Raw genomic sequence first — 188602 nt, forward strand, 5'->3', positions numbered from 1 at the left:
ATCGTCGCCTTGGTAGGCCTTTACCCCACCAACTAGCTAATCAGACGCGGGTCCATCCCTAAGCGCTAGCATTTTCAGAGGCCAGCTTTCTTCTCCAAGAGATGCCTCTCAGACAATACATCCGGTATTAGCAGCCGTTTCCAGCTGTTGTCCCGGTCTTAAGGGCAGGTTACCCACGCGTTACTCACCCGTTCGCCACTATCCAATACCCAACACCGATTTCTCCACTCCCATTTTGCTCCGCCTGTGTTGGCACTTTTTAAAAGTGTGGTGCGCTCTCTTCGTTCGCGCACTCGCAGGCTCCTCAAAATTCCTTTGAAGCGCTCGGTGTTGGATACCGGACCGTTCGACTTGCATGTGTTAGGCACGCCGCCAGCGTTCGTCCTGAGCCAGGATCAAACTCTCCATAAAAACTATTTACGGAGCTTGATTCAAGCTCGTTTGTTTACCAAATTTCATTGACGAGTCTAGCTTTTTATTTCATTCTTGTTGTTCAGTTTTCAATGACCTTTGCGGAGCATGGATGCCCCTAAGTTCAAATTCGCCATGGATGGCATCAGAATTTGAACTTCCTATGTCTTCGTCGCGGAGGACATGAATGTCCGGGAGCGACCAATGACCTTGATTCTTTTGGCTCGTTGTGTCCCGAGCGCTTAGTTATAATAACAAAGTTGTCAGTACCTTTCAAGCATCTTTATTCCAGTTTAAACATCACTAGGTCAAGAATGCTTCGTTTTTTCTGCAAAATTCTACGAATATCTAAAGGATAATCATTTTCTTAATTAAATATTCATTTTTTATTAATCTTCTCTGGATTTCATGGTAGGGAATAAGATAACGTCCCTGATAGAGGCTGAGTCTGTCAGAAGCATTACGAGCCTGTCGATCCCAATACCAAGTCCGCCTGTGGGCGGAAGTCCATATTCAAGCGCTTGAAGAAAGTCTTCATCCATCATGTGCGCCTCATCATCGCCCTTTTCTCTTTCCAGAACCTGTTTTTCGAATCTTCCTCTCTGATCAATAGGATCATTTAACTCCGAAAATGCATTTCCTGCCTCTCTACCATAAATAAATACCTCAAACCTGTCCGTATACTCAGGATTTACTGCATTCCTTTTTGCGAGAGGAGAAATTTCTACAGGATGACCGATGATAAAAGTTGGTTGGATAAGTTTTGGTTCAACAAATTCTTCAAAAACCTCATTGATGATTTTGCCCTTGGTTTCCAGTGCATTAATTTGCAGCCCTTTCTCCATGGCAACTTTTCTGGCTTCTTCATCGGTTTCAATTTTGGTAAAATCTATTCCGGCATACTCTTTAACTGCGTCAAGCATTGGCAAGCGGCGCCAGGGCTTCGCAAAATTGATCTTCTCACCCTGATAAGTAATTTCCTGGGTATGGAGAACTTTCTCAACAATATAAACGATCATATCCTCTGTAAGGTTCATAATATCTTCATAATTTGCATAGGCCTGATATAGTTCCATCATGGTAAATTCAGGGTTATGCTTAATCGAAATTCCTTCATTCCGAAAATTACGGCCAATTTCAAATACCTTTTCGAAACCGCCCACAATCAGCCTTTTAAGCGGAAGTTCCAGAGCTATCCTCATGTATAACTGCATATCAAGCGCGTTATGATGCGTGATGAAAGGCTTTGCAGTTGCACCGCCTGCGATTGGAAGCAGCGTAGGCGTCTCAACCTCCAGGAATCCTTTCTCTTCCAAATACTCACGCATTGTTCTGATAATTTTATTTCTGGTGATAAATGTTTCCTTCACTTCTCCATTCATGACCAAATCAAGATAACGCTGACGGTAACGAATATCAACGTTGGTAAGCCCATGAAATTTTTCTGGCAGCGGTCTCAGGGATTTTGACAGCAATATAATATCCTTAGCCTTTATCGAAATCTCGCCTCTTTTGGTACGAAAAACGCTGCCGCGGACGCCGATAATATCACCAATATCAAACGTCTTTATCGTGTCAAACATTTCTTCGCCAAACGCATCAACCTGGATATAAATCTGGATTTTCCCCTGAAGGTCTTGAATGTGCACGAAAAGAACTTTCCCTTGATCTCTTTTGGACATAATTCTTCCAGCTGCGCTGACATCCTGCCCTTCCAGCTCATCAAAATTCTCGATAATGTCCTGTGATAAATGAGTTCTCACGTAATGGTCTGCATAGGGTTCAATCCCTTTCGCCCTCAGATTCTCCAGCTTGTCCAAACGAATACGCATTAGTTCATTAATATCCAGATTTTCCATCGTTTTTTCCCCCAACATCTGTTTAATACGATATTATACCAAATAACGCTATCCAACTAGTACCCTGTAAACGCTATCCAGCCCGTAACACCATCACGCAGTATTACGGGCTAAAATTCAGCTTCATTTTGTTGAAATGAACCATTAAACAAATTCTGATAGAAAGCAGATAATAAACTAGCGAATATCTACAATTTCATAACGAAGCATCCCTGCCGGAACATTAACCTCAACAACGCTGCCTTTGATTTGTCCAAGAACAGCTTTGCCAACCGGTGATTCGTTGGAAATCTTATTGACTGCCGGATCTGCCTCTGCCGAGCCGACGATGGTATACTCCTCTTCGTCCCCGTATTCAACATCTTTCAACAGCACTGTACTTCCTACGGCAACATGATCTTTTTCATCATTGTCGTCAATGACTCTGGCATTTCTCAGCATTTTCTCGAGGGTAATGATCCTGCCTTCGATAAAAGCCTGTTCGTTTTTTGCATCTTCATATTCTGAGTTTTCGGATATATCTCCAAACTCAATGGCTTGTTTAATCCTTTCAGCAACTTCTCTTCTTCTTTGCGTCTTTAGAATTTCCAGTTCTTCTTCCAGTTTTTTCAGACCATCAAGTGTTAAAATGACTTCTTTTTCGGGCATAAAAAATACCCCTCCCTCTTTTCCTCATGAGGTAATTTTTCTTTGAATCCTTTTATGTGAGACATTATATACACAAGTAAAATAAAATATACACTGTAAATCTCTTCCTAGCTTTTTAATACTCGTAATTATAAGGAACCTCCATTTTATTGTCAAGCAAATTTACTTAATATTTTGATAGCCCAATTAATGGTCCGGGCATTCCATTGAATAAATGCCTAAAAATAGTGTCTTCATTTCCTGGTAACTTTTGATTTTCATGATCTGGTTCCGGTACTCTGCTGCTTTCTTCATACCCTTAATATACCAGGAAGCGTGTTTGCGGACCTCCTGTACGCCGATTCTTTCACCTTTATATTCAATGATCTTTTCAAAATGCTGAATAAGTATTCTAAGTTTTTCTCTGTTGCCTGGTTCCTGTGGAAGTGTTTCCGTATCAAGATAATATTGGGATCTGCCAATTAGCCACGGATTTCCTAAAGCTCCCCTCGCTATCATGACTCCGTCACATCCGGTAAGCTGGATCATTTTCAGCGCATCTTCCGGAGACAGAATATCCCCATTCCCAATCACAGGTATGCCAATTCTTGTTTTAATTTTACGGATCCACTCCCAGTTAGCCTTGCCGGAATAATATTGTTCTCTGGTCCGGGCATGAACTGTGAGCATGCTTACTCCTGCCTGCTCTAACATTGGCGCCAGTTCAAGCGCAACAATACTGGAACGATCCCATCCCAAGCGGATTTTAACGGTAACAGGAACCTTCACAGCCTTTACAACTTCGGAGACAATTTCTATCGCTAACGGAATGTTTCGAAGAAGGGATGCCCCTTCACCGTTTTTCACAATCTTTGGTGTCGGACATCCCATATTAATGTCTATAACATCAGCTCCATATGTTTCAGCTATCTCAGCTGCTCTGGCCATGGGGACAGGCTCGGATCCAAAAAGCTGAACAATTCGAGGTCCTTCTTCTCCTTTAAGATCAAGCATTTTAAATGTCTTGGCATTATGATGCAGCAGTGCTTTATCGCTGATCATTTCCGTTATGACGTATTTACCTCCTGTAAGCCGGATGATTTCCCGGAAGGCCTTATCCGTTATCCCTGCCATCGGGGCCATAAAAACAGGCTTATCTGACAAATGATACTTCCCTAATTTCATTTTTACCTCAATGTATACAACTTACCGCAAATTTCTTTCATAAATATACAAAAGCCCTTCCAACGTCAAAAAAGGATCAATAAGATCAATCATTTTGGAATCCCCGAAAATCAGTTCAGCCAGACCACCGGTTGCAATGACTTTAATTTTTCCGCCAAGTTCTTTTTTCATCAGTTCGACAATACGGTCAATCTGTCCGCAAAATCCATGATATATTCCCGCTTGCATACCGTTGACTGTATTTTTGCCGATGACGTTTTTGGTCTTAATAATCTCTACTCTAGGCAATTTTGAAGCTTTTTGGTAGAGTGCCTCAGTGGAAATCCCGATTCCAGGTGCAATCGCCCCCCCTAAGTACTCTCCCTTTTCACTGACGGCGCAAAAAGTTGTTGCCGTACCAAAATCGACAATAACTAATGGCCCGCCATACTTGGTATAGGCAGCAACAGCGTTGACAATCCTGTCTGCACCGAGCTCCCTGGGATTATCAATATTAATGGAAATGCCCGTCTTCACGCCCGGGCCAACAATAATCGGGATTACGCTGAAATACTTTTTGATCATCTGTTCCAGTGCAGGCGTCACAGGCGGTACAACCGAAGAAATAATAGCTCCGGATATATTGCTGAAAGACAAATCGTGAAAACTAAATAAATTTTTAATTGTCGATGCATATTCGTCCGATGTATTGTTTTTATCCGTGGAAATTCTCCAGTAATAAATAAGCTCACTGTCTTGGTAAACACCAAGTACAATATTCGTATTCCCAATATCGATGACCAAAATCATTGTACCGTCTCCTTTAGAACCGGATAAGTACTCGCTTATATTTTTTCAGCAGAATGAAGGTGCTTCTGAATAGATGGCTTGAAATCATCAACAACCATCGAAAAATCAATCGCTTCGACCGAATGCGTAAGCCTGCCTACCGAAATAATGTCAACGCCTGTCTCGGCAATTTGACGCACTGTGTCTTCCCTAACTCCTCCGGACGCCTCTACGACAACCCGGTGGTTAATATACTGAACCGCTGTTTTCATATCCTGCAGGGACATATTATCGAGCATAATCACGTCAACACCGCTCAGAACGGCCTCCCGTACCTGTTCCAGTGTTTCACATTCAACCTCTATTTTAACCATATGGCCAACTTTTGTTTTGATTTTTTGAACAGCCTCAGCCAGATTTCCGATTGCGTCCAGATGATTATCCTTAAGCATAACGGCATCATACAAACCAAAACGGTGGTTCGTTCCTCCGCCGACCCTGACAGCGTATTTCTGCAGGTTTCTCATACCCGGCATCGTTTTGCGCGTATCTGTGACCTTAACGCCTAAATCAGATACAAGTTCAACAAATCTTCTTGTAATACTGGATATCCCTGAAAGATGCTGAATGAAATTAAGTACGGTTCTTTCAGCTTGAAGAATTCCTGCCAGTGAACCATTGATTTTCATGACCAGAGTCCCCGGCCTAATACAGTCTCCATCTTTAACCTGCATCTGAACATCTAGGCACGGATCTATCTTCTTAAAGGTCATCTCAGCAATAAAAAGGCCGCAGACAATGCCATGCGCTTTGGCATAGATTCTGGCTTCACTCTGGTAACCTTCAGGAAAGATCAGCGTACTGAGATCTCCGGTACCGATATCTTCTTTTAATGCTTGTTCAATCAATTCTTCATATTGAAACGTAGCGAACATGATGATCCCCCTTCATATAGACAGAATGCTTTTGCCAGGGTTCCTCTGTAGTCGGAAAATCCCGTCGGAAATGGCCCCCTCTGCTTTCTTCACGTGCCAAAGCAGCCTTGATAATCACCATTCCAATCGCAAGCATATTGCCAAGCTCAAGTTCCGGCACGTCAGAATGGGGGTTAAACCGTTCCATCAATTGATTTAATTCCGCCTGGGCCTGCCGTAAATGTTCTTCATCCCGAATGATTCCGACTTTATCCCATAAAATATTCTGCAGTTCTTCTTTCAGAGCAGCCGGGTCTGCAGCGGAATCCCGAACATCACATTCACCGGGGCAGCCTTCATACGGCAAAACATCTTCCGGTTTGGGCATTTCACTAATTTTCTGATTGATTGTATCAGAAATGGTTGAAGCAAATACTAATCCATCCAACAAGGAGTTGCTGGCAAGCCTGTTGGCACCATGAACGCCATTACAGGCACATTCACCGCAAGCAAAAAGATTTGGCAAATTCGTTTCACCAAATTCATTGATACGGACTCCGCCCATTAAGTAATGCGCAGCAGGGCCGACCGGTACAGGATCTGTAGAAATATCAACGCCATAATTCAGACAAGTTTTATAAATTCCCGGAAACCTTTGTTCGACTTTTGAGTGTCCCATCGGGCTGAAATCAAGATAGACCTGTCCTGTCTGCATCTGCTTCCAGATCTCCCTTGACACAACATCCCTCGGAGCAAGCTCTTTACCGGGGACACCCTCCATAAAACGTTCTCCGCGTGAGTTTACCAGTACAGCTCCCTCTCCTCTGGCTGCCTCCGAAATTAAAAAATTGGGTGCTCCCGGCAGCAGCAGGGCTGTAGGATGGAATTGAATAAATTCCATATCCATAAGTTCGGCTCCTGCCCGATAAGCAGCAGCTATCCCGTCTCCTGTCGCAACCGCAGGATTGGTCGTATGCTTATACATCTGACCTGCACCGCCTGTAGCCAGGATAACGGCTTTAGCCAGCCATACTTCCATTGCCAAGGTCATATTGTTAAGCACCAGAGCTCCACAGACCTCTGCTTTACTATTTTTTACAAAATCGATTAAATAATAGTTTTCTTTAACGGTAATTGGGCTGGAATGCACAACTTCTACCAGGGCACGTTCTATTTCTCCGCCGGTAGCATCACCGTGAGCATGCAGCACCCTGCTTTTGCTGTGAGCAGCTTCCCGCGTAAAATCCAGTTTATTATTACTTTCATCAAATTTGGTGCCAAAATCAATCAGCTTACCGACACACTCCGGCCCTTTCTCAGCCAGGATCTTGACTGCTTTCAGGTTACATAACCCTGCTCCGGCTTTAATGGTATCGCCATAGTGAAATTCAGGAGAGTCATCCTCATTAAGAGCAACGGCAATACCTCCCTGAGCATGCTCAGTGTTGCTTGCCATCACATCTTTCTTGGTCAGAACGGTTACTTCATATTTGGGACAAAGTTTGATTGCTGCAAACAATCCCGCAATTCCGCTTCCGAGAATAAGCACTTCGGTCTGAAAGATCTCAAGCTTATCCTTGTCCCAGGGAATCAGATAGTCATTCTCATTCATATCTCTTACTCATCCTCAATGTTATATGTTCATTATTGGACGGCCAGCATTCTTTCCAGCGCGCAGACCGCCTTCTCTCTGATTTCTTTTGACACAGTAACGACCGGCACCATGTTTGAAAGTGCATCCTTGACCTTTTGCAAGCTGATCTTTTTCATATTCGGGCAGATCATATGTGCTGAAGCCATATAAAATTGTTTCCCGGGACAGCGTTTAGCAAGTTCATGCAAAATGCCACATTCCGTTCCAATAATAAATTCGGTATCCGTCGAATTCTCTGCATACTTAATAATCCCGGCAGTAGAGCCAACATAATCGGCTTCCCGCCAGACTTCCTCGCGGCATTCAGGATGAACCAGAACTTTTGCTCCTTGATGTTCCTCCCTCGCCTTTAAGATATCTTCCCTGGCGAGCCTGTGATGCGTCGGACAAAAACCAGGCCACAAGTTAATCTTTCTATTCGCTTTGGCTGCAACATATCCGCCGAGGTTGCCGTCAGGCACGAAAAGGATCTCCTCGTTTTCAAGAGATTGAATAATTTTCTCAGCATTGGATGATGTGCAGCAAATATCGCTTTCGGCTTTCACCTCTGCGGATGAGTTAACATAACAGACCACTTTAACGCCAGGCAGTTTGGTCTTTGCCTCTCTAAGCCGGTCTGCTTCGACCATATCTGCCATCGGACAGCCTGCTGAAGTGTCCGGTAGCAGGACAATTTTCTCCGGGGATAGGATTGCCGCACTTTCGGCCATAAAATGAACTCCGCAAAATACAATGACAGCGGCATCTGTCCAGGCAGCCTGCTGAGCAAGCTGAAGTGAATCTCCGACAAAATCCGCAATATCCTGAATGTCCCCTGGCTGGTAATAATGGGCAAGAATTACTGCTTTTCTTTGCTTGCGCAGAGCATTTATGTCATTGATCAGCTGATCTTTGCCTTCACCATTATCCATTTATCAGCCTCTCCTTTCGCTCATAGACCTTTTTCTAATTCTATTCTTCGACATATCATGTGTCAAGCCTGTACGCCGTGCACTTCAACCCCGTCAATCCTAACCGACTGGTTTTTTTCATCGACAAAAACAACTTTTGGAGTATATCCTTTGCTTTCCTCATCGGAAAACAGCCCATAGGAAATAATAATTACCTGATCCCCGACCTGAACCAGCCTGGCTGCTGCTCCGTTTAGACAGATCATTCCGGAATTCGCTTCTCCTGGGATCACATACGTCTCCAGCCTGGCTCCATTATTTAGATTAACAACCTGAACTTTCTCGTTTTCCAAAATATCAGCCTGTTCCATCAGACTGCGGTCTATCGTTATGCTTCCCACATAATTCAGGTTGGCCTCAGTAACTCTGGCTTTATGAATCTTTGATTTCATCATATTTCTGAACATTTTTCTCACACCTCCACGACAATATTATCAATCAAGCGCGTTGTCCCAAAACGAACGGCAAGAGCAATCACAACAGAACTGTCAATACTATCGACATCTGCAAGATCGTCCGCTTCCCTGATTTCTACATAATCAATTTTCCCGTTTGATTCACTGCTTATTCTCTGTCTGATCTTTTCTCTGACGACTTCAGCGCAGGTCTCACCCTCAGAGATTAATGCCGCAGCTTCCTGCAATGAACGAAACAGCACTGAGGCTTGCTGCCGGTCTTCGCTGCTCAAATAAGCATTTCTGGAGCTCTTGGCAAGTCCATCGCTTTCTCGAACTGTCGGGAAGGCCACAATTTTGACAGGGCTATTTAAATCTTTTGTCATTTGTTTGATGGCAGCAACCTGCTGGTAATCTTTTAAGCCAAAATAGGCTTCATCAGGCTGAATAATATTAAAAAGTTTTGTCACGACAGTTGCTACTCCCTCAAAGTGCCCGGGACGGCTGGCTCCGCAGAGAACCTCAGTGATCTGGGATACCTGAACTGCCGTAAGGCTTTTTCCGTCCGGATACATTTCCGTGACCGAAGGAGCAAACAACAGGTCCACGCCTGCCTGTTCGGCGAGTCCTGAATCCCTGGCAAGATCACGCGGATATTTCTCGTAATCCTCATTCGGGCCAAACTGTAACGGATTAACAAATATACTCATCACAATATAGGTTCTTTTGTGATTTGGATCCTGATTTCTGGCTATCTTGACCATGGACAGATGGCCCTCATGCAAGAAGCCCATCGTAGGTACAAGAACAACAGTTTTTCCCTGCTGTTTGGCTGATGCTATTTTTTCTCTTGTTTCAGCTATTTTTCCGGCTATAATCATTGCTTTGTTTCCTCTCCTAAGTCTTTCAAAAGTTCTTCCAGGGCGTTTAAATCTTCCGGGCGATAGGATGCCCTATCCAACAGTTTTTTTTCTAATCCCAATTCCAAAGCCAGCTTTCCAAGCTCTCTATAGACTGTCCTAATTTCTTCAGGCATGCTTTGAAGATGTCTTGCGACAACTTGGGCATCTCCCCTAGCGATTGGCCCCGTAAGCGCCCCAGGAAGTCCCAGTTTGCCGATATTCCGACAGGATCCGGCTAACAGTGGAAGTAAGGCAGCCAGGGCCTCTTTACGCTCTATTCCGGCCTGCTCAAATAGTTTGACTGCCAACAGGACCAGCGAAACAAGATAGTTTGAGACGACAACCGCTCCGGCATGATAGAGACTTTTTTTCGAGGGATTAATTTTAAGCGGGATTCCAGCTAATAAAGCAACCAGGTTTTCTCCCTGATTCTCAGCCTCCGGGCTGCTGCCCTCGATGCTAAAATAGGTTCCCTTCATGACAGAAACCGCGGTATCAATATTTGCAAAGGCCTGCAGCGGATGCAGAGACAGGTAGGCGACAGGCAGCATAGGATTCTGACACATGACCCCCGAAGGCAAAGACCCTGAGCAGTGAATCCAGATTTGACCTGGTTTAATGTCCCTTTCCTGAGAAAGTCTGGCTGCCGTTTCTTCAATGTAGCAATCCTGAGTCGTAATAAAAACCAGATCCGACTCCATCACAAGCTGTTTCAATCCGAGTTGCTCTTTTGGCAAGTATCTACAAAAATACTCATATGACTTTTTGCTCCGGGTATGGACTCCGACACACCGCAGCCCTGCCTTTTCTAACAGAATCGCCAGAGATGTCCCGACCACGCCAGTTCCGATGATTCCAAATTTTATCGTATTTGCTGACAACAAAAATACACCTCACATGGTGAAGGTGTATTGTTATAAACGAATTCAACAATTACCCTGCCTTCACCGTCCCAGTAGTAATAATCCAAGCGGTTGATGCACGATCCAATCTGTCTTAAAAAACAGCAGAGCTGCCGTGGTACAATTCCAATTGTGGATATCATCTGCAGCTTATACTTCAGTATATGATAAATTAGAAAAATGATAAAGAAAAATATCTATAGTTTCGTACATTTTTTAACAAGTCCTTCGCCTTGAACCGTTCCGATTACTCTTCCTGACTGCAGAATATAGTCCGGTGCTATTTCTCTTAGCGGAGCCAGTACAAACTCTCTTTGTTCCATGAAGGGATGCGGAATTGTCAGTTTTTCAGTCTGGATCACATAATCCTGGTAGGAAAGAATATCGATATCAATCGTGCGGGACCCCCAATGAATCAGTCGTTTTCTTCCTAGTGATGTTTCAATTTGCTGGCAGACTTCAAGCAGTTCATAAGGATCCAGCTCCGTTTCAATGCCAATGACCATATTCAGGAAAGGTGACTGGTCGACATTGCCCCAGGGTTCAGTATCATAGAGGCTGGAAATACGCTTAACCATGATTCCTGGAGTGTTCATCAACATATCGAGTGCCCGATCCAAATATTCCTTGCGGTCTCCTTCATTGCTCCCCAAACTTAAGAATGCTCTCATCTTTTTTCTCCCGTATGATCTCTACCGATATATCCTTAAGAATTCCGGGAACCGGGGCATTTGGCTTATGTACCTCTACCCGGACACCTGAACAGGAAAATCCATTTGTAATTTCCAAGGCTATTTTTTCGGCAAGTGTTTCAATCAGCTGATAACGCTGATCAACGACACAATGCCTGACCACTTGATAGACTTCGGCATAATTCACCGTCTCAGCTAAACTGTCCTGCATGTTAACCGGCTTCTTCAAGAAGATGTCCACGTCAATAACAAATCTTTGGCCGAGAATCCGTTCCTCCTCCATCACACCATGGTAAGCATAAAGCTCTATCCCTCGCAGGCGGATGACATCATTTTCCTTCATAATCTTCTCCTCTTTGCCGGCGTATAATCAAGTCAGCCATCAGCGCAGCTTTTTTATTCTCGGGGACGTCATGCACACGCAGGATATCTGCGCCTGCAGCAATTCCAAGTGTCCCCAGGGCAATCGTCGGTTCCAGTCTTTGGTCCACCGGAAGGTTCAGAGTCTTGCCAATCACAGATTTGCGGGATACACCCAGAAGAAGAGGACACCCTAACGATTTAAGTTCATCCAACCGGCTTAAGACTTCCATATTCTGTTTCGGGGTTTTACCAAACCCAATCCCCGGATCGACAATAATTTGATTCCGCGTCAATCCGCAGCCAAGTGCCATTTCAATGCTCCGTTCCAGGAATGACAGTATTTCACCCATCATATTCTTATATTCTGTATGGTCCTGGTTATGCATAATCACTACCGGGGCTTTATATTCTGCGATAACGCCCACCATATCAGGGTCTTTTTGTAGGCCCCAGATATCATTAATGATATGGGCGTCTAACTGCAAGGCCTTAGCGGCAACAGCTGCTTTTTGAGTATCAATCGATATCGGAACCGGACAGATCGGTATAAGTGCTTTAAGTACCGGTTCAAGTCTGGACCACTCTTCTTCGGCGCTGACGCCCCCATATCCAGGGCGAGTGGACTCGCCGCCGATATCAAGCATATCGGCACCGTCTGCAACCATTTTTTCGGCCTGTTTTAAAGCATTCTCGATGTTATCAAATTTTCCGCCATCGGAAAAAGAATCCGGTGTAACATTCAGGATTCCCATGATCAGGGTCTTTCTTCCCCACTCAAGAATTTTTCCCCTGCAATCGATCACTCCGGCCGGAGGTGTATCTAAATAGACCAACATTTCACGGAGGGACTCGGCAAGATACTGGCACTCTGGGGACATTGAGCTAAGTTTATCCGCTAGTCTGTTTAACTGCTTATAGTTACCAAGAAGAAATACATCGCTTTCCGGTGCTCCACTGTCGAGCAAATCTTTATGGACAGCTGCATCCCCACCGAAGGAGAGCATTTCCTGTTTCAGAATCAATGCCACCGGAGCTGGTACATTCTCCAGCTTGATCGGTTTGGTTAAAGCCTTGCCATTCATATGTTGAAGGGCGCCAAGGTCAACGCCAACCTGGCTGAGAGCTTTTTCAGCCTGCAATAGGCTATCTATTTTGAGCCATCGCATATTGTACGCCTTCAAACTTATCATTCCTCGTCTTCATATTTAACTCTGTATCTCCAATTCAGAACCTTCACCTGTCATCAGGTTATTCCGCTTCAGCCATAATAGCATATTTAAGTGAATAACTCCCTTTATAGGATGGAACTGTCACTGTTTCTCGGGTTATATCAACTTTTCTTCCAAATTGTTTCAGGTCGATCGCGACCATATTCGTTAAATAGTCGACAAGAACCTCCTGATCTCCTATGGCCAGAATTTCATACGTAGTTCCGCCAATCCTGCTAATCGGAACAGAATTGACCAGGATCGTCGCTGTTCCACTGAGGACAATCGAAGTCGATGCGACAATCCGTTGACTATTGATACTGATTGCTTCTGCTCCTGCCAACCGCAAGACATTCACAATCTCACGCAGTTCATCTGTACTCAGCGGGATCACCGCATCCGTATCCGAACCGCTGTCCTTGACAATCATTTTGACACCCGGCCCGGAAACTGTGATGGTCCCGTCAGCAATTTTAAGCTGATCGAGTCTTGCCGTAAGATAGGGATTCTCACTCTTTTTATTCTTATATTTTTCTAATTCTGCTGATATTCGATTGTACTCTTCCTGCAGGGAATCATTTTCATCCTGCAAGGTTTTCATTACCGTATCGGTTTGCTCGACCCTCTGCTGCTGGATTTTTTTTGCACTGTCCATTTCCCTTTGCGCCTGAAACTGAAGGGAAATTAAAAAGCCAATCGCTACGGAGGCAATGGTCGCAACCGTTATAACATGTTTGTTTATCAACGCTTAACCCTCCTTGACAGGCTGTGCATACTTATAAGTATACTGTTTGGCCGCAGGTACGGTAACAGGTTCTTTTGGATAGATTGGTTCACGTGTAATTCCAAATTGTTTTTGATAATCACCCAGAATATCCCACATATAGAACTGCAGGGCAGATTTGAGATCACTCTGACTGCCGATTGCAACAATATTATAAGGTGGCATCTGTCTCGTGCCGTTGATTTGAATATACGAACCGCTGCAAAATATTTCCGTTTTTGACGTAATCCGCTGATCATTAATCGCAACGGCCTCTGCTCCGCCGTTCCATAACGCATTGACGATTGCCCGCAAATACTCCTCATGAATGTAATAGTTCCCATCGTTCACATTACCGGTACTCCGGTCTCGATCAGAATCGTCCAGGACAATAATGATGCCCGGACCGCTTAGCGCCACAAGCCCGGAACTGATCTTGGCCTGCTCCAATTGTTCAGAGGCCAGGGCCTCAGCACTTGCTCCGGCTTGATATTTCGTCAGCTCTGCCAAAAGCTTGTCGTTTTCACCGGCCAGTTGTTCATTTTCCATTTCCAACTGAAGAAGACTCGGAAGATTGACCTCCTGAGAGGAAGCATTCTGACCCGTCATATAGGACTTAATGACTATAACGATAAAAACACCGATCAGCAGCATACCAACGCTGATCATCAACCGTGCCATTAACTTTTTGTCTTGCATCTGAATTCACCCCGGCCTATTCCGACATTTGATACTTATACTTTCTATACACTGTAAAAAGGACACCCAAATGGGTGTCCTTGTATTTACTCACTTAGCCAATCTTCACCGGCTTTTGCATAATGAAGAATCTCTGCCGGTTTGAAGTACAAGGAAATTTCCCTTTCGGCACTTTCCACAGAATCTGAGCCGTGGATGACGTTTCTGCTGATGTCCATTGCATAGGCACCCCTGATGGAACCAGGATTGGCATTTGCAGGATTGGTCGCGCCCATCATTTCTCTAGCCATAGCAACGACATTCTTTCCTCCCCAAACCATCGCCACGACTGGAGCAGACATAATATACTGAACGGTAGGTTCAAAAAAACCTTTGCCCTTATGTTCTTTATAATGTTCTTCCGCCAACTCCCTGTCTACTTGGATCAATTTTAAGCCAATAAGCTTAAAACCTTTTTTTTCAAATCTGCCAATCACTTCACCAACCAGACCTCTTTGAATGGCGTCCGGCTTAAGCATAAGAAAAGTTCTTTCCACGGGAATCCTCCTTAAACGTCTTTGATTGTTATTTAAGCTCAGATGAGCTGATGACCATGGCACAAATACTTAGGCGTTTTCATTTTCTTCTTTTGATTTATTATTTTCTGCACTGCTACTGTCAGCGGACAAAGGTGTGTCATAAGAATCACCTATGCGTGACTCGTCATATTTGGCAATGATATCCTGGAAAGAGTCTGCCTCCAGCGTTTCATTCACCATCAGAGCCTCGGCAATTGCATGCAGAGTCTCAATTTTCTCTGAAATGATATCCTGCGCTTTCTGATAAGATTCATCAATGATACGGCGCACCTCATGATCAATCGCCTGGGCTACAGATTCACTGTAATTACGGTCACGCGCAATATCACGTCCCAGGAAGACCTGTTCTTCTTTGTGACCGAACGTTACCGGTCCGAGCTCTTCCGACATCCCAAGTTCGGTAATCATTTTTCTTACGATGCCAGTCGCACGTTCCAGGTCGTTGGAGGCGCCAGTACTGATCTCATGCAAAACCAGAGCTTCGGCTACTCTGCCGCCCAAAAGCATGGTGACCTGGTCAAGCAGCTGGGACTTCGTCATATAGTTGCGGTCCTCTTTCGGCAGCAACAGGGTATAGCCTCCTGCCCGGCCTCTTGGAATGATCGATACCTTGTGCAGAGGATCGGTATGCGGAAGGTATTCTCCCAGAAGCGCATGGCCGGCTTCATGGTAAGAAACCAGTTTCTTTTCAAAATCACTGATTACCCGGCTTTTCTTTTCCGGACCAGCAATAACTCTTTCAATCGAATCTTCCAGCGTCTTCATATTGACTTTCTTCTCATTGCGCCGGGCTGAAAGCAAAGCAGCCTCATTGACCAGATTGGCTAGATCGGCCCCTGTAAAACCGGGAGTTCTGCGTGCTAATACTTCAAGGTTAACATCTGAAGCTAACGGTTTACCGTTGACATGTACCTTCAAAATTTCCTCTCTTCCTTTGATATCCGGAAGAGTAACGACAATCTGTCTGTCAAAACGTCCGGGACGGAGAAGGGCGGGATCCAGGATATCCGAACGGTTGGTCGCAGCAATGATGATAACACCTTCGTTACCGTTAAATCCATCCATTTCGACCAGAAGCTGATTTAGGGTCTGCTCACGCTCATCATGGCCACCACCTAAGCCGGCACCGCGCTGACGTCCCACAGCATCAATTTCATCGATAAAAACAATACAGGGGGAATTCTTTTTGGCCTGTTCAAAAAGATCCCTCACCCTTGAGGCTCCAACACCGACAAACATTTCCACAAAATCGGAACCGCTGATACTGAAGAATGGAACTCCGGCTTCTCCGGAAATGGCTTTCGCCAGCAAGGTTTTTCCGGTTCCGGGAGGGCCAAAAAGGAGTACGCCTTTCGGAATCTTGGCTCCAATCTCATTAAATTTTTTCGGTGATTTCAGGAACTCTACAATTTCTTCCAATTCTTCCTTAACTTCATCTGCGCCTGCAACATCTTTAAACGTATACTTGTGTTCATCCGTTACCAACCGCGCCCTGCTTTTGCCAAATTGCATGACTTTGCCTCCGCCGCCTTGGGTTTGCTGCATCATATAGAAGAACAGCCCAAAAATAAACAAGAACATCAGAAGCGTCGGCAGGACAGAAACCCACCACGGCACAGTGGCCGGAGGCTCAAATGTAAGGTTGATATTTTGTTTTTCCATCTGATCCAGAAGTGTTTGATCTCCCGAGGGACCGGCGACTTCGTAGACCTTGCTGTCTTTCATGGTAACGGTATAGACGTAATATTTATCATTGACCTGAACGGAAACATCACTGACGCCGCCCGAAGCAATCGCCTGCTTAAAAGCATTATATTTTAGACTGGTATCCTTTTCTTCAGGAGGATTTGCCCATTTAATAAGCAAAACCGCAAGAAGAATAATCAACAAATAGATTGCGACATTTTTTAGTATTTTCAATCGGAGATCCTCCTCTCGTTGATGAGAAACATATTATTAATACTTAAAGTACAGCATTCGAAACGTTTGAAAACTATGAGATATTATATCATGTGGTTTCCTATTTTACAATGAATCCAAAATAGTAGTAAAGGCTTATATTTCAGCCACAAGCAAATACAGTCTGGAAGATTGCGGGCCAGCTGGCAAAAGGCTGTCTCCCCTGCATACGCCTGGGATCCAGAAGACGAGATCGCCAAAAGCAAAAAACGGAATCTTATCACGTTCCCCAGCAGGGATATGTTTGTCCTGAAAAACCTTTTTAATTGCTTTATGCCCTAAATTCTTAAAATAAATACGGTCTCCGGCCTGTCTCGTTCTATATACTAAAGGCTCAGTCTGAACAGACATCTGGTCCGGGTCAAGTTCCGTACTCCATAAAACATGCTGTCCTTCCGGGTAAAAATTAAAAATCCCCACCTGTACTTTTAATTCAGTAATTTTATTCCAAATGTTCAAAGCAAGCGGCAACTTGACAAAAAGGCGGGTCTTTTCAATTCTATCTTTCCCGGAAATATGCTCTTTTGATTCTATATCTACATTAAAAAAGAAAAGGCCTTGCTTGACAACTTCTACCTTAAAACCCGGAAGATCCTGGCGCCATCCGGTCTGTTTCCCTTTATGCATCCAAAGTTTAACAAATCTAAACGCTGGCCCTCTTGTTTCTCCCGATACCTGCGAAGCCGCTCTCCGAAGCAGGCGGGAAAGGATTGCCTCCGGTTCCTTCCAAGCTTCGTGCGAAAGCAGGACTCCGGTATGATCTGCCTGGAGACAGTACCTGAGCCACAAAGCTTCCGTCTGGACGCAAATATATTCTTCGTCCCAGCGCAGCAGTTCCGCTGTTCGTCCCAAAGCATCCGTAATCTTCTGATTATATTTGCTTTCCAGTTCAGGGATTAGCTCGAGTCTGATCTTATTCCTGTAATAGTCCGTTTCCAGATTGCTCTTGTCAATTGAATAGGGAAGATTTTGGACTTTGCAGTATTCTAGGATTTCTTGTTTTGTTACCGAAAGAAGCGGACGGATGATTTTGTCTTTTACAGGATAAATGCCTGCAAGTCCTGTTGTTCCGCTTCCTCTTAAGAGACGGTAGAGAACAGTTTCCGCTTGATCTCCCAAATGATGGGCAGTGGCCAGTAAATCACAGCCCCACGCTTCCATGTCTTCCTTCCAGCGGGCATAGCGCCATTCTCTTGATGCTTCCTGAAAACTTTGGCGGCAAACTAAAGCGTTGTGTTTTGCATCAAATTCATGCAAAATAAATCCTGCTTTCCATTTCCCGGCAAGATTCTTAACGAGCTCCGCTTCCTCGTCGGCTTCTTTTCTGACCTTATGATTGACATGCGTAATAACAAAAGAAATATTTTTATCTTGATTTTCGCATGAATAGCGGTAAATGACATGAGCCAGAGCCACCGAGTCCGGTCCTCCCGAAACAGCTACAAGTACTTTGGACTGAGACGGAATTTGTTGCGGCAATACCTCTGAGCTCAATCTTTCATACATTATTTTCTCCGCAGCCTTCCTAAAATCGTATTAATACTATTCTCTCTAGATTTTGCCGATTTGTCAAAGTGTTCGAAACAAAAATATTTCTTTTTTGACTATAAGGGTTAAATCTTAACAACAGCTTAAAACCCGGTTTAATTTCTAGCATCTTTTCCGGCCAAGTCCTTCCTCTTCACAACCAGAACAACTCCGTCATCTTCCAGGCAGTCGCCGGACAGTCTTCGTGCTTCTTTGACAATACTATCGGCCAAATCCTGCGAAGTCAAACTTTTGTTGTTCTTCAGATATTCTTTGAGCCAGTCATCCTTTCTTTTAGCTACATCCAAGATTCCGTCAGTTACGATGACAAGCGTCTCGTCTTTAAAAGGAATATCAATCGCCGGAATATCAATATCATTCAGTATACCAGCCGGCAGACTTGATGTTTTTACTGCATCTACTTTGTTTCTGCTGATGATATAGGTTGGTGCTGCTCCAATTTTTATCAACCTGGCTTGATTTGTCTCGATATTCAACACGGCCATGTCGACGGTGACAAAGCTCTCTTCCGGAGAACGTAAAACCAAGATCGAATTGAGAGCTTTGATGGCACTCTCCGGTTCAAAACCAGTACTCAGAAGTTGTTCCAGTATTGTAAGCGCCGCTGAACTCATCCTGGCCGCCTCTTCCCCTGCGCCCATACCGTCACAGATAATCAGCGCATTTTTGGATGAAGATAACGAAACCGAACTGAAATTATCTCCGCTTATCCCATTACCAGTTTTAATAAAAGAGCCGATACCCAGATCTAAAACCAGTTTATGCTTGCGGGACCAGACCAGTGGCTTTCCGTCTTCGTGATTATGCTGAGAATGAAGTTCCTGGGCGAGGTGCCCGATCACCTGAGATACACTTCTGTACTGACCAGCCAAGGCTTCCCTGTTTATAGCCAGACGTTTTTGCCAAACCTCTTTGTCCTTTTCTTGTTCCAGAATAAATTGAGCCGCCAGTATGACTTCCTCAAGTTTACTGCATTTTCCCCATTCGACAGGCACTTTCTCCTGATTGATTTGGTCTGAAGCCTCACCGGTTTGTTTTCTTTGAATTTTTTTCTCTTCATAGGCAAACAAGTCATACATAAAATGATAAGTTTGATGGAAATCCTGCTGCCAGCAATAATTTGAATCTGGGCAATGCCGGCATATCTTATCAACCAGGGTATTCATCATTTCCGGTACTTCCGGCTGCAGCCTGGATTCAAGTCCTGCCGCCTGGAAACCATAAGCGAGCTGATCAAATAGGTCGCCAACGGTTTTGACTTTACTTACGGTTGTTTCAATTTCTGGCATTACTTTATTCTTCAGAAAAGACTTTTCATGTTTTCCGGGTAATAAGAAAAACATAAGAAGCGCAAGCGCGGACGAATAAAGATGAGAAGTCAAAAATGTCTCATTGACAAAAAAAGAAGCCATTAAAATAGAGGCGCTGTAGGCAGCTGCAATTCCCATCTTGCCGAAACGAGTAAATCCTCCGCAGATAAACCCCAGTAAGCTGTAAAGTCCCGCATCAATCAGGTTATCGATTCCAAGGTTCCATTTTAACAAAAAGCCTAAAATTGCTCCGACACCTGCAGCTGAACCGGCTCCGTATTTATAGGCCACAAAAAGCAGGAAAAACCCCATAAATGTGATTTGTAAATTGATTTTCCCAAAAGTGAGCCCTTGTAAGCCACTTAAGCAGACTGCCAGCACCAAAATCCACACCATACCTTGTTCACCCTTGAAACTGCCCTTCATGAGGCTCTCCTTATGAAGAAACGCAAAGAAAAAAATGATTGAAAAGCCTGCCGCAACAATGCTTTGGACCATTACCAGTAAGATAGACTCCTCCCCAAAGCTATTGGTAAACCATGATACGCCTAATCCGGGCAGTAAAGTTCCAAGTGCCGTAAACCCTGCGAGAAGAAGTATTTTGTTCTTGCTCTCTTTGATCATCTGAATTGCCAGAACGCCTAGAACCGCACTCGGCATAACTTCCAGAAATACAGAAAAATCCTGGACAGATACCAGACCGATCGCAATTCCGGTAAGACCTGGCAGAATCCATTTTTTCATATTCATGCCGAGAACTGCAAGATAGGCAACAGCAAATGGATAAATACCCAATAGGTTTGCCCGAGCTGTTAAAAAACCTCCGATAACAATTAGACATTGTATTCCCAGAGAGTCAGAAAATCGATTAATAATTTTCTCAGCTTTGAGTGTTGCCCATTCAGCCATAATGCCACCTCTTCCATTTAATGGAATCATTATAGCTGATGACGGCCGCGAAGCTTGTCTAATTCGGGAATCTTCATGGGCAATCATTTTTCTTGCTTCAGCAAAAAAACGATTGGCGTTGTATCATCTCCGAATATAACCGCTGAATTGACATGATATTACCTAATCAAAAAGCGCCGCCCTTAACAAATTTAAATAATTCGTTACGGCAGCGCTTATTACATATATTTTTTCATTGATATTAATTCCCCGACTCTTTCGGAGCTATTAAAATTTCTCCTTTACGAACCAGTCCAAGCTTTTCTCTGGCTAATTGCTCCACATAACTCGGGGTATTTAATTTCTCTATTTCCTCATGCAATTGATCATTTTGAGCAATAATCTGAAGCTTTTTATTCTCGAGTTCTGCTTTTTGCTGCTCAATGGAATGATCCAGCTGAAGCAGCTGATAGGACCAGCTTCCGCCTAACATCAAAGCAATTCCCAAAACAATTACAAATATTGGATTTATCTTTTTTATTTTCTTTTTTGTATACTTCTTATTATTTCTCATTTCCCTCATCGTCCTCCAACGGATAATTCAGCCCTAACTCATGATCCTGGATGATTCCGATGATTTGATATCCTTTGGTCTTGGCCCTTACGAGCATGGTTGAAACAGAACTGCTGCTTATCCCCAGAACCTTGGCGATATCCTCGACGGAATGCCCGCTTTCTTTAAGCATGACAGCTTGTCTCTCCCGGAAACTCAGTTTTTCCAATCCCCGTATTTCCCAGTGCAAAATTTTCTTTCCTTATTGTGAATTTACGGCTAAAGACAAAAATTCATCTACATACTAGCTACATATTCGGTACAAATCAACTACAAAAACATTATAAGTATAGTCATTATATAATTAAAGCTGGTCAAAATCAATACTATTTGCTCTTTTTTATTAAAGCATTCCGGCTTATCGCTTCACCGATTCGATAGAGAAGCATCCCCAGCCAGCGCAGAATGCCATAGGGGATCCGCATCATTACGGCAACTCCAATGTAAACGCCTCGGAAAAACGCCTGAAAAATATTTCTAATAAATTGGCAAACGTGATGGATCAAGCGAAATAACACATCAAAAGTTTTTTTGACATATCGGCTAAAAACGGCAATATAGAGCAAAAGACCTAACAAGCTTCCCAAAAACAGATAAAAACGAAATTCAAGGTAATTTGCTTTTTGCGCTAAGCAAAAAATAATTCCAAGCGCAGCGACAGAGAAAAGCAAATCTCCTAAAAACGTCTGAATCTTTGTCAAGCCCAAATGCCAACGTAAGATTCGGTAAAAATCAAAACATATCCCAACTAGTAATCCACTTAGGACAATGCTAATCAAAACAGCAAACTCGCTAATCCCGATTTCGCCCCCTTCAAAAGGCTATTTGAAAATTTTTTCCCATACTCCCTTGGAGGATTCTCCAGATCCACTCGCAGCATAAATCAGCATGTCAATTTGGCCTTCAATCTCCAGTTCCGATTGTTCGAGGTTAAGATTGTTTACCCCCAGATCCCGTCCCTTAATCGTTACTCTACCTTTTGTGGTATCCAGCATAATCTCTTTGGGGTCGAACGATTTTACCTTTTTTACCCCTGAAACCGTCAGTAGTTTTCTGTCTTTGATAATGATCTTATGCTCAATTTCCCGTTGACCTGTCATTTCCATCCCCCCAAAGCCCTTTCTGAATAAATACTTATTCAGAAAGTGGGGGGTTTAGACATCATTATTTTTCTTTTCATCTTTGATCAGCTGATAGAGCGTCTCAGCTTCTTCCGCCTTGGCACTTGGTGGTATCGACACTACCTTGACTTCAAGGATATGATTCCGCATATCAATGCAAATAATGTCTCCAGGCTTTACTTCTGCCGAAGGTTTGGCAACTCTGCCATTTACACTGACTTTTTCGCCTCCACAGACATCTTTGGCCACAGTTCTCCTTTTGATAAGCCTTGATACCTTAAGATATTTGTCCAGTCTCAAACAAAGCAACTCCTTATTTTAAAATACATCTTAAAAAACCAGGCTCAAAAAGAACCTGGTTTTTCGCAATCAAGCTATGAACTTAAGAAATTTAAGAATTTACTGTACTGACTCTTTTAAAGCTTTTCCTGCCTTAAAGCCAGGTACTTTGCATGCGGGAATGACAATCTCCTCTTTGGTCTGAGGATTTCTGCCGACACGCTCTTCTCTTTTCTTAACCTCAAATGTACCAAAACCAACTAATTGGACTTTCTCACCACTTGCCATTGCTTGACTGATTGTGTCAAAGACTGCGGCTACCGCTTTTTCGGCATCCTTCTTGGTGAATTCGGTCTTTTCTGCTACTGCAGCAACGAGTTCCGCTTTATTCAAAAGTCTCCCTCCTAATAATAAAAACTAATAGCCTCTATATTCGCTATGAAACTGCATTTTCCTTCTTGGGAATGCTAAAATAAACCTCAAACCCCAGTTTTTTCTTCACTTTTTACCACTTCCCAGAAAAAATTCATGTTCTCCATGCTCATTCTTCCTTTGTCAGGTCCTTCCAGATCTATTTTGTGCATCATTTTATTAAATCTTTGTTGGAATTTTTTCGTCCCCTGCCGCAGAGCTTCTTCGGCGTTTATTCCGAGAAAGCGCGACAAATTGACAATCGAAAAGAGCAAATCTCCTAATTCTTCTTTTACTCTTGGACTTTTTCCCACTTCCTTTTCGAGCTCAGTAAGCTCTTCATAGATTTTAGAAAGGGGTCCCTGGTGATCCTCCCAGTCAAAACCGACTTTAGAAGCCTTTTTTTGAGTCTTTTCAGCAAATTGCAGCGCTGGAAGCCCTCTTGGAATATCAAAGAAATTCCTCTCTGCTTGTTTTTTCAAGCTTTGGGATGTCAATTTCTCGGTTTTTTTAATTTCATCCCAGTTTATCAGGACTTCCCGGCTTGATGCTACTTCAACTGACCCAAAAACATGAGGATGCCGGCGTATCAGTTTATCCGAAATGCCCTTTATGACATCGTTCAGGCTGAATTGCCCGGATTCCTCTGCAATGCGGGAATGGAACACGACTTGTAATAATAAGTCTCCCAATTCCTCACATAAATTATTCATATTTTTGGAATCAATTGCATCCAGCACTTCATAGGCCTCTTCAATCAGATATTTCTTCAGTGACTCATGATCCTGCTCCTTATCCCAAGGGCACCCCCAAGCAGAGCGCAATTCAGCCATAATTGCAGTAAGCCTTTCCAGCCGGTCACTATTATCCCTGATCAATGTCGCCTTCACAATAAAAGAGGTTCCAAGCCTTTGGTGAAGTCCGGCTATGATCCTGCCTTCTGCGATTGGAAAACCCGGTAAAGCGAGTGTTATTTGCTTCTTGCCGGACACTGCTATAACCTTTTCTACAATTAAATCAAGTCCTGTTTCCAGGTCTAAAATGATATTTTCCATTTGTTCCGCTGCTGCGAATATTTCCTGGCACGGAAAACCCTCACGAATCAAATCTGAAGCTGCCGGATGTTCGGCATCCCACAGGAATATCAGATCTGAACCTTTCAATAATTTATAAGCGGCAAGAGACAAAGAATCAAGTCCCCGGTCTCCGAGGCCTAGAATGTTTAAAATCGGGTCCACTTGCTTTCCTCCTATTGATATTAAGGTTCATAAGGTACTCATTGCTTGTCCAATAATACTATAAATGTCAGGAAGATCTTTGGCAAGCAATTAGATAATGGGTGACTTATCTGAGCACGCACAGTTAAGAAAAGGACTGTCAACATACCGTTAACAGTCCTTCTCAACTTTTATTTTTTGCATCAAACATTACTGTTCCATTTGTTTGGCTAAAAAGCCCGCTGCAGTTTCAGCAAGTTTGATTTCCAAATCTCCCATCTTAATGTTTGGTTCTTTGGACATGAGTACGACTACCCCAATGGGATCACCTTCAGCAATAATCGGCGCAATGACCTGATTTGTTGCTTTGACTTTTTCTTCTCCTTCTGTTTCTTTCAAAACAGAGGATTCTCCCGTATTATAAATAGTTCTCCTTTCTTCCATGGCCTGCTCGGCTACAGCGCCAAGAGATTTGTTCAAGTAGTCTTTTTTGGAAGCTCCTGACACCGCAATGATGACATCTCTATCTCCGATACAGGCAATGTGTCCTGTTGATTCAAATAAAGAATCCGCATATTCTTTAGCGAAATCTCCCAACTCACCAATGGGTGAATACTTCTTCAGTATCACTTCCCCTTCTCTGTCCACAAAAATTTCCAGTGGATCTCCTTCTCTTATCCGTAAAGTCCGCCGGATTTCCTTGGGAATAACTACTCGGCCAAGATCATCTATTCTTCTGACAATTCCGGTTGCTTTCATTAAGTTCTCCCTCCTTTTTCCAAAGCGACTAATTCAATCTTAGTATATATCTTGAACTGCTTTATTATTCATATTTTTCCATACATGCAAAAAAGAATAATCATTAACGCCACTCACACTTAACGCTCGCTTCATAAAGTTTGTGTGGAACTACAATATTTTAAGCAATCAGCAAATAAATAAAGAATTTAAGAAAGATATAGATAGAGGGTGCAACAGTTTATTCCGTTACGCCCTCTTCTTGGCTTTAAGTTTTATATTTTAATTTGTGCGAAATCATAAGATTGCAAAAATACCCTATTGCTTATTGGGCACCCGCTGGTTTTAAATCTTCGGCGTATTCGACTTGAGCCGCTTGTCTAAGTTCCGAATAATAACTTGATACTTTTAGATTTTTGGCATTTTCGAGAGCATCTTCCTGAACGCTTGCTTTGACTTTCTCAAAGTCAGGCACTACAGCCTCTTTATGGTCTTCAACCAGAATAACATGATAGCCAAATTTCGTCTTGACTGGTGTTTCTGAAATGCTCCCTACCTTCTGGCTGAAAGCAGCATCCTCAAATTCCGTAACCATTTCTCCGCGGGAAAAATAGTCGAGGTTCCCGCCGGAATCCTTACTCCCGGTATCCGTAGAATATTCCTTGGCCAGTTCAGAAAAATCTTTTCCAGCATTATACTCTTGAATCACTTTATTGGCTTCCTCTTCAGTCGCCACCAAAACATGGCTAGCTTTGACCTGTTCATCCTGTCCGCCGTAATCGGAATAATGTGATTCAAAATACTGCTGGACTTCCTGATCTGATACTGTCACATCTTTACCAATGTTATAGATAAAAGTATAGCGGTTCGTAACTTCCTCTTCAGTCATCCCTCTTTCATCAAGGAACACCTGATAGTCCATATCTTTCAACTGGCTTTTTATATTCTTTTCGATCAGTTTCGAAACTTCAGGATTCGTCGTATCCCATTTATTTTTTTCGACTTCCTGCTTAATCAATTCATCCATAATTAACTCTTCTAAGACCGAACTCTTAATACTTTCCAGACTGGACTTACCCTGATCCGTGCTAAAGTCCATACCTTGCTTCTCATAATAGGTTTTGCTGGCATTTAACTTTTCTTCATAAGTCGTCATGGGGATACTTTGCTTATTCACTTTAACTGCAAATTCCTGTTTGGCACAGCCAGTGAGCATAAGCAGTAAAGCAAACAGCATGATTATTGTTGTGGTTACTTTTTTCATTAATCCCTATCTCCCTTTCGCTGGATGAAGTCATTATACCAAGTTACAATTTATTAAGCAATTTAAACTAGTACCTTGCCAACCATGGCATCGCTGCATTAGCCCTTCTCGGGGACGTTAATCGCCATACACTCGGTATATTTCAATCCTTCCAACAGCCATGGATGGCTTAGTATCGAACAAGGATTAAGATATACAGTTAATAAGGTACTAACTGGATACGGTCTTGGCAGCTGCTGCAGGATGCTTCACGTATTCCTCTAAAATACCAAATAATTTAAATATGGCTTTAAAGATATCTTCTATACTTGAAACCCTGAGCCGCAGGTTCAATTCAAGATTGCCTTGTTCCGCAGCCGCAAATGACAATGGGTAAGGAAATTTTGCTGCAATACTCATCAGCTGTTCTCCGGATATCCCGGGATCAGAGGCAAACCGCAGGGAGATATTCTGTTTATGCTGAACAACCTGTTCGAGACCCAGTTGTTTGGCTTTTATTTTTATCCTGATGATTTTAGCCAGGTTTTCAACTTCATCGGGCGGGTTTCCAAATCTGTCCACCAGTTCATCCAAAAAGTCACTTAAGTGTTCTTCACTAGAAATGCCTAGCATTCTCTGGTAAAGTGCAGCTTTAATCTGCTTATCCACAATATATTCATCGGGAAGAAGCGCCTTGACCTGAATATCTATGACTGGCTCAGCGACTTCTTCTACTGTTTCACCACGTAATTGCTGAACTGCCTCTTTTAGCATTTTGACATATAGGCTGAATCCAACGCTGGCAAGATGCCCATGCTGCTCCCCTCCAATAAAATTACCTGCTCCTCTTATTTCCAAATCACGCATGGCAATCTTGAAACCGGAACCAAATTCAGTGAATTCCCTGATTGTAGTCAGCCTCTTTTCTGCTTCTTCTGTCAGAATTTTTTGCGGTTGGTATAAAAAATAGGCATACGCTTTCCTGTTTGACCTACCCACCCTTCCTCTGAGTTGATAAAGCTGGCTCAGGCCAAATTTGTCTGCTTCATCGACAATAAGTGTATTGACGTTCGGCATATCCAAACCGGTTTCGATGATAGTAGTGCAAATCATAATATCTTTCTCTTTTTCCAAAAAGGAGATCATTTCTTTCTCAAGCTGGGTTTCGCTCATCTGCCCATGCACAACCCCACAACGGGCTTCTGGGATAATCAAATTCAGCAGCCTGACCACTCTATCCAGTGTTTCGACCCGGTTATGGACAAAAAATACCTGACCCCCTCTGTACAATTCTCTGCGTATCGCATCTCTTACCAGATCCGCATTAAATTCGGCGACAAAGGTCTGAACAGGGAACCTGTCTTCCGGAGGCGTCATAATAACGCTCATATCTCTTAAGCCAACTAGAGACATATGCAGGGTTCTGGGAATTGGCGTAGCTGATAGTGTCAAAACATCCACATTGGTCTTCAGCGTTTTGATCTTCTCTTTATGTCCAACGCCAAAACGCTGCTCTTCATCGACAATAAGCAGGCCCAGATCCTTGAAGCTAACCCCTTCCGATATGAGACGGTGGGTGCCGACGACAACATCAAGTGAACCGTCTTTCAGATTCTGAATGATTTGCTTCTGTTCCTTGGGTGTACGAAAACGGCTCAGCATTTCGATTTTTACAGGGTAATCCATAAACCTTTCCCTGAAAGTATTATAATGCTGCTGAGCAAGAATGGTCGTTGGTACCATGACTGCCACCTGCTTGCTACTGATAACCGCCTTAAATGCGGCTCTCAGTGCAACTTCTGTTTTGCCGTACCCCACATCTCCGCAAAGAAGCCGGTCCATCGGCCGGGCTTTCATCATATCTTTTTTGACTTCCATAATACTCTGCAGCTGGTCTGGTGTTTCTTCATATGGAAAGCGGTCTTCAAACTCTTTCTGCCAGTAGCTGTCTTCCGGATAAGCAAATCCCACAGCCCCTTCCCTTTTCGCATAAAGCTCAAGTAAATTAATGGCCATCTCTTTAACAGCGCTCTGGGCCCTGGTTTTCGCCTTGTTCCATTCATTGCCGTTCAGTTTATTCAGCTTGGGTGTGGTTGATTCTTCTGCCCCGAGGTATTTCTGCAGCAGCTGCAGTTGATCAAGCGGTACATATAGTTTATCTTCACCGGCATAACGAATCGAAAAATAGTCCTTTTCAATACCGTCGACCTCAATGGTTTCAATCCCGGTAAACTTGCCGATTCCATGGTAAAAATGCACGACGTAATCACCTGATTTAAGGTCGCTGAAAGAAAGAATATCTGCTTCTTTTGGGCCTTTTTTGGGTTTCGCCTGGTATTTTCGTTCTCTTCGGTATATTTCGGATTCTGAAAAAATAACCATTTTGCTTACAGGCAGTTCAAAGCCCTGGTTAATCGAAAGCGGATAAATATAAACACCACCCTGCACGATCGGATCTTCCATCCTAACCAGACTGGCGTTAATGCTTCTGTCCTTTAGCCCTTGCCCTAGCCGCTGTGATTGTTCCTCATTCCCTGCAAAAAGTGCAATCACGTATCCGACGGACTTCCACCGCTGAATCTCTTCCACCAGGATTGAAGTCTTGCCATACCCAGCTAAAGGGCGGGCAATCATGTTCGTCACTCTTTTAGGGTCAAACCCGGGTATTTCCCGCAATAAATTCGACAGGCCCAGCAAAGGACGCTTTCCACTGGCGAGCAAATCTTCAAAGCTGATGAATAAATGATCGGAATTAACAAACTCTTCCCCCTTTTCCAGGTTGTCCGTAAATTCAGCAAGGCGCTGATTGGACTGAAAATCTAGCTGCTCTTTAAGCCGGAGCGGTTCATCGAGAAATACAAGACAATTCTGATCAAGCCATTCAAAGAAAGGAACATATTCTTCGGACAGTAGACTCAGGTAAGGATAAATGCTTTCATCAAGAATTCCCGTGTTCAGCCGATTTTCAAGATATTCGACTTTTTTATGAAGTCTCTTAACCGCTTCTATCCTGTCCAGCCGCTGTAAACGTCCGACGGCTTTGCGCGCCCTGGCCCTGATTTCCCCTTTTAAGTCCTGCTGCTTTTTGGTATCGATAACATACTCCTGAACGGGAACAATAAGAACCTCAGAAATGCTTTCCAACGATTTTTGGGTCTCCAAATCAAATACCCGGATAGAATCTACTTCCTCATCAAAAAATTCTATCCTGACAGGATCTCTGTCATGTGGTGCAATATCGAGAATCCCTCCGCGCAAAGCAAACTGGCCTCTGCCCTCAATGGTTTCTTCACGTTCATAGCCGGCTTCTACTAATAAGCGCAGAAGGTCAGAAACTACATACTGTTCCCCGACCTTAAAAAGGATACAATGCCTCAACCACTTTTCTGGGCGGATTAGTTTCTTCATGATCGCCTGGACGGGCGCAACGACAATTGTTTCGCTGTCTGTTTCCCGGTTGAATGGGAGCAGGCTGCTCAAGACCCGGATTCTCTCTGCCGTAATTTCGTGGCTTCTGCCAAAAACCTCAAACGGAAGCCACTCTGTTGTCGGGAAAAGCATAATATTTTTTTTCGGAAGCCACGCCTCAAGATCCCTTGCCCATTTTTGGGCTTGTTCATCTGTATAAGTGATGATCAGAGCCTGCTGCTTCAGCAGGGCAACCTGGGCTGCAAACGCAGCTTTTTCACTGCTGGTTATTTGGTAAATCATTTGCGGGGACTCTTTTCTGCTTAAGGCAGCGCTTATTTCCCCAATGTCAAAACCCTTGTACAAAAAATCATTAATCGTAGGCATTCGCTGCCCTCCTGCAAAAAGTAGCTCATTTCTTATCATATCTTTAGCCAGGATAGAAAATACCTGTTTTTCGAGTATTCGAGTTGAGCAAACCATATTTACTGATAGTACGTCACTCCGCTGATATCCAGTTCCTTCATGCATCTTGAGCAAAGCGTATAGGCAACATTGCCTTTAATCTCAACAGAAAAATCCATCCTGAGTGGCCTGGTGTCATCCATTTCCAGTTGACCAACGATGGTATCACAGCAACGGCATATTTTAAGCATATACATAGGATAAAACACCTCCTGAGTAATATGCTTGCCTATCCAATCCAAGGTTATACGCTTCAGCTTTATTTAAAGTGACTGTTTTTCCTGATTAAATAGATTCATGGCCTCGTCCCCACGGCCCTCTGTCCACAATCCTACTGCGCGCTGTGCCCTGTCCAGAGTACCATCCAATACTGCTTTTTCCTCTTCGGTAAACGTTGAGAGTACATGGTTAACCACATCAAATTCAGCCTTTGGTCTTCCAACACCGATTTTAAGACGCCAGAAATCCTGTGACCCCAATTCCGCAATGATGGATTTCAGCCCGTTGTGTCCCCCAGCACTCCCTTTAGCCCTTAATCGTATCTTGCCGAGGGGGAGATCCATATCATCATGGATCACCAATATATTCTGCGTGTTTATTTTATAATAATTTATCAATTCCCCAACGGCTAAACCGCTTAGATTCATATAGGTAATTGGCTTCAGAAAAAATATCCGCTCATCTTTGTTTCTCATTTCAGCCACTTGGCCACGAAAATCATTACGGAAAGACAATCCTTCCTGAGCGGCAATTCTATCCAGTAGCATGAACCCTGCATTATGTTTTGTCTCGCTATATTTAACTCCCGGATTCCCGAGACCGATTACAGCCCTCATAAATTCTCCTTACCGGCATATCGTTAAAGTCCTAAGCATAAATTGAATAGACAGAACAGCATTAATTAAGGATTAATTTCATATAGATTATTTTTAAAAACTTGGCTGGCGTCAAGCTTTGGCGGTAGCCTTAGTTGCACTTAGATCTATCGGAAAGCTCTTAGCGTTTTCTGATAGACTTAAAAAAGGAGGGAATCCTATGCTGCCCAGTAAAAAAATTTTATCCCTGTCAATTATCTCTCTAAAAGAAGGCCAGCAGATCGGGTTTGTGCGCAATATTGTCATTGACCCGAAAGCCAAAGCTGTCGCCGCATTAGTGGTTGACCCCAAAGGGTTCTTCAAAGAACAACGTATTATTCCTTATAACAGAGTTGTCAGTATTGGTGAAAACGTCATCACCGTCAGCACTGAGAATCAGGCGGAAAAAGCTACAAATTTACCTGATATTTTAGAACTTCTCAAAGAAAAAACCGCAATCATTGGAACAAAAGTCATTACTGCCAGCGGCAAAACTCTCGGTATTATTGAAGAATTCTATATCGATACCGAAAGTGGCATGATATCAAGTCTTGATATTTCCGGAGGTAAAATAGAGGGCTTTTTCAAAGGAAAAGCCAGCCTGAACGCCGACGATATTCTTACCATCGGTTCCGATGTCGTCGTGGCGGTCAAAGGCTGTGAAGAAAGACTTGAACTTTTTACGAAAGGCATTAATGATAATGTCAAATCTTTGATTCAGATTGCTTCCCAAAAGGCAAGCCGAAAAAGTCAGGATCTGAACAGATTCTGGAAAAAGAACAAGGACGATGAAACAAACGAAGATTCCCCGAATGATACAGACAAGCCAATTCAACCTATCTCAGCAGAAATTGACACGTCTATTACGGATAATTTCTGTGAGGAGCAGGATGAAGAACCCGCCAATGCAGACAAGGGCCCCAAAGACGACCTTATCTAAGTGCTCTGAAGAATTAACTGAATAATTTACTGACAGATAAATCCTCATGAATTCTAACGATAGCTTCTCCCAATAAAGGAGCAACAGAAAGCACTTTAATCTTATCAATCTTCTTTTCCGGGGTTAAAGGAATGGTATTTGTTACGACAAATTCTTTAATAACGGATTTTTCAAGAATGCCGATAGCTGGGCCAGATAATACCGGGTGCGTACAGCAGGCATAGACCTCTTTGGCTCCTTTTTCCATCAGCACAGCTGCAGCCTGGGTAATCGTACCGCCAGTATCTGTGATATCGTCAATAAGTACTGCTATTTTTCCCTGCAGGTCACCGATGACATGCATTATTTTTGATACATTCGGTTCAGGCCGGCGTTTATCCACAATCGCAAGCGATGCCCCAATTCGTTCCGCAAAATTCCTGGCCCTGCCGACTCCTCCAATATCAGGCGATACAACGCAAATATCTTCGAGTTTCTTCTCCATAAAATATTCCGCGAGGATCGGTACTCCGGGGAGATGGTCAACTGGAATGTCAAAAAAACCCTGAATTGCAGGTGCATGAAGATCCATGGCTACCAGACGATCCGCTCCGGCAGTCGTTATGAGATTGGCCATGAGTTTCGCCGTAATCGGTTCTCTGGCCTTTGTCTTCCTTTCCTGTCTGGCATAGCCGTAATAGGGGACCACTGCTGTAATCCGATAGGCTGACGCTCTCCGCAAGGCATCAATAAGGATTAACAGCTCCATAATACTATCGTTGGTTGGCGCGCAGGTCGGCTGAACAACAAATACATCTGCACCCCTTACGCTTTCGTCAATCCCGATGTTGATTTCGCCGTCCATAAATGTTTTGACATTGGCAACCCCCATTGAAATGCCAAGATAATCAGCAATTTCCTGTGCAAGTTCCCTATTTGCGTTTCCGCAAAAAATTTTAAGTTCTTTCGTAGCCATAATTTTCCCCCTACTTTTTCTTGGCGGAGTGCCAATTTTCAATAATGCGCTGTTGTGATCTTTCAATCGCTAGAGCCTGATCAGGAACATCTTTCGTAATTGTTGACCCGGCGCCAATGACTGCTTCTTTACCTATGGATACCGGAGCAACAAAGTTTGTATTGCTGCCGACAAAAACACGGTCTTCAATAATGGTCTGGTGCTTTTTCTCGCCATCATAGTTGCAGGTAATTGTTCCTGCACCTATGTTCACATTTTTGCCTAACCTGGAATCACCAATATAGCTCAGGTGAGGGACTTTGCTTCCCTCTTCAATAATGCTGTTTTTAATTTCTACGAAATCACCAACTTTAACCTCTTTACCCAAAATCGTTCCGGGTCTCAGGTAAGCATACGGTCCCACAAAGCAATTCTCTCCGATCACTGCGTCTCGTGCAACAGAGTGTTCGATTTGACATCCCTTCTGACAAACACAGTTGATTAGTGTTGTCGAGGGACCAATGTTCGCCCCTTCTTCAATCTTGGTATTTCCTTTAATCATTGTAAAAGGATTAAGAATGACATCCTTCCCAAGAACAACTTCCGCATCTATAAAAACCGATGGAGGATTGATGATCGTTACTCCCTCCATCATCCAGTATTTTCTGATTCGGTCATACAAGATATCCTCGGCTTCAGCCAGCTGAACCCGATTGTTGATGCCTAAAGCTTCTGACGGGTCATCCGTACAAAAAATCTCAATTTTTTGACCAGACGAAAGCAGGATATCAAAGACATCAGTGAGATAATACTCTCCCTGAGCATTTTTAGGCGCAATCTTTTGAAGCGCAAATTTTAAGGCTGCTCCATTAAAACAGTAGGTGCCTGTATTGATCTCCTTAATCCCTTTTTGCAGAACAGCTGCATCTTTTTCTTCGATAATGCCTTGAAAAACGTTATTCTCTTTCATTATCCTCCCATAACCTGAAGGATTCTCCATGATTGCCGTGAGTACAGTGGCTGAAGAGCCCGTCTTTTGGTGAATCTCCATTAATGAGTGAATCGTATGTCCGGCTAAAAGCGGTTGATCCCCGCTTAAGACCAGAATGCTACTGTCTTCATCAATCAATGGCAATACCTGCATCACGGCGTGACCTGTACCCAATTGTTCTTCCTGAACAACCACCCTGGTTCGTTCCCCAAGGTGTTCCGACAACATTTCGCGGCCATGACCAACAATCGTAATGACATCATTAATTTTCAGTTTTGCAACCTTCTCCAGAACGTGGTCGATCAGCGGACGGCCAGCCAGCGTGTGCATCACTTTCGGTAATTCTGATTTCATACGGGTACCTTTTCCCGCAGCCAAAATGACTGCCGTAAAATGAGACATTTCCTTATTTACCCTCCAAAGTGATCAAGTACCTTATCAACCTTAAAATATCCTATAATGGATGAGCAGATACTTGCATAGTTGTACTTCATTTATTATAACGAATTATTGCCAAGAATAAAAAGAAATTACAGATATTTTTTTGTATTCCGCCTATATTATTGCATTTTATTCAATATGATAAAAAAGAGACCTCTCAAATGATGGTCTCTCCTCAGCAAAATTAAATATTATTCAATGCCCTTTCCGTATTCTTCTAGTACCTTAGTCTGGATTTTTTCTCTTGCCGCAGATGAAATCGGGTGGGCAATATCGCGAAAATCGCCTTCCGGGGTCTTTCGACTGGGCATCGCCACAAATAAACCATTCGTCCCTTCAACCACTTTTACATCGTGAACAACAAACTCGTTGTCAAATGTAACCGATACGACTGCTTTCATCTTGCCTTCGGCATTTACCTTTCGGACTCTGACGTCAGTAATCTCCATGCTGAGAATCACCACCCTTCTCTTCCGCCTCCAGAAAAATCTTCTTTTTTTATTCTCTATTTGGCAAAAAACTCCTTCTTTTTAGCAAAAAAAATTTATAATTCAAAATATTCTACATCATTTTTAAGTCATTTGCCATGACAAATGCCCTGCCTTTTGAAGCATCTATTTCCAGCTGCAGAAGAGCAAGGTAGTCTTCAACTAGCCTTGAGTTATTCCAGAGAGTATCTTCCATCAGAATGCCAAGGCCTACGACCTTGGCATCAAATTCCTGCATAAGGTCCATCAGCCCTTTAGCTGTGCCCCCAGCTTTAATAAAATCATCAATGATCAGTACTTTTTTTCCGGTACCCAAAGCCTTGCGGGTTAAAGACATGGTTTGAATTCTTTTGGAGGAGCCGGATATGTAATTAATACTAACCGAAGAACCCTCTGTCACTTTATTGCCATGCTGCACCACAACAGCAGGTACACCTAGCGCATCAGCAGTCATTAAGGCCAGCGGGATCCCTTTTGTTTCAATTGTTATCACGGCTTCAGGACTTCTTTTCCGAAAAAAGCTGGCAAAAATAAGCCCTAATTTCCTGGTAATAATAGGATTATAGAGAATATCAGACATATAAAGAAATCCACCAGGAAGCGTCCTGTCGCCCGCATTTAAATTTCCGGCAAGAGATGTCAGGAAGTTTTTTGCTTCTTCTCTGCCGATTCCGGGCAAATACTTGACACCTCCGGCTGCCCCTGGAATTGTCTCCAGATTACCCTTGTCCGTGAGCGTTAAACTTTCTTTAATCGTGACCAGGTCTTCACTGATAGTCGATTTCGCAGTATCAAAACGGTCGGCAAAAAAACCCAAAGTCAAAAGCTCATTCGGGTGGGAAATCAGAATTTCTGTTAACGCAATCATTCTCTCAATTCTTTTCATGCAATCATCTCTTTTATTTCATCTCATAAAAACACTATGCAGGAACTGTTATTCGCTTTTGCGGCTCGATGACATACCCCTTAAAGCTTCAAACATGACATTTCCGGCATTTTCAATATGTGCCGCTGCAAGCTTTTGCGCTTCTTCCACATCGTGCCTTGCCACAGCATCAATGATCGCCCGATGTTCCTGAATCGTATTCTTAACCCTTCCCGGAACTGCCAAAGATGTTGTACGGAATCGCTGTGTCTGTTCTTTCAGGTTCGCAAGAATCTGAATCAACCTCTCATTCCGGCTTGCCTTATACAAAAGAGCGTGAAAATCTATATCGGATTGGACAATAACATCCAGAGAATCAGGCATTTTTTCATAATATAAAATCCGTTCCATCTCATCGATTTCTTCTTCTGTAATCTTCTCGGCAGCAAGTCCTGCTGCCAGTCCTTCTAGGGCTGCGCGGATTTCAAATACATCTTTAACATCCTTATGAGAAACCCCTGCCACATAAGCGCCCCTTCGTGGAACCATGACCACGAAGCCCTCCAGTTCAAGTTTACGGATTGCTTCTCTTACAGGTGTACGGCTTACACCCATTTCTTCCGCCAGCTGAATTTCCATCAAGCGTTCTCCCGGCTCCAGAACTCCACTGACGATGGCCTCCCGTAAAGCCTCAAGCACGATTTCCCTCAGAGGTTTATAACTATCAAGTTTTACCGGTACTAAACGTCTTTCCACCAAAAATCACTCCTTTTCTCCAAATTTAATATTTCGAGAACCAATCGTTTTTACTAACCAGGTTTGATGATAACCCTTCTCAGCCAAAACCTTGCGCATCTTTTCTCCCTGACTATGATTCTTCACGATTCCGAACAGCGTAGAACCGCTTCCGGACATCAGAGCCCCAAGGCAGCCTCCTTCCAACAACAGCCGTTTTAAGACAGAAGTCTCAGGGACAAGATCAAAAACAACATTCTCCAGATCATTGGAAAGCATTCTGCCAATCATATCGATCCTAGAAGCATTTAGAACACTCACCCATTTTTTTTGATCGAGCTTGGAAAATTCAGCGCGTTTATCAAATAATCGGTAAGCATCTGCAGTGCTTACTCCCTGTTCCGGTTTAACCAGGATGATATCCATCTCGGGTACCCGGGGAAGTTCTTTGAGTTCAGAACCGATCCCTTCCCCCCATGCTGTTCCTCCAAGCAGACAAAATGCCGTATCGGAACCACACTGTTTAGCTAGTCCCACTAAATGTTCATAGGAAAAAGGATTTGACAGCAGTCTGTTCAGTCCTATAAGAACAGCTGCGGCATCACTGCTTCCCCCGGCAAGGCCGGCCTGTAACGGAATATGCTTTTCAATATTAATCTTAGCTCCGGGAATTATACCTAATGTCCTGGTCTTATATTCATCTAGGAAAAGTCCGGCAGCCTGATAAGCGAGATTTTTTTCGCCGCTTAATTCGCCGCAAAGACAAGATATCCCACCGTCTTGAAGTGTGATTTCAACCCGATCAAACAGAGACACAGATTGAAAGACCGTTTCAAGACTATGATATCCGTCAGTCCTGATATCATTGACAGCCAGCGCGAGGTTTATCTTGGCAGGTGCCAAAACAACCACAGAATTTTCTTTCATATTTACCAAGTTCTTTTACCTTTGATACCATAGAATTATTTTCCTAATATTATAGCGTATTACACCCTCATACTACCAGAAAAATATTCTAATCCACCAAATTTCTTATTTCAGGCGGGATTGAATTGAAGTGGTCACTAATGATTTTTCTTAACGGCTCTGCTTTTTCATAAAAGATCACAACAATATCTCCTTCTCTAGCTTTTGCCAGAGCTTCGCGTAAGGCTTCCTCTTCCTTAAGAATGATCTTTACCGAACTTGCCTTTTTCCCTTCCTTTAAAGCCTCTTCATAGATCATTTGCGCAATTTCTCCTGATTTTCTGCCTCGAAGATCTGCATCTTCCTTAATATACAGCAGATCAAATCCTGCGGCAGCTTCCCTGGCAAATTGTTTTACTGTGGCGTCGCTTCTGTCACCGGGCAAGCCGATACACCCTACAAGCCTCTTGTGCCCAATCATCTGAAGTGTTTGGACAACCTCTTTCATACCGGCAGGGTTATGACCGTAATCCAGAACTACCTTAAAGCCATCCATTTCATAATATTCGAGCCTTCCCTGATTATCTTCAGGATTTTGCCCGAAGCCGCTTACCGCCCTCCTGATTTGCTGAGCATTATATCCCAACGCATAGCAAGCTGCAACAGCTGCCAGGACATTTTGAACATTATGCCTTGCTTTTCCTCCCCAGGTAATCGGGATCTTATTTAAATTACAAACAGTTGAGCCGCAGGTTCCTTGATAAATCCATATCTTCCTCTCATCTGCGACTACGGCAACGCCTCCAAACGCTAGGTGTTTGCAGATTCTTCTATTCTGGATCTCAGTACTGAAGTAAATAACATGGCCACTGGTTTTTTGGTCCAGATCCACAACCTGAGGATCATCTGCATTCAGAATGGCAAAACCATACTTTTGTACTCTTTCAGCAACCAGACTCTTCACCTTGCTCAAATCCTCAATATTTTCAATACCGTATTGACCGAGATGATCCTCAGAAATATTTGTGATAATTGCGACATCCGCATAATCATAACCGAGACCTGCCCGCAAGATCCCCCCTCTGGCTGTTTCCAGGACCGCAACTTGGACATCGGGGTGTCTTAGGACAGTCCGGGCGCTGACAGGTCCGCTGTGGTCACCCTTGCTGAGCAGTCTGTCATTAATATAGATCCCTTCCGTCGAAGTCATCCCCACCGTTAATTGCTGTTTCTGAAGCATTTTACTTAAGAGACGGACGACAGTTGTCTTGCCATTGGTTCCTGTCACAGAGACAATAGGGATTCTGCCATTTCCATGCGGAAAGAGCATATTGACAATATCCTTACCAATATTCCTGCTTTGACCGGCACTGGGCAGCAAATGCATTCTTAAACCCGGAGCTGCATTAACTTCAATAATTCTACCATCCTGCTCCCGGTAAGAGCGCCTGATATCTTCCAAAATAAAGTCTATCCCGGCAATATCGAGTCCCAGTACGCTTGCTGCATAAACAGCCAGCTCCGCATTATCCCTGTGTACCAAATCCGTCACGTCTGCTGCCGTTGATCCGGTACTAAGGTTTGCACTTTGCCGAAGTACGATTTTTTCTCCAAGATGCGGAACAGATTCCAGTGAAAATCTCTGACGGCTGAGATCCAAAATAAGAACAGGATCAATTACAATTTTTGATAAATACTTTTCGTGCCCCGTCCCCCTTAAAGGATTGTTATTTTCCTGTTTGATCAGTTCTTTAATGCTCGATTTGCCGTTTCCGACAACCATCGGCGGTTTTCTCCTGGCCGCCGCTACCAATTTGCCCCCAACAATAAGAAGCCTGTAGTTGTTTCCTTTAATGTGTTCTTCGATAATCACCTTTGTGCTGTAGCTCTGCGCCAGGCGAAAAGCTTTAACAATCTCACTTTCCTTCGTTAGATTGAGGGATACCCCTTTTCCTTGATTGCCCAGACATGGCTTTATAACCACACTGCTGTCAAATTGTCGGAATAGCTTCAGAATTTCCGCTTCCGAAGAAGCTATCTTTCCGCGCGGGACTGGTATAGCAGATTCGCTGAGTATTTGTCGGGCAAGCTGTTTGTCTCCTGCAATATCTGTCCCGATGCAACCCGTTTCACTCGTCATCGCTGCCTGTATTCTTTTTTGTAGACGGCCATATCCAAGCTGATAAAGATTTCCTTCTCCAAGCTTTTGATAAGGGATACCTCTGCCAAGACAAGCTTGAAGAATTGCTTGCGTGGAAGGCCCGGGCATATACACTGAACGAAGTTTTTTTAATTGAGCGACCAACGGCTCGGCGTTCGGCTCTTCCCCATAGCGTAGCCGGTTGAGAAGACCGGCTGCAGCATAAAGTGCCTCTATTGCTGCTTCCTTGCATTCATATTCATAGATCACCTCATATTCATCCATTTCTTCAACCAGAACACGCGTTTTGCCATAACGACCTTTTTCCCCGGCTAAAGTCAGCAATTCTATACTGACATGCTCTAGTACATGTCCGGGCAATGTCCCTTCTTCCAATCTTTCAACAAACCCCCCAGGTTTTCCACGGGAACAGGTATGACCTGCAAGTGAAGGCAACGCTTTTAACAATCTTTGATTGAAATCACCAAGCTCATGGGTCATTTTCCCCTGCCATTCGGAAATACTGACAATTCCGCGGATCACGGGCCTGTAACTGAAAAAGTTTGAGCCTTCAATTGCTTTTACCTGATGTATCATCATGAAGATGTAGCCTCCTGTTTCATTTCCTTTTTAGGCAGCACCGAATAATTCATACTGAGTCTATCAGCCTCACTCAGAAAGCTGATTCGTTCAGTAATATTAAATCTCCAGCCTTCACTCAAAACATGTATTTTGACCGGGGCAAGGGCCAGCGGCTTCCCATTATTTAAGTCATCCACATTACTGATCACTGCACATGAAGCATCAGCAATAAGTACCGTTCCACGCCCGATCACCCGAAAGTTTCCATCCTTCGTGATATGGACAGACGTATCTTCATCAATTCCGATTCCTAAGAAGTACGGATTTAAGGAGACAGCCGTCATAAGCCGTCCAATCCTTCCTCTTTGGGCAAAATGCTGGTCAATAATGGCACCCTTTAAAAGCCCTAACCCGGGGGCCATCTGTATTAAGTCTTCGCCGGGAGTATCTCCTTGCCCGCCGATGATCATCGTATCAGACATCACAGATGCTCCAGCACTGGTTCCTCCGATAATAACCCCTTGCTCATACAGATGCTGCAAGGCCATGCCCATTGCAGTCCCACCAATCATTGCTGTAATCCTGAGCTGGTCCCCTCCTGTAAAGAAAATACCGCTGGCTTGAATGATTTTTTCAATATTTTCTCCTACATTGGCATACGCTCTATCTTTAATGGCAATCACATCTACATTTGAGCAGCCAAACTTCATAAAAAGGTCTCTATAAGTGGTTCCCGCCTGTTCCCCGTCCTCTGAAGCTGCAGTGATCACACATATTCTGGCTCTTTTTTCTCCTGCTTCGCGGTAATAATATTTTAGAATTTTACAGTCTTTTTCCTTATCTTCTGCTCCGCCGATAACAAGCAGATTTCCCATAATATGCTCGGTCATAGCATCCCTCCGAGCTTAATTTGTGGAAATCTGCGTAAATTATTCCTAAAGTTGTTTTGTATTCATAGATTAATGCTCTACTTTGGGGTAACCTCTTCTGAGCTGTCCTCTTGTTTCAATCCCACCTACACCGTCTGCCCCCGTAACTGTATGTCGAATAATATCTTTGAGAGAAACGGTACGGTCAATTGGCGTATAGGCAATGCTTTCGACCAGAAACACAGGGTCTAAGGCATGAATTAGCATTCGTCTTGGCGAAGAGGCAAAATTTGCACCGGCTTCAATAATTGCTTCAAAATTAGACTGGCATCCGCCTGCAAACACAACCAACTGATCTTTATTCGGTTGAATTCGCCTTGCTTCTGTGACGGACTGCACAAAATAGCCCGAACTCCGGTAGCTGTCCAAACTTTTCAAATTGCTTTTTCCTTTAAGCAAAGAATCATGGCCTGTTAAAACCAGAATATCCGCCGGATAATCTCGTAAAGCCCCGGCAATCGCCTTGGGCTGTTCTGCTTCTGACTTGCAAATACCTTTGGCCTGAAGTCCCAATTGTCTATACGTTCTTAGACAATGATCCAAATATTCTCGATCTCCATCCAAATGAAGAATTTTGCCCGGTATTTCAAAGTATTCTTCTTCAACCTTGAATTTGCGGTCGTAGACAACCTTACGAAATTTTTTATAAACTTCCTGAGAATCGGCCAGCTGATAATGGACAGTTTGCTTATCATTCTTAAAAACAAGGTCATTGACATCGGAATCGGCGATTAGTCGGTAATTAAGCCCACCGAGCACTGCTGTTATTTTCTTGCGCTTTTTATTCAGGGCCAGTATTTTCAAAAATAAATCCTGGTTATAAGAAAGGCGGGCCACAATATCTCCTATTTTAAACATGTCTAACCCTCCTGCTCTCCGCAAACTCCTTTAAAAATGACTGCATCATATTTTCTGATTTACTTTATTTTATGACATAAAAAAATACCGGTTCCAAACCGGTATCCTTAGGATCAATTTCATTGCGTCTCCCAGATGGCTGCAATTTTCTGATAATCAAGTATTCCGACATCTTCAGCCCTGAGCCTCGGGTCTATTTCCGCAGCCTTGAGTATCTCCGCAGTTTGCTCTTTGGGTAAGGAGAGTCCGCTAGAAAGCGTATTCAGCAGCGTTTTCCTTCGCTGCGCAAAAGCCGCCCGCACAACCTTGAAAAAGATGTCTCTCTTTTCAAATGAAAATCCTGGATATGGCCGGATGTCCAGTCTTAGCACCGTAGATGTGACCTTCGGCTGCGGCCAAAAGGCCGAAGGTGGAACGTCGAACAGCCTCTTTACCTCGGCTGATAACTGAACGGCAATCGATAATATCCCATAATCCTTTCCCCCGGGCAGGGCACACATTCGGTCGGCAACTTCTTTCTGGACCATAACGGTCATGCCCAGCAGTGATTCCGCTTGATCGAGAAAATGCATCAGTAGCGGATTTGTGATGTAGTACGGGAGATTACCAATCAACCAGCCTTTTTCCTGTCCCCAAAGATTGGCTAGTTTAAGCTTTAGGGCATCCATATGCAACAGAACAAACGGGTAGGCGTTTAATTCTCTTTGGAGCAGTTCAACCTTTTCTTTATCAAGTTCTACCGCCCACAATCTGGGGAATTTTGGGGCAAGTATTCTCGTTAGAGCACCTGGTCCCGGTCCAATTTCAATCAATGGCAGATTATTTAAGGGCACACCCTCCCGAACGATTCTTTCGATAATGCTGTCATCAATTAAAAAATTCTGGCCTAAAGATTTTTTGGCCCGTATCCCATGGCGCATAACTCTGCGGATATAGGAGGCCGTATCTTCCCATCTTGCTTCCGTCACTTACTCCCCATTCCCTTCCATCTGCTTTACTGCCGAATAAAATTCGTCTTTGGTTATCCCAAAACGGTTGATGCGAAATAAAAATTGCTTGGCATTGGTATCCCCAATCCCCAAAATTTTCCCAAGCCGGGACCGTTTTGCAGCCGAACAGCTTTGCCCAACCAGGCCGCTTTGGCGTAAATCAGCCATTTCTACCGCATCCGCATCCGTATTCATCTTCTCAACAATTTTCACTCCGTCTTTGCTGTCCGTATTCGAAATCTTTACTTCAAGTATTTTGGAAAACGCTTTCCTGATCTCCTCGGAAGAAACGTTTTCCAGGCCGATGTCATGATCTTTCGGATTGCGGGCTACCTCGACGGAAAGATAAACATGCCTGGCCTTCGGGATCCGTTTATTGATCCGCTCCCGAATCTGTTCCCCAGCAAAATCAGGGTCCGTACAGACAATAACGCCGCGCCGCTCTGCCATCTCCGCAATATACTCCAGCTTTTGCTCCGTCAATCCAAACCCCTCCGTCCAGATGATGTCAACTTTGCCCAGGGCACGTCTGACCGCATGCGCATCGTTTTTTCCTTCGACCACGATCAGTGGCTCATAATCAAGATTTGTATTTATGTTGAAATTCATTTTATTCTCCTTTAGCTTGCATCGACAAAATCTGATCCATTTTTTTATCAATTGCCGCTATTTTTTCCAGGCTATTTTTATTACTCTCAATGGCAGATTCAATCTGCAGCACTTTGCGTCTGAGCTCGTTCAAGGCATTTTGAAGCATTGTATCCGAAGCCATAATATCTTTCCCTAGTTCTTTCGTTGCTTCGCGAAAGCGGTTAAAAAATGTTTCGCTTTGTTTTTCGATGTAAAGGGTCAGCAGCCTTCCGGGAAGCAAGGTGTTGGTCCGACCGTCCCCTCTGATCTTGTATGTACCTCCGGCCGTGCAGTACGGTTTTTCTTTACCGGAGGGAATCTCAATTCGGTAGATTGGTTTTCTGGCATAGTTTTCTATTATTATAGCGACTTCAACGGGCGGAACACAACTCTCAGCTTTACTTAAAATAAAGAGCCTTTCCTTGTCACCAACCGGACAGCCGATCATTCTACCTTTCTGCATGCTGTTTTTATCTTCAACCTCGCCGACGCCAACTAAAATGGTTCCTCCATTTTCAGAATTCGCAAATGCTACTAAATCTGTGGCTTGAATGCCTTTAACTGTCATTTTGAAATCCGCATCGAAACCTTCCTGTTTGACCAGTAGCTGTTTCGTTTTGCTGGAAATTGTCATATATAGATCTTTTTCCATAAAAACCTCATAATAGGATATTTTCCTATTCTATCATAACCAATCATTAAACAAAAAATCACTACAAAGGACCACGTCAGGAAGATAGAAAATAAAGGGAGGAACGTATCTTTTGTCCCCCCCTTTCTGCGGTATGTCTTAATGCAGTTGTATTCCTGCTGCGCAGGCTTTACTGTCTACAAGGTCCAAAATCCTGCTTAAAATCTGCTCGTATCTCTCTTCAACTGCTGAGAAATCCATATACGGGACATAATATTGCTCCAGAACATCGTGCTCCTGTTTGGCCTGATGAATACAGTTCATTCCACTGTGCGTAAGATGATCAAACAAATCCAGGTCACTGTTTAGTTCCTGTGTCAGTGATGAGGAAAGCTCCGTATGGATATGCCTGTTCAGGTTAACGGACTCTTGATGATTGTTTCGGAAATATTCGCTTGACGTCAGAGCAACCTGCAGTTCTTTAATTACGATCGTTCCAATTTTGGAAGGGATTAGCGGTAAGTGATAAATTTCTACATCAAAACCTTTTTCCATGGCCTTAGCAGCGACTTTCTCCATAAAAACGGATTTTCCTGTGCCCATTTTGCCTTCCAGATAAACAATTTCCCGGATTCCCTGCAGAATGGAATCTGTAAAATCAACAAAACCTTCCGGTGTATACGCACAGGAAAACAGATGTCTAGCCACGCCGATCCTACCGGAACTCTCCTCCATGTACACACCCTCAAATATTTTCTTTGCCAAACGCGATGTTTCCATATTCAATGCAGAAAAATCCATAGACTTCCTGGTTATGGCCATTATATTCTCTGCGACTGCTCTGGCTGCCCTTAACAAACAATAAGCCCTGGCAAATAGACGACTGACTTCATTCGTTGACGCGATTATATGTTTTACATTGTGCTGCATGGCATCCGTATCCCAAAATTCTCCCAGATTAATGATTTCATCCAGACCTCCAGGATACTTTGGATCCACAATATGCGGTGCAGTTCCATCAACCATCACAATCCCGGCATCTAAAACCGCTATCCCGTCTAGGGAATGATGATCGGAAGAGCAGTGGTGGAATTCCACATCATAACCCATTTCTATCATTCTGTTCCCAATTTTTTTCATCAACGTTGATTTTCCAACACCTGGTCCCCCTTTGATCACAAAAATCCGTTTTGAACCTTTTTCTAGCAAAAACGAATAGTACGAAAAGAATCCCTCTGAGGTATTTCCGCCCGGAAATACATGTTTCATGTTTCCTTTCATTTTACCGACACTCCTCATGAATAATATGTTCACGCTTCATTTTATTGCCTGTTGCTTGGAAAGGTTCAATTGATGGTTCAGGGCAGTCAAGGAAAAAAAAAATTGACAAATCTCACTGATTTATTTCTCTTACTAATAAGGATTGTTGTTTCTTCGACTATTTTCATGCAGATATGCATGTTAATTACCACTAAAATCATTCAGCTGCTTGTTGCATTATTCTAGTTTCCGCCTTATAATCAAAATGTCTTTGAACGTTTGTCTGGGCAGGCATCTGTGATCTGCTGAGGGAGGGGAGATTTTTGCATGGATTTGCGCCGGGTATTTGACTGTATGATTTCCGTTTCGGAGTTAGGCCGTGGACAAGCTTCAAAAGTTATTCAGGCCGTTGAAGATGAAGGCAATCCCTATATCATCGTCAAAAATAATAAACCCCAGGCTGTCATTATCTCCATCCATGAGTATTCGGAACTAATGCGCATCCGAGATATGGTCGCCTCTGGTCAGAATATCAGTCCTCCGCTCTATTCGCCCCATTTTGAGGATAATTATGCCTCCCTGAAAACAAATGTTCTTTCTAATGATGAAATTAATATTTTCCTTGAAAGTGAAGGCCTCGAAGGTCTGAATCTTGAAAGCGAATCAAATGACTAAATGACGAACCAATACATTGATTCCTAAATTGAACAGTTATATAAATGATAACAGTTCGGCAATCATCCAGATATTTTCATAAAAATAGCTTGGATTTTGCTTGAACTGTTTTCTTTATTCATACTATAATGAATCTTATATCACCGAAAATACCAATAGCCTTTACGGTATTTTATAAATGCAGATCTAAGATTTGAGAGGATGGGGACAATGAAAAAGCTTCTGACAGGCAACGAAGCAATTGCAAGAGGTGCCTGGGAAGCCGGAGTTGTAGTATGCACGGCTTATCCAGGAACCCCCAGTACGGAAATTACAGAAAATGCAGCAAAATATGATGAGATGTATGCGGAATGGTCCCCGAACGAAAAAGTAGCGCTCGAAGTTGGTTTGGGTGCTTCGATCGCCGGCGGAAGAGCGCTTGTCTCTATGAAACATGTTGGGGTAAACGTAGCAGCAGATCCCTTGTTTACACTTTCCTATACCGGTGTTAACGCTGGACTTGTACTTGTATCTGCTGACGATCCGGGCATGCATAGTTCTCAAAATGAACAGGATAACCGTCATTTTGGAAGAGCAGCAAAAATTCCTGTACTAGAGCCGGCCGATAGCCAGGAAGCCAAAGATTTTACCAAATTGGCTTTTGATATCAGCGAGATGTTTGATACGCCAGTCATGCTCAGAACGACAACACGGGTAGCACATTCCCAGTCCTTGGTCGAACTTGCTGACCGTGAGGAGAAAGAAACTAAGGAATATCAGAAAAATCCTTCCAAATATGTGATGATTCCCGCAAATGCCCGTCACCGCCATGTAGTTGTTGAGGATAGGTTAATAAAACTGAAAGACTACGCTGAAAGTACCGATTTAAACCGCGTGGAATGGAACGATACAAAGATGGGGGTTATTACCAGTGGCGTAACCTACCAGTATGTCAAAGAAGCTTTGCCGGAAGTTTCAATCTTAAAACTTGGCATGACCTTCCCACTGCCCCGAAAAATGATCATAGACTTTGCGGACAAAGTAGATCAGTTATATATTGTCGAAGAATTGGAACCTTTTATCGAAGAGTATGTAACATCCTGGGGTCTTGATGTTCATGGCAAGGATACTTTTCCGCTGATCGGAGAATTATTACCGGAAACGATTGCCTCCAAAATGGTCCAGACGTTTGGAGACTGTTCTCCGCGCGAGACGACTGAGCCAAATCAACTGCAATATGAAGTTCCTCCGCGTCCTCCTGTCCTATGTCCCGGCTGCCCGCACAGAGGTCTTTTCTATGTACTTAATAAACTTAAAGTCACTGTCGCCGGTGATATCGGTTGTTATACACTCGGCTGCCTTGCTCCGCTTAAAGCCATTGACACAACTATTTGTATGGGCGCGAGCATCGGTACTGCTATTGGTATGGAGAAAGCCAAAGGTAAAGATTTTGCACGCAATCTGGTCGCTGTGATTGGAGATTCAACTTTCATTCATTCTGGGATCACTGCACTTGTTGACGTCGTCTACAATAAGGCAACGACAACGACCATTATCCTGGATAACCGCATCACGGCAATGACCGGGCACCAACATAACCCGACGACCGGGTTTACAGTTAAAGGAGAACCTACCAAAGAAATTGATCTCATCCTTCTAGCCAAGGCCGTCGGCGTAGAAAGGGTACAGGTAGTTGACCCGTTTGAGCTCGATGAGCTGGAGAAAATTGTCAGGGAAGAACTGGCTGCCGAAGAGCCTTCAGTCATAATCACCCAACGGAATTGCGCCCTGATCGATAAAAGCAGGAATAGCCCTTATATCGTATCCGCGGCGGCTTGTACCGGCTGTCTACGCTGCCTTAAGTTAGGCTGTCCCTGTATTGCCAAAGAAGGGAAAAAAGTCAGGATTAACCTTGCCCAGTGTGTAGGCTGCGGGTTATGCGCAACCGTCTGTCCCAGCGAAGCAATCAGGAAAGAAGGTGGCGCCAATGACTGATATCACGAATATTCTCATTGTTGGAGTAGGCGGACAAGGAACAATCCTTGCGAGTAGAGTACTTGCAGGCGCGGTTCAAATGACTGGCCAGGACGTTAAGGTCTCGGAGATTCACGGGATGGCGCAGCGGGGTGGAAGTGTGGTTACCCAGGTCAGATACGGCAAAGAAGTCGCCTCCCCGATCATTCCTGAAGGTGAAGCGGATATTATACTCGCTTTTGAGAAGCTGGAGGCTCTCCGCTGGCTGCCCTATCTGAAAAAGGATGGCAGCATCTTAATCAATGACCAAAGGATCGATCCTATGCCAGTCGTCGTAGGAACGGCGCAATATCCTTCCGATGTTCTGGATATTATAAAAAAAGAACGCAAAGAAGTCTTCATCATTAATGGTCTTGGGAAAGCCGTCGAAGCCGGCAACGGCAAAGCGGTAAACGTAGTTCTGCTGGGACTGCTCGCCAGATATTTGAAAATAGACAAGCAGACGTGGCTTGATGTTATCCGGGAAACGGTCCCTTCCAAACTGCTTGAGGTCAATTTGAAAGCTTTCGAAGCGGGCTGGAACAGTTTTGACCGCTGAGTCATATCTCTGTACAAATGATCGATATGATACTGTTAATAGTCATTATGCTATTGGCAGTATTTTTTTTGCTTAGGGTTTACGTTATATTCCCTAACCGCTCTTCGGCTACTGCGATTCTTACACGGAGGAAGAAGAGCGCAGCAACCTTCCGAACATATGTTTGCTTTATGTATCATTCTGTGCTAGAATTAATTTGGGTGATGTGCATGGGTACTCTAGAAAAGCTTGCAGTCCTCGCTGATGGAGCCAAGTATGATGTTTCTTGTGCGTCAAGCGGGGTAAACAAGCATAATCAAGGCGGTATCGGCAACTCCAAATCATTTGGTATCTGCCATACCTGGTCTGCCGATGGCCGTTGTGTTTCGCTTTTAAAGATTCTCCTGACCAACTACTGTATCTATAACTGCAATTACTGCGTCAACCGCAATCAGAATGATATCCCGCGCGCCAGTTTCACGCCAAGGGAAGTCGCCGACCTGACAATTCAATTCTACAGGCGGAATTATATTGAAGGTCTTTTTTTAAGCTCGGGGATTGAGCACAGTCCAAATCATACCATGGAAAGGATTTATCAGGTTCTTGATATTCTGAGACATGAATATCACTTTTACGGATATATTCACGTCAAAGTGATTCCAGGCGCCGATACGGCACTGGTTAACAAGACAGGATTGCTCGCCGATAGGATGAGCATCAATATTGAACAACCTACAGAGCAGAGTCTTAAACTCTTGGCACCTCAAAAGACACTGCCCGTCTTATTTGCGCCGATGAATCAAATTCATCATCAGATAACGCAAAACGCTTCCGAAAGAAAGATTTTCCGGCACGTCCAAAAATTTGTTCCGGCAGGACAGTCGACCCAGATGATTGTCGGGGCGAGCAAAGACAGCGATCTTTCTATTATTAAAGCCACAGAAACCCTTTATAACCGTTTTCAATTGAAAAGAGTCTATTACTCGGCTTATGTTCCTGTTAATGAGGGCCCAAATCTTCCTGCCCTTTCCACTTCTCCGCCTTTGCTTAGAGAACACCGACTCTATCAGGCGGACTGGTTGCTGAGATTTTACAGCTTTAAAGCGGATGAAATTGTCAATGAACAAAGTCCGTTTTTGGATACCGATCTTGATCCCAAAATTTCCTGGGCGCTTCGAAACATGCAGTTATTTCCTCTGGAAATCAACCAGGCCTCCTATGAAGAGCTGCTTCGAATTCCTGGGGTAGGCGTCAATTCCGCCCAGAGAATCATTCGGCAGCGCAGATTAGGTAATATTTGTTATGATCATCTCAAAAAAATGGGTGTGGTTCTTAAGCGCGCTAAATATTTTATCACGTGTCAGGGCTGTTATTACGGGGGCATCCCTGTAGAAAGCGCCTTGGTTCGCCAGGCTCTGGCACCTGTGGCCAAACCCGTTCAGCTATGTTTGTTCTGATTCATTCTCTAAACAATAGGATATTTTAGGGTTGACAAGGTACTAGGAATCTTCCGAAGAATGAGGGACTGTTGAAAATGGATTATCTATATGACGGAAGCTTCGACGGTTTGCTGACTTCAATATATTACAGCTATTATGAACAAAAAGCCCAGGGAATCTATCCTGAGGCTTCGTATCAGTTCAATATGTTCACTCCATCTACAATTATCCGAAGTGATCCTGTGCTTGCCGCTAGGGTTTATGATGCAATAGACAAAAAAATTTCTGTTTACTCCTTAATGCAGATCTATTATGTATACCTCTCGAATAATACCGCTAAAGAGAACTTCATCTTAAAATACCTTCAGCTTGGCTTTCAATTAGGTCCGAAAATTGACAGCGTTCATTCTCATCCTAAGGTATTGCCGATCCGGCAAACAGCCAAGAAAGTATCTTTTGAAGCAGAGCGCTTTTTGGGGCTGCTTCGCTTTACGGATACCGGCAGTTATCTTTATGCGGTTCTGGAGCCGGATCATAATATATCAGTTCTCCTGGCCGACCATTTTGCCGACAGGCTAGCAGGTGAACGTTTCATTATTCATGACAAAAAAAGAAATCTTGCGATCATCTGCAATCAAAAAGAATGGTACCTTTCGGATTTTTCCGGGAAAGCAGCTATTCCTGATTCAGAGACAGAACAATTCTATCAGGAGCTCTGGGCTAAATATTTTACCCGCATCAGCATTGAAAACCGCAAAAATAAAAAGCTCCAATCTCATTTTGTCCCCCAGCGCTATCGGCATAATCTGGTGGAATTCCGGAAATCAGAACTATTTTAAGTCTCATCAATTCATCAAATCATTGTAATGTTCTTTCAACCAATTTTTCCACTTTCTATAGTCCGGCAGATAATGTTCTACAAACGACCAGAATTCCTTGGAATGATTCATGTACTTTAGATGAGCCAATTCATGAATAATCACATAAGCCGCAACCTGGTTTGGTGCCATGATAATGCGCCAATTTAAGTTAATGTATCCTTTGCTTGAGCAGCTTCCCCATTTTGTTTTTTGATCCTTAATTCTAAGTTTTTGGTAGGTAATATCCAGCTGTCTGGCATAATATTCGACCTGTTCAGGAAGAAGCTTTTGGGCCTGCCGGATATACCATTCTTCCAATATCTTTTTGGTTGACTGACTTTTCTTCTCTTTTAATAATCCCGGTGGGACGGTTACAACGATCCTGCTTCCAATAAACGATGCTGATCCGGGTCCGGCCTTTTCTTCGATCAGTAGAGGATAATGCCTCCCCCTGTACAGTAGTTTTTCACCTGAAACATATTCCTTCGCAGCAGTTTTCCCTTCTGCTGGATTTTGCTTTTCGATGTGCTTCAATATCAGTTCTTTATTGCTTTCCAGATATCGTCTAGCCTGGGTGAAAGTAATTTCGGCAGGAACAGAAACCTTTAACTTCTGATGTTTGATGGTAACAATCAGTCTTTTTGCTTTGCTGCTTTTTCGAAGCTCATATTCAATTTGCCTTTTGCCTATACTAAGGTATTCCATTTTGCCTTCCACTTTACTCCCGAAAATAATGATATTGCCCTGTGCAAAAAATCAAGCAAGACTATTTTACTACGACTGAGGGGAAAAAAGAAACCTATACGCCAATAAATATTATCTGAATATATCTTTTATTTGTATTTCCGTTCATAATCTCGTCATACCGTCCGATAGGTCGCCTGGCTGACTGCCACTTTCCATCCGCTCAGGCATTGCTGACGCTCAGATTCGGTGATGTTCGAAGCAAAAATAAGGCGCTCTTTACTGAGGCCTTTCAGCTCTTCCTTGTCCTTCCAGTATCCGGCTGCCAAACCTGCCAGGTATGCTGCTCCCAAAGCCGTAACCTCGCAAATTTCTGACCGTTCAACCGGGATCCCGCTGAGATCCGCCTGAAACTGCAGCAGGAAATTATTATCAGCTGCACCGCCGTCTACTTTCAAGGCCTTAAGAGGGATATCGGTATCCTTAGCCATTGCCGTAAGAACATCATTTGTCTGATAAGCAATGCTCTCCAGCGCGGCTCTTACAAGGTGAAAACGGTTTGTGCCCCGAGTAAGTCCGGTCACTATACCACGGGCATGCATATCCCAGTACGGTGCACCGAGTCCGACGAAGGCTGGAACAATATAGACGCCATTCGTATCTTTGACCTGAGTTGCATAATATTCGCTTTCAGCAGAAGTTTTCAGCAATCCAAGTTCATCACGAAGCCACTGAATGACTGCTCCGCCAATAAATACACTGCCCTCCAGCGCGTATTCCACCTCGTTATCAATTCCCCAGGCAATTGTCGTAAGCAGTTTATTTTGAGACCGGATTATATTTCTACCAGTATGCATCAGGATAAAACAACCTGTACCGTAGGTATTTTTGACCATTCCTTCTGTAAAGCAGGCCTGCCCAAAAAGTGCAGCTTGCTGATCACCAGCTATGCCCGCTATCGGTATTTCAGCGCCAAATATTGAAGAATCTGTTACACCGTAGCAGCGGCTGCTCGGACAGACTTCCGGCAGTAGTCGTCTGGGTATGTTCAGATAAGATAATATTTTATCATCCCACGCTAGTTCCCTGATATTATAGAGCATGGTCCGGGAGGCATTACTGTAATCCGTAATATGCAGCCGGCCCTTGGTAAGGTTCCAGACGAGCCAGCTATCTATTGTGCCAAAAAGCAAATCCCCATTTTCAGCCATCGTCTGGCCATCCGGAATATGATCAAGGATCCAGCGGATTTTTGTTCCGGAAAAATAAGCGTCCGCAACAAGGCCAGTCACATCTGATATATACTCGTTTAAAGTACTGTTCAGTATCTGCTCGCAAAGTTCCGTCGTTCTACGGCATTGCCAGACAATCGCATGATAGACAGGTTTGCCGGTGAAACGGTTCCAAACCACAGTTGTCTCCCTTTGATTTGCTATCCCTAGCCCAACAATATCATCCGGATCTATGTTCGTCTGATCCAGCACCTCTCTGATAGCAGCCAGCTGGGTGTCCCAGACTTCTAAAGGATCATGTTCAACCCACCCCGGGAACGGATAGATCTGGGTAAACTCTTTTTGGACTTTGCCTACAATCATTCCTTCATGGTTATAAACGACAGCCCGTGAGCTTGTTGTCCCCTGATCGAGCGCAATAATATATTTTTGGACCATTTGTGTTCCTCCATTAACCAGTTCATTAATGAGCCAAAGCCCGAATACTTTCCGCAAATAATTTTATTATACTATAATTAATGAGAAAACAGGCCAAAATAGTTCCAATCAGTGCCCGATTAAGCTGAATAGATGAACACGGCAACCAGAATTATCTGAGGAAAGAAGTGTTAGGCTATGCAAAATTGGCAGGAAAAAGCAGCCATACTTGTTGATAAGTATGTAGCTCCTCAAGGAGTTCATGACAAACGCATCCTGAACGCCATTAAAAAAATCCCCAGACATTTGTTCATTCCTGAAGATTTATGGCCCTACAGTTATAATGATGAACCGCTTCCGATTGGAGAGAAGCAGACAATCTCCCAGCCCTTTATTGTCGCTAAAATGACCGAACTATTGGCTTTGGAACCTGGCGACAAAGTCCTTGAAATAGGTACGGGTTCCGGATATCAGTCTGCTTTGCTTGCCCAGATGGGTATGGCCGTGACAACCATCGAAAGAATCGAAGCGCTCGCCCTTAAAGTTCGAATATTATTTGAACAGCTGAACTATCCGATCTGCAGTATTATTGCTGACGGCCGAAATGGCTATGAACCGAATGCACCGTACCGGGGACTCATTGTAACGGCAGCAGCACCAGTCATTGAACATTCCTGGCTTGAACAACTCGATGTCGGAGGGAAAATCGTTGTCCCGCTTGAGGCTGATGAAGGGCTAGCCTGTCAGCGTTTACTGGTTAGACAAAAGACCAGTACAAATCCCGAAGGCTATATTGACAACTGGGATGACTACTGCCGCTTTGTACCACTGCTCTCTGGGACAGAATAGCAGCGGGGACAAAGGATACTCTTCCCACCGGTCTATTTTCCGTACTTAAGCAGCCTCTTAGTGGCAAATTCTATCCATTTGCTGTCCGGCTGTCCATAATTGCTGTAAGGATGAATAGCGATCCCTCCTCTGGGACTAAATTCTCCTATAACCTCGATGTATCTGGGTTCAAGCAGTCGGATCAGGTCCTTCATGATGATATTAACGACATCTTCGTGGAAATCTCCATGGTTTCGGAAACTAAAAAGATATAGCTTCAACGATTTGCTTTCTACTAATTTTTGATCCGGAATGTAATTGATGATCATCGTTCCAAAATCCGGCTGGCCGGTAATCGGACACAAGCTGGTAAATTCAGGGCAATTTAAACGGACAAAATAGTCATTATCGGGATGCTTGTTAGCAAAGCTCTCCAGTATGGCCGGATCATAGTCAAAAACATAGTACGTTTGTCCCGATCCTAGAAGTGACAGACCCTCAGTTTCCTTGTTTTTCATTTCCGGTAACCTCCCAGCGGTTCTTAATCATAAACAGAATGCTTATTCCAAGCACTTGCATCAGACTCTTAACAGCAAACTGTCCGAGTACTGCATTCGGCACAAAATCCCAGGTCAGGATGCCTGAAATAAGCGGGGACAGACCAATTAATATAAAAACTACACTATCAAGAAAACTGCTGACAATCCCGCTCGCAAACACTTTGCGCAGGAAAGATCCTTTAAGCCTTGTATAAATTTCCGTATCTGCCGACTCCGAGATCAAAAAGGAAATGGCTGAAGCTATAGTAATGGTTAAAGTATCTCCGAGAAATTTGGAGGAAACAGCCGATAGGACAAGAGCCGTGATAATCGCCAGATAAGCAGTTTTTCGCCCATACTTGCGCTGGATAATATCCCTAAGTACCAGTGTCACCCCGATAAGCCAACTTCCGTAAGGAATTAAAAACGGTCCTACCTGCAAAGGTACCAGCGCTGCAGTAATAATATTCGCAATAATGATGGCAGCTAAATAAAGAATAAGCAACATTATTTTTCTCCTAATAATAAATAATGATACGAAGGTTTGCCACCGCTTGCCGTCCATGGATGTTAAAAATAAAAAGGGCATGTAACTGCCCTAAAACTACCAGACGATAGGTTCCCTAGTTTTGTTTAGAGACAGGATGGATGACGAACTGTCTTATTAAGTTATGGTTTAATCAATGTCGGTAAATGGCGAGGATGCAAATAGCTTGCAGCTGTCTCCTCGATAATAAGTAATTCCCATCCCGATTGGCTTATCCTGTGAATTAAATAATCTTTGCTCAACAACCAGAAGTGGGAGAGCATTGTACAGGGATAAGTATTTTGATATTTGTTCATCAGGGGTTTGAGCAGAAATTGTTAATTCTTTCTTAATCGCAAATAGAGAAGTATATCGAGAAACAATTTCCGGGAAAGTTCTGTATTTGATTTCTTTTTCAACGATAGGCATTCCCTTGTAGTAAATCAGGTATTTTTCATCATACGCAACTGCTTCTCCATTGCTGTAATGAATCCGTTTGACCATAATTATTTTTTTATTTCGGGGTATATTCAGACTGTCAATGAGTTTTGGTGTCGGCAGGATAATTTTAACCTCAATCAGCTTGGTCGTATCGATGGTGCTAATCAGATTCGCCATCTCGTTGTAATATAGAATGTATTTTTTGGAATCCGGCTCGTTCACAAAGCTTCCCTTGCCAGGGATAGAGGTAATATATCCTTCATTCACTAAGATTGCCAGACCCTTGCGGACCGTCATCCGGCTCACGCCATAGGTCTCGCACAATGAATTTTCTGAAGGAATCGCATCTCCTGGCTTCAAAACGCCCTCTTTAATTTTTTTCTTTATCTCTTCAATGATATGTTGATAGATTGGTAATTCCATCTTCTTACTCCTCGGCAATTATTTAGCTATCCTATATTATACATAAGAACAGATTAATAAATCCATCAATATTTTTTAAGCCTTATATTACTTTCTTCAGAAACCTGTATTCTGCAGATATTCCTGTTGAAAAGCAGGATTTGCCGCAAGGTCAAAATGGGTTACCTTTGCTAATAATATCAAAGTATTTATCCGTATATTTCTGGACAGTAGGAAATTCGATGCTCCGGCTCCTGCCGCATTGCCGATGGACCGGATGGGTGCATTCGGAAAATTGGGGAACAAACCGAGTATCCGAGCACTTGAAGCGTCAATATAGTTGCCGAAGGCCCCCGCAATCAGAATTTCCTCGAGATCTTCTCCTTTCAGCCCATATTCTTTCATTAATAGCATACATCCTGTATAAATGGCGCTTTTGGCTAGCTGTACAGCACGAATATCCTTTTGGCTGATGTAAATTCGGTCGTTATCATCGTGCCCCTCATCCATCAGGTAGAAGACGCTGACACCGTCAATTTTTGCCAGATAATCAGCAAATCTTTGATTTTCCGGCCGGCAAACTTTTAAATATTTGTCGGGAGGCAGCAGTCTGCCTTCTTTACTGATCAGCTCGGCTTTCAACATTTCAGCAACCGCATCAACGATACCGGAGCCACAAATCCCTTTGGGCTGTTCTCCGCCAATTACTTTTAATTTAATTTTACCTTCCGACAGTTTTACCCGTTCGATGGCTCCGTTTGTTCCACGCATTCCAAAGCGGATCGTTGCTCCTTCGAGGGCTGGTCCAGCAGCAGTTGAAGTGGCTAGCCACTTCTTCTCGTTCCCCAATAAAATTTCACCGTTTGTTCCAAGGTCAATAATCAACCTGTTCCCCTGACGTTCCCCTTCAGGCAAAGCTAGCAGGACAGCCAAAGTATCCGCTCCGACAAAGCCCCCGATCAAAGGTAAAAAATCAATAACAGCATTGGGATGAATGTTAAGGTTCAACTCCCGTGCCGCTGTTAACACTTCATTTAAAATCGTATTGGTGTAAGGCGTCCTGCCAAGAGATCCAGGATGTAAGCCTAAAAAGAGGTGCTGCATGGCACTGTTGCCGCAAATCACCATTGTATAGATATTTTCGGCGCTGATCCGGTTTTGCTGTATCGCTTCCAGAATCAGGGTGTTAATGGTCTCTACCACTTTACGCTGAAGAATTTTTAGCCCTTCAGGATTATTTATCGCCACCATAATGCGGGATATAACATCCGCACCTTCCGTAATCTGACCGTTTAAGGCAGAATATACCCCTACTTTTTTGCCGCTATTAAGGTCATATAAGTAAGCCACAACAGAGGTACTCCCAAGGTCAACGGCAAATCCATAATTGCTGGCTGAGGTGTCGCCCTGCTCAATATCAAGCAGCTGTTCGTCTCTTAAGACCAAAGTAATGCCTGTCATTTCCTGCTTCTGCATCAGCAGTGATAATTTTTGCAGAAGGCATAAGGCTGGCGTATTAATCCGAAATGGAACCGTGGCTTGAATATGTTCCCAGTCCCCGTAATAGAACGGTGTTTTTAAAAACTTCTTATCGATAAAGATCTTTTTAACTGGCGGATCAATATTTAGCTCTGTTTCAATACGATCCGTTAAAATTGAGGCTTCATGTTTATAGTCTTCATATTTAAGATAAACGATCAAGCCGTCGCTTACTGGTTCCTGACACGCCAATACTTCCTGCCGTATGCCGTCCCTTTCTATTTCAATTGTGCATTTTTTACATGTACCTTTTCCTCCGCATACAAGATCAAGCGGATATCCAAGACCTGAACAGGCAACAGCAACCGTATCATTCTCCTGGCATAAGATTTCTTTATTCTGGTTTGGAAATAGAACTTTTTTCATCATATTGTTTTCCTTTCTGTTATAATGAAACCTGCCATTTTCAGCGAAGGACAACCGTCTTTTTCCAAAAAATCATTCTAACATATCATATTATAAAACGTAACTTTCCTTAATTACAAGTCGATGGTTCAGGCTATTGTCGAAATAGAAATTATTTTCTAAAAAATCTCTTATTTTTTGTCTTTTGAATATATTGACTATTGAAAATTTGGGTGATATATTAAAGTAAGCAAAACCCCTGTATATACAATAGTATACATTGTTTGGACGCAATTATCTCTTTTTATTTTCTTTATTTTTATTTTCATGTTAGATTTTCGAGAATAATTGGAAAGGGGGATACTTATGGAGAACACTTTTCGTAAAGCAATACAGGACAACAATGAGTTTATTGTAACATGGGAACTCGTACCCGGCCGCGGCTCTAAAGAAGTTTCTCAGGAAAAAGCGCTTCAATTGGCGGAACAAGCTGCTAAAGGGAAAAAGGTCCATGCTGTTAGTCTGACTGACAACCCGGGTGGAAGTGTCGGCATTAATCCTGAGGGCATTGGCAGGGAAATCAAAAGTTTAGGCATCGATGCAATTATTCACGTTGCCTGCAAGGACAAAAACCGCACGCAACTGGAAAGCCAGCTTTTTTCCCTGGAACGTTCGGGGCTCCATAACTTACTGGTACTGACTGGCGACTATGATCCAGGTAATTTCTTCGGACGGCCCAAACCGGTTTTTGACCTTGATTCCACTCAGCTCTTGGCCTTTATCACCAAGATGAATGGCGGGTTGGAACTTCCCACAGTTAGAGGTATCCATAAACTTCAGCCAACCCATCTGTTTGCGGGTGCTGCTGTTTCACCTTTTAAAGCCACCGAAGCCGAGCAGATGCTCCAGTACACCAAGCTCAAAAAGAAGATCGAGAATGGTGCTAAGTTCATTATACCCCAAGTTGGCTACGATGTCAGAAAGTACCACGAACTCTATCAATTTGTGAAGCACAATAACCTGCCCGGGTGTCTAATGGGAAATATTTACCTGCTGACTTATGGCGCTGCCAAAGCAATGAGTATGAATAAAGTCCCCGGATGTATTGTTACGGACAAGCTTGTTGCTGAACTGGAACAGGAAAAACAAAGCAGTGACAAGGGTGTTGCCGCCATGCTCGATAGGGCAGCGAAACTCTTTGCTATCCTGAAAGGTATGGGCTACAAAGGCGTTCATCTCGGCGGGCATAATACGACGTATGAACAAGTTGAATATATTATTGACCGTGGAAACGAATTGACCGCCAACTGGCAGGATTATATTCGGGAGTTTGACTATCCTCAAAAAAACGGTTTCTATGTTTACGCCAAAGATGAAAAGACCGGATTGAATACTGATCAAAAATCCAACGACTACAACAATTATGAGAAGAGCTTTGATTTGAATTATAAGATGTCTAGAGTTGTTCACAAGATGATGTTTGAACCCAACAAAGGAATGTTTGGCTTTATGCGCGGATTTTGTCATGCCATAAAGGACTCTGCGCTGGAAAAACCTTTCCACGGCATTGAGCATCTCGCCAAATCCTGCATGTACAATTGCCAGGACTGCGGTGACTGTGCGCTGATCGATGTAGCCTATGTCTGTCCAATGGGTAACTGTCCCAAGAACCAACGGAACGGCCCATGTGAAGGAAGCTACAACGGCTGGTGTGAAGTTTATCCGGACAAGCAAAAGTGCATTTGGGTCAAAGCCTATTACCGCTTAAAAGACTATTCTGAGGAAGAAAAGCTGAATTCCTATCATGTGAGCCCTTACAATTGGGAAAAACAGCATACTTCAGGCTGGATAAACTTTTTTGAAGGCCAGGACCACTCTGCAGAAAGACTTGGCATTAGACCTAGAACAAAGTCCAAAGAAAAAGAATAAAGTGCTTTAGTTTAAAGGCATTTGGTCTTTGTAACCATCCTTTAAACCTTATGACCTTTTAAATCAGTCCAAATACACTTATAATAGGGGTAGGAGAATGGAAAAAATGTTTAAAACTCCTTCAGAGATTACTGAGGGATTTGTAGAATATGGAAAGAATAAAACGAATTCTTCTATATTGAAATTGCTGCTGTTGGCAATACTAGCGGGAGCCTTTATTGCCTTCGCGGCGGAAGGCTCTAATACTGCCATTCACACCATCACTTCTGTTGGCTTAGGCAAAGCACTTGCTGGTGCCTTATTTGCCACAGGACTGATGATGGTGGTTATCACCGGAGCTGAATTATTCACCGGAAACACCCTGATTGTGGTATCTTGTATGGAAAAGGAATCAAGATGGCTAAAAATGCTGCGGAATTGGACGATTGTCTATATCGGGAACTTTATTGGTTCCATGCTTGTCGTCTTGTTTATCCTTTACTCCGGCCAGTTTGACTTTTCCTCAGGTCTACTCGGAGGGTTTACAATCAAAGTTGCCGCATATAAGACGGGCCTGACTTTCCCGAAAGCTTTCTTCATGGGAATCTTGTGTAACTGGCTGGTTTGTATGGCTGTTTGGATGGCGAATGCCGCCAAGGATATTACCGGTAAACTTCTTGCTATCTTTTTTCCGATCTGGCTGTTTATTACTTCTGGTTTTGAACACTGTGTTGCCAATATGTATTACATTCCTGCCGGCATTCTTGCCAAAGCCAACCCGACCTGGGTGGCCCAGGCTGCAACGCTCGGTGTAACACCTGAAAAACTTGCTCACCTTAACTGGGAAACGTTTGTCGTGAATAACCTTATTCCTGTTACCCTCGGAAATATCGTTGGCGGAAGCATATTTGTCGGACTTATTTACTGGCTGAGCTTCATGTACAAAAAGAAGTCCACTACTGTTTTGGATGTAGACCATCTTGTTCAGAAAAAATTTGATAGTGCTTACGTAAAATCTAAATAAAGTTAAGCAAAATGTCCATAATTAAAAAAGGGGGAAAACCAATGGCTTTCAAAAGTGATATTGAAATCGCCCAGGAATCAACCATGCTGCCTGTATTAGATGTAGCAAAAGAACTCGGAATCCCCGAGGATTATCTGGAATCCTATGGCAAATACAAAGCCAAGGTCGACTACAACTTATTAAATCAAAAAGCGGACACACCGAATGGCAAACTGATTCTTGTTACTGCCATCAACCCGACTCCTGCCGGAGAAGGTAAAACTACGACATCCGTCGGCTTAGGAGATGCTCTCCATTATCTCGGCAAAAAAACTGTCATTGCACTACGCGAACCATCCTTAGGCCCTGTATTCGGTGTCAAAGGTGGCGCCGCTGGCGGCGGTTATGCTCAGGTCGTACCAATGGAAGATATCAACCTTCACTTCACAGGTGATTTTCATGCCATCGGTGCTGCCAACAACCTGATTGCAGCGATGCTCGACAACCATATCCAACAAGGCAACGCGCTGGATATCGATGTCCGTAGAATTACTTGGAAAAGATGCATGGACATGAATGACCGCCAGCTCCGCTCCATTGTCAACGGACTTGGCGGCAAAGCCAATGGCACTCCGAGAGAAGACGGCTTTGACATTACGGTTGCTTCTGAAATCATGGCGATCATGTGCCTATCCAGCGATATTGACGACTTCAAAGCAAGAGTTGAGAGAATCATTGTCGCCTACAACAGAAGCGGTGAACCCGTAACTGCCGGTCAACTGAAGTGTCAAGGTGCTGTTGGTGCCCTGATGAAAGATGCTTTAAAACCGAACCTTGTACAAACTCTTGAACATACGCCAGCTTTCATTCACGGCGGACCGTTTGCGAACATTGCTCACGGCTGCAACAGTGTTATGGCGACCAAGATGGCTTTAAAACTTGGCGACTATGTTGTAACCGAAGCTGGATTCGGTGCTGACCTCGGCGCTGAGAAATTTATTGATATTAAATGTCGTTTAAGTGGCCTGCGTCCGGAAGCCGTTGTTATTGTTGCAACCGTTCGCGCGCTCAAATCCCATGGCGGCGTAGCCAAAGCTGATCTCAACAAAGAAAACCTGGAGGCTCTTAAAAAAGGCTTGCCGAACCTCTTAAAACACGTCGAAAACGTCACCATCAACTTTGGTCTGCCTGCCGTTGTTGCAATCAACAAGTTCCCGACCGACAGCGAAGCTGAACTGGCAATGATTGAAGACGAGTGCAAGAAACTTGGTGTTAATGTAGCCCTTTCCGAAGTTTGGGAAAAAGGCGGCCCTGGTGGTGCGAAACTGGCTGAAGAAGTTCTGCGCATCATAGACAGCCCGAAAAACTTCAACTTTACCTATGACCTTAACATGGGACTCAAAGACAAAATCACCGCGATTGCCACCAAAATCTATGGTGCTGACGGCGTTGAGTTTATCGGGACCAGCTCTGCCGATATCGATAACATCGAAAAAATCGGCTATCGTGATGTTCCGGTCTGCATGGCCAAAACCCAGTACTCCCTATCGGATGACCAAAAGAAACTGGGACGTCCCTCAGGTTTCAGAATTTCCATCCGTGGCGTTAAAATTTCTGCTGGAGCAGGCTTTGCCGTAGCTCTGACCGGAGACATCATGACCATGCCCGGACTGCCGAAAGTACCGTCTGCTGAAAACATTGACGTTGACAGCACCGGCAAGATTTCCGGTTTATTCTAAGAACAAGTTTCATATTGGTTAGTAATAAGAATGAGATGGCAGCTTCGTACTACCATCTCATTCTATAAGTACAAAAAATCCTTACATTATAGAAAAAATAAAACTGTTCTTAATCCAGAGACTAGTCTCTAAGATACAGACAGCGTCAACGGCCCAGATGCGGAGCGCGGCTTTTGCGCCGCGGAGGTCACAACAGCCGAAAGCGGCTATGTATTACGGAGACCTGCCCCATATTAAAGAATAAGGAGATGATTCGAATGTTGAATAAGAGCTGTATAGATTTTGTAACTGCTTTGTCCTCTAAAGAGCCTATTCCCGGAGGCGGTGGTGCTTCTGCTTATGTTGGCTCCATCGGCATGGCGTTAGGTGTCATGGTAGGAAGCCTGACCGTTGGCAAAAAGAAATATGCCGATGTCGAAGCCGATGTACTGGTACTCATGGAAAAAGGCCAAAAAATTATTGAAAAATTGCAGGCTCTGGTCAAGGAAGATGCAGATGCCTTCTACCCGCTGTCCCAGGCTTATGGACTTCCCAAGAATAACGAAGAAGAAATCAGAATTAAAGAAGAAACGCTCCAGACCGCTTTGGTTAAAGCGACGCTCGTACCGCTTGATATTGCCAGATGCTGTGCTGACGGCATCAACCTACAGGAAGAATTCGCTCAAAAAGGCACCCGCATTGCAATCAGCGACGTTGGAGTCGGCGTAACTTTTCTGAAAGCAGCGCTCGAAGGTGCAAAACTGAACGTTCTGATAAACACCCAGATCATGAAAGACCAGGATCTGAAACAGAAGATCGAAACCGAATTGAATGAACTGGTTACCACCTATACAGCTAAAGCGGACCGTATTTTTGCTGAAGTCCAGAACGCCATTACAGGAGGTAAATAAGCATGAGTCAGATCCTTAACGCCAAACCGGTCGTCCAGGCCATGAAAGAAAACCTCCAGCAGGAAGTTGCGTCTTTAAAAGCTGAAGGCATCAACCCTACTCTTGGTATTATCCGCGTTGGCAGCCGTCCGGACGACGTTTACTATGAAAACAGCATTATTAAAAACTGTGAAAACCTTGGCATTGCGACCAAGACCTATCCTTTAGACTTAAATATCAGCATGGAAGAATTCACAAGAGTCTTGACTGGAGTCAACAATGACAGTACTGTTCATGGCATCATGCTGTTCCGTCCACTTCCAAAACAGCTGGACGAAGAAGTCATCAAGCACCTGGTCTCGGCAGATAAAGACATTGACTGCATGAATCCGCTGAACCTGGCCAAAGTATTTGAAGGCGATATGAGTGGACTCCTGCCCTGCACGCCCGCAGCATGTATGGAAACCTTGAGCCATTACGGCTATAATCTTAGCGGCGCGAATGTCGTTGTCATGGGAAGAAGCCTCGTTGTGGGTAAACCGCTGGCCATGATGCTCTTAAAAGAAAATGCGACCGTAACGATGTGTCATTCCAAGACCAAAGACATGGCCGGAATTGCGAAGAAAGCAGACATCATCATCGCTGCGATGGGCAGAGCTAAAATGATCGATGACAAATACGTATCCGAAAACACTATCGTCATCGACGTTGGCATCAACGATGCCGGAGACGGCAAGATGTGCGGGGATGTCGATTATGATGCAGTCGTGGACAAAGTCAGTGCGATCACCCCTGTACCGGGCGGCGTAGGTTCGATTACCACCGCAATTTTGATGAAAAACTGTCTGCGGGCAGCCAGAAAAAATACTGATAAACCATGCTGACCCAGTAATTCAAATAGCCCATAAAAGATAAAATATTTAGAATACTTTTACTTTTAGAATACAACATACATTGTCGAAAAAAATATTGACCGTATGTAGAAATAATGTTAAACTCTAAGCGTATACTTGTATATACAATTTCATAAAGGAGTGAGCTTTATAAATGATTATTATTGGTGAAAAAATTAATGGTACGATTCCTATCGTGAAAAAAGCGATTGAAGAAAGAGATGCTGACTTTATCCGCCAACGTGCGATTGACCAGACCAATGACGGCGCCCACTACCTAGATGTCAGTGCCAGCACATCACCTGATGTTGAAGTTGAAACACTGAAATGGTTAATGGATATTGTTCAGGATGCCGTTGACACTCCGATCTGTATTGATAGCCCAAATCCGCGTGCAATTGAAGCCGTTTTTAAATATGCCAAGAGACCAGGACTTATCAATTCCGTTTCCATGGAAGGCGACAAATGTGATGTTATTTTCCCGTTGATCAAGGGAACGACCTGGGAAGTCATTGCGCTGACCTGTGATAACGACGGAATTCCCAAAGACGTTAACACCAGAGTCGGAATTGCCAAGCAAATGGTTGAGGAAGCTGCTAAATATGATATTACTCCTGACAGGATGCATGTCGACCCATTAGTTATTGCTTTGTCTACTGATAACAATTCTATGTACTCCTTTAATGAAAGCATGACAAGAATCAAAGAAATGTACCCAACAATTAAAATCACTTCCGGTTTGAGCAACATCTCCTTCGGAATGCCTTTAAGAAAAGTTGTCAATCAGAACTTTCTGGCTCTAGCTACTTTCTTTGGTATGGATTCTGCAATTATGGATCCCTGCAGCAGAGATATGATTGCGACCCTGCTCGCGACCGAAGCATTAATGGGTAAAGACAAGAACTGCAGAAAGTTCAGCACCGCTTTCAGACAAGGCAAAATTGGTCCTGTGAAATAAAGATAGCCAAAAGAAGTAAAATGTTGTGACACCAGAAAGGCGTCCCCTTTCTGGTGGTTTGCAAAACTTTTCAAAACCAGGTGAAAAAATGATTAAAAGCATATTAGTTGACGCCCATGTTCATTTGGCTTTGGATGGAATAGATTTTCAAGAGGCACGTCTGCAGCACAAAAATAACCCCAATTCAATTATAATCACCAATGTTCTTAGAAAATATAAAAAAATGGGCATTTGCGCACTGCGTGACGGAGGAGATAACTTAAATGTATCTCTTTTGGCCAGGGAACTGGCCCTTGAAGAAGGAATGATTCTCCGGACCCCTGGTTTTGCGATCTACAAGCAAGGATGCTACGGCAGCTTTTTGGGCAAACCGGTTGCCGATATGGCTGATTTCAAGAGTGTTTTTAAAAAGCTGCTTGCTTCAAAGCCTGATCATCTTAAGATACTACTGACTGGCCTTGTAGATTTTGATCAATTCGGGAAAGTTGACGGCTCACATTTCAGTTTTGATGAAATGTACTACATGATACAGACAGCAAAGGACCAAGGCCTTCCCATAATGGTCCACACTAACTCGGCAGAAGCAGTTGGTATCGCTGTGAAAGCAGGTGCAAATACAATTGAACATGGTTATTTTCTTACAGAAAATGAATTGCAACTGATGCTGGAACATGATACCATCTGGATTCCTACGTTAGCACCTTTGGGAAACCTGATTGCTACGAGAGGCAGCCGCTTTACAAACCAATTACCGAATATTGCCCGGATCTATGATACGCAGAAAGCTCTGGTCAAAAAAGCCTTTGAATTAGGCGTAAAGATCGCCGTTGGCAGCGATGCGGGTTCATACGGGGTATCCCACGATAAAGGTTTCTATGATGAAGTCGGTCACATGGTTATGACAGGAATAAGCAAACATGCCGTTTTGGAACTGGCCACTGTAAACGGAATCAGTGCTTTAAACCTTAATAATAAAGAATTGGATTATATTTCTTGAGATATCTGTCAGATTGCGGAATTATGATTTTGCTTTGGTTGCTGGGGCAATGCCACGATTGGTCTTAAAGCTACTACTGCTGATGGACTAAAAAACATTAGGAAAAACGCAATTATCATTGTATATACAATAATATACAGGTTATACAAGTATATATAAAATATGCTGTTAGGAATTAAATTATTGCTATTCACCCCCCCATTTCGTTCATTAACAGCAGATCAATATATTTCCTAAAAATTTCATACTATAATAATCTTGGATTTATGAAGTGCTTTATATATTTACTGCCAGAGATAAAACTCTTATCCTTTAAAAATGTTTGTGAATTTATTCATAAACTCCCAATTTTAAGTTGAAATAACTCTGTACACTACACTTTTTATTACTAACAATTGTAGCAGCTAAATGATTTCAAGACAGCGTATAGTTATTGAAGGAGGAAACGCAATGGACGAAAAATTACAGGATGAGAAAAAATTACTGGACGAAACAACACTGTCGGTAGATTTAGCTACTCGAGAACTTTACGCCAAAGCCCGGAATGACGGTTGCGAAACACTCTGGGACAGGAAAGCCGCTCTTAAAAACCAATGTGGTTTTGGCGAACAAGGTGTATGCTGCCGTATTTGTACCATGGGTCCTTGCCGCGTCAGCCCCATTCCAGGAAAAGGCGTTCAAAAAGGTATTTGTGGCGCCACTGCGGATGTTATTGCTTCCAGGCATTATGCCCGAATGGTAGCAGGAGGTTCATCTGCACACTCCGACCACGCCAGACATATTGCTCACGTGCTTCACATGACGAGTCCGAACGGAGATTATCAAATCCGTGATGAGAAAAAATTACTGAATGTTGCAGCTAGATGGGGCGTAAGTACCGAAGACAAAGATATTTATCAGGTTGCCCATGAAGTAGCGGAAGCCGCTCTAAATGATTTTGGCAAGCCCTTCGGTTCGATGGTTATTCCGCCGAGTGCTCCAGAACAGCGGAAAAATGTCTGGAAAGAAAATAGCATTATGCCCGATGCTCTCGATCGTGAAGTTGTTTCCATCATGCATGCAACCACTATGGGATGCACCGCAGATGCCGAAAGTATGATCAATCTTTCCATGCGGACTTCCCTAACTGACGGCTGGGGCGGTTCCTATATTGGTACCGAATTCAGCGATATTATCTTTGGAACCCCGATGCCGAGAGAAATTGAGGCAAATATGGGTGTTATTGATAAAACCATGGTTAATATCGTTCTTCATGGACATGAACCCAGTCTATCTGAAATGGTCGTTGTTGCTGCTGATGACCCTGAGCTGAAAGCACTGGCCAAGAGTGTCGGCGCAGAGGGCATTAACCTGGTCGGCGTTTGCTGCACCGGAAATGAAGTTGCCATGCGTCACGGCATTAAAATTGCCGGAAATTTTAACCAGCAGGAGCTTGCCATTGTTACCAGTGCTGTTGAAGCCATGATCGTCGATGTTCAATGTATCTTCCCTGCCCTGGCGAACTTGGCTCAATGCTACCATACCAAATTTATTACGACTTCGAAGATTGCTAAGATTAAAGATGCTATTCACATCCAATTTGATGAAGCCAATGCTTATGAATGTGCCAAAAGAATAATTAGGGAAGCAGTAGAGAACTATAAAAACAGGAAGCATGAAAAAGTCTTCATCCCAACACATAAATCTTCTGGCACGATCGGTTATAGTAACCAGGCTATAATTGGCCAGTTGGACCGTGTTGTCAATTCTTATACACATAAGCCGGGTACATTTGAACCCTTGGCGCAATGCTTAGTATCAGGTGTATTAAGAGGAGCTGCTGGCATTGTTGGATGCAACAACCCGAAGGTAAAAGGTGATCATAGTCATATTGAAATTATTAAAAAGATGCTCGCTAATGACGTTATTGTTGTTGTTACCGGCTGTGCGGCTCAGGCTGCTGCCAAAGCAGGTCTCTTAAGCAAAGATGCTGTCAAGTATTGTGGAGTAGGCTTGCAGAAAGTATGCGAGCTAGCCGATATCCCTCCTGTCTTGCATATGGGCTCCTGTGTTGACAACAGCCGTATCCTCGAGCTGGTTGGTGAAGTAGCTAAAATTCTAGGACTCGATATGAGCGAACTACCCGTTGTCGGCGCAGCTCCGGAATGGATGTCCGAAAAAGCTGTCGCCATCGGAACCTACGTGGTGAGCTCTGGAATCGATACCTTTCTGGGCGTTGTTCCTCCGGTAACCGGAAGCCCGGAAGTCACAGATATTCTGACCAACAGACTGGAAGACTGGGTAGGTGCAAAATTCTACTTTGAAACAGATCCGGCTGTAGCTGCAGAAAAAATGCTAGCCAGAATTGAAGAAAAGAGAAGCAAAGTCGAAGCGCTTAACGTTCAGAGAATGAATGTTACCGGCTATGATGATTTAACTCCTGCCGGCTTTTAAGGAACAGAAATATAAAAGATAAATAATGCGTCTGGGTGATTTAGATGAAAGTAGCAATTACAGGCAAAGGCGGCGTCGGGAAAACAACTTTCGCAGCCATCCTAAGCAGGCTGTATGCATCAGAAGGCTACCGGGTTCTGGCGGTTGATGCTGATCCTGATGCCAATTTGGCTTTAGCCCTTGGTTTTCCTGACGAGATTATTTCCAAGATCGTACCCATTGCTGAAATGAAAGACCTGATTGCAGAAAGAACAAGCACGCCGACCGATTCCTTTAGTAAAATGTTCAAATTAAATCCACAGGTAGATGATATCCCAGACAAATACTGTACCCGCTACAACGGTGTAAATCTGTTGGCGATGGGTACTGTTGAAAGCGGCGGCAGCGGCTGCGTTTGCCCGGAACATGTCCTGCTGAAAAGACTTACTTCTCATTTGGTCCTGCAAAACAAAGATGTTGTCGTTATGGATATGGAAGCCGGAATTGAGCATCTCGGTAGAGGAACAGCCCAGGGTGTAAACGCCTTTATTGTGGTTGTCGAACCAGGAGCCAGAAGCCTCCAGACGTACCATAAGATCAAGAAACTGGCTTCCGATATCGGCATACCAAAGATTTATGCCGTTGGCAACAAGATCAAGAATGATGCGGACAAAGCGTATGTCCTTGAAAATATTGATCCTGAAGCCTGCCTTGGCTTTATCTCCTACAACGTAGCTGTCGTCAATTCTGACCGGGCGAACCAGTCTCCCTTCACGAACGACAAGATTATTGAGGAAGTCAAAGCAATTAAAGTTAAGCTCGATGCTTTGATATAGAAAAGAGGTATTTTAGATGGGGAAAACAATTGCGGTAGCAGGTAAAGGCGGAACTGGGAAAACAACAATTACAGGACTTCTGATCGATTACCTTGTAAAGAATGGGCAAGGACCAGTGCTCGGTGTCGATGCTGATGCCAACGCTAACTTGAATGAAGTGCTGGGAGAAGCAATTGAAGTTACGCTTGGCGAAATCAGAGAAGAAGTTAATTTAAGAGAAACTATGCGCGATGGTTTTCCCGGAGGAATGACCAAAGCCCAGTATCTTCAGTACCAGCTGAATACCTCGATCACCGAAGGAAATGGCTATGACCTCCTCGTCATGGGAAGGTCCGAAGGCAAAGGCTGCTACTGTTTCGTCAATGGGATTTTGCGGGAACAGCTCGATAAGGTCTCTGATAAATACAGATATGTTGTGATTGACAATGAAGCCGGCATGGAACACTTAAGCCGGGGGACAGCAAGATATATTGATATCCTGATTCTGGTTAGCGATTGCTCGCGCCGCGGTGTTCAAGCCGTTGGCCGAATCAATAAGCTGGTCAGAGAACTTGGCCTGAAAGTAGCCGAACAATATTTAATTATCAATAAAGCCCCGGATGGAAAATTGAACGAGAAAATTACTGAAGAAATTCCCTTACAGGGGTTGGAACTGCTGGGGATCATCGCTCTGGACCCATTGGTATATGCGTATGATTCTCAGGGAAAAGCCTTGGTTAATTTGCCTGATGATAGTATATCGAAACGGGCAATTAAAGATATCTGCCAAATAATTGGTTTATAAGAAGAAGGAGGAGATTTAAGTGGCTTTTAAAACCTCAGTCCAAAAGTATAGTGGAAGCATTTACAATTTGGAATTAGGGACAGGGGAAAACACCATAGCGCTCGGTGGACAGAATGCGTTTCCGTTTTACAGTTTTGACGGTGATACCGGCAGTGGTGTAAAAATTGGTTTGGAAATACTCGACGTTTACCCAGAAAATTGGATTAACAGCCTTAAGGAAATCTATGGTTCAGTTGCCGAAAATGCAGTAGAATGGGCCAAATGTGTGGAAGAAAAATTTACACCTGATTTCATTTGCTTACGGTTTGAAGGCGCAGATCCGAATGGTCTGAATAAACCTGTTGAAGAATGTGCCGCTCTGGCTAAGGAAGTTGCTAATGCGGTTAAACTGCCTCTTGTTATTGCAGGGACACAAAATCATGAAAAAGACCTTAAATTATTTGAAAAAGTAGCCGGAGGACTGGAAGGTAAAAATGTGCTTCTGTTATCTGCTGTTGAAGATAACTATAAGACTGTTGCTGCAGCCGGCGTAACAGCTTATAAACATAAAGTAGCAGCCGAATCCTCGGTTGACATCAACCTGGCTAAGCAATTAAACATTCTGATCAACCAACTGGAAATCAAAAATGAAAATATTGTAATGAATGTCGGGACCGCACCTGTCGGATACGGTTTTGAGTATGTTTCTTCAACGATTGACAGAATCAGACTGGCCGCTTTGGGTCAAAATGATAAGACCTTACAGATGCCGATTATTACACCGGTTTGCTTTGATACCTGGAACGTGAAAGAAGTTGCCTCGACTGAAGAAGATTCTCCGGAATGGGGTGGTCAGGAAGAGCGTGGCATTGCCATGGAGGTTTCCACCGCAGCTGGCGTTATCGTGGCCGGTTCTGATGCTGTTGTCCTGCGTCATCCACGTTCGGCAGAGACAATCCGTTCTTTCGTGAATAGCCTGAAATAATAAATATTTAATGACGCTGATTGTAATTTTGATTCAAGGAGGAAAATGAAAATGGCAATGTCCGGATTGGATATCTATAAACTGACACCAAAAACCAACTGTAAAGAATGTGGCTTTCCTACCTGTATGGCTTTTGCAATGAAGGTAGCAGCCGGCGGTGCAGAAATAAGCAAATGCACGCATATGAGTGATGATGCGATGGCGAAACTCTCTGAGTCCACTGCTCCCCTGATGAAGGTCGTAACTTTCGGCAAGGGAGAAGCCGAATGTAAACTTGGCGGTGAAACTGTTCTTTTTCGCCACGAGAAAACCTTTGTGAACCGTAACAAATTTGCTGTACTATTTTCCGATGCGATGTCACAGGAGCAAATTGATGCGAAGATCGCCAATATAAAAAACGTCGATTATGTCCGGATCGGCGAAGAAATGAGAGTTGAAATTGCTGCCCTCCAGTATACCGGCAACAAAGACGCTTATCTCTCTTTAGTCAGCAAAGTGAAAGCTTCCGGTTTAAAAGTAGCCTATATGCTGATATGCGCCGATGTTTCTGTGCTGAAAGATGCTTTAGAACTGGTTAAAGATGAACTCCCAATTGTATTTGGCGCTGACAGCAAAAACTATCAGGAAATGGTTGATTTGGTCAAAGATCTCAAACTGCCTCTCGGCTTAAAAGCACCCTCACTTACTGAATTATATGATCTAATTGAAGCTGTCCAAAAACTTGATTACAAAGAATTGTTACTGGATGCCGGCAGCTCTTCCGCACGTGAAACTTTTACTAACGTTGTGCAGATCCGCAGAACAGCTTTAAAAGAACAGGATAGAACCTTTGGCTATCCTTCTGTCGTCTTTGTCAACGAGCTGGCCAAAGGCAATAAATTTTTAGAAGTTGCTCTGGCCTCCCTATTCACCATGAAGTACGGTTCCATTATTGTTATGGACGATATGGATTACGCCCGCGCTCTCCCTCTCTTTGGTTTAAGACAGAATATCTTTACTGACCCGCAGAAACCGATGAGAGTTGAACCGAAATTCTATCCAATCAATAATCCTGGCGATAACTCCCCTGTTTTGATTACGGTTGACTTTGCCCTGACTTACTTTGTTGTTTCCGGTGAAGTGGAAAGATCCAAAGTGCAAGTCTGGATGGGAATCCCTGATGCCGGCGGTTACTCCGTACTGACAGCATGGGCTGCAGGCAAATTCAGCGGCTCGGTTATTGCCAAATTTATTAAAGAATCCGATATCGAGAGCAAAACCAAGTGCAGAAAGCTTATTATTCCTGGAAAGGTTGCCGTTCTGAAAAGTGACATTCAGGATAGTCTTCCCGACTGGGAAGTCATTATAGGTCCTGATGAAGCCATGCATCTTCCTAAATTCTTAAGAACAATGGAAGGCATTAACTAACCTGAAAAAGGTACGAATTAACCTAATGTCCCGTTTTTAATAAAAAAATTTGGAGGTGCTCCTAACATGGATAGATTTTTAGTCATTGGTGAAAGAATCCACTGTATTTCTCCGGTTATTCGACAAGCCATCGCTGACCGCAACCCTGCTCCCATTCTTCAAAGAGCCAAAGAGCAGCTTGACGCTGGCGCCGTATATCTTGACCTGAATATCGGCCCTGCCGAAAGAGATGGCGAAGAAGTTATGGCCTGGGCTGTACAGCTTTTGCAAAATGAATTTGACAATGTTCCGATTTGTTTGGATACAGCCAATAAAAAAGCAATTGAGGCCGGTATCAAAGTCTACAACCGTTCCAAAGGCAAACCGATTATTAATTCTGCCGATGCCGGTCCGAGACTGGGGCTCTTAGAAGTTGCCGCCGCCAACGATGCCATGGCCATTGCCCTGTGTGCCAAAGAAGGTATTCCTGCAGACGTTGAAGAGCGCATCACCTACTGCACCGAAATGCTGGAAAAAGCAATGATGCTTGGTATCGACCCGATGGATCTCTTATTCGACCCACTCTTCCTGGTGATCAAAGGAATGCAGGAAAAAGCATCGGAAGTTCTGGAGACCATCCGTCAGATTACGGAAATGGGCCTCAAAACCAATGCCGGATTAAGTAACGTATCCAATGGTGCGCCAAAACATGTCCGTCCAATTATTGATGCCACCTATTGTGCAATGGCAATGCAGTGCGGTCTAACCGCAGCCATTGTAAACCCTTGCGACCAGAGGTTGATGGAGACAATCAAAACCTGTGATATGATTAAGGGCAATATGTTATATGCTGATTCCTACCTGGAGCTATAAATCGTAGTAGCACCGTCATACAACTGCCTGGGGAAATTCTACGGAAAGGGGAATACACATGAATTTATATAGCACCGTATTTGCAGGAGCAAAACAAGCTCTCGATACTGCTGCCGAATATGTTGTAAAAGCAATCTCCTTAAAAGGGAAAGAGCATAAGGTTGCTTTTCCTGATACTGCTTACTCCCTGTCCCTTATTTATGCCATTACCGGCAAAAAAATAGGCACCTTGGGAGAACTTGAAGGCGCTTTAGATCTTGTCAGAAGCCTGATCGTGGAAAAAGAACAACTCAGAGAAGCTGAAAATGCCGGTATGGCTGCTGCTGTTTGTTCGGAAATTATTGAAGCATTAAAGTATGTCATGGATGAAAAGCCCTATGAAGCTCCGTGTATGGGTTTTCTCACGGATGCGATTATCCGCGGCTGGGGCGTTGGTCTCGTAACAGACGATATCCCGGGACAGGCAGTCATCATCGGCGAATTTCCGGATTCCGAATCAGCTGCCAAAGTAATTAAAGAATACCAAGCTAAAGGGCTTTTAACCTTCCTTGTCGGTAAAGTTATTGATCAGGCTATTGAAGGTGGAGTCAAAGTAGGACTTGAGTTCAGAGTCATGCCCCTGGGATATAACATGACCTCGGTGATTCATGTCGTTACGGTAACCATCCGCGCAGCTTTAATCTTCGGTGCCCTGACCCCTGGCGACTGGGAAGAATTTAAGCGCTATACGTATAAAAGATTGAAAGCCTTTGTCAATGCCGTCGGACCTTTAAGCAATTACAGGGTTGCCGCAGGTGCAGCTGCGATTAACCTCGGCTTTCCGGTTGTAACTGATCAGGATGTTGCCGAAGTTCCGATGAAGCTTATCACCCAAAAAGACTACAACAAAATGGCTGCAACTTCACTTGAAATCAGAGGTATTAAAATTAAGATTACTGAAATTCCGATTCCCGTTGCTTTTGCCGCTGCTTTCGAAGGTGAAAGAATCAGAAAAGATGTCATGTTTGTTGAATTCGGAGGTAATAAAACAGAGTCCTGGGAGCTTGTTGCGCAAAGAGAAGCCAGTGAAATTGAAGACCATAAGATTGGGATTATTGGTGACGATATCGACACCGTGCAACAGGTAGCAGGAAGAATGCCGCTAGCCGTCCTGGTCGAAGTATCCGGAAAGAACATGCATTCAGATTTTGAGCCGGTTCTGGAAAGAAGAATCCACTATTTTATGAACTATATTGAAGGTATCATGCACGTCGGGCAGAGGGATACCACCTGGGTTCGCATCAGCAAAGATGCTTACGAAAAAGGCTTCAGGCTTCGTCACTTTGGTGAAGTGCTGTATGCCAAGATGCTGGATGAGTTTGGTGCAGTCGTCGACAAATGTCAGGTTACAATTATCACTGATGCTGCCAAAGTCAAAGAAGTGAAGGCCCAGCAGGTGATTTCCAAGTATGCAGCAAGAGACGAACGAATTGCCAGTCTGACCGATGAAAGTGTCGATACTTTTTATACCTGTATTCTATGCCAGTCCTTTGCGCCTTCCCATGTCTGTATTGTGACACCGGAAAGGCTGGGACTATGCGGTGCCGTAAGCTGGCTTGATTCCAAAGCCACTTTTGAACTCGACCCAACCGGTCCTTGTCAGCCAATAAACAAAGGTCCTGTTGATGATCCCGTCAAAGGTATCTGGCCGGAAGTCAATAAAACCGTGAAACAGTACTCGCAAGGGGCTTTGAGCCGCATCACCCTCTACAGCTTATTGGAAGACCCGATGACCTCCTGTGGCTGCTTCGAATGTATCGCAGGCATTATGCCGGAAGCCAATGGGATTGTCATCGTAAACAGAGAGTTCTCCGGCGTATCTCCGGTAGGCATGACATTCGGCGAACTGGCTTCCATGACAGGCGGCGGCGTTCAAACTCCTGGATTTATGGGACATGGCAGACAGTTTATCTCCTCCAAGAAGTTCATCTCAGCTGAAGGCGGTCCCGGACGTATTGTCTGGATGCCGAAGGAACTCAAAGATTTTGTTGCTGACAAACTAAATGCAACTGCCAAAGAAATGTATGGAATTGACAACTTTGTCGACATGATCTGCGATGAAACCATTGCTTCAGAGTCCGAAGCCGTATTGGAGTATCTAAGTGAAAAAGGTCACCCTGCACTAACAATGGATCCGCTGATGTAGTGTTATGCAATACTGTCATAGGACTGTCCTTTAAAGGGGTGTGGAGCAACATGTTTAAAGTAAAATTTATTCCTGAAAACACCGTTGTGATCGCCAAATTAGATGAGACACTGTTTGATGCGGCCCACAAAGCCGGTATCTTCCTTGATGCACCTTGCAATGGACTGGGATCATGCGGCAAATGCAAGCTAAAGGTTCTCAAAGGCAGTGTAAATTTTCGTAAAAACCATCATATTACGGAATCCGAATTAGCACAGGGTTTTGTTTTAGCCTGTAATTCCAAGATCAACGGTGATATCACTATTGAGGTACCGGCTATCCCGACATCTATCTTTAGCGAGATGAAAATTGAAGATTTGGCTGGAACAAAAGATCAACAGATTATTGACAGGGTTATTAACTTGGCTACCAATAATCATATCCTGTTTAACTCCGCTGTGCAAAAGACCTATATGAAATTAGACCTGCCAAGCCTTGATGACTGCATTTCCGACTGGGACAGAATTAAAAGACATTTGCTTAAAAACAGCGCTTACCGCGAAGTGATTTGCCAACTACCAATCTTTAAAAAAATACCTCATGTTTTAAGAGAAAATGATTTTCACGTGACCGTAACGTATTTTGCAGAAAACAGCGAGAGAATCAGAGTTATCAATATTGAACCCGGAGATACTTCCGAGAGACTCTATGGAGCAGCTATAGATGTAGGAACTACATCTGTAGCTGCCTTCCTGGTCGATCTTTGTAACGGAAAGATTATTGCTAAAGCCTCTGCCGGAAATATTCAGATCAAATATGGTGCTGATGTGATTAGCAGAATTATCCACGCAACTAAGAAAAATGGCTTGCAGGAATTAACCGATGCTATTATCAAAGAAACAATTAATCCTTTGCTTAAGCAAATGCGACAGGAAATAGGCGTTTCCAAAGACGAAATCAGCGTGATGGTCGCCTCCGGAAATACAACTATGATGCACCTCATGCTCGGGGTTTATCCGGATTATTTGCGGAAGGATCCCTATATTCCCGCTTTCCTTGATTCTGAATACCTTAAAGCTGCCGACCTCGGGCTAGAGGCCTATGCTGAAAGCCTTATATATATATTGCCTTCGGTTTCAAGCTATGTCGGTGGAGATATTACTGCCGGCGTACTTGCCTCCGGCCTGTGGTCGGAAGATCAAAATATCCTTTTTATGGACTTGGGTACAAATGGCGAAATTGTTTTCGGCAATAAAGACTTCTTGCTTACTTGTGCCTGTTCAGCCGGGCCTGCGTTTGAAGGGGGAGAGATAAGTTCGGGAATGCGTGCGGTGCCAGGTGTAATTGAAAATGTGAGAATTGACAGGAAAACTTTTGAGCCTGCGATAGATACCATAGACAATCAATTGCCACTCGGCTTATGTGGCTCAGGAATCATCGATGCCATAGCTGAAATGTTTAGGGCAGGGATCATTGATAGCCGGGGCCGTCTGAACCGCAATCTGAAAACCCGTCGTATTCGTTTTGATGAATATGGAATCGGTGAATTTGTGTTGGCTTTTAGAGGAGAATATTATATCCCCAAAGATATCACGATTACGGAAATTGATCTGGAAAACTTTATCCGGGCCAAAGGCGCTGTCTACTCTGCCGTGGCAGTATTATTAAAAAGTATGGGTATGGATTATTCCGCAATAGACAAAATATATATTGCCGGCGGAATCGGCACGAATATCAATATAAACAACTCGATTACGATCGGGCTTTTCCCAGACCTTCCGGTTGAAAAGTTTGAATATCTTGGCAATAGTTCTTTGATGGGCAGCTATTTAACCCTGCGAAGTACTGACGCCAGAAAAAAAGCCGAGGATATTGCCTCTCATATGACTTACTTGGAACTCAGTACCGACAGCTCCTACATGGGAGAATTTATATCCGCCTGTTTCCTTCCCCACACTGAAATAGAAAGATTTCCAACCGTTAAGGAACAAGGTAAAATCGTCTAAATGAAATTAAACTATAAAAATAACTGTTAAGAAAGGTGATATCATATGTGTGAATCGAATGCTTATGTTCTAACTCCTGACGGAGAAAAAATGCTTATGGAAAATGTTGCGAACATGAAGATTGACTCCGGGAAAATCTTTTTAACAAGTTTATTGGGAGATGAAAAAACGATTAACGGTATAATTCAGGAAATTAAACTTTTAGAACATAAAATCCTGATTAGCGAAAAGGCGTAAAGGAATAAACCGTGTCCGATACACCGATGCATTATGAATTTATCCGCGCGAAACTTAAGGATTGTGACCCTGTGGAAATATCCCGGAAATCGGGAGCAGTTTATGACAGGCAAAAGCAAGAGTTTCGTGTTCTTCTAATGGGCAGAAATTATTTTGTCTCCTACCCCTCAGGGGAAATCTGCGATTTCAACCACTCCGAAATTTCCAACTTTCCGGTCAAGACATTAATCCTGCGTTATCTGGTGCATGCCCAGGGCGCACCGCCTACAGAAAAGGATATCACGTATCGGGAAGTATCCGGCGGCCAGGTCTACTACCGTAATTTCTACGGCCGGTGTATTATGAGGCTTGTCAGGATGTTCAGCAAGGATTTCCCAGCTCTGGAGTACGCCATGGCAAAGCTGAACGCATTGAAAACAACGCATGGAGACCTCAGTTACCGTTTTCAGTTTATGAACAACATTTATGTTACCTTTATTCTCTGGAATGGCGACGAAGAGTTCCCCACAAGCGCCAATATTCTTTTCGATGCCAATACACCGGATTACTTCAACGCCGAAGACCATACTGTTGTATGCGATATTGCCCTAAGCTTTTTGAAGGAACTCTCGAAGTAAATCGACAAGAAGACGCTTCAACTGAAGCGTCTTCGCGTGTAAATATTGTAATATCAGATATTTATTTTACCCAGTTCTGGCAAATCTTAACGCCTTCGGCTGCGTTCGTAGTAAATGCATCTGCACCGATTTGTCTGCTGGCTTCTTCTGTTACAGGGTTTCCGCCGATAATGATTTTGAGGCTGTCACGCACGCCGGCAGCTTTCAATTCATCTACCGTCTTTTTCATCGCTTCCAGGGCCAATGTCAGTACACCGCTCATCCCTACGATATCCGGCTGTACTTCTTTGACTTTTTCAATGAATGCACTCGGACTCTGGTCAATCCCCAAATCGAAGACTTCAAATCCAGCTGCTTCAGACATGCTTCTGAAAATGTTCTTGCCAATATCGTGCAAATCGCCTTCGACTGTTCCCATTACGATCTTGCCTACTTTAGCCGAATTGTCACTGCCGATTACCGGTTTCAGGATATCGATGGACTGGGTTAAGAGTTCACCGGCAAAGATCAAATCGCCTACAAAGTACTCACCGCTTTCAAATAGTTCGCCTACTTTTGCCATCCCCTGCTGGCAGGCAGCAACGACGGACTGAGCCTCTTCTTCGGTAGGTTTCGATGCAACGAAGTCATTCAGCATACCCATCAGTTTATCTTCGTCCAGGTCACCTACGGCATCTGTTAACACTTTCAAATCGATCATTTTCATTTCCTCCTTAAAAATTAATAAAGCGAAAAATTGTATCTGCTTAATGCTAATATCTCGTTTCTATAACTGAAATGATATCCTCAGGTAACTAAGAAATATAATGATAGTAAGTTTTTCTCTCTCTGATTAATCAATTGTACTGAAATCACGATTCAAATTAAGAGTTTAGAATATCTAAATTGCATGCTTTATTTATCTATATACTTGTTTGCACTCCCCCTGTCTGGTACGTATTCTCTGAATCAATGACTCCAGTTGCAACCGCATTTCGCCACCGTTGGTGTATATCTGTATCTACAAGCTGGCGAAAAAAATTATTAGTCTCGCGAAACTTGAACGAGTCTAATCTGATTTGGTATTTGCATTTTTCCTATACACTATACATTTTACCATTAGACCGGGAGTATTCACAATAGAAAAGGTGACCATTTTGACAAAAAAACGCCAAAATTTTCAGAATAATGCATCTCTCCGTTCGGTTTGCAGATCACTGAAAGATTACTACCTACCTCACACTAAAGCTGATCTATTCTGAACAATCTGCGGGCATTTTCACTGCTCAGACGGGCTACTTCCCCGACCTCCATTCCCCTGATTGCCGCAATTTTTGCCAACACCTCACGTATATAAGCAGGCTCATTTCGTTTACCGCGGTAGGGATCAGGAGTAAGATACGGACAATCCGTCTCAATCAAGAACCTGTCTTTTGGCACCTTTTCCGCAACTTCAGGGGCATGGCGGGCATTTTTGAAAGTAAGCGGCCCCGAAAAAGACAAATAAAAACCCATAGCCAAAAGTTCTTTTGCCATTTCCCAAGAGCCCGAATAAGAATGAAAAACACCGCCGGCCTCAGGAAGATTATTTTTAATCATTTGGAGAATATCCCCATGTGCATCCCGGTTATGGATGATCACCGGTAAACCAGCTTCATTGGCCAGTTTTAATTGATGAATAAACCACTTGCGCTGGTCATCCCGGGGAGAAATGTCCCTGTAATAATCCAAACCAATTTCTCCCCAGGCAACAACTTTCGGGTTCTGCGCCAATCTGAACAACGTCTCCCAGGTTTTATCCGTACAAGTTTCAACATCGTGCGGATGAATGCCTACTGCTGCATAAATAAATGGGTATTCTTCAGCCAGCCTCACCGAATCCTGGCTCGTCTTTTCGGTAGATCCGACGTTTACAATCGTCGTTACACCAGCTGCGGTAGCTCGGGCAATGGTCTCATCCCTGTCCGGGCTAAACTGGCTGTCCTCCAGATGCGCATGCGTATCCCAAATCATTTGACCTGAGCCCCTGTCGGAAGATCTTTCTGAACAGTAAGTACTTCCAGCTCTCCATCCTGCGACGCTGCCAGAATCATTCCCTGGGACATGATTCCGCGGAGCTTGGCAGGCTTAAGATTCGCAACCAGAATGACCTTTTTGCCGACAAGCGCTTCTGGGCTGTAATGCTGGGCAATACCAGATACAATCGTTCTACGCTCCCCACCCATTTCTACTTCCAGTTTTAACAGTTTGTCGGCTTTTTCTACTTTTTCTGCCTGCAGCACTTTAACAACCCTGAAATCCATTTTGGCAAACTCTTCAATGCTGATTTCTTCCTTAAGCGGAGCCATCTCCGCCATGTGCAGCGGATTTTCCGGCTGCGAAGAACTGACTTCTAGATTTACTTCTTGTTGATGGTCTGTATTCCCCTGCACCTGTGTGCCACACCTTTCTATTTCAGAATTGACCTGCTCAAGATATGCGGAGACATCGATTCTCGGGAAAATGGCTTCTCCCTTTCGGATGGCCGTACCCGGCTGAATAACATTCCAGCTGTCTGCCTGTTCCCAGTCCTTGAAGAAATCTGTATCTCCTAGGAGGGGTTTGATTTTTCTCGGTACTCCCGGCATAAAGGGGGCGCATAAAATGCCTAGGATCCTAATGCACTCCATAAATGTATAAAGCACCGTATCCAGCCTGTCCTGATTATCCTCACTTTTCGCCAGATTCCAGGGAGCTGTCTCATCGACATATTTATTGCACCTGCTGACAAACTGCCAGATGACCTCAAGCGCAGCCGCCGTATCACAGGCCAGCATTTTTTCTTCTGTCCCTTGTTTTACCGTGCTACTTAAATCTCTGATCTCCCTCTCCAGATCGGTATTTTCTCCGGGTTCTGGGACAATTCCATTCCGGTATTTTACGACCATGGCCAAGGTGCGAGACACAAAATTTCCAAGATCATTCGCCAGATTACTGTTTAATTTTTCGACCAGATCATCCTCTGAGAAAGTACCGTCCAACCCATACTGTAGTTCTCTTAACAGAAAATACCGAATGGGATCAGCGCCATATCTCTGAATCAATTGGAACGAATCCTGAACGTTTCCTCTTGACTTGGATATTTTTCCACCTTCTTTACTTAAGAACCATCCGTGGCCAAAAACCTTCTCGGGCAAAGGAAGATCAAGCGCCATCAAAATAATTGGCCAGATAATGGTATGGAAACGGACAATATCTTTGCCAACAAGATGAACACTGGCTGGCCAGTAAGTTTTGTATTTTTCGCCGTCAGGATAGCCCAACGCAGAGATATAGTTGATCAGGGCATCGAGCCAGACATAGACCACATGTTTCGGATCAAAAGGAACCTTGATGCCCCACTGGAAGGTCGTACGCGATACACAGAGATCTTCAAGCCCGCCTTCAATAAACCGGATCATTTCATTTCTTCTCGAAGCAGGCTGAATAAAATCGGGATGGTCCTGAATATATTGCAGCAGTCTGCCACTGTATTTGGACATCCTGAAAAAGTAACTTTCTTCTTTCAGAAGTTCCACATTTCTTCCACAATCCGGATTCGGACATTTTCCGTCAACAAGTTTGTTCTCTGTCCAGAAAGTTTCACAAGGTGTACAGTACCAACCTTCGTATTCGGATTTGTAAATATCGCCCTTTTCATAAAGCCTTGTAAATATTTGCTGTACGACTTTGGCATGCCGTTCTTCTGTTGTGCGGATAAAATCATCATTGGAAATGTCAAGCAGTCTCCAGAATTCCTTAAATTTATCGACGATTCCGTCAACATATGTAAGCGGATCCATTCCGGCATTTTCAGCAGTCCGTACAATTTTTTGCGCATTCTCATCCGTCCCGGTCAAAAAATAGACATCATCGCCCTTCATTCTTCGCAGACGGGCCATCGCATCGGCAGCAATAGTCGTGTACGCAGTGCCGATATGAGGACTGGAATTAGGATAATAAATAGGTGTGGTAATATAATATTTCACAGGAATAGACCTCCTTTTATTTACGGTAGACAATTCGTTATCATCAGTAGTTTCAATGTTTACTTTGTTTGTTATTCTCTTGATAAATATAGGAAACTTCAACAAATACTGTCAAGGCCAATAAATTTATTTCGACAAACAAAATGTTATAATTTAAAAAATTGATAAATACTATATATTTTTTCTGACGAAAAAGCGTTTTTAGAACTTTTCGCCTATTGACTTTTTCAGGCATGATTGGTAACATTAGGATGATATATGTCGAAACTTGTTGAGAAAGGGGATGAAAATTATGAAATCCACAGGAATTGTGAGAAAAGTTGATGAATTGGGTCGGGTCGTATTACCAATCGAACTTCGCAGAACATTAGGAATTGATGAAAGAGACGCTTTGGAAATATATGTTGACGAAGAAAAAATCATACTTAAAAAGTATGAGCCAGCTTGCGTCTTCTGTGGCAATGCTTCCAATGTTCAAGTATTCCGCGGGAAGAATGTGTGTCGTGAATGTGCCGCGGCAATGGGGGAAGCTGCTGCTTCAGAAAATAAAGCCGGTTGAAAATCTGACTTTCCGGACAGGAGGTAAATGGTTACTTCCTGTTTTTTTTGTTCGTTTTGTCACTTCTGTTCCAGAAAAGCCTTATAGATCATACTTTTACTCATACCATATTTTTTAGCAACCATTTTCATTGCTTCCTTGCGATCTCTGCCGCCTTTTTCAATTTCTCGAAGGTCCTCCATCCAGCGGGAAGGGTCTCCGGGATCAATGTTTTTTTCTGCAGGCGCTAGAATGATACAGCATTCACCTTTTACCGGTGCAAGCCGAAATTCCTGCAAGAGCTCACTTGTGAGACCCCGGTGTACCGTTTGGTGCAGTTTAGTCAGTTCCCTGGTTACCGCAGTCTGACGGTCCCCAAGAATCTCTAGAATGTCCTCCAGTGTTGCTTTGATCCGGTGTGGTGCCTCATAGAGAATAATGGTGTAAGGGATTTCGGTCATTTCTCTCAGAATTTTCTTACGCTCTGTTTTTGTTGAAGGTAAAAATCCCAGAAAGAGAAAATTCTCCGCCGGCATCCCCGACAGAACAAGTGCTGTTAAAGCGGCGTTGGCACCAGGTAAAACGTCAACACAGATTTTTTCTTCCTGACAGCAGGTGATAAGTATATGACCAGGATCAGATATCCCGGGCATTCCCGCATCAGAGACCAATGCACAGCTTTTTCCTTCTTTTAAGAAGTGAACAATCTCCTCGGCACGCGATTTCTCATTATGGTCATGATAACTTAAAAGAGGGGTCTTAATGTGATAATGATCGAGAAGTTTTTTTGTGTGCCTTGTATCTTCAGCAGCTATAAAATCGACTGCTTTCAGTGTTTCGAGCACCCGAAGCGTAATATCTCTTAAATTGCCGATTGGAGTGGCACAGACATACAAAATCCCTGTTTGCGGCATAATATCCTCCGGTCGTCAGTCTTTACGAAGAAAAGCATTGCAGAAAAGACAGCTTCCTTCGACAGGTTCGCCAAAATAAATATGGCAGACATGAAAACCTTCCTGATAGAGCTTTTCAAGGTTTTCCTGTGCTTCCTTTTGAATTTTGGCTGCATTTTTTTGTACTCTGACCGTATCTGCCTCTGAAACGGCACAAAGCTGCCTTTTCAGTTTGACATTTTCTTCTTCCAGATACTCAACATATTGCCTAAGGCTTTTAACTTCACTTAAAAGCCTTGAGATATTTTCTTCAACTTCAGTAATTGCCTGATATAGCTGGCCCAACTCTATTCCTCCGCTTCTTCGGCAACGAGTTTGCGCAATTCTTCCTGGCTCTCCTTATCATATGCCTCAGAGAAAATTTGATTCTCTTTGGGTCCCTTATTTAATGTGTTGTGGCATTCATAGCAACCATTCTCATATTTAAGACAGCACATCAACCTTCCACAAATACCGGAAATTTTTGTCGGGTTAAGCGAAAGATTCTGATCTTTGGCCATCCGGATCGATACCGGTTCGAAATCTCCCAGGAAAGAGCTGCAGCACAGCTCCCTGCCACAGGAACCAAGTCCGCCAAGCATTTTCGCCTCATCCCGCACCCCGATCTGTCGGAGTTCTATGCGAGTACGGAATACGGAGGCCAGATCTTTTACCAGCTCCCTGAAATCCACCCGGCCTTCGGCTGTAAAAGAAAAAATAATCTTATTGCCGTCAAAAGTATATTCTACATCAATCAGTTTCATCGGAAGCTGATGGGCATGAATTTTTTTGAGGCATATCTGAAAAGCCTCTTTTTCTTTCTTCTCATTGTTTTGATAGATTTCTTCATCTTCGGGTGTTGCTAAGCGCAGCACCTCTTTGAGTGGCGATACCACTTCCTCTTCAGAAATTTCTTTCAACGGAATGACCGCTTTACCGTATTCCATTCCCCGTACCGTCTCCACAATAACACCGTCGTTCGGCTTTATATTGAGACTGCCGGGGAGAAAATAATAAATCTTGCCGGCTTTCTTGAAACGAATACCAACAACTTTAGCCAATATCGGTTCCTCCCAATTTCAATTGTTTTAGGGCCAGTACTTCCAGTGCCAGCCTGTGATTAACCTGTCTGCGGACGGCTTCTGTCATTTGTGTAATTTCTTTGAGAACCTGAGGTGACTGCTGCCCTTTAACCACCATTTCTTTCAGGACAATAGCCAGGACCTGCAGTAGAAGCTGGCCTTCTTCTCTTTCCATCGGAAAAAGCGCAAACATTTTCAGGAAATCTTTTTTTTCAATAGCCTCCAGATAGTTTCCCGTCAGACTCTTGATCCTGTTCAGACCGTCTTCCTGGATTTTCCTTGCCAAATCTGGATCTCCGCCGCTAAGCCGAAAAGCATCCGTCCCCTCCAGCCAATTGCTTTCTACCGGTGAAGAAAAGTAGACTTCCTGAGCACGGCTCCTTAAGGTATTTATAACTCCCTCGGCATTTCCTGTACTTAAGACAATCAACGTATCATCCGGTGGCTCCTCGGCTAGTTTAAGCAGCGCATTCGCAGCAGGGAGTGTAAGCTTGTCTGCCTGGTCAATCAGACATATCCGGAATTTTCCTTCATAAGTCTTTCGATAAAGTTTTTCCTGTATCTGAAAAATCAGTTCGATGCCAATCGATGTTTTTTGAGGCCTGATAATATAAAAATCAGGGTGATTGCCGGATAACATTTTTCGGCAATCCGGACACTCCCTGCAGGGTTTATTTTCTTTTCTACAGTTTAACATGAGAGCAAGATCTCGAACAGCCCTTTCTCTTTCAATTGTTCCACTACCGTGAAATAAGAGAAAATGAGCCATTCTTCCTTCTAGCGCTGCTTTTGTTAATAATGTATAATTGATCCCCATGATTCTATCCACCTTAAATATTCACTGCGAGAATTTCTCCGCGTTCCAAACCATCCCATCCCTGCCAGTTATATCCCCGGGCCCTGTCCAGATATTCCAGCACAAAAGAGGTAATCTCCTCTCCTGCCGCAATAATCGGGATACCCGGTGGATAAATAGAAATTGTTTCTGCAGAAATCAAACCCAGGGCATCCTTTAGTTTTACTGATCTTTTCGCTGCCAGCCATGCCTCCCTCGGCGTCAAATGCATTGGAGGGATAAGCAGGGCAACGTCTGATCCGGCAGAATTCAGAGATTGATCCGTTCTACGCTCCTTTTGCTGTCCTGCCGGCGGACGGTACTTGTCCACCAGGTATTCCAGCGCCCTAGTCAAGTGACGTACATCCTCAGGCCTGCTACCTACGCCAAGCATAAAAAGGATATTTTCTTTGTCCCATAATTCAGGCTCAATCTGGAATACCTTTCTTAGAAAATCTACGGCTTCAAACGCAGTCAAGCCCAAACCCGAAACATTGATCAGAATTTTGGACCAATCAACATCATAAATGCCATATTTCCCGGAGTCCTTACCTGTAAGTATCCGAAAAGATTCCTCCAGTTTTTGGTGCAGCAGACATACTTCTACGTAAAGATCCTGCCATATTTGTGTCTGTGTTAATCCTTCAAGCGCGGTTTCCAGAGAAGCCATTAGAAGATAGCTCGGACTGGAAGTCTGCAGAAATTCCAATGATTTTTTGAGGGCCGTACGGTTAACTCTGCTGCCCTGTACATGGAGCATTCCGGCCTGAGTAAGCGCCGCGAGGGTTTTATGAGAACTATGGAGCACCAGGTCCGCTCCTTCGGCTACAGCGCCGGCAGGGAATAGTCCTCCCTGCAAATGGGAACCATGAGCCTGATCCACCAAGATCGGAATTAAGGGAGCATTCCTGTCCCTTTGCTTGATGATTGTTTTGAGATCTGTGACTGTTCCGTAATAACTTGGGCTCGTCAGATGCAATGCCCCGATTCCTGCCAAATTTCCGGAATATTCTGCCGCATTCATTCCTAGCGCCAGATGAAAATCCGGATGGATAATCGGAGCAATATATTCGGGAGAAATCCCCGACACGATCAAGGCACCAAAAACAGACCGATGCGCCCTGCGGTCAATTCGGACCTTTCTGTCTGTCCGTAGAATTCCGGCCATTAGTGCTGCAAACATCGCCTGATTGCCTGCAGTACCTCCGTTAATCAGAAAAAAGGTCTCTTCCGATCCATAAGCTTCCGCAGCTCTTTTCTGTGCTTCAGCAATAATCCCATGTGGATGGTGGAGCATATCCAACTCTGGAAGTTCCGTCAAATCATAATCCGGGAACATCATTCCAGACAGTAGTTCCTTACTTCCTTTATGACCAGGCGTATGAAACGAAACCATACGCTGCCCACAGTAGTCATCAAGTCCTTTTTTCAGTGAATCCACCGGGTTCCTCCCCACAATAGGTATCATTTTATTTTAGCATATTTCCGCTTGTATTTCACCTTTGTTTTAGCGATTTGACTGTCCACATATGTAATCCGCAGATTGTCCGTATAGGACTTTCCGTATAAGCAGTAAATTCTCCTGATACTTTGGAGTCCGTACATCCGCAGTCATAATTTGTTCTTCACAAGCTGAGCAAATAAACTTTCCGGCAAGACGAAACCCGTCATACAGACCATTTAAGGGAGTATTCCGGCACAGTGAACAACGTGGATAAATATTATGCATTTGAAATTCATTCCTTTCAGTTAACCAGAATACTTACTGTTCATAGTATATTCTTCCCTTAAAAAAGGGTTATTAGTACCTTTTGCCGGATATGGAAAACTAAAAAAGAAGCTGCTGCAGGCAAATGTTCAATCATCCGCCTGCAGCAGCTTGTGTCTGTTCTCCAATGTTGCAGTGTTAGTTCCAATCCTGATCATTCAGGCGTTTGTAAGATTTGTAGCGTTCTCCAGCAAATTTTTCGGCTCCTTTAAAGAGGTCTTCCGCCGTATCCGGGAAAGTACGAAGCAAGGAGCTGTATCTTACTTCAGACATGATAAAATCTCTGAAGGACGCCGATGGCTCTTTCGAATCGAGGGTAAATGGTTTTTCTCCTTTTTCGAAAAGATCCGGATTATAACGGTACAGATGCCAATACCCGGCTTCAACAGCTTTCTTGGCCTGTGTGACACTTGTCGCCATACCGGAACGAATGCCATGGTTGATACAGGGTGCATACGCAATAACCAGAGAAGGTCCTTTGTACGCCTCTGCCTCCTGAATGGCCTTTAAAGTCTGAGTCATATTGGATCCCAGAGCAACCTGGGCAACGTAAACGTAGCCGTAGCTCATGGCCATCATGCCAAGGTCCTTTTTGCGGATTTTCTTGCCGGCTGCAGCAAATTTAGCAATGGCAGCACGCGGTGTTGCCTTGGAAGCCTGACCGCCTGTATTCGAATAGACTTCTGTGTCCAGAACCAGAATATTCACATCATCGCCTGAAGCTAGGACATGATCCAGTCCGCCGTACCCAATATCATACGCCCAGCCGTCTCCGCCGATGATCCACTGTGATTTTTTGACCAAGTGATCTTTCTTCTCCCAAATCTTTTGCAGAAGTTCATTGGACTTCACATCGACGGAAGCAAAAGCGGCTAACACTTTTTTGGCAGCGGCCTTGGAGGTATCTCCATTATTCATATTCTCTATCCATTCCTGGAAAGCTGCTTTCATTTCCGCAGGAATATCCAGACTTAGGGCCTGCTTCATTTCGTCGGCCATTCTGCTGCGCATCTGCTGAACACCAAGATACATACCATACCCGTATTCAGCATTGTCTTCAAACAAGGAGTTGGCCCAGGTAGGCCCTTTACCTTCTTTGTTGGTGGTATATGGAATGGAAGGAGCACTGCCACCCCAGATCGACGTACAGCCTGTGGCATTAGCAACCATCATCCGGTCCCCAAACAGCTGGGTTAAGAGTTTTACATAGGCAGTCTCTCCGCAGCCGGGGCAAGCACCGCTGAATTCAAGCAGCGGTTTAATAAACTGGCTGTTTTTCACAGAATACTTATTGCTGATTTTGTTTTCTTTATCACTTAAAGTCACCGCATACTCCCAGAGAGGCGCCTGAATCGCGGTCATCTCTTCGACCTCTTTCATAACCAGCGCTTTTTCCTTTGCCGGACAAATATCCGCGCAGTTGCCGCAGCCTGTGCAGTCGAGTGGGCTGACCTGTATACGGTACTGGAGTCCAGCAAGATCTTTGCCGGCAGCCTTGACTGCAGCAAAAGCTTCTGGGGCCTGAGCCGCTTCCTGCTCATCCATCAGGAAAGGCCGAATGGCGCTATGCGGACATACATAAGAGCACTGGTTGCATTGCGTGCAGTTCTCTTTGATCCATTCAGGAATCGCAGTGCCAATCCCGCGTTTCTCGTAAGCTGAGGTACCTAAAGGGAACGTGCCATCTTCACGGCCTAAAAATGCACTTACTGGAAGTTTGTCGCCTTCCTGAGCGGCCATAACACGCGCAACATCTTTAATAAAAGTAGGATCGTTATCATTGCCAAGGAAAATGCCCTTCTTGGCATCGGCCTCAGCCCAAGATGCGGGAACTTCAACTTTGACAAGCGCGTCACATCCAGCGTCAATTGCTTTGTTGTTCATGTCAACAATTTCTTGTCCCTTTTTGCCATAGGCTTTGATAACCGAATCTTTCAAGTACTGAAGCGCATCCTCCAGCGGAATGACTTTGGCCAGCTTGAAGAAGGCCGACTGCATAATCATATTGATCCTGCTGCCGAGTCCAATTTCTCTGGCAATCTTGCCGGCGTCAATAATATAGAACTTGGCATTCTTGTCTGCAATGGCTTTTTTTAGCGCATCAGGAAGCTTTTCATCCAGTTCTTCGACCGGCCACTGACAGTTTAGTACGAACGTGCCGCCAGGTTTCAGTCCTTTCAGAAGATGATATTTATCCACATAGGACTGGTTATGGCAGGCAATGTAGTTCGCGGTATTGACAAGGTAAGGCGCTTTAATCGGGGTTTTGCCAAATCTCAGATGCGATACGGTCGTACCTCCTGATTTCTTGCTGTCATAGGCGAAATAAGCCTGCGCGTAGAGATTCGTGAAATCTCCGATAATTTTAATCGCCTGCTTATTAGCACCGACGGTTCCATCCGCACCAAGTCCCCAGAACTGGCAGCTAATGGTTCCTTCCGGGGTTGTATCAATAAATTGCTTCTCTTCTAAAGAAGTAAACGTAACATCGTCAATAATTCCAATGGTGAAACCATGCTTAGGGCTTTCTGCTTTCAGATTTTCAAATACGGCAAGAATTTGAGAAGGGGTGGTATCCTTTGAACCTAGACCATAGCGTCCACCGACAATGACCGGCTTTTCCGTCTGTTTGGAAAAAACATCCGCAACGTCAAGGTATAAAGGCTCGCCAAGGGAACCCGGCTCTTTAGTACGTTCCAATACAGCTATTTTCTTGACTGTCTTGGGCAAAGCTGCAATAAAGTGTTCCGCGGAAAAAGGCCTGAACAGACGAACCCTTAGTACACCTACTTTTTCGCCCTTGGCTGCGAGGTAATCAATCGTTTCACTGATCGTATCTCCGACAGAACCCATAACAATAATAACCCGCTCAGCATCCGGAGCTCCATAATACTGAAAAAGCTTATATTCACGCCCTGTAAGATCCTTGTATTTTTGCATATATTCTTCGACAATCCCAGGGACCGCCTGATAAAAACGATTACTGGCTTCGCGGGCCTGAAAGTAGATATCGGGATTCTGGGCGGTCCCTCTGAGACAGGGATGTTCAGGATTCAAGGCATTGTCTCTAAACTGTTTCAATGCTTCCCAATCAAGCAATGTTCCTACTTCTTCATACTCCGGTACGTTGATCTTGGAAATTTCATGAGAAGTCCTGAAGCCGTCAAAGAAATGAAGGAACGGCACTCTGGCTTTTATGGCAGAGAGGTGAGCGATGTAAGCAAGATCCATGGCTTCCTGTACACTTCCGGAACTTAACATCGCAAAGCCGGTCATCCGGACAGACATGACATCCTGATGATCGCCAAAGATGGACAAGGCATGTGCCGCAAGTGCTCTGGCACTGACATGAAAGACACCGGGCAGCTGCTCACCGGAGACTTTATACATATTAGGAATCATCAGAAGCAGCCCTTGAGAAGCCGTATACGTCGTAGTAAGGACTCCAGCCTGCAGCGAACCATGAAAAGCACCGGCGGCTCCGCCTTCTGATTGCATCTCAACTACCTTCATCGGTTGGCCAAAAATATTTTTGCGGCCATACGCAGCCCATTCATCAACAAGCTCTGCCATGTCGGATGAAGGGGTAATCGGGAAAATAGTAGCTACTTCGGAAAACGCATATGAAGCATGCGCAGCAGCTTCGTTCCCTGACATTGTTTTCATTTTCGACATTTGTTTCTCCTCCTCGATCTTCTTGTTTGTTTTTCTTTCGTTAGAGATAACCCCTATCCGACGGACTAAATAAAAGAAACTAAAAAAATAACATTAACGGATTGAAAATGTTGCTTCGGCCAGTAGTATGCGATTGGGTAAACTACCTGGATTAGGCTACAAATACAGGGAACTATTATTTTATGATAGTCCCCTGCCATTTTAGTATACTTTTTATTTCTTCCATTCGTCAAGCTTCATTTTCTTGCAAAAGAGCTTATTTTAAAAAAATACTGTATTCAATCTGACAATTTATATTCCTATTAATTGCAGAACAGCAAGCACAATTACCCCAGGAAATCCAAGTATCGCAACAACACTCACGGTAAAGATATTAATCGGGATCTCAAATGAAAAAATGCTTAACATCAAGTCCACGATCCATAAACCGACAATTCCGCCAAGGATGTGAATGAAGAGCTTAATCAGTTTATTGGGCTTTCTTAATGAGGCTACGGTGACTAATATTAATAGAACAATAAATAACCCTAAAAAAACGAACGTCATGACAATGATTCCTCCCGCCGTATATCCTGTTATCAGGCTATGCCGACAGTGGACAAGATAGAACCAAAATATAGAAGGGAGTGTCCCAAATTCAGATACTCCCACAATAATCAATACAATCTAAAAAATACGGACTAACATCAAAATTACAGCTGACGCCTGCCTTCGAGTGCTCGGGCGATAGTGACTTCATCCGCGTATTCCAAATCTCCGCCTACCGGCAGGCCATGCGCGATCCTCGTCACTATAATCTCGAGGGGTTTTAGGAGCTTCGAAATATACAATGAGGTGGCTTCGCCTTCAACCGTTGGATTCACTGCCAGTACAACTTCCCGGACCTCTCCCAGCCGATGAAATAACGAAGATAGATTAAGCTGCTCCGGCCCGATCCCTTCCATTGGCGACAGTACGCCGTGTAAAACATGATAAAGCCCTTTATATTCGCCGGTCTTCTCTAGAGCAATCACATCACGGGGCTGTTCTACGACACAAAGAAGCGTTCTGTCTCTGCGCTCCCCTGAGCAAATTTTACATGGATCAATATCGGTATAATTCCCGCAAACCGTGCATTGTTTGATATCCTGTAACGCTTTCGTCACTGCCTGCGCTAGATCACCGGCTTGGTCCGGATGCCTCAAAAGATAAAAAGCAAGACGCCCTGCAGTCTTCGGCCCAACCCCAGGCAAGCGGGAAAATGCCGTAATCAAATCGGATACTGGCTGAGGGTAATATAGATAATCCATAAAATGTGTACTCCCCAGAATTTTTCTAATCGCTTGTCAACCCTAAACTGATTAGATTTAGCGTTAAATGATATCTGTAATTTAGAATAATCCGGGAATATTGAATCCTCCGGTTGCTTTGGACATACCATTCTCGACCATCGCCTGGGCGTTCCTGAGTCCCTGGTTAACTGCAGCTTTAATCATGTCCTCGAGCAGTTCAGCGTCATCCGGATCAATCGCTTCCGGCTTTATCTTGAGTTCCAAAACTTCCATTTTACCGCTGACAACGACTTCCACCATGCCACCGCCCGAAGATGCCTGAATACTTTGACTTTCCAGTTCTTCCTTCGCTTTCATCATATTCTCCTGCATCTTCTGCGCCTGTTTCAGCATCTGATTCATATTGCCCATGCCGCCGCCTTGTTTAAATCCCATGAATAACACTCTCCTTATATTTGACTATTCTTTTTTGCTATTGCTTGATCCTTTTTCTAACATTCATTTGCTCGCTTATGGCTCGCTTAAAGCTTCTATCATCTATATTACTTTTCTTTTCGTACCTGCACAAGCTGATCTCCAAATAATTCGCGGGCCTTTTGGACTAAATAGTCGTCTTCAGCCGGTTTTGTCCGGTCCGTTACTTTTTTTTTTGACTCCGAAGAATCCGCAGCTTCAGCTGGCAGAGCCTGAACCTCACTTTCAATAAGATTGTTCAGGCTGAGTTTTTTACCAAATGTTTGCAGAAGCACTTCTTCCACAACATTTTTATTTTCTACCTGATTGAATTTGTCCCGGTGGAAAGAATAACCGTCTTTAAAAACCAGATAGACCTGATCATTTTTTACGGCAAGCGGTTTTCCCTCCAACAGGAAAGCATGTGTAGATCTTTTCTGCTTACGGACTTCCTCAAGTATTCCCGACCATTTATCCTGGACCGTCTGGATGTTAATATTGCCTTGTTCAGCAGGTAAGACTTCAGTTATCTTCTGGTCCTGTCTGCTGGTTTCAACTGCCTTCGTTGAAGCCTCATCCTTGCTTTCAGTCGGATGATTACCGGTCGCCTGCACACTCTTTTGCGGCTGTTTGATGTGCGTTTTTTTAGGCTGATTTTCAGTTATATCATTTGAACCACCCGCTGTATTTGTTCCAAAAATGGTCTGCACCAAAATCATTTCCGCTGCCAGACGGGCATTGGTCGCGTAACGCAATTCCCCTTCACCCTTCATAAGGACATTGATCCAGCACAGGAGCCGGTTCAGACCGATTGTCTGACTCTGTACGACAAGCCGCCGGGTCATTTCAGGTGCCATCAAAGGTTCCTGACCACCCGCCAGATATAACAGTGCCTGCCGCAGATAGTCCAACAGTTCACGGATGATTTGCCGGGGATCCCTGCCCAGAGAAATTCCTTCTCCAAGCTTAATCAGGGTCAAAGCATAATCTTGATTCAGCAGGGAATCCGTCAGATCTGCACTGAAAGTTTCCCCAACCATGCCAATCACCTGATAAACATGCTCCGTCCCAATCGGATCATCCTGCAACAGACACTGGTCCAGGATGCTTAATGCATCGCGCAAACCACCTTCGGCCTTAGCCGCGATAACCTGCAGTGCTTTGGTCTCGATATCCCGCCCCAAAGCCTGACATACCTCCTGTAGTCTCATCGCAATGCCTTCCGCGGAGATGCGGTGGAACTCAAATCTCTGCACTCTGGATAAAATCGTCAGTGGCACTTTATGCGCCTCCGTCGTTGCCAAGACAAAGACAACATTGACCGGTGGCTCCTCCAATGTTTTGAGCAAAGCATTAAAAGCCTCAGGTGTAAGCATATGGACTTCATCAATAATATACACTTTATATTTGCCGCCGGACGACGCAAGCTTTACTTTCTCTCTTAAATCCCGGATTTCATCAATGCCCCTGTTGGAAGCGGCATCAATTTCCAGAACATCCATCGCATTTCCCTGGTCAATATCCAGACACGATGCACACCGGCTGCACGGTTCAGCGCCATCCCGGTCGGAGCAGTTCAGTGCTTTCGCCAAAATCTTCGCTGCCGAAGTCTTTCCTGTACCCCGGGGTCCGCTGAACATATAAGCATGTGCAACCTTATTCTGGTTCAGTGCATTAGTTAAGGTTATTTTGACATGTTCCTGGCCCACTATCTCACTGAATTTTTTCGGCCGCCATTCTCGATAAAGCGCAAGATATGCCATGTTATCACCCGTCACTTCCTAAATTCATAAAGAATACTTGGCTGGCGCCAAGCCGTTGGCGGAAGCCTTAGTTGCACTTAAATTTTCTGATACACCAAAAAAGATGGTCTCCAAAAACCACCTTATATAAATAAAGACCGTGCACCTTTGATCGAACCATAGCCTCCGGACGTTAACCCTGCTCGAATGCTCATTCCCGGTGACCTCGCGGCACACAGAACTAACTCCTTAGTGCTGCTTCCGTCAGGATCTGACACGGTTCAAAGCGTTCCGTTGCGCAAGACCAGAAACTCATCACATCCAGACATGGACTGCTCCGACAACCAGATCCTCATCAAAGGAATTAAACCCCGCTATAGCGGATTGCGGGTTACAAGGAACCGCTAACTCCCCGTCTAGCACGGACAAACCTTATTATACCATGAAAAAGAAAGCAAATAAATAAAAAGCCTTAAAATGTCAAGGCTTTGGATAATATCAATGGCGGAGAGAGTGGGATTCGAACCCACGACACAGTTCATCACCATGTACCCGCTTTCCAGGCGAGCGCCTTCGACCAACTCAGCCATCTCTCCAGGTCTGAAACAGTCAATTAATTCGTCAAAATCAATTTTCGCAAAAGATTTAACAAAGTCGCAAATGTTATTATACTGGCTCGGACTGCGAACGTCAACACTAATTCAATATTAATGTTCCTATAGTTTTTGCCCGTTGTGCTCATCAGCCAAATTTACTTTCAGTTCTGTCAAATTAGCTGAATCTGCTTCCTACTCTGCATTGCTTAACGGTTCAACGGCTCCAAAAATAAACATATCCATGAATTCCAGAGCGACTTGTTCAAAAGACATTCCGCTCTTTACGATAAATTCCGGACTAAGAATCTCTGACATTGCTGTTAGGCGCGAAGTCTTAAAAATCCTGGAATCTACCCGTAAACGCAGCTTGCTGCTGACTAGAAGGTGCTCAATCAACCTGTCAATCTTTTTCTGGCGGATCTGGTCAATTTTTTGCCAGAGCATCGGATAATGATTGCTTAAATCAGTCAAAAACTGAGGATTAATCAGATAAGAAATATTTTGAAGAATCCCGGCAATCATCGTGTTGATATCTTTTGCAGTGTCAGAAAGTCTCATATTTCTGGCAAGGATTTCGTCCGTAACCTTTTGGATCGTTGCTTCAAACAAGTCTTCTTTGCTGACAAAATGACGATAAATCGTCCTTTTGCTTACTCCGGCCACTTTAGCCAGTTCTTCCATAGAAAGACGAGAAAAACCCAGCGCATTTTTTATGGCTAGCTGTTCACAAGCTAGAATAATTTTTTCCCTGGTATTCACGATGATTACTCCCTTTAATCTAATTTCATGCTTAAATTGTACAGCTAAAATTTTAGGTAAATAATCAGACGATTTTCTTCTTAAACTTCAGAATACTGATCGTAAGAAACAACACTGAAAATAAAATCAGGCAAATGACCTGGCTGACCAGGTAGGAGAAACCAATTCCTTTCAGAACAATTCCTCTGATAATGTCCAGGTAATATGTCAGCGGAATCACATCACTAAGATAGTAAATGATCCTGGGCATGGCGTCTCGCGGGAAAAGAAAACCCGAAAGCATAATACTCGGAAGCATGATAAAAAAGGACATCTGGAAAGCCTGCATTTGATTTCTGGCGATATTGGATATCATAATCCCCAGACCCAGGGATGCAGTAATAAAAAACAATGTTAAACCATATAGTTCCAACAGATTTCCTTTGATCGGTACTCCAAACACCAGGACCCCGACCAGTAGTGCAACGGTAATCTGAATATAGCCCAGAAAGATGTAAGGAATGATTTTTCCGATCATCAGCTCAAATGACTTGATCGGCGTGACGATAAGCTGCTCGAGCGTTCCCTTTTCCCTCTCCCGGACCAGGGACATCGATGTCATCATCACCATGGAAAGTGTCACAACAATTCCCAGAATCCCGGGCACCATATAATAAGCAGTGATTCCATCCGGATTATACCAGGCCCGTACTCGGATGTCGTACGGCGGATTGGTCAGATCGATATTCAATTTCTGGGTAATGATTTCCTGTGATTTCAGCAGGCCGATGGAATTAGCTGTCGCCATAGCCTGGTTCGCAACCATATTATCGCTCGCATCGACAATCACCTGGACAGAGGCGGATTCGCCCTTTTGCACATTATTAGCAAAACCGGGCGGAAAAACGATTCCGACCTTTGCCTTGCCGCTGTCTATCATATCATTCACTTCCTGAAAACTGTTGGCCGCATAAAGGACGTCATAATACCCCGAAGCGCTGAAAGCCTCCAGTAAATCTCTACTCTCCCCGCTTAGGGACTGATCAAATACCACCGTTGGAATATGTTTGACTTCCGTTTGGATCGCATAACCAAAAAGAAGCAGCTGAATAAGAGGAAGCATAAACACCAGTCCCAGCGTCAGCCTATCTCTGCGAATATGCAGGAATTCCTTATAAAGAACAGCCTGAATTCTTCCCATTCGTATCCTCCTCTTCTATTCGGCGTATCCCGAGGTTCTTTGCTGTTTGGCCAAAGTTACAAAAACATCTTCCAGGGAGGGCATAATGATTTGGAGTTCGCAATCCAAGTCCTGCTCCAGCTGTGAAACATCGTCTGCTCCTTTCAGCAGAACGTGAAGGAGTGCTCCGTGAACCGTACATTCCTTAACATAAGGTATTTTTCCAATTTCCTTTACGCGCTGCATACCATCCTTGAGATTTAGCTCAACCATGCAGCCTTGAATTGTTTTCTTTTTGAGTTGATCCGGACTATCCACCGCTATAATTTTCCCGCCGGAGATAAACGCGGCTCGATGACAGCGTTCTGCTTCATCCATAAAGTGGGTTGTTACCATGACCGTGGTTCCCTCATTTGTCATTTTTTTTATGATCTGAAAGAACCTTCTGCGGCTGGTCGGGCTAACCCCACTGGTCGGTTCATCCAGGAAAAGCAGCGGCGGTTTGGCAATGATAGCGCATCCCAAGGCAAGCCGCTGCTTCCAGCCCCCGCTTAAGTTACCGGCAAGTTCATTTTCCCTTCCTGTCAGATCGGCCATCGCAATCATTTCATCCATTCTCCCGGATAAATTTTTGCGTGGAATTCCATACAGACCTGCATAGAATTTTAGATTCTCTTTCACCGTAAGGTCATCATAGAGGCTAAATCTTTGAGACATGTAGCCGATGTTTTGTTTAATTTTTTCAGCTTCCTTCCGGAGATCATAGCCAAGAACTGCCGCAGAACCCCCGGTTGGTTCCAAAATGCCGCAGAGCATTCGGATTGTCGTCGATTTGCCCGCGCCATTCGGTCCTAAAAAACCAAAAATCTCCCCTCTTCCGACCTGAAGCGAGACGTTGTCAACTGCGGTAAAGTCACCAAATTTTTTTGTCAGGCCTTCGGTAATAATCACATTTTCCATCTATTTACCTCCTGCCATGATGACAAAAACATCTTCAATGGAAGGGGCTGTTTTTTGCAGCCTGCCGAGAGTACAACCCTTCGCCGTAAGGGTCTGTTTGATTAAGGCTTCCGCTTCGGTGTTCTTGTCTATGATCAAACGGTACTTATCTCCAAACAGGGAATAATCCAGAATTCCGTCTGCTTCCCCGAACAACCAGGGTTCTTTTGTATCGGCCATAACCTCCCAGACCTGATAAGGAAATTTTTCCTTCAGGCCCACCGGCGTATCCAGCGCATGAACGCTTCCCTCATTCATGAACGCTACTCGGGTACAAAGTTCCGCTTCATCCATATATGGAGTAGACACCAGAATGGTCATTCCTTCCTGGTTCAACTGATATAAAATCTTCCAAAACTCTTTACGGAACTCCGGATCGACACCATAGGTCGGTTCATCGAGAATCAACAGTTCCGGCCTGGTGACAAGCGCGCAGGTCAGTGCCAGTTTTTGCTTCATTCCGCCGGAAAGTTGATCCGCAAATCTTTTTTTAAACGCAACGAGATTGGTGATTTCCAGAATCTCTTCCGAACGCTGGATAATGACTTCTTTTGTAAGGCTATACATCGATCCGAAAAAAAGTAAGTTCTCCATAACCGTAAGGTCGCCATAGAGGCTGAAACGCTGAGGCATATAACCAAAATTTCTGGCATCGGCGTCTTTTCCTTTTTCCCGTTCTCTATCCGTGGTGCCCAAAACCCTCACTTCACCGGCATCCGGGGTCAGCAGTCCGCAGATAACCCGGATGAGCGTCGTTTTGCCTGCTCCGTCCGGACCAATTAAACCAAAAATTTCTCCCGTGTTGACGTTCAGATTCGCATCGTTAACGGCCAGCAAAGATCCAAATTTTTTAGACAGCTGATTTACCTCAATCATCGGCCGTCTCTGCCTTCTTGATCATAACATCTGCCGGCATGCCCGGTTTCAATAATCCTTCGGAATTGTCCACTGCAATTTTGACTTTGTAGACGATATTGGCCCTTTCTCTTTTGGTTTGAATCGTTTTGGGGGTAAATTCTCCCTGACTGGCAATTTCTGCAATTGTGCCTGTAAATACCCTGTCTAGACCACTGATCGTGAAATCTGCTCCCCCTCCCAATTCTATAAAAGGCAGGTCATCTGTCGGTATATATACGTTAATCCAGACCTGGTCCAGATTAACAACCGTGGCCAACGTCGATCCGGCCGTGACATATTCACCAATTTCATAATTTTTGGTTTGAATGGTCCCGTCAATCGGGGATTTTATCTGCAGATCAGCCAACTGGGCTTCCGTTGCTTTGACAACAGTTTGCATCATCTTTACCTGATTTTCGGCAGTTATAATGATATGGTCACTGCTTCCCGACGGCAAAGCATCCAGATTGTTTTGTGCAATTGCAACATTCAGTTTGTCCCTTTCCAGCTGCGCTGCCAGATCATTACGCTGTATCTCGGCAATGATATCCGCTTTTTTGACCTTATCCCCGGATTTCCCCTGAAAATTCTGAACCTTGCCGGCGATCATTACACGCAAGTCCACGGTGGTAGCTTCAATCGTCCCGGATGCCTCAACCATCCCGTCATTGGAAGCATAAAAATACTCCCACCCCAGGTAGCCTGAAAGCAATACAACTGCAGCAATAATGGCTGCCACAATTTTCTTTTTTTTCGCCATTTTCGCGTCCCCTTTTCAAAATGTGCTTTTCTTTGTCTCTGTCGTTCCAGCAATATCATCCAGGCTATGATGCAGTTTGTCTATACTATTTTATACTAAGTGTCACAATTATATGACTATAGTGACATTGTAGCATAGCTCTATATTATTGCAAGATATGAAATCAGATTTCAAGCCAGCATAATCAGCAGTTTTTCTAGTTCTTCAAAGTGCCTAAACTGTTCTTTAATTTCCGGATAAGCTTCATTCTTGTCGTAAAGCAGCGCCTTGAATCCCAGCTTTCGTGGTGTTAAGAAATCATTCATATAGTCATCCCCAATAAAAACAGTATCATATCGACAGATCCCGGCCCTGGCTAACGCCGCCTGATAAATTGCCGGATGCGGCTTCCTCCATCCCTCCATAACTGAAGTTACGACAAAATCAAAGTAACGGTCAATCCCTGTTAAGCTCAAAAGTTCTTCGACCCCGTCTTTGACGATAAAATTGGATACCACAGCCAGCCTGTACTTTGCAGCCAGCTGAGCTAAACTGTTAGAAACGCCGGCGCCAAGATGACACTGTTTCCGATACTTACGCCAGTAATTGTCGACAAGCCGTTCGACAATTTCTGCTAGATCCGTCTCTTGGGGAGGAATTTTTGCAGCATTCCATTTTCTCCGGACAATCAGTCCGTATCTTTTCCTGATATCGCATTCCTGATTACAGGGAGAACTTGTCTTCAGCATTTTCCAGACAGAACTAAAGTGCTCAAAAAAATCGTCAAACCCGTCCCACACTTTTTCCGTCCCGGAGCCCTCATAAGCCCAAAGCGCATATTCTCTTTCCCCCGGGATATAATACATATCGATTAGTGTTTCCATGCAGTCAAAGAAAATGATTTTCTGTCTGGTCATGAAAGGTCCTTTCATATAATATATTCTAATTACTATATCCAATAATTGATTTATTATCGTATCAATCTTTATCGCCCTTTTCCAATGAAAGAGTGGCTAAATTTTTTATTTTTCTCGCATACTGATAATAATATTGTATCATTTATTATGTTGCCAAGGAGGTTGATCCAATGAAAATTGTTCCTAAACCTATCGAACATATATTAAAGAAAAAGAACATTCTTTGGAGCATGATCGTTTTGGTTATCTTGTTTTTTAGCGGATGTTCTCCTGCCGTACCTAAACCGTCCCCTTCTCCCACCGACGGACAGACTGAAAATATTGCCGCATACATTCCGTTGAACGTCGGCAATTACTGGCTCTATGAAGGAATTGGAAACGAATATGCTTCGTATACAGAAAAAGTTACCTACCAGCAGCGTAATCAATACCAGGTCATAATTGACAATGGCGGCACTGTTACAGCTAACAGATATGAAGTTGCAGCAGACCGTATTGTTAATACCTTTAGACAGTCTGAATTCTATGAAGATAAAAATATTTTGGATCAACCATCAAATATTGAGGCTATCCTTCTGCAATCACCGCTTACCGCAGGCAATTCGTGGACCAGTGAAGGAAATTCATATGAGGTCATTGACACGTCCGCCACGGTAGAAGTACCAGCTGGTATTTTTGAAAATTGCCTGACTGTAAAAATCACGTATCCTGAAAGCAGAAATTACAGCTTATATTACTATAAGAAAGACGTCGGTCTAATCAAATCTGAGTATGTGATGCCGGAAAACGAAAAAGTAGTCTCGCAGCTTAAAGAATACGATGTCCAGCACTAGTGCCTTGTCAACCAGTAGGAATATGTAGATTTAGGATAGGCATGATACTAAATAAAGAGGGTTTGCTCTGAATCAATGTTCAAACAGCAAACCCTCTTTATACTTAGATCGAATGTTTGTTTCTTTTTTTCAGGATAGCCAGACTTAAAACCATAAGCACGAATGCCGCACCGCCAATAAGATAATCTTCTCGACGGTTTATCCATCTATTAGGATTCTGACCGGGCGCTTCCTGCCAATTCATGCCCGGCATCTTTTGCTTATAATCCATTCCTTCTGGCATATTTCCCGGTGGCTGCATGCCTTGATCCTGTCTTATATCAGGATGTATTCCCTGCAGCCCTTGCTCTGCCCGTTGTCCCCATTGCGCCTGTTGTCCCTGTCTTGTCAGCGGCGGCTGTAGCCCACCTGCATTTTCACCGGCCGCATCCTCTGTTGTTCCCGATGAAGGCAGTTCCCCGCTTAGCTGTTTGGAGACATTATCAATCCGGTCCCGGATAAATGCAACCAGTCCTATCAAATTTCCGCTTCCCGGCATATTCTTTCCAGCCCCAAAGCCGCCTCGGAATGTGGTCTTACTATCTGTTATAGGTTCCTGAGAAGAGCCTTCGCCAATTGCTTGTTCAAATTGTTCCAGCGTATAGAACTTAGTTGGGTCACTTGTGACATAAGGTCTAATCAGATCCGCGGTTTTCTCGATTTTAGCCGTCATTTTCTCCAAAGCAAAAGGCCCTTCGATAAATGCTTTCATGTATTGGTGATAGACATCCTTATACGCCTGTACTTCGAGTAGTTTACCCAGCAGTGGGCGCTGGTCTAATGTCGTTCCGGAAACCGGCTGATTAATAGACAGCGCAGTACCTCCGCCAAATCCACCAAAGGACAAATTATAATCCCAGGGGAGGAAACTGAATACTCCGTTCTCCTCATATAAATAATAATTGTGGGTAAACTGTCCCTGATAGCTGTCCATATTGACAAGTACGGTATTAACTGCAAAATATCGCAGGATCTCGTCAATATTCAGGTACGTTTCTAAATCCCCGCCCTCATCCAGCGCTTTGATCATCTTGACTAAAGCCTCATTGCTGCCTTCTTTCAAGGCGGTCACAGCTTGCAGGCCGCTGTAAGATTTAATATTGTCATCACTGTAAACCAGATCGTTTCCTTTACCCCGATCACCATACGGTTTATAGAGTGTCCCATGGTCCTGGCCAAAGTACCTTTCGGCATATGCTTCTTCAACGCCCTCAACCGCCAGATATAAACCTGCTGGATGATCATTGATATAAAGGTTCGCGTAGCAATAAGCAGGAACAGGAACGCCCATCTCTTTCAGCAGCGAGTAAGATAGGTATTCCCGCATACAGGACGCATCACCCCAGCCATTGTTCAAATTCAGTTTGGTCAGCCCCGAGAGGCTTTGCCCTTCAATATAATGATCAAAATCAATTTTGAAGCTATAGCGGTCGGAATTGCTTCTCAGGACTGAATTAAGACTGGAATTGCCTTTGGTACGGATTCCGACATTTTTTGTCTTCACGCCATCGATCACAACCTGAGCCTCTTTATATTCTTCCTCTGCGGGATTTTGCAGCATGTCCTGATAATCCGCCTCAGGGATTGAAATGCGAATTTCGATGACTTTGTCAGGATTAAAGAAACGTTCCGTATAAGCGAAATAAACAGACTCTGCGGAGGAGCTGCCTGTTCCTGTTTTTCCAGTGTTCAAACGGACATTGGCACTGTCTCCCTGCTTGAAAGACAGTGCCGCATAGGCGGTCGTTAAGGTGCATACTGTAAGCAGGGCCGCAACGATCCCTGTAAATTTTTTGTCCATGTTTTAATCCCTCTTTTTCAGGTGTCGGATGTAATGCTGCTTAAAGGAAGATGATTATACTGCAAGCTCTCCGTTATAACTTACCAAAACGACATCGTTTACACCTTCTATAGCTGCCAAGGTATTGACAAAATCCGTGTTGTCGACCCTTAATCGCACTTCAACGGTAAGTTCGATTCCCTGTCCGCCGCGAACTGCTTTTGATTTAATTTTCATTCTTTTGACATGCTCCGCCAGCTTTGTTAGCAGCATTTTTTCCGCCTCGCTGTCACTGCAATTTATAACCACCATATAGGGAATTTCATTGGTTGTTTTACTTGTAAAAATGATCAGCATGATTCCGATGACAATGGACCCGCTAATGGCAAGCAGATACTGCCCGGCCCCACTGACGATTCCCGCTGCGATAGCCCAGAAGATAAAGATGATGTCCATTGGGTCTTTGATCGCTGATCTGAAACGTACGATACTTAAAGCCCCAACCATACCGAGAGAAAGAACGATGTTAGATGTGACACCCATGATAATGAGTGTGGTAATCATCGCCATACCTACTAGAGAAACATTAAAGTTCCTGGAATACATGACCCCATTGAACGTCTTCTTATACACCGCATAGATAAACAGTCCGAGTAGAAAAGAAATTAGTAACGTAATCGCCACATCAACAATAGAAAAATTTGTGACTGCGTTTTCGAGAAAACTGTTTTTAAAAATATCTGCAAAGGTAAATGTTTGATCTGTAGTAACCGCACTGGTTGTTGCATCCATGATACCATCCTCCAATGTATTCTAATTTATTTAGTGATTAAATCCATTACGGAGCTTTTACCCGTATTTTCGACATATAACATACTTTGAGATCGCTGCCTTCTGTCTGCTGTCCAATTGAATCAGGTTAGCAATATGGCTAGGCAGGTAACAGTCATATTTGATTTCCAGAATCGCCGTATTGCTCGTTAAAGCATTGGCCAGCGGGGTGGTGGAATCCAAAAAGCTGGTCGCGGCAAATCCGGTTTTTACATCACTGTCAATCGTGATTCTTACTCTACCCGGTTCCCATATATAGGCCTGACGCCGGTACTCTACAATTGTTTTCGGCTTAAACAGACCGGTTCTCATTTTTGTATAAAGGTGCCGGCATACAGCTTCCGAACGATTTCGTAAAAATTGATAGTCACCGTTGATTAAGTCTTGACATCCCTCTTCGGTCAAAATCGCACTCTCTTTAAAGCCTGACCCATTGTTCTTGACCTTCTTCTCAAGCCGGATGATTGCGGTGGAATGATCATATGTTCTGATTCTGAATTTTTCCCGATATTTAACCCCTATCAACTTCTCCAATAATGCCGTATCATTAATATCATCAAAGTAGAGACTTCTAACGGTATAAAATCCTTCCGGCCCTGTATGTTTGTCCTTAGGAAGCACCCTATTCAAACGGTTGACCAGTACTACTCTGTCGAAGTTATTGATGCTCATTTTAATTTCCTGCCGATATTTGCTCACTTGCTCACCCCTGTCGTATTATTCCAGTGATCTTTTGATGATGCTATTTTATCCACTCTATGTGTCATTAATGTGAACGCTGGTTAACAAATTTGTGAAGAATTTAGGTGATGGTTATGTTAAGAAAACGTTGGCTTCCTGTATTTGCAGCGGTGGTCTTACTTCTTAGTCTTACCGTTTGGGAAAAAACCAAGACGCCGCTGGCTTCTGAATCCACAGAATTGATGCCTGCCGCCGAAAGTGCTACTTCTGAAAGCGATTCGTCAGAGACTGCTGCTTCTGAACCTGAGGCTGCTGAATCTACGCAAATAAAACTTACGCTGCTTGGGGATATCATGTGCCACCCAACACAGTACGAAGCCGCCCAGACAAGCGGAGGCTATGATTTCAACCCTTCTTTTGAAGAAATCGGAAAAAATACAAGGCTCGCCGACCTAACACTCGCCAATCTTGAAACGACCTTGGCTGGCAAGGAGATGACTTACAGCGGTTATCCTTCTTTTAATACTCCGGAACAAATGGCTGATGCTGTCCGGAATACACTTGGTGTGGATGTTGTCTCTACCGCCAATAATCACTCTTTGGACCGGAATTTTTCGGGCCTAAGCCGGATGATCGATTTTCTGGATCAATATGGTCTGAAACACACGGGAACCTATCAGACCGCCGAAGACAGTCAAGAAATTCTGATCCAGGAAATTTCCGGCCTGCGTATCGCTTTCTTAAGCTATACCTATGGTACCAACGGAGTTACCCTTCCTAAAGGTAAAGCTTTTGCTGTGAATTATCTGGACCGGGAAAAAATTCTTAGGGATGCTGAGAAGGCGCGCACTCTGGGAGCAGACTTGGTTATTGCCTCTTTGCACTGGGGAACGGAGTATGCCGTAAAACCGTCCGCTGAACAGATCAATCTGGCCACCTGGATTTTTGAAAATACGGAGGTTGACATCATTGCGGGCAATCATGTCCATGCTGTCCAACCGATCACCTTCCTCCAAGTAAAAAGCAAGACCACTGGTAAAGAAAAAGAAGGATTGGTGATCTATGCCCAGGGAAATTTTATCTCTGATCAGAAAACAGATACAGCAAATATGGGTATTATGGTTGATATTTTTCTGGATATCCGTTCTGCCAAAAAACCAGTTATTACGCATGTTGCGTACTATCCGACCTGGGTTGATGAAACTCCGGGAGCCGGTCCTAAGACATATCGCGTCTTAAATGTGACAAAGGCCCTGGCCGATTATCAGTCAGGGCAGGATCCGCTGCTGGATAGTGCAGATTATGCAGAGATGCGGGCCTATGTATCTCAAATTAAGCAAACTATCCCTTCTGAAAATAAGATTCGCTTCGCCAACAAATAATGTATACAGTATATTTATCTGTATACATTATTTATCATTATTATCTCTTTACAGCCTGCTGAATGTTCATTATATTTTTCTTAGGCAAAGGAGCCATAAAAAAGCCAGCCTGCAGGCCGGTTTTTTTGGAGGCTTCTTTTTTGATGTCTATGGACGGCGGAAAAGGAAGCGTGGAGGCGTCTAAATAGCCTTCACGGTGTCGAATACGTTACGGACGACAAAGTATTTGACTGAACAAATGTCGCGGTGCCATAAATGGCAAAGATCTGCTGGTAAGGATGATAAGGATAAAAAGGAGAGATTGTAATGAATTATGGCGATATTGCCTTTATGCTTTTCAGCACCGCCCTAGTTTTCTTAATGATACCCGGGCTCGCTTTTTTTTATGGAGGGCTCGTCAAAAGACGCCATGTCCTGTCGATCATGATGCAAAGCATCGCTGCAATCGGAATTATCTCGATTCTCTGGATTGTTATCGGTTATACCCTGGCTTTTGGGCCGGATATCGGACATTTGATCGGTGGATTGGATTATGCGGGCTTGAGGGGTGTCGGCCTGGATCCCAAAGGGGAGGGTGCGACGATTCCCCATCTATTGTTTATGCTCTATCAGATGATGTTTGCAATTATCACTCCGGCCATTATGACCGGTGCTACAGCGGAAAGGCTGCGCTTTCCTGCCTATATCCTTTTAATATCCCTTTGGAGCCTTTTGGTTTATGTGCCCCTTGCTCATTGGATATGGGGCGGAGGATGGCTGGCTAACCTGGGCGTCTTGGATTTTGCTGGAGGGATTGTCGTCCATATTAGTTCAGGCTTTTCAGCCTTAATTGCTGCTTTATATATTGGCAAACGCTACCATAAAGACTCAGAGCAGGCTATTCCGCATAACATTCCATATGTGATCCTTGGCGGAGGTCTCCTGTGGTTCGGCTGGTTTGGGTTTAATGGTGGCAGTGAACTTGCTGCAGACGGTATTGCTGTACTTGCCTCTGCCACTACACACCTGTCTGCCTGTGCCGGTCTGCTGGGGTGGATAATTATTGAAAAACTGCTTCATGGCAAACCAACCGTACTCGGTGCTGTCTCAGGCATGGTTGCAGGGCTCGGTGCCATTACACCTGCCTGCGCTTTCGTGACTCCTCTTGCCGCTATCTTGATCGGACTGGTTTCTTCAGGTTTGTGCTACTTTGCAGTCGCTTGGCTGAAAGTTAAACTGGGTTACGATGATGCACTTGATGCTTTTGGCATTCACGGTATCGGCGGGACCTGGGGAACCCTAGCTGCCGGAATTTTCTGCACCACAGCCCTGAATCCCAATGGTGTGGATGGACTTTTCTATTCCGGGTCATTTTCCCAGGTTGGGATACAACTTTTGGCCATCCTCGCAACTTACGCTTATTGCGGCGTGATGACCTTCTTGATCCTTAAAGTCATTAGTCTCATTACTCCTCTTGCAGCGACAACTGAAGAACAGGAAACAGGCCTTGATATCAGCCAGCATGGCGAAAGCGCCTATCCGGACATTGAAGGAATGACTTCCGATTCTGCCTGGAATATGGTCAATTAATAAATGGCTGTACGAGATATATCAGATAGAACTTCTTCTATCTAAACCACTAAAAAAGGATTTTCACCGTGATCACGGTGAAAATCCTTTTTAGGTTTTGCCAGGAAAAAGTATACTTAAAATTTTTGAATGTAACAATTATTGGGCAAAGGAACGGCATAAAGATTCGACTTGAACTGCATAAGCCGATTTGTAATGCCCATTATTCTCGTAAAAGGTCAACCTGCCGTTGATCCCCAATCGATATGCTGTGTACGATTCATATTTATTCATATAGACATCCTCTAAATACCTCAGATATCCACCGGCTAAGTAGGTTGCATAATATTTGTCTGTTGACAGGAGTTCCCCGTTCGGATAAGGGATCTCTTTATGATAATATTCGGTGATGGCCATGTAGGCCGTTTTGGCTGTAGCCAATTTCATTTGGGTCGTATTGTAGGATAAGGATCCTCCATCCATATTGGTGGCAGGTACATATTTTGATTCTTGAGCAATTAAGGCAAACAGTTCATAAGGTTCCAGATGAAAGGTCTCTTCAACGCTCGCAATATACGCTAGATATTCGGCATCGACCTGATAGCCTCTGGCAATTCGTGCTAAATTCTCTTGCCTGTATGTTTGATCTTCTTTTACACTAACGACGTTACATTCTTCTTCGCTTACTTTTTCCCTGTCTTCGGCAAAGGCGGCTGTCCCGACAAACATGGCCTGTGCAGCAATCGTAAAAGCTACCAGGAACATAGCCAGGAAACGGCCAATCCTTTTCTGTTGAAACACGGTCTTTCCTCCTTAAGGACTTTTTGACAGCTTTTCGCCATCATCTTTTGTTATTTTGTCAGAATATAATTATCCTATACTTGAGATCCTCCCATAATTTTTATCTTATATCTCAAGTGACAAAATTCTACATTTTTTTACTTCAACCGATTTTACCACATCAAACCAAAAAACGCAAAAAAGAGGACCATTAATTTCCTCTATTACCATTATATATGCGGTTATTTTTGATTAATAGCGTCTTTAGAACGTCTCATATCCATTTAAAGGCCGGTGTACGGCTCAGGAGGGTTCGGAATCCCTGATCTTCTTTTTTATTTGCAGATACGTCAGCAATTCTTCCTGATCTTTTTCTTCCCAAAAATCAAAGTCGTCTAATTTCTCTAAAACTTCCCTAAAATGGACGCTTTTATCCGCCAGTGAATAAATCTCAGGTTTTGAACCCGCATCCTTCGTTTGTTCCCCTAAAAGGTAGGATACCGATACCCCTAGACCCAGGGCAATATCTGTCAGCCGATCTAAAGAAGGCCTTCTTCTGTTTTGTTCAATATCACTCAAATAAGAGATAGAAATACCGCTTCTTTCAGAAAGCTTACGAAGTGTGAGCTTCTTTTCTTTTCTTTGCTCTTTAATCTGATCACCGACAGTCAATGTAATTTCCCCCAAATTTTCGATAATAGCGAATTAATACTAGTATAATTGCTGAAAAACGCCAGGTCTACTGAATTGCTATACATTTTTGACGTAAATATGCGCAATGTGGAAGAATATCCTATATTTTCTTGGGATTGGAACCTATTTTTGGCAGACGGCTAAATTTAGCCGTTGCACAATTACGCTATATGCGTAATTATTAGGCGGAGGTGGTGTTATGTCCCTTGGTTCAAAAATCCGGGATATCCGGAAGAAAAAGCATTTAAAACAAAAGGAATTGGCTGAGATTGCCGGTATTTCCGTTTCTTATCTATGTGAAATCGAAAGAGATAAAACAAATCCATCTATTAAAACACTTTTCCATCTTACTCAAGCCCTTGGAGTCCGTCTATCGGCGCTCCTTGGCGATCAGTAATATTAGGAACAGAATATTAGTTTTGAATAAAAGGATTCTTCTGGAATAAAGTCCTTTTATTTTTTTGACAAATGCTTACCAACAATGTTAGTATAATAATTGTCTTATTTCTGATAATAAGTATTCTTACTATTTCTTGAGGTGGATAGCATGAGTCAATGCGAAGCCAAGGAAATACAAGATTTGTTTTTTTCCTTAATGGGAGATTTACACGAAAAATTCCTGTGCCATTTTCGAAAGGAATACATAGGTTCGGCTCCGCTTAAAAAAAACCATATGAAAATTATCAATCTTCTCTACCACAATGAGCAGCTGACCCTAACAAAAATAGCTAAAAAGCTGGATATAGAGAAGGGCAGCCTTACCACCCTGATCGATCAATTGACGGAATGGGGTCTAATCATCCGTTCCGAGGATAAAAACGACAGGCGGAAGTCTTTAATTTCCCTGAGTTCTTTAGGCAAAACAGAGATGGATACATTGATGGTGCTGTATGAAAAGAGACTGAATGAATTGATGTTTACTTCAGACCCCGAAGAAATGAATCAATTTATGCTGAGCCTCAGGTATGTAGTGCAATTTATGAAAAAATTGTAGAAGGGGACTGTACATGGATAAAAGTTTTGAATTCGGTAATAAAAGCATCGGGAAGCTATTATGGCAATTCTCCTGGCCGGCGATTGTCGGTATGTTGGTGAATGCCTTATATAATATTGTTGACCGGATTTTTGTGGGCCGCGGCGTTGGTACACTTGCAATTGCTGCAACGACAGTGGCCTTCCCAATTATGCTTCTGTTTATGGCACTTGGGATGCTGGTTGGTATTGGTGCAACAGCATTAATCTCCATTCGGCTCGGAGAACAGAAAAAAGAAGAAGCCGAAAAAATTGTAGGTAATGCACTTACTCTCTTGATTATGCTTCCGCTCCTTTTTATGGCCTTCTATTTCTCATTTTCTGAACAGCTTTTGGTCTTTTTTGGTGCTAATCAGGAAGTATTGCCCAATGCACTTGATTTTACCAATATTATTGTTGCAGGATCCGTTTTTGGGGCAATCGGTTTTGGCATGAACAATTTTATCAGAGCTGAAGGAAACCCCAGGATTGCGATGCTGACGCAAATTCTCGGCGCTGTGATTAACGGGGTGTTGAATTACATTTTTATTTTCCATTTGGGATTAGGTATAGCGGGTTCCGCACTCGCAACGGTCTCGGGTCAATTCATTACGTCGCTTTGGGTATTGGGCTATTTTCTTCTCGGCCACAGCACACTTAAGCTTCGCCTAAAAAATTTAAAACCGGATTTTTCGATCTATCTAGTCATATTGTCCATTGGCTTTGCTCCGTTTGCGATGCAACTTGCCAACAGTTTGCAGAATATGCTTTTGAATAAGAGTGTCATGCTTTATGGCGGCGACCTGGCGCTGTCTGCCGTCGGCGTCATTATGAGTATTTCAACATTGTTCTTTATGCCGATTATCGGTGTCAGCCAGGGTGCTCAGCCTATCATAGGCTTTAACTATGGAGCCGGGCAGTTTGAAAGAGTTAAGGCAGCGTTGAAGAAGGCCATCATCGCGAGCACCGGTATTGCTGTTGTCGGTTATCTGGTCATACATCTCTGGCCCGAACAAATTATTGGCTTGTTCAGTGACAACGATACGGCGCTTACAGTACTGGCAACTCACGTGATACTGGTATTTTTTACCATGTTCCCGCTGATTGGTTTTCAAATTATTTGCTCAAGTTACTTTCAGGCAGTCGGCAAACCGCTTCAATCATCTGTTCTGAGCCTTTCCCGGCAGGTACTGCTCTATATACCGCTTCTTTTGGTCCTGCCTCATTTTTGGGGAATTGAGGGTGTCTGGCGAGCTGCACCGATTGCGGATATCTTATCCGTTCTGATCACAGCAATGTTGATAACGCTGGAAATAAGACGGCTTAGCAAAAATCAGCCTGCTGTCAGCGTAGGATAGTTCAGGCTGATATAATGCTGAATATAAAAATAAGAACAAGGACTTCACAATTGTGAAGTCCTTGTTCTTATTTAGACGACCAGTTTTTCAGCAGATTAGGACACTGAGGGATCATCTTTGGGCAGAAACCCTTTTTACGATATAATCTCCTGATCACACCAGGAACTTCAGCAAGGCGACTACGACAGCTGCAGTCACAGCTGACAAGATGAGCGAGATAACAAACGCTACGCGTATAACTTTGTTTTCTTCTCCAAGCTTATCAATCGAAGCGGCTGCATTTTGAAGCTTTGCTGGAGAAATAACACTGGCCAGACCTCCACCAAAGGCTAAACCGGCTGTAACAATAATAATCCCTGTCAGTCCCCAGTTCAGATTACTTGCTGTTGACATGGTATATTTCGCAAACATGGCAATCGTCGAAGCTTCACTTCCGGTAATGAATCCTCCGAATAATCCGATAAAGCTTACAACAGCACCGTAGGCTCCATGAAAAGCCTGTGCGGAATAGTCTGCGAGTACTTTCACCATACTTGGGCACAGTGTTTTCGGCAGTGCGGCATTGAGATTGGAAGCCATATTAAATCCAGACATATTCATGACTTCACCGATCGCAAAGAAGATCGCCGCTGAGAAAACAGGTTTTGGTGCCCTTCGCCACCAAACTTTTATTGAATCTTTAATTTGGGCGGCTTTTGGGCGCATAATCGGGATCGAAATCAAGATGCTGACCAGAATCCAGGTGTAGGCATTCCATAAAGCTCTGGTTGCTATCGGCTTGCCGTCTGCAGATAAGCCGGGAATACCAAGCGTCAGTGTCCGGTATAAATAATCGAAAGATTCCTTCGGCAGGTTCAGCGCCAGAATCAGAACGATCAAAAGCAGCCAGGGCATAATGGCTTTCCACAAAGGATATTCTTTTTCATAGGCAAGTTCTTCCGACGTCAGCCGGCTTCGATCAATAATTTTTTTACCCGTTAGCTTAAGATACAGAACCATTACAAGAATGACTGCAAAACCACTTAAGACTCCTGTGAGGACGACCAGATTGTCATAATGATTGGTAAAATAAGCGACAATCGAAATTGTAATGCCCGTAACCAATACCGGGACAATCCCCTCTTTGACAGCTTTCCACTTTCCGACAATCCAAAGCATCGAAAAGCCGATCAGGGTAGATACAACCGGCAAAAACATAAAGAAGACGCTTCCGGCCTGAGAAAGGGTAATTTCATTGCCTTTTCCTAAAAAGCTGTTCGCAATATCCACAAACACCACAATCGGGGCACCGAGTAAGGCATACGTACACAGGGAGTCATATCCGATCGCCGGTAAAGCTATGGCTACATACGTAGAGTATCCCATCGCAATTAAGATAGGCGGCAGAAGAGATACGGGAGTTGCCCCGACGGCAACCATCAGCGTTCCAAATCCAATGTTAATCATCATAATCTGAACGGCTCTGTTTTCACTGGCTAAGGTTTTAATAAATATAATAATTCGTCTTAAGGCCCCTGTCTTTTCCATATAGGCCATTTGCAGCAGCGATGTGGCTACGATCAATGATACCGAAAAAGATTTAATCAGACCGGCCAGTGTCGAGCGTACAATGACTTCTCCCGACGTCTGGAAAAACAAAAACGCCACAAGAGAAACAGCAAGCCAACCCACAATTCCACTGGTATGGGCTGGCTTTTTAAACACAATAAGCATAACAACAATGACTACTATTGGCAGCAGTGCAAGCAGTAGTGGCAACATTCTCTCCCATCCTTCCATTCTACAAGTATATTTTTTTATTACTACCTACTTATAATATATGATTATGTTCAAAAAAAAAAGAACTTTTTTTGCTTTTTACTTTTTGCGTTTTATGTTTCAGACCAACAGAAAGGCCCGCTTTTCACATGAAAAACGAGCCAAAACTGAAGATTTTCTCAGCTAAGGGATCCTGACATATTGCGCAGGGCCCGGAACAATGATCCATCCGTCGTAAATGATGCTGATACTGAAATAGTAGTACTCACCGGAAACTAAATTACCCTGGATATCACCCTGATAATAAGTGTCAGCGTTTATTGTCACCGAAGTCCTGTTCCGGTCGGTAATCCACTCCAGATAACCGTCATTTGGATATTTTGGGTTGGGATTACTCTTTGAAATGACCACTTTGTAGCCTTCAAAATTTGCTGCTTCTGAAGCTGGCCAGCTCAAAACCAAATTACTGTCGCTGGCTGTTGCCGATATGGCAATCGGATCCAAGCTCTGTTGGACACCTTCCTTCTCTGCTAGTGGATCGTATCCATCGGCCGGATACGTGACATGGACGGCATTTCCGGCAACCTTGCCATCGCTGTATAAAGCCGTCACACTAACGTAATACGCCTGTCCGGGAGTCAGATAACTGCCAAAGTCTCCGCCGTGATACGCTGTGCTGTTGTCGATTACCCACCGGCTGGTGCTTTGATTGGTAATGTAGGTCAAATAACCGCTACTGGGATAGGCCGGTCTGGAATTATTTTTGGAAATAACGACCTTATAGCCCTGGAAGCTTTCACTGTAAATCGAATTCCATTTGACAATGAGCCGGTTGTTGTCCGTAGAAACGGTTACCTGAGGCGCCTTTGAAGAGGGAGATACAGCTGGTTTGACAGTGGGTTTTGTTTCTGTAGCCGGTGTTTCCTTGGTGGGTTGCGTTGTTTCGGTCGGCGTTGCGATAGCTTCCTCGGCAGGTTCCGGTGAAGAGACAGCCGTACCGACCGGATACGTCAATTGCAAACTGTCACCCGGAACGGTCTTATCCGAATAAAGCACCGTAATACTAAAATAGTATTTTTCACCAGGGACAAGTTTCTCGCCAAAGTCTCCGTTTTTATATGCTTCACTGTTATTGATCACCGCACTGGTCGTGGTCTTGTCGGTAATGTAGTATAAATACCCGTCGTCAGGATACTTCGGATTCGGATTGCTCTTTGAAATCACCACTTTATAGCCGGAAAATTTAGGATGATCAACCTGGTCCCAATGTAAGATAATTTTATCACCGGAAATCTCCCCATTCACTGCCACAGCAACATAAGGAGTTTTATCTTCGCCTATTCTTAATCCGGACCAGGAAGCATTTTGCGCATAACCATAGGTGACTATGCCTAAACAAAAAATGACTGCACATATCGCGATTGCAATATTTCTAGATAAACGAGGTTTCATGGTTTTTCTCCTTTCATACCACCGGTTGCATGCGAGTAACTTACTCTCAATTAAAAAATAAGATTAACTACGTGAAATTTAAATTCTACAGTATTAATTTAATTCCTTTTTCTTCCTTAATATTTAGGAATTAAGTCCCATCAAATTAGGAAATATGGATCTGCATAATCCCAAATGATAGTTTGATACAAACGGAGAGGAGTATGTCATTTAATGTCGAATCATTGATTCTAAATACACTTTTTAATTCTTTCTAAAGGAGAGGAGGGACTATGATGAAAGAGCCAGTTGAGTTGATCCAATCAAATCAAACATTTTTAATTAGACGTACCTTAGAATATGCAAAAATGCATAATTATACAAAATACACCTCTACTCTGGAAGAAGCTTGGCGTACATCAATTGACGGGTTATCCGAAGCTTTAATCTCAGTTCTCAAGTCCTGTGAATCTATACCTGAATTAAATGTGGATGAAGATTATGTAAATGATCCAATTGGTTCTTTTGGGATACTTGAAGCACAGCTTCATCGTAAACGTGGAGTTACCCTAGAAATGTTTTTAGGATTGATGAAATATTATCGTCAATCCTATCTCGATCTGATAATAGAAACTTATAGAAAAAAAAATATAGATTGTGATTACTTCTTATTGTTTATTAATCGGTTTTTTGATCGTGTAGAATTAGCTTTTAGCAGTGAGTGGATCAACGAGAAAAAGGAAGTACTTACGCTAAGTCTTCAAAATACAAATCGTATGATGACGAATGAAAAGAATAAGTATTTAACAATATTTGAAAGCATTCCAACTCCTTCGATCATTTTGGATAGTAATAATATGATTGACAACATGAACAATGCTGCTAAAGAGTTTCTTAAGTCTGCAGGAATTGATGGGACATCTTATTATTCCAGTGAAAAACATAAAATATATTTAGTACATGCATTACCTTGGCTTGCAGAAGAATTCACTACTTTTATCAGCGGAAATGATATTGAAATATCCATTGAAAAGAATTTGAAGATGCTCGAATTAGAAACCAGGAATCTGGTTATAAACTTTCACCGCATGCTGGACGTAAGTGAAAAATATAAAGGTACAGTGATCATATTTACGGATTTAACATATAGAAAACAAATTGAGGACAGGTTAAAATTTATCAGTTTTCACGATGATCTTACAGGATTATACAACAGAGCATTCTTTAATGAAGAATTGTTAAGACTGTGTTCAGGCAGGTCTAATCCAGTAGCGATTATAGAATGTGATGTTGACGGGCTTAAAGTAGCAAACGATACTTTGGGACATCATGCCGGAGATTTGCTTATTACTTCCACTGCTTCAATACTTCGTCGTTCTGTCCGAGAAAACGACGTTGCTGCCCGGGTAGGTGGTGATGAATTTGCAATTATTTTACCAAATTGTTCACCTGGCTCATTAAAAGAGGTCTGTCAAAGAATCGAATTTGAACTCGACAAACATAACAAAGAAAACTCTTATTTACCTGTGAGTTTTTCCATTGGTGCTGCATTAGGGAATGCTCATAATGGCAGCTTAGATCACATTTATAGGAATGCTGATAATGAAATGTATAAAAATAAACAAGAAAAGCGAGAGCAATACAAGCTTTGGTTCAACTCGTTATATGCTAAGTATGGGGACAAACTATTTAATAACTAATTTACTTTGCCACCAGGCCATGGATGACAGCAGGAGCGGCCGCCCGTTCGAATCCCACCTTCTTATTTAAATAAGCTCCATCTTACGATGAAGCTTTATCTTCAATGGCGGAGAAGGTGGGATTCGAACCCACGTGCCCTTGCGGACAACCGCATTTCGAGTGCAACTATTAAAGCAGGAAATAGTGGAAATTAGCAGTAAATACATGTAGATAAAAATCCACGAGAACCTTATGGAATCAGGGTTTCAGAGAATTTTTCCTTATTTACAAGGAAAGTAGAACATAGCAAAAAAATAACGAAAAAATTGATCCAAAACCTGTTTTGGATAGAACTCGGATAGAACTAGAAAAAACTATCATTTTTAACTCTTAGATTTGCTTTCACCACTTGCCGTTGACAAATTCGAGAAAAGTGAGTGAAGTAAATGAATTTTGATGAATATTGTTCTTCAGTAATTGATCGTTATCCTGAATATGTCACGCAGAAAGAAATGTGTGTCATCTTGGGTATTTGCACATCCACGGCCTACTCCATCCAGAAAAAAGGCATGATTCCATTTGAATATATAAACACATCAGAAGGAAGAAGACAACGGATAAAGATTATCGACATTCTGCGATACCAATACGAAACGATGTGCTTCGCTGAATCAGAAAATGAGTTTATTGAAGGTTTGCACCGTTATTACCAAAAGCAATTGCGTAAATTCCCTAAACTGCTTTTAGTTTCTGATGTAATGCGTTTTACCGGATATTCAAAAACAGCAGTAAACAATTGGATACTGCGCAATGAATTGAAGCCTCTGATCTTTAAAAACAAGCGAATACAATCATTTCGTAGAGGTAAGGGGTCCTTTATAACAAAAGATACTTTCCTTGATTTTTTAATCGGCCCGTATTATAGAAACATAACAAGGAAATCAGACGTGCATAAAGAGCAAGCCAGACAATTTGAGCAACTCTTTGATACTTTCATGTCAAAGCGAGGTGCCGTGAGTGTCTGACTATAGCTTTCTAATAGATAGGTATCCCGAATTTATAACGAAAGATCAATTCTACAAGATATGCCATATTAGCAAAAATACAGCGCGTCATTATCTGGAAAATGGCTTTATTCCTTGCATTGATTCTGGCAAAAAGACACGCAGATATAAAATTGCAATAAAAGATATTATTTTCTTCTTAGAAGACAGAGACAAAAATCCTAAAAAATATTATCTGCCTAATCATTATAACAATCCATTTTTACCGAGTGAGATTAGGCGATATAAGCCCAAACCGCGGTCTGATTATTATAAAGATCATTACAAGCTAAAGGGTATAAATGAGGTTAGAGATTACATGCAATATCTTGAACTGCAATTTGCAGATTATCCAGATATGATGACCAGTTTGCAAATACAACAAGTCACCGGTCATTCAACAAGTACAATAATTTCATGGTGCAAATTCAGTAAGGTAAAATATATCAGACGCCGTAATGCATACCTTCTTCAGAAAAAGAGTGTCATTGAATATTTGTTTAATAGGGAGTTGCAACAATGAGGGTCGAGCCGTTTGTTCTGTTATAGAGCAAATGGCTTTTTTGCATGAAAGGAGGAAATTTAAGTGTCAAAAGTAATTGCCTTGGCCAATCAAAAAGGTGGCACTGGAAAAACGACGACAGCAGTCAATCTGGGCATCGGACTTGCCAGGCAAGGAAAAAAAGTATTACTGGTGGACTCGGACGCACAGGGCAATCTGACGGATTCTTTAGGCTATCAAGAGCCAGACAATCTTCCTGTTTCATTGGCCAGCGTCCTAACCAAAATCATGACGGAGGAACCGTATGAACCTGATGAGGGTATCCTTCACCATGCAGAAGGCGTAGACCTGATGCCGGGAAACATTGAACTGTCTGCTATTGAGGTGTCGCTGGTCAACACCATGAGCCGGGAAACGATACTCCGCACATATATCAACACGGTCAAAGACAGGTATGATTATGTGCTAATAGATTGCATGCCCTCTCTTGGCATGATGACTATCAACGCCCTTGCAGCCGCAGACAGCGTAATCATTCCCGTCCAGGCCCACTATTTGCCCGCTAAAGGAATGACACAGCTTTTACAGACCATTGCCAGGGTGAGAAGGCAAATCAATCCCAGGCTTACCATTGACGGTGTGTTGCTAACAATGATGGATAACCGCACCAATTTCGCAAAGGATATTTCCTTTGTCCTGCGGCGGGACTACGGCGACAAACTGCGAGTCTTTCAAACAGAAATTCCCCTGTCCATCCGGGCGGCTGAAACAAGCGCGCAGGGAAAAAGCATTTATGCGTTCGATCCGCACGGAATAGCTGCCAGAGCCTATCAAGCCTTTACGAAGGAGGTGCAGGACATTGACGAAAAACGACGTGCGAAGCAGCATCAAGCTGACCTCAGTAGATGAATTATTTACCACGGAGGAAAACCGTGCAGATAGTCAGCGGGAAAAGGTTCTGGATATTTCTCTGTCGGAAATCAGTGATTTTCCAAGCCATCCTTTTAAAGTAAAAGCGGATGAAGCTATGCTGGAAATGGCAGACAGCGTAACGCAGTACGGCGTTTTAGTTCCCGGTCTTGTGCGCCCCAAACCGGACGGCGGCTATGAAATGGTAGCCGGTCACCGCCGCAAAAAAGCAAGCGAACTTGCGGGCAAGAAAACAATGCCTTGTATTGTCCGCGAATTGGACGACGATGAAGCCACAATTATTATGGTTGACAGCAACTTGCAACGGGAGAGCATTTTGCCAAGTGAAAAAGCTTTTGCCTACAGAATGAAGTTGGAAGCCATGAAACGACAGGGACAAAGAACAGATTTAACTTCTCGACCAGTGGTCGAGAAGTCTGTAAGTGCAGATATACTAGGTGAAAACACAGGAGAAAGTGGGAGACAAATACAAAGGTATATTCGACTCACAGAACTTATTCCTTCTATATTGCAAATGGTTGATGATAATCAGGTTGCTTTTCGTCCCGCTGTGGAGCTTTCCTACCTGTCCGAAAATGAACAGCAGGACCTTTACAATACCATACAGTCGGAGGACTGCACCCCTTCCCTGTCACAAGCACAGCGGCTGAAGAAGTTCAGCCAGGATGGCAGACTTAACATTGACGTTATCTATTCCATTCTATCGGAAGAAAAGCCCAATCAAAAAGAAAGATTCCATATTCAGCGTGACCGTATCGACCGCTATTTTCCTAAAAACTTTACCGAAAAACAAAAGGAGGAGTTAGTTGTCCAGCTTCTGGAAAGCTGGTTCAAGAAGCGCCATCGGGAGCAGCAGGAACGATGAAACAGGTTACTACAGCTGCATAAAAATAATCATTTTGCTCTTAAATCAGTAGGAGCATTTTTTATTGTCCTTTTTTAAAAGGAGGTGCCTCTATGTACTTTACAGAAGGACAGTTGCGCAAATACGAACGCATTATGCAGGAGAAACCGGAATTTGACCGCGAAAGTATTAGTACTAAAACGGTGGAAGAGCGGGATTGCAAGCACTGTCTTTACTTTGTCAAGCATCACAGTAAATGCAGCAAGAAAAAGTGCATTTTGTTTGAAGCTTAACAACCTTATAGAAATTGTATGCCAAGGGGGTGGTATGTCCATTTGTTTGCAGTCATCGAATTGGGGACTTGCCGTTTCCCCCTCCCCACACCCCTCCCCTCAAAATTTACCAGCCGAAAAAGAAATACTCTTGGTCTGGTAAACCACTAAATTGATCCCAGAAAGGAACCTTTTTATGAAACAGACAGCAGAAAAGAAGCCGAAAGTCTTTCGTACCCTTATTCGCCAGGTTCATACGGGCAATAAAAAGATACAGAAGGATAACAAAGTTCAGGCTACTGAGAAGGAGCGAAAAAACCAACCGCCCTTCTTTTTCGGCCTGTAATGGTGCTCTCTATTTAAATGCAGGGAGCTTTTTTTTATGAACGGGATGGCGATACCATCCCTATTCCGCCATCCATTTGATTGGAGTGATAGCAAAATGGATGATTCTAAACGCATGGTAGATACCTATGAGGTAAAACTCGCCATCCATGTTGGAGATAAAGAAATCTTATTTTTAGTGAACGATAAAAACCCCTCCTGTCCATATATTGTCTGCAACTGTTCCTGGGATAACCATTTAGGCCTTGACCAATATAGTAATGCTATGGGAAGCGTAGATTATCTGGAAATGATCACTGAGTTTACCGACCGTATCAAAACACAATGTGAAGCAGTTAAAGCGGAACGGCACAAAATCACGGTTCCTTTGCAGCCTTTTACCTTGAAGCATTGCATTCCAAATGATTACAAAGAGAGCATTGAAAACAAAGTAGTAATCATCCGCCCGGAGTGTCTGCGCCACGAATATCGCACCGCCGATAAGCAGCTTGTGCTGGTCACTGGCGGTTTTGGCGCTCATGGCAATTCCAGAGGCCGCGCGGTCTACACCGTCAACCTTTACTCCGGCAAGGAATCGCGCTGGAACCGGGAGGACATTTTGGGTACGCTCAAGCCGGAATATATGCCCGATTGGGCGAAAGAACGCCTGAAACAAATACAGGCGGAGCGGCAGGCAAAGCAGCAAAAACACGAACAAGAGCGTTAGGGGGTTTGGGTTATGGAGAAGGAGATTAATGCCGGGTATACCATCACCGACCGACTAAGCGTGGGTAATGCTGAATTTGTCATCGGGCAGAGCGAAAGTGCTCCCGCCAAATTTGTAACCTGGAAGGTCAAAAAGGGGGAAAAGGATTATTATTGGGGCCATTACTGCAATGACCGCCTGACCGCCCTTGAAGATTTGTGCAACCGCGCGCTGGATGAAGTCCATCATTTGAAAAGCCTCCGGCAGGAACAAAACGTCGGCGAGAATCCGGCGAGGCAGAACGGGAAGAAAAAGTCTGTGCCGGAGCGTTAGGAGAGTTACAGCAGAGCGATTATAACTTCTATGCTAACTGCTATAAAAAGGCAAGAGAACGGCTCACGGTAAAGGTAATGGCGAAAAATAAAGCCTGCTCCCAAAAAGGAAAAATGAAGTCCGGAACGATAATGGGCCTTGTTGTTCGGAGCAAACAGGAAGGTTATCCACAACCAATACTCATTTAAGGAAGGAGGGATAAATGTTGGTAACGAAATTGCAGTTAATTACAGAGTTATCGCAGACAACAGCCCGCAGTATCACAAGAAACTATGTCAACTGGACCTTCTTTCTGAAAACGGCTGCCTGGAACTATAAATACCCGTTTCAGGACCAGCTTTTGATTTACGCGCAGCGACCTGACGCGACAGCCTGCGCTCCCATCGAAATATGGAATCAAAAATTGGGTCGTTGGGTCAACCGCGGGGCAAAGGGCATTGCCCTCATCAATGACAGCGGGGCCCGGTTGAGCCTGCACCATGTGTTCGACGTGTCCGACACCAACAGCCGGTATAACCGTCCCGACATCCTTTGGACCATGCGGGACCGGTACGCCGAAACTGTAACGGAAACGCTGGGGAATGCCTTTGGCGACCTGGACGATAAAAGCAACTTGCCCGCCGCCCTGGTTTCAGCCGCCCACAATGCGGTGGAGGACAATTTTACGGATTATCTGCCCGAATTGCTTTCCTTTCGGGAGAACAGTTTTTTGGAGGAACTGGATGACCTCAATGTCGAAATCTTTTTTAGGAACGCTTTAAAAAGCTCCGTGGCCTACATGCTCTTAGTCCGATGTGGCTGCAATGCCGATCAATACCTGACCTTAGAGGATTTTCAGGACGTTGCCAATTTCAATACACTGGATACCGTTTCCCGCTTGGGAACCGCCACCAGCGATATTTCCGAAATGCTCCTGCGGGAAATCGAGACGACGGTCAAGGAACTGCAAATCGCAGAGAAAAAACAAAATCGCACCATTGCAAAAATTCAGGACGTTCCGCACAATGAAAGCGTAAAGCATGCTCAAGAGCCTGAAAGGATTGGTGAATATGGAACTGACCTACACCCAACAGTGCGATTACCTGATACCCAACCTGACGCTGCCGGAGGAAGCAACGCCCATAGGCAAGTTTGGGATGTTGCGCAAGACATATCTGAAAAACCACAGAAAAGGGATGTACGCCAGCCTGATGCTGTCTGGCAAGCTGAACAGCCACCTGGCGGAGACCGACTGGACGGCGAAGGAGCGCATCGAACAGATTACGGCGAAGCTCTTGCAGAGAAGTCCCGCGCCGGACAAGGCGATCGACCCGCTTGGCTGGACGGGGCACCTGAACAGTCTACGGCATTCGGCGGAGGAAACAGTCCTGGCGGAGATCGTTTACAGCTAACCATTTTCCCTACTGTTGAACAGCAACTTGAAACCATAGAACAGGCGGAGGACGAAAAAACCTCCGCTTTTTCTATTCCCCAGGAAGAAATCGACCATGCCCTATGCCGGGGCACGGGTTTCCAAAACGGCAAATTCCGTGTTTATCTCCACTATAGGGAACAGCATACCGCAAAAGAAACCATTGATTTTTTAAAGCGAGAGTACGGAATCGGCGGCGGTACTCATATTTTCCTGGATGGAACCTGTGGCAACCAATGGCATGACAGTAAAGGGATCTCCTTAAGCAAAAGCGGCAGCTTCATAACAAATCCGGGATTAAGACTGTCCTGGAACCAGGTTGCCAAACGGCTTGGTGAATTGATTGCCGCCGGCCGCTATTTGAACGGCGAGGAAAGAGAATACCTGGAAATAGAATACCTCCCAATTTATGAACAGCTGGTGGAGGAACGCCGCAGGCAGCTTTCCGAACAAGCCTACGCCCGGGAAATCCTGAACCGGGAACCAGCCTCCTTCGAAAAACGGGAGCCGCCATCAAGGGAAAATGCCCATTACGCCTTCTCTCTTGGCGACACTGTGTATCTTGGCGCGGATGAATATGAGATTTTTTCCTTTGACGGAGGCAGGTTTATTCTCCGGGACATAAGCTTTCCGCTGTTCAGCAAAGAGCTGGCACGGGATGACTTTGACCGGATGCTGCGGGAAAATCCCTTAAACGACCATCTTATTGCAGACGAGAGAGGACCGGTGAAACCAGCCGAAGAAAAGATGGAAATACTGTCCCCCCGTGTGCTGTATCAGGCGTATCTGCCCCAAATAGTCAATAAGATACGAACCGACCAGATCTACCCATACCTCCGGGACAGGGATACCGACCCTGACAGTGCGGAACGGGAGCTGGACGAGGCCATCGACCGCATTGTCTATTCCATGCGGGAGGAACACTCGGCTTTTTATGAAGCCTATGCCACCCTGCCCCGGTTTAAGGAATGGCTTGCCGAGGATGTATTCCAGCGGACTTACGAAGATTATCTGACGGAAAAAAGAGACAACGTTACCCTTCATACCGAAGATCCCGACGCCCCTGCCTGGGTGCGGGCAACGGGCGATCCGGACATTACCCGCGAAGGCGGCACTGTCACCCTTAACAGCGGCGGCATCAAACTCCATACGGAGTTTGATGCCGCCCTGCCGGATGCTCAAGCGGGAGAGACGGAAAAGCAACCGGCCGAAAAAGAAATGGCTGTAGGCATGGAATTTGCTATTAAGGACCGGCACTATGCCATAGACAGCATTAATGAGAAAACCGGCACGGTCAGCCTGCGGGATATTACCTTCCAACAAAACACCGGCTTCCCCATTTTCCGCAGCGAGACCATTGGGTTTGTCCGCAGCGTTTTGGAGCAGACGAAAGAACCCGTGTGGCAAGAAACTCGGGATGGCCAAGTATCGAAAGTCATCATTGACCTTCAGCAGGAAACGCCAAAACAACTACGTGTCGATTTCCGAATCATCGACGACAACCTGGGCGCTGGCGGCCAAAAAACCAAATATGGCTGGAATGTTGCAGCTATCCGCCTATTGAACAAACTAGAGGAACAAAACCGCCTTGCCACCCCGGAGGAACAGGAGATCCTTTCAAACTACGTCGGATGGGGCGGCATCCCGCAGGTGTTTGACGAGCAGAACAGCCAGTGGGCGAAGGAATACATCGAATTGAAGGAGCTGCTCACTGAGGAGGAATATACATCCGCACGGGCCTCCACCTTAAATGCCCATTATACCTCCCCCACCATCATCAAGGCCATGTACGCCTGTCTGGAAAACATGGGTTTTAAGACAGGCAATATTTTGGAGCCCGCCTGCGGCATCGGTAACTTTTTCGGCCTTGTACCGGAGAGCATGAAAAACTCCAAACTGTATGGCATCGAACTAGACAGCATCACGGGGCGTATGGCCAAACAGCTTTACCAGCAAGCCAGTATCGCAGTGCAGGGCTTTGAGGAAACCAACCTGCCCGACAGCTTTTTCGACCTGGCTATAGGCAACGTGCCTTTCGGCAGCTACGGGGTAGCGGATAAAAAGTACGACAAGTACAAGTTTTACATCCACGATTATTTTTTCGCCAAAACTTTAGACAAGGTGCGGCCCGGAGGCATAATCGCCTTTATCTCTTCCAAAGGCACGATGGATAAGCAAAACCCTGAAGTCCGCAAGTACATCGCCCAGCGGGCCGAACTATTGGGAGCCGTCAGACTTCCCAACAATGCTTTCCTTACCAACGCCGGAACCGAGGTTACGACCGACATCCTTTTCCTGCAAAAGCGCGACCGGGTTATCGACATTGAACCGGATTGGGTGCATCTTTCCACGACTGAGGATGGCGTGCCAATCAATCAGTATTTCGCAGCCAACCCGGACATGGTGCTGGGCACGATGGCCTTTGACGACCGGATGTACGGCAATCAAAGCGAAACTACCTGTATCCCTTATGAGGGTGCCGACCTTGCTGAGCTTTTGCGCGAGGCGCTGGAAAACATCCATGCGGAAATCACGGAATACGAACTTGATGATGTCACCGAACAAGCGGATACTTCCATCCCGGCAGATCCGAATGTGCGAAATTTCAGCTTTTGCCTGGTGGACGGCGAAATCTATTACCGCGAAAACAGCCGGATGAACAAGGTAGAAGTTTCCGTCACGGCGGCCAATCGAATCAGGGGCATGATCGCCACCCGGGACTGTGTCCGTGAACTCATCGAATACCAAACCGAGGATTACTCAGACGAAATTATCCGGGAACAGCAACGCAATCTGAACCGCCTGTATGACGACTTTGTCGCAAAGTATGGACTTTTGAGCAGCCGCGGCAACAACATGTCCTTCTCCGACGACAGCTCCTACTGCCTGCTCTGCTCTCTGGAGATTCTGGACGAGAACGGCGAATTGGAGCGCAAGGCGGATATGTTCACCAAGCGCACTATCAAACAGCGCACCGTCGTCACCCATGTGGATACCGCCACCGAAGCACTGGCCATTTCCATTGCGGAAAAAGCCTGTGTGGACATGGTTTTCATGCAAGGTCTCACAGGGCTTTCCGAGGAACAGCTTGTAGAACACCTAGAAGGCGTTATCTTCCGCAGCCTTGGAGAACAAGACCCTGCGCATGTGCCGAAAGATTTTTTCGATATAACCCGTTGCCCCTTTGTCACAGCAGATGAATATCTTTCCGGTAATGTCAGGAATAAGCTGCGCCTTGCCAGAGGACTTGCAGAAATGCGCCCTGATCTTGCGGAACATCTTACTCCGAACATCAGGGCACTGGAAGCTGTACAGCCGAAGGATTTGGACGCTTCCGAAATCGACGTCCGGCTGGGCGCGACCTGGCTGCCTCCAGAGGTGGTCAAGGACTTCATCTTTGAACTTTTGGAAACTCCCCTTATGTACAGGCGCTACATCGACGTTTTTTATTCCTCCTATACCGCCAACTGGAATGTTAAGGGCAAAAGCGACGACCGCAGCGACAATATCAAAGCCAATGTCACCTACGGGACCAAACGCATCAATGCCTACAAAATAATCGAGGAAACCCTGAATCTCCGGGATGTGCGTATTTTCGACACGGTTTATGAGGACGGCGCTGAGAAGCGTGTGCTGAACAAAAAAGAAACCGCCATTGCCCAGCAGAAGCAGGAGGCCATCAAGGAAGCGTTCCAAAGCTGGATATGGAAAGACCCCCAGCGCCGGGAACAACTGACCAGGCTCTATAACGACCGATTCAACTCCATCCGTCCCCGCGAGTACGACGGCAGCCATATCCGGTTTACCGGTATGAATCCGGAAATAACTCTGCGTAAGCACCAGGTGGATGCGGTCGCTCACATCCTGTACGGCGGCAATACGTTATTGGCACACTGTGTCGGCGCGGGCAAAACCTACGAGATGACGGCGGCTGCCATGGAAAGCAAGCATTTGGGGCTTTGTAACAAAAGCATGTTCGTCGTTCCCAACCACCTAACCGAGCAGTGGGCCGGGGAATTTTTACAGCTCTACCCGTCAGCCAACATCCTTGTAGCGACGAAAAAGGACTTTGAAACCAAAAACCGTAAGAAATTCTGCGCCAGAATCGCCACTGGCGACTACGACGCGGTAATTATCGGCCACAGTCAGTTTGAGAAAATTCCCATTTCCGCTGAGCGCCAAAAACGGCAGCTGCAGGAGCAAATTGCGGAGATTACCAACGGGATCCAGGAACTTAAGGAGGAGCGGGGCGAGCGTTACGCCATCAAACAGCTTGAAAAGACAAAGAAAACCTTAAAGCTGAAGTTGGATAAGCTCAATGACACCAGCCGCAAGGATGATGTCGTCACTTTTGAAGAATTAGGCGTTGACCGCTTATTTGTGGACGAGGCCGATTTTTACAAGAACCTGTTCTTATACACCAAAATGCGCAACGTGGCAGGCCTGTCCCAGACTGAGGCGCAGAAGTCCTCCGACATGTTTGCCAAGTGCCGTTACCTGGATGAGCTGACAGAGGGACGCGGCATCATCTTCGCCACAGGAACACCCATTTCCAACTCCATCACCGAGATGTATACCATGCAGCGGTATCTCCAATACAAGGCTCTGCGCATAAACGGACTCCAGCATTTCGATTGTTGGGCCTCTACCTTTGGGGAAACCGTTACCGCTATCGAACTTGCGCCGGAGGGAACGGGCTACCGGGCCAAAACTAGGTTCGCCCGCTTCTATAACCTGCCGGAACTGATGAACATGTTCAAGGAAATCGCTGACATCAAGACCGCGGACATGCTTAACCTTCCCGTGCCGAAAGCCAACTACCATAATGTTGCGGTCAAGCCGAGCGAATTCCAGCAGGATATGGTAGCTGAGCTAGCGGAGCGTGCCGAACGGGTGCGCAACCGGATGGTAGAGCCGAATGAGGACAACATGCTGAAAATAACCAACGATGGCCGCAAGCTGGCTCTTGACCAGCGGTTGGTGAGTCCCATGCTTCCCGATCATGAAGACAGTAAGGTAAACGCCTGCGTGGGAAATGTGTTCCGTTTCTGGCGAGAAAACAGAGAGAAGAAGTTGACGCAGCTTGTGTTCTGTGACCTGTCCACACCTAAAGGTGATGGAAATTTCAACGTATACGATGATGTACGCCAAAAGCTCTTTTCCCGTGGTGTCCCTGCCGATGAGCTTGCGTTCATCCATAATGCCGATACGGAGACGAAGAAAAAAGAACTGTTTGCCAAGGTGCGCAAGGGACAGGTACGAATCCTGTTAGGCTCCACCTTTAAAATGGGGGCCGGGACTAACGTACAGGATAAGCTGGTTGCCCTTCACGACCTGGACTGCCCTTGGCGTCCCCGTGATCTGGAACAGCGAAGCGGCAGGATTGTCCGTCAGGGAAACAATAACGACGAGGTGCATATCTTCCGCTATGTGACAAAAAACACCTTTGACGCCTATCTCTATCAGGTTTTGGAGAATAAACAGCGGTTTATTTCCCAGATTATGACCAGCAAATCCCCTGTGCGAAGCGCCGAGGACATTGATGAAACGGCCCTTTCCTATGCCGAAGTCAAGGCACTGGCGACAGGTAACCCGTTTATAAAAGAGAAGATGGATTTAGACATTCAGGTTTCCAAGCTGAAATTACTGAAAGCCAACCACTTAAGCCAGCGTTATGCTTTGGAAGACAGATTGCTCAAGCATTATCCGCATCAGATCAAAACCACCGAGGAACGCATTGCGGGCTATGAAAAAGACCTTACCCTGTATGAGCAGCACAGCGTATTGGAACCCACCGAAGCTAACACAGAAGACAGCCAATTTGCAGGCATGACAGTGAAAAACGTTGCCTACACTGAAAAAGCCAAGGCAGGCGCGGCAATTCTGGAAGCATGTAAGCTGATGACTTCTCCCGAACCGCAGGAGCTGGGCAGCTACATGGGTTTTCCAATGCTGTTTTCCTTTGACAGCTTCCATAAGCAATATCAAATCACCCTGCAAGGCGCTCTAAGTCATACAGTATCACTGGGTACGGACATTTACGGGAATATTACCCGACTTAACAATGCCCTTGCTGAAATGCCAAAAAAACTGGAGTATTGCCGGGAGCAATTAAACACCCTTCGCCAGCAGATGGAAACGGCTAAAGAACAGATTGACATCCCCTTTGAAAAGGAACAGGAGCTGCAAACCAAGTCTGCGCGACTGGCAGAGCTGAACATTTTGCTCAACATGGATAAACATGAAAACGAGGTGATCGACTGCGAGCCTGACGAGGATATAGATGTTCCAGAAAAGAAAGCTGTGGGCTATGAAAGGTGAGGTGATAAAGAAATGCCTTACGTAACACCAGAGCAGATTAAACGGGCCAAGCAAATGGATCTGCTGACTTATTTGCAATATTATGAGCCGCATGAGCTGGTGCACTTTTCCGGCAACGTCTATACCACCCGCACTCATGACAGCCTGAAAATCAGTAACGGAAAATGGTGCTGGTGGTCGCGCAGTATCGGCGGGCGCTCTGCATTGGACTATCTCATCAAGGTTCGAGATATGACGCTCCCTGAAGCAGTCCTTCAGATAGACGGACGGGCGGCTATCATGCCGCCCGTCCCGTCAAAAGCACAAGAACCCACCAACCAGAGAAACTTGCTTTTGCCGGAAAAAAACAAAAACAACAACTGTGTGATTGCTTATCTCTCCGGGCGCGGCATCCATAGGACTTTAATTGAATACAGCATCCGGACCGGACGGCTATACGAAAGCCGCAAACATCATAATGCTGTATTTGTCGGTTTTAACCGCCAGGGTGTTCCCAAATATGCGACGTTTCGTGGAACAACCGGCAAGCGGTTTTTAGGGGAAGCCGAAGGAAGCGACAAGCATTTTTCCTTTTCCATTCCGGCATGGCAGGAAAGCCGTAAGCTTCATCTTTTTGAAAGCGCCATTGATCTGCTTTCCTACGGCACGCTGGAGCTGCTTTCCGGCAAGGACTGGAGAAAGGAAAACTGTCTGTCCCTTGCGGGAATCTATAAACCGAAAAAGATTATTGAACAAAGCACCCCACCCGCCGCGCTCGTCCAATACTTAAAAGACTTCCCGCAGATCAAGGAAATTGCGTTACATCTGGACAACGATACGGCGGGACGGCTGGCGGCAAACACCCTTCAAACCATCCTCCCCCCTACTTACGCTGTTTCAGGCGAACCGCCGAAGCGCGGGAAGGATATGAACGATTATCTGAGAAATATATTGGAAAAACGACGGGGACAGGAACGATAATCTTTTTATTATTTGCCTGTTATCACCTAGAAAGCAACGATAGCATGCAAAATATAAAATATTTTCATAGATTTATATGGTTATAACCCTAAACGCTTCATGTATATTTGCCTTGTTTTGTGGTATAATACAAATAAGGCGGTGGTTATCATGATCCAAAGAGATTTATACATGAAGCAAATCAGGCCGTTCATCGGGAAACCGTTTGTCAAGGTAATTACAGGCATCCGGCGCTGCGGAAAATCCTCTATTCTGATGATGCTACGGGATGAGATTCAAAGCAACGGCGTTGCACCGGAAAACATCCTGTATATCAATTTTGAGAACCTTGATTTTTCCGACTTGAATACGGCGGAGAAGCTGCACAATTATCTTAAAGAACGTATGACTGGTGAAGGCCGATATTATATCCTTTTAGATGAGATCCAAGAAGTCAAGCGCTGGGAGAAAGCGGTCAACTCTCTGCTGGCAGGCGCCAACTCCGACTTGTATATCACAGGCTCAAATTCGCGCCTGCTGTCATCCGAACTTGCGACCTACATCGCAGGCCGTTATATCGAGATTAAAATCAACACTCTCTCTTTCAGGGAATATCTGCTGTTTAAAGAAGTGCGTACGGGCGCGAAGCCGGTTAATATGCGGGAAGAAGTCAGGGACTATATCCGTCTTGGCGGGTTTCCCGCCGTCCACATCGGTGATTACGAAGAAGATACGGCTTACCGCATTGTGAACGACATCTATTCTTCAGCAATCCTCCGCGACACCGTGCAGCGGCATAACATCCGCAACATCGAACTTTTGGAGCGGGTGGTCAAGTTTGTGTTTGATAACATCGGCAATACCTTTTCCGCAAAAAATGTGGCCGACTATTTTAAAAGCCAGCAGCGCAAGATTGACTTAAATACTGTCTACAACTATTTAAACGCCCTGGAAAGCGCCTATATCGTCAGAAAAATTCCCCGTTATGACATCAAGGGCAAAGAGATTTTACAAACCAACGAAAAATATTATATTGGGGATCAGTCCTTGGCCTATGCGGTCATGGGCTACAAAGACAGGCTGATTGCCGGGATACTGGAAAACATCGTTATGCTGGAGCTTGAGCGAAGGGGCTACCGTGTTTTTGTAGGAAAGCTCGATACCAAAGAGGTTGACTTCATTGCCGAAAGAAAAAATGAAAAAGTCTACGTTCAAGTATCCTACACACCCGCTGTCGCCCAGGAAACCATTAACCGCGAGTTTGCTCCGCTGCTGGCCATCAAAGACCATTATCCGAAATACGTCGTTACAATGGATGATTTTTGGAATGATAACGTGGAGGGCGTTAAGCACAAGCATCTTGCGGAATTCTTGTTGATGGACGTGTATTAAGTACACAAGCATAACCTTAAAAATAAGACAATTACGTTTACAAAAACCTGATTGACGAATATGATAACCAGGTTTTTATTTCCTTCTTATAATTAGTATTTGCAATAAATATTTTGGTTCTGCGAGTGCGAACGATGACTGGCAGACTTTTCTTTTCGGCAGGTATTTATTGAGACCAATCGTGACTTTTTTACAACACAAGACTGATGTCTTGTGTTGCAGCAAGCACTGAATTTGGCTAGCCAAATTCGCTTGTTAGGGGGATGCCCCCCTAAAACCCCAAAAAAATGCAGGGCCCATGGGTATTCCTATTCCGTCTTACTCCCGCTTTCATGTGCCCATGCACTGAATCATGAATGATGGCACATCAAAGCGCTCGCGGGGATCGGGCCGCCGTACGCTGAGTGGGTGACACTCCTCGTTCCGCGGCCTTTTGATTACAAATGAATGCTTATTTTTAGGCGATGACATTGGCTCCGCCTTTATGTATTTTTATAAGAACATTTAATAGGAAAGGGAGGAAAATGAATGGGAAATTATGACACTATAGACCAATGGAGTAATGAATACTACTACAAATTGCGGGGCTGCAAAAAAGCCATGATGGATGACTGTGCCTTATCGCAGGCGTACAACAGCAACACATTAAAGAAGTTTATGGAACAGCTTATTGGGACGCATAGCTTGGAGAATGTGTCCCTTTTGCTATCCAACACAATCCGGGAAGCTCCTTGGGACGAGCGTTACTCCAGTGAAGTCAAAGCTTGGGCGAACCGCTATCCGGAAATCCAACCGGCACCTGCGGAAGAAAAAGAGCCTCTGCGTATTTTCGCCCTAAACTTATATGAACATCCCGCCATCCTCAATCAGGCTGCGCGGATTGCCATGCAAAAGGAAAAGGAACTCTCCCAGCCCAAGCCTAAGGAGCAGGCGCGATGAGAAAACGCAATATTCCAATTCTTGTACGGCTGGACACCAAAGAACGGCAGAACCTTGCCAAGCAGGTAAAGAAATCGGGTCTGTCCCAGGAAACCTTTATCCGTACTCTTATTAACGGTTATGTGCCCAAAGAACTTCCCCCACCCGATTACTACGCCATGATGCGCGAGCTTCGCGCCATTGGCGTCAACTTAAACCAAATCGCTGCCAAGGCCAATGCCACGGGGCACATTGACCGGACTCTATTCCAGTATGAAGCCACCCGGCTGAGAAAGACCGTGCTGGACATCCAGGCGGCGGTCACGTCACCGGAAAGGAGAAATGAAGATGGCGACCACAGCAATATGGGATGTAAAGGACCGCCTTGATCGGATAATCAACTATGCCGTTAATCCCCAGAAAACAGAGAACCTCGATTTCTCAAATCCGGATTTCCAGGGGCTTCGCAACGTGCTGGAATATACCGCACAGGACGATAAGACAGAAAAACAGTTTTACGTAACCGGCATCAATTGTGATCCGGTTATTGCCTGTGAGCAAATGACCCGGACAAAGCTGCAATTCCAGAAAACCGACGGCATCCTTGCCTTCCACGGCTATCAATCCTTTATGCCGGGAGAAGCTACTCCCGAAGCCGCCCATCACATCGGCGTAAAGCTGGCAAAAGAACTTTGGGGTAACCGCTTTGAGGTGGTGGTTTCCACCCATATTGACAAGCATCACGTTCATAATCATTTTGTTCTCAACTCCGTATCCTTCGCGGACGGCAAGCGGTACTACGACAACAACGCTACCTATGCCCTCATGCGGGAGACTTCCGACCGGCTATGTCGGGAATACGCCCTGTCCGTCATCGAAAACCCGCAGTGGGGCAAATCCAAGCACCACGCCGAGTGGCAGTCCGAACAGGAAGGAAAACCCACCTGGCGAGGCCTCATCCGCAAGGATGTGGACAAAGCCGTTGCCGCATCCATTACCTTCACGCAATTTATTGTCACCCTGCGTCAACAGGGCTACGAGGTAAAAACGGGTGTAAAATATATGGCGGTGCGTCCCCCGGGAAAAGAACGTTTCGTTCGGTTGAAAACTTTGGGCGACGATTATGCCGAGGAAGCTATTAAGCAGCGGATTCTTCGAAACCGCGCTCCGAAACGGCCACATTCCTTTCCGGAGCCAAAGCGAAAACGCTATGCCATCCGGGGTAGTAAGAACTTGAAAACCACAAAAAAGCTTACCGGTATGCAGGCACTTTACCTTCACTACCTCTATAAAATGGACATTTTGCCAAAAAAATCCGCGTCCAGTAAAAGGACGCATTTTTTATTGCGCGAGGATCTCCGGCACATGAAGGAACTTATCGCCCAAACAAAGCTACTCTGCGCCCGCCATATTTCGAGCAAAGAGCAGCTTCTCACTTATAAGCAGGGATTACAGCAGGAAATGACTACTTTGTTTGACTCCCGCAAAGCTCTTTACAACCGGATACGCCGGTGCAAGAACGATAAGCAAGTTTCGGCATACAAGGGGCAGATTGCCGGGCTTTCCCAACAAATCAGCCTGCTCCGTAAGGAAGTAAAGCTCTGTGCGGACATCCTGTCCCGTTCTGGGGAGATGCAGAAAAAGCTTTCCCTGATTAAGCAGGAGGAAATCCAGCAAAGGAAGGAGGAAAAGACCTATGAACAACGGAGCCGACGCAGCGGATCAGATCGTCAATATGACCTTTAAAGGAATTGAGGTACTAGCCAGAATCTCCGGCGAGGGCGCGAAAAACCTTGCCACCTACCTGTACGCTGTGTTGAGAGATCAGAAGAAAACCAGAGGTAAAACCCGTCTGGAAACGCTTTTGCGCAGCGGCAAGGAACTGAAAGTCTTTACAGTCAGAAACGAGGACTTGCAGAAATTCACCCAGGAAGCCAGACGCTACGGCATTTTATACTGCGCCCTGCGGGACAAAAAGAATCTGGACGAGATGTGCGACATCATGGTACGGGCCGAAGACGCCTCCAAAATCAACCGCATCGTGGAACGTTTCAAGCTGGCTACCGTGGACACCGCAAGCATCAAAAGCGAGATCGAAAAATCCAGGGCGGCCAAGCAAAAGGAAATTGCACCGGATAAAAAAGGCCCGGACGAAAAAGTGCCTCCCATAATGGGAACGCCCGCCGAAAAAAGCGCGGATGCTTTCCTGGACGAACTCATGGCAAAACCCACACAGCCGGAGCCTGCCACCAAACAGCCTGACAACCCAAACCCTACGACGGCGACGGCGGAGAAACCCCTTCCGTCCGAGCCTACCTCAGAGCACAGCGGGAAAACCGCCGAGGGTACAGTTGAGCCGGAACGGAAATCCGTCCGTCAGGAATTGAAGGAAATCCGGGAGGCTCAAAAGGAGCAGGCGGAAGCCAAGCGCGAGCCTGCTAAAGAAATGCAGAAAACTACAAAACAGACAGCTAAATCAAACAGGCAGAAATCAAAGTCCAAATCAAAAAAACCGAAAGAGAGGTAAGACGCTATGAGCAGTTTTGATGATCTTTTCCGGCAGGAAAATGAAGCCCCTGCCCCCCGAAACGACCGACCTTTTGACAAAGAGACATGGAAGCAGCAGAAGCAGGAGCAACGGGAAATGGTATACTCACTGATCGACGACACTGCGGAAGCAGTGGCGCGGGAAAGCAGCAAGTTTCAAAGCTATCTGGATGTACAAAGCCGCTTTGACCGTTACAGCGTTTCCAACGCCCTCTTAATCCTTGCCCAAAAACCGAATGCTACCCGTATTGCAGATTTCGATACTTGGAAAGAGCAAGGCATCTATATCCGCAAAAAGGAAAGCGGTTTTTACATCCTGGAACCAGGGGAGGAATACCAGCGCGACGACGGCACCAGCGCCATCAGCTATAACCCCAAAAAGATGTTCGACATTTCCCAGACCGGGAAAGCCCTAAAACACGAGACTTCGGCCTATCCCGACGACCGCACCCGTATTAAGGCGCTGATGGATCACGCCCCTGTTCCTATTCGTATCAGTGATACGCTGCCGGAAGGCACAAACGCGCTGTATCAGCCGGACACGCGGGAAATTCAAATCCGGCGCGGCATGGACGCGGAAAATATTTTCCGCACCCTATCCCAGGAACTGGCCCATGCCGAAATGGACAAAGGCGACGGAGATTATAGCCGTTCTGAGAATGGCTTCCATGCCTACTGTGCGTCATATATGCTTTGTAAGCAATACGGTGCGGATACAAGCAGCTACCGTTTCGACCACGCTCCGGAAATGCTGGAAAGCATGAATCCACAGGAGATTCGCGCCGAGCTTTCAACCATTCGAGAAACTGCCGGTGATATTTCCGGCAGGATGAACCGGATGCTTGCACCGCAGCGGCAGGAAAAGAGACCGGAACGGGAACGTTAGGAGGGAATTGCCTATGAAGGAAGAAGAAAGGGTGCTTACCCTGGACGACTACGAATACGGCGTTATGGTAAACGCCTTGAACGAACTCAGAAACGACCTGATTGAAGAACAACGCCCCACCGATGCCGTAGACGAGCTACTTCTCAAAACCATCGACGCCCCGACCAAAAAGCAGAAGCGCAGGAGTCACGATGAAGCGCGCTGAAACCGCAAGGAGCAACCTCATACTCTTTGCGGTTTTTTTAATCCCTGTGGTATGGGCGGCATTGCTGACCGCCCCTTCCCTTTCCAGGGGGCTTCCTGAAATCCTTGCCAATCTCACGTTAGCGATAAACAATCCTTTTGACATTCGGTGGGTAAACGATTCGCTCAAGTGCATCCTGCTCTTTGTTGCCGCCTACGGCATGGGCACAGGGATTTACCTCTCTACCAAGCGCAATTACCGCAGTCGGGAGGAGCACGGCAGCGCGCGCTGGGGAGGCGCGGCGACTGTCTGCAAGAAATACCGGGACAAAGAGCCTCAAAAAAACAAAATTCTGACGCAAAACGTTCGTATCGGCCTGGATGGCCGTAAGCACAAACGGAATTTGAATGTCATGGTGGTGGGCGGCTCCGGCTCCGGTAAGACAAGGTTTTACGCCAAACCCAACGTCATGCAGGCTAACACCTCTTTTATCGTTCTCGATCCCAAGGGGGAAATTTTGCGGGACACGGGAAACCTGCTGAAAGCAAAAGGTTATGAAATCAAGGTTCTGGATTTAATCAACATGTACCTGTCCCATTGCTACAATCCCTTCGCTTACCTCAAGGACGACAAAGACGTGTTAAAGCTCGTCACCAACCTAATTCGCAACACTACGCCCAAAGGTTCCAACACTAACGACCCCTTTTGGGAACGCGCTGAAACCGCTTTACTGGAGGCATTAATCCTCTATCTTCTTTATGAAGCACCTAAGGAAGAGCAGAATTTTCCGATGGTCATGGAGATGATCGCCGCCGCCGAGGTCCATGAGGATGACGAATCCTATCAAAGCCCCCTTGACGCGCTGTTCGAAAGGCTGGAAATGCGGGAATCGGAGCACCTAGCAGTCAAGCAATATAACATCTTCAAGCTGGCGGCGGGCAAAACCGCCAAATCTATTCTCATCGGTTTGGGTGTCCGGCTGGAAAAGTTCAACCTGTCCACCCTTGCGGGAATCACCACGGTGGATGAAATGGAGCTGTCCTCAGTCGGGGAGAAAAAGACAGCGCTCTTTGCCGTGATACCCGACAACGATTCATCCTTTAATTTTATAGTCGGGATGCTTTACACCCAACTATTCCAAAGCCTCATGTACCTTGCCGACTATAAGTACGGAGGCAGGTTGCCCGTTCATGTCCACTTTGTCATGGATGAATTTGCCAATGTCGCTCTGCCTGATGAGTTTGACAAGCTGCTGTCCACCATACGTTCCAGGGAAATATCCGTGTCCATCATCCTGCAAAACCTGGCACAGCTCAAAGCCCTGTTTAAGGATACCTGGGAATCCATTCTGGGTAATTGTGACGAGTTTCTATATTTGGGCGGCAATGAGCAAAGTACCCATAAGTATGTATCCGAACTTTTAGGCAAGGAAACCATTGACATGAACACCTACGGTCAGAGCAAGGGCCGTAATGGAAGCTACTCCGTCAATTATCAGCTGTCGGGGCGCGAGCTTCTGACCCCCGACGAGGTGCGGATGCTGGACAACCGCTATGCCTTGCTCTTTGTCCGCGGTGAACGAGCCATTATGGACGACAAGTATGATATCCTTAAACACTCCAATCTGGAACTGACTGTTGACGGCGGCGGCCAACCTTTCCGGCACGGCGGTACGGAAACCGCCCTGGACTGGAAAGCTGTGGTCCTAAACAAAAACAGCGATTACGAGCTTCTCTCCGAGGAAGAACTCGAAACCCAGATGCAATCCTGAAAAACAATACATTGGAGGCATGATTCTATGAAAATGTCCAGGAAAATCAAAAGGACTATTGCAGTTTACTGCACACTGGTACTAATGCTTTCCTTCTTGGCCGCCCCTGCTTACGCGGCAGGCGATCCCCTCCAGGTGATTAACAATCTGTCCGACTTCATTTTTGGACTGATCCGCGCCATTGGGATGATTCTCTTAGGCTTCGGCATTGTGCAAATCGGCCTTTCCCTTAAATCCCACGACCCTTCCCAGCGGGCCAACGGCTTCCTGACGCTGGCAGGCGGAGTGATTATTACCTTTGCCAAAGAGATCCTTACTCTGATTACAGGAGGTTGATCGCCATGTTTAATACATTTCCGATCAATGAAGAAATGCACATTCATTCACTGAACGGCGAACTGCGGAAAGCTACCATCCTCAAGAGGCTGGGTGACAACGATTATCTTGCCGAATATAACGGAGTCAAGTGCCATGCAATCTATAACCCGTTTGTCAATAAATTCTACGTGGATGACAAATATAGCGTCATCAGGGACAAAATGCCCAGCAGGGATGAACCATGCCGGTAACGATTACAAAGATAAGCCCACGTTTCGTACGCGGGCTTTGTCTCAGAAATGAGGTGAGTTTATTTGTCAAACGGCAACTGGGTCATCGACAATCTCAATAACGCCCTGGCAACCTGGAATGCAAAGCTGGCGGAGATTTTGCAAATTATTACCCAATCGCCAACTGAATTTAAAGGCGGCGGTATTTGGAATGTTATCGTTAATATTCACGGCGCATTGCAGGCCGTTGGCATGGCCCTGTTGGTGCTGTTTTTCGTCATCGGCGTAGTCAAAACCTGTGGCAGCTTCGCCGAAGTCAAAAAGCCGGAGCACGCCTTGAAGCTTTTCATCCGGTTTGCCCTGGCCAAAGGCGTCGTGACTTATGGACTGGACTTAATGATGGCGCTGTTCAATATCGTGCAGGGGATTATCTCCAGCATCATGAGCGCTGCAGGCTTCGGGACGACCACCCAGACCATACTGCCTGACACCATTGTGCAGGCCATTGAGAATTGCGGTTTCTGGGCGAGTATTCCGCTGTGGGCGGTGACGCTCATCGGCGGTTTATTTATTACGGTTCTGTCTTTTATTATGATCCTTACGGTGTACGCCCGCTTTTTTAAAATATTTTTATACACCGCCATTGCCCCTGTGCCTCTGGCCTCCTTCGCCGGAGAGCCGAGCCAAAGCATCGGCAAAGCTTTTTTGAAAGGCTACGCCGCCGTGTGTCTGGAAGGAGCCATTATCGTCCTAGCCTGCGTAATCTTTTCCGTCTTTGCGTCTTCCCCACCGGTGGTGGACACCGGTGCCAGCGCCGTCACAATGGTATGGTCCTATATCGGGGAGTCGATTTTCAACATGCTGGTGCTGGTCGGGGCCGTAAAAATGGCTGACAGGGTGGTGCGGGAAATGATGGGGTTGTAAATTTAATACTCTCAGGTGTTTATGTCCTCATAATATTGGTTTTCCTTCTGCTCCCGCCTGTGCCGGATTTTTCGGCGGATGGCCGCAACCCAACTTAGGGCCACAAGGCCAAGCAGGGCTAAAAAGATTAGGGTTGTCAACATTTCATGTTCCTGTACAAAGTTTGGGAACAAAGCGCCCACCAAAAGAACATAAAGCAACGGCACGCCCAAGCGAAAAACCGACGCAATCTTAAAGATGAAGTTTAGAGCCAGCATCAGTAAAAATAAGAAAATGGATGTATACAACACAAACAAACCCTCCTTTCCTATCCCTATTATCACGTATCAAGGAAGGAAATGGAAGGCTGTGCACGGACTATTTTAGCGACGTACCCTTATTAATCATTCCGTCTTTTCACCAGCAAATCTTCAATAGAAATATCCAATGCTTTCGAAATCGCAACGATCTCATAATCCTGAACAAGACGATATTGCCCTTCAAGACGTGAAAGACTTGTCGCGCTGATATCCAAGCCCACGGTTTGCAGTTTCGCCAAAAAATCTTTCTGCTTTATTTTCTTTGCTTTCCGAAGGGCAACAACCTTGGCTCCAATCATGTTTTTATTGCCGGGCGGGTTCTGTCGTGGTTTCATACCTTTGCACCTCACTATTCTTCTCAATTTTATGTGAGGGGACAATAGTTTTAATGCGTTAATCGCAGTAAAATATAAAAATAAGTCGATATTCGCAGTAAAAACCGAAAGGAGTCCTTCTAAAAGATGAGACAAGAAATCTGTTGTTTCATGGTACGTAAACACATCAAGCTGCATTATGAAGGTGATGAAGAACACTCCATTGTCATCCGGCTTAAAATCAGACAAAGGAGATTTGAGCATGAAAAAGGGGTCTCTCAATGACGAGTTTGAAAGAGAGAAGAAAAAACTCAACAGACTTGGTAATAAAGCCTTGAAAAACGGTATTCGCCTTATACAGGATGAGGCATTTATGGAACAGAACCGTAAGGTTGATGAGTTGGTGGTCAAGATCCAAATCGAAAAAGAAAAGCATAAAAAAAACCGGCAGGAACGGTAAAAAATTCTTGATGGCGCTTCGTTGAGGGGCGCTGTTTTTTTACGGAGGTGGGTGTACTTTGGAAGTTAAAATCAACCGGGAAATCCGGGATTACACGGAAAGCATGTTCTTTGGACTGTCCATGCGACAGTTTATTTTTTCTCTCCTGGCTGTTGGCGTTGCCGTCGGCATCTACTTCGGCCTGCGGAATGTCTTAGGCACGGAAACAGTGAGCTGGGTGTGCATTTTGGGTGCGTTCCCCTTTGCCGCCATGGGGTTTATCCGCTATCACGGCATGACAGCGGAACAGTTTTTCTGGGCGTATCTCAAATCGGAGTTTATCCTGCCCAAAAAACTGATGTTTTATCCGACAAACGTGTATTTCGAAGCGTTGAAGCAGAGCATTCAAAACAAGGAAAAGGAGGAATGGAAACGACATGATTAAAACCCTGCAGAAAATTGTGAAGCAGGATAAGGAGAAGTTTGTTGTCCCCAAAGGTGTCCAGCAGACTATTCCTATCAAGGCCGTCTGGCCGGACGGGATTTTTAAGGTGGGCAACAAATTTTCCAAGTCCTTTCGTTTTACAGATATTAATTACGCGGTGGCCTCCAAAGAAGACAAGGAAGCAATGTTCCTGTCTTATTCGGAGCTGCTCAATTCTTTGGACAGCGGAGCGACCACCAAAATCACCATTAACAACCGCCGCTTGAACAAAATGGACTTTGAAAGCTCTATTCTCATCCCGCTCAAGGGGGACGGGCTGGACGATTACCGTGGGGAATACAACCGGATGCTTTTGGACAAGGCCACCAGCGCTAACGGGATTGTCCAGGATAAATATGTAACCGTATCGGTGCTGAAAAAGAATATTGAGGAAGCACGGAACTACTTCTCTCGCATCGGAGCCGACCTGATCACCCACTTTTCCCACCTTGGCTCCAAGTGCGTGGAACTGGATACTATGGACCGCCTGCGCATCCTGCATGATTTTTTCCGTCCCGGCGAAGAAACGGATTTCCGGTTCGATCTATCCGAAACAATGCAAAAGGGGCACGACTTCAAGGACTATATTTCTCCAGACACCTTTGAATTTGCAAAAGACCACTTCCGCATAGGAAACAAGTACGGGCGCGTCATTTTCTTAAGGGAATACGCCAGCTATATCAAAGACAGCATGATATCCGAACTCTGCGATTTTAACCGCAGCATGATGTTGTCATTGGATATTATCCCCATCCCCACGGATGAAGCGGTACGGGAGGTGGAAAACAGACTGCTTGGGGTGGAAACCAACATCACAAACTGGCAGAGACGGCAAAACCAGAACAATAACTTTTCCGCCGTTGTACCCTACGACATGGAACAGCAACGCAAAGAAAGCAAGGAGTTCCTCGACGACCTGACCACTCGCGACCAGCGGATGATGTTTGCGGTGCTGACCATGGTGCATGTTGCGGACAGCAAGGAACAGCTGGACAGCGATACCGAAACCTTGCTGACTACCGCACGGAAGCATCTTTGCCAGTTTTCCACCCTGACATTCCAGCAGATGGACGGATTAAATACGGCGCTTCCCTATGGGCTAAGGAAAATCGAAGCTATCCGGACGCTAACCACCGAGAGTACTGCGGTGTTTATTCCTTTCCGGGCGCAGGAAATTTCCCACAACGGCGGTATCTATTATGGCCAAAATGTCATATCCAAGAACATGATAATCGCCAACCGCAAGCTGCTTTTAAACGGTAACAGCTTCATCCTGGGCGTATCCGGTTCCGGCAAGAGTTTTACAGCCAAGCGGGAGATTGTCAACCAGATCCTTTCCAGCGATGACGACATAATACTGATTGACCCGGAGCGAGAATATTCTTCCCTTGTCAAAGCCTTGAGCGGTGAGATCATTCATATTTCCGCAACCTCCCCAAACCATATCAATGCCATGGACATGAACCGTGATTACGGCGACGGGGCTAATCCGGTCATCCTAAAATCCGAATTTGTCCTTTCCTTATGTGAGCAGCTGATCGGCGGCCAAAACCTGGGGGCGAAACAGAAGTCCCTGATCGATCGCTGCACCGCAAGTGTTTACCGGAAGTATCTGCAAAGCAACTTTCAGGGGATAACGCCCACCTTGCAGGATTTTCATGCGGAGCTTTTAAAACAGGATGAACCGGAAGCGCAGGAAATTGCCTTAGCTATTGAGCTGTTCACCAGCGGCAGCCTGAACACTTTCGCCAAACCGACCAATGTTGACGTCAACAACCGCCTAATTTGCTACGACATTCTGGACTTGGGCAAGCAGCTTTTGCCCATCGGTATGCTGGTGGTGCTGGACAGCATCCTGAACCGGATTACCCGGAACCGGGCCAAGGGCAAAAATACTTTCATAATTATTGATGAAATTTACCTGATGTTTCAGCATGAGTATTCGGCCAATTTCCTTTTTACACTGTGGAAGCGCGTCCGTAAATACGGGGCGTTCTGCACAGGCATCACCCAAAATGTTGATGATTTGCTGCAGAGTCACACGGCTAGGACCATGCTGGCCAACAGTGAATTTATCGTCATGCTCAATCAGGCCAGCACCGACAGAATGGAGCTGGCCAGGCTTTTGAACATTTCCGACCTTCAGCTCAGCTACATCACCAACGTGGATGCGGGGAACGGGTTGATTAAGGTGGGAAGTTCCCTTGTCCCCTTTGCCGATCAATTTCCACGCAACACCAGGCTCTATCGCCTGATGACCACAAGACCTGGCGAACAGTCTGAAATCTAATCCTATATGTTCATTGAGGAAAGCCGGTACGTAATGACGGCTTTTTCATCATATTGAAGGAGAAAATTCAATGAAAAATATCCGGTTTGTAAGCAAAGAGCATGAGGCCTTTTATTACAATATGCTCGATGCAGCAGGTAATACTGACGTGTATCACAGGGCATTTTTCTACACGATGGGGATAAGTAAGGAAACAAGGGATCATATCCGCTCCTTGTTTGATTTTAAAGAGAAGTGCATTAAGCCGCAAAACCTTGGAGCCGCCTGGCAGACGGGAGGAACCATCCGTCTGTGCCGCTTGGCTTTTAACCTTTGGAACGGGTGGACAGAGGAGGGAAAAGAGCGGTACTCCACGCCGTATGAATTATTTGACTGCCGTTTTGCGGCGTACTTTTTCGAAGCTATCCGGCTGCGTTATCCCGAGTATTGCCTGAGTCCGGAGCGTCCTGCCCTACAGCTCTCTGTAAAGGAACTGTAAACCTTTCAGATAGATTGAGTCCAATGGGGGAAGGCGATGAGGGTAATGAAAGAAATAAGGACGAAATCTGCTATCAAAGACATTAAGGTACTGGATAAAGCTTCGGATGTATCGCACAGGATGAAAAAAGCCTATATCCGTACAAAGGAGCAGGCGGAGCAAAGCGGGCATAACGAAGACAGTAACTATGTGGATAAAGCAGTGAGTAGAGTAAAAGACGGTACGGAAACAGTTGTTCAAAAAGCGCTAACTATGGGAGAACACGGCAAAAACGCGGTGTGGAAAATCAAGGAACGGCGGGCAGGCGGGACGGGTACTTCTACTACTATTACTAGCGGAAATCAGTCGGGGCGTACCTCCTATCCCGACGCTAAAGTTCCAAAATTAAAACAGAGATATGTTCAGGGCAAAGCAACTTTAACGGCAAAGCAAACGGCTGAAAGAAAAGCTGCTCAGACCTTCCAAAATTCAGTTTTTCAACCTACAGAAAAAGCAGCATTGCAGGTCGGCAAAATTCACGGCCAAACAGGACGCAGGATCAAACAATCTGCTAGAGAGAGTAGTATAACCGTAAAACAGGCGGCTAAAGGCATGGTTAAAACGGCCCAAAGAAGAGTTAAGACCATCGAACGCAGTTCCAAGACAGCCATTAAGGCCTCACAGTCAGCAGCCAAAACTATCGTTAATGCAACTCAAGTCGCCCAAAGGGTGACCCAAGCGGCACGGACCGCAGCAAGAGCTGCGGCTGTCTCGGGAAAAACGGCGGCAAAAGCAATGCTTGCCACTATTAAAGTGATAATTGCAGCATTGAAGAGCCTGATTGCACTGATTGCCGCCGGAGGTTGGGCAGCGGTTGTTATCATCTTACTGGTATGTCTGGTAGGGCTTATGTCAGGGTCAGTATTCGGAGTTTTCTTTTCCAATGAAGACACCGGTAAGAATACGCCGGTTATGACGGAGGCCGTCAGCCGGTTAAACGGGGAATTCAGGGCAAAAATTGAGCAAATAGAGAATGAAAATCCCTATGACACGCTGGATTTGTCCAATAACGGCAGCAGTACCATGGTCAGCAACTGGCGTGACATTCTGGCGGTGTACTCGGTGAAAGTGACCGCCGATCCGGAAAACGGCATGGAGGTTGCCACCCTTGACGATACAAAAGTGGAAATCCTCCGAAACATATTTTGGGAAATGAATAAAATCGATTATTGGCTGGACACGATTGAGCACACGGACGGGAAAACGACCAGTACCGAGACTGTCTTGCATATTCATGTGATCTCGAAATCTTATTCGGATATGATCGCCCAATACAATTTCAATCAGCAAGAAGCGGGGATGTTGAATGAGTTGATGCAGGACAAATACAAGCAGCTATTTTTAAGGCTTATAGGTAGTTATACGGATATAACCCTTTCTCCGAAGGAAATTGCAGCTATTATGAACAACCTGCCGCCGGATTTGGACGAAAAGCGGAAAAAGCTTGTACTAGCCGCCTATTCCCTTGTCGGTAAGGTAAATTACTTTTGGGGAGGTAAATCCACCGTCATCGGTTGGGACAGCCGCTGGGGAACACCTGCTAAAGTAACTGACGAGGGCAGCGCAACGTCCGGAAACGTTCGGGCTTTCGGGTTGGACTGTTCCGGCTATGTGGCATGGGTATTCGTCAATGCCGCAGGTAATACAGATGCTGCGAAAATAACTGGAACCGGTACTGCTAGCCAATATGCCGCATGTGCGCCGGTAAACTGGGTCAGTGCTCAGCCGGGGGATTTGGCATTTTATTCCGACCTAAGCCATGTGGGCATTGTTGTGGGCAAGGAAAACGGAAATCTGTTAATTGCCAATTGTAATGCTGGCCAGAACAATGTAGGGATAACCGTTGTATCCGGTTCCAGTGCCTCAAGCTATTATCTGATCGGCAGACCTAAGTTTTTTGAATAGCTTTACCCTTTATAAATACAAAGAAGTTATCTATGCTGTATATAGATAACTCCAGAAAGAGCTTTTTTCCCCGGTTTATCAAGTAAGAAATAATGAAGGAGTGTAAGTTTTGAGAAGAATTATATTTATTATCGGAGCTATCCTGGCTTTAGGCAGCGGAATCGGAATCTATTTGCAAATCGACTATTCAAAAGGTCTTATCCCGGTTGTCTTTGCTGCCTCAGATATTTCAGAAGACACAGTTGTATATGACCAACAGCTAATTATAAAAAAAGTGCCAAGAGAGAGTGTTCCTGACGGCGCTGCCACCGACAAAAATCAAGTTATAGGAAAAACACTGAATTGGCCGTTAAAGGAAGGAGATCCTGTCAGAACCGATAAAATAGAACAAAATCCTAAAGTTTCAGAAAATAATACCAGACTGATTGCCTTTAAAACGGATTATGACGGTTCAATTGCCGGTTTAGTCCGATACGGGCAAACGGTTGATCTTGTCATGAGTGTTGACCCTAAAGTATCAGGAAGTACATCCATGACAGGATATATATTAACGGACTTATTTATCGAGGCCACAGCCGATGCAACCGGTAATATTCTCACTTCAGCAGATACGCCCTATATCCAGTCCAAAGCAGAAAGTGTTGTAAGTCTTTCCAATGGAAACCAAACAAAGGGTATTCCGGTTGAAATCATTGCAAAAGTAACGCCCCGGCAATTTCTTATCATCAAACAGGCAGAGACAATGGGGACGCTCTCCCTTGGCAAAAGAAGCAAAGACTCGGTAAATCTTTATAATATCAACCAAGTTGTTGAGAATTCTAATGTAAATGTGTCTAAAGATTTTATCCTTGCTTTATTAGCGATGCAGAAATAGGGGGATCGCAAAATGACAAGAGATAACGAGCTGCAATTAACAGAGAATGGTTATAAAAAAATTATTACCTTTTGGGGTGTTGGTTCTGTTGGAAAAACAACCATGGCTTTAACTTTCGCCCAAACCTTTGCCAAAATAGCTGACCTAAAAGTCGGGCTATTGGATTTTGCGGTACTAACTCCCAGTATCCATTTATTTCTGGATACTGAAGATCAAGAAAGCACGATCGAATTTGTTTTGAAATCCTGGCAAGATAATTTCTCGTATAAAGATATCTTAGAAGAAAATGCCATCAAGACTGAAGATATTCCTAACCTTCTTTACTGGACAGGCCTGACAAAGCATCCCGAACTGATAGAAAAACTTGGGCCAAACCAGGCCAAAAAGATTATTTCCGATCTGTCGGAGATTGTGGACGTTCTTATTATTGACGTCCAAAGCGATACACTCATCATTCCGACAGATATTGCTTTGAAAATGGCGACCGATGTTATTGTTGTGGTGGACCAAAACAGAAATGTCATTGAAAATACAGCAAAGTGGCTTAACAATTTGTCTGTCAGACAAGTCGGGATTAATAAATTCCATTTGTTAATCAACCAATATTCGAATAAAGCCATGTACACAAAAGAAAAAATCGAGAAAAATTTAGGATTGCCTCTGCTTGGAACCATACCGGCGATACCGAAGGTTAAATATGATAACCTTACCGTTACCTTGGATTCTCTTTTAAAATATCGTGAAGTTTCGGATCATGTAAAGAAAGCGTCATTTAAGCTGCATAAAGAAATCCCATTGAAAAAGAAGGGAGCCAAAAGATTTAGGCTCTTTTCATTTAGCAATAAAAAGGACGGTGACTAGGTATGAGAGTCAGTCTGGCTCAGGCTGCCAAAGTATATGTAAGTTCTGAAGACGATAAAAAATTGCTTTTTAAAGCCACAAGCATCATCCAAACAGAATTGGCGGAAAAACATTCCAAATTGTTGAGTGATGCTATCTACGGAAATTTTGAAGCCCAAGAAAAAATAAAAGAAGTAATGAAGGAAATTCTTTTTACCAACAAAGTTGAAATCCCGAATATGGGCATCGAACAAATTATCTGGGAAGTATATAAATACATCGTAGGTTACGATATTTTGCATGATTTAATCTACCTTAACCCCGATATTACTGAAATATGTGTAAACGGCATTGATAAAGTTACCTACAAGAAAAACGGCATCCGCTACCATGCCGTGAATATTAAATTTAAAGATAATCAGCATTTAGAAAAAATCGCAGAGAAAATATTGCTTACTTGTCACTCCGAAGCAAACGAGGGTAGTCCTATGGTCGATAATGCCTGGCTCCCTGACCGAAGCAGAGTTGTCATCAACAAAAGCTCAATCGTTCCAAGCCATGGGATAACCATCAATATCCGCAGATTTCGGGATAAGAACTTTACCATGGAGGAACTAGAGAGTATAGGCACATTAAAAACGGCTGAACCCGGAGTTTCCTTAAGTGATCAGGATGATCTTTTCGAAGGGCAAAATGATGATACCGGCCATTCTTACAGACAGCTGGATTTTCTTTATGACGCAGTAAAAGCCGGGGCGACTATCATCGTAAGCGGAGGAACGCATACGGGGAAAACAACTTTAATCAGGACGTTAGCCGGGATATTACAGGAATTGATCCCTGAAGATAACAGTGTTGGTGATCCTGAAAGCGGTTTGCGGATTATTACAATTGAAAACGGGCCTGAGCTACAGCTGCTGAAGTATTATCCTAAGCTTGAAGTCGTCGAGATGCTTGAGAGAGATACAAAATATAATCCGATTGGCGTTGAAGAAATCTATCCCCAAATTATGCGCATGGACCCGGATGTTATCCTGGTCGGGGAAATCCGGTATCCGATTGAAGCGATGTATACGTTGAGGGCCATGCGATCCGGCCATGCCAACACCATGGCCTCCATTCATACCTATGATGCCGAGTCTTGCTGCCAGGAGCTCAGGACAAAAGTACAGGCCATATCCAATGTATCGGATAAAGTTATCAATAGCGAGATAGCGACAGCGGTCGATATCATCATTCAATTAGCCAATATTGACAGAAAGATTGAAATTACCCAAATTGCTGAAATCGATTTAGATGATAACGATAACATCGTCATTAATAACATTTTTAAACGCGACAGCAACGGAAACATGACGTTTAAGCCGATAACGAAAAAATTGGCCAAAAGGTTAATCGCTAAAGGAAGGGGTAATACCGACGAGATAAAGAGGTGGATAAAATGAACCTGATTCTTTGTTATGGAATGAGTATCGGCCTACTCATTATTTTATTTGCTTGGTTTTTCCAGGATACAGAAAAGAGAAAGATTACAGGGTATGTTAAAAGGAGATTAACCTCTATCCAAGAAAGAGTCCTTAAAGAAACAGGTCTCATAAACAAAATAAGGATTCTCTTTGATCAGCGTAAAGAAATCATCCAATTGAACATGACGTTTAAAACATTCGTGATGATTAGCATTATCTTTTTTATCTTCACCTTGGTGGGATCAATATGTATGTTTAAGCTTACAGTACCGGGTATTCAAGGATCGCAAGCAGTGGTAATGAAATATAACGTCTTAGCTATCGTCATCGTTACGTTCGTGGGCGGGATATTTCCATGGTTAATACTCAATATCGTCTACTATTCCACACGCAAATTGATCAATAAGCAGGCATTAAATACGTTTACCTTGATTCTTAATAACTATATTGTGCGGAATAACCTTGAAGCAGCCACTTGGGATTCAATCGAGGGGATGCCCTCTCAAATGAAATCGCTATTCAGCAGAATCCAAACCGAAGTAAATGGCGGTGAAAGTTTTGATCAGACAGTGTTAAGAACTGCCAATATTCTCAAGATCCAAGCGTTCAGAGATTTTTACAACACAGTCCATTCCGCCGTTATTTCCGGGGGAAATACCGATGAGAATCTATATCGGTTAATTGGTAAAATACGTTCTAAAAAAATTAGAGCGCAAACGATTAAAGAAGATTTAAGTCCACTGATATCAAAGGCAATCGTCTTTACCATCGTTATGGTTGTTGTCTATTTCGCAGTCGGGCTTTTCTGGCCAGATTCCATGATGATGGTTAAACAGTCTTCTATAGGCGTTTATTACACAGATTCAATTATTATTGCCATACTTATTGAGGTCGGGCTTTTATTAAAATATTTATCGATGGAGGATTAAGGATGTAATATGATGACAATCTTATGCGCCCTGGGCGTTTCCATGGGCTTATTTGTGCTGTTCATAAGCTTCTTTATCAGGAATTCGAGAAAAGAGTTTAAAAGGATTAATTCAATAAGCAGCACGGTTATTACTTATAGGCAAACAAAAGATTCCTTTCTTACAAAAATTAAAAAGTATTTTTCAAAGCAAAGAGAAACTAAAAATAGACATAAAAACAATAAAACAGACCTGATTCTTGAAATTCTCAAGCAGCCGGGAAAACCGTTATCTTTAGGGTATAAGGACTTTAAGACACTTAAGGGCATCAGCCCTTTTTTGTTTACCGTTTTATTTGGCTTTGCCGGTTTGGCTTCTCAAAATATCCTCATCTTAGGTTTTTTAATTGCTGTAGGCTTTTTCACTGGAATTACGGCCCCAACAATTCTTCTCCTATACCTATATGCTCAATACAAGGAGGAATTAACAAATGAATTATCCGAAGCAATGACCTATATCGTCGACCTGCGAAAAGCCGGTCATTCCATTACCGATTCGATAAAAGGATCTCTTTTCGCAACGAATCGATTAAAGCCTCATTTAGAAAAACTTTTGCAAGAAATTTCATTACAAGGACCCCGAATCGCGCTTGCCAAGCTAAGTAAAGAGACCGATATCGAAGAATTTCGGAACTTCGCGGATATTTTGCTGCAGTCGATCACCATCGATAATACCCACATGGTAGCGTACATGGAAAGCAGATCCAAGGATATTGATTATATAGAAGGGTTAAAGGAAATGAGCAGATATAAAAAGCGGAAAATGATTGTCGAAGCTTTGACAACAATACCCTTTATTATGATCCCAATCATTATCCTTGTGCCATTACTGCTGCAAGCAAATCAAAATCTAAGTCAAGTAATGTGAGGGGTGATCTATTTTGTGAAAAACATTTTAAAGGAATTACTAAAAGATGAAAGGGGGGATTTAACCCAAGAAATCATATTACTCATCGGCGGTATCTTGGCAACCGTCGGTTTAGCCATGATCGTATATGGCACAGTAAAAAGCAAAGTAACGAATGATTCAAGCGGTATCAGTGTATTAAATTAAGAAAGGTGATGAAGACATGATCAATTTAATCAAAACGCTTTATAACGATGAGGGTGGGGATGTAATCCAGAATATCATTTGGATCTTCGGCGGTGTTCTCGCTACGATCGGTGCTGTGGCAACCCTGTTTACGACCGTGAAGGGAAAGCTCACCAGTATGAATACAAGCATTAACGGAATAACAACCCCTTAATCAGAAGGAAAGGAGAATGGCAGATAGTATGTTTAAAGCATGCTATCTGCTTATTTTTATGAAAAACAAATTATTGCTTTTTCTTAGAAACCGGAAAAGAAACCCTGATCAAGAAAGAGGATCGTCATTAATCTCGTTCTTAATTGTCTTCGGCCTTTGGATGATGATTTTCTTTGCCTTTTTCTCACTGTTTTTCTTGAATAATATGCAAGGATCAATGATTAATGCCGTTAACCTGGGACTTGAACGGGCTGCTATTGTGGGCGGGACAACAACGGAAGTTCAGACTTTGATAAGAGATCAGCTTGCCCATACCGGGGTAAATGTCAATTCGTTTACGATTACCGGATCGGGCAACGATACGAACCGCATTCCATACGGTCAGTACATTACCATAACAGTTTCAGGGCCGCGCAATTTTACGGATTGGTCGAGCGGTCATCCGGTGGCCGCTTCACAGACAATATCCGTAACGAAAACGATTATGAGTCAGTATTTACCTTAAGGTGATGAACATGAAAATATTAAAAAATATTCGAGACAATGAACGGGGTTCCGCTTTAGTTGAAGTCTTAATATACCTTGGCTTGTTTTTAGCTTTATTTGGGTGGGCAACAGACTATTATCACGCCATAAATATGAAACGCGGAATCATTGACAGCGTAAAGTTTGCCGCCTTGGCAGCAACGGAGCAAACGGATCAGGCTAAGCTTAATCAAGGAATTCTGGCTATCGACTCAGCGAAAGCGGACAGCGTATTTCTCGATATGCTGAAGAAAAATTTATCTTTAGACAATAACCTCGATCCGTTGCCGGGATCGCCGGTGATTGCAATCAACAAAGCAACGCTTTATTACCATGCGTATAATTCTGACGTATTACCGGCGGTAAGCCCTATCGATGGGCATGCGATTAATTACCCCAGTTATGTTGCTTATGTTGAGGTGAAAGTATGGAGGGGTTTCACCCAGCTGGTTGATCCGACTCCCTACTGGACGATAAAGGTTGCCAAAGATGCATCATTGAGAATATCTCCCTAAAAAAATAAAGGAAGGATAGTCTATGACAGAACAACTTTTTTATATAATTCCGATTGTGATGCTGCTGATAAGCACGATAACTGATTGGCGGAGACGAAAAATATATAACTGGATAACTCTCCCTGGTATTTTACTGGGGATTTTTTTTATGACCTGCTTTCATAAGTTCTCCGTCACGTTTTTATTTTCGTACATTTTTATGTTCTTTATCTTAATGATAGTATATTCGCAGAAAGCCATGAGGGGCGGAGATGCAAAGTTATTACTGGCATTAAGTCTGTATTTATCCCCTACAGGATTATTCCTAAATTTAGCAATTTGTATGTTCTCTGCTTTTTTCTATTTTTTGATCAGAACGATTAAATTGAAAGGATTTGCTGGGACTCTTACCGATGTCAGAGCAGATACAATCTCTTTGTTTGTTCTCGGGGAGAATACAAATTATTTTACTAATGAAAAGGCCGAATTTCCGGGCGGGGGTGCAGTTCTAATTGCCATTTCCTTTATTGTAACTCTGTTTTTAAGTCACTTATTCGGCAATTTAATATAAATTTTAGTATAATACCAAAAAATTCCTATATATGTTGTAATATGGTATAAAGAGGTGAGCTTATGAATATCATTGGGCCAATTGTTCTTGGAATAGGCGTGATCGCTCTTGTTGCGGGAGTAGTAAGACATTTAAAAAATAAGTAAAAGGGGTGTTGGTAATTGGTTAAATGGGAACTTGATGTATCAGATAACTTAAATCAAAGAGCTGAAGGTTTCAGCCTTTCTATAGGGTTAGATAAAATTGAATTTATTAAATTTGCAGTTCTTATGCAGTTGGAAAAAATGGAATCCCAAATGGATGGGAGGCGTAAATCGGATTCTGCAGGGGTTAATACCCTATCCAAAGTTTACATTGAAATGAATGATAAACAGGTTCCGGTTGGATAAACGGAAAGGAGAATGCACGATGTTTAATAAAAAAAATAAAATGATATTCCCAATTATTTTTCTTATTTTATCGCTATTGTTATTTGGCTGCGGTTCAAAAAAAGCTGTTCCTCAACCCCAGACCACAAAACCTGCAGTAAAGAATACGGAAACTCAAAATAATAATCAATCAGACAACCAAAAGACCGAGAAAGAATTGCAGCCTATTAAGGAACTGCCAAAAGCCGATGAAGACAGTAACTCACAAACCGAAAAGAAATCTCAGATTAAACATAACCCACAAGGTGAGAATAACTCACAATCTGGGACTTTACCAACTTCCGGAGCAGCACAAAAAGGATCAGGAACGACAAATACTAAGCCTCAGCCCGTAACAAATCCGGACCTGTCTTTGTATAGCTTAGGATATCCGATTGATTTAAAAAACGATGCTGCAAAGACAGATAAAGAAAAGGCAGCTTATGAAGCAGGGGCAAAATGGCTATCGGTATTCCGGACAACAGATTACAAACAGCTGCAATCGACTGCCCAAATGCCGGGCAGCAATTATACAACAGTTCATTTCCAGCAAGAATTGGATAATTACTTCCCTAGTTTTAAATCCGAAAGTATAAACAATAAGGATACAAGACAGGTGAAATCAATTTATCTTGAAGATATCAGCTTTAATCAAATCCCTCAATTAAACAACCAAGAAGGCGCTTTTTTGAAGTTTGTGACCGTGATTAATGCAGCTAAAAACGGCGGCAACTATTGGGTAAGCAAATATGAAGAGCGCGTGATATTACTTCAGGTAAACGGTGTTTGGAAAGTTGATTCCGAACAAGCAAGCCAATTAGAGAATTAGGAGAGAAAATTTATGAATTTAATTTCTAAAGATGAGTTGCATCAATTTCGCAAATATAACAATCGATATGAAAGACAGCTCAGAAGTTGTAATTATCGGTTAATCATGCCGGGATTGAATTCTTCGGAGATTTTGGAAGTCATAGACGATAATAAACGGATGATGTTTTCATCATCGCTAAAACAGTTTGAACGTCATAAAGATCTTTTTAAAAACGATATTGATTTCAAAAGAATGGATGCCATTGAGAATATGGGCTACCCCGATACGACAACTCTTATTGTCAAAACTACCCATGCTTGTAATTTGCACTGCCCATATTGTTATGATGTCATGTTTCGCCAGGATCTGAATGCCGAAGGAAATAGAATATCGCTTGATCTTGTTAAGCAACTGCTTAAGGTATTTAAAAGTGTAAATATTGGGTCTTGGATATGGCACGGGGGAGAACCGTTACTGATTGACCATGATTTTTATGAAACAGCCAATGATTTAATCAGACAGCAATTTAAGAATGTGGATATCTGTATGCAATCCAATTTAACTTTAATCGATGATGATAATGCAGCTATGCTAAGTAAATTTAACATCCGCCCCGGCTTTAGTTTTGACGGGTTAACCAATCATTTAACCCGCAAGAATACCGGTCAATTAATGAAGTCGTTGGCCTTGGCAGATAAATACGGCATTATGGGCGGGGCCATTATAATTCTCACCAAAGATAACATCCACCACATGATTGAAGAGTACGAGTATTTTAAGCGCTTGGGAATCGGATGTAAAATGAACCTCATTTTCTCAGCCAGTAAAAATGCATACTCCTATACCTTGGAGGGTAAAGTTGTTGCAAAAGAACTTTGCAAATTCTTCGATTACTGGATTAAGGATACTTATAGACCGGCTGATTCCGATATATGCGAAAGGTATCTCCGGACAGCGTTAGAAGCCGGAGGCTCCTGTAGTTTTGCTGATTGCGCAAGCAATTGGTTTTCAACTCAGCCCGATGGCACGATTTATCACTGCGGCCGCGACTGGCCCGAAAACGCATCAGTGTCTTTCGGCAATATATTTGATATGGAGTCAGTCCAAGATATTCTTAATCATCCCAATCATCAACGTTGGATAGAGGGTACCCGCCGAATGCTTGAAAACTGCAGTGATTGTGATTTTTACTTTTCCTGTCACTGTGGCTGCTTTAACGATAATTTGCAATATGATTTATCGATGAATAAGCCTGAACCTGAAAATTGTTATATCCATAGACAGGTCATCAGCCATATCATTCGGGTTATCAATGAAATTGATTTTGATGATATGCCTAAATATAACCCAAGATTTCTTAATTTCCTTTTCACGAATCAATTCCGGAGCGCCAAGATGATCGATAAGATTTTAGATGAGTCGATTAAGCTTATTAATGCCCCGGTTCAGGCGGAAAATAAGCTTAAGGAGTTTTTAGTCGTTTAATAAATATTAAGAAAAGAGTGTAATTTGTATGATCAATATATTTAAGAAAAAACAAACCATTTCTCTAAAGAGCCTGCCAAGAGAAATGGTTTTTTCTGTTCCTTTATTATTCGATTTCGATTATATAAAGCAGTTATCTAATCTCAACAGCAAAAACACAAAGTATAAAATTCATTCTGCTTATAACAGTCTCCCTTACACTTCTTATGCCAAGTCAGGTTTTGAACATGGCCGGTCTGTTAATTTTCAGGAAAACAGCAAAATACTTACCTTAGAGGATTTAAGGCCGTATATCCAAGAGCTCGATAAGAATAATATCGAGTTCATTTATTTAATGAATAGCATTTCAACCATTTCGCTTTATGATTTCGAATCCAATATCCCTCAGTTCAAGCAGTTTGTCAGCCATCTTGCCGATATAGGCGTTAGAAGCATAACCGTGGGCAGCCAGCTTCTGGCTGATTTTTTAAAGGAAGAATTCAATGGGTTATCTGTCAATGCTTCAACGATGATGGATATCCGTTCGATCACCCAAGCAAAGTATGTTGTTGAAAATTTAGGAATTTCCAATATTATTCCTGCTTCTGATCTGAATAAAGATTTTGCTTTTATCGAGTCATTTAAAAAGTTATTTCCGGAAACCGGTTTAGAACTTATGGCAGATGAAGCTTGTATCTATGGCTGCCCTACAAAGAATATTCATTATACTCTGTTTGGCAGGCAGGAAAATATTCATCGATGCAGCCCGGTCTTCCGTGAATTTCCGAAGTTTATCTGTGACCGAATAACAGGCTGTAACCCCGCTATTCAAATGGTTCTAAACAGAATAATTTATCCTTGGGAATTAACTGAATTAGAAAAAGCCGGAGCTAATAGTATTAAGCTAGTTGGCAGGGACCATCCAAAGCCCGAATTATTAAATAAGATTCGGGCTTACATGATTGGAGCAACGGACAAAGAATATGCGCTCAACGAGTTTTACAATACTTATAACTCTCGTTTTATGAACACAGCGTTCAGTCAATATGGGACTTTAAGAATGAATAAAGTCATTGAATACATGCCTGATATTAACCATTTTATAAAAAATAAACCGCAGTGTTCTTCCCAGTGCGGTGCTGCCTGTGATTACTGCTTTCATAAAGCCGCTTTGATTGAAAAATATGTGCTGGCCAAAAATACAACAAATAATCTATCTTGTGCTGCAGGTGATTGAAATGTCAAGAACGTATACGCGATTAAAAAAATTACTCTTTGCTTTTGTTTCACTTAGCATCCTTCATACCTCAATAACTCAAGATGTCATTGGAAATAATTATCCTGACCGGCCGCATTCTAAGGATGGCAAATATTCAACATCATGGGGATTGAAGTTTTCGCTTGAGCCGGAGAAAGCCTTTGCCTGGGTTCAATGGACCTGGCCTCAGTCAAGTTGGAGTAATTACACAAATTATGGGGCTTATACGAATGTTTATAACAATATTTACGGTAATTATGTCAATTGGAATGCCAATTATTCAAATGCCGGTGTTTGGGAAAACCATACCAACTGGCAAAACCATACCGAAACCTATTCCCAATACAGCCAATACTCTAATTACAGCAATTACAGTAATTATGGCAATTATTATAATTACAGCAATTATTACAATTATAGCAATTACTACAATTGGGGTAATTGGGATAACTATGTACCGCCGCCGACAGTTACAGCCAGTGTTCAAGCTGTAGCTTTTCCTGGGACGACAATTCAAATTACAGCAACGACCGCGGGTACTGTTACTCAGGTTACAGCAATAAATTCTCTAAATTCGACGACTATAACGTTTGTTAATACATCCGGTAATACGTGGGTGGGTAGTTATAACGTACCTGCTGGCACAGCAAGGCAACCAATTACCTTTACCGTAACAGCAAGAAACAGTACCGGATCTGCAAATGCCGTAACGGTAACAAATGTTAAGACATTCCAAAGTGTTATTACGAGATGATGAATATAACGCTTATTAAGCCGCGATTGCATTTTTCGAAAGAGATAAAAGTTAATTTCATAAATTATTGAGGAGTTTTTTAGAATGAATATAATGTTAAATAACTATTGCAACTTAAAGTGTTCCTATTGTTTTGCAAACTGTGACCCCAAAAACAAGGTTAATATCTCAGATGAATATTACGCTTACATTCTTGACTTCTTTAAAAGATCCGGGCATTCGGAATTAAGGCTTCTAGGGGGGGAGCCAACCTTGCACCCGAAATTCGAGCAATGGGTTAATGACGGAATTAAAGATCCTTTCTTTCATAAGATTCAATTATTTTCTAATGCCCTTGCTCTGGATCAGAAGTTGAGCCATTCCATTGTCCACCCCAAAGTATCTTTCTTAATTAATCTTAATGGCCCAAAAGTAATCGGCGAAAACATATATAGCAAAACTGTCAATAATGTTGAAAATATGGTTTTCGAATACCGAAGAAGAAATATCGAGCCTCGTGTAACGCTCGGTATTAATATTTTTGAGCCTCATTTTGATTACAGTTATATTATTGAAGAGAGCAAGAAGTTAAACTTAAAAACCATTCGTTATAGTATCACGGTCCCGTCTAATAATAATCAAGCCGGGACTCTTCAGCATTATGAAAGTTATGTCCCTCGTTTGGTCGAGTTCTTGGACTCATGTCATGAAAATGGAATTATGCCCCATATAGACTGTAACAACCCTCCAAAGTGTATCTTTTCAAATGAGGAACTTGTTAATTTCATTTATTCCGGTTTTGACCTTGTTCATAGAGAAATGTGTCGGCCGGTAATGGATATACGACCGGATTTAAGTGTAGCGCGTTGTTTTGTCTTTGAGGATTATCTTTCCGTAAATATTAAAGATTTCGATACCGTTGCGAAAATTCAAGAATTCTTTATTCGTGAGATCGATAGCAAACGTTTTTTTAATCCCGCCTTTAAAGAATGTGGTGGGTGTAGATTCTGGCAGGAGAAGAAATGCCAGGGTGGATGTTTAGGTTACAATATTCAGAACAAATCAGCCTAGTATGATTGTGTATTAAAGGGTATAAGCACAAAATTATTGGCAGCTCTATGCCGAATAGATTTTAAGTGTAATTCATCACTTCTTGATGATTTGATGCCCTGGTAATCCAAACTCCAAGCTGCAGAATGCACAAAATAAAACTAGACCCCGGTGTGACCGGGGTTTAACTTTGTCAAATGCACGTGTTTATATCAATATATATCAGCATTATTCACAATACTTAAACTTCTTAGAGAGGTTGCAACGAATAATGAAATTCTATGGAATAATGCGCACTTAAAGACAAGTTCATATTTATTGAGAGGAGAAAATTATGTCGGATGTAATATATTTAAGGGATCTCAGACACGCTATTAGAGTCGCAAATATGAGTAAACGCCTAGCTGATTTTTTAAGTTTATCGGAAGAAGATAAAAGTAAGTATTATATATCCTCATTATTTCATGATTTAGGTAAATCTTTTTTATCCCAGGATATTGTAAATAAACCAGGTAATTTAACAAGTGAAGAAAGAAGGCATATTGAGACCCACTCTATTTTGAGTTACAAAGAAGTAAAAAAAATTGGTTATCCGGAAGAAATAGCAATTAATATCTTGTACCATCATGAAAACTTTGATGGAACCGGATACCCTTATGGACGTAAAGGGCAATTCATCCCTTTAGGAGCAAGAATTATAAGGATCACAGATACTTTCGATGCTTTAACAAGTGATAGATCTTATCGTAGGGCTATGAAAGCAGAAACTGCATTTGAAATTATGAAAAGGCAAAAAGAATTTTATGATCCGGAACTTTATAAACTTTTTTACCTTTTATACACTAAGAATGAATTTTAGATTGTAAGTCGCATCGAAGTCCACATGATCTTGTTTCAATCAATACACATAGGACAGGACGCCGTCAAACGGGAAAAGTTATACGGCGATTGGGGACATCTAGCAGGCACTTTTTCAAAACTAATTTGTAATTGCCAATTTTCAGGACGAAGGGGGTACTGTCGATCAGAATCGCAATTCGCCCTTCCAGCATTTTAGCTGAAACAATGTCGGGTTTTTTCCGTATTGCCGATTGTTGCAAAGACGGTAAAAGGGTCATCTTCAATGAATTGTTCAACTTTTCGGCGAATCAATGTAATATTGGTAAGAATCCTTTCTGTAAATCCTTCTCTTAGTCCTCGGACCACGGAATCTTCTGCGGCATTTCCACACTGCAGCTCTCGCCGCCCCCAGTCATGGCCAATGCCCCTGATGAACCATTGATCAATAAAACAATGTTCCCGGACAGGCACTCTTCTATCACTTCTTCGAGCGATGCAATCTCTCTGACATATACCGAAAGCATGGGTTTTATAGTACTTTGTGAATGGTCTAGTTTTTGTCGTTATTAATTTTCTTCTAACATACATCCTGTACTTTTTATAGATTGTGTAGCAAGGCCCAGGGCACAGGGGCAAGGAATCGGAGAAGGGGGCCGTTTAGGAGGGTAGGAGGTCTTAGTTTTATACATTTACGCAATAATTAGGAGAGGTATGTGCCTCCTCGCCTCGACTGTGTTTGGACGTCACCTTTGAGACAATCTCACGCTCACAATCGCAAAATTACACGTTCTTACACGATTATACACGATATACACGATTGTTGTTAAACCGTTATGTGGATAATGAAAATCTTAGTTATTACTGTTAGCTTTTTGACGTTTTACTAAACTTTGTTTTGTAATATCCTTAAACATTGATCAAGTAATCTTTCATTATTGATTATTATAATAGAAAGCTTTTTTCTTGTTCTGGTTACGATTTGAAAAAGCATTTTTGTTGGATGATAATAAGGAGTTGTAGAATAACCCCAAGTATTTAATTTCCCGTCCTTGTAATAAAAATGTCGATCAATTACGGCGACCACATTATCGTATTCTTGTCCAATTACTTTATGCGCATTATCTTCGTCGTTTTTTTGATACTTTTCATATGGGTATGTATGGTATCTTGATGGAGTAAAATTAATAACCTTCCATCCTTTATTATCAAGATAACCAATATACTTCTTCGCATCTTCTGGATCAGTAAAATATTGGATATCAATATTCTCGTAATTTTGATTCGGATTCTTCTTTGAAAGATCGAACAAATTTTTAATAAATGAAGCGATCTCTTTGTTCGTTCTAATTTTTTCGGTTAATCTGAATTCGTGCGGTGAAAGTTTTTTCGAAATGTATTTTGGTATATTATTTCTTATTTCATATGATGACAAGGTTTGCTGAGAATCATAAGAAAAGATAATTTTAGTGTTATTATCTTTTATTTCTTCTAATATATCATCCAATTGGTGCGTATATATTCTCTGGGTTTCATCAATAAATATGATATCATATGTTTTCAGGTCATAATCTTTATATAATTTAATTGAAGTAATTGGCCATTTATGTGCCGTCTTTAGCAAATATTGACCGCTATTTAAACTTCCACAATGAATTATTAAAATCTTATTTGAATTGGATATGTATTCTTTTGCGATATCATAAGTCAAAAGCGTTTTACCGGTTCCGGCAGATCCATGTATTGAGATATAAGCATTACCCGGACTAGCGCATAATTTTGCTATTTCATTCTTAATCCTTTCTTGATGATCGGTTAAAAAATATCTATTATTAATAAATGCTTCGGTTGAGTTAAATGGAGACACTAAATAATTAGTTGGATCGAACAGTTTGTTTACGTCTTCGATATACGCTAGTTCCTGCTTATATAATAAAGTAATTAAATAATTAAGGTCGGTTTCTTCGATGCTGCCATCGTCTTTTAGTATAAATAGCTTATTGATTCCAGCAACAAAGGTAAAACAATAGACTTCTACTCCTAAAAAACTCAAATAATACTTATTCTTATTGAGTTGTTTTTGGATCTTTTCATTAGTTGTCTCATTTTTTAGCTCAATATTAATTATGTAATTTTTGCCAAACCTTAAAAGGTCAAACTCCTTACTGATTTGGTTTATTGTAAATCCCACAAAAAATTCATCAAATACTATCAGCTTATTAGTGCTAGCAAAAATATTACTCACAAAAAGCTCCAAATCATTTAATTCGTTATCTTTAATTTTTATTGCAAAATTATCTTTGTATAACTCAAAAACCGTTTCTTGCAGATCTTTGTTTGCATTAATCAAAGACAATAAATTAACAGATTTCAATTTTAGTATTACCTTTCTATTTCCATAAACATGCAATTAACAAGTTCATAGTGTCGTTCTTTTTCATTGAGTTATTATAATACACCTATGATGTTCAAAACTTCAGATTTACTGACTATCAGATTTTGTTACTATTAAGACTCCCTCATTTGAGCCATCTGTATTATTAGATAATATTTTATATTTAATTTCTAAGTTGTCTTTCGGTGATTGAATTAAGATAATCTTATTAAGAAATTTAAGTTCCTTGGGGCGTAAGTCGTTTTCAAGTTTGAGTTCAATAATGTAAAAATCTTTGTCGTCATAGGTGTTTTGTGCAATGTATGTGTCTAGTTCAGTATAAAAATTCTCAGATGTATATTCATAAGTACCATTGTGATTTTTAGGTTTGTACCAACTCTGATTTTTTGGCTCTACAGATACATTACTATCCGCTTTAAATCCAAATACACTGCTAATAATCCCGTTTTCTTTGCAGAAAGGCTCTGCCATGTACTGAATAAAATCATTTGTAGGATATTGATTTCCTTGAAAAAGCCCGACAGAAGACTTATCTATAAAAAGTTTAACAGTAATGTTTTTATCAGGGTTTTCACTTATATTATGTATAGCTATTGGAAGAGCGCAGCACATTCTAATATTGTTTATAAAATCAATTAATATCTTATATATGGCAATTTCACACTGTAAATCAATTATTAAATCATGTTTTTGTTTTTCAACATCACTACCATGGTATTTATATGATGTGTTTCCAAAAGTGCCAAGGTTCACTTCCTTTTTTAAGTTACCAACAAAGAAAAATTCTTTTTCTATTTCAAGATCAAATAATTCTTTAATTTCTCTGATATAATCTTCTTTCTTTGTATCGGGAATTTCAGCATAGCTACTAAAAAGTTCAAGAATATTTGGTATAAAACTCGTACTATTATGAGGAACCAAATTCTTAAGCATACCTGAACTGATAAGACTTTGAGGTTCAGGATTTATTTCATTTATTGCGATTATCTCATTTTCCTTTTCTTTTAACTCCTCAGTATCGTGGGTTGGTAATTTAATGCTATCTATATCCCTAATTAAGTTAAAACAATTATCTCTACAACTCTGCAAATATTTTTTATAACTATAGTACTTAGTAATATTGCACTCCGGCATAGTTGGTGAGTATTCATTTGTTTCTTGATTATAAAAAACTAACTCAAGTTTAGCATGTTGAAAAACACTTTTTAACATGCCCCCGCTTGTAAGGTCTATCCAATCAAATATTCTTTTATCAAAATCTACCTTTGAAATGTTCTTTCCTTTTGTTCCTAGTAGCATCTGAGTAAAAATTACCGATGCTGCAATTAGTTCTAAACATTTATAATCCAATCTAAATTCTTTAAAGGATAAATATTTATGTAGTGCATCTCTGGTAATGCTTTGTAAAATTAATTCATCAAAAGGTAGCACAGTAATTGTTATATTATGTGTATCAAAAAAAGTTGTATCGAAGCCTTCTAAGGATTTTCTGGATTTTTCAGGTATAACCCCTGTTTTATAATATGATATAGCATTTATAAAAGTATTTGCATCCTCATCGCATGAACCAATAAGAAAAATCGAGTATTCCTTGGATGGTGCTTCTGTCGCAAGTTCATTCATCCATGCCACTATACTACTTTTATTAAATAGATTTATGGATGATTTTACTTGTATCGATTTTATTAGACTCCCTTGTGATTCAAGAGCTATATCTACTTTATTTCCTATTGGGTATTCTACATAAATTTTGTCCCAGAACTCTTGCGTTAATGCCTCTAGCACAGATGCAAAGCCTTGATAGAGAAAACCTCGTATAGATTCTTTACCACCCACATTATCACCCTCTCATTAATGCTAGGACAGTACCCCTCATAGTTAGTATTTATTTACGTTTTACTATTAAACAAAAGGAGACAAGTATCATACTTTTTTGAAAAGAATTTTTGTTTTTTAGCATGGTAAGTCCTTATTAGAAGCTGTTTTTTAATTTGAAATTATATATTAATACTTTTCACATCCTTCAATAGTTTCATTATCTCTATAATCAAAAACTATTGCAGTACTGAATTTTGCCCTTGTTACGGCAACATAAAATTTCGATTTGCTTTGGTCTTTCAAACTTGTAGAATGGTTTCTCATCCAATCAGTCATTGGTTTTGTGGCATAAAGCAACACTCTTTCAAAAGTTAGCCCTTTTGATTCACCGATGTTAATAGCGGGATAATTAATATTTACTAGTGTTTTAACGCTATCTCTTAGCTGTACCGGTCTAAACTTCTTCAAATATTCATCCACATCAGATGATTTTAATAAAAAAACTCCGTCATGTTCGCTAGTTTTGTCGCTCTTTGACTCACAAGCCTCATATTCCGGAAAAATGCTGTTTGCAAATATACAAATTTTATTATTATTTCTATAAGAGTGTTTAAGTGAAGATATGTCGATTTTACACGATATTCCTTCGCATTTTTCTTGAATATATTTATCTATTGCACCGTTAATATATGATTTGTTTTTTTGCTCATCATGTGTGTGATATGTAACTTGGCGAGGATCTCCTACCATCAATAAATTGTCTGCATTTTGCATTAAACACTTGATCAAATCCAAGTCATAACCAGCCATATCCTGAATCTCATCAATAAAAATATATTGATAGATTTTACAGATTCTCTTTATCACATCACCATTTGTTCTTTCGTTACAACGAAAAGCAAATTTCGATAATTTATCGGTATATAGTCTGTACTGGGGATCAAAATAATGCATATTAACATCGGTCTCGGGAAAGCAAATCGGTTTACCCCTAAAGAAATATTTAACCGCTGATTTTGTATTTACCAACAAAATACCGTTTATTCTATGTTCCGTTAGCACCCCTTGAAAAGGTTTTACGCCATGCTGTAACAGAAAAGAAAACCATGTTTGTATCATGACATTTGGCGGAACCGCACCGTTAACTTCAATGAATTTCTTTAGTATCTCTTTACTGTTTGCTTCGGTGAAAGTGGTAATCAACACTTTTGAATGTTTAACCATAAGTGCTTGTTCTACGATATATGTTGTTTTCCCCGAGCCTGCCGCAGCAATAATCAACTTATTATTCATTGTCTTTAACAGCTTTTGAAATATAATCAGGATAATTAATTTTTTCGGAGCTCGAAAATATTTTTAAGGCACATTCCGTTTTTTCATTTTTCATATATATACGCAAATCATCTTCTTTCTTGTAAGAAGTTCCCAACACTTTATTAAATAGAGTAAGATTATTTGCTTTAAGTAATTTTGGTTCAAGCGTATTGTAGTTATAAGCTTGTTTCCCAATTACCAAAGATCCCGTATCAACATTTAAGTCCACGCATAATTTGACGTAAGGTTTCAGATTTTCCCCAATATAGTTTACATATTTTTTATTTATTGCTTCGATATCACCATCATTATCTGTGACAACTGTAACCTGTTTATATAATAAATCGGCTATCTCTAAAAATCTCAAAAACGACGTACCCACCGAAATAACATCAATTCCGTCTTGGATCGGAAGCCTACCGTCATGTAAGTCCATATATGCCCTTTGAACAACAAGTTCATCCGAATCACCTTCGACTAAAATAGCGCTTTCACATAAAATGAGCCGAAGCGTATCATACCCGGCAATCTTTTTGAAAAACTCGTTTGACTTTAAGTTCGAGAACCGAATTGCTTTTTGCTGGTTAAGTAATAAGATATTATCAAGTCCAAGTTTATTTGCAACGAAACTACTGTGGGTGGAGATAATGATTTGTTTTTCATTATACTTAGCTTCAATTGCGGAAATTAATTGATTCAGTTTTGTATGTGAAAGATGGCATTCAGGCTCCTCAAGTAAAATAATATTTGCTTCTTGAGCTTTCTTGTGCGATAAGGCTAATTCCGTTTTGACGACGCATTGTTCGCCCTTGCCGATATTGCTAAACGGGATGCTATCAAGTTGGGTTATCAAGCTACTTTCCCAAGCACTTTTGGTTCCCAGTTCAACACTCAGTTCGATTTTCTTTTTTGTAATTGATGGCAGTGTATTAATTTTTTTATTGATCTCTGCTATCGAACTGTCACTCATGAAGTTTTCTTTCATTTTTCTATGAGCCTGCGCCACATGAGTAATATCATCAGAATCCAATAGATTCCTTATGATTCTTGAAATATAGACATCTGAACCATTCTGAAACCTGCTACTTGTTGAGTCGATCATGGCACATTTCATCAAAATACCCTTGCTAGTAATTGCTTGCCGTGCAAATGACTCCCAAACCACGTCATAATATTCAATCGGCAAACTTAACAAATCGCGTGAAGTAATTAAGGATTCATACTCATCATTGTATTTTTCGTTATACTCAACTTTGAGCATAAGTCCTTCAGCTTTCGTTTTTTCAGCATTTCCATTGCCTTCAAACAAAGGGCATGTACCTTCAGAAAAATATAGTTCTATAATAAAGCTCGGAGGCAATACTTTTTCACCTTTGCTTATTGATTCAATATAATTAGATATAACTTCATTATTGAACATATACTGCGACAATTCCGTCTTAATATGTCTACCATTATATAAACCCGTAAGAGCAATATTTATAGCTTCTAGGATCGTTGATTTTCCCGCTTCGTTATTTCCAACAAGAATATTAATACCTTCATTAACTTCAAGAATAAATTCGCCTTTAAAGCACTTAAAATTACATATCCGAATTTTTCTTATAGACATAAGGTAATCTCCTTGTCAGTAACAAAAGATGTCTTAATCAAACTTGTTGAATCATTTTCATGATAATGTTTTAATTCCTACACATAGTGTTTTAACTATTTGAATCAATTTTAACGTATCTTCTCTTCTAAGTACTAACCTTTGACCAATTTTATATGAGGAATCACCTGACTTCCTCATATACATTTCATCAACGATGCCACCGTTGTGTTCGAAAATATGCCGTTTTTGAAACATTAAAGTCATTTCAGAAATTTCATTTTTCGTAAGCCACTCGTCATAACCTTTTCCTGTTGCTTCTTGAAATAAATTACTTCCTTTTTCCACTATTTGAAAATCGTTAACCCGTGCTACTTTGCAGGATAACGATTTGTATTTCATTTCAGCAAATTTTTGGAAAGCTGAAACAACATCCCCTAAACTACCTTCAAGCATAGCTCGGCACATTGTTATAGCCTTATCTTTTCCAAAAGACTGTGTCAATAGCTCTTCCATCTCTGACAAGGACTCTATCATTTTTACAATCGTATCTAAAGATTCATCAATGACATCTTCAATCGCATTAAAACCACAGCAAGGACAAAAATAGGCTGAGCCAATTACACTATAATGTGTATAGCATTGAGGGCATTGTATTTCTTGCTCCCATTCTTTGCTTTGTCCCAAAGGATTGTTATTAAAACTGGTTCTACTACCGGGTTTATATGTAAATTTCATAAACTTATTATGACGCGTACTGTGTTCTAAATCTCTGAAGGTTTTGTCTAATTCTTCATGAATATACTCCATGGCAAAGCTTTGAGTTATTCTACGCATATCTTCAAGCTGCTTTTGTGTCCACCACTTGTCAGATGTGTCAACATGTCCGCACATTGGGCAGTGTACTTCTTCATCAGAGATTTTTTCTTTCCAATCGTCCATGTAAACTTTAAACGCAAAAAGGCAATTTTCGTTCGGACACTCTCGATCAAGGTAACCTTTTTCATCAGAATTAAATGTAATTGGTATTTTAATCATGGATTTTTATCTCCACTATCATCCATCCTGTTTATCGTTAGTAAAATGAAACAAGCTGTTATTACTTAAGAGATAGGCTATTTAAGCATATCTATATGATAATTCCACATTTTCCCTTTATATCCTTCTATAATAGCAAAATCAACCACAAAATAACAAAAATCACCAAAATGTTATTAGCACACTTTTCTGGCGATTTTGTAAAGTAATTCCTTAATAATAAACTTAGTAAAAGTCGAAACTGTTTATATTATTAATGAAGGTTTTTTATTATATCTTGGATATTGTATAAATACTCATTTCGTTATTGAGCGACCATACCAGAAACTGTTCGTTCAATAGTCTGGCTGATCATATTTTTCCACTCAGGGGCTTCACAGCCTGCTCGGTATTGCTCGCAATCATTCATTAAGTTTATTACAGCTTCTGGTGTGGCATTGTTTGTAGTAAACAAAGCCTTAAAAAATGAATTAAATTGTGAAATTGTTATTGGAATAATCTGCAAGTGCATTCTCTCATCACTTCGGGAATACCACACACCAATTCTGAATGTTTCTGCAGTATTAGAGTCTATATTGTTTGCAATAAACAGGCCATAAACTGGTTTCCCATTAGCTTCGGTATAGTGGTTCATAAGATCAGCCACATGGCGACGGACAGGTTCCCCTTCTGCCGCCTCTTGTCTTGAACTTTCTGTCAAAGTAACTTCAATAACTATAACGAAATCACGAAACTCCATAATCAAGTCCGGGCCATTTCCAGGAGCAGTGCCAACCGGTAAAAAGTCCTGATCAACCTTAAAACGCCTGGCTTCATATGGTTTGTTTTCTAAACTATCAATAGCCAAGAAAGCCCGCCATAATATCCACTCTAGATAGGCAGGGGTCTCACTACGAGGGATAACTATCTCGTTTTCCTCATCTATGCGGCGACGATCTCTACGTGAAGCGATGAGATCAATGTAAGTAGCAATTTCTTCCCATTGGTCGGCTTGCTCTCTAGCATAAATTTCTTCTTTTTGTTTAAAAATAATATCTTCAATTTCGTGCCGTATAATGGCGATATCAGCTGGCGTATTTACTGGCCGGTCCCCAAGTATAAACGGGATCCCCATACGTGATAACTGTGCAATTAAATCATGAAGCACATTCAACGCTGCATCCTGAGTGTCGGTCGGGAGCTGTGCCCCATTACACAAGGTAGTATACCTTTCAAGCTCGCTAGCTGGTGCAGAGATATCTCTTGCCATTAACTCTGCAAACAGACGCTTTTCAGGTACTAAAGCTATACCTCGTCCTCTATTTTGGACAAGGCCGGTAGCTTTTAAATACCGGAGATTGGCATCTGCATAGTCGCGAAAGGTCGCTGGCATTAGACCAAATGTATTTCCTGCTTCTTCATATTTTACTGAATCAAATCGACGTTTTGAGGCAGCAGCATTTCTCTCATTCCTTAAAGTAATAATGTTTGCTACTACAGTAGCAATATTGTCTGCGCTACTCGTCGCCTGAACTATAAGTGCCATCTCAATAAAGCTTACATATGCTTCTCCAGTTTGACGTTCCAACTCAAGAAGGACTGCTAAAGTATGGCGCAGAGGCGAAAACCAAGTTGTTTGTCTATCCTCATTTTGAATCGGCATAAATTGCGCTGCTAAAGATCGCAAAAAGCATTCCTGCATAGCAGGCACAGTTTCCGATCGTATCAGTCGCCATCCATTGGGTGTAATAGTATCCATTGCTCCAACGTCTTCTTGACGAATTGTAGAAGAACGAGGTATCTCCGGGTACAGAAACCCCAACTTTCCAAGAGCTGATCGCCATTTACGTCCAACGCTGTTTGTTTCGTCTGTTCCAAGCGAAACAATGCCATGCTGCCCCAGTAATTCTCGGAAAGCGCGGTCACCATCTTGACCTCGCATATTGCCTTGTAGGTAAGACGTTGAAAGTGCAACCAAACCATCACGTAATCGGAATGCACTTCTGACGGATGTGTTACCTATGTACCAAAGTGTCATAGCTATATCTCCTCAATATCCCACAAAAAGGTATTCTTGCACTTGGTTCTTATTGTCTCCCACACGGTTACCCTGGTTGCCAAAAGAATACCGATAATCCACAGGTATAACTTCTACGTGTTCCTTGTGTTTGGAGAGAATGGAAACCATTTCATCAAGCGTTGGTAAACTGTTTGATGAATAGGAAACGATAATTATACTATTAGCATATTTTTTAAATAAAAGGCCGAAGGCATTGGCAGCACCTTTCCTCGTTGAAAAGGGCGTAGAATATGACTTGAACTTTTTGGTTTGAGTATGCTGCTGTATTTCAACACCTTCCCAATTTCGAGCGAGACCTTCGACGAAATGATAACGGCGTACATACTCATTATCAGAGTAAGGAGAATAATATGGTGGGTCAATATACACCAAGTCTGACTTATCAATTCGCAGCTTCATGGCATCACTGTTTTTTGCTTTATTAACCTTCCCATTATTAAAAACAGAGTTATTTACGACAGTTACAGCATCCATAAACTGCTCTTCAAGAGATTTTTTCAGATCTTTTCTACCGTCATTATAGCGATCACCCGTATAGGTAAAAATGCCACGAGCTCGCTTTTTAATGCACGCACGGATCAATGCAGACATAGCTATCGCACGTTTATATGGATCTCGGATAGCTTTGATATTTGTACGCAAGGTGTCAATAAGCGCATTATCATGATCAGTGAAATATAGTCCGGTAAAAGTGTTAGTAACAAAATGATCAGACTCCTGTGAATCTATCAGTAGTTTTTGTGCTTCACTTCGTGGAAGAATAACCGAATTGTTCTCAATCATGGCTTTAGCAAAGGTTGCAGACATTGCCATGTAATCATTACTGATAACTGTTTTCCCTTGAGCTTTAAACATGTACCCCACAATACCCGATCCCGCGAACAGATCTACAACACTATCAAATTTAAACTGTGAAGCAATGTCCCATATCTGTAATAGTAACTTACTCTTAGAACCCATAAAGCGGGTTGATGGATATTTGGCTACCTGGGCTGGCAAGGGCTTCGGCTCAACCGACAGAACAATATTCCTTTTCGGAGGAATTGCAACAATGACATCCTCCCCCTTACGACTATTACCATTACAAGATATGTATCGTTTGGTTTGTATAACCTCAATATTAAACGTTCCATAAAGCTCATGTACTAATGGATGGTTGGAATTTGTAAGAATTACATGGCAGCCCAAATCATGAAGCCGCTTTATCTCATTCGCAAGTTCTACATGATCTTCTTCATAAAACTGTTCCTTTGTGTATCTTTTGAAATCCGAGTACTCTGATATAGGAAGATATGGTGGGTCAAGAAAAACAAGGTCACCCGGCTTTGCATAGTCTTTTAAAACTTGTAGATAATCTGCACACACAATTGTAGCTCTTTGCAAAACAGCAGATGCTGCATATAAAGCCTCAAAATCACAAATCTTTGGGTTCTTATATCGACCGAAGGGGGCATTGAATTGCCCCTTTTTATTTACTCTATATAATCCATTGAAACATGTTTTATTCAGGTAGATTGTCCTTGCTGCTGCCTCAGGTGGTGAAAGCTCATGCCATTCAAGTGATCTGACCGCATAAAACATTTCTTCTGTATTGCTGTAAGTTTGAAGGTATGTAATAACTTCATCAACATGATCTGCTACTTGCCTGTACATATTAATTAACTCGGGGTTGCTATCTGCAATAACTCCATCGGAAGGATTAAGCGCGAAGAAAAGCGCTCCTCCACCAACGAATGGCTCTATATATCGACCATACGAAGTGGGAATCTTAGGTAAGATATCATTGAGCATTTGTGTCTTACCACCCGCCCATTTAAGCAAAGGGCGTGCGGGAATACTCGGTTGATATTGTTCAGCTTCACTGCCTATCGAATTGACCAATGTATACGGCCCCATTTCTGGTGCAGCTAATATTTTCCCAAAGATTTTAGCACCGTTTTTTATATCTCTATAATATCACATATGTCACAATTTTAAGTAGAACAAATCTATACAAGAACGTCAGTTTTTCTTTTTTATTAATATTTTGTTTTTCGCTCCCTCTCATCAGTTATCATGATATGTTTTATGTTATGACTAATATTTCCATCCAAGAAATCTTGCCATTAGCGCATTGCTGGGCTATAATCTTAATACGAACATTTGTTCGTATTATTTTACTGAGTTTTAACTTGTACGGGGGGAATGCTATGAAAATCATAATGCAGCCTATTGAAGTGATAGCTTCTTTTAAGCTTGACGGAATGTCCACACCGTTAAAGTTCAGGATTATGGAGAATGATTCCCCTTCTATCATTACCGTGGAACAAGTGTGTTTTCGCTCCGAAGAGAAATTAGCCGGCAACAAAATGATTACGTTCCGCTGCCAGAGTACTATTAACGGAGCTTTGAAAATCTTTGAATTAAAGTTTGAGCCAAGCACCGGCAAATGGTTTTTGTATAAGATTTAGAGGTGACTAATCTTTGAGCAGGCGGATTATTTTCCATGTCGACGCCAATTCAGCCTATTTATCTTGGGAAGCGGTTCACCGTCTTCAGCATGGTGATCCTTTGGATTTACGTACCGTTCCAGCAATTGTTGGCGGTAATCCGGAAACCAGGCACGGTATCGTGTTAACCAAATCCATTCCTGCCAAGAAATTTGGTATTCAAGCCGGGCAATCGGTCTATGAAGCCAAATCAAAATGTCCCGAACTGATTATTGTCCCGCCCAACTATTATTTGTATATGCAATGCAGCACTGCTTTCGGAGACGTGCTGCGGGAATTCTCCCCTTTGGTGGAGCAATATTCTATTGATGAATACTTTCTGGACTACGCCGGGATGGAGAAAGCACTGGGAGATCCCCTTCCCGCTGCTTACCGTCTCAAAGATCAGATCAAGGAACAGTTAGGCTTGGAATAGTCTCAGATGGTTTTCCCCGTCATTAACTACCACAGGAACCGGTTGCATAGGAGCAATATTATACCGAGCTTTCCAATCTATTTCTTCGGCAATATTTACGATTTCTGCCACTTGTTCCCCTGTTAAGGTCAATGTCAATCTTCCACACATAGGCCCTATCCTCTATGCAAATAGTGCGCTTATTCTACGTCTAATATGGATAATCCTGCGAAACACAATCAAAATATTTTAACACCCCATAATGCTCATACTGTGCATAAAATTGCTAATGCTTTTTTATAGAGAGCGTCAAATTCACAACCACAATTACCACACTCTTCGTCTGCCTGTTTTATAGCTGTAATCAATGTTTCTTTATTACCTGTACCATTTAGATATTCTCTTGCGGGGACATCAATTAAATCCCAACCTGATTCCGAAAACTTAATAAGTATGTTTTTTAATTCATCACTCATTGCGTTACTCCTTTTAAGAATAATTATTCATATCGGAATTATAACAACCGATATAGTGGGCTATGTGTTTATGTTCCTCAAGATACTTTTCAAAACCGTGATTTCTTATGTAATTGTTACCGTCAATCCAAGCGGTTCTGATATGTTCCGGTATACCTTTTTCGCACGGGAATTCCTCACACTTGCTGAAAAGTTATTTCCATTGATCTACCCCTCCTCTAAATAAATTTTCCATTCTTTTCTTTGTTAAATCCCTAGCTTTAGAAATATGATAATGGTATCAAAATGACACCATACACGCTCGCTTGGGTAGATGTTCCCTGTTTTGATATCTTTTGATGGAATGATTGCCGGACCAAGAGAATAAATGAAGCCCTGAAAACATAAAAACCACCTTTAATGATGGATTAGATACCGCCAAAGGCACCAAATACAGCCTTAACTTTATCTCTAAAATCAGCTTCAAAATTATTACTTTTATCAAGACTTATTGCTGTTTGACTGGGCCAGGTATATTTAACAAGAAAACCCGGGCAAATATTGAGTTTGTCATAGTTCTTAGTTAAGATTTTTTCCTGAATCATACTTCTATCTTCTGTTACGATGATCTGATTCTGCTCAAGAGTATCAAATAATGTACTGAAATCTGCCCTTTTGACCTGCTTTAAAGTTTTGTATTCTCTTTTCCAGAATCTTAAATACTCTTCAATTGTTAGACTACCGTCAAACCACAATAAGTTACTTGAGCGGTATGAAATATGAAAATTCTTTGATATCTCAAAGCCTTGAGTCTGTAACTCGAATAATTTATTTATATCAAGCTTCTCAAATGTTTCTCTGGCTGAGTTCATGGTATCTCCGGCATACATCCATAGATCAATTGTCCAATCGGAAGCTACTTGATTTGCATCTAAAGCAATTTGCTTAACTGTATTTCTGCCACTTTCGATATAATACTTCCAACCTCTATGGTATTTAACTTCAGAACTTATTCCTGGAAGTTTGCAATTGGCCATTACCAAGATACAACGCTTATTTAATAGGTACAAATTGCTTTTACAAACTCCAAAAGTTGTATAAGGATTAATCCAAGAGTATTCGTTGTCTACATACTCAATAAAGTTCTCAATTAAAACCCTCTCAAGTCCGGTTACCATGTTATTTTGAATTAGAGAATTTAAACCTGAGATAACTCCCCTCCACGATAAACAACATGGCTTATCTATTATGTTGATATCAGTTTCCTCTGAAACGTTTGGATTTAACTGACCAAGCCATATATTCTCTCGAGAAGGTTTATTTTCCACGATGAATAGCCAGGAAGGATTACATAGTATTACTCCATCGTAACGAGCTTGTCTATCATCATTTTGCACCTTCACTTCCTGATCTAATTTATCATCAGAAATGATTATCGAAAGCAGCGTACGACCCTCAACTGCACTGGAAGTGAAGATGTTATTTGAATTCGATAACTGGGTATATACCTCTTCAACTCCCAAGTCGCCATTTGCAATAGAGTCTATCTTACATTCTGGCAGTTCGTTTCTTACCATTTCAAAGAACATTACCTGGACTATTGGAATGTTCTTAAGAAGAATAAGAAAACTCCTTGTAAGCTCATCTTCATGATTGTTTGATTTGTTTTTATACGGATTAAAAACATTCAGATGATCCATATTCCACCTCACGTACTATTGCATTTATATCCCATCGAATAATTGTTTTACCCATTTACCAATTTCATCGTTACCTTCAATCACAAATTCCTGTCCTCTGCCGACACTATTAAGGAGACAATGAGTGTCAAATAATTCCCATATAGGCTTATTTGATTTATCAAAGCATTTTCCATGGTAACTCACCTTTGTACCGTAGCTTGGATGAAAGAATCTAGGAAGTTTCCAAACCGATCGTTTCTTTTGTTCTGGACAGGTTAAGACCAGTGAATCCTTATAATGAAAAACTCCATATCCTGGTAAGTTAGGGGAGAAACTTAAATCCTTATTAGCGATATAGCCTGTATTCTGTTCCCTGTTTCTATAGCAATAGTGTGGATGATTCTCTTTCCACTCTTCATAACTTTTTTGTGGCGCTATCTTTTGGACTTCGTCTACCTGTAAATAACCCCAGATAATATGTCGGTCTGTGCCACTCACATACTTATATCCGTTATGCATTTTAACCACATCACGAAACCATCCAAAGTATAAAAACAAATCCCCAGGCTTAACCCCTTTGTGGTTTAAATGCGCTTGAGCACTGCTACTTTGCCCAAATAACCCTCTCCAGTCACTATGTCTACTGTTTAGAATTGAAGGATTAATATCTGGGTCAAGATGAACGTATTTATTATCAAATTTGTTGAGTCCCAATTGCTTCATTATATCTAAATATGAAGACTCTTCATCAAATCTTAAATCTGCATAAGTCCGGCCTATGATGCCTATTTCATCCTCAGGAATTGGAAAGGAAAGCAAACGACCACTTTCGATGAAGTGCGGGCTTGGATATCCACCAGCAGTAGAATCAAACCCCTTTCTGCTTAAAATCACCTTCAAGATATCCCCTCCATCTTTTTTACTTAAAGCGCCATATTATTTTAACGCTATGCTAATCAAACTTTAATCATTGCCCAAGCAAGATCTAAATTAAAGCTATTTCAAATAATTCGCCACTTACCCGCCATGTATTGCTTATTGTTGAACTATTCTTGCATAGTATTTTAACAGTCATACAGAGATCGTCTGCCGGGCTCCACTGTACGCCTTGACGGTATGGATGAAGCATATTTATTTTACCGAGAACTGCAGTCGCTGAATCCATCAGCATATTCTCTGCGGTACTTTGATCAGTTCCAATTAGATCTGATAATCGTTCTGAAAGTAAAGATATGTTTGTTCCGTCATGCACATGAACAGAACTTATAATTCCATCAAGTAATGGTTTTACAACTGCAGCCAAGTTAATCCTAGTCCCATAAGGGACATTAATCATCAGCTCAATGCCAAAGAAATTAGGTTTTCGTAAATTGTTTGAAATATGGACTTTGCCCTTTTTCATTGCATACCAAAACGAATGCGGTTTACTATTGCTTTGAATTACTGGGAAGCTAATATCTTCCCAATGCGCTAATGTCTGTATCTTTTTCCAGTGCTCAAGGTCTTGTTTGACATCGATAACTTGATAACAATGATAATGAGGTATTTTTTCAGTATGCCCTGGAATTACCGGAGGTGCAGAGAAACTGCGCTCCAAAGATAACCCGTTGCGGCAAAGATTTGAGAACGCCCCACTTCCAACATTATAGAGTAATACATTTTCTACATCACAAAAATCTTTTTGCTCTGAGGCATAAACTGCATAAAGCATAGATCGTTCAGAACCCTTAAGTGATTTTAGTGATATTTTTAAAGAATCTCTCATCTCGCGAAGCCATCCCTTAGGTTCAAAGGGCAACCGAGCATTCGACCATAATTCTACCGAATTCTCTTGTTCCTTTATAAAATAATCTAATCGAGATACACCACTTAGCATTGTTATCCTTCTTTCCTAGACACCTAATGGCTTTATCAGTATTTTTTTATTCCCTTATTTTCTTTTAAAGACGGTAATTTGCATGTTCAAACCTGTGCAATCCTGGTATGGCAAATCCGGAATTGTTCTATAACCATCATTACATCCCAGCCTTCCAACAATGGCAAGACAAAGAGCATCTAAAACATCATCAATTTTCTTTCTGAGTTTGTTTTGCTTTTTATATGTTTCAATAACTGCTTGGGATTCTGAAAAACAATCCTTCAGAATATCTATTCTTTTCTCTTGGCCATAATCATCTCGCTTATTATCCTCAAGAGGAATTCCACCGTTCAGCAAGTAGAAACAATACTCAGGGTGGCTTTCTAAGAGCCTGTTTTTCCACTGTGGATTGTTTTGCAGAAAAACATCCACTTGTTTTATAGCTTTGCATAGGGCCATACTTATTGGGGTTTGCTTTGCATCTAATTCCCTATTTAGCTCCCATGCTATTTTTTCATCTGCTGCATAAACAATCTGCCTGAAGGGCGTATTGAAAACGCTGGATGCTTTCTTACTTAATAAAGTACGAAGCTCATTATCCGGGCGCTTTACAACATCAACCTTGCTTTCGGGAAGTCCGATCGGAATATCTATCAACAAAGAGTCTGCCCCTTGGTATCTTATACATATTTCTTCTATGGTTTTGAACTTTCCCACCTCAAACGTTTCATTGGAAATAGCGACTACCAACCACCCTCCCTTACAACCGTCTATTCCTACACTTATGTAATTTTTCTCTTTTCCAGTCAGCCTATTAAACAGAATAATAAATTGCCTTTCCACATCTTCAAATGCTTTACATTCAAAGTCTGGAACTCCTTTAAGACAGGGTGTGAAATTAAATATTTCTTCCTCCATAAAATTTAAAAACTCATAATAAAGCATTGCATCATCGATTTCGAAGACTTGTCTTGTTTCCTCATCACTCAGCGGTTGATCCAAATATTTGTTCCATATTAATTTCTGTAACCTGTCTTCAAATTCAATATATTGTGGCAGCTGCTTTTTGACTGTTCTTGTAATGTCGGAAATATAGGCTTCACTGGCATCATGGAGCAAACAGGAAAGTTGAATTCTTTTCGAATATCCTCTTTCTTTAGCTTCAGTAGCGCAATTTATCGAATGCTGCGCTACTGAGAAAAAGCTCTTAAAATGACCATTTGCTCGGCATAACAATGATAGGGCATGAGCAATATCTTCAATCTTTATATCGGTTAATACAGGATCTGTTGGCGTAAAATGGATTTTTGAAAATGTAGTTATATGTTCGCTCATATTCTTTGTCTCATTTCCAATTATTTTTAGGTGCCTATTATAATCACGTCACTAAGAATTCCCACTACAGCAGCAACTAAGTTAAGATAGTCATTATTTGTTTCTATTACGTAAATACGCTTTGTATCGATTTCGGTGATCACAGTATCGTATTAAATTAACTAGAAGTTCGGTCATTTGTAGATCATCCATATATAGCAGTTTATCTGCGGGCAGCGTTCCAAGTAATACTCTTCCGTTATTTATCAAATCAGGGTTAAATTCTTGAATGCGAGATCTAAATTCTTCACTTCGAGCATTTTTCATGCCGAATTTACCGTTGTGAGTAATAATCAATTTGTCGTTTATCTCCTGCAAAAAAACATTAAGATTAATTTGCACCAGCATTTCATCTGTTTGATCGCCGGATACTGATACAATCAATACACTCTTACCGGTTAAGTTTCCATACTTAGGGTCGTTTTCAGTTTTTCCTACGGTTTGTATAGAAAATCCGTAAATGTTACTCTCACGATTAGATAACTTAATGTGTAGTAGACGGTAAACACCAGATCCAAAATCACTGCCGGATGCATCGCCGTAACGTCGATAACTTAAGCCAAGGTCAGCAAGGAATTCAATGCCGCCAGTATATGTTCCTATGGGTATTTTGTGCGAGCAATCTAGTAATGCTTCTGCAAGATTTACGATATGTCTATGCTTTGCAGGAGGGGTATCCTCACCGATACACCAATCGTAATCTAAAAAATTAGAAACAGATGTCAAATCTGTTCTGATAAACGGTTCTCCATCTATTTCAGCTTTTAGTCTCTCTCTTTTTAACATTTCATCATATGTTGGTAGCCCATTCAGCAAATGGTAGTTATCTGACTCCTCTTCATATGCATAACAGGAGATCTCATTACCATCACTGATAATTACATACGTTGCGAATAAATCGTTGGCATAATTAGTTGCCTGTTCAAGAGCTTGATCGCTTAGACCAACACTTTCAGATTTACATTCGACAATAGTAATGGGCATTCGTGTTTCTTCCTTCTCTTCACAAATGACAATGTCTACTCGGCCATTCTTATCTATACCATAATGTGAAAGATGTTCTTCCAGAAAAATCATATGCTCTGGTACACGAAGAACATCTCGAATATAGCAAGCTGTTCGTTGTCTAACCTTTTCTTCAGGAGTTACTGGAACCAGTCTTTTTCGAAATGGATCAAGAAAATGAGAACCATTATTATGTATAGCCGGAAGCTGTATTTTTGAAAATTGTTTTCTAAAATCGGTCGATTGGATCATAATATCATACACCTTCTAAAGTTAGTATTAAATGAAATGTAAGAATTAATTACTTTCTTGTTTTTTGCCTCGGACCAATTCATCAAGCCTTTGCATTCTCACACCCATAGGTAATCCCTTAAGGGGTTGCTTACAATGATCTAAATACGGAAGCAACGGCGCGATATACTTTTCACCAGCCAATAAAATGAACTCAGTATTAGAAATATCAAAGCGCGCTCCGATCTGCTCCATTACTCGATTACCCCAAGCCATACACTCTTTTGAAGACTTGGTATTGAGCGTTTCGTCATACGGGGCAATGACGGTGCTCATCTCGACGAGGCCGTACTTCGCGGAGAGCACATACGACTCGTCCGTGACAAGCTGTGCATAGGCATACGCCTTACGGAATAAGGCACTGGCATCATAGAGATACCTCGCTTCACATTCGGTTGATCGTTTATCTTTTGTGCAGGATATCAGCGCCACCTGTTTCATCTCTTTCGCCTCGGTCAAAGAGCATACGAGCGTCTCATAACCACATCGCCAGTTCGCCCGCATACCATCTTTGTTTTTCCATATTGCCTCCGGCCCACTCATTCTGGTAAAATCGAGCCTGTACTCACCGTCAATCAGCATAACCGATTGTACATTCTTGTTCTTCCCAGCTTGGAAGCACATGCTTTTCTCAGGCGAAGTATAAAGGACCGCACAAAAATTCTCCACTGTGCGAACTTTCAGGATATCTGAATAGATGTTATCGAATTGTCCATCGTCATGTACGGGCCAACGATTTATTATTAGATACCGCTTGTTCGGTATTCCTTTAAGTTCAGGATGATACAGTAAACGCAGTACCTTATCCGGCGTTTTAATGTCCACGCTGTCTATGCAGCAGAAGATGACATTATTTCCGTCTATGGTATAACGATAAAGCCCATCCGTAATACACTCCGACGCTTTCAGTAGGACACTTATCCGTCCGGCATTCGGGCTGATACTCCAAGTGCCGGTGGCATTCGGTGTCGCAGCCTGTTCTATGCTGATATCGGGTTCATATCTGCCGTCAAAATCAGATGTGTCATAAACATAAATGTTATTGACCATATCTTTATCAGTCTTTACAGGATAAATTGGCTTTCCGGTCAAAAGGGCACCGTTCGGTGTGAAACCGAATGTATATGAATTGATCTTATCGCTATGAGAATATCCCATCGTACAGAACGAGAAGCAATTGTTCTCCAGGGAACGTGTCTTGTTATAGCGGTACCATTTCTGGTGTACGACGTTACCACCAGTCGAATTAATAATGATGTCCACACCCCGTTTGCCCCATGCTCGACTGAAAGCCGCATGATTACTGTCGTAGCAAATAGTCATCCCAATTCTTACATTTTTTAAGATAATTGGATTAAAGATATCTTCCAGAGTATCTTTATAATCGGAACTAGACAATAAGGAATTATCAGCCATCGTGTGTTTTCTATACAAGCGATGTGTAGTTTCATTGCCGGAAGCATACGCATTTGCATATATGTTATATATAAAGCTTTCTTTGTCTTCCGCGCCGATGATCACAGCGCACCCCGCCTGGCGGCTTATCTTCATTGCCCGTTCAATTGCCTTATTGACATCATACGAGTCAGACAATCTCAGATCGTAAAAATCAGCCGTAGATGGCGTGTAGCATGTCTCTGGAAAAACAAAGATGTCTAGGCTTTCCCTTGCTGCATCATTAAGGCGTTTATTGAAGATTCTCTTGTTATGGTCGTCGTTACCCTGTAAGTAGAGACCAATTTTCAAACTTACAGCGGGCTGATTTGGTTCAACGACTTTTTGTGGCACCTCAATTAAAGTGTTAATATATTCAGATGCATCGGGGCTTTCCCAATCGTAGGTTCCATGCATTATGCGAATCAATCGATAACCATTTTGGACGCTGCGGATGTCACGGATGCTGTCGTAATACGCACGGATCTCATCCCTGTTGGGCGGGTCACTGTCTTTCGCTTGTATGCTTTCGCAGGCGGAAATCCATTTCTGCTTGTCAAAATACAGAGTAAGATCTGAAGGATAGCTTTCAAGCGCAGCTTTCCTGGCCAGCGAGAAATGCTGTCTTTCATCGTACTCAATAATTAGCTTCTGGCTTTCGCAAACGAAATCGCAACGCAATTTATAGCCACGTTTGTCAAAACCTATTCTTCCGCGATACGCATGTAGCGCGGGCACAAGATACGGATACTCTCTATCATCAATCGGAGTAGTCATCCAATCGAACGTCTTTTCAGAAACTACGTCTCCATTAAAATAGCGGTTTAATACAAGTTGCAAAGCGTTTTTTTGTTCGATAACGTTTTTAGAGGGAATTTTCACAGGTCCCGCTTTGTCAGAATCGCTTTCAACTATCTTTGCCGTTGAGGTTGCGGGTGCAGTTGGGGTGAAAGTCAACTCCCGCTGAGGCTCTAACTTAGCTTTCTCAGGGGCGACGGCTTCAGTAATATCCGTATCATGATCATTATCATTACGAGGCGTATATTTTACATGAAATTCAAGTTTTTCAAAAAAGCGCACTGTTTCCGCCCCTCCGGTGAATTCTGATTTCGGAGCCTCAAAGCCGAAAGCAGACTTATATGAAAGAGCTCGAATATGTTTCGCCGGATACCGCTTACCGTTGTACTCGAGGAAGGTATTTCTCGCGGGCGGATAGTTTTCTGCGCTTTCTTCAAACATTTTAATTGCTTCTATTACATTCTCGCGAGTCACACCGTTCCAATTCAGTTTCATAGCAAATGCCTCCCGGTTATCCCGCAGTCATCTCGCAAAAGACCATAGGATTTTTTTGTCTTTCCAATGAATCATTATCATTTACGAATAAAGTTTGAATATTGAATAAGCCTGCTGTCTCAGTTCCTCAATCAAACTATCAGGTGATAAAACCTTAACCATCGCTCCGAATTGAAATAACCAACCTACAAACACTGGCGATATAGTTATTTTTAAAGATACTGTAAAATGCGCCTCATCTGATTTGATAATATTTACGTTTTTGCCGAAACGATCAACAACTACTCCGACCAGGGAGTTATCAAATTGGATTTTGACCTGCTGTTCTTCTCCATTGAACATACCAAATACTTTTTGAGCATAAAGTGCTACATCGAATTCATCCTTGTTGTAGATATCACGAGGTTCATTGGATAAAAATATGTCAGTCATCTTATCCACCCGATAATGGGTCAAATCCTGGTACTTGAGAGAATATGTAATCAGATAATAATTCTCATCATCCCAAGTTAACGATACCGGGCTTACCTCATAAAACTGTCCATCCTTGCGATATTTCTTCTGTTTGTCCACAGTATATTCGAAATATTTGAATCCAATCTTTTTCCCTGAGATAATCGCTTGGTGAATAACATCTACATTATAATAAATACTTTCGTTCATTGTTTTAACCCGGTTGGATACATAGACCTGGCGCTGTAGCTGAACGGCCTCATATCTGCTTGCCAAACTCTGCAGCTTTTTAATCAGTTCGTTGGATTTCTTGATCGTGATAAATTTTGATGACTGCACGGCATCAACCAAGAGCTTCAATTCCGGCAATTCGAATGTACGGCTTGCCATAAAATAATTATATGTTTTGGACCGCTCCATCTTAATGTCCAAACCAAAATCACGCAAAGCCAAAATATCTGAATAAATTGTTTTACGTTCAACATCGATATTTGCTTTTGCTAGACGAGCAATGAGATCGTTAACGGTTAGGGCGTTATTCTCATCTGTTTCATTGAAAAGTATTTTCATTAGATACAGTATCTTTAACTTCTGGTTGGATGAACGTGCCATTGTATAACCTCGGCAAATGTTTAATTCTGTAAAAATATAGAATTATTTATTTGTTCTATCAATTATCTGTTTTTCCTGCAAAATCCGTAGATTTCTGCAATCTAGCACCAGATACTCTTCAACTATATATTTTTCCGGCTAAGAAAAGGTCATGACTCTCCTCCGGATTTTAGAAAAGAGTCATGTATAAATGTATTTATCTTACATGAATTAAAAAGCGTCAACATCAACAAATTTGTATGATGCTACATCATTGCTTTCGCCGCCCATCCCCATCGCCTTGAACTTCCACGTTCCACCCGCTTCAAAATTATTGACATTTGCCAAAGCCATACCGATCTGGTTTCCATTAGAATCGTATAGGTTAAAGGTAATCTGAGCATATGAATAGAGTTTTTTTGTATTGTTTTTCAGCGTTCCGCTTATATAGAATGCAAATTGATCATGTTGAGTTGTCAAATCACCAACAATTTCAAAATCCTTGACCGGGGCGGGTTTTGAAGAAGAAGTTACTTCTGAGGATAATTCTTTATTAACAGAAGTTGTTTTATCTGAAGCCGCAGTATTTTTGTTGGCTGGTACTTGGGGGTTATTGATAGTTTGGGGTCCAGATAGCGCGCTTCCAAGTATCCCGATAAAAATAACAACAACTAACCAAAACCACCATTTTTTCAAGATTGGTTTCTTTTGCTTTGCCCCACAACTCGGACAGACTTTTGCTGATTTTGCAATCTCAGCATTACACACTTTACAGTTAATAATCTTTTCCATTATGTATCCTCCCTTTCATTTAGTGCTACAGGGTGTTCGTTTCTCAGCAAACAAAAACCGCATGATGAAAACTCATATATATAAAAAAACACCCCCTTTAGCTCTCATTTTAACTAAGTGAGTGTCCAATAGAACGGATTGCAAGTAAGTTTATATAAGCTAATTTAGATATTCCTACCCAAAACCGACACTATTTTTGAAATTAACTTATCTCTTAAGGCGAGTAAAGTTTTCTCTAAGTACTCTTGCCAGTGAATCTATTTAGCCTAATAGATTCCTTGTTGACAATCGCAATATATTATTCAGCCTTTTCATTTTGATCAATATATTTATTAATAACAGATATACCTTTTTCTTTAAACCTATTCAGCAACTCTTTTTCCTTTTCATTAGAAGTGAGCCATAAGTCCCATACTGCTGAGCAAAAGCTCTAAAAAGCAGATCTTCATCTGTTGTTTCTTCCATTTCTAATATCTCTGACATAATTCTTTTATCCCGAATAATATTCATAAAATTATAATAGATTTTGCTTATTCTTTCTGATGCCAGTTTTGTTACATTTTCTTTTGTATATGGCAAACTCGGAATAATTGAACTAACTCTTAACCTTTTTTTGTTCTTTCCTCTGCCTATGAATCTGGGTTCTGAAGTATCTTCGGTTATCACAATCTTGATCAAATTTTCTGTTTCTAAATGATCTCCATGAATTGTTGTCCTGCTTGTTTCTATTCCGTTTTCAGTAAGGATCTTCTCCAGTCTTTTTAACTAAGTGCTCATTTCGTGCTTTAAAAATTATTCCGCAATATAGCAGGTTTAGTAAAATACTAAAGCTGGTTTGGTTTTTGGTAATAATATACAATATTCGCTTTTTTCGACAACAAAATTTGACACGGATTTGTGCAATAAGGGTTTATTATATAATTAACATAATATGACAAATAAGAACACATTACTATGCGTATTTATTATTTTCTGTCAATTAAGACAGTATTTTATTCTTTTGACTTAATGCAGACATTAACTAAATAAAAAGATAAGGGCAAAGTTGTCTAAAGACAGCGACGCAAAGCCATAGGGTCTAACGTGCCAATGCACTATGACAGCCTGGTTGCCGAACAGTTTTACGGTATTATCCTGCCCTTTTGAGGCAGTTTTTTTATTTGCGTATAGTTGCTGCGTTACCCTCTGAGATTAGGGTTGTTTTTTCATAGCTTTGCCCTTTGCCCCACGCAAAGGAAGTGTTGCTAATTGCAAAGCATGTTAAAAATTACTCTCCTGAGGTGTAAATAAAGAAGAATTTCATAATGTTCTTAATAAATCTTACTTGACAAACGTCACGGTGGATGAGCCCGCGATTTGCCTTAAGCAACCTGCGGGCTTTTTTACTTGGCAAAAACATGTTGCTTATCAGATTTGGGCTTACAACCGCCATTATTATATATTTTCTCTTTTCGCAAGAAAAGTATTGAAATCCGTCAGGTGCCGTTCCCCGCCCTCTGTTTTGGTTTTTTCAAAAAAATCAAAACGGAGGTCTGAAAATGGAAAGGATTAATTTGCGAGATTATTACCCGTTTTATCAATTTGACTTTTTTGTTGAAGTTGCGGATGAAATCGCTTCATCCCTGAAACTCTTTAAGCTAAGCGAGAAGGCTTACCAATTGCGCATATACAGGCACAAAGCCTATTACTCTCTAGACCGGGGCGATGGCATTGAGCAAGAGATTGTCTTCATTTCATTATCTCCCCAGGAGATTTATGAAAGAAAAGTCACTAATCGGGAGCTGTATGCCGCAATCAACAGCCTGCCGGAAAAACAGGCGAAGCGTATTTATGCCTATTTCTTTTTGGGCATAAGCAAAGCCGCCATTGCCAGGGCAGATGGTATCGGAGAAAGCGCAGTCAGGGAATCCATCGAACGCGGACTGAAAAATATTGAAAAGTTTTTAAAAAATTTTGGGTAACACCCTGCGATTTTGCCTGAAAAATGAAGTGGTTATTAGAGGGACAAATCCTTCCCCCTAAACTGATCTTTGACAATTAAATAATTGTTTTATTCGGTACTTTCCCTGTATGTCCTGAAAAGGAAAGCCAGATTGTAGATACGCCAAGACCACTGAAACCTCATTATACGGGTTTAAGTAAGGTACACATGCCGTTACTGATTAAATGAGGTCAGATGCGAGCGATCAATATCCATGCAATAAATGAATGCCGGTAGCATTTAAGGCGATGACACATACAGAGGGATAATGATACTTCCGTCCAGCCACAGCCCTGCTTAAGCAGGATCACGCAATGGGGGCGGCTTGCAGAGAACCTGGGAGAGGTGGAATTCCTATGAGGACGGTCAGCCTCCGTCCGCCGAATAAAACATAGTATTTTTAAACCAAAACAGAAGTGCAGTATAGGGGTGTGCCTGTTTATGATCTGCGTGTCTACGTGTCCTAAACGAAAGCGCATCCCCTGCTGCCCTAACCAAAAATAGAAATAAAAGAAGGAGTTTTTGAAGATTGATTTGTAACGAAAAGGAGGCTTAACTATGGCAAATGAAAAATTATCACAAGAAAAAGCCTACCGGATTATGCTAAAAGGATACCCCGATGTGCTCGATATGAAGCAAATATGTAAAATTCTTGGAGTTAGCCTAAAGACAGGATACAGTTTAATACAAGAAAATAAAATTGAATGCTTAAAGGTTGGCCGGGCCTATAAAATCCCCAAACCTTTTTTATTGAGTTATCTGAGAATAGGTCCCGGCAGCGACAGTGAATTAAAATGAAATTTGCACAATTTACGAACCTTTTTTATTATGCTACATTCTATCTTGTCAACGGCAGGTGAGTGAGTACTTGAAAGGAGGAAACATATGGAACTCACTAAAATGCTGGAAATGGTCAGATTGACCGAGGATGAATTAATCGGAGGATTTATAACAACTAAAAAAGGATATTATTACACCGTTCTCAACCGGAAGGATAAGAATGGAAAGCGTAAGCCTCTTTGGATTTCAACAGGGCTTCCTGCAATCGAGAAAAATGAAGCAGAAGCCGAAAACCAATGTTTATCGGCTAGAATCCAATATTCCCTTGACTTAAAAAATGGCGTAGCCGATAAGACTTTGGCACATGAAGAACCTGAAAACAATAGTGTTCAGGATAATTCAGATGAAAAACATTCACTAAATCCTTTGTTTGCAGATTTATTAAATGAATGGCTTGAATTCAGACACCCGGATAATGTTGTTGTGGGCGAAGACTTTAATTTTGACAAGACAATCAAGCTTAATACTTGGGCTGGCTATGCAGAAAATATAAAACAAAACTTATACCCGACATTCATGGCTTACGGATGCACTGTCCAAGAGATTACGCCTGAGTTGCTTAAGGGGCATTATTCTTACCGGCTTAAAAACGGCAGAAAGAAGTCTACGGTCGCCAAAGATTATACAATTATCAATCAAGCACTGAATTATGCCGTCAGCAAAAAGATGATCAGCGTGAATCCGAACAGCGCGATAACCTTGCACAAAATCGAGAAGTATAATGCGGCGACGCTCAATGCCGAGCAGATGTTGAATTATCTCGAATTTATTGTAGACGATATCATTGAAATCCCTATATTACTGGGCGGATTTTATGGAATGCGGCGCAGTGAATGTCTAGGCGCTAGAGAATCCCAATTTGATTTCAAGTACAAATTCTTTAGGGCTAATCATACTGTAACCACGGCAGTGATCGACAAGAAGAAAATATATATCCCTTCCGACAAGCTTAAAACGGATTTGAGCAACCGTACTTATCCTTTGATTCCTTATGTTGAAGAAAGGATAAAAGCAAAAATAACGGAGAATAAGGAGCTGAGGGCGCTTTGCGGCAACTCATACAGCAAAGAATGGCTTGGTTATCTTTGCGTCGATCCCTTGGGGGAAATTATCGACCCAAATTATATAACCAACAGACATAGCGATTTGCTTAGGAAAGCCGGATTGCCGCATGTCAGATTCCACGACCTCCGGCATTCATGCGTAGGCTTAATGATGGCTAATGAAGTGCCTATGGAGCGCATCCGGGATTGGGTTGGACATAGCGACATCCGGACAACGGTCAATACTTATGGCCATCTGGAATACCAGTCCAAGAAAAAAACAGCCAAGATTATTCAAAAATCTCTGCCGCTTAAAATGGCAGGGGCTGCCAATCTTTTAGGATTAACAGCCCCATGATGGCGGAGGGTTAGGGATTTGAACCCTAGGTACACTAACGTGCACACTGGTTTTCGAGACCAGCTCCTTAAGCCACTCGGACAACCCTCCGGATTATTAACTTATTTCAGTACCCCAGATAGAACTCGGATAGAACAACTCAAAAATCCATATTTATTCGAACTTCGGGGAGAGTAGAAACCGCATAAATACTAGGTTTTCGGCTACATGGTTTCCACAATGCCCAACACATTTCGAGTGCGGCGCGTTATGACCACTTCGCTACTTCTCCATGATAAATATATTATTTTTAAGATTATGAGGTTTTGCTTTAGACTCCGGTACGTTTTTCCCGGAAATATTGTTTTAACAGTACCGAGCATTCTTCTTCCAAGACGCCTGCCGTGACTTCAACTTTGTGATTCCAACAGTTTCTGTTCAGTACATTCATCACGGACTCAACAGCGCCGCCTTTGGCATCCATCGCTCCGTAGACCAGGTGTTTGATCCTAGCTTGAAGAATTGCGCCGGCACACATCGGGCAGGGTTCCAGGGTGACATACAACGTCGCATCCGTCAGCCTCCAGTGACCCATCACCTCGGCTGCTCGCCGAATGGCGAGAATTTCGGCATGTCCGGTCGGGTCTTGTTTCTGCTCTTTTTCATTGAAGGCGACAGATAGAATTTGCTGATTTACGATAACGAGGGCGCCAACCGGAATCTCATTGCAGTCATAAGCCTTTTGGGCTTGGTCAAGCGCAAGTCTCATCCAATCTTCATGTTTCATTTCTCTCAGCCTCGAATACCATCCTGCCAGACCCGTAGAAGAATCAAAATATGCTGGACAGGAAATACAGATTCAGGATTGACATAGTATGAGTACTTCTACCGTTTGCAGCGGCAAATCTGATAAAAAAAAGGCCTTAAAACCTTTGCGATATGATGGTGGCCCCGGGAGGACTCGAACCCCCGCAAGACAGGGTTTAGGA

Annotated in this window: 177 protein-coding genes, 2 tRNA genes, 1 rRNA gene, 1 other RNA gene, 1 pseudogene and 1 riboswitch; of the genes and pseudogenes, 80 read left to right on the forward strand and 102 right to left on the reverse strand. The window is 43.0% G+C overall.

All coding sequences use genetic code 11. The features are described 5' to 3' along the window. From A7K50_RS06930 to pth, 32 genes are all read right to left on the reverse strand, one after another. Window positions 1–411 (reverse strand): 16S ribosomal RNA (locus tag A7K50_RS06930); the annotation flags it as partial. Between the two features lie 389 nt (window positions 412–800). Continuing rightward, window positions 801–2270, reverse strand: coding sequence for a lysine--tRNA ligase (gene lysS, locus A7K50_RS06935; protein WP_119775174.1), 1470 nt, complete (start codon window positions 2268–2270; stop codon window positions 801–803). A gap of 177 nt (window positions 2271–2447) precedes the next feature. Next, entirely contained in the window at window positions 2448–2918 is a 471-nt protein-coding gene (greA, locus tag A7K50_RS06940) for a transcription elongation factor GreA (protein ID WP_020492235.1), read from the reverse strand. A gap of 186 nt (window positions 2919–3104) precedes the next feature. Then, complete coding sequence (dusB, locus tag A7K50_RS06945; RefSeq protein ID WP_020492236.1) at window positions 3105–4082, reverse strand: tRNA dihydrouridine synthase DusB; 978 nt, start codon at window positions 4080–4082, stop codon at window positions 3105–3107. Between the two features lie 21 nt (window positions 4083–4103). Continuing rightward, window positions 4104–4871 carry a type III pantothenate kinase gene (locus A7K50_RS06950; RefSeq protein WP_119775176.1) on the reverse strand — a complete coding sequence of 256 codons (768 nt, stop codon included), beginning with the start codon at window positions 4869–4871 and terminating at the stop codon, window positions 4104–4106. Window positions 4872–4906: 35 nt separating this feature from the next. After that, window positions 4907–5785 carry a carboxylating nicotinate-nucleotide diphosphorylase gene (nadC, locus tag A7K50_RS06955; protein WP_119775178.1) on the reverse strand — a complete coding sequence of 293 codons (879 nt, stop codon included), beginning with the start codon at window positions 5783–5785 and terminating at the stop codon, window positions 4907–4909. After that, window positions 5763–7376 carry an L-aspartate oxidase gene (gene nadB / locus A7K50_RS06960; RefSeq protein WP_119775179.1) on the reverse strand — a complete coding sequence of 538 codons (1614 nt, stop codon included), beginning with the start codon at window positions 7374–7376 and terminating at the stop codon, window positions 5763–5765. The genes nadC and nadB overlap by 23 nt, the downstream gene beginning before the upstream one ends. A gap of 32 nt (window positions 7377–7408) precedes the next feature. Next, the gene (gene nadA, locus A7K50_RS06965; RefSeq protein WP_119775181.1) at window positions 7409–8329 is read right to left on the reverse strand and encodes a quinolinate synthase NadA; all 921 of its coding nucleotides are present in this window, start codon (window positions 8327–8329) and stop codon (window positions 7409–7411) included. Window positions 8330–8391: 62 nt separating this feature from the next. Then, entirely contained in the window at window positions 8392–8775 is a 384-nt protein-coding gene (gene panD, locus A7K50_RS06970; protein WP_026156448.1) for an aspartate 1-decarboxylase, read from the reverse strand. Between the two features lie 5 nt (window positions 8776–8780). After that, window positions 8781–9644, reverse strand: a complete 864-nt coding sequence (gene panC, locus A7K50_RS06975) for a pantoate--beta-alanine ligase (protein ID WP_119775183.1) — start codon at window positions 9642–9644, stop codon at window positions 8781–8783. Then, a complete protein-coding gene (locus tag A7K50_RS06980) occupies window positions 9641–10546 on the reverse strand; it encodes a DUF2520 domain-containing protein (protein WP_119775185.1) in 906 nt (301 codons plus the stop codon). Before A7K50_RS06980 ends, panC begins: the two co-directional genes overlap by 4 nt. A 218-nt stretch (window positions 10547–10764) precedes the next feature. Beyond that, on the reverse strand, window positions 10765–11238 hold the full coding sequence (gene folK, locus A7K50_RS06985) for a 2-amino-4-hydroxy-6-hydroxymethyldihydropteridine diphosphokinase (RefSeq protein WP_119775187.1): 474 nt from the start codon (window positions 11236–11238) through the stop codon (window positions 10765–10767). Then, window positions 11207–11602 carry a dihydroneopterin aldolase gene (folB, locus tag A7K50_RS06990; protein ID WP_020492245.1) on the reverse strand — a complete coding sequence of 132 codons (396 nt, stop codon included), beginning with the start codon at window positions 11600–11602 and terminating at the stop codon, window positions 11207–11209. The genes folK and folB overlap by 32 nt, the downstream gene beginning before the upstream one ends. After that, the gene (folP, locus tag A7K50_RS06995; protein ID WP_119775189.1) at window positions 11589–12812 is read right to left on the reverse strand and encodes a dihydropteroate synthase; all 1224 of its coding nucleotides are present in this window, start codon (window positions 12810–12812) and stop codon (window positions 11589–11591) included. Before folP ends, folB begins: the two co-directional genes overlap by 14 nt. A gap of 58 nt (window positions 12813–12870) precedes the next feature. Continuing rightward, window positions 12871–13575: a DUF881 domain-containing protein gene (locus A7K50_RS07000; protein ID WP_119775191.1), complete on the reverse strand. Its 705-nt coding sequence runs from the start codon at window positions 13573–13575 to the stop codon at window positions 12871–12873. A gap of 3 nt (window positions 13576–13578) precedes the next feature. Continuing rightward, the gene (locus A7K50_RS07005) at window positions 13579–14292 is read right to left on the reverse strand and encodes a DUF881 domain-containing protein (protein WP_020492248.1); all 714 of its coding nucleotides are present in this window, start codon (window positions 14290–14292) and stop codon (window positions 13579–13581) included. A gap of 86 nt (window positions 14293–14378) precedes the next feature. Further along, window positions 14379–14828: a nucleoside-diphosphate kinase gene (gene ndk, locus A7K50_RS07010; RefSeq protein ID WP_020492249.1), complete on the reverse strand. Its 450-nt coding sequence runs from the start codon at window positions 14826–14828 to the stop codon at window positions 14379–14381. A gap of 69 nt (window positions 14829–14897) precedes the next feature. Further along, window positions 14898–16790 carry an ATP-dependent zinc metalloprotease FtsH gene (gene ftsH, locus A7K50_RS07015; RefSeq protein ID WP_119775193.1) on the reverse strand — a complete coding sequence of 631 codons (1893 nt, stop codon included), beginning with the start codon at window positions 16788–16790 and terminating at the stop codon, window positions 14898–14900. 135 nt (window positions 16791–16925) lie between these two features. Continuing rightward, window positions 16926–18335 (reverse strand): tRNA lysidine(34) synthetase TilS, encoded by a 1410-nt coding sequence (tilS, locus tag A7K50_RS07020; protein ID WP_119775195.1) that lies wholly within the window; start codon window positions 18333–18335, stop codon window positions 16926–16928. A 137-nt stretch (window positions 18336–18472) separates the two neighbouring features. Continuing rightward, window positions 18473–20596, reverse strand: a complete 2124-nt coding sequence (locus A7K50_RS07025) for a SpoIIE family protein phosphatase (RefSeq protein WP_119775196.1) — start codon at window positions 20594–20596, stop codon at window positions 18473–18475. A gap of 241 nt (window positions 20597–20837) precedes the next feature. After that, complete coding sequence (locus tag A7K50_RS07030; RefSeq protein WP_119775198.1) at window positions 20838–21149, reverse strand: septum formation initiator family protein; 312 nt, start codon at window positions 21147–21149, stop codon at window positions 20838–20840. Then, a complete protein-coding gene (locus tag A7K50_RS07035; RefSeq protein WP_020492254.1) occupies window positions 21139–21378 on the reverse strand; it encodes a sigma factor-like helix-turn-helix DNA-binding protein in 240 nt (79 codons plus the stop codon). The genes A7K50_RS07030 and A7K50_RS07035 overlap by 11 nt, the downstream gene beginning before the upstream one ends. 136 nt (window positions 21379–21514) lie before the next feature. Then, window positions 21515–21967: a spore cortex biosynthesis protein YabQ gene (yabQ, locus tag A7K50_RS07040; RefSeq protein ID WP_119775200.1), complete on the reverse strand. Its 453-nt coding sequence runs from the start codon at window positions 21965–21967 to the stop codon at window positions 21515–21517. A 42-nt stretch (window positions 21968–22009) separates the two neighbouring features. Further along, window positions 22010–22288 carry a sporulation protein YabP gene (gene yabP, locus A7K50_RS07045; RefSeq protein WP_026156454.1) on the reverse strand — a complete coding sequence of 93 codons (279 nt, stop codon included), beginning with the start codon at window positions 22286–22288 and terminating at the stop codon, window positions 22010–22012. A gap of 54 nt (window positions 22289–22342) precedes the next feature. Further along, complete coding sequence (locus tag A7K50_RS07050; protein WP_119775202.1) at window positions 22343–22609, reverse strand: RNA-binding S4 domain-containing protein; 267 nt, start codon at window positions 22607–22609, stop codon at window positions 22343–22345. 99 nt (window positions 22610–22708) lie between these two features. Then, window positions 22709–22981, reverse strand: coding sequence for an HU family DNA-binding protein (locus A7K50_RS07055; RefSeq protein ID WP_015042343.1), 273 nt, complete (start codon window positions 22979–22981; stop codon window positions 22709–22711). Between the two features lie 86 nt (window positions 22982–23067). Beyond that, window positions 23068–24237 carry a nucleoside triphosphate pyrophosphohydrolase gene (mazG, locus tag A7K50_RS07060; protein WP_119775204.1) on the reverse strand — a complete coding sequence of 390 codons (1170 nt, stop codon included), beginning with the start codon at window positions 24235–24237 and terminating at the stop codon, window positions 23068–23070. 189 nt (window positions 24238–24426) lie between these two features. Next, window positions 24427–24975: a stage V sporulation protein T gene (gene spoVT, locus A7K50_RS07065; RefSeq protein ID WP_015042341.1), complete on the reverse strand. Its 549-nt coding sequence runs from the start codon at window positions 24973–24975 to the stop codon at window positions 24427–24429. Window positions 24976–25279: 304 nt separating this feature from the next. After that, entirely contained in the window at window positions 25280–26218 is a 939-nt protein-coding gene (locus tag A7K50_RS07070) for a peptidylprolyl isomerase (protein WP_119775205.1), read from the reverse strand. A gap of 210 nt (window positions 26219–26428) precedes the next feature. After that, window positions 26429–29992: a transcription-repair coupling factor gene (mfd, locus tag A7K50_RS07075; protein WP_119775207.1), complete on the reverse strand. Its 3564-nt coding sequence runs from the start codon at window positions 29990–29992 to the stop codon at window positions 26429–26431. A 98-nt stretch (window positions 29993–30090) separates the two neighbouring features. Then, on the reverse strand, window positions 30091–30267 hold the full coding sequence (locus tag A7K50_RS14170) for a hypothetical protein (RefSeq protein WP_165904952.1): 177 nt from the start codon (window positions 30265–30267) through the stop codon (window positions 30091–30093). Between the two features lie 66 nt (window positions 30268–30333). After that, complete coding sequence (pth, locus tag A7K50_RS07080; protein ID WP_119775209.1) at window positions 30334–30906, reverse strand: aminoacyl-tRNA hydrolase; 573 nt, start codon at window positions 30904–30906, stop codon at window positions 30334–30336. Window positions 30907–31105: 199 nt separating this feature from the next. On the opposite strand from pth, the gene A7K50_RS07085 reads away from it, so the two are divergent. Next, window positions 31106–31864, forward strand: a complete 759-nt coding sequence (locus A7K50_RS07085; protein ID WP_119775211.1) for a PRC-barrel domain-containing protein — start codon at window positions 31106–31108, stop codon at window positions 31862–31864. 13 nt (window positions 31865–31877) lie between these two features. On the opposite strand, the gene A7K50_RS07090 is transcribed toward A7K50_RS07085, so the two are convergent. The 13 genes from A7K50_RS07090 to A7K50_RS07150 all read right to left on the reverse strand — a co-directional run bounded on the left by A7K50_RS07090 (window position 31878) and on the right by A7K50_RS07150 (window position 45264). After that, complete coding sequence (locus A7K50_RS07090) at window positions 31878–32819, reverse strand: ribose-phosphate pyrophosphokinase (RefSeq protein WP_019224828.1); 942 nt, start codon at window positions 32817–32819, stop codon at window positions 31878–31880. Between the two features lie 10 nt (window positions 32820–32829). After that, complete coding sequence (gene glmU / locus A7K50_RS07095; RefSeq protein WP_119775213.1) at window positions 32830–34191, reverse strand: bifunctional UDP-N-acetylglucosamine diphosphorylase/glucosamine-1-phosphate N-acetyltransferase GlmU; 1362 nt, start codon at window positions 34189–34191, stop codon at window positions 32830–32832. A gap of 230 nt (window positions 34192–34421) precedes the next feature. Further along, on the reverse strand, window positions 34422–34679 hold the full coding sequence (gene spoVG / locus A7K50_RS07100; protein WP_015042333.1) for a septation regulator SpoVG: 258 nt from the start codon (window positions 34677–34679) through the stop codon (window positions 34422–34424). A gap of 112 nt (window positions 34680–34791) precedes the next feature. Then, complete coding sequence (purR, locus tag A7K50_RS07105) at window positions 34792–35604, reverse strand: pur operon repressor (RefSeq protein WP_026156457.1); 813 nt, start codon at window positions 35602–35604, stop codon at window positions 34792–34794. Between the two features lie 48 nt (window positions 35605–35652). Then, a complete protein-coding gene (locus A7K50_RS07110) occupies window positions 35653–36339 on the reverse strand; it encodes a GntR family transcriptional regulator (protein WP_015042331.1) in 687 nt (228 codons plus the stop codon). 6 nt (window positions 36340–36345) lie between these two features. Next, on the reverse strand, window positions 36346–37245 hold the full coding sequence (gene ispE / locus A7K50_RS07115) for a 4-(cytidine 5'-diphospho)-2-C-methyl-D-erythritol kinase (protein ID WP_119775397.1): 900 nt from the start codon (window positions 37243–37245) through the stop codon (window positions 36346–36348). A gap of 88 nt (window positions 37246–37333) precedes the next feature. After that, window positions 37334–39964: a cyanophycin synthetase gene (gene cphA, locus A7K50_RS07120; RefSeq protein WP_119775215.1), complete on the reverse strand. Its 2631-nt coding sequence runs from the start codon at window positions 39962–39964 to the stop codon at window positions 37334–37336. Beyond that, window positions 39961–40836, reverse strand: coding sequence for a cyanophycinase (locus A7K50_RS07125; RefSeq protein ID WP_119775216.1), 876 nt, complete (start codon window positions 40834–40836; stop codon window positions 39961–39963). The genes cphA and A7K50_RS07125 overlap by 4 nt, the downstream gene beginning before the upstream one ends. 69 nt (window positions 40837–40905) lie before the next feature. After that, window positions 40906–41733, reverse strand: coding sequence for a sporulation peptidase YabG (gene yabG, locus A7K50_RS07130; RefSeq protein ID WP_119775218.1), 828 nt, complete (start codon window positions 41731–41733; stop codon window positions 40906–40908). Window positions 41734–41852: 119 nt separating this feature from the next. Further along, on the reverse strand, window positions 41853–42701 hold the full coding sequence (gene rsmA, locus A7K50_RS07135) for a 16S rRNA (adenine(1518)-N(6)/adenine(1519)-N(6))-dimethyltransferase RsmA (protein ID WP_119775220.1): 849 nt from the start codon (window positions 42699–42701) through the stop codon (window positions 41853–41855). Next, window positions 42702–43331, reverse strand: a complete 630-nt coding sequence (locus A7K50_RS07140; RefSeq protein WP_119775222.1) for a DUF4093 domain-containing protein — start codon at window positions 43329–43331, stop codon at window positions 42702–42704. Between the two features lies 1 nt (window position 43332). Beyond that, a complete protein-coding gene (locus A7K50_RS07145) occupies window positions 43333–44004 on the reverse strand; it encodes an ATP-binding protein (protein WP_119775224.1) in 672 nt (223 codons plus the stop codon). A gap of 138 nt (window positions 44005–44142) precedes the next feature. Further along, a complete protein-coding gene (locus A7K50_RS07150; RefSeq protein WP_020492273.1) occupies window positions 44143–45264 on the reverse strand; it encodes an ATPase in 1122 nt (373 codons plus the stop codon). A 306-nt stretch (window positions 45265–45570) separates the two neighbouring features. Between A7K50_RS07150 and A7K50_RS07155 the strand changes: the two genes are divergently transcribed. The 5 genes from A7K50_RS07155 (at window position 45571) to A7K50_RS07175 (ending at window position 50726) form a co-directional block, all read left to right on the forward strand. Beyond that, complete coding sequence (locus A7K50_RS07155) at window positions 45571–45918, forward strand: type II toxin-antitoxin system Phd/YefM family antitoxin (RefSeq protein WP_119775226.1); 348 nt, start codon at window positions 45571–45573, stop codon at window positions 45916–45918. Between the two features lie 210 nt (window positions 45919–46128). Further along, window positions 46129–47892, forward strand: coding sequence for an indolepyruvate ferredoxin oxidoreductase subunit alpha (iorA, locus tag A7K50_RS07160; protein ID WP_119775227.1), 1764 nt, complete (start codon window positions 46129–46131; stop codon window positions 47890–47892). After that, a complete protein-coding gene (locus tag A7K50_RS07165; protein ID WP_020492276.1) occupies window positions 47885–48469 on the forward strand; it encodes an indolepyruvate oxidoreductase subunit beta in 585 nt (194 codons plus the stop codon). The genes iorA and A7K50_RS07165 overlap by 8 nt, the downstream gene beginning before the upstream one ends. A gap of 209 nt (window positions 48470–48678) precedes the next feature. Further along, window positions 48679–49905, forward strand: a complete 1227-nt coding sequence (locus tag A7K50_RS07170; protein WP_243103672.1) for a putative DNA modification/repair radical SAM protein — start codon at window positions 48679–48681, stop codon at window positions 49903–49905. 77 nt (window positions 49906–49982) lie between these two features. Beyond that, window positions 49983–50726: a TIGR03915 family putative DNA repair protein gene (locus tag A7K50_RS07175; protein ID WP_243103673.1), complete on the forward strand. Its 744-nt coding sequence runs from the start codon at window positions 49983–49985 to the stop codon at window positions 50724–50726. A 6-nt stretch (window positions 50727–50732) separates the two neighbouring features. Here A7K50_RS07175 and A7K50_RS07180 read toward each other — a convergent pair whose 3' ends face one another. Then, a complete protein-coding gene (locus A7K50_RS07180) occupies window positions 50733–51452 on the reverse strand; it encodes a SprT family zinc-dependent metalloprotease (protein WP_243103674.1) in 720 nt (239 codons plus the stop codon). Window positions 51453–51607: 155 nt separating this feature from the next. After that, a complete protein-coding gene (glpK, locus tag A7K50_RS07185; protein WP_119775232.1) occupies window positions 51608–53101 on the reverse strand; it encodes a glycerol kinase GlpK in 1494 nt (497 codons plus the stop codon). 177 nt (window positions 53102–53278) lie between these two features. On the opposite strand from glpK, the gene A7K50_RS07190 reads away from it, so the two are divergent. Beyond that, window positions 53279–53929: a protein-L-isoaspartate(D-aspartate) O-methyltransferase gene (locus A7K50_RS07190; protein WP_119775234.1), complete on the forward strand. Its 651-nt coding sequence runs from the start codon at window positions 53279–53281 to the stop codon at window positions 53927–53929. 32 nt (window positions 53930–53961) lie between these two features. Here A7K50_RS07190 and queF read toward each other — a convergent pair whose 3' ends face one another. From queF to A7K50_RS07210, 4 genes are all read right to left on the reverse strand, one after another. After that, window positions 53962–54426: a preQ(1) synthase gene (gene queF, locus A7K50_RS07195; protein ID WP_119775235.1), complete on the reverse strand. Its 465-nt coding sequence runs from the start codon at window positions 54424–54426 to the stop codon at window positions 53962–53964. Then, window positions 54407–54955, reverse strand: coding sequence for a VUT family protein (locus A7K50_RS07200; protein ID WP_119775237.1), 549 nt, complete (start codon window positions 54953–54955; stop codon window positions 54407–54409). Before A7K50_RS07200 ends, queF begins: the two co-directional genes overlap by 20 nt. A gap of 168 nt (window positions 54956–55123) precedes the next feature. Continuing rightward, window positions 55124–55837 (reverse strand): GntR family transcriptional regulator, encoded by a 714-nt coding sequence (locus A7K50_RS07205; RefSeq protein WP_119775238.1) that lies wholly within the window; start codon window positions 55835–55837, stop codon window positions 55124–55126. A 96-nt stretch (window positions 55838–55933) separates the two neighbouring features. Then, the gene (locus A7K50_RS07210; RefSeq protein WP_034379279.1) at window positions 55934–57724 is read right to left on the reverse strand and encodes an ASKHA domain-containing protein; all 1791 of its coding nucleotides are present in this window, start codon (window positions 57722–57724) and stop codon (window positions 55934–55936) included. A gap of 342 nt (window positions 57725–58066) precedes the next feature. Between A7K50_RS07210 and A7K50_RS07215 the strand changes: the two genes are divergently transcribed. The 17 genes from A7K50_RS07215 (at window position 58067) to A7K50_RS07295 (ending at window position 78346) form a co-directional block, all read left to right on the forward strand. Further along, window positions 58067–59629, forward strand: coding sequence for a methylenetetrahydrofolate reductase C-terminal domain-containing protein (locus A7K50_RS07215; protein ID WP_119775240.1), 1563 nt, complete (start codon window positions 58067–58069; stop codon window positions 59627–59629). Between the two features lie 97 nt (window positions 59630–59726). Beyond that, a complete protein-coding gene (locus A7K50_RS07220) occupies window positions 59727–60632 on the forward strand; it encodes a formate/nitrite transporter family protein (RefSeq protein WP_034377749.1) in 906 nt (301 codons plus the stop codon). A 41-nt stretch (window positions 60633–60673) separates the two neighbouring features. Next, window positions 60674–62350, forward strand: a complete 1677-nt coding sequence (locus A7K50_RS07225; RefSeq protein ID WP_119775241.1) for a formate--tetrahydrofolate ligase — start codon at window positions 60674–60676, stop codon at window positions 62348–62350. Window positions 62351–62607: 257 nt separating this feature from the next. Then, window positions 62608–63240 (forward strand): cyclodeaminase/cyclohydrolase family protein, encoded by a 633-nt coding sequence (locus A7K50_RS07230; RefSeq protein ID WP_119775243.1) that lies wholly within the window; start codon window positions 62608–62610, stop codon window positions 63238–63240. Window positions 63241–63242: 2 nt separating this feature from the next. Then, window positions 63243–64103, forward strand: a complete 861-nt coding sequence (locus A7K50_RS07235; protein ID WP_119775244.1) for a bifunctional 5,10-methylenetetrahydrofolate dehydrogenase/5,10-methenyltetrahydrofolate cyclohydrolase — start codon at window positions 63243–63245, stop codon at window positions 64101–64103. 163 nt (window positions 64104–64266) lie between these two features. Further along, complete coding sequence (locus A7K50_RS07240; RefSeq protein WP_119775246.1) at window positions 64267–65070, forward strand: methyltetrahydrofolate cobalamin methyltransferase; 804 nt, start codon at window positions 64267–64269, stop codon at window positions 65068–65070. 88 nt (window positions 65071–65158) lie between these two features. After that, complete coding sequence (locus tag A7K50_RS07245) at window positions 65159–66067, forward strand: amidohydrolase family protein (protein WP_119775248.1); 909 nt, start codon at window positions 65159–65161, stop codon at window positions 66065–66067. A 450-nt stretch (window positions 66068–66517) separates the two neighbouring features. Further along, window positions 66518–68500 (forward strand): anaerobic carbon-monoxide dehydrogenase catalytic subunit, encoded by a 1983-nt coding sequence (gene cooS, locus A7K50_RS07250; RefSeq protein WP_119775249.1) that lies wholly within the window; start codon window positions 66518–66520, stop codon window positions 68498–68500. 44 nt (window positions 68501–68544) lie between these two features. Further along, window positions 68545–69315 (forward strand): carbon monoxide dehydrogenase accessory protein CooC, encoded by a 771-nt coding sequence (locus A7K50_RS07255; RefSeq protein WP_119775251.1) that lies wholly within the window; start codon window positions 68545–68547, stop codon window positions 69313–69315. A 16-nt stretch (window positions 69316–69331) separates the two neighbouring features. Next, the gene (locus tag A7K50_RS07260) at window positions 69332–70099 is read left to right on the forward strand and encodes an AAA family ATPase (protein WP_119775252.1); all 768 of its coding nucleotides are present in this window, start codon (window positions 69332–69334) and stop codon (window positions 70097–70099) included. Between the two features lie 19 nt (window positions 70100–70118). Further along, window positions 70119–71063, forward strand: coding sequence for an acetyl-CoA decarbonylase/synthase complex subunit delta (gene acsD / locus A7K50_RS07265; protein WP_119775254.1), 945 nt, complete (start codon window positions 70119–70121; stop codon window positions 71061–71063). Between the two features lie 51 nt (window positions 71064–71114). Further along, complete coding sequence (gene acsC, locus A7K50_RS07270) at window positions 71115–72470, forward strand: acetyl-CoA decarbonylase/synthase complex subunit gamma (protein ID WP_119775255.1); 1356 nt, start codon at window positions 71115–71117, stop codon at window positions 72468–72470. Between the two features lie 66 nt (window positions 72471–72536). Further along, on the forward strand, window positions 72537–73322 hold the full coding sequence (acsE, locus tag A7K50_RS07275) for a carbon monoxide dehydrogenase/acetyl-CoA synthase methytransferase subunit (protein ID WP_119775257.1): 786 nt from the start codon (window positions 72537–72539) through the stop codon (window positions 73320–73322). A 58-nt stretch (window positions 73323–73380) separates the two neighbouring features. Further along, window positions 73381–75507: an acetyl-CoA decarbonylase/synthase complex subunit alpha/beta gene (gene acsB, locus A7K50_RS07280; protein WP_119775258.1), complete on the forward strand. Its 2127-nt coding sequence runs from the start codon at window positions 73381–73383 to the stop codon at window positions 75505–75507. Window positions 75508–75557: 50 nt separating this feature from the next. After that, window positions 75558–77492 (forward strand): corrinoid activation/regeneration protein AcsV, encoded by a 1935-nt coding sequence (acsV, locus tag A7K50_RS07285; RefSeq protein ID WP_119775260.1) that lies wholly within the window; start codon window positions 75558–75560, stop codon window positions 77490–77492. 45 nt (window positions 77493–77537) lie between these two features. Then, complete coding sequence (locus tag A7K50_RS07290; RefSeq protein WP_026156467.1) at window positions 77538–77729, forward strand: CooT family nickel-binding protein; 192 nt, start codon at window positions 77538–77540, stop codon at window positions 77727–77729. A gap of 11 nt (window positions 77730–77740) precedes the next feature. Then, a complete protein-coding gene (locus tag A7K50_RS07295; RefSeq protein WP_243103675.1) occupies window positions 77741–78346 on the forward strand; it encodes a DUF3786 domain-containing protein in 606 nt (201 codons plus the stop codon). Window positions 78347–78407: 61 nt separating this feature from the next. On the opposite strand, the gene A7K50_RS07300 is transcribed toward A7K50_RS07295, so the two are convergent. The 3 genes from A7K50_RS07300 to metG form a co-directional block, all read right to left on the reverse strand. After that, on the reverse strand, window positions 78408–79046 hold the full coding sequence (locus A7K50_RS07300) for a cobalamin-dependent protein (RefSeq protein WP_119775261.1): 639 nt from the start codon (window positions 79044–79046) through the stop codon (window positions 78408–78410). 521 nt (window positions 79047–79567) lie between these two features. Then, window positions 79568–80338: a TatD family hydrolase gene (locus A7K50_RS07305; RefSeq protein ID WP_119775263.1), complete on the reverse strand. Its 771-nt coding sequence runs from the start codon at window positions 80336–80338 to the stop codon at window positions 79568–79570. Continuing rightward, on the reverse strand, window positions 80335–82332 hold the full coding sequence (gene metG / locus A7K50_RS07310; RefSeq protein WP_119775264.1) for a methionine--tRNA ligase: 1998 nt from the start codon (window positions 82330–82332) through the stop codon (window positions 80335–80337). The genes A7K50_RS07305 and metG overlap by 4 nt, the downstream gene beginning before the upstream one ends. 292 nt (window positions 82333–82624) lie before the next feature. Here metG and A7K50_RS07315 point away from each other — a divergent pair, with 292 nt between their 5' ends. Further along, a complete protein-coding gene (locus A7K50_RS07315) occupies window positions 82625–82891 on the forward strand; it encodes an AbrB/MazE/SpoVT family DNA-binding domain-containing protein (protein ID WP_015042289.1) in 267 nt (88 codons plus the stop codon). A gap of 59 nt (window positions 82892–82950) precedes the next feature. Here the strand turns inward: A7K50_RS07315 and rsmI are convergent, their stop codons facing one another. From rsmI to A7K50_RS07410, 18 genes are all read right to left on the reverse strand, one after another. After that, complete coding sequence (gene rsmI, locus A7K50_RS07320) at window positions 82951–83784, reverse strand: 16S rRNA (cytidine(1402)-2'-O)-methyltransferase (RefSeq protein WP_119775266.1); 834 nt, start codon at window positions 83782–83784, stop codon at window positions 82951–82953. Between the two features lie 15 nt (window positions 83785–83799). Then, a complete protein-coding gene (locus A7K50_RS07325) occupies window positions 83800–84108 on the reverse strand; it encodes an initiation control protein YabA (RefSeq protein WP_083916788.1) in 309 nt (102 codons plus the stop codon). Window positions 84109–84110: 2 nt separating this feature from the next. Further along, window positions 84111–84863, reverse strand: a complete 753-nt coding sequence (locus A7K50_RS07330; protein WP_119775267.1) for a stage 0 sporulation family protein — start codon at window positions 84861–84863, stop codon at window positions 84111–84113. Continuing rightward, entirely contained in the window at window positions 84856–85701 is an 846-nt protein-coding gene (locus A7K50_RS07335; protein WP_119775269.1) for a DNA polymerase III subunit delta', read from the reverse strand. Before A7K50_RS07335 ends, A7K50_RS07330 begins: the two co-directional genes overlap by 8 nt. A 13-nt stretch (window positions 85702–85714) precedes the next feature. Beyond that, entirely contained in the window at window positions 85715–87160 is a 1446-nt protein-coding gene (locus A7K50_RS07340; RefSeq protein WP_119775270.1) for an amino acid decarboxylase, read from the reverse strand. A 465-nt stretch (window positions 87161–87625) separates the two neighbouring features. Beyond that, window positions 87626–91162, reverse strand: coding sequence for a pyruvate:ferredoxin (flavodoxin) oxidoreductase (nifJ, locus tag A7K50_RS07350; RefSeq protein WP_119775272.1), 3537 nt, complete (start codon window positions 91160–91162; stop codon window positions 87626–87628). 291 nt (window positions 91163–91453) lie between these two features. Continuing rightward, window positions 91454–91708, reverse strand: a complete 255-nt coding sequence (locus A7K50_RS07355; RefSeq protein ID WP_020492310.1) for a pro-sigmaK processing inhibitor BofA family protein — start codon at window positions 91706–91708, stop codon at window positions 91454–91456. 146 nt (window positions 91709–91854) lie between these two features. Further along, window positions 91855–92451 carry a recombination mediator RecR gene (recR, locus tag A7K50_RS07360; protein ID WP_026156472.1) on the reverse strand — a complete coding sequence of 199 codons (597 nt, stop codon included), beginning with the start codon at window positions 92449–92451 and terminating at the stop codon, window positions 91855–91857. 81 nt (window positions 92452–92532) lie between these two features. Beyond that, on the reverse strand, window positions 92533–92868 hold the full coding sequence (locus A7K50_RS07365) for a YbaB/EbfC family nucleoid-associated protein (protein ID WP_119775273.1): 336 nt from the start codon (window positions 92866–92868) through the stop codon (window positions 92533–92535). 107 nt (window positions 92869–92975) lie between these two features. After that, window positions 92976–94649, reverse strand: coding sequence for a DNA polymerase III subunit gamma/tau (gene dnaX, locus A7K50_RS07370; protein WP_119775275.1), 1674 nt, complete (start codon window positions 94647–94649; stop codon window positions 92976–92978). Window positions 94650–94786: 137 nt separating this feature from the next. Further along, an RNA gene (gene ffs / locus A7K50_RS07375) (signal recognition particle sRNA large type) lies at window positions 94787–95053 on the reverse strand. 77 nt (window positions 95054–95130) lie between these two features. Continuing rightward, window positions 95131–95224, reverse strand: a tRNA-Ser gene (locus tag A7K50_RS07380). Between the two features lie 192 nt (window positions 95225–95416). Further along, a complete protein-coding gene (locus tag A7K50_RS07385) occupies window positions 95417–95983 on the reverse strand; it encodes a TetR/AcrR family transcriptional regulator (protein WP_243103676.1) in 567 nt (188 codons plus the stop codon). Between the two features lie 64 nt (window positions 95984–96047). Beyond that, complete coding sequence (locus A7K50_RS07390) at window positions 96048–97163, reverse strand: ABC transporter permease (protein ID WP_119775277.1); 1116 nt, start codon at window positions 97161–97163, stop codon at window positions 96048–96050. A 15-nt stretch (window positions 97164–97178) separates the two neighbouring features. Then, window positions 97179–98102 carry an ABC transporter ATP-binding protein gene (locus tag A7K50_RS07395; RefSeq protein WP_119775278.1) on the reverse strand — a complete coding sequence of 308 codons (924 nt, stop codon included), beginning with the start codon at window positions 98100–98102 and terminating at the stop codon, window positions 97179–97181. Beyond that, window positions 98103–99017 (reverse strand): ABC transporter ATP-binding protein, encoded by a 915-nt coding sequence (locus A7K50_RS07400; protein WP_119775280.1) that lies wholly within the window; start codon window positions 99015–99017, stop codon window positions 98103–98105. It abuts the gene before it with no gap. After that, window positions 99010–99798 carry an efflux RND transporter periplasmic adaptor subunit gene (locus tag A7K50_RS07405; RefSeq protein WP_119775281.1) on the reverse strand — a complete coding sequence of 263 codons (789 nt, stop codon included), beginning with the start codon at window positions 99796–99798 and terminating at the stop codon, window positions 99010–99012. Before A7K50_RS07405 ends, A7K50_RS07400 begins: the two co-directional genes overlap by 8 nt. Window positions 99799–99968: 170 nt before the next feature. Further along, window positions 99969–100709 (reverse strand): HAD family hydrolase, encoded by a 741-nt coding sequence (locus tag A7K50_RS07410; protein ID WP_119775283.1) that lies wholly within the window; start codon window positions 100707–100709, stop codon window positions 99969–99971. A 155-nt stretch (window positions 100710–100864) separates the two neighbouring features. Here A7K50_RS07410 and A7K50_RS07415 point away from each other — a divergent pair, with 155 nt between their 5' ends. Beyond that, entirely contained in the window at window positions 100865–101527 is a 663-nt protein-coding gene (locus A7K50_RS07415) for a hypothetical protein (protein WP_119775285.1), read from the forward strand. 103 nt (window positions 101528–101630) lie between these two features. Here A7K50_RS07415 and A7K50_RS07420 read toward each other — a convergent pair whose 3' ends face one another. Genes A7K50_RS07420 through A7K50_RS07430 form a run of 3 tightly spaced genes read right to left on the reverse strand, consistent with a single transcriptional unit; the run spans window position 101631 to window position 104876 of the window. Next, entirely contained in the window at window positions 101631–103367 is a 1737-nt protein-coding gene (locus tag A7K50_RS07420) for a CotH kinase family protein (protein ID WP_119775286.1), read from the reverse strand. Between the two features lie 54 nt (window positions 103368–103421). Then, window positions 103422–104138, reverse strand: a complete 717-nt coding sequence (locus A7K50_RS07425) for a DUF4956 domain-containing protein (protein WP_119775288.1) — start codon at window positions 104136–104138, stop codon at window positions 103422–103424. 57 nt (window positions 104139–104195) lie between these two features. Further along, complete coding sequence (locus A7K50_RS07430; RefSeq protein WP_119775290.1) at window positions 104196–104876, reverse strand: polyphosphate polymerase domain-containing protein; 681 nt, start codon at window positions 104874–104876, stop codon at window positions 104196–104198. 116 nt (window positions 104877–104992) lie between these two features. Here A7K50_RS07430 and A7K50_RS07435 point away from each other — a divergent pair, with 116 nt between their 5' ends. Together A7K50_RS07435 and A7K50_RS07440 are read left to right on the forward strand one after the other, a co-directional pair. Continuing rightward, window positions 104993–106240 (forward strand): CapA family protein, encoded by a 1248-nt coding sequence (locus A7K50_RS07435; protein WP_119775291.1) that lies wholly within the window; start codon window positions 104993–104995, stop codon window positions 106238–106240. A 306-nt stretch (window positions 106241–106546) separates the two neighbouring features. Beyond that, window positions 106547–107809, forward strand: a complete 1263-nt coding sequence (locus A7K50_RS07440; protein ID WP_119775293.1) for an ammonium transporter — start codon at window positions 106547–106549, stop codon at window positions 107807–107809. A 138-nt stretch (window positions 107810–107947) separates the two neighbouring features. Here A7K50_RS07440 and A7K50_RS07445 read toward each other — a convergent pair whose 3' ends face one another. Together A7K50_RS07445 and A7K50_RS07450 are read right to left on the reverse strand one after the other, a co-directional pair. Then, window positions 107948–108589, reverse strand: a complete 642-nt coding sequence (locus tag A7K50_RS07445) for a hypothetical protein (RefSeq protein ID WP_119775295.1) — start codon at window positions 108587–108589, stop codon at window positions 107948–107950. Window positions 108590–108871: 282 nt separating this feature from the next. Continuing rightward, a complete protein-coding gene (locus tag A7K50_RS07450; protein WP_243103677.1) occupies window positions 108872–109255 on the reverse strand; it encodes a helix-turn-helix transcriptional regulator in 384 nt (127 codons plus the stop codon). 205 nt (window positions 109256–109460) lie between these two features. On the opposite strand from A7K50_RS07450, the gene A7K50_RS07455 reads away from it, so the two are divergent. From A7K50_RS07455 to A7K50_RS07465, 3 genes are all read left to right on the forward strand, one after another. Next, entirely contained in the window at window positions 109461–109658 is a 198-nt protein-coding gene (locus A7K50_RS07455; protein WP_026156477.1) for a helix-turn-helix transcriptional regulator, read from the forward strand. A 198-nt stretch (window positions 109659–109856) separates the two neighbouring features. Then, window positions 109857–110255 carry a MarR family transcriptional regulator gene (locus A7K50_RS07460; RefSeq protein ID WP_282433202.1) on the forward strand — a complete coding sequence of 133 codons (399 nt, stop codon included), beginning with the start codon at window positions 109857–109859 and terminating at the stop codon, window positions 110253–110255. A gap of 13 nt (window positions 110256–110268) precedes the next feature. Next, entirely contained in the window at window positions 110269–111630 is a 1362-nt protein-coding gene (locus A7K50_RS07465) for an MATE family efflux transporter (RefSeq protein WP_119775299.1), read from the forward strand. 153 nt (window positions 111631–111783) lie between these two features. Here the strand turns inward: A7K50_RS07465 and A7K50_RS07470 are convergent, their stop codons facing one another. Both A7K50_RS07470 and A7K50_RS07475 read right to left on the reverse strand, forming a co-directional pair. Further along, the gene (locus tag A7K50_RS07470) at window positions 111784–113391 is read right to left on the reverse strand and encodes an L-lactate permease (protein WP_119775301.1); all 1608 of its coding nucleotides are present in this window, start codon (window positions 113389–113391) and stop codon (window positions 111784–111786) included. A 180-nt stretch (window positions 113392–113571) separates the two neighbouring features. After that, complete coding sequence (locus A7K50_RS07475; RefSeq protein WP_119775302.1) at window positions 113572–114840, reverse strand: S-layer protein; 1269 nt, start codon at window positions 114838–114840, stop codon at window positions 113572–113574. Window positions 114841–115112: 272 nt separating this feature from the next. Here A7K50_RS07475 and A7K50_RS07480 point away from each other — a divergent pair, with 272 nt between their 5' ends. From A7K50_RS07480 to A7K50_RS07580, 22 genes are all read left to right on the forward strand, one after another. Next, entirely contained in the window at window positions 115113–116519 is a 1407-nt protein-coding gene (locus A7K50_RS07480; protein ID WP_119775304.1) for a GGDEF domain-containing protein, read from the forward strand. A gap of 426 nt (window positions 116520–116945) precedes the next feature. After that, window positions 116946–117524: a hypothetical protein gene (locus A7K50_RS07485; protein ID WP_119775305.1), complete on the forward strand. Its 579-nt coding sequence runs from the start codon at window positions 116946–116948 to the stop codon at window positions 117522–117524. Continuing rightward, window positions 117517–118065, forward strand: coding sequence for a hypothetical protein (locus A7K50_RS07490; protein WP_119775307.1), 549 nt, complete (start codon window positions 117517–117519; stop codon window positions 118063–118065). Before A7K50_RS07485 ends, A7K50_RS07490 begins: the two co-directional genes overlap by 8 nt. A gap of 63 nt (window positions 118066–118128) precedes the next feature. Then, window positions 118129–118953, forward strand: a complete 825-nt coding sequence (locus tag A7K50_RS07495; RefSeq protein ID WP_119775308.1) for an AAA family ATPase — start codon at window positions 118129–118131, stop codon at window positions 118951–118953. Beyond that, complete coding sequence (locus tag A7K50_RS07500; RefSeq protein WP_119775403.1) at window positions 118919–119839, forward strand: ParB/RepB/Spo0J family partition protein; 921 nt, start codon at window positions 118919–118921, stop codon at window positions 119837–119839. Before A7K50_RS07495 ends, A7K50_RS07500 begins: the two co-directional genes overlap by 35 nt. 92 nt (window positions 119840–119931) lie before the next feature. After that, on the forward strand, window positions 119932–120111 hold the full coding sequence (locus A7K50_RS07505) for a hypothetical protein (protein ID WP_119775310.1): 180 nt from the start codon (window positions 119932–119934) through the stop codon (window positions 120109–120111). 175 nt (window positions 120112–120286) lie between these two features. Next, entirely contained in the window at window positions 120287–120436 is a 150-nt protein-coding gene (locus A7K50_RS14175; protein WP_199698251.1) for a hypothetical protein, read from the forward strand. Window positions 120437–120472: 36 nt separating this feature from the next. Then, window positions 120473–121141 (forward strand): hypothetical protein, encoded by a 669-nt coding sequence (locus A7K50_RS07510; RefSeq protein ID WP_243103679.1) that lies wholly within the window; start codon window positions 120473–120475, stop codon window positions 121139–121141. 12 nt (window positions 121142–121153) lie between these two features. Next, on the forward strand, window positions 121154–121453 hold the full coding sequence (locus A7K50_RS07515) for a hypothetical protein (protein WP_119775313.1): 300 nt from the start codon (window positions 121154–121156) through the stop codon (window positions 121451–121453). A gap of 205 nt (window positions 121454–121658) precedes the next feature. After that, on the forward strand, window positions 121659–129185 hold the full coding sequence (locus A7K50_RS07520; RefSeq protein ID WP_119775404.1) for a DEAD/DEAH box helicase family protein: 7527 nt from the start codon (window positions 121659–121661) through the stop codon (window positions 129183–129185). A 12-nt stretch (window positions 129186–129197) separates the two neighbouring features. Further along, window positions 129198–130145 (forward strand): DUF3991 and TOPRIM domain-containing protein, encoded by a 948-nt coding sequence (locus A7K50_RS07525; protein WP_119775314.1) that lies wholly within the window; start codon window positions 129198–129200, stop codon window positions 130143–130145. Window positions 130146–130295: 150 nt separating this feature from the next. Further along, window positions 130296–131516: an ATP-binding protein gene (locus tag A7K50_RS07530; protein WP_119775316.1), complete on the forward strand. Its 1221-nt coding sequence runs from the start codon at window positions 130296–130298 to the stop codon at window positions 131514–131516. Window positions 131517–132044: 528 nt separating this feature from the next. Then, entirely contained in the window at window positions 132045–132455 is a 411-nt protein-coding gene (locus A7K50_RS07535; protein ID WP_119775317.1) for a DUF3849 domain-containing protein, read from the forward strand. Continuing rightward, entirely contained in the window at window positions 132452–132823 is a 372-nt protein-coding gene (gene mobC / locus A7K50_RS07540; RefSeq protein WP_119775319.1) for a plasmid mobilization relaxosome protein MobC, read from the forward strand. Before A7K50_RS07535 ends, mobC begins: the two co-directional genes overlap by 4 nt. Then, on the forward strand, window positions 132783–134180 hold the full coding sequence (locus tag A7K50_RS07545) for a relaxase/mobilization nuclease domain-containing protein (RefSeq protein WP_119775320.1): 1398 nt from the start codon (window positions 132783–132785) through the stop codon (window positions 134178–134180). The genes mobC and A7K50_RS07545 overlap by 41 nt, the downstream gene beginning before the upstream one ends. Next, on the forward strand, window positions 134131–134961 hold the full coding sequence (locus tag A7K50_RS07550; protein ID WP_119775322.1) for a PcfB family protein: 831 nt from the start codon (window positions 134131–134133) through the stop codon (window positions 134959–134961). Before A7K50_RS07545 ends, A7K50_RS07550 begins: the two co-directional genes overlap by 50 nt. Window positions 134962–134967: 6 nt before the next feature. Further along, complete coding sequence (locus A7K50_RS07555; protein ID WP_119775323.1) at window positions 134968–135867, forward strand: ArdC-like ssDNA-binding domain-containing protein; 900 nt, start codon at window positions 134968–134970, stop codon at window positions 135865–135867. A 13-nt stretch (window positions 135868–135880) separates the two neighbouring features. Beyond that, window positions 135881–136072: a hypothetical protein gene (locus tag A7K50_RS07560; RefSeq protein ID WP_021315779.1), complete on the forward strand. Its 192-nt coding sequence runs from the start codon at window positions 135881–135883 to the stop codon at window positions 136070–136072. Further along, entirely contained in the window at window positions 136059–137822 is a 1764-nt protein-coding gene (locus tag A7K50_RS07565) for a VirD4-like conjugal transfer protein, CD1115 family (protein WP_119775325.1), read from the forward strand. The genes A7K50_RS07560 and A7K50_RS07565 overlap by 14 nt, the downstream gene beginning before the upstream one ends. 27 nt (window positions 137823–137849) lie before the next feature. Beyond that, on the forward strand, window positions 137850–138158 hold the full coding sequence (locus A7K50_RS07570) for a TrbC/VirB2 family protein (RefSeq protein ID WP_021315773.1): 309 nt from the start codon (window positions 137850–137852) through the stop codon (window positions 138156–138158). A gap of 5 nt (window positions 138159–138163) precedes the next feature. Beyond that, window positions 138164–138391 carry a hypothetical protein gene (locus tag A7K50_RS07575; RefSeq protein ID WP_119775327.1) on the forward strand — a complete coding sequence of 76 codons (228 nt, stop codon included), beginning with the start codon at window positions 138164–138166 and terminating at the stop codon, window positions 138389–138391. A gap of 63 nt (window positions 138392–138454) precedes the next feature. Further along, window positions 138455–139294: a hypothetical protein gene (locus A7K50_RS07580; RefSeq protein WP_119775328.1), complete on the forward strand. Its 840-nt coding sequence runs from the start codon at window positions 138455–138457 to the stop codon at window positions 139292–139294. 11 nt (window positions 139295–139305) lie between these two features. Here the strand turns inward: A7K50_RS07580 and A7K50_RS07585 are convergent, their stop codons facing one another. After that, entirely contained in the window at window positions 139306–139584 is a 279-nt protein-coding gene (locus A7K50_RS07585; RefSeq protein ID WP_015042123.1) for a hypothetical protein, read from the reverse strand. Window positions 139585–139673: 89 nt separating this feature from the next. Then, entirely contained in the window at window positions 139674–139928 is a 255-nt protein-coding gene (locus A7K50_RS07590) for a helix-turn-helix transcriptional regulator (protein ID WP_119775330.1), read from the reverse strand. A 241-nt stretch (window positions 139929–140169) separates the two neighbouring features. Here A7K50_RS07590 and A7K50_RS07595 point away from each other — a divergent pair, with 241 nt between their 5' ends. The 22 genes from A7K50_RS07595 (at window position 140170) to A7K50_RS07690 (ending at window position 159108) form a co-directional block, all read left to right on the forward strand. Continuing rightward, a complete protein-coding gene (locus A7K50_RS07595) occupies window positions 140170–140367 on the forward strand; it encodes a hypothetical protein (RefSeq protein WP_119775331.1) in 198 nt (65 codons plus the stop codon). A gap of 58 nt (window positions 140368–140425) precedes the next feature. Continuing rightward, a complete protein-coding gene (locus tag A7K50_RS07600; protein WP_119775333.1) occupies window positions 140426–140791 on the forward strand; it encodes a PrgI family protein in 366 nt (121 codons plus the stop codon). Beyond that, on the forward strand, window positions 140784–143120 hold the full coding sequence (locus tag A7K50_RS07605) for a VirB4-like conjugal transfer ATPase, CD1110 family (protein ID WP_119775334.1): 2337 nt from the start codon (window positions 140784–140786) through the stop codon (window positions 143118–143120). Before A7K50_RS07600 ends, A7K50_RS07605 begins: the two co-directional genes overlap by 8 nt. Before the next feature lie 70 nt (window positions 143121–143190). Further along, window positions 143191–143598, forward strand: coding sequence for a DUF6075 family protein (locus A7K50_RS07610; RefSeq protein WP_119775336.1), 408 nt, complete (start codon window positions 143191–143193; stop codon window positions 143596–143598). 36 nt (window positions 143599–143634) lie between these two features. Next, entirely contained in the window at window positions 143635–145542 is a 1908-nt protein-coding gene (locus A7K50_RS07615) for an NlpC/P60 family protein (RefSeq protein WP_243103680.1), read from the forward strand. A gap of 109 nt (window positions 145543–145651) precedes the next feature. Continuing rightward, window positions 145652–146416 carry an SAF domain-containing protein gene (locus A7K50_RS07620; protein WP_119775337.1) on the forward strand — a complete coding sequence of 255 codons (765 nt, stop codon included), beginning with the start codon at window positions 145652–145654 and terminating at the stop codon, window positions 146414–146416. A 12-nt stretch (window positions 146417–146428) separates the two neighbouring features. Then, window positions 146429–147277 (forward strand): P-loop NTPase, encoded by an 849-nt coding sequence (locus A7K50_RS07625; RefSeq protein WP_119775339.1) that lies wholly within the window; start codon window positions 146429–146431, stop codon window positions 147275–147277. Window positions 147278–147279: 2 nt separating this feature from the next. Continuing rightward, the gene (locus A7K50_RS07630) at window positions 147280–148701 is read left to right on the forward strand and encodes an ATPase, T2SS/T4P/T4SS family (RefSeq protein ID WP_119775341.1); all 1422 of its coding nucleotides are present in this window, start codon (window positions 147280–147282) and stop codon (window positions 148699–148701) included. Next, entirely contained in the window at window positions 148698–149651 is a 954-nt protein-coding gene (locus tag A7K50_RS07635) for a type II secretion system F family protein (protein ID WP_119775342.1), read from the forward strand. The genes A7K50_RS07630 and A7K50_RS07635 overlap by 4 nt, the downstream gene beginning before the upstream one ends. Window positions 149652–149660: 9 nt before the next feature. Further along, window positions 149661–150557, forward strand: a complete 897-nt coding sequence (locus A7K50_RS07640) for a hypothetical protein (RefSeq protein ID WP_119775344.1) — start codon at window positions 149661–149663, stop codon at window positions 150555–150557. Between the two features lie 15 nt (window positions 150558–150572). After that, window positions 150573–150743, forward strand: coding sequence for a hypothetical protein (locus tag A7K50_RS14180; protein WP_165904960.1), 171 nt, complete (start codon window positions 150573–150575; stop codon window positions 150741–150743). A 16-nt stretch (window positions 150744–150759) separates the two neighbouring features. Continuing rightward, the gene (locus tag A7K50_RS14185; RefSeq protein ID WP_165904961.1) at window positions 150760–150936 is read left to right on the forward strand and encodes a hypothetical protein; all 177 of its coding nucleotides are present in this window, start codon (window positions 150760–150762) and stop codon (window positions 150934–150936) included. A gap of 58 nt (window positions 150937–150994) precedes the next feature. Then, on the forward strand, window positions 150995–151441 hold the full coding sequence (locus tag A7K50_RS14310; RefSeq protein ID WP_243103681.1) for a hypothetical protein: 447 nt from the start codon (window positions 150995–150997) through the stop codon (window positions 151439–151441). Between the two features lie 10 nt (window positions 151442–151451). Next, window positions 151452–151976 carry a hypothetical protein gene (locus tag A7K50_RS07650; protein WP_119775345.1) on the forward strand — a complete coding sequence of 175 codons (525 nt, stop codon included), beginning with the start codon at window positions 151452–151454 and terminating at the stop codon, window positions 151974–151976. 22 nt (window positions 151977–151998) lie between these two features. Beyond that, entirely contained in the window at window positions 151999–152526 is a 528-nt protein-coding gene (locus A7K50_RS07655; RefSeq protein WP_119775347.1) for an A24 family peptidase, read from the forward strand. Between the two features lie 161 nt (window positions 152527–152687). Then, complete coding sequence (locus A7K50_RS07660) at window positions 152688–152915, forward strand: hypothetical protein (RefSeq protein WP_119775349.1); 228 nt, start codon at window positions 152688–152690, stop codon at window positions 152913–152915. A gap of 19 nt (window positions 152916–152934) precedes the next feature. Next, entirely contained in the window at window positions 152935–153762 is an 828-nt protein-coding gene (locus tag A7K50_RS07665) for a hypothetical protein (RefSeq protein WP_243103682.1), read from the forward strand. Window positions 153763–153774: 12 nt separating this feature from the next. Then, a complete protein-coding gene (locus A7K50_RS07670; RefSeq protein WP_119775350.1) occupies window positions 153775–155229 on the forward strand; it encodes a radical SAM protein in 1455 nt (484 codons plus the stop codon). A 28-nt stretch (window positions 155230–155257) separates the two neighbouring features. After that, entirely contained in the window at window positions 155258–156445 is a 1188-nt protein-coding gene (locus tag A7K50_RS07675; RefSeq protein WP_119775352.1) for a U32 family peptidase, read from the forward strand. A 1-nt stretch (window position 156446) separates the two neighbouring features. Beyond that, the gene (locus tag A7K50_RS07680; protein WP_119775353.1) at window positions 156447–157220 is read left to right on the forward strand and encodes a hypothetical protein; all 774 of its coding nucleotides are present in this window, start codon (window positions 156447–156449) and stop codon (window positions 157218–157220) included. An 84-nt stretch (window positions 157221–157304) separates the two neighbouring features. Then, the gene (locus A7K50_RS07685) at window positions 157305–158270 is read left to right on the forward strand and encodes a radical SAM protein (RefSeq protein WP_119775355.1); all 966 of its coding nucleotides are present in this window, start codon (window positions 157305–157307) and stop codon (window positions 158268–158270) included. Window positions 158271–158583: 313 nt separating this feature from the next. After that, the gene (locus A7K50_RS07690) at window positions 158584–159108 is read left to right on the forward strand and encodes an HD domain-containing phosphohydrolase (protein ID WP_119775357.1); all 525 of its coding nucleotides are present in this window, start codon (window positions 158584–158586) and stop codon (window positions 159106–159108) included. Between the two features lie 331 nt (window positions 159109–159439). On the opposite strand, the gene A7K50_RS14320 is transcribed toward A7K50_RS07690, so the two are convergent. The 8 genes from A7K50_RS14320 to A7K50_RS07730 form a co-directional block, all read right to left on the reverse strand. After that, entirely contained in the window at window positions 159440–159613 is a 174-nt protein-coding gene (locus A7K50_RS14320) for a hypothetical protein (protein ID WP_243103684.1), read from the reverse strand. A 359-nt stretch (window positions 159614–159972) separates the two neighbouring features. Further along, window positions 159973–161460, reverse strand: a complete 1488-nt coding sequence (locus A7K50_RS07700) for an ATP-binding protein (RefSeq protein ID WP_119775359.1) — start codon at window positions 161458–161460, stop codon at window positions 159973–159975. A 108-nt stretch (window positions 161461–161568) separates the two neighbouring features. Further along, complete coding sequence (locus tag A7K50_RS07705; protein ID WP_119775360.1) at window positions 161569–163317, reverse strand: hypothetical protein; 1749 nt, start codon at window positions 163315–163317, stop codon at window positions 161569–161571. A gap of 168 nt (window positions 163318–163485) precedes the next feature. After that, window positions 163486–164592, reverse strand: coding sequence for a UvrD-helicase domain-containing protein (locus A7K50_RS07710; RefSeq protein ID WP_119775362.1), 1107 nt, complete (start codon window positions 164590–164592; stop codon window positions 163486–163488). Further along, complete coding sequence (locus tag A7K50_RS07715; protein ID WP_119775364.1) at window positions 164585–166225, reverse strand: AAA family ATPase; 1641 nt, start codon at window positions 166223–166225, stop codon at window positions 164585–164587. Before A7K50_RS07715 ends, A7K50_RS07710 begins: the two co-directional genes overlap by 8 nt. Window positions 166226–166282: 57 nt before the next feature. Continuing rightward, window positions 166283–167242 carry a hypothetical protein gene (locus tag A7K50_RS07720; RefSeq protein WP_119775365.1) on the reverse strand — a complete coding sequence of 320 codons (960 nt, stop codon included), beginning with the start codon at window positions 167240–167242 and terminating at the stop codon, window positions 166283–166285. 304 nt (window positions 167243–167546) lie between these two features. After that, on the reverse strand, window positions 167547–169259 hold the full coding sequence (locus A7K50_RS07725) for an AlwI family type II restriction endonuclease (protein WP_119775367.1): 1713 nt from the start codon (window positions 169257–169259) through the stop codon (window positions 167547–167549). Window positions 169260–169271: 12 nt separating this feature from the next. Then, entirely contained in the window at window positions 169272–171182 is a 1911-nt protein-coding gene (locus A7K50_RS07730; protein ID WP_243103685.1) for a Dam family site-specific DNA-(adenine-N6)-methyltransferase, read from the reverse strand. 308 nt (window positions 171183–171490) lie between these two features. Between A7K50_RS07730 and A7K50_RS07735 the strand changes: the two genes are divergently transcribed. Together A7K50_RS07735 and A7K50_RS07740 are read left to right on the forward strand one after the other, a co-directional pair. After that, window positions 171491–171751 carry a hypothetical protein gene (locus A7K50_RS07735; RefSeq protein WP_119775370.1) on the forward strand — a complete coding sequence of 87 codons (261 nt, stop codon included), beginning with the start codon at window positions 171491–171493 and terminating at the stop codon, window positions 171749–171751. A gap of 13 nt (window positions 171752–171764) precedes the next feature. Then, window positions 171765–172196 (forward strand): annotated as a pseudogene (locus A7K50_RS07740) (DNA polymerase IV); the annotation flags it as partial. Here the strand turns inward: A7K50_RS07740 and A7K50_RS07745 are convergent. The 11 genes from A7K50_RS07745 to A7K50_RS07795 all read right to left on the reverse strand — a co-directional run bounded on the left by A7K50_RS07745 (window position 172191) and on the right by A7K50_RS07795 (window position 184078). Then, window positions 172191–172355: an SOS response-associated peptidase family protein gene (locus A7K50_RS07745; RefSeq protein ID WP_119775372.1), complete on the reverse strand. Its 165-nt coding sequence runs from the start codon at window positions 172353–172355 to the stop codon at window positions 172191–172193. The pseudogene A7K50_RS07740 and the gene A7K50_RS07745 sit on opposite strands and share 6 nt — an antisense overlap. 95 nt (window positions 172356–172450) lie before the next feature. Then, on the reverse strand, window positions 172451–172660 hold the full coding sequence (locus A7K50_RS07750) for a hypothetical protein (protein WP_119775374.1): 210 nt from the start codon (window positions 172658–172660) through the stop codon (window positions 172451–172453). A 407-nt stretch (window positions 172661–173067) separates the two neighbouring features. Further along, window positions 173068–174339, reverse strand: a complete 1272-nt coding sequence (locus tag A7K50_RS07755; RefSeq protein ID WP_119775376.1) for a hypothetical protein — start codon at window positions 174337–174339, stop codon at window positions 173068–173070. A gap of 24 nt (window positions 174340–174363) precedes the next feature. Further along, on the reverse strand, window positions 174364–175215 hold the full coding sequence (locus tag A7K50_RS07760; protein ID WP_243103686.1) for a hypothetical protein: 852 nt from the start codon (window positions 175213–175215) through the stop codon (window positions 174364–174366). 91 nt (window positions 175216–175306) lie between these two features. Further along, complete coding sequence (locus A7K50_RS07765) at window positions 175307–176197, reverse strand: hypothetical protein (protein WP_119775379.1); 891 nt, start codon at window positions 176195–176197, stop codon at window positions 175307–175309. Window positions 176198–176251: 54 nt separating this feature from the next. Then, on the reverse strand, window positions 176252–177514 hold the full coding sequence (locus tag A7K50_RS14530) for a DUF429 domain-containing protein (protein WP_119775381.1): 1263 nt from the start codon (window positions 177512–177514) through the stop codon (window positions 176252–176254). Between the two features lie 93 nt (window positions 177515–177607). Next, a complete protein-coding gene (locus tag A7K50_RS07775) occupies window positions 177608–178810 on the reverse strand; it encodes a type I restriction enzyme HsdR N-terminal domain-containing protein (RefSeq protein ID WP_119775382.1) in 1203 nt (400 codons plus the stop codon). Between the two features lie 45 nt (window positions 178811–178855). After that, on the reverse strand, window positions 178856–181576 hold the full coding sequence (locus A7K50_RS07780) for a carbon-nitrogen hydrolase family protein (RefSeq protein ID WP_119775384.1): 2721 nt from the start codon (window positions 181574–181576) through the stop codon (window positions 178856–178858). Window positions 181577–181657: 81 nt separating this feature from the next. Beyond that, entirely contained in the window at window positions 181658–182599 is a 942-nt protein-coding gene (locus tag A7K50_RS07785) for a WYL domain-containing protein (protein ID WP_348980872.1), read from the reverse strand. Between the two features lie 252 nt (window positions 182600–182851). Beyond that, the gene (locus tag A7K50_RS07790; protein WP_119775387.1) at window positions 182852–183412 is read right to left on the reverse strand and encodes an FxLYD domain-containing protein; all 561 of its coding nucleotides are present in this window, start codon (window positions 183410–183412) and stop codon (window positions 182852–182854) included. Window positions 183413–183778: 366 nt separating this feature from the next. Beyond that, on the reverse strand, window positions 183779–184078 hold the full coding sequence (locus A7K50_RS07795; protein ID WP_132102004.1) for a hypothetical protein: 300 nt from the start codon (window positions 184076–184078) through the stop codon (window positions 183779–183781). 362 nt (window positions 184079–184440) lie between these two features. Then, a riboswitch (cyclic di-GMP riboswitch) is annotated at window positions 184441–184528 on the forward strand. Window positions 184529–184950: 422 nt separating this feature from the next. Between A7K50_RS07795 and A7K50_RS07800 the strand changes: the two genes are divergently transcribed. The 3 genes from A7K50_RS07800 (at window position 184951) to A7K50_RS07810 (ending at window position 187634) form a co-directional block, all read left to right on the forward strand. Next, window positions 184951–185373, forward strand: coding sequence for a sigma factor-like helix-turn-helix DNA-binding protein (locus tag A7K50_RS07800; protein ID WP_119775391.1), 423 nt, complete (start codon window positions 184951–184953; stop codon window positions 185371–185373). A 578-nt stretch (window positions 185374–185951) separates the two neighbouring features. Then, window positions 185952–186191 carry a helix-turn-helix domain-containing protein gene (locus tag A7K50_RS07805; RefSeq protein WP_119775392.1) on the forward strand — a complete coding sequence of 80 codons (240 nt, stop codon included), beginning with the start codon at window positions 185952–185954 and terminating at the stop codon, window positions 186189–186191. A gap of 87 nt (window positions 186192–186278) precedes the next feature. Further along, window positions 186279–187634: a site-specific integrase gene (locus tag A7K50_RS07810; RefSeq protein WP_119775394.1), complete on the forward strand. Its 1356-nt coding sequence runs from the start codon at window positions 186279–186281 to the stop codon at window positions 187632–187634. Here A7K50_RS07810 and A7K50_RS07815 read toward each other — a convergent pair. Further along, window positions 187635–187724 (reverse strand) — tRNA-Ser (locus A7K50_RS07815). 220 nt (window positions 187725–187944) lie between these two features. Further along, window positions 187945–188400 carry a tRNA adenosine(34) deaminase TadA gene (gene tadA, locus A7K50_RS07820; protein ID WP_119775396.1) on the reverse strand — a complete coding sequence of 152 codons (456 nt, stop codon included), beginning with the start codon at window positions 188398–188400 and terminating at the stop codon, window positions 187945–187947. Window positions 188401–188602 lie beyond the last annotated feature (202 nt).

The sequence above is a fragment of the Dehalobacter sp. MCB1 genome, from assembly GCF_003590275.1.
GTDB lineage: Bacteria > Bacillota > Desulfitobacteriia > Desulfitobacteriales > Syntrophobotulaceae > Dehalobacter.

Bases quoted from the DNA above. Each gene is read 5' to 3' on its own strand.
- A7K50_RS07665 (WP_243103682.1), top strand. From the start codon at position 152,935: ATGTTTAATAAAAAAAATAAAATGATATTCCCAATTATTTTTCTTATT.
- A7K50_RS07300 (WP_119775261.1), bottom strand. From the start codon at position 79,046: ATGATCGATTTGAAAGTGTTAACAGATGCCGTAGGTGACCTGGACGAA.
- A7K50_RS07530 (WP_119775316.1), top strand. From the start codon at position 130,296: ATGATCCAAAGAGATTTATACATGAAGCAAATCAGGCCGTTCATCGGG.
- purR (WP_026156457.1), bottom strand. From the start codon at position 35,604: ATGAAAAGAATTGAGAGAATGATTGCGTTAACAGAAATTCTGATTTCC.
- A7K50_RS07565 (WP_119775325.1), top strand. From the start codon at position 136,059: ATGAAGCGCGCTGAAACCGCAAGGAGCAACCTCATACTCTTTGCGGTT.
- A7K50_RS14310 (WP_243103681.1), top strand. From the start codon at position 150,995: ATGAAAAACAAATTATTGCTTTTTCTTAGAAACCGGAAAAGAAACCCT.
- folP (WP_119775189.1), bottom strand. From the start codon at position 12,812: ATGATAAGTTTGAAGGCGTACAATATGCGATGGCTCAAAATAGATAGC.
- A7K50_RS07355 (WP_020492310.1), bottom strand. From the start codon at position 91,708: ATGACGTTCGTTTTTTTAGGGTTATTTATTGTTCTATTAATATTAGTC.
- A7K50_RS07025 (WP_119775196.1), bottom strand. From the start codon at position 20,596: ATGGCTGAATGGGCAACACTCAAAGCTGAGAAAATTATTAATCGATTT.
- A7K50_RS07190 (WP_119775234.1), top strand. From the start codon at position 53,279: ATGCAAAATTGGCAGGAAAAAGCAGCCATACTTGTTGATAAGTATGTA.
- A7K50_RS07155 (WP_119775226.1), top strand. From the start codon at position 45,571: ATGGATTTGCGCCGGGTATTTGACTGTATGATTTCCGTTTCGGAGTTA.
- pth (WP_119775209.1), bottom strand. From the start codon at position 30,906: ATGAGGGCTGTAATCGGTCTCGGGAATCCGGGAGTTAAATATAGCGAG.
- A7K50_RS07150 (WP_020492273.1), bottom strand. From the start codon at position 45,264: ATGAAAGGAAACATGAAACATGTATTTCCGGGCGGAAATACCTCAGAG.
- A7K50_RS07570 (WP_021315773.1), top strand. From the start codon at position 137,850: ATGAAAATGTCCAGGAAAATCAAAAGGACTATTGCAGTTTACTGCACA.
- yabP (WP_026156454.1), bottom strand. From the start codon at position 22,288: ATGACAGGTCAACGGGAAATTGAGCATAAGATCATTATCAAAGACAGA.
- A7K50_RS07720 (WP_119775365.1), bottom strand. From the start codon at position 167,242: ATGATTAAAATACCAATTACATTTAATTCTGATGAAAAAGGTTACCTT.
- A7K50_RS07260 (WP_119775252.1), top strand. From the start codon at position 69,332: ATGGGGAAAACAATTGCGGTAGCAGGTAAAGGCGGAACTGGGAAAACA.
- A7K50_RS07750 (WP_119775374.1), bottom strand. From the start codon at position 172,660: ATGAGTGATGAATTAAAAAACATACTTATTAAGTTTTCGGAATCAGGT.
- A7K50_RS07255 (WP_119775251.1), top strand. From the start codon at position 68,545: ATGAAAGTAGCAATTACAGGCAAAGGCGGCGTCGGGAAAACAACTTTC.
- A7K50_RS07235 (WP_119775244.1), top strand. From the start codon at position 63,243: ATGAGTCAGATCCTTAACGCCAAACCGGTCGTCCAGGCCATGAAAGAA.
- A7K50_RS07710 (WP_119775362.1), bottom strand. From the start codon at position 164,592: ATGAATAATAAGTTGATTATTGCTGCGGCAGGCTCGGGGAAAACAACA.
- A7K50_RS14320 (WP_243103684.1), bottom strand. From the start codon at position 159,613: ATGCTTTCGGTATATGTCAGAGAGATTGCATCGCTCGAAGAAGTGATA.
- A7K50_RS07200 (WP_119775237.1), bottom strand. From the start codon at position 54,955: ATGTTGCTTATTCTTTATTTAGCTGCCATCATTATTGCGAATATTATT.
- A7K50_RS07170 (WP_243103672.1), top strand. From the start codon at position 48,679: ATGGGTACTCTAGAAAAGCTTGCAGTCCTCGCTGATGGAGCCAAGTAT.
- A7K50_RS07140 (WP_119775222.1), bottom strand. From the start codon at position 43,331: ATGAATTTCAACATAAATACAAATCTTGATTATGAGCCACTGATCGTG.
- glpK (WP_119775232.1), bottom strand. From the start codon at position 53,101: ATGGTCCAAAAATATATTATTGCGCTCGATCAGGGGACAACAAGCTCA.
- acsE (WP_119775257.1), top strand. From the start codon at position 72,537: ATGGATAGATTTTTAGTCATTGGTGAAAGAATCCACTGTATTTCTCCG.
- A7K50_RS07595 (WP_119775331.1), top strand. From the start codon at position 140,170: ATGAAAAAGGGGTCTCTCAATGACGAGTTTGAAAGAGAGAAGAAAAAA.
- A7K50_RS07420 (WP_119775286.1), bottom strand. From the start codon at position 103,367: ATGGACAAAAAATTTACAGGGATCGTTGCGGCCCTGCTTACAGTATGC.
- A7K50_RS14185 (WP_165904961.1), top strand. From the start codon at position 150,760: ATGATCAATTTAATCAAAACGCTTTATAACGATGAGGGTGGGGATGTA.
- A7K50_RS07180 (WP_243103674.1), bottom strand. From the start codon at position 51,452: ATGGAATACCTTAGTATAGGCAAAAGGCAAATTGAATATGAGCTTCGA.
- A7K50_RS07525 (WP_119775314.1), top strand. From the start codon at position 129,198: ATGCCTTACGTAACACCAGAGCAGATTAAACGGGCCAAGCAAATGGAT.
- A7K50_RS07205 (WP_119775238.1), bottom strand. From the start codon at position 55,837: ATGGAATTACCAATCTATCAACATATCATTGAAGAGATAAAGAAAAAA.
- A7K50_RS07655 (WP_119775347.1), top strand. From the start codon at position 151,999: ATGACAGAACAACTTTTTTATATAATTCCGATTGTGATGCTGCTGATA.
- A7K50_RS07510 (WP_243103679.1), top strand. From the start codon at position 120,473: ATGAACGGGATGGCGATACCATCCCTATTCCGCCATCCATTTGATTGG.
- A7K50_RS07670 (WP_119775350.1), top strand. From the start codon at position 153,775: ATGAATTTAATTTCTAAAGATGAGTTGCATCAATTTCGCAAATATAAC.
- nadC (WP_119775178.1), bottom strand. From the start codon at position 5,785: ATGTTCGCTACGTTTCAATATGAAGAATTGATTGAACAAGCATTAAAA.
- A7K50_RS07560 (WP_021315779.1), top strand. From the start codon at position 135,881: ATGAAGGAAGAAGAAAGGGTGCTTACCCTGGACGACTACGAATACGGC.
- A7K50_RS07425 (WP_119775288.1), bottom strand. From the start codon at position 104,138: ATGGATGCAACAACCAGTGCGGTTACTACAGATCAAACATTTACCTTT.
- A7K50_RS07635 (WP_119775342.1), top strand. From the start codon at position 148,698: ATGAACCTGATTCTTTGTTATGGAATGAGTATCGGCCTACTCATTATT.
- A7K50_RS07315 (WP_015042289.1), top strand. From the start codon at position 82,625: ATGAAATCCACAGGAATTGTGAGAAAAGTTGATGAATTGGGTCGGGTC.
- A7K50_RS07365 (WP_119775273.1), bottom strand. From the start codon at position 92,868: ATGGGATTTAAACAAGGCGGCGGCATGGGCAATATGAATCAGATGCTG.
- A7K50_RS07460 (WP_282433202.1), top strand. From the start codon at position 109,857: ATGGGAGATTTACACGAAAAATTCCTGTGCCATTTTCGAAAGGAATAC.
- spoVG (WP_015042333.1), bottom strand. From the start codon at position 34,679: ATGGAGATTACTGACGTCAGAGTCCGAAAGGTAAATGCCGAAGGCAAG.
- A7K50_RS07555 (WP_119775323.1), top strand. From the start codon at position 134,968: ATGAGCAGTTTTGATGATCTTTTCCGGCAGGAAAATGAAGCCCCTGCC.
- A7K50_RS07145 (WP_119775224.1), bottom strand. From the start codon at position 44,004: ATGGAAAAAGATCTATATATGACAATTTCCAGCAAAACGAAACAGCTA.
- queF (WP_119775235.1), bottom strand. From the start codon at position 54,426: ATGAAAAACAAGGAAACTGAGGGTCTGTCACTTCTAGGATCGGGACAA.
- rsmI (WP_119775266.1), bottom strand. From the start codon at position 83,784: ATGCCGCAAACAGGGATTTTGTATGTCTGTGCCACTCCAATCGGCAAT.
- panC (WP_119775183.1), bottom strand. From the start codon at position 9,644: ATGATTATAGCCGGAAAAATAGCTGAAACAAGAGAAAAAATAGCATCA.
- A7K50_RS07240 (WP_119775246.1), top strand. From the start codon at position 64,267: ATGATTATTATTGGTGAAAAAATTAATGGTACGATTCCTATCGTGAAA.
- A7K50_RS07625 (WP_119775339.1), top strand. From the start codon at position 146,429: ATGACAAGAGATAACGAGCTGCAATTAACAGAGAATGGTTATAAAAAA.
- A7K50_RS07605 (WP_119775334.1), top strand. From the start codon at position 140,784: ATGATTAAAACCCTGCAGAAAATTGTGAAGCAGGATAAGGAGAAGTTT.
- yabG (WP_119775218.1), bottom strand. From the start codon at position 41,733: ATGTTTAAAATAGGAGATATTGTGGCCCGCCTTTCTTATAACCAGGAT.
- iorA (WP_119775227.1), top strand. From the start codon at position 46,129: ATGAAAAAGCTTCTGACAGGCAACGAAGCAATTGCAAGAGGTGCCTGG.
- A7K50_RS06950 (WP_119775176.1), bottom strand. From the start codon at position 4,871: ATGATTTTGGTCATCGATATTGGGAATACGAATATTGTACTTGGTGTT.
- A7K50_RS07505 (WP_119775310.1), top strand. From the start codon at position 119,932: ATGTACTTTACAGAAGGACAGTTGCGCAAATACGAACGCATTATGCAG.
- lysS (WP_119775174.1), bottom strand. From the start codon at position 2,270: ATGGAAAATCTGGATATTAATGAACTAATGCGTATTCGTTTGGACAAG.
- A7K50_RS07800 (WP_119775391.1), top strand. From the start codon at position 184,951: ATGGAAAGGATTAATTTGCGAGATTATTACCCGTTTTATCAATTTGAC.
- A7K50_RS07440 (WP_119775293.1), top strand. From the start codon at position 106,547: ATGAATTATGGCGATATTGCCTTTATGCTTTTCAGCACCGCCCTAGTT.
- A7K50_RS07485 (WP_119775305.1), top strand. From the start codon at position 116,946: ATGAATTTTGATGAATATTGTTCTTCAGTAATTGATCGTTATCCTGAA.
- A7K50_RS07725 (WP_119775367.1), bottom strand. From the start codon at position 169,259: ATGACACTTTGGTACATAGGTAACACATCCGTCAGAAGTGCATTCCGA.
- A7K50_RS07125 (WP_119775216.1), bottom strand. From the start codon at position 40,836: ATGACCGAGCATATTATGGGAAATCTGCTTGTTATCGGCGGAGCAGAA.
- dusB (WP_020492236.1), bottom strand. From the start codon at position 4,082: ATGAAATTAGGGAAGTATCATTTGTCAGATAAGCCTGTTTTTATGGCC.
- acsV (WP_119775260.1), top strand. From the start codon at position 75,558: ATGTTTAAAGTAAAATTTATTCCTGAAAACACCGTTGTGATCGCCAAA.
- A7K50_RS07475 (WP_119775302.1), bottom strand. From the start codon at position 114,840: ATGAAACCTCGTTTATCTAGAAATATTGCAATCGCGATATGTGCAGTC.
- A7K50_RS14530 (WP_119775381.1), bottom strand. From the start codon at position 177,514: ATGAGCGAACATATAACTACATTTTCAAAAATCCATTTTACGCCAACA.
- A7K50_RS07290 (WP_026156467.1), top strand. From the start codon at position 77,538: ATGTGTGAATCGAATGCTTATGTTCTAACTCCTGACGGAGAAAAAATG.
- A7K50_RS07465 (WP_119775299.1), top strand. From the start codon at position 110,269: ATGGATAAAAGTTTTGAATTCGGTAATAAAAGCATCGGGAAGCTATTA.
- A7K50_RS07735 (WP_119775370.1), top strand. From the start codon at position 171,491: ATGAAAATCATAATGCAGCCTATTGAAGTGATAGCTTCTTTTAAGCTT.
- A7K50_RS07615 (WP_243103680.1), top strand. From the start codon at position 143,635: ATGAGGGTAATGAAAGAAATAAGGACGAAATCTGCTATCAAAGACATT.
- A7K50_RS07575 (WP_119775327.1), top strand. From the start codon at position 138,164: ATGTTTAATACATTTCCGATCAATGAAGAAATGCACATTCATTCACTG.
- folK (WP_119775187.1), bottom strand. From the start codon at position 11,238: ATGAGAGCATTCTTAAGTTTGGGGAGCAATGAAGGAGACCGCAAGGAA.
- A7K50_RS07245 (WP_119775248.1), top strand. From the start codon at position 65,159: ATGATTAAAAGCATATTAGTTGACGCCCATGTTCATTTGGCTTTGGAT.
- A7K50_RS07790 (WP_119775387.1), bottom strand. From the start codon at position 183,412: ATGGAAAAGATTATTAACTGTAAAGTGTGTAATGCTGAGATTGCAAAA.
- A7K50_RS07005 (WP_020492248.1), bottom strand. From the start codon at position 14,292: ATGCAAGACAAAAAGTTAATGGCACGGTTGATGATCAGCGTTGGTATG.
- A7K50_RS07535 (WP_119775317.1), top strand. From the start codon at position 132,045: ATGGGAAATTATGACACTATAGACCAATGGAGTAATGAATACTACTAC.
- A7K50_RS07225 (WP_119775241.1), top strand. From the start codon at position 60,674: ATGGCTTTCAAAAGTGATATTGAAATCGCCCAGGAATCAACCATGCTG.
- acsB (WP_119775258.1), top strand. From the start codon at position 73,381: ATGAATTTATATAGCACCGTATTTGCAGGAGCAAAACAAGCTCTCGAT.
- A7K50_RS07690 (WP_119775357.1), top strand. From the start codon at position 158,584: ATGTCGGATGTAATATATTTAAGGGATCTCAGACACGCTATTAGAGTC.
- A7K50_RS07085 (WP_119775211.1), top strand. From the start codon at position 31,106: ATGCTGCCCAGTAAAAAAATTTTATCCCTGTCAATTATCTCTCTAAAA.
- cooS (WP_119775249.1), top strand. From the start codon at position 66,518: ATGGACGAAAAATTACAGGATGAGAAAAAATTACTGGACGAAACAACA.
- A7K50_RS07765 (WP_119775379.1), bottom strand. From the start codon at position 176,197: ATGCTAAGTGGTGTATCTCGATTAGATTATTTTATAAAGGAACAAGAG.
- A7K50_RS07685 (WP_119775355.1), top strand. From the start codon at position 157,305: ATGAATATAATGTTAAATAACTATTGCAACTTAAAGTGTTCCTATTGT.
- A7K50_RS07680 (WP_119775353.1), top strand. From the start codon at position 156,447: ATGTCAAGAACGTATACGCGATTAAAAAAATTACTCTTTGCTTTTGTT.
- A7K50_RS07630 (WP_119775341.1), top strand. From the start codon at position 147,280: ATGAGAGTCAGTCTGGCTCAGGCTGCCAAAGTATATGTAAGTTCTGAA.
- A7K50_RS07215 (WP_119775240.1), top strand. From the start codon at position 58,067: ATGGAGAACACTTTTCGTAAAGCAATACAGGACAACAATGAGTTTATT.
- A7K50_RS07480 (WP_119775304.1), top strand. From the start codon at position 115,113: ATGATGAAAGAGCCAGTTGAGTTGATCCAATCAAATCAAACATTTTTA.
- spoVT (WP_015042341.1), bottom strand. From the start codon at position 24,975: ATGAAAGCAACCGGAATTGTCAGAAGAATAGATGATCTTGGCCGAGTA.
- A7K50_RS07715 (WP_119775364.1), bottom strand. From the start codon at position 166,225: ATGTCTATAAGAAAAATTCGGATATGTAATTTTAAGTGCTTTAAAGGC.
- A7K50_RS07675 (WP_119775352.1), top strand. From the start codon at position 155,258: ATGATCAATATATTTAAGAAAAAACAAACCATTTCTCTAAAGAGCCTG.
- A7K50_RS07165 (WP_020492276.1), top strand. From the start codon at position 47,885: ATGACTGATATCACGAATATTCTCATTGTTGGAGTAGGCGGACAAGGA.
- A7K50_RS07305 (WP_119775263.1), bottom strand. From the start codon at position 80,338: ATGATTTGGGATACGCATGCGCATCTGGAGGACAGCCAGTTTAGCCCG.
- A7K50_RS07210 (WP_034379279.1), bottom strand. From the start codon at position 57,724: ATGATGAAAAAAGTTCTATTTCCAAACCAGAATAAAGAAATCTTATGC.
- A7K50_RS07070 (WP_119775205.1), bottom strand. From the start codon at position 26,218: ATGAAAAAAGTAACCACAACAATAATCATGCTGTTTGCTTTACTGCTT.
- A7K50_RS07545 (WP_119775320.1), top strand. From the start codon at position 132,783: ATGGCGACCACAGCAATATGGGATGTAAAGGACCGCCTTGATCGGATA.
- A7K50_RS14170 (WP_165904952.1), bottom strand. From the start codon at position 30,267: ATGTATATGCTTAAAATATGCCGTTGCTGTGATACCATCGTTGGTCAA.
- A7K50_RS07755 (WP_119775376.1), bottom strand. From the start codon at position 174,339: ATGGATCATCTGAATGTTTTTAATCCGTATAAAAACAAATCAAACAAT.
- glmU (WP_119775213.1), bottom strand. From the start codon at position 34,191: ATGTCTCATTTTACGGCAGTCATTTTGGCTGCGGGAAAAGGTACCCGT.
- A7K50_RS07090 (WP_019224828.1), bottom strand. From the start codon at position 32,819: ATGGCTACGAAAGAACTTAAAATTTTTTGCGGAAACGCAAATAGGGAA.
- A7K50_RS07610 (WP_119775336.1), top strand. From the start codon at position 143,191: ATGAAAAATATCCGGTTTGTAAGCAAAGAGCATGAGGCCTTTTATTAC.
- mobC (WP_119775319.1), top strand. From the start codon at position 132,452: ATGAGAAAACGCAATATTCCAATTCTTGTACGGCTGGACACCAAAGAA.
- A7K50_RS07640 (WP_119775344.1), top strand. From the start codon at position 149,661: ATGATGACAATCTTATGCGCCCTGGGCGTTTCCATGGGCTTATTTGTG.
- A7K50_RS07590 (WP_119775330.1), bottom strand. From the start codon at position 139,928: ATGAAACCACGACAGAACCCGCCCGGCAATAAAAACATGATTGGAGCC.
- greA (WP_020492235.1), bottom strand. From the start codon at position 2,918: ATGCCCGAAAAAGAAGTCATTTTAACACTTGATGGTCTGAAAAAACTG.
- A7K50_RS07775 (WP_119775382.1), bottom strand. From the start codon at position 178,810: ATGATCCAATCGACCGATTTTAGAAAACAATTTTCAAAAATACAGCTT.
- A7K50_RS07805 (WP_119775392.1), top strand. From the start codon at position 185,952: ATGGCAAATGAAAAATTATCACAAGAAAAAGCCTACCGGATTATGCTA.
- mfd (WP_119775207.1), bottom strand. From the start codon at position 29,992: ATGCCTACGATTAATGATTTTTTGTACAAGGGTTTTGACATTGGGGAA.
- nadA (WP_119775181.1), bottom strand. From the start codon at position 8,329: ATGGATAATGGTGAAGGCAAAGATCAGCTGATCAATGACATAAATGCT.
- A7K50_RS07745 (WP_119775372.1), bottom strand. From the start codon at position 172,355: ATGTGTGGAAGATTGACATTGACCTTAACAGGGGAACAAGTGGCAGAA.
- recR (WP_026156472.1), bottom strand. From the start codon at position 92,451: ATGGATTATCTATATTACCCTCAGCCAGTATCCGATTTGATTACGGCA.
- A7K50_RS07785 (WP_348980872.1), bottom strand. From the start codon at position 182,599: ATGAAAATACTTTTCAATGAAACAGATGAGAATAACGCCCTAACCGTT.
- cphA (WP_119775215.1), bottom strand. From the start codon at position 39,964: ATGATGATACATCAGGTAAAAGCAATTGAAGGCTCAAACTTTTTCAGT.
- dnaX (WP_119775275.1), bottom strand. From the start codon at position 94,649: ATGGCATATCTTGCGCTTTATCGAGAATGGCGGCCGAAAAAATTCAGT.
- nadB (WP_119775179.1), bottom strand. From the start codon at position 7,376: ATGAATGAGAATGACTATCTGATTCCCTGGGACAAGGATAAGCTTGAG.
- A7K50_RS07780 (WP_119775384.1), bottom strand. From the start codon at position 181,576: ATGAAACTGAATTGGAACGGTGTGACTCGCGAGAATGTAATAGAAGCA.
- A7K50_RS07810 (WP_119775394.1), top strand. From the start codon at position 186,279: ATGGAACTCACTAAAATGCTGGAAATGGTCAGATTGACCGAGGATGAA.
- A7K50_RS07220 (WP_034377749.1), top strand. From the start codon at position 59,727: ATGGAAAAAATGTTTAAAACTCCTTCAGAGATTACTGAGGGATTTGTA.
- folB (WP_020492245.1), bottom strand. From the start codon at position 11,602: ATGAAGGAAAATGATGTCATCCGCCTGCGAGGGATAGAGCTTTATGCT.
- A7K50_RS07390 (WP_119775277.1), bottom strand. From the start codon at position 97,163: ATGGGAAGAATTCAGGCTGTTCTTTATAAGGAATTCCTGCATATTCGC.
- A7K50_RS07335 (WP_119775269.1), bottom strand. From the start codon at position 85,701: ATGGGGATCAATTATACATTATTAACAAAAGCAGCGCTAGAAGGAAGA.
- A7K50_RS07550 (WP_119775322.1), top strand. From the start codon at position 134,131: ATGAACAACGGAGCCGACGCAGCGGATCAGATCGTCAATATGACCTTT.
- A7K50_RS14175 (WP_199698251.1), top strand. From the start codon at position 120,287: ATGAAACAGACAGCAGAAAAGAAGCCGAAAGTCTTTCGTACCCTTATT.
- A7K50_RS07230 (WP_119775243.1), top strand. From the start codon at position 62,608: ATGTTGAATAAGAGCTGTATAGATTTTGTAACTGCTTTGTCCTCTAAA.
- tadA (WP_119775396.1), bottom strand. From the start codon at position 188,400: ATGAAACATGAAGATTGGATGAGACTTGCGCTTGACCAAGCCCAAAAG.
- A7K50_RS07470 (WP_119775301.1), bottom strand. From the start codon at position 113,391: ATGTTGCCACTACTGCTTGCACTGCTGCCAATAGTAGTCATTGTTGTT.
- A7K50_RS07415 (WP_119775285.1), top strand. From the start codon at position 100,865: ATGAAAATTGTTCCTAAACCTATCGAACATATATTAAAGAAAAAGAAC.
- tilS (WP_119775195.1), bottom strand. From the start codon at position 18,335: ATGTATGAAAGATTGAGCTCAGAGGTATTGCCGCAACAAATTCCGTCT.
- A7K50_RS07515 (WP_119775313.1), top strand. From the start codon at position 121,154: ATGGAGAAGGAGATTAATGCCGGGTATACCATCACCGACCGACTAAGC.
- A7K50_RS07650 (WP_119775345.1), top strand. From the start codon at position 151,452: ATGAAAATATTAAAAAATATTCGAGACAATGAACGGGGTTCCGCTTTA.
- nifJ (WP_119775272.1), bottom strand. From the start codon at position 91,162: ATGTCGAAAATGAAAACAATGTCAGGGAACGAAGCTGCTGCGCATGCT.
- A7K50_RS07435 (WP_119775291.1), top strand. From the start codon at position 104,993: ATGTTAAGAAAACGTTGGCTTCCTGTATTTGCAGCGGTGGTCTTACTT.
- A7K50_RS07030 (WP_119775198.1), bottom strand. From the start codon at position 21,149: ATGAGAAATAATAAGAAGTATACAAAAAAGAAAATAAAAAAGATAAAT.
- ispE (WP_119775397.1), bottom strand. From the start codon at position 37,245: ATGAAAGAAAATTCTGTGGTTGTTTTGGCACCTGCCAAGATAAACCTC.
- acsC (WP_119775255.1), top strand. From the start codon at position 71,115: ATGGCAATGTCCGGATTGGATATCTATAAACTGACACCAAAAACCAAC.
- A7K50_RS07410 (WP_119775283.1), bottom strand. From the start codon at position 100,709: ATGAAAGGACCTTTCATGACCAGACAGAAAATCATTTTCTTTGACTGC.
- A7K50_RS07455 (WP_026156477.1), top strand. From the start codon at position 109,461: ATGTCCCTTGGTTCAAAAATCCGGGATATCCGGAAGAAAAAGCATTTA.
- A7K50_RS07400 (WP_119775280.1), bottom strand. From the start codon at position 99,017: ATGATTGAGGTAAATCAGCTGTCTAAAAAATTTGGATCTTTGCTGGCC.
- panD (WP_026156448.1), bottom strand. From the start codon at position 8,775: ATGTTCAGAAATATGATGAAATCAAAGATTCATAAAGCCAGAGTTACT.
- A7K50_RS07395 (WP_119775278.1), bottom strand. From the start codon at position 98,102: ATGGAAAATGTGATTATTACCGAAGGCCTGACAAAAAAATTTGGTGAC.
- A7K50_RS07405 (WP_119775281.1), bottom strand. From the start codon at position 99,798: ATGGCGAAAAAAAAGAAAATTGTGGCAGCCATTATTGCTGCAGTTGTA.
- A7K50_RS07175 (WP_243103673.1), top strand. From the start codon at position 49,983: ATGGATTATCTATATGACGGAAGCTTCGACGGTTTGCTGACTTCAATA.